This window comes from Enterobacter cloacae complex sp. HYC080_NIDB (assembly GCF_056673325.1).
Genome location: NZ_CP114212.1, coordinates 1,493,364 through 1,724,049, shown reverse-complemented (window position 1 = coordinate 1,724,049; position 230,686 = coordinate 1,493,364). Strand labels below are relative to the sequence as shown.

Below are 230,686 nucleotides of genomic sequence, written 5' to 3'. Positions count from 1 at the left end.
CGCCAGCAATTGCTTTTTTTTTCATCATCTTTCCTGCTTTCGAAGAAAAAAATATTGTGGCATTAAAGCGCTGCGGCTGCCAGCGAAGATAAAGGGCTTAAACCTGCATGCCCATCACTTCCTGATACGCCGACACCAGTTTATTTCGCACCTGAATCCCCATCTGGAGGGAAACCGTGGCTTTCTGCAAATCGGCCATCACATCATTCAGCGCCACGCCCGGCTCACCGAGGGTGAATTTCTCCGCCTGGGTACGCGCCGCGGTCTGGGTATCGCTGATACGGTCAAGAGCGGCATGCAGTTGCCCCGCAAAGCTGATGGTCGGCTGTTGTTCTGCCACATTCTGATTACGGGCCGTCATCGCCGTTGCCTGCAACTGACTGATTACCCCTTCAATGCCCTGTATAGCCATGACTCTCCCCTGGATGGTTTTTTACGCGGTCAAGACTAACAGCTTGTCAATAAGATAATGGCGGTAAATAGCGTGAAAAAACCAGGTTATTTGACGCATAGAAAATCCGGAATCATCAAATAATGGCAGGGCCATCAATATGGAACTTTTGTCGTGTTTGCCGACCCGGGAGTCAGTTTTGTTTCTCTACACGAATAACGTAAACCACCAGGATTTAAGAGGTGCGCAATGAGTGCAACTGCATCGACAGCGCCGCAAAATAAATCACTCGAGTGGATGAACCGCCTTCGCGCGAATCCTAAAATCCCGTTGATCGTGGCAGGCGCTGCCGCTATTGCCATCCTTGTAGCGATGGTTTTATGGGCAAAAAGCCCTGATTACCGCACGCTCTATAGCAACCTTTCCGATCAGGATGGCGGTGCCATCGTCACCCAGCTTACCCAGATGAACATCCCTTATCGCTTTGCCGATAACGGCGGTGCCCTTGAGGTGCCTGCTGATAAGGTCCACGAGCTGCGTCTGCGTCTGGCTCAGCAGGGCCTGCCGAAGGGCGGTGCGGTCGGTTTTGAACTGCTGGATCAGGAAAAGTTCGGTATCAGCCAGTTCAGCGAGCAGGTGAACTACCAGCGTGCGCTGGAAGGTGAGCTGGCCCGCACCATTGAAACGTTAGGCCCGGTGAAGAGTGCCCGTGTGCATCTGGCGATGCCTAAGCCTTCTTTATTTGTTCGTGAACAGAAATCCCCTTCAGCTTCCGTGACCGTGAACCTCGAACCTGGCCGCGCGCTGGACGAAGGGCAAATCAGCGCGGTGACGCATCTCGTCTCCAGCGCCGTCGCCGGTCTGCCACCGGGTAACGTGACGGTGGTCGATCAAAGCGGACACCTGCTGACCCAATCCAATACCGCCGGGCGTGACCTGAACGACGCGCAGCTGAAATATGCCGCAGACGTAGAAAACCGTCTCCAGCGTCGCATTGAAGCGATCCTCGGCCCGGTTGTCGGTAACAGCAACGTGCATGCGCAGGTGACCGCGCAGATTGACTTCTCTAATAAAGAACAAACCGAAGAGCAATACAGCCCGAACGGCGATCCGGCTCAGGCGGTGATGCGCTCGCGTCAGATCAACTCCAGCGAACAGGTGGGCGGCGCCTACCCTGGCGGCGTGCCGGGTGCGCTCTCTAACCAGCCGGCTCCGGCAAACGCGGCACCGATTTCCACGCCGCCGGCCAATCAGCAGAACGGTCAGCAAAATAATCAGCAGACCACCTCAACGACCAGTAACGCCGGTCCACGCACCAGTAGCCGTAACGAAACCACGAACTACGAAGTGGATCGGACGATCCGCCACACTAAACTCAACGTGGGCGATATTCAGCGTCTCTCTGTTGCAGTGGTGGTGAACTACAAAACGCTGGCGGATGGCAAACCGTTGCCGTTAACCGCCGAGCAGATGAAGCAGATTGAAAACCTGACCCGCGAAGCGATGGGCTACTCCGAGAAGCGTGGCGACACCCTTAACGTGGTGAACTCGCCGTTCAACGCGGTTGAAGAGACCGGCGGTGAACTGCCGTTCTGGCAACAGCAGGCGTTTATCGACCAGCTGATGTCCGCAGGACGCTGGCTGCTGGTGCTGATTGTCGCGTGGCTGCTGTGGCGTAAGGGCGTTCGTCCACAGCTCCAGCGTCGTGCTGAAGCAGAAAAAGCCGCTCGCGAACAGATGTCTACGCGTCAGGAAACGGAAGAAGCGGTTGAAGTTCGCCTCAGCAAAGATGAGCAGATGCAGCAGCGTCGGGCTAACCAGCGCATGGGCGCCGAAGTGATGAGCCAGCGCATTCGCGAAATGTCAGATAACGATCCGCGCGTCGTGGCGCTGGTCATCCGCCAGTGGATGGGTAACGAACATGAGTAATACGCTTACAGGCACCGATAAAAGCGTCATCCTGCTGATGACCATTGGCGAAGACCGCGCGGCAGAGGTGTTTAAGCACCTCTCCCAGCGGGAAGTGCAAATCCTCAGTGCGGCCATGGCCAACGTGCGTCAGATCTCCAATAAACAGCTGACCGAAGTGCTGTCGGAATTTGAGCAGGAAGCCGAACAGTTTGCCGCGCTCAACGTCAACGCCAACGACTACCTGCGCTCCGTCCTGGTCAAGGCGCTGGGCGAAGAGCGTGCCGCCAGCCTGCTGGAAGACATTCTGGAAACGCGCGATACCGCCAGCGGGATCGAAACGCTTAACTTTATGGAGCCGCAGAGTGCCGCCGACCTTATTCGCGACGAGCACCCGCAGATTATCGCCACCATCCTTGTCCACCTCAAACGGGGTCAGGCAGCCGATATTCTGGCCCTGTTCGAAGAGCGTCTGCGTCACGATGTGATGCTGCGTATCGCAACCTTCGGTGGCGTCCAGCCGGCCGCGCTGGCGGAGCTGACCGAAGTACTGAACAACCTGCTCGACGGTCAGAACCTCAAGCGCAGCAAAATGGGCGGCGTGAGAACGGCGGCGGAAATCATCAACCTGATGAAAACGCAGCAGGAAGAAGCGGTTATTACCGCGGTTCGCGAATTCGACGGCGAGCTGGCACAGAAAATTATCGACGAGATGTTCCTGTTCGAAAACCTGGTCGAAGTGGACGATCGCAGCATCCAGCGCCTGCTCCAGGAAGTGGACTCCGAATCGCTGCTTATCGCCCTCAAAGGTGCCGAACAGCCGCTGCGCGAGAAGTTCCTGCGCAACATGTCTCAGCGTGCGGCGGATATCCTGCGCGACGACCTTGCCAACCGCGGTCCGGTTCGTCTGTCTCAGGTGGAGAACGAACAGAAAGCCATCCTGCTTATCGTTCGTCGTCTGGCGGAAACCGGCGAGATGGTGATTGGCAGCGGAGACGACACCTATGTCTAATGAGCTGTCGTGGAAGCGCTGGACGCCAGACGATCTGGCCCCTCCCCTTTCTGAATTCACGCCCGCGAAGGTCTCACCCGCTGAGCCTGACGTCGACGTCGGGCAGCCCGAGCTGAGCGAGGAGGAGAAGCAAGCGCAGATGCTGGCGCAGCTGCAAATGCAGGCGCATGAGCAGGGCTACACTGCCGGTCTGAATGAAGGCCGCCAGAAAGGTCACGATCTGGGCTATCAGGAAGGTCTGGCGAAAGGATTAGAGCACGGTATCGACCAGGCGCGTCAGCAGCAGGCGCCGATCCACGCCCGCATGCAGCAGCTGGTCAGCGAGTTCCAGCACACGCTGGACGCGCTGGACAGCGTGATTGCGTCCCGTCTGATGCAGATGGCGCTGGAAGCTGCGCGTCAGGTCATTGGCCAGACGCCTGTGGTGGATAACACGGCGCTGATCAAACAGATTCAGGGGCTTTTGCAGCAAGAGCCGCTGTTCAGCGGCAAACCGCAGCTGCGCGTTCACCCGGACGATCTGCAGCGCGTTGAAGAGAGCCTGGGGGCAACCCTCAGCCTGCACGGCTGGCGTCTGCGCGGCGATCCGTCTTTACACCACGGCGGCTGCAAAGTCTCTGCCGACGAAGGTGACCTGGATGCCAGCGTCGCCACTCGCTGGCAGGAACTGTGCCGTCTGGCGGCTCCGGGAGTCGTCTGATGACCGCACGCCTCACCCGCTGGCTCAACACGCTCGACAACTTTGAGACGAAGATGGCGCAACTGCCCTCCGTTCGTCGTTATGGACGACTGACGCGCGCGACCGGTCTGGTACTGGAAGCCACCGGCCTGCAGCTTCCGCTGGGCGCAACCTGTGTGATTGAGCGTCAGGATGGTCAGGAAACGCGTGAAGTCGAAAGCGAAGTGGTTGGGTTTAACGGTCAGCGACTGTTCCTGATGCCGCTTGAAGAGGTGGAAGGTATTCTCCCCGGCGCCCGCGTCTACGCGAAAAACATCAGCGGCGACGGCCTGCAAAGCGGGAAACAGCTGCCGCTTGGCCCGGCCCTGCTCGGCCGCGTGCTCGACGGCAGCGGGAAACCGCTGGATGGCCTGCCCGCGCCGGACACCACCGAAACCGGGGCGTTGATCACCCAGCCATTTAACCCCCTGCAGCGTACCCCTATCGAGCATGTGCTGGATACCGGCGTACGGCCGATTAACGCCCTGCTCACGGTAGGACGCGGACAACGTATGGGTCTGTTCGCCGGCTCCGGCGTGGGTAAATCGGTCCTGCTCGGCATGATGGCGCGTTATACCCAGGCCGACGTGATCGTCGTTGGGCTGATTGGTGAGCGTGGCCGTGAAGTCAAAGATTTCATCGAAAACATTCTGGGTGCGGAAGGCCGGGCCCGTTCAGTGGTAATCGCCGCCCCGGCGGATGTGTCCCCCCTGCTGCGTATGCAGGGTGCCGCCTACGCCACCCGTATTGCCGAAGATTTCCGCGACCGCGGCAAGCACGTGCTGCTGATCATGGACTCCCTCACCCGCTACGCGATGGCGCAGCGTGAAATTGCGCTGGCTATCGGTGAGCCACCGGCCACCAAAGGCTACCCGCCTTCGGTCTTTGCCAAACTTCCTGCGCTGGTTGAACGCGCAGGGAACGGCATCAGCGGCGGTGGCTCCATCACTGCATTTTATACGGTACTGACCGAAGGCGATGACCAGCAGGACCCGATTGCCGACTCCGCGCGCGCCATTCTCGACGGTCATATTGTGTTATCGCGTCGTCTGGCTGAAGCCGGACACTACCCGGCGATTGATATTGAAGCATCCATCAGCCGCGCAATGACGGCGCTGATCACCGAGAAGCATTACGCCCGCGTGCGTAACTTTAAACAACTCCTCTCCAGCTTCCAGCGCAACCGCGATCTGGTCAGCGTGGGGGCGTATGCCAAAGGCAGCGATCCTATGCTCGACAAAGCGATTAGCCTGTGGCCGCAGCTGGAGGCGTTTTTACAACAGGGCATTTTTGAACGTGCCGACTGGGAAGATTCAATCCAGGCTCTGGAACTGATTTTCCCGCAGGTGTAACACAGGTGGAGGGCGAAGGTCATGGCGCAAAACAGCGCGTTATCAACGCTGAAAGATCTGGCTGAAAAAGAAGTTGATGATGCCGCATTGCAGCTTGGCGCAATGCGACGCGGGTGCCAGCAGGCTGAAGAACAGTTGAAGATGTTAATCGACTATCAGCATGAGTATCGCACCAACCTCAATACCGATATGACCCAGGGCATTGGAAGCCAGCGGTGGATTAACTATCAGCAGTTTATCCAGACGCTGGAGAAGGCGATAGAGCAGCACCGCCAGCAGCTTAACCAGTGGACCCAAAAAGTCGATACCGCGCTGAATTTCTGGCGTGAGAAAAAACAGCGGCTGCAGGCCTGGCAAACCTTACAGGACCGGCAGATCGCAGCCGCGACCCTGGCGGAAAACCGTCTGGATCAGAAAAAAATGGATGAGTTTGCCCAGCGCGCATCAATGAGGAAACCGGAATGATCACACTGCAACAACTGCTGATGAGCGACAGCGACCTGTCGGGCGGGATGCAAACAGGGAAAGGCACCGACGGTGCGCAAGACTTTCTCTCCCTGCTGACGGGTGCCCTGACGGACGCGACGGGCAAGGGCAAAGATGCGCCGCTGACCCTGGCTGACCTGAAAGCCGCTGGCAGTAAGCTGTCAAAAGTCGCTCAGGACGCCAAAGGCGATACCGCGCTGCAGGCCAAAATTGCCGACCTGCTCGCGCGTCAGCCAGCCCTGAGTGGCGATGAAACGGCGCAGCTTGCCACGCCTGAAACCCTGATTTCCGGGCTGGTGCCGCTGTCAAAGGGCGATGCCCTGAAAACGCTCAATGCGGCCAACAGCAAGGATGACAGCAAAAGCGAACTGAGCGAAGAAGAGCTGGCCGGATTAAGCGCGCTGATGGCAATGCTGCCGCACCAGCAGACCAGCACGCCTCACGCGGCGGGCAGTAACGGCGTTTCCGCAACCTCAACATTGAGTTCAGCGACGCTTTCGCCAAACGCAGCGGGCCACTCCCCCCTGAACGCGGCAGCGGGAGACCACGATAAAGCGCAGCTTTCCGCACCTTATCAGAGTCAGGCGAAAAACAACGGCCCGGATCTCTCCGCCAATGCGCCAGTCACTCCGGTCGTGGCCGCTGCGGCAGAGAAGCAGGAATTCGCCAGTTCCTCTTCATCATCCTCACCCACGGCTACCCTGGCGCCGATCATGTCCAGTCATGCCACCAGCCAGCCTGCCGCCACCGTTGCCACCGCGCCGGTGTTAAGCCAGCCGCTGGGTACTCACGAATGGCAGCAGTCCCTGAGCCAGCACATCACGCTGTTCACTAAGCAGGGGCAACAGACTGCGGAGCTGCGCCTGCACCCGGAAGATCTGGGCCAGGTGCAAATCTCGCTTAAACTGGATGATAACCAGGCGCAGCTGCAGATGGTCTCGGCACACAGCCACGTGCGCGCGGCGCTGGAAGCGGCACTGCCTGTCCTGCGGACGTCACTGGCAGAGAACGGTATTCAGCTCTCTCAGAGCAGCGTCAGCAGCGAAAGCTTTGCCGGGCAACAGCAATCCTCATCGCAGCAGCATCAGGCTTCACGTTCCGGTCACAACGGCGGATTTAATGAAGAGAGCGAGGAGCTACTGCCCACCCCTGCCGCCCTGCAATCCGCGGCGCGCGGTAACAGCGCCGTAGACATCTTCGCCTAAACGCCAGAGGTAGCGTGATTATCCCCGTCTTTTCCACGCTTTGACGACGGCAGGACACGGGATAATCACCTTATTAAGCTGTACCGAAACAGGAAGCTCGTATCAGATGACAGACTCCGCTATCACCAAAAAAAGTAAGCGTTCCATCTGGATCCCGCTGCTGGTGTTGATCACGCTCGCCGCCTGCGCTACCGCGGGCTATAGTTACTGGCGTATGCAGCAGGAACCTTCAACCGCTGCCGCCAAAGCCGAACCCGCACCGCCGCCGGCGCCGGTCTTTTTCCCTCTGGACACCTTCACCGTTAACCTCGGTGATGCGGATCGTGTGCTGTATGTCGGTATTACGCTGCGCCTGAAGGATGAAGCCACCCGCGCGCGCCTGAATGATTATCTTCCGGAAGTGCGTAGCCGTCTTCTTCTGCTGTTCTCTCGTCAGGACGCCTCCGCGCTGGCCACCGACGTGGGTAAGCAAAAGCTGGTCGACGCCATCAAAGAGACGCTGGCCACTCCGCTGGTAAACGGCCAACCTAAGCAGGAAGTCACTGACGTTCTGTATACAGCCTTCATTCTGCGGTAACGACATGGGCGACAGTATTCTTTCTCAGGCAGAAATCGATGCGCTGCTCAACGGCGACAGCGATAAAAACGATGATCCGCAACCGGGCCTAACGGGTGACGACAATATTCGTCCCTATGATCCGAATACCCAGCGCCGCGTAGTTCGTGAACGTCTGCAGGCGCTGGAGATCATTAACGAACGTTTTGCACGTCAGTTCCGTATGGGGCTGTTCAACCTGTTGCGTCGTAGCCCGGATATCACGGTCGGTGCGATCCGCATTCAGCCGTATCACGAGTTTGCCCGCAACCTGCCGGTGCCAACCAACCTTAACCTGATTCATCTCAAGCCGCTGCGCGGCACCGGTCTGGTCGTGTTTTCGCCAAGCCTGGTGTTCATTGCGGTGGATAACCTGTTCGGCGGCGACGGGCGTTTCCCGACCAAAGTAGAAGGTCGTGAATTCACCCACACCGAACAGCGCGTCATCAACCGCATGCTGAAGCTGGCGCTGGAGTCCTACAGCGACGCGTGGAAAGCGATTAACCCGCTGGAAGTGGAATACGTTCGTTCCGAGATGCAGGTGAAGTTTACCAATATCACCACCTCCCCGAACGATATCGTCGTCAACACGCCGTTCCACGTTGAGATCGGTAACCTGACCGGCGAGTTCAATATCTGTCTGCCGTTCAGCATGATTGAACCGCTGCGCGAGCTGCTGGTTAACCCGCCGCTGGAAAACTCACGCAACGAAGATCAGAACTGGCGTGAAAACCTGGTTCGCCAGGTCCAGCACTCACAGCTTGAGCTGGTGGCTAACTTTGCCGACATCTCAATGCGGTTATCCCAGATCCTGAAATTACAACCCGGCGACGTTTTGCCGATAGACAAACCCGACCGCATTATTGCCCATGTGGATGGTGTCCCCGTGCTGACAAGCCAGTACGGCACGATTAACGGTCAGTATGCGTTACGCGTTGAGCACTTGATCAACCCGATTTTGAATTCGCTGAATGAGGAACAGCCCAAATGAGTGACATGAACAATCCGTCCGATGAAAACAGCGGAGCACTGGACGATCTGTGGGCTGACGCGTTAAACGAACAAAAAGCGACCCCAACGAAAAGCGCAGCGGATGCGGTATTCCAGCAACTCGGCGGCGGTGACGTCAGCGGCACGCTGCAGGATATCGACCTGATTATGGACATCCCGGTCAAGCTGACCGTTGAACTGGGACGCACCCGGATGACCATTAAAGAGCTGCTGCGCCTGACGCAGGGTTCCGTCGTGGCCCTTGACGGTCTGGCGGGTGAGCCGCTGGATATTCTGATCAACGGTTATCTGATTGCCCAGGGTGAAGTAGTGGTGGTTGCCGATAAATACGGCGTGCGTATCACGGACATCATCACCCCGTCTGAACGTATGCGTCGTCTGAGCCGATAAGTATGAAAACCCAGGCAACACTATCGCAACCGTCTGCCGTTCCCGGTTCCCCGCTGCTCCAGGTGAGCGGGGCGTTGTTCGGTATTATTGCCTTTATTCTTATCGCCGCCTGGCTGGCGAAGCGTTTTGGTCTGGCGGGTAAAACCGCCGGCACCCGCGGCCTGAAGGTGAGCGCCAGCACCACGCTGGGGCCGCGTGAACGCGTGGTTATCGTCGAGGTGGACGATGCGCGTCTGGTTTTGGGTGTCACCGCCTCGAACATCAACGTATTACATAAACTGCCGCCCGCCCCTGTCACGGTGGAGGAGCGCGCACAAGCCCCTGCGGATTTTCAGTCCGTCATGAAGAGTTTGCTTAAGCGTTCCGGGAGATCCTGATGCGCCGTTTGTTATCCCTTACGCTTGCGGGCATTGGCCTGTTTGCTCCCGCGGTTTATGCGCAACTGCCCGGTCTGGTCTCAACGCCCATTGCCGGTGGCGGTCAGAGCTGGTCGCTCCCGGTGCAGACGCTGGTATTCATCACCTCGCTGACCTTTATCCCGGCCATCCTGCTGATGATGACCAGCTTCACCCGCATCATTATCGTCTTTGGTCTGCTGCGAAACGCGCTCGGTACCCCTTCCGCGCCGCCAAACCAGGTGCTGCTGGGGCTGGCGCTGTTTTTGACCTTTTTCATTATGTCGCCGGTCATCGATAAGATTTATACCGACGCGTACCAGCCGTTCAGCGAAGATAAAATCTCCATGCAGGAGGCGCTGGATAAAGGCGCACAGCCGCTGCGGGAATTTATGCTGCGCCAGACGCGCGAAGCGGATCTGGCACTCTTTGTCCGCTTGTCCAATACCGGCGAATTGCAGGGGCCGGAAGCGGTACCCATGCGCGTTCTGCTGCCTGCCTACGTCACCAGCGAGCTGAAAACGGCGTTTCAGATTGGCTTTACCATCTTTATTCCGTTCCTGATTATCGACCTGGTGATCGCCAGCGTCCTGATGGCGCTCGGGATGATGATGGTGCCGCCCGCAACCATTGCCCTGCCCTTTAAGATCATGCTCTTTGTACTGGTCGATGGCTGGCAGCTGCTGGTCAGTTCGCTGGCGCAGAGTTTCTACAGTTAAGGAACGGCAATGACACCCGAATCGGTCATGATGATGGGCACGGAAGCGATGAAAATCGCCATTGCCGTTGCCGCTCCCCTGCTGCTTGTCGCGCTGGTTACCGGTCTGATTATCAGTATTCTGCAGGCCGCCACGCAGATTAACGAAATGACGCTGTCCTTCATTCCGAAAATCATCGCCGTATTTGTGGCGATTATCGTGGCCGGACCGTGGATGCTGAACCTGTTGCTGGACTATATGCGCAACCTGTTTACCAATCTGCCGTACATCATCGGCTGACCTGACGATGCTGCACTTCACCAGCGACCAGTGGGTTCAGTGGCTCGGCGTCTATTTCTGGCCGATGCTGCGCATTCTGGCGCTGATCACCACCGCCCCGATTTTCAGCGAGAAATCGATCCCAAAGCGTGTCAAAGTGGGGCTGGGCATTATCATCACCATCATCGTCGCCCCTTCCCTTCCCCCGGTGGATATTCCGATCTTCTCGGCGAATGCGGTGTGGGTGGCATTACAGCAGGTGATGATTGGCGTTGCCGTAGGCTTTACCATGCAGCTCGCCTTTGCCGCCGTTCGCACGGCCGGGGAGCTGATTGGCCTGCAGATGGGCTTATCGTTCGCCACGTTTGTTGACCCCGGCAGCCACCTCAACATGCCGGTGCTGGCACGCATTATCGATCTGCTCGCCATGCTGCTGTTCCTGTCGTTTAACGGTCATCTGTGGCTTATCTCCATGCTGGTGGATACTTTTCATACGCTGCCGATTGGTGAAAACCCGGTCAACAGCAATGCCTTTCTCGCGCTCACCCGCGCGGCGGGGCTGATCTTCCTCAATGGCCTGATGCTGGCGTTGCCGATTATCACCCTGCTCCTGACCGTCAACCTGGCATTAGGTCTGTTGAACCGCATGGCACCGCAGCTCTCCATCTTTGTGATCGGTTTTCCGCTGACGTTGACGGTCGGAATTTTATTAATGTCATTACTGATGCCACTTATCGCCCCCTTCTGTGAACACTTATTCGGCGAGATATTCAATCTGTTAGCAGATATTGTCAGCGAGCTGCCACGTAAATAATAGTCCTCACGATTGATATTGTCTTTCTGAGGATATTCCTAAAATAAAACATGAAAAACATCTTCCAGGATATATCTGACGGGGTTTAATTGTTTCTAACCACCTCACAATACTTAATATTTACTTTACTTTAAGAAGATTCCTGGCAAATTATACGTAACTTTACGGGATAGTGAGTCCGCCTGAAAGTCTTTGTCATGCTCACAGGTTTATTATTTTTTTCCATCCCGTATGGCTGTTTTGAGCTCTCAGGCAGATGGTGAATTATCGTTACGCATTGAGTGAGGGTATGCCATGTCAACGATCATTATGGATTTATGCAGCTACACCCGGCTAGGGTTAACCGGGTACCTGGCAAGCAGAGGGGTAAGAAAGAGAGACATCAACGATGCACACACCGTTGACGAACTCGCAGCCGCTTGTGACGAACTAAAACCAGGCGTGGTGTTTATTAATGAGGACTGTTTCATTCACGATCCAGCCAACAGTCAGCACATTAAGCAAATCATTAATCAGCATCCAAAAACTCTGTTTATTGTTTTTATGGCGATCGCGAATATCCATTTCGATGAGTATTTGTTGGTCCGTAAAAATTTATTGATCAGTTCTAAGTCGATTAAGCCCGAGTCGCTGGATGACATTCTGGGTGATTATTTGAATAAAGAAGTTAAAAATGTAGGAGCGGTTAACTTACCCACCCTATCATTAAGCAGGACTGAATCAAGTATGCTGCGAATGTGGATGGCAGGACAAGGAACTATTCAGATCTCTGACCAGATGAATATTAAAGCAAAAACCGTTTCATCACATAAAGGAAATATTAAAAGGAAAATTAAAACGCATAATAAGCAAGTGATCTATCACGTGGTACGTTTGACCGATAATGTGACGAACGGGATTTTCGTCAACATGCGTTAGTGGCTTAAACCCCTTTGCACCCTACCTTTGATCTCTGGCCAGGCCAGAGATTTTTGCTTATGTGGGCGTTGTCGGGCAACCGCAATGCCACCCGACGCTGTGTTACTCCGCTTTTTCGACAAAAATGCCGTCCGGATGCCCCAGTTCATTAAAAAACCAGATGCCGAGCGGGTAGTCTTCCAGTGATACCAGGTACATTGTCCCCTCACTGAACTCTTCAATTGCCAGTACCACCCCCGGGCGGCGCGGCCCACCGTCCGTTTTAACGGTAACCCGATCGTTGACCTTCATACATTCCTCCTCTGGTTTTGAGCCAGTGTAGAACAAAACGCATGCGCTGACATCGCTGACGGATGCGAATGCCGTTTTTGTGTGCGGTCTATACTTAACCGTGGACACGTTTATATGAGGTACCCCGTAATGAAGACCAACAAAGCGTATAGCGACACCATCAAGCGCGAAGTCGAAGTGGATGTCGATGCCCTGCTGGCCGCCATCAATGAGATCAGTGAATCCGAAGTACGTCGCGCAGAGGATGATTCCGAGAGGGTGATGGTGAACGGGAGGGATTACCATACCTACCGCGAACTGGCGGAGGCCTTCGAGCTTGATATACACGACTTTAGCGTGTCTGAAGCCAATCGATAGCGCGAAAAAAATCCCGGTCATGGGGATGGCCGGGATCAAAACTTGCTTATGCAAGAAGCACTTGAAAATTCGTTACACCAGGAAATCTGATGTACAAACCACACTATCCCCAACGATTTTGTCTGACAAGCATATATTCTTACGGCGAATATAATATTTTTAACATAATCATTTTTGTTATGAGCAATAACGCACGGTGAATGCGGCTTTGGCTGAATCGCGTCTTATAAAGACGGTTTTCCCTTCAGTATTTTTTTAAGAATATTCTTAGGTAGAGGCGCGTGCGCTTTCAGGAGTCATCATGCTTTCACTTCAGGGTCCCCTGCTGGTTTTTTCCGATCTGGATGGATCGCTTCTGGACATTCATACCTACGAGTGGCAACCCGCGATGCCATGGCTGGACAAACTGCAGGATTATCAGGTGCCGGTGATTCTGTGCAGCAGCAAGAGTGCCGCAGAGATGCTGGATATCCAACAGGATCTGGGCCTGGAGGGGTTACCTTTTATTGCTGAGAACGGCGCGGTCATTCAGCCTGATGTGCGCTGGGAGAGGGGGCAGCGCCAGATCACAGGGATGACGCATCGGGAAATTCATCCGCTTATTGAGCAAATCCGCCAGCAGGCAGGCTTTAAATTCGTCACGTTTGATGACGTGAACGAACGCGTCATCAGCGAATGGACCGGGCTGACGCGCTACCGTGCGGCGCTTGCACGCAAACACGACGCCTCTGTCACGCTCATCTGGCGTGACACCGACGAGGCAATGGCCCGCTTTGAAGAGGCGCTGGCGCAAAAGGGTCTGAAATGTCTGCAGGGGGCTCGTTTCTGGCACATTCTGGATGCACGCTGCGGTAAAGACGTGGCGGTTAACTGGCTGATTGCGCAGTACCGCGAGCAGGAAGATATTATCCCCACCACCCTGGGGCTGGGGGATGGCCCAAACGATGCGCCGCTGCTGGACAGCGTCGACTTCGCCGTGGTGATTAAAAGCATAAACCGCCAGGGCATTACGCTACAGAATGATAGCCCTGAACGGGCTTATCACACGCAGCAGAGCGGTCCCTTAGGCTGGCGGGAAGGGATGGATCACTTTTTCTCCTGATCGCTCCAGCACACCCGGTTACGCCCGCTCTGCTTGGCCTGATACAGCCTGTCGTCCGCGGCAGACTGCAGCTGTTCAAAAACATAGTTCTCTTTTTCCTGCGCGCTGGCGACGCCCAGGGAGGCGCTGATGCGTACAGTCGTGCTCTTTTTCACCAGGATCTCCCTGCTATTGATGCGTGACCGGATGCGCTCCGCGACCCTTCTCCCCTCTTCCAGGCTGCTCCCCGGCAGGACGACGCAAAACTCTTCCCCGCCCACGCGCCCGGCAACGTCATTTTTGCGCAGCACGCTGGCAATCAACCCTGCGGCATGGGACAGCACTTTGTCACCCGCCTGATGCCCATACTGGTCATTAATGCATTTGAAATGGTCAAGATCGATCTGTATCACCGTAAACGGCTGCCCCTGTTGTCGACAGTTCTCCGCAATCACTTTTGCGCGCTCAAACAGCGCGCCGCGGTTATTCAGACGCGTGAGGGGATCGTGCCAGGCCTGCCACTGCAGGGAGTGCTGGAGGGTGTACATATTGCTGACCATCCTGCGGATGACCAGCCATGAAACAAGCAGCATGGCGGTAAAGAGCGCCCACAGCAGGGCCAGCACAATACTGATACTGCCAAAGTCACCCTGTACGCCTTCGTGCAACGTATGAACGCGTAAGATCACCCCGTCAAAATGATCGAGTCGCTCCCAGCTAATAAAACGGCTTCCAAGGCGAATACCGCCTCGGGTGTCGTGCTCAATCGCGTGAGCAATTTGCGCCGTTTCAACCTCGTCAAAGCGGTTCACCTGACTGCCGTCCACTTCTGACGTGGCAATCATGTTCAGACGCGTGTCATACAGTTGATACTCGCCCTCCGTCCGGTCCTGCGTCGCCTCAGTCAGCAGGCGTTTCATGGTGTGTATGGAGAAATCCATCGCTACCACGCCATACCAGTAATGCTCAAAATAGATGGGCACGCTCGCCGTTATCGTGCGCTCCCCATTGCTCCAGGGCGACGGCGCCGAAATAAACCAGCGCACCGCGCGCGCGCGATTGTGGCGTTCTGAGTGTAAGGTAAACCAGGGTTGAGTCACCAGAAAGTAATAGCGGGCGCTGATATCGTCAGCCATGTCAGGCGTGTCTGTCGAAAGATAAAACCCCGCGCGGGAAACGTAGATTATCCGCTCTTCACTTTGCACACCCGACGAGGCCAGGCGCAGTAAATACCCCACTTCCAGCGCGGCAGAAATCTCATTACTGATACGCTCACTATCACGGTTAAGGAGCGTGGACTTTGCAACGAAGGCATCTGACACGCCGTTCAGGGGAAGGGTGCGTTTTTTATCAACGGCCAGCTGCCAGGTTTCATCCGTCCGCACAGCGCTAAAACGAGACACCGCATCGTGCAGGACATCAAACCCCAGGGGGGTCAGTAAGGCATCATGCATGCTGGTGCGAAAAAACAGCATTTTGTCCACGCTGTACTGCAGCTGACGGTCCAGCGACGTGGCGACCGTTTCGAGATGGTTACGCTGGCTGGAGATATACGCCTCTTCCAGGACCACTACCTCACGCCAGGTCAGGAGGGTGGAAAAGACAAGGACGACAAGAAAACAGAGATTAACGATTAACCCCGGATTGCTACGCTTATGCAGCCATTGCAGAAAAGATTGTTTTACAACAAAGGTATCGCGCTGCACACACACTCCCTGATTACTGCCTTACACCCGGTACATGAGATAAAAACGCCCGGCAAAGCCGGGCGTTATGTGATTAAGCCTTGTCCCGCTTGTGCTGCCCGTCGCCCGGCTGAAGCTCATCTTCACGAAATGCTTCCCGCTTGATGCTATAGCCATCGTGCCACCGACACTCCACCATTCCGCTGGAATACCCGGTGACAATCATACGTGGGCCACCTTTCTTAGGCTTAACTTCATCACTGACCAAAAAGACCATACCTGCCTCCTGTATCAGGGTGAAACTGTTTCAATTTAGACGAGGAATAGTCTTTTTGCATACCACAACAGGTAACAATTAGTGCGCCGAACCGCGCATTTTCTCGACCAGTTTCACCGCCGCCACCACGATAGCGCCAACGATAAAGCCCAGCACAAGATTAAGCAGCGTCGGCAGAATAGCGGCCACCACGCTCCCCTGCGCCGAGGAGAACTGTTCGATCGCATGGTGCAGCGGAGCAATGCCGTGGACCACAATACCGCCCCCCACCAGGAACATCGCCAGGGTGCCAACCACCGACAAGCTCTTCATCAACCACGGTGCCAGCGTAAGTAAGCTTTTACCGATGCCTTTTGCCACCGCGCTTGATTTCTCCTCCAGCCAGTAGCCGATATCATCCAGCTTAACGATCAATCCGACCAGACCGTACACGCCGACGGTGACCAGAATGGCGATGCCGGAGAGGATCAACACCTGATTGAGCAGCGGCGCATCGGAGACAATGCCCAACGTAATGGCGACGATCTCTGCCGAGAGAATAAAGTCGGTCCGAATGGCGCCTTTGACTTTATCGCGCTCGAAGGTTTTCGGATCCTGCGCGGCCAGCGCGTCCAGACGCTGCTGGCGCATCTCCGGCGTGTCGTTCTGCTTGCGTGCGCTGAAGGAGTGCAGGACTTTCTCCACGCCTTCAAAGCATAAAAATGCCCCGCCAATCATCAGCAACGGCGTGATGGCCCAGGGAATAAATGCACTGATCAGCAGCGCCAGCGGCACCAGGATCACTTTATTCAGAAACGAGCCTTTTGCCACGCCCCACACCACCGGCAGTTCGCGGTTAGCCCGTACACCGCTCACCTGTTGAGCGTTAAGCGATAAATCATCCCCCAGCACACCCGCGGTTTTCTTCGCCGCCAGTTTCCCCATCACGGAAATATCATCCAGTAAGGTGGCAATATCATCCAGCAATGTTAATAAGCTACTTCCTGCCAAAATCGTGATCCTTCTTTTTTTGGTAATTAAGTGAATAGTATGGAGCAAAAGCGCAAACGCGGAAACAGGCACCTCACGTCAACAAAAAATTCACATCAACTACACAATTAAAGGGCTCGCCAGCACGATAGTTTTCGCGTTTACTATCAGCGACCTTTTTATTTCGTCGTGAGGGATTATGCGTTTCCGGCAACTGCTACCGCTCATCGGGGCACTTTTTTCGCTTTATATCATCTGGGGTTCGACCTACTTTGTCATTCGCATCGGCGTGGAAAGCTGGCCGCCGCTGATGATGGCGGGCATTCGTTTCCTCTCGGCGGGCGTGTTGCTGCTGGCCTTTCTGCTGCTGCGCGGTCATAAGCTACCGCCGCTGCGCCCGATGCTCAACGCCGCCCTGATTGGCCTGCTGCTATTGGCGGTAGGGAATGGGTTTGTGACCATTGCCGAGCACCAGAACGTACCGTCGGGGATCGCCGCCGTGGTCGTTGCCACCGTACCGCTGTTTACCCTCTGCTTCAGCCGTCTTTTTGGCATCCGTACCCGCAAGCTGGAATGGCTGGGGATTGGCATCGGCCTGGCGGGCATTATTCTGCTCAACAGCGGCGGTAACCTGAGCGGCAATCCGTGGGGCGCGATCATTATTCTTATCGGCTCAATGAGCTGGGCGTTTGGTTCGGTATACGGTTCGCGTATCGAACTGCCAACCGGCATGATGGCGGGGGCGATTGAGATGCTTGCCGCGGGGATCGTGCTTCTGATTGCCTCTATGCTGACGGGGGAAAGGCTGACGACCATGCCGGATCTGTCGGGCTTCCTGGCGGTCGGGTATCTGGCGCTGTTTGGTTCGCTCATTGCAATCAATGCCTACATGTTCCTGATCCGCAATGTGTCTCCGGCGGTTGCCACCAGCTATGCCTACGTCAACCCGGTCGTGGCCGTGCTGCTCGGTACCGGGCTCGGCGGGGAAACGCTCTCTCCGGTTGAGTGGTTAGCATTAGGGGTGATTGTTTTTGCCGTCGTGCTGGTCACGCTGGGCAAATATTTACTGCCAGCGAAGCCCGTGATTACGCCTTGCGGGGTGGAGAAACCGTAAGCGCGTGGATCCCCTGTGTGTCGATCTGCGCGGTGTGTCCGCCGCCGCAGATCCACTCTTCCAGCCGTTCGCGCAGATCGGCATCGTTCAGTTTTCGCCGCCCTCTCAGCGCACACTCCCAGACGATCAGCACGCGCCAGCCCTGCGCGATAAGCGTGGTGAGATCCCGCGCGTCGCGCGCAACGTTCTTGCCAATCTTCTTCAGCCAGAAATCGGTGCGCGTTGCCGGAACTTTAAACAGGTAACAGTCGTGATGATGCCAGAAACAGCCGTGGGTAAAGATAATGCACTGATACGCGTCGATGACGAAATCCGGTCGCCCCGCCAGCGCGGCATCCTGCACGCGGAAATCAAACCCCGCCTGCGTCAATAATCCGGCCAGACGCTTTTCAATGGCGGTATCACGCGTGCCGATGGCACGCATGTTTTTGCTGCGCGTTGCCTTATCGTGAACGTCCGTCATTGACGGCCTCACTCTGGCGGAGTGCCACCGCCTGCCGGATACGTGAGGCCAGCAGTTTTGCCACCGCCGCAAACGCGGGCACCACCACCGAGTTACCAAACTGACGGTATGCCTGAGTGTCCGACACCGGAATACGGAAACTGTAGCCTTGGGGCGTTTCAAAGCCCATCAGCCGGGCACATTCCCGTGGCGTGAGGCGTCGTGGACGGTGGAGCTGGTTTTGCGGATCGTCGAAATCCCTCTCGCCCAGCGCTTTATCCCAGCCTCTGTCGATCAGGATTTCCGCGCCGTCTTTATAATAACGGGCGGACAAGGTGCGGGTCACGCTGTGCGGATCGTGAGGATTAACCATGCCAAATCCAAAGCCGTTGCCTTTTGCCTGATGCTTTTTGGCATAGCGGTAGAGGTATTTCCACAGAACGGGCGTAAGGATAAATTTCGCGTCGACCACAGGCTCCAGCAGGTCGGCGACGGTTGGACGACGCTCGGGATACAGAGACGGGATATCCCGCAGGGTAAAATCTCCCTTCAGATTGAGATCGCGGCGGAAGCCGACCAGCACAATGCGCTCGCGATGCTGGGGCAGGAAATGTTTCCCGTCAATGATTTTTGGGTCATCCGCGCCCATATCCTCAGAATCGGCCACGTCGTAACCCAGCTCATCCAGGGTCTGCATAATAATGCGGAAGGTTTTTCCGCCGTCATGGCTCTTTAAGTTTTTGACGTTTTCCAGCACAAAAATGGCCGGACGGCGGGCGTCAATGATGCGGGCCACATCAAAAAACAGCGTTCCCTGCGTATCGCAGGCGAAACCGTGGGCGCGACCGAGGGCATTCTTTTTCGATACGCCGGCCAGCGAGAAAGGCTGGCAGGGGAAGCCAGCCAGCAGCACGTCGTGCGCCGGGATCGTCTGACGAATATGCCCGGCGGCCTGTTCATCCGTGACGCCGCTTTTATGGCTCAGGGTGACATCACGGATATCGGCGTTGAAGTGATGTTCGTGCGGATCGCAGTACCAGTTCGCTTTATAGGTGCGTACCGCATGTTTGTTCCACTCGCTGGTAAACACGCACTGACCGCCGATGGCTTCAAAACCGTGCCGGATCCCACCGATACCGGCGAACAGATCGATAAAGCGGAATGCATAGTCCGGGTGCGCGGCAGACGGACGCGGAAGCAGGTTTTGCAGATAAGGAAACTCACCGTCGCTCAGGCGGCGCCCTGCCCGCTCGCTGGTCAGCAGTCGCTTAAGGATGGCCGGGCTCCAGTGGCTCTCACCGTGCGCTATCAGCTGGTTCGCCAGCGTTTTGACATCATAAATATCCAGCAGCTGGCGCAGTAATGCCTGCACCGTTGCCGTTGATTTCTCAGCCTGCTCTGGCGCGGGCCCTGTCACTGATCGATTTTCCTGCATTCTTTTAACCGGAGAATAAAGACTGGGAACAGATTACCACAGTTCAGTTGGGCAAACTGCGACAGAAGCGGTGCTGAATCTGGCTATCCAGCCCGATGCAGTCGCCCTGTAATTCGGCACTGAGTTTCGCCATAAAGTGAACGAGAAAATCGGCGTTATGTTGCGCGAGCTCGCGCCCGACGTCGGTTTGCATTGTATCAGGCAAGCGCAGCAGCTTAGTCTGAAAATGATCGAGGGCAAATGCCCGGTCATCCAGCGGGCGCGCATCGGCAAAGGGATCTTCCGCGTCAAACAGTGCCACGCCCAGCCCACCCGAGACGGCAAACACGCGCGCCAGGCCAATCGCGCCCAGCGCTTCGAGACGATCGGCATCCTGGACAATTTTGGCCTCGATACTTTGCGGCGCAATACCCGCGCTGAAACTGTGCGCCTCGATGGCGTGCTCCACGCCGGCAAAGCGATCCGGCGGAAAGTCCGGGAAATCGCGGTGCAGAATGTCCCGCGTTTTGCGCGCCGCCAGACGCGATGACTGACTGCGTTCAGGATGATTTTTCGGCAGGCTAACGATGTCGTGAAAATAGCAGGCGGTCAGAACCACCAGCGGATCGGCCTGATGATGAATCATTATTTTGCGGGCCGTCATCCAGACGCGTCGGAAGTGCGAAATATCATGCGCACTGTCTTCGCTGGCGTGATGTTCATCAAGCCAGGATTCAAAACGCTGCTGCCACTGTACGAGTTCCATCATTCTATCCTGTGACGAAAACAGGCTGTGGATTATAACACAGCCGAATTAAATGATTTAAAAAATAGAAATGAGAAATACTTAATAATAATTATGCGCAATGTATTCAGTTCATTAATTCACATGAAAAATAATGAGAGCTTTAGAAAAATTTTGCAATATTTTTACCGATTTAATTACATTTATTTTTGAACCAAAATAACAATCCATAGAATAGTATCAAAATCGTAATTACGGAGGGTGATTACATATATTCATATAAATTATCTTTAAAGGGAATATATAATGAAAAGAAAAGTTCTGGCAATCCTGGTACCCGCATTATTAATGGCTGGCGCAGCAAATGCGGCTGAAATCTATAATAAAAACGGCAACAAAGTTGACCTGTATGGCAAAGTTGATGCGCGTCATACCTTCTCTGACAACCCTGGTGACGACGGCGATGAAACCTATGTACAGGTGGGTTTCAAAGGCGAAACTCAGATTACTAATGAGCTGACGGGTTACGGCCAATGGGAATATAAAACCTACGCCAACGATACTGAAAACGCAGGTGGTAACTCTTTCAACCGTCTGGCGTACGCTGGCCTGAAATATGGCGAATACGGTTCATTTGACTATGGCCGTAATTATGGCGTGGTGTATGACGTTGAAGCCTGGACCGATATGCTGCCAGTATTCGGCGGTGATTCTTACACCTGGACCGACAACTTCATGAACGGCCGTGCTAACGGTCTGGCAACCTACCGTAATAGTGATTTCTTCGGTCTCGTTGAAGGTCTGAATTTCGCGCTGCAGTATCAGGGTGCGAATGAAGGTGCTAACGCGAATGAAGATCAGGAAGGCACCAAAAACGGTCATAGCAAAGTACGTTTCCAGAACGGTGACGGCTTCGGTATGTCTACCTCCTATGATTTCTCTGGCGACCTGTCCGGCCTGAGCCTGGGTGCGGCGTACTCGTCTTCTGACCGTACCAATGAGCAGGTTGCAAACGGCAAACGCTTTGAAGGTGTCGGGTTTGCGGATGGCGAAAAAGCCGAAGCCTGGACTGTTGGCGCGAAATACGATGCAAACAGCATCTACCTGGCGATGATGTATGCGGAAACCCGCAACATGACGCCATTCGGTGACGTTGGTGTCGCAAACCAGACTCAAAACTTTGAAGCGGTTGCACAGTACCAGTTCGACTTTGGTCTGCGTCCTTCCCTGGCATGGGTTTACTCAAAAGGTAAAGACCTGGATGGTCAGGGCTTCAACCAGGATCTGGTTAACTACATTGACCTGGGCATGACTTACAGCTTCAACAAAAACTTCTCCACCTATGTTGATTACAAAATCAACATGCTGGATCAGGATGAAGCGCTGTATGATGAGTACGGTATCTCTACCGACGACATCGTTGGCGTAGGCATGACCTACCAGTTCTAATTCCCCAAAAATACTAAAGCCCGCACTCGCGGGCTTTTTTTCATTTATAAGAGCCGAATTTACGGCGCTTCCTGCAACGCCACGCGAATAAACCCGTTATTCTGCGCCAGCAGTTCGTGGGCTTTCCATGCATCCAGCCCGGTCAGTACCATCAGGACTGCCGTTTTACAGTTATGGTTACAGCTCTCCAGCGCGGCTTTTGCCTGCGCCCGGGTGCAGCCCCCCGCCTCCATCACAATGGCAATTTGTCGTTCGGCCCATTTGGTATTGCGTGCCTCCAGATCCACCCGCAGGTTGCTGTAAACGCGCCCGGTCCGCACGGCCAGCCCCGTGGTGACCATCGAGAGGATCATTTTTTGCGCAATACCCGCTTTGGTATTGCTAAAGCCTGCCACCACATCAGCCCCCAGCGCCGGGGCAATCACCATGCTTGCCAGCTGCGCCGCTTCACTTTGTGCATCACCGGTAATGATGGCGACCATAGAGCCCAGCGACCATGCATGGCGCATTGCACCCCAGACCCACGGCGTTTTTCCGCTAACGGTGACCGCCAGCATCATATCGTGTTCACCAAACTTAATGGCCTGCAGATCGGCAACGCCACGCTCGTAGCTCCCTTCCCCTTCCTGTGCCGTCACGGCAATCACAGGGGTTTTGCCCGGCGCATATTCATCGGCAGCCTGTTGTGCGACACGGCCAGACGGCCCCGCCCCGACAATGACCAGACGGCCCCCGTGACTAAGCGTCGCCGCGGCGTTATCCACCACGCGGGCGATCGTCGTTAAACAGGGGGATATTGCAGCGGAAATGAGTGCATCTTCCTGGTGAATGACCTTCAGCATGTCCAGCGTGGACAATCTATCAATATTCATCGTGCTGGCGTGCCGTCTTTCCTTGACCGAACCGGTAAGCATAATGCTCATAAACAGCCTCCTTATTATGAGTACCCACACACTATAAAGTGTTTTATATGGATGACCTGCGAGGAGGGTCACGAAAAGAGGACCAAATCCACGCCTTTACATGGCTTTAAGAAACGCGCGTCATCAGCGATAATTACCCCTTTGTTAATCATCGCGGAGTATTGATGAGCGATTTGCAGCCTTTCCTTCTGACGCGCAAGCGCCCCATGAAACTGAACACGCTGGTCACGTTGATGGTATGCGCGATTATTGCCTCTGTGCTGCTTCTGGTCTTTGCGCTCTACTCCGTTCAGATCACCCGGGCCACCCGCGATGATGTCAAAGACACCGCACTGGGTATCGCCCGCACGCTGGCCGACAGCCCGGAGATCCAGCGAGGCCTGATGCAGTCCCCGCAGGCCGACATCATTCAGCCCATCGCCAAAGCGGTCACCCAACGTAACGATCTGCTGCTCACCGTGGTGACCGACATGCGCGGTATTCGCTACTCGCACCCAAACGAAGCACTGATTGGCCTGCATTTTATTGGCAACGATCTGGAACCCGCCCTGGAAGGTAAAGAGAACGTCTCGGTTAACCGGGGCGCCCTCGCCGAAGCGCTTCGCGTCTTTACCCCGGTTTATGACAGCCAGCACGATCAGATCGGGGTGGTGGTGGTCGGTATCTCCCTCAAAAAGGTGGAAGACCAGATTGCCCGCGGGCGGCTGAATGCGCTCTGGACGATATTATTCAGTATCTTTATGAGTTCGATGGCGATTTGGGGCCTGGTGCGGGTGCTGAAGCGCATTCTGTTCGGCCTCGAACCCTACGAGATATCCGCCCTTTTCGAACAACGTCAGGCAATGCTGCAGTCGCTTCGCGAAGGCGTACTGGCCGTCGATATTCACGGGCGCGTGACGATGATCAACCACACCGCCAGAGAAATTTTACTCCTGCCCTCCGGCAAGCAAACGGAAAACGCCAGCGCACCACTTTTAGCCAGCCTGCGTGAGATTTCAAAAACCGGCGTCGCGCGCCAGGATCAGGAGATCAGCTGTAACGGTCGGTTGTTGCTGTGCAACATGGTGCCGGTCAAAAGCCAGGAGCAGGTCATCGGGGCGATCGCCACCTTCCGCGATAAAACGGAAATCAGCCAGCTGATGCAGCGCATTGATGGCATGGTCAACTACGTCGATGCCCTGCGCAGCCACACGCACGAGTTTATGAATAAACTGCATGTGATCCTTGGCCTGCTGCATATGAAGCGCTACGACAAGCTGGAGGAGTACATCATCCAGACGGCGCATAATTACCAGACGGATATCGGTACGATCCAGAGCAAGGTAAAATCGCCGGTCATTGCCGGGTTCCTGCTGGGTAAAATCAACCGGGCAAAAGAGGCGGGCGTCACCCTGACGCTGGCGGACGAAAGCCAGATACCGGATACCGCCAGCGAAGAGCAGGTCGCGGTGTTGATCACCGCGCTGGGTAACCTGATTGAAAACGCGCTCGACGCGATGGAAGGACAGCAGGAAGGCGAGATCGGCCTGCTGCTGCATTATCAGAATGGCTGGCTCAGTTGCGAAGTCAGCGACGATGGCCCCGGCATTGATCCCACTCAGCTGGAGGCTATTTTTACTAAGGGCTTCTCAACGAAAGGTGAAAACCGCGGCGTTGGGCTGTTCCTTGCTCGCCAGCAGATTCAGAACCTGGGCGGAGAGATCTCCGTGGAGTCTGAGCCTGGCGTCTTTACCCAATTTTTTGTTCACATCCCCTGGGATAGCGAGAGGAATATCGCGTGATAAATGTATTAATTGTCGATGATGACGCCATGGTGGCCGACCTCAACCGTCTGTATGTCAACCGTGTTGAAGGCTTTAGCTGCTGCGGTGTCGCCTCCACGCTCAACCAGGCGAAGGCCATGATTAACGACCCCGGTCAGCCGGTCGATCTGGTGCTACTGGATGTCTATATGCAGCAGGATAACGGGCTGGATCTGCTGCCCGTGATTCGCGCGTCCGGCCGCCCGATCGATGTCATTATGATCTCCTCGGCCGCCGATGCCGCCACGATCCAGACCTCTATCCATTACGGCGTGGTGGATTACCTGATCAAACCCTTCCAGTTCCCGCGCTTTGAAGAGGCGCTCAACGGCTGGAAAGCGAAGCATAACCTGATGGAATCGCATCCGTATTATGAACAGGCCGACGTTGACCGCCTGATCCACGGCGGAGCGCCGGAGCTGGCGGACAGCAAAAAGCTGCCGAAAGGGTTAACGCCGCAGACGCTGCGCACGATCTGCCAGTGGATTGACGCCCACCCGGAGATGGAGTTCTCCACCGATGACCTGGCGAGCGCGGTGAATATCTCCCGCGTGTCGTGCCGCAAGTACCTGATCTGGCTGGCGCAAATCAACATTCTGTTCACCAGCATTCACTACGGTGCCACCGGGCGGCCAGTGTATCGTTACCGTCTCCAGCCGGAACAGACGGGGCTGCTTAAGCAGTACTGTCAGTAACGCGGTAGGTATTATCCAGCAACGTAAAGCGGAAGTGGTGCATCGATGAGATCACCACTTCTTTTGTTTTGGTCACAAAAATGGCTTCAATATCCGGGCGAGAGCGCAGCACCGCGCAGCCCTTCTCTATGCCCATGCCGTACATCAGTGTGGTCCAGATATCGCCGTCGATAGACTCTTTTGACACGATGGTGACGCTGTCCAGCGCGTTGTCCAGCGGGTATCCGGTGCGCGGATCGAGAATATGGTGATAGCGCTTGCCGTTTTGCTCAAAGAAGCGCTCGTAGGTTCCTGACGTCACCACGGAGCGGTTTTCCACCGTCATCGCGCCAATCAGCGCGTCGTTGACGAACGGTTTTTTCAGCCCGACGCTCCAGCCCCCTTCCGGTGAGCCCAACGTCTGGATATTTCCCCCCAGGTTGATGAGTCCCCGCTCGGTCCCCTCTTTGTGCAGGTAATCCCGCACCCGGTCAGCGATATAGCCTTTGGCGATGGCGCCCAGGTCGATCTCCATGCCTGCTCTCGCCAGAAACACGCTGCTCTGCGCCTCATCAAGGATGACATCCTCAGGACGGGTAATCGCCAGCAGCGCCGCAATGTCATCAGCAGGCGGAACGCTGTCACCCCGGAAACCAATTTTCCAGCGCTTCACCAGCGGGCCTATCGCCAGGTTAAAGGCGCTGTCCTTGAGCAGGCTTGCCGCTTTTGCACAGCGGATCAGCTCGAACACCGGTCGGCTGACGATGACCGGATGCTGCCCAGCCGCGTGGTTGATGTCCATCACCTGCGAGTGGGCACGGTTGACGGTAAGCAGATCTTCATACTGTTTGATGAGTCGAAACACGCGGGAGGCGAGGGCTTCGTCATGGGAGAAGAGTTTCAGGAGGATGGGGGAACCCATCAGGACGGCGGAGTAACTGTAAACACGGTTATCTGACATGCATGTTTCCTCAGATGTAGCCCCGGCAAGCACCGCGCTGCCGGGGAAATCGCCGGATAACGTTGCGTTTATCCGGCCTACAACACAGGTGCTTTATGCCATTTTTGCGCGCATCGCCGCCTGATGTCCGGCAAGGGTACCAAAAATAATGATGTCTGCCACCGCGTTACCGCCGATACGGTTACCGCCGTGGATCCCGCCGACCACTTCACCCGCAGCAAATGCCCCTGGCAGCACGTTGTGGTTGCTGTCCAGCACGCAGGTTTCAGTGTTGATGGTCACACCGCCCATGGTGTGGTGCACGCCCGGCGCAATCTGAATGGCGTAGAACGGCCCTTCATTGATTGGCGCACGCAGCGCGGTGGTACGGCCAAAATCATCGTCGTGCTGTTTCTCGACAAAGCCGTTGTAGCGTTCCAGCGTTGCCAGGAAGGCGTGATGATCCATGCCCAGCGCTTCGGCCAGGGCTTTTGGTGAGCTGGCGCTGGTCACGAACCCTTTGGCGATGTACTCATCCGCAGCTTTGTTTTTGGCGCGTACGTGTTCATCAAAGACGATGTAAGCGTATTTCTCTGGCAGCGCGATGATCTGCGCGGAGACTTTGTCGCGGGTCGACATTTCGTTGTAGAAGCGCTCTCCTTTCTGATTGACCAGAATCGCCCCGCCGCCGCGGATGGATTCGGAAATCAGGTACGAGGTTTTCTGCTCCACGGTGGGGTGAATCTGAATTTCGCCCATATCCACGGTGCCCGCCCCAATGCGCTCCAGCAGTGCGATACCGCCGCCGGTGGCCCCTTTATGGTTGGTGGTGACGAATCCTTCCAGGTCCGGACGGTATTTCACCACCATCTGGCTGTTGGCGCTGAAGCCGCCGGTCGCCACAATCACGCTTTTGGTTGCCACGATGACGGTTTCATTCTCTTCGGTCGTCAGGCGCACGCCGGTCACTTCGCCGTTTTCGAAAATAATGTCACTGACGGAGGTATCCAGCATCACCTCGATGTTGCGTTTGTTGACGTTACGCACCAGACCGCTGATCAGATAGCCGCCTACTGCAGAACCGTCTTTTGGACGGTGAGTACGGTCGATGCTCATCCCGCCGGTGGTGGTGATGTCGTTGAGCATAATGCCGCGGGTTGCCAGCCACTCAATTGCTTCCGGTGCGTTCTCGACAAAGCGACGCAGCAGTTCCGGGTTGTTCTTGTTACCGCCGCCTTTCAGGCTTTCCTGGTAGAACAGTTCTTTGCTGTCCTGAATACCCTTCACGCGCTGGAAGCGAGTTTCAGCGGCGTTCATCCCGGCAGACGCTTTGATGGTGTTACCGCCGATGGTTGGCATTTTCTCGACAATCAGCACGCTTGCGCCTTCGTCGTGCGCCTGAATCGCCGCCGCCAGACCGGCACCGCCGCTGCCCACGACAACCACGTCAACGCTGCGGGTTTCGTTCGGGTCAACGCCCTCCTCTGCCGCCAGCGCTTTACTGGATTTCAGCATCGCTTTAGAAACCGCTTTTTTCACCGCTTCACTCTGGCTGGTTGCGCCGGTGATGGCATCTACGTGCGGGGTGTTGGCATCCAGAATGCGGGTACGGATCTCTTCGAAGCTGGTCACAAACTCAACGTCTTCGCTTGGGCCGGAGGCCAGCGCGATGTCCGCAATGCAGTCGGTTTCCAGGCTGACGTTAATCACCAGCTCGTTAGCGTCGTCCTGCACTTTCTCGACGAAGGTGCCCGGTTTGAATTTAGACTCGGCCATGCTCATGTCGCGGATCATCGCTTCCACCAGCGAGAAGCGCCACAGCGGTTCTGGGATGTTCAGTTCCTCGCGTTTGGTGCTGTCCATAAACAGCTCAAGGCTTTCGCCAGCCGCGATGCGGTCTGTCCAGTCCGGATAAGCTATGGTGGCGCGGCCAACGGCAATCAGGTCGTAACCGTGGTCCAGCGCGTCATTCACGTCTGAAGCATTCACCACGCCGCCCACGCCCATGACCGGAACCTGCGCCAGCGTTTCTGAACGCATCGCGCAGTATTTTTCGATGAGCGGGGTCGGGTCCTGGGTGTCGACAATCGAAGGACGCAGGGTTGCACCGACGGAGAAGTGCAGGTAATCCACGCCGCGCGCGGCCAGTTTCTCCAGCAGGTACATGGTGTCTTCAAAACGGATGCCCGGGACTTCCAGCTCTTCAGGGGAGAAGCGGTAACCAATGATGAAGGCATCATCCGCGTACTGGCGCACCATTTTGTGCGTAATGTCCAGCACTGCCAGCGGGAACTTCGCGCGGTTGTCGCGGCTGCCGCCCCACTCGTCATCGCGCTGGTTAGAGTTCGGTGAGTAGAACTGCTGAATCAGGTAGGTGTTGGCCCCGTGGATTTCCACGCCGTCGAAACCGGCCTGAATGGCGCGACGCACAGCTTCCCCAAACTTGCCGATCATTCCTTCTACTTCTTCGGCGGTCAGTGCAACCGGCGTTGCGGCACCGTCACGCGGTGCGGCCACCGCGCTTGGGCCAACCGGGGTACGGCCACCAATCAGTTTTGGGTCAACCATACGGCCGCCGTGGTAGATCTGCAGCAGCGCTTTCGAACCTTTGGATTTAATCGCCTCTGCGATTTTCGCCAGCCCGGCAATTTTCTCGTCGTTATCAATACCGATGGCGCCCGGGAAGGCGAGACCGAGATCGTCAACGAAGCAGCACTCCACGATGATGGTACCGATGCTGCCGGAGCGAGCCCGGTAGTACTCCACCAGCTCACTGGTGACAGTACCGTCATAGTAGCCGGTACAGGTGGTCATCGGGGCCATTAACAAACGGTTTTTCAGTTCAGTGCCATTCGGTAATGTGAAGGGGCTAAGAATGCGTTCGTTAGTGCTCATAATAGAAACTCCAAACTTTTAAAATTAAGAATTCGTTATCGGGTTTAATTTTTAAATTGGTTGTTTTTTGCCGATGTCATGATACTAATATAATGATTTTTTTAGTTTCAAAAGCCATTACGTTAGTTAAAAAACTATTTAATCCCTGAGATAACAGAAATAACACAATGGTGTTAGCGATAATAATTCACCCGTTTACAATAATTTAAAATACGTTAAATAAATATTGGTCATACCAATTTCACTTAACCATAAAAAAATCAATAAAATCAAGCAATAAAAATAATACCATATTTTGGATTGTTACAAGAATGATAAAGAAAACGATAAAAATAAATAATAACCCCATACGCCAGAGTGGTTATTAATAAAAGCACGAAAATAACGCTGCACTTCTGTTTTTTTGATCCTGATCAATAGTTGCAGCATCCAAAAGCGCAATATAAAAACATCATCAATTTTTAATTTAACGCACACAGAAAAGCGTTAAATCGTTATTAATGAAAAAACCAAACCGCAACTTTAATAACTAAAAAAAGCAAAGAAACTTAAAAAAACACATTTGGTTTTTTCTGCACCACCGAATTTTTGACAACTTAAGACGTGAAACTATGAATACAAAAACTGCTGTAACGCCCCCAGTGGCGAACCAGGCATCAAATGGAAAAGCGAAACGACTGCTGATGATGGCGTTGCCCGTCATCGTCGCCGTACTGCTGCTGTTTGTTCCGGTACCGGAAGGTTTACCGCCTTACGCGTGGCACTACTTCGCTATCTTCGTTGGCGTGATCGTCGGGTTGATCTTCGAACCACTGCCTGGCGCGGTGATTGGCCTGACCGGCGTGGTCGCCATTGCGCTGTGTAGCCAGTGGGTGCTCTTCAGCCCGGACCAGCTGGCAGATCCAAAATTCAAGCTGGCAGGCGCCTCCTTCAAATGGGCGGTGAGCGGGTTCGGTAACTCAACGGTCTGGTTGATTTTCGGTGCCTTTATGTTTGCCGCAGGCTATGACAAAACCCGCTTCGGCCGCCGTCTGGCGCTGATTCTGGTAAAATATCTCGGCCGTCGCAGCCTGACGCTCGGGTATGCTATTACCTTTGCGGACCTGCTGCTGGCACCATTTACCCCGTCCAACACGGCGCGCAGCGGCGGGACCATCTACCCGATTATCGCTAACCTGCCGCCGCTGTACGGCTCAAAACCCAACGACCCAAGCGCGCGCAAAATTGGTTCTTATCTGATGTGGGTGGCTATCACCGCGGCCTGTATCACCAGTTCTATGTTCCTCTCCGCTCTGGCGCCGAACCTGCTGGCGCTGGCGCTGGTGAAAAGCACCGTTGGGATTGATATCTCCTGGGGCACCTGGTTCCTCGCGTTCCTGCCGCTGGGCATCCTGTTGATTCTGACCATGCCGCTGCTGGCCTACTGGTTCTACCCGCCTGAAGTGAAAGTGAATAACGAAGTACCGCTGTGGGCGACCCGCGAGCTGGAAAAACTTGGCAAACTGTCGCGCAATGAGATCCTGCTGCTGGTCTTCGTGTGCTGTGCGTTGCTGATGTGGATCTTCGCCGCCGCGTGGATTGAACCTGCCATGGCTGCCCTGTTAATTGTCGGTCTGATGCTGTGGACCGGTGTGCTGGAGTGGAACGATATCACTGGTAACAAAGCCGCGTGGAACACCTTCGTCTGGTTCGCCACCCTGGTGGCGCTGGCGGATGGCCTCTCCTCTACCGGCTTTATCAGCTGGTTAGGTAAAGAAGGCGGTCTGCTGATGAGCGGTATCTCTCCGGGCGTGGCGACTATCGTCCTGCTGCTGGCGTTCTACCTGCTGCACTACCTGTTTGCCAGCACCACCGCACACACCACCGCGCTGCTGCCCGCGATGCTGACCATCGCCTCCACCATTCCGGGCATGAATATGGAAGTGTTCGTCCTGCTGATGGTGACCTCGCTGGGTGTAATGGGGATCATCACCCCATACGGTACCGGCCCAAGCCCGATTTACTACGGTAGCGGCTACCTGCCAACCAAAGACTACTGGCGCCTGGGCACTATCTTCGGTGCCATCTTCCTGGCGGCCCTGCTGCTGATTGGTTATCCGTGGATGTCGATGATGTTCTGATTTCTGACCGCCGGGGTCTTCCTCCGGCGGTTTTATTTTTGTGGAGCAAGCTATGTCAAACAAACCGTTTATCTACCAGAACCCCTTCCCTCTTTCCCATGACGACACCGAATATTATCTGCTCACCAAAGAGCACGTCTCCGTTGCCGAGTTCGAGGGGCAGGAAATCCTGAAAGTCGAGCCGGAAGCCCTGACGCTGCTGGCGCAGCAGGCCTTCCACGATGCCGCCTTTATGCTGCGTCCTTCTCATCAGAAACAGGTTGCCGCCATTCTTAACGACCCGGAAGCCAGCCAGAACGATAAGTACGTCGCCCTGCAGTTCCTGCGCAACTCTGAAATTGCCGCAAAAGGCGTCCTGCCGACCTGTCAGGATACCGGCACCGCGATCATCATGGGCAAGAAAGGCCAGCGCGTCTGGACAGGCGGCGGTGACGAAGCCGCCCTGAGCCAGGGCGTGTATAACACCTACATTGAAGACAACCTGCGTTATTCCCAGAACGCCGCGCTGGATATGTATAAAGAGGTGAATACCGGCACCAACCTGCCCGCGCAGATTGACCTCTACAGCGTGGACGGTGATGAGTACAAATTCCTGTGCATGGCAAAAGGCGGCGGTTCCGCGAATAAAACCTATCTCTATCAGGAAACCAAAGCGCTGATTACCCCTGCGAAGCTGAAAAACTACCTGGTGGAGAAAATGCGTACCCTGGGCACCGCCGCCTGCCCGCCTTACCATATCGCGTTTGTGATCGGCGGTACCTCCGCAGAAGCCACGCTGAAAACCGTGAAGCTGGCCTCTACCCGCTACTATGACGCGCTGCCAACCGAAGGTAACGAACATGGCCAGGCGTTCCGCGACGTTAAGCTGGAAAAGGAACTGCTCGAGGAAGCGCAGAACCTCGGCCTGGGCGCACAGTTTGGCGGTAAATATTTTGCCCACGACATCCGCGTTATTCGCCTGCCGCGCCACGGCGCGTCCTGCCCGATCGGCATGGGGGTTTCCTGCTCCGCAGACCGCAACATCAAAGCGAAAATCAACCGCGACGGGATCTGGATTGAAAAACTGGAACACAACCCGGGCCAGTATATTCCTGAATCACTGCGTCAGCAGGGTGAAGGCGACGTGGTCAGCATCAACCTGAACAAGCCAATGAACGAGATCCTGTCCCAGCTCTCCGCGCACCCGGTCTCTACCCGTCTGTCGCTGAACGGGACCATCATCGTGGCGCGCGATATTGCCCATGCGAAGCTGAAAGAGCTGCTGGATAACGGCGAGGAACTGCCGCAGTACGTTAAAGATCATCCGATTTACTACGCAGGTCCGGCAAAAACGCCGGAAGGTTACGCCTCTGGCTCACTCGGCCCGACCACCGCGGGACGTATGGACTCGTACGTAGACTTACTGCAATCCCACGGTGCGAGCATGATCATGCTGGCGAAAGGCAACCGCAGCCAGCAGGTGACCGACGCCTGCCATAAGCACGGCGGCTTCTACCTCGGCAGCATTGGCGGTCCGGCGGCGGTGCTGGCGCAAAACAGCATTAAGAGCCTGGAGTGCGTGGCGTATCCTGAACTGGGTATGGAAGCCATCTGGAAAATTGAAGTGGAAAATTTCCCGGCGTTTATCCTGGTGGATGACAAAGGCAACGATTTCTTCCAGCAGATCCAGAATCAACAGTGCAAAGGCTGCTCACAGCGCTGAGGCCTTCCACAACGCCGGTAACAGCGACAGCGTTTCGTTGATAAGCCCGCGCTTGTCGCTACCCGGTTTCCAGATGGTCACCATCGTCTGAGCTATCCCCTGGCTGCCCACCTCGGTGGGCAGCCTTTTTACATCCTTCCACTGCGCCGCATGAAGATGCGTCGGCAAAAATCCCCAGCCGCACCCCTTTTCCAGCAGACCGCGCAGCATCTCAAGTTCATTGGTAAAAAGGGTATGTCCGGAGATTTGCAAACGGCGAGCGACCGGCTCGTCAGACGCCGCATGCATAATGACCTGCGGCACCAGAGAGAGATCGAGTAGCGAAACCGGGGAGGCGTTATCCCTGAACAGCGCTTTCGAGGCGTAAAAATCCATCTCAATGGACCCTAACGCCCGCCATTCCATCTCATTGCCTACGCTGCGATTACGTGCCTGACAGATCCCCACATCGGCCTCACCGCTGGCGAGCATCGCTTCCGCTTCATCACGCGAGGTGCTGGTCAGGCTCAGCCGAATATTCTGGCTCGCCATTTTTGCTATCAGCGCCTGCAAAAAAGCGCGCGGGGTGAACGGATCGTAGACGAGCGCAATATCCTGCGTCGCGCTTTGCGGAACGGCTCTGGCGAACGCCTCAAAGGCTTTTACCTGACGCATCAACAGATGCGCCTGCCGCTGTAACTGCTCCCCCTCCAGCGTTAACCGCAGGGTTCGCCCCTCGCGCAGGAACAACGCGTAACCCAGACCATCTTCCAGAAAATCAATCAGATCGCGCAGGGTCGTGCGGTCTTTACCCAGTTTAGTGGCCGCCTTCACCAGACTGCCATGTTCAGCCACGGCGGTGAACGCCTCAAGCTGGGCAAACGAATAGATCAATGACGCCACGCGATCCTCCACAGTTCCTTTTCGGGGGATTTTCCCCCATAACGCGTTTTTTATTATAGGCCGCGGGTTCGTAAACTGAAGTCCTCCCTGAGCCATACGAGAAAAACATGAAAAACAAAACAAACCGCACTCTGCTCGCGGCGCTGATTGTCAGCAGCCTGCTCTCTCCTGCCGCCATGGCTGCCTGCAACGGTACCGTTCTCGACACCTGTCCTGCCCCTTTTGATACAAAACTGCCGGACGCACATACGATGCTCACCTGGAGCCAGGCCGACCGCGTCGTGGGTTTCCGCAATGACTACCGCAACTATGCGGGCGACGTGTTCCATCACGGCAACGCCTCGCCGTTGCTGGCCGCAGAAAAACCGCTGACCGATGCCCGCTATCAGGTGAATGGCAAGACCTACGATCTTCATGATTACCTGAAACGCCAGAACGTCAGCGGCATGCTGGTATTAAAAAACGGCCACGTTGCCTATAAGTATCTGGGTGAAGGGAATACCGACAGCACGCTCTGGACCTCACGCTCTGTCGGTAAATCGGTGGTCTCTGCGCTGGTTGGGGTAGCGATTAAAGAGGGAAAAATCCACTCCCTCGACGATCTTATTACCCAATATGAACCTGATTTGAAAGGCACCGCCTGGGACGGTGTGACGCTGAGACAGCTTATTACCCACACCTCCGGCGTGGCGTGGAATGAGGACTACACGAATCCGGGATCCGATTTCGCAAAGCTGACAGAGTGCGAAGCCAAACCGGGCACCTATGACTGCGTGCGGACATTAGTAAAAGGGTTACACCGCGCACACCCTGCGGGCGAAAACTGGTCCTATTCCTCGGGCGGCGCGTGGCTGCTGGGTGACGTGCTTGAACGCGCAACCGGCATGACGCTCGCGGCGTATCTGGAGAAAAGTATCTGGCAACCCTACGGCATGGCCAGCGACGGCGTGTGGCATGCCTACAGCAAAGGCCAGCATGATGTCGGCGCCCACGGCTTTAACGCCACGCTGGAAGACTGGGGCCGCTTCGGTCAGTTCATCCTTCATAACGGCACATTGCCCGGCGGGAAGCAGATCCTGCCCGAAGGCTGGGTAAAACAGTCCTCAGACTGGACGCAGGCAAAAGGTTCGGTGTCCGCCGCGCATCCGAACGGGTTGTATGGCTATCAGTGGTGGAACAACGAAGTGCCGGTTAATGCCACCGACGTCGCGCCAAAGGTCGACAACTCACTTAAAGGGTCGCTCTGGGCGCTGGGGATCTTTGGACAGATGATTATGGTGAATCAGAAAGAAAACCTGGTTATCGTCCAGTGGTCCACCTGGCCGCAGGCGGAACCGTCCTTCAGCGCTCAGCCGCTGGAAGCATCGTTAATGTTTAGCGCAATCGCGAACGCGCTACGCTGATTTTAAGAGCCAGGCGCTGCCTGGCGTCTCCTCTGCGCGATGTCACAAAACAGCGATATCAGCAACTTAGCGAATTAGAGTGAATGAAATATCACAAGATTGTTAAGTTATTGTTAGGTATGTAAATCCTGGTCAACATCCTGTCATTGATGCACAACGCGCATCAGTCCATTCACTCTTTGCGCTTATTAATTTCCGTTTCCTGATCCAGTTTTCAAAAACAGACGAGCATAACGTCACGATAAAAACTGGAGATAATCATGGTTTCCTCAACCTCACCTGCAACGGTCCGTGCGAAAGCGGGCGCGATTTTTCGCGTCACCTCGGGCAACTTTCTTGAGCAATTCGACTTCTTTCTGTTCGGCTTTTATGCCACCTACATCGCGCATACGTTCTTCCCGGCGAGCAGTGAATTTGCCTCGCTGATGATGACCTTTGCCGTCTTTCGTGCGGGCTTTTTGATGCGCCCGATCGGCGCTATTGTGCTCGGCGCTTACATCGATAAAGTGGGTCGTCGTAAAGGGCTGATTGTCACCTTGTCGATCATGGCTGCCGGAACATTCCTGATTGTGCTTATTCCGTCGTATCAGAGCATTGGGCTGTGGGCACCGCTGCTGGTACTGACGGGCCGTTTGCTGCAGGGCTTTTCCGCCGGTGCGGAGCTTGGCGGCGTCTCGGTCTATCTGGCAGAAATCGCCACGCCGGGCCGCAAAGGTTTTTACACCAGCTGGCAGTCCGGCAGCCAGCAGGTTGCCATTATGGTCGCCGCGGCGATGGGCTTTGCCCTGAATGCCCTGATGGAGGAGAGCGCCATTCGCGAGTGGGGCTGGCGCATCCCGTTCCTGTTTGGCTGTTTAATCGTGCCGTTCATCTTTTTCCTGCGTCGTAAGCTGGAGGAGACCGAAGCGTTCAGCGCACGGCGCAATCATCTCGCGATGCGCCAGGTTTTCAAAACGCTGCTGACAAACTGGCAGGTGGTGGTCGCAGGTATGTTGATGGTAGCGATGACCACCACCGCGTTCTACCTGATCACCGTTTACGCGCCAACCTTCGGCAAAAAAGTGCTGATGCTGAGCGCGTCGGACAGCCTGCTGGTCACGCTGCTGGTGGCCGTCTCTAACTTCATCTGGCTGCCGATAGGTGGAGCCCTCTCGGACCGCTTCGGGCGTAAACCGGTGCTGGTTGTCATGACGCTGCTGGCGCTCGCCACCAGCTACCCGGCACTGACGATGCTGGCGGCGGCCCCCAGCTTCTCCATGATGCTGAGCGTCCTGCTGTGGCTCTCTTTCCTCTACGGCCTGTATAACGGCGCGATGATCCCGGCGCTGACGGAAATCATGCCTGCTGAAGTCCGCGTGGCGGGGTTCTCGCTGGCTTATAGCCTGGCTACCGCCGTCTTTGGCGGTTTCACCCCCGTGATGTCCACCGCGCTGATTGAATACACGGGTGACAAAGCCTCGCCGGGATACTGGATGAGCTTTGCGGCGGTCTGCGCGTTGCTCGCAACGCTCTACCTCTACCGTCGCCGCGCGGCATCACTGCAAAACACCGTTAAGTCACAGGGGGCCGCATGAAACGTACGTCTCGCTCTACCGCCATCGCGCTAATGGCAATGTTCCTGAGCGTCAATGCCTGCGCAGAGGACGTGAAGGTCATGATTTCGGGCGGATTCAAGGCCGCCCTGGAAAAGCTGGCTCCGGAGTATGAACGCCGGACCGGGGATAACATTGTGATCATCCCCGGTCCCTCAATGGGCACTACGCCGCAGGCAATCCCAAACCGGCTCGCGCGCGGAGAGAAAGCCGACGTGGTGATTATGGTGGGCAATGCACTGGCGAAGCTTGAACAGGCCCGTCTGACCCGGCCGGGTACGCGGACTGAACTCGCGGACTCTCCCATCGGCATGGTCGTGAAAAAAGGTGCGGATATCCCTGATATCAGCAGCGAGACGACGCTGCGTAATACCCTGCTGCAGGCTCGCTCCATCGCCTACTCAGACAGCGCCAGCGGCAGGTATGTCAGTGAAGAATTGTTCACAAAGCTGGGGATTGAAAAGGAGGTGACGGGCAAAGCGACAAAAGTCGAGCGCATTCCGGTCGCATCAGAAGTGGCGAAAGGAAAATACGCCGTCGGGTTTCAGCAGGTCAGCGAGCTGCTGCCGATTCAGGGCGTCACCTTTATCGGTAAAATCCCGGATAATTTGCAATACATCACGCGCTTCGCTGGCGCGGTCACCCGTGACGCGGAACATCCCGCGGAGGGAAAAGCGCTGCTCAACTATCTCGCCTCACCGCCCTCAAGGGAAGTCATCCGCGAGACGGGGATGATCCCCGTTACGTCCGGCGATACTGCTCGGTGATCTGTTTTTCAAGCTCAGCCGCAATATAGGACTGGATGCGCCCCCGGCGCCGGATAAGCCCCACGGTACGCTTCACCTCCGGCGCCACCAGCGGCAAAGGGGTCAGCAGCGTGTGCTCTGACGTCGGCATCGACATGGCGGGAACGGCAGCAATGCCGATCCCCGCCTCTACCATACCGAGCATCGTGGTGACATGACGCGTTTCGCAGACGCTGGGACGCTCGGGAATGATATCCCCCAGCAGACGATCGAGCAGGTTGCGATTGCCGGACGTTTTATCGAGAGAGATGTAATCCTGCTGAAAAAATGCCTGCCACGTCAGCTGGCTCTTCTGCGCCAGCGGGTGATCCCTTCTGCATGCTGCAACATACACATCCTCCACCAGCGGGAAGAATTCGATTTCAGACGACAAGTTTCCTGCGAAGCAAATACCAAAATCCGCCTGGCTTCGGGCCACGGCGTCCATCACGTTGCCCGCGCTACTGTCGATGAGCTTAATGCGAACGCGCGGATAGCGAGACTGAAAGCGACGGATCACATCGGGCATAAAGTAACAGGCTGCGGAAGGTACCGTGGCCACCGTGATCAGCCCCGTCCGCTCTTCGCTGGCTTTATCGACATCAGCCAGCATTGACTCTACGTTATCGAGCAGCTGCGTGGAGCGTTCAGCAAAGTTTTGCCCGTATAACGTCAGGGAGACGCGGCGGGTGGTTCGGTCAAAGAGTCGGTTCCCCAGCGCGGCTTCCAGCTTTTCAATCCTGCGGCTCAGCGCCGACTGGGACAGACAGATAGATTCAGCGGCGACACGGAAGTTACCGTATTCCACTAACGCTCTGAAGGCATAGAGATCGTTGAGGTCGAAATTCACGGGCATAGTGTCTGGATGTCCTGTCAGGGGTCAGAGTTCGTTGAGATTAAGGCGGATGTACTCAGCGCGTTCGGCAATGGCCTGCCGCTCCTCGTCCTTCATGTCCGCAAGCTGTTTAAAAACAATGCCCAGCCGGGGATTGTGACCCAGACGCGCCTGGTTACGCAAAAAGAAATCCCAGTAAAGCGCATTGAAGGGACACGCCACCTCGCCGGTGCGTTGATTGTGTTGATACCGACATCCCTGACAGTAGTTACTCATCTTATGGATGTAAGACGCGCTTGAAACATAAGGCTTACTGGCCAGTAAACCGCCATCGCCAAACTGGCTCATGCCGAGAGTATTGGGCAATTCTACCCACTCAAACGCATCAATATAAACGCCCAGATACCATTCATGTACCGCCTGCGGCGAGAGACCGCCGAGCAGGCTAAAATTCCCGATAATCATCAGGCGCTGGATATGGTGGGCGTAAGCCTCAGTGAGCGACTGTCCAATGGCGTGCGCCAGGCAGCGCATTTGCGTCTTGCCCGTCCAGAACCACTCCGGCAGCGGGGTGTGCTGCTCTAACGCATTCAGCTCCCGATAGCCCGGCATTTGCGACCAGTAGATCCCGCGCACATACTCCCGCCAGCCAAGAATTTGCCGGATGAACCCTTCGACAGCAGGCAACGGCGCATCACCCGAGCGCCATGCCTGCTCGGCGGCGGCAACCACTTCCCGGGGATTGAGCATTTTAGTGTTCAGCGCAAATGAAATTAAAGAGTGGAAAAGAAAAGGTTCTTCCGTGTGCATTGCATCCTGCCAGTTACCAAACTGGGGCAGGACGTGCGAAATAAACGCATCCAGCCGGGCTTTAGCTTCAGCGCGGTCGACTGGCCAGCGAAAAGTGTTGGCCCGCGGTTCGCCAAAGGTGCGTACGCCGCAGCGTTGGATCTCTTCCCATAATGCTGAGCGATCGTGGCAGATGCGAGAGTCATCCGGAGCAGGCGGTTCACCGGACCAGCGCTTGCGGTTTTCAGCATCGAAATTCCATTTCCCCCCTTCTGGCTCGCCTTCCGGAGTCAACAGCACGCCATGCTGACGACGCATTTCCCGGTAAAAATATTCCATTCGCCAGCTTTTACGCGATGCAAAGAACGCGCTCACCTGCTCCCGGGAGGTGAAAAAATGCTCGCTGCTGACGCAGGTCGTTTCGACGGTCGCCGTTTTCGCCCACGCCTGCAACTGCGCATCAAGACGCCATTCATCAGGCTCCTGCCACATCACCCTGCCAGCATGGTAATGTGCGATAAGCGCGTTGAGATTATCTTCCAGCGTGCCGCGGTTTGAACCCTCAGAGAGCCGGACATACCTTACCCGATGCCCCTTCTCTTTTAACTCAGCGGCAAACGCGCGCATGGCCGCGAAGATAGCGATGATTTTCTGAGCGTGATGAAGGACATACGCGGTTTCCGCCCGCAGTTCCAGCATCACGTAAATGACATTCGGGCTACAGGTATCAAACCAGCTGTGATGTGGATTGAGCTGATCGCCCAGAATCAGGCGTAGTTCGGTCAACGGTGGCTCCTGCGACAGCGCTCAGAACAGTATTTGACCTCATCCCAGCATTTCGCCCACTTCTTGCGCCACGTCATGGGCCGCTGGCAGTGCACACACGCCCGACTGGGCAGGTTCTGCTTGTTACCTTTGAAATCACTCATCTTTTCAATACCGGACTGATTTATTCACTCGGGCTGCGGATAAAGGCTACGACAGACATCACAAAATGAAGGTGATGCCTGCAAAGCGCTACCCACTGCTCTGTACGAAATGATAGTTTATTCAGGCTGGAAGTGTAGAAATAAGCCATTTTCTGGCATCTTAACTGAACCTGACTTTCCCATTTTTGTTCAAGTGACGAGTTTGCGAGCAAAGCGATGATTAAGTGGCCCTGGAAAACGAATGAGGCTGGCCGGGATATGGCGCTGCCGTGGGATGACGCGCTGGCGATCCCTGTTCTGGCGAATCTCCAGCCGGACGAACAGTCAAAACTGGTTCAGCTGGCGGATCGTTTTTTGCAGCAAAAACGCCTGGTTCCTCTGCAGGGCTTCGAGCTGGATCCCCTGAAAAACGCGCGTATCGCCCTGCTTTTCTGCCTGCCGGTGCTTGAACTGGGTATCGAGTGGCTGGACGGCTTCCACGAAGTGCTGATCTACCCGGCGCCCTTCATCGTCGACGATGAGTGGGAGGATGACATCGGCCTGGTACACAACCAGCGGGTGGTACAGTCCGGGCAAAGCTGGCAGCAAGGGCCGATTATCCTGAACTGGCTCGACATTCAGGACTCGTTCGACGCGTCAGGCTTTAATCTGATCATTCATGAAGTGGCGCATAAGCTGGATACCCGCAACGGCGACCGCGCCAGCGGTGTTCCGCTGATCCCGCTGCGTGAAGTCGCAGGATGGGAGCACGATCTGCATGCGGCGATGGATAACATCCAGGACGAGATCGATCTCGTGGGCGAAAGTGCCGCCAGCATTGATGCCTACGCGGCGACCGACCCCGCAGAGTGCTTCGCGGTGCTTTCAGAGTACTTCTTCAGCGCCCCCGAACTCTTCGCCCCGCGTTTCCCGGCGCTATGGCAGCGTTTTACCCAGTTTTATCAGCAGGATCCGCTTAAGCGTCTGCGTCAAAATGAGGCGGTCGGCCCTTCCCCTCACCAGGTACATTAATTTTTTTCGACAGGGGTGCGCCCGGTTAACCGTACCCCGATGCTCAGTACGAAAAACAGCAACGCCATTCCCCCTGCCGCCATCGTTAAATACTGCTCACCGAAAAAGCGCGTGACTACGGGCACCAGCAGCGCGCTGATGCCGTAGCCTAACGTATGGCTGGTGGCGATCGCGCCCGCGCCTTTCCCCGTGGTCAGCCGATCGTTCAACAGTAGCTGATAGCCCGGTGTAGCCATCGCCGCGCCGAGCGAGGTGACAGCAATTCCCACGTAGAACAGCGCCAGCCCGGCAATACACATCAACCCAAGTCCTGCCACCATCGATACCGCCGCCATACAGAGCAACGTCAGCGGGCTGAAGTGCTGCGGGCGAACAATCAAAAATTGCGCCGCGAGCGTGGCCAGCGCGGCCAGGCTCAGCAGGAGCGCAACATGGTGGCTGATCTCACGGGCGTTGCCCTCCAGCAAGGGGCTGAGATGCGGCGTGAGGCCAAGCTGCATCAGGCTCACCAGCGCCGCCAGCAGCATCGCCAGCAGCAGGAACGGCAGCATAGAGACCTGCAGACGGGTCGCCTGATGCGCCACCGGCGGCAGCGGAGGGTCTGCCACTTCTCTCAGCACCAGCAGCAGAGCGATAAACGGCGCAATCGCCATGAGCCAGAGCGGTGCCACCGGGTTAATGCTGAGCATCAATGCTGCCAGCGGTGGCCCCAGCAGACGGCCGCAGCTCAGGCCGGAGCTGATGGTGGCCAGCGCCGCCATGCGTTTGTCCAGCCCCGCACGCTGAATAGCCCAGGTCTGGGCGGCAGGCACCATCCCCGACACGGTTAAACCGTAGAGCAGGCGCGAAAAGATCAGCCCCGCCAGCCCCCAGCTGCTCTGGAGCAACCCGGCCGCCATTGCCCAGACCACCACGGCCATCACGGCGAAGCTGGCAAGATAGCCGCTGAGCGAGGCCACCATCACGACCTTACAGCCGCGTCGCTCGCTCTGACGCCCCCACCAGGGCGATGCCGGTAAAAAAAGCATGGAGCCGAACATTAACAGCCCGGCCCAGACCGAGAGCGACAGCCCGGTCAGGTTCACCAGCTGCGGGAGCATGACCAGCAAACCGTTCTGCCCGATGCCCAATAAACCTGCACAGAGTGCCAGCGGCCAGTTGGCTTTAGAGGTGACGTTTTCAGTCAGCGTTTCTGAATTAGCGCGCATGAGAATGTGAACATAGTGTCAATAAATGTGTGGAAATTATGAAGTTTATGAAAACAAATATTGCAAAAATGGTTGCGAGTGTAAATAGAATGAATATCATAACGAGAATTATTATCAATCATGGAATGAGGTACATCTATGCGTACTCTGCCCCGCTCCGCCGGTACAGACGTTGCGGCCCAGTGTTTTTTAAACGCCCTGCTGCGCGAAACGACGGACTGGCGCTATCTCCCCGCAGCCGCTGCGGATGAGCTGGCGCATATTCATATCCCGCTTTCTCCCGCTCAGGCCCTGCGGGTTCCGGTACGCTATTTCTCCCCCACCCAGCACCATCAGTACTGTTTCCCGGCAATGCTTATCCAGAGCGATAGCGACTGCGGTGACGCCGTCACATATACCCAACTGGTTGATTTACTTCTTGAAAAACCATCAGTAAAAGGCGTTCTTGATGCCGATACGCTGGCGCGTTTTAAGCAACGCGTGCTGGAAAGTCATGCGCATACCTGGCAGGCGATCGACCTGCGCCACAGCTGGTCCACGCTGCGTGATAAACCGCTGACGTTTGCTGAAGCAGAACAGGCGCTGCTGGTCGGCCACGCATTTCACCCGGCACCGAAGTCGCACGAGCCATTCAACGAAACCGAAGCGCGACGCTATCTGCCTGATTTTGCCTCCCGTTTCCCGCTGCGCTGGTTTGCCGTTGAGAGCACGCGCATTGCTGGTGACAGCCTGAACGTCTCCCTGCGCGAACGTCTGCTGCGCTTCGCCGCCCAGAGCGCGCCTGAGCTGCTCGGCCACTTCACCGACACGCGCTGGCTGTTGCCTATGCACCCATGGCAGGCAGAGCATCTGCTGGGTCAGGCCTGGTGCCAGCGTCTGGTGGAAAACGGTTCATTGCAGGATCTGGGCGAAGCGGGCGCACAGTGGCTGCCCACCAGCTCGTCCCGCTCGCTGTACTGCGAATCCAACAGCGACATGATTAAATTCTCCCTCAGCGTGCGCCTGACCAATTCCGTCCGCACGCTGTCGGTGAAAGAAGTTAAGCGCGGGATGCGCCTGGCGCGCCTGGCGAAAACGGAACGCTGGCAAACGCTTCAGGCACGCTACCCGACGATGCGCGTGATGCAGGAAGATGGCTGGGCGGGGTTGCGTGACGAAAACGGCGTGGTGCAGGAAGAGAGCCTGATGGCCCTGCGCGTCAATCTGCTGTTTGACACGCCGGACACGCAGACCAACGTGCTGGTCAGCCTGACCCAGGCTGCCCCGGATGGCGGTGACAGCCTGCTGGCTGCGGCAGTGCGTCGTCTGAGCCAGCGTCTGGATTTACCCCTCGCTCAGGCCGCACGCTGCTGGCTGGACGCCTATTGCGACCGCGTGTTACTTCCCCTGTTCAGCGCCGAGGCGGACTACGGCCTGGTGCTGCTCGCCCACCAGCAAAATATCCTGGTTGAGATGCAGCAGGATTTCCCCGTCGGGCTTATCTACCGTGACTGCCAGGGCAGCGCCTGGACCGAAGGAGCCGACGGGTGGCTGAAAGAGGCGGGTGAAACTGACGTGGAAAACCGCTTCGGTGAGAGCCAGCTGCTGCGCTACTTCCCTTACTACCTGCTGCTGAACTCCACCCTTGCGGTGACTGCCGCCCTTGCCGCCGCCGGTTTCGACAGTGAAGAGCGCCTGATGGCGCGCGTACGTGACGCGCTGGTCGCGCTGCGCCGTACGGCGATGCAGACCCGCTGCCTTGACTACGTGCTGGACAGCCCGACCTGGAACTGCAAAGGCAACTTCTTCTGTTATCTGCACGATCGCAACGAAAACACCATCGCCGATCCGGCGGTGATCTATTTCGACTTTAGCAACCCGTTCTACAAGGAGAAGGCGTAATGGCCATCGCGAATATCGTCCATTCTGGCTTCGGCTTTCGCTGCACCGCAACGGATACCGCGCTGCCGCTGACGTTAGGTCTCGACGGCAGCGCGGTGCTGGAGCGTCTCGGGGCTATCCCGGCGGGCTGGCTGGTGGAAGCGCTGGATCAGCTGTTTGTCGCCGCCCCCGCGCTGACCGGCATTACGCTGCCGTGGGCAACCTGGCAGGATGAACCTCAGGCAAAGGCGCTGTTTAGCCTGGCCCACGGGGATTACCTGGCGCGTGAAACCTTCTGGCAATTTCCGCTCTGGCTGAAAGGCGAACGACCGCAGGCGAGCAACGGTATGCAGTTTGATGAGAGCCGTCAGCTGTACTTCCCGCAGCGCCCTCGCCGCCCGCAGGGTGAGGTGTATCGCCGTTACGATCCGCAAATTAAACGCACGCTGAGCTTCCGCGTGGCCGACGTGGCGCTGGACGGCGAACGATTCACGCAATGGATGAACAACCCGCGCGTGAACGCCTTCTGGGAGATGGCCGGCCCGCAGGCCGAACAGGAAAACTATCTGCGCCGTCAGCTTGACTCGACGTACTGCTACCCGGTTATCGGCTGCTTCGACGACCAGCCGTTCGGCTACTTTGAACTCTACTGGGCGCCAGAAGACCGCATTGGCCGCCACTACCGCTGGCAGCCGTTCGACCGCGGGCTGCATATGCTGGTGGGCGAAGAGCGCTGGCGCGGCGCGCAGTACATCCGCAGCTGGCTGCGCGGTCTGAGCCACTACCTGTATCTGGATGAACCGCGCACGACGCGCATTGTGGCCGAGCCGCGCTTCGACAACCAACGCCTGTTCCGCCACCTGGCGTCCGCCGGTTTCGACACCGCAAAAGAGTTCGACTTCCCGCACAAGCGCTCGCGCCTGATCGTGAGCGAGCGTCACCGCTTCTTCCATGAGGTGGAACTGTGAACGCGCTCTGGCAGAAAGTAAACCGCGAGATGGTGGCGAAGATCCTCGCCGAACTGGAATACGAACGTACCCTGCGCGCTGAGTGGGTTTCGTCGGACGGCTGGCGCATTACCATGGGCTCGGAGTCCTGGCAGTTTCGCGCCACACGCGGGATCTGGGGCTGGCTGCATATCGATCCTGATACCCTGACCACCGCCAGCGGCGCCGCCGTGGAAGCGGAAAGCGCGCTGCTGCAGCTGGCGACCGTGCTGGAGATGAGCGACGCGCAAACGGCGGAGCATATGGAAGATCTTTACGCCACGCTGCGCGGTGATATTCAGCTGCTCCAGGCGCGTGAAGCGCTGGATGCCGACGCGCTGATCCACCTCGACCCGGATGAATTACAGTGTCTGATGAGCGGTCATCCTAAGTTTATTTTCAACAAAGGCCGCCGCGGATGGGGGCTGGATGCCCTGCATCAGTACGCGCCTGAGTATCGCGGACGTTTTCGTCTGCACTGGGTTGCCGTTCAGCGTGAACACCTGGTCTGGAGCAGCGACGCCGATTGCGACATTCAGAATCTGCTTGCCAGTACCATGGACAACGCCGAGCGCGTCCGGTTTGAGCATCGCTGGCAGGCGCTGGGGCTCGACGAAAGCTGGCTGCCCGTGCCGCTACACCCGTGGCAGTGGCAGCAGAAAATTGCCATTCACTTCCTGGCGCAGCTTTCGCGTGGTGAGATGGTGGAGCTGGGCGAGTTTGGCGATGAATATCTGGCGCAGCAGTCCCTGCGCACGCTCACCAACGCCAGCCGTCGCGCGCCGTTTGACATCAAGCTGCCGCTGACCATCTATAACACCTCCTGCTATCGCGGCATTCCGGGCAAATACATTGCCGCCGGGCCGCTGGCCTCACGCTGGCTGCAGCAGCAGTTCGCCTCTGACGCCACGCTGATTCGCTGCGGCGCGCAGGTACTGGGTGAACCCGCCGCCGGATATCTGTCGCATCCGGGCTATGCCGCATTACCGAAAGCGCCCTACCGCTATCAGGAGATGCTGGGGGTGATCTGGCGCGAGAATCCGTCCTGTTATTTAGAAGACGGTGAACAGGCGGTGCTGATGGCGGCGCTGATGGAAACCGATAACGTCGGGCGTCCGCTGATCGACGCGTGGATTAAACGCTCGGGGCTAAGCGCCGACGCGTGGCTGGAAAAGCTGTTTGAGGCAACGGTGATCCCGTTCTATCACCTGCTCTGCCGCTATGGCGTGGCGCTGATCGCCCACGGCCAGAACGTGACGCTGGTGATGAAAAACTACGTGCCGCAGCGCATCCTGCTGAAGGATTTCCAGGGTGATATGCGTCTGGTGGACGAAGATTTCCCGCAGGCGCAGAGCCTGCCGGCGCAGGTGAAGGACGTTACGGCACGTCTGAGCGCGGATTACATCATCCACGACCTGCAAACCGGCAACTTTGTAACGGTGCTGCGCTTTATCTCGCGTCTCACCCTGCAATGCGGCGTGAGCGAAATCCGTTTCTATCAAGTCCTGGCGGGGGTATTGCGCCGGTATATGGCTGCGCACCCCGAGCTTGCGGAACGTTTCGCGATGTTCGACCTGTTTAAGCCGCAAATTATTCGCGTGATCCTCAACCCGGTCAAACTGACCTTCTCCGAGCATGACGGCGGCAGCCGCATGCTGCCGAACTACGTTACCGACCTTGATAACCCTCTTTTTCTGGCCTCCCGGGAGTCAGCGCAATGAAAACCTATGATTTCATCGGCATTGGTATTGGCCCGTTTAACCTCAGCATCGCCGCCCTGGCAGAAGGGCTGGACGGTTTTAGCTCGCTGTTCCTTGAGCGCAAGCCGCACTTCTCCTGGCACCCGGGGATGATGGTGCCGGACTGCCACATGCAGACCAGCTTCCTGAAGGATCTGGTCAGCGCCGTGGAGCCGACCAACCGCCACAGCTTCCTGAACTACCTGGTGCAGCGTAAAAAGTTCTACCGCTTCCTGACCACCGAACAGCGCACGGTGTCTCGCGAAGAGTTTGCCGATTACCTGTGCTGGGCGGCAGAAAACCTCACCAACCTCACCTTCAGCCAGCAGGTGCAGCAGGTGAGCTTTGATGAGACACGCGGTCTGTTTGAGGTGATGACCCAGCGGGATCGGTTCCTTGCCCGCCACGTCTGCGTGGGGATTGGCAAACAGATTAACCTCCCGGATTGCGTGACGGTGCAGGACGACACCTGTTTCCACGCCAGCGAGATGATGCTGCGCACGCCAAATTTAGCGGGCAAGCGCGTGACCGTCGTCGGTGGCGGCCAGAGCGGTGCCGACCTGTTCTTAAATATCTTCCGCGGGGAATGGGGCCAGCCGCTAAGCCTGAACTGGGTGTCGCGCCGTAACAATTATAACGCGCTGGATGAAGCCGCCTTCGCCAACGAGTACTTCACGCCCGAGTATGTGGACAGCTTCTCCACGCTCGGCGAAGAGACCCGTCGTCAGATGCTGCACGAGCAGAAGATGACCTCTGACGGTATTACCACCGAGTCCCTGCTGGCAATTTACCGCGCCATGTATCACCGCTTTGAGGTGCTGCGTGAAAAACCGTGGGCGCACCTTCTGCCGTCCCGCTCGGTGACGTCACTGGCGCGTCAGGAAAACGGTCAACGTCTGAGCATACAGCATCATCTCGACGGCGGTCGCGAACAGCTGGATACCGACGTGGTGATCTTTGCCACCGGCTATCGCGCCGTGCAGCCTGCGTTCCTTGCCCCGCTGTCTCACCGCCTGCATCTGGATGCGGATGAAGCCTTCTGCATCAACAACGATTTCACCCTCGAATGGGACGGCCCGCAGAGCAACCGCCTGTTTGCCGTCAATGCCGGGATGCACCGTCTCGGCATTGCTGAACCCCAGCTCAGCCTGATGGCCTGGCGTGCCGCACGCATTCTTAACCGCGCGCATCCTGACGAGCCATTTGAGCTGGCTACCACACCCGGCGTTATCCACTGGCGCACCACCGCCAGCCAGGACAGCAGCCCGGTTTTTAACGCGTTAGAGAAAACGACCGAGTACTGACACACACAATCAGGATCAACATAACAATGAAACGTTCTCATCTTTGGGTTTTAAATCCTTGCTTGCTTGCAATGCTTTCTACCTCTGCGTGGGCGGAAGAACAAAAGGAAGAAAATATCGTGGTCTCCGCCAGCCGTGCACACCGCAGCGTGGCCGAGATGGCGCAGACCACGTGGGTTATTGAACGGTCTGAAATTGAGCAGCAGGTTCAGGGCGGAAAGGAGATTAAAGAAGTCCTGGCGCAGCTGATCCCGGGCATGGACGTCAGCAGCCAGGGGCGTACCAACTACGGTATGAACCTGCGCGGCCGCTCGATGATGGTGATGGTGGACGGCGTGCGCCTGAACTCCTCCCGCAGCGACAGCCGCCAGCTCGACTCCATCGATCCGTTCAACATTGACCGTATCGAAGTGATCTCCGGCGCCACGTCCCTCTACGGCGGCGGCAGCACCGGCGGCCTGGTGAACATCGTCACCAAAAAAGGCCAGCCGGAGACCGAAGTTGAGTTCCAGACCGGAGCAAAAAGCGGCTTTAACAGCCACAACGACCACGATGAGAACGTGTCGGCGGCGGTCAGCGGCGGCAACGACAACGCCTCGGGTCGTCTGTCGGTGTCGTATCAGCGTTACGGCGGCTGGTATGACGGCAACGGCGACGAGGTGATCATTGATAACACCCAGACCGGCTTACAGTATTCCGACCGTATTGATGTGATGGGGACCGGCACCCTCAACATTGATGAACACCAGCAGCTTCAGCTCACGACGCAGTACTATAAGAGCGAGTCCGACGGCAAGCATGGCCTGTACCTCGGGAAAAACTTCTCGGCGGTCACGGGCGATGCGACTGCCTATAACAAAGGTAATCTCGATTCTGACCGTATACCGGGTACCGAGCGTCATCTGATTAACCTGCAATACTCCAATACCGACTTCTGGGGCCAGGATCTGGTTGCACAGATTTACTATCGTGACGAAAGCCTGACCTACTACCCCTTCCCGACCCTGACCAAAGGCGTCGTGAGCAGCATCGGTGCGTCGCAGCAGAAAACCGATTTTTACGGCGGCAAGCTGACGCTGAACAGCAAACCGATGGATGATTTAACCCTGACCTGGGGTGTGGATGCCGACCATGAAACCTTCGATGCCAATCAGCAGTTCTTTGATCTGAGCAAAGCAGCGGCGAGCGGCGGCATGGAGCTCGATAACGCCTATAACGTGGGCCGCTACCCGGGTTACAGCATTACCAACCTCGCCCCGTTCCTGCAGGCCAGCTACGACATTGACGCCATCACCCTGAGCGGCGGCGTGCGCTACCAGTACACCGAAAACAAGGTGGACGATTTTGTGGGTTACGCCCAGCAGCAGGCCATTGCAACCGGGAAAGCCACCTCCGCAGACGCGGTGCCGGGCGGGAAAACCGATTACAACAACTTCCTGTTTAACGCCGGGATCCTCGGTCGTCTGACCGAACAGCAGCAGCTGTGGTTTAACTTCTCCCAGGGCTTTGAAATCCCGGATCTGGCGAAGTACTACGGTTCCGGGACTTATCAGCTCAGCAACGGTCACTATCGCCTGCTGAACAGCGTGAACGTGAACGACTCGACGCTTGACGGCATCAAGGTCAACGCTTACGAGCTGGGCTGGCGCTACACCGGCGATAACCTGCGTACCCAGGTCGCGGCGTATTACTCGCTCTCGGACAAAACGATCACCATCAACAAGACGGACATGACCATCAACCTCGAAGACGACAAGCGTCGTATCTACGGGATTGAAGGCCAGGTGGACTATTTCTTCACCGACAGCGACTGGAGCACGGGCGCGAACTTTAACGCCATTAAGTCTGAAACCCGCGAAAACGGCAAATGGGAGAAGCTGACGGTCGACAGCGCCAGCCCGTCTAAAGCCAGCGCATGGGTCAACTGGGCGCCGGGCGACTGGACCCTGCGCGTGCAGAGCACGCAGACCTTTGACGTGTCAGATGCGGACGGCAAGAAGATCGATGGCTATAACACGGTCGACTTCCTGGGCAGCTACGCCCTGCCGGTGGGTAAAGTGAGCTTCAGCGTGGAAAACGTGCTGGACAAAGACTACACCACCGCCTGGGGTCAGCGCGCGCCGGGGCTGTATAGCCCAACCTACGGTGCACCAGGTCTGTATACCTATAAAGGCCGTGGCCGTACGTTTGGTCTGAACTACTCCGTACTGTTCTAATCCTGCGCGCCGCCTGCGGGCGGCGCAATTTGCTGCGTAATTTCAGCGCGAATTTGCTATAAAATCAGCGATTTGCTGAAATTGTCGGCAAACGAACGAAAAGTACGTTTTCCCCCTTTGACAAGACGAACTGAGGTCGCTACCATGCGCCTCGTTCACACGATTCCTCTGTAGTTCAGTCGGTAGAACGGCGGACTGTTAATCCGTATGTCACTGGTTCGAGTCCAGTCAGAGGAGCCAAATTTGAAAAGCCTGCTTTTAGAGCAGGCTTTTTGCTTTTCTGTTAGCCGTTACTTTCCACAGTCCCTGTCAACTGACGCCAGGCCGCCACTTCCTCATCCAGCCACTCACTAAAGAGAGCCACCTCCGGTTTCGCTTCCGTTAACTGCGATGTCACCAGCCAGTAAGGCCAGGGATAAGGTGCAGTGAAAGGGGTAAGCTGGACCAGTTCGCCCCGGGTGATGGCATCCTGTACCAGAGAGCGACGTTCCAGCGCGATACCTTTACCGAGTCTGACAGCCTCAAGGACTAAATTTGAGTCGTTAATGCATAACCCGCCGGGCACAATATCTTTTTCCAGTCCCGCATTGAAACACCAGGTTTTCCACGACTCCATGGAGAATATGATTTTACTCTTTGCCACCTCTGCTGGCGTTGCCGGGAGGATGCCGCCGTTATAACCGGGTGCTGCAACCACAATCAGTTCATCTGAAAACAGATAATGGCAGTCGCTTCCTTCCCAGTTACCTTTCCCCATGCGTATCGCCACATCTATCCCTTCCTGCTGCATGCTGGTGATCGTCAGACTGGCCTGGATCCGCAGCGTGATGTGTGGATATTTTTCCCGAAACCGCTCCAGACGCGGCAACAACCAGTGACAACCAAAAGACGGCACCATCGCCAGCGTCAGTTCCAGTATTCTCGGTTTCACCTGCACTAACCGGGTAGCATCTGCGATATGATTCAGCGCTTCGCGCACCTGTAACGCGTAGAGACGCCCCTCTTCGTTGATCTGCACCCCTCGCCCATGACGGATAAACAGCTTCACCCCCACCATTTCCTCCAGCACTTTAATCTGCTGGCTGATGGCGGAATGGGTAACGTGAAGCTCTTTCGCCGCAAGCGTTACGCTGCCAAGGCGAGCCACAGCTTCAAAACTACGCAAACTTGCGATAGGTGGAAAATCCGACATGAAACCACTCCCTCATAGACTGAATCTGATAAACGCTAACCGGCCAATCTGTCAGTAATACTAACTCAGGCCGTAAGATACTGATGATATTCGCCATAACGAATTTATTGTAATGTCTGTTTATCATCTTCAATGAAGCGTTTTTTCACACAGACAGGAAAACTGGAATCATGATAAAGCTGATTGGCATGATGGATTCTCCTTATGTACGCCGCGTGGCGGTCTCCCTGGAACTTTATGGCGTTGCGTTTGAAAGCCAGCCGTTGTCCGTATTCAGCACATTTGAGGAATTTTCCCGGATTAACCCTGCGGTAAAAGCGCCAACGCTGGTTCTGGAGAATGGAACACGTCTGATGGACTCGTCTCTCATACTGAATTATTTTGAGGCTCAGGCCGCGCCTGAACGGAGACTCCTGCCCGTGACGCCGGATGCACTGGCGAACGATCTCCAGACGCTGGGCTTTATCCTCGCCGCCGCGGAGAAAGCTGTGCAAAATGTGTACGAACACAACCTGCGCCCGGCGGAGAAACAACATAATCCGTGGATAGAACGTATTACCGTCCAGCTGCTGGCTGCCTGTCGGGAATGGAACGCGCTGCTGGAAGCCCGTCCGGAAAATGCGGTGGCCGATCAGGTTGCTGTCACCAGTACGGTTATCTGGACATTTATTCAGTCAATGATCCCTCACGTCGTTAACGCCGGGGATTTTAAAAAGATTCAGGCGGTTGCCGACGTTTTCGAAAACCAGGCGGCATTTAAAAAATACCCTTTTAGTTAACGCTTCGCTCGGCGTGTTATGGGGCTTTTCAGCCCCTTTTTTTTAGGCAGGAATCGACAGACCCGCGGTGGTGGCATAGCGACCGTTGAAAAAGATGAGCGGTTCACCTTCAGTATGTAACGAATCCACCACCTCACCGATGAATATCCAGTGATCGCCACCGTCTACCTGACGCCACATTTTACATTCAAGATGCGCGAGTGCCCCGTCAATCAAAGGCAGTTTAAAGCCGCTGACCCGGTGGTCTACGCGATGAAATTTGTCGCTCCCCGCGCTGGCAAAAATATCGCTAACCTGATGCTGATGGCCCGACAGGACATTTATCGCAAAGGCGTCCGCCTCCAGAAAATGCTGAGCGTACCAGGATTGCTTGCGCAGGCTCCAGAGCACCAGCGGGGGTTCCAGGGAGACGGTGTTAAAGCTGCTGATGGTTAGCCCATGGAAATTGTTATCTTTATCCATCATGGTCACGACACACACGCCAGTTGCGAATTGACCAAATACATTCCGTAATGTTCGGCTATCAAACTGCGCCATATTATTTCACCTCTGCTAAGCCTGAAGACGCGACCTGCTGCAGCGCGCCGGCAAAAATTGTCAGCCCTTCATCCAGAACGCTGTCTTCAATCGTTAGCGGCATTAAAAAGCGGATAGCATTTGCCTGTTTGCCGCATTTAAGAAGAATAAGCCCCTCACGGGCACAGCTTTTGACTAACCGATCGATAAGCCCGGTCGCCGGCGTTCGCTCTCCATGCTCCAGAGAAAAAAGCTCCAGCGCAATCATGGCGCCAGTCCCGCGTATCTCATAGCCAATCGACAGAGGGCTGACAATGGACACTAAGGCGGAGCGCAGACGTTGACCCAGACGCCGGGCTGCGCCCAGCAGGTCCGTCTCTTCAAAGAGCTTAAGTACCGCCAGCGCCGCCGCGCAGGAAAGCGGGTTGCCTGCCCAGGTTCCACCAAGACCGCCCGGTGCCACCTGGTTGATAAGCGACTCACGGCCCACCACGCCAGACAGCGGAAGCCCGCCGGCAACGGATTTACCGAACACAATTAAATCGGCGTCAACACCGGTTTGTTCCATAGCAAAGAACGTCCCCGTGCGTCCCGCGCCAGACTGAACTTCATCCGCGATTAACACGATGCCTTCCCGGTCACAGAGTTCACGCAGAGCACGCATAAACGCAGGCGGCACGACGTAAAACCCGCCCTCTCCCTGAACGGGCTCGATGACGATGGCGGCCACATCCTGGGGGGCAATGTCGCTCGTTAATATCGTCTTGAGGCCCGCCAGCGCCTGAGCAATATCACGCTCCGTCTCTCCCTGCGGGAAGGGTGCCCGGAAGACCGGGCCGGGCATAATCCCCATCCCCTGGCTGTAGGGCGCAATTTTGCCGTTCATCGCGAGGGTCATAAACGTACGCCCGTGATAGGCACCGCTGAAAACAATCACACCGCTTCGCCGCGTGGCCACGCGGGCAACCTTAAGCGCGCTTTCCACCGCTTCGGACCCCGTCGTCAGGAGAAAACTCCGTCGGTCAAAATCTCCAGGCATTAAGGCGTTAATACGTTCACACACCGCGATATACGATTCATAAGGGGTGGCGGCAAAACAGCTGTGGGTAAACTGGTGCAGTTGGCGCTCAACGGCCGCGATAACGTTGGGATGAAGATGGCCGGTATTGAGCGCGGCAATGCCGCCGGAAAAATCAATGTAGCGACGGTTGTTGACGTCATACATCACCGCATTTTCCGCTCGTTGAATATAAACCGGATGCATCTGGTTAATACCACGGGCGACGGCACCCTCCCGTCGCTGCAAAAGCTGCTCGACTACAGTATCCATAACGCTCTCCTCAGGGGGCGGTCGGAACAACCGCCCGTCAGGTTATTGATGACGCGCCTGTTGCAACATGGCATCTGCATGCTGGTTTAACTGCTGACGATCGCCATAGCGGTAAGGATCGAGGAAATCGAAACGGACCGGTTTATCTCCGCGGTCGAACAAGTGCCCGATTCCGCCAGGCGCGTTATGAGCCCAGTAGAACAGAGAATCGGCAAATTCCTCCGTTGCCCGGGACAGGTAACGATTGGTGAAATCAGAGAAATCGATGGGGAAATGCTCGCGGTTGTCAGCAAAAAGCGAATGAAGCGTAGCAATCACCTCTTTTTCTGGAAGGTTACCGGCGCGATAGGCTTCCATTGTTTCGCAGGCCTTATCGAAAATAGCCTCATAGTAAGGGCTCTCAATGGAAAGATGTCCCGGATAGGTTGCGCTTTCAAATTCCTTCTCAAGCCGCTCGTCATCACCGTGCTGCTGATAGTCGCTGAGGATTTTACGCAGACGCAACACGCCGATGTAACTGCCGCTAATCCAGATACGGAACCACGCATTCCACAGTGGGAAGCTATCAAATGCGGTGAATGAATTTGCCACCAGCCTGTCGTTTACCTTCACCACTTCCAGGCTGTAATCCTGATAGCTGGCGAAATTCGCTGCTGACCAGTCATCCTGTCTGACGGCACGAACAATTTTAGGCGCGACGCGCAGAATCGATTCGAACGTATTCACCAACCCGCGCGAGAACAGCGGATCGACAAAGCCCACTGCATGGCCTAAAAGGCAATAACGCTCCCCTACGCTTTCGCGGCTGGTGTAATTCAGACGAGGTGCAACGGTCCATTCGCGTACCCGTGCCGCGCTCTCAAAGTGACGGGCAACGGAGGGGTGCTCATCGAGAAAACGGGTAAACTCTTCTTCCGGATCGCCTGCGGGACCATGTTTATCAATATCGAACTGCAGGCCGACGCTGCATAAGGTATTGGTCGAATAGGGGTGGTTGTTGAACGGAATAATCCACAGCCATCCGCCTTCAAACATGTGGTGCAGCGTGCTCTGTGAGAGCGGGGTCGGCGAACCGGTCACGTCCGTTGAGGCGATGACGTCTTCATACAGTTTGACCCCTGTCATATGGGTGAACAACGAACGCGTACGGCTCTGCATCTCACGTGCACCCTCGCGCAGGCCAAACTTATCGGCAACCGGTGAACGATAGCCTGCTGCATCCACGACGTACCTGGCTTTTATCTGCTCTTTTCCCAGATCCAGCAGCATCCCGTCGCCGGTTTCTTCAATCGACTGGATGCGGGTTTGCTGGCGAATATCGGCCCCCAGACGTGCGGCCAGCGCCAGATAATAGGCATCAATATCCTGACGGAACAGATGCGCTTCCGGCGACAATACCGGTGTCGAGACAACGTCCTGGGGATTATGCGCTTTATTCTTACCGTTCCATGCAAAGCTGAACGCCAGTTTAATACCGGCGCTCGACGTACCAATATTTTCCATCAGCGCGTGAATTTCCCCCGGCCACGCCAGCTCAGGAATATTGTACTGACGCGCCAGAATTTTCAACAGTACAGCACTTTCCGGCACCATCGATTCCCCGACGGCAAAGCGAGGATGGGTACCGGCATCAATAATTACCACGTTTAATTTCTGTTTTGCCAGAATAGCGCCGAGCATGGTTCCTGCAATACCGCTCCCGATGATGGCCACATCATAATGACTTTGTTTCATTGCTTTACCCTTAATAATATTACTGAGTGACTAACTGAGTTGTTATTTCGATTTCATGTTCACGCGTTTGATCTGCCTGAATCAGAAAAAGATATGTTGCCTGTTGTGTTAACCATTCTCTCGCCAGAGACAGGGCAATTTCTTTGCCAGTGCGCTGCGGCATTGTCAGTACCATGGTGGGTCCCTGAAAGCGATAGCGCGTACAGCAAATGGAAATAGGTGCCCCAACATTGGCATTAATAAAATCGACCGGAGAGACGCGCGATTTTATTGCCATGTCATGAATAATTTTCTCGCTGGTATTCACCGGGAATGCCGTGCCAAACTGAATAACCCCGACGCTTTCAAGATGATTATCCAGCAATCCCTTGTGCTGTTGATAAAGTTCATCGACAGTAAACAGCACATTTAAAGACAATGGGTCGGCTGTTTTTAGCCCCCGGCGCAAGGTCTCATCTAAATCTGACCAGATTAATGAGCGTGCGGTACTCGTAGAAACGATCTTCATTAGCTGCCCCACCTTTTACATTACGGTAAATATCAGGCAGGTGTTAAAACCACCAAACCCGATCGTCATGCTTAACCCGGTCTTTCCCGTTAAGGGCTGAGGCTGCGCGGCAGGTAAATTAAAACGCAGGCCATCAATCGGCTTTTTCAGTTCATACACCGGAGGGATCGTGCCCGCATTGAGGCTATGAATGAGCGCGATGGCTTCCAGCGCCCCTGTCGCCCCCAGCGTATGGCCAAAATTGCCCTTCGTCGCGAAGACCCAGGGACGATGTGTGAAAAACTGGTTATAGGCATTGCTTTCAACCCGATCGTTGGTCAGGGTACCCGAACCGTGCGCATTGATAAGCGCAATATCGCCAGGTTCAAGTCCCGCCTGCGTCAGGGCACGCTGCAATGCCAGGCGGATGCCATTGCCTTGCTCATCCGGCGCGGTCAAGCCTGCCGCATCGTTAGACGCCCCAGCACCGACAAGCCTTGCCAGCACGCGTGGTGCAGAGCCGCCTTCTCGTTGCAGCACCAGAAAACCGGCCCCTTCTCCGAGAATGGTTCCTTCGTGTGTAGCATCGAACGATTTCAGGGTAGAAAGTGAGAGCGTGCCTAATGCGCTATGGGCCAGACGTTTTGAATCAGTAAGAATATCGGCGCCGCCGCACACGCACAGATCGGCTTGCCCCGTTGCAATTAAATGCGCCCCCAGAAGAAGAGCATCCGAGCCCGAGGAGCAGGCGGTAGAAAGGGCTATCCCTTCCATTCCCAGCGACTCCGCCACCTCGTTGACCCAGCCGTCGAGCGGCTCCCGGCAAAACGCCTCGCTGTCGAGGCGGAATCCCAGACTGGTTCCGACAATCAAAAAGCGTCGCTCCTCCGGCACAGGTTCTGCTGCACCCGAATCCTCTAGCGCCTGGCGGGCCGTGCGTTTCGTCAGAGCGATCAATTTTTCGCGCATTTCGGCAGGCCATTCACCCGGCAGCATGGCGGCCAGATCGGTACGCAAGCTTCGATCCGATGGCGCAGGCGCAATACCGGTTTGTTTTTCCAGTAAAGTCTGGAAAACATCCTCGATACGATCGCCAGACGCAGTTGTCCATCCCATGCCGACAACATTGGCGACATACGTTGTAGTAGTCATCATTTTTTCCCTTTACCGCAAAATAGTACGGTAAGCTGGTTAAAGTGAATTAACGATATATCAGTGGAACGCGCGCAAAAATTCGTTTGAAGGTTTATCTTCAAGCGGAGAAGGAGAAAAATTATCTTTAATCTCGCCTGCCGTTAATTCTATCTTTCGTTGATAAGGTTCTTTTTGTAGCCAGCGTGGACTTTCAATAAAATCAAATGCGATGTCCGTCGCATCAAATCCTTCGAGCTCGGCAGGCTTAACCACTTTCCTTCTTTTACGGTCCAGAACCTGTGCATAAGCAGAAATATCAAAATATCGAATGCGATCATCTTCCACCACTGCATTAATACAATGCCAGGGGCGGGGCAAATAAAGATAATTCACAAAAATATTCCGAAGAGAATACACTGGCTTGTTGATTATCTGGCTATACAGTATTGCCGAGACATCGGCCATTTCCGAACAGAAGCAGGGCAAGCGCTGTGTTTGACCCAGCATTTCACGAAGATAATCCTGAGGTGTCAGGTTACGTATGACCTCGTCGCGAAAATGCTCGTAACGTGAAATATAATAATCCCAATGCTCCTCAGGAAATTTGAGGCGAACGATGTCTGCCGGCCATGTTTCAAACACATCTGATTCCTGAAGGACATGGCACATTGTTTTTGGAACTTCACGTAGAATATCATCAAGGCTCGCCAGGTGATATTTTTCAATGACTGCCCGTGCCAGTTCCCGAAGTTCATCATTCATAACATCACCTTACTTATATTGTGTTAAAGAGGCCGCGCCACAATAAACAAAGTTTATATTACGTGGCCGTTCGTGGCGTTTGAGTTTTTTCAGCAGGCTGGCACTGTGCTGCTGGCAATTGGTTTCATTGATCACTGATTCATCGCAGGTCAAAACAATATCGAATCCCGCAATTTGATCCCCTTCATTGACAATTTGGGTCTTGCAGGTCATCACCCCTTTAATTTCCCGGCACAGCTGCTTAACGGCGCCGATATTGACTTTCTCATCCCTGATAACAATAAAATCACTGATTCTGCCTTTGAAAAACAGGAACCCATCAGCGTCCTGGAAGAAGATGTCTCCGGTGCGAAGCCAGCGTTTGCCATCAAGCTCAATGAACGTTTGTCGGTTACCGCGCCCAATGCGCTTGACGAGCAACGTATCAGAACTAATTAGCAACTCCCCCTGCCCGTCCTGGCCGTCTGCACCGGGCAGGATACGAACGTCCGTCTGGTCAATAGGACGTCCGGCTGACGCATAATATCCTCTCCCCAGCAGATGAGCCGGGCATGTCGACACCCGCGGTCCGGCCTCACTGATGCCATAAGTCAGATATAACTCAAGCCATGGCTGTCGGAGTAAAAAGGCTTCCACCTCATTCGGCGCAGCCAAATCGCCCCCAATCGTCAGTTTGTTTAACACCGGCGGAAGCGTTGTTTCCCAGGCGTTCAACTGTCGCAGCAATACGGGCGTGAGCGAACTGAGGGTCACGCCGTATCGCTGTAAATCATCCAGATAATGGGGTACAGAAAACGGAGGTCCACTGATAACAATTTCGCAGCCCGTCTCCAGGGCAGCAATCATCTGGGCAACCAGCGCGGTGGAATAGCACATCGGCAAACTGATCAATACCCTGTCGCTGGCGCTCATGCCGATACTTTTGGCATGACGCAGCGCGTTACGCCGCAGCGAATCAAAATGATGGACACAGCCGCTGCTGAACGACGACGACGTGCCGGACGTGGCTATCACGACCTGCCCCGGCTGTGTCTGTACGGGTCCGCCATCACGGCATTTTCCCACCTGCCAGCGCCCGAGGGGTTCAGCTGCGCTTACGCCCAGCTCCTGCCATCGTCCTGGCTGAACCGGCGTACGCACCAGCGCCCCCGCCGCAAAGTCCTCAAGCATCTGCAGGATGCGTTCTGCTGGCGTGAGCGGCGGGATCAGCGCAGGCACAAAGCCACTGTTGAGGACAGCAAAGAACATATACATCAAGTCCGGGCAGTTCGGCATCGCTATCAGCACCACCCGACCGGGTTCCAGACTCTGCCGCTGCCAGTAATCGACATAGTATTGATAACTCTCTCCTTCAGTGCCGCTGGTCCCCACCGCAGACGTTGCCTGCACCGGAGAAAATAAACCGGCAGGCTCATAGGGAACAAATGCGGCACATTCTTCTGCTCGCGTTAACATTCTCAGGCTCCAAGCTTATTCATAATGAAACGCGAAAGGGTTTGGCACGAATAAAAATTCGCGGGCGAAAACTCTTTATCTTCAACTTTAATATTAAACTCTTCCTCACACTGGAAGCGTAATTCTACAAATCCAATAGAATCCATTCCTACCATTGAGGCGAGACCGGTCTCGTCAGCAATATTTTCGCGCTCGACATCCAGACCAATACGTTCAGCGATGATTTCTTTAATACGATCGACAATTACAGGCATATCCAGTTTCATAATTTTACCCTTTAATGTTTTCAAGTGTTTTATTTACTACAGCGGAAGATGATTCTTTATTTAACCAACGTAATATTGGCGGTGTGGTTGCCGTTACCACGAGCGCCACGATGACCATAATGGAGTAGACGCGTTGTGAAATAAGATGCAATTCGAGCCCGATAGACAGCACAACCAGCTCCATCAGACCACGCGTATTCATGAGCGCGCCAATCATGGAGGCTTCACGAAGGGAATATCCTGAAATACGCGCCCCGAGCAGAGCACCACTGAATTTGGTTATAAATGCCAGTAAGGTGAACCCGATTATCCAGGCAATGTCCTGCGTTGCCATACTGAAGTCGAAATGCGTTTTCAGACCGGCGCTGACAAACAACACGGGAAGTAAAAGATAGTGCATGAAACCGTTCATACTCGCATGCCATTGCTTCGCTAACCCGGGGATCCGCGCGAACATGCTGCCCGCCAGCAAGGCACCGAAACCACTGTGCAGGTGAAGATACTCCGCTCCCCACGCGCTGACCAAAATCCAAAAAATGATCGCCGGAAATCTCATCTCCGGCCTGTGCGCATACCGTATAAGCAGGGGGACCACGACTTTGCCGGTCACCAACCCATAAAGTACCAGGGCTGCCGTCACGACCGCCAAATACGACCACAGCGAATCAGATTTTCCTTCAACCGCGGCAAATACGCTGTCCAAAGCCAAAATCCCCCAGCCTGCCACATCGGTAAGAATGGCAGCGGTAATGACGGGAGGAATGATGGCCAGGTGTAGCATTTTTAAATCTTCAATGATTCGCACAATAACCGGCAGAGCGGATACCGCCAGCGCCGTTCCCATAAAGATATTAAATAAAAGACGATCGGTTTGTGGCGCCAGTTCGGCATGTACCGAATTTCCCGCTAACATGCCACCGATAAACGGCAGCAGCATGCCCAGGAACGCTATTTTCAATGCAGCGATAGTCTGCTTTCGACGGCCATGATTATGACCATGAAAATGCGACAACCCAATATCGAACATGAGCAGAATCATGCCCAGATTCGCCAGCTTATCTATGGTGGTCAGCGACTCCTGGCTAAATAAAGACGTTTGAAATGAGAACAGAGACATTATTCCGGGAAAGAAAGTCGGTCCCAATAAAACGCCTGCAGCAATATGGCCAATAACCTGTGTTTGACCTATTTGCTCCATAAGTTTGCCGACGACATAGCAGGCAAAAACAATGACCGAAAGCTGAATAATAAACATGGGTATCCCCGCCAATGCTAGCGTTGAGTTTATTGATATTAAAAGTGTTTAGTTCGAAACGTGGGCGACGCTGTTCTCGTTAAAATACCCCATCGCGGTGGTTATCATCGCTATCATGACCATAACGAGGCTCAGCAAACAGATGCCCTGCCAGTCCCACCTTTCATAAACCCACGGACCGGTAACGGATCCGGCTGCGCCCAATGCATAATAAAAGAACATATAAAGCGCATAGAGGCTGCTTCTTTTATCCGGATGTAATCCGAGAACACGCGTCTGGTTAGCCACCTGCGCGGCAAAACACCCTAAATCGAATAATATAATGCCCAGCGTAATTCCCGGTAAGGACGCAGGAAAGAGAAACAGTATGGCTATTCCCGCAACCACAAATACCATTCCGCCAAAAATCACGCTGCGACACCCGAAGCGGTCAGCCAGTTTCCCCGCATAGTTCGCCAGTACAAGACCGACGATACCCGCCAGGCCAAATAATCCGGCTGTTCCCGCTGGCAGATGGAGTGGCGGTCTTTGCAGATGAAGCATGATGGTCACCCATAACAGGCTAAAGACGAAAAACCATGCCCCTCCGGTGACGGCAGATTCAATAAGCCGCACGTTACGCAGCAAGCCCGGCAATTGCACCATGACGCTCAGATACCCCGTCTCCCTTGCGGGTTTGACATCAGGCAGGCATCTGATGGCCAGTAGCGCCATGGAGGCCATAACGGCTGCGAAGATGGCCAGCATCCCTCGCCAGCCAAGCGCATCGGCCAGACTGCCGCCCACGAGCCTCGCGAGCAGTATTCCTGCCGAAATGCCCATGGTGATCAGTCCTACCGTAGCGCCTTTTGGCGTAATGTGAAATCCAAGCGCATTCAGTTGCACTGCGCTTGTCGCCATGGCGCCTGTCACTATTCCCGCGCTAAAAAGGAGCAACGGCTGACGGGTCAGGGAAGCGGCGAAGAGCGCAAGTGAGAGGAGAATAAACTGAGAAATAATCAGTTTCTTACGGTTAACGCTGTCTCCAAGCGGAACAAGAAACAGTATTCCCAGCATATAACCTATTTGCATGCTCGCCGCAATGAAGCCGGTATAAAACAGAGGCAACTGCAAAGATGCCGCGATAGCGGGCAATACGGGCTGAAGAATATAGTTATTTGCCATAGCCGTACCCGCCGCGATACTGGCGAACCAGATAAATAACGGCGAAACCGGATTTTCTTGCGCGATATCACTCATTAATCGCCCCCTGTCTTTTTTTTGCCACAATATCAATTGCTACTTTCATTTTTTTCTCGGGAAACGGTAAGACATGCAATAACGTAAATGCAGGTCGGGAATCACGGAAATAGTGCCCATGGATACGCGCTACTTGCTGCCATTCTTCAATTTCAGTCAGATACAGCCTGCTTTGTATTACATCGTCTATTGCATAACCACTGGATTCAAGTATCCCCTTGATCTTATTCAGAACGCATTCCGTTTGCAGTGAGATGTCATCAGATTCAATCTCACCACAAGAATTAAGAGGTCCCGTTTTCGAAATATATAGCCAACCGTCTGCTTCTACCGCTCGCGAGAAACCGAAAGCCTCCTCCCAGCTGCTGCCAGAAGTAATAAGTCTTTTTGATTCCACAATGTCATGCCTTTCATCACAGGGTGAAACAAACATATTACAACCCAATCAAATTTGTCCAGAAAAAATAACAAAAAATTGACCTGAAATTTAGCAGGTAATTAAGTAAGCATTTCCTGGATAAGCTGTAAGCACAGCTAACCAATCAATATCTAAATTAATAAAATTAAATGATAAATAAGGCAGAAAATTTCCCGCAGATAACGTCAATTAAATGAGCTGAGTATTAAAATAATGACTCTTTTATTTAACCGCGAGTTTTTACCGCACGCAAATATTAACCTCACCTAAAAGAATCATATTTCGTTATTTATTTTTATATGTAACTCAATGGAAAATATGAGAAATATTTAAATATAAGACAACCTTATGACGTCACAGAGTATCGTTGTTAATCAGGGTATTCTTAAGAATAAGCGGTCAGGAAATTAAACGGTTTCAATAAAAAAGCCTGCTTTAATTGCAGGCCTTTGCTTCTTGTCGACGGAGACGGGTGCTATAAAGGGCTTAAATCTGATAATCAATCGCCACTTCTTCTGGCTCCATCACCTGACGTTTAATCTCATCAACGGACAGCCCGGCGTTGCAAAGTTCGATAAAGCGCCACACATAGTTGCGCTGCAGCTGTCCACGCTTCAGGCCGAGCCATACGGTATTGGCATCAAACAGATGACGTGTATCAAGACGCACCAGATCTCCCCCCTCGCGTTCGCCACTGGACTGTTCTGCCACCAGACCTATGCCCAGCCCGAGCTCGACGTAGGTTTTGATTACATCAGAGTCCTGTGCGCTCAGCACCACGTCCGGCGTGAGCCCTTTGCGGTTGAAGGCTTCATCAATGCGCGAGCGTCCGGTAATGCCCTGGCGATAGGTAATCAGCGGCCATTTGGCAATGTCTTCCAGCGTCAGGGGCGAAACCTGATTCAACAGATGATCGGCGGGGAGCAACAAACTGTGATACCAGCGGAACCAGGGAAAAGCCACCAGCAGCGGGTCGTTGCTCAGGCGTTCGCTGGCAATGCCGATATCTGCCCCACCATTTTGCAGCAGCACTTCAATTTCCTGCGGCGTCCCCTGGATAAGCTCCAGGCGGACGTCAGGAAAAAGTTCACGGAAGGCTTTAATCACTGGCGGCAGGCTGTAACGCGCCTGGGTGTGGGTGGTGGCGATGGTGAGGACGCCCGAGGCGTCATTCGTGAAGAGATCCGCCAGGCGGCGCACATTGCTGGCTTCGTTGAGGATCCGCTCCGCAATGGTCAGCAAGGCTTTGCCCGGCTCCGTCATGCCAAGCAGACGCTTGCCGCGACGGATAAAAATCTCTATCCCCAGTTCTTCTTCCAGCTCGCGGATATGGCGACTGACGCCGGACTGAGAGGTATAAAGCATATTGGCGACCTCGGTCAGGTTGTAATCCCGCCTGGCCGCCTCACGGATAATTTTAAGTTGCTGGAAATTCACGATTCACTCCGGCGCATCTGACATAACGCTATTGTTAGAGTCAGCCGCACTGCAGAACAAATAATAAAAACCCGCAACTTATGCTTTTATGGAATATCAGCTCACGAGCTGGAGTTCACGGTTCTCAAGCGATGGCTTGCTGACCAGCGACATCAAAATCTCTTTTACCGCCTGCGCCTGTGGCGTCAGCGAGCCGCGTGCGGACATGTTGAGCGACAGCGGCAGGCTCATCGAAGGCGTGGTGATCCGTGCCATCCAGCCATTTGCCGCACTGCAGAGCGAGCGCGCTGCAGATTCTGGCAACACGGTTACGCCCATTCCGCTGGCAATGGCCGCGGTCAGCGTGGAGAGTGAGTCGATCTCGCCGATGATTTTGGCCGTCAGGCGACGCAGGGAGAATGCTTCATCCACGCGCACACGCACGGCGCTGTAATCACGCGGCAGATAGAGGTTCATTTCTGCCACGGCGGTAAGATCGACGCTCTGCCCAGGACAGTCGCGGGTGCCCACGAGGTAGAGATCTTCTTTCAGCAGCGGCTGGCTGGTGATCCCGGCGACCGGAGAACGATCGTAAAGGACCGCCATATCCAGCTGGCCATTGAGCAGTTTGTCATTGAGTACCGAACCGCTGTTCTCGTGCAGATAGACCAGTACTTCCGGTAGCTCAGCACGAACGGCCTGCAGCAGCGGCATGGTGATAGAAGACGCCGCAGTGCCCGGCGCAAGACCAATGGAAACGTGCCCGCTGAGGGTCTGGCCGACGTTGTTGACCGCCAGTTGCGCCTGTTCGCACTGGCGCAGAATAGTGCGGGCATGGGTATAAAGAATTTTTCCGGCTTCCGTTGGCGTGACGCCGCGTTTGGTACGAATCAATAATTGCTGATCCATCTCGCCTTCCAGAGTAGCCACCTGCTGGCTCAGCGCAGGCTGCGCGATATGCAGCACTTCTGCCGCTTGAGTCAGGCTGCCGATATCGACGATTTTTACGAAGTATTTCAGTCGTCTTAAGTTCATTTTGCCCCCTGTTCGAAATGCTTTGCCGGTACTGGCTATCGTTGTTGAACAGGTTTTGCAATATGAATGCCACTTTTACAGGGCGGTCTGAATTCCTCGCTAAGCGCCTGAAAATAAGGAAACCTAATCATGGAGGGGGGTTTTATTACTGAAACAGCAGTTTATGATCTGCCCCATTAGAGGTATATACGCACCAAAGCGGTGCATTACGCTGTCAAAAACATCACATTGCCGATTTTGTCAGCAAACGATCAAAAGGCGTTGATCCACCCTTTGACAAGCGCGGCTGACGTCGATAATATGCGCCCCGTTCACACGATTCCTCTGTAGTTCAGTCGGTAGAACGGCGGACTGTTAATCCGTATGTCACTGGTTCGAGTCCAGTCAGAGGAGCCAAATTTGAAAAGCCTGCTTACGAGCGGGCTTTTTGCTTTTCTGCATCTGGTAAAATTGTCGGGTGGCGGCTTCGCCTTACCCGACCTACAAAAACCTCGAATCGTAGGCCGGGTAAGGCGAAGCCGCCACCCGGCGAAAATCACCTCACATACCGATCTTAACCGGCATCCCCGACCGACGTTCCAGCTCCGCTCCCGCGCCCTCGTTAATCAACTGTGTCCGCTGCGCGGCCGAAATGGGCAGAGGCACTTTCCGGGTTGACTCGAATTCCGCCCGATTGCGTGATAGCGGTTCGTGAACCTCCACCCACCGGCTACCGTCCGGCTCTGTCGTCACTTTAACGGGGCGATCGATAATCTGCACACGGGTGCCCACGGGAACATTATCGAAAAGATATTTGATATCGGCGTTACGCAGACGAATACATCCCTGGCTAACCCGTAGCCCGATACCGAAATTCGAGTTGGTGCCGTGAATCGCATACAGCCTGCCGATATATATCGCATACAGGCCCATCGGGTTATCCGGCCCGGCGGGCACGAAGGCCGGAAGCGTTTTCCCCTCTGCCGCATAGGCGCGACGCGTATTCGGCGTCGGAGACCAGGTGGGCCCCTCCTGCTTACGCTCAACGGCCGTTACCCAGTTTCGCGGAGTTTCACGCCCGGCCTGACCGATGCCGATGGGCAATACGTCAACGGTATTACTGCCCGGTGGATAATAGTAGAGACGCATTTCCGCCACGTTAACGACAATCCCCTCGCGGACGGTGTCGGGCAAAATCAGTTGCTGGGGGATCACCAGCCGGGTGCCGGACTTAGGCAGAAAAGGATCCACGCCCGGGTTTGCTTCCAGCATATTGCTTAGGCCCTGTCCGTAGCGCGCGGCAAACGCCTCAAGCGGTAGCGTATTGCGATCCGGCACGGTGATGACCTGCGAGCTGCCCACCAGACGACTGCCCGTCGGTGGTAAGGGATAGCTCACCGCCTGCACGCTGTGGCCGATCAGTAATGCAGCAAGACAACCCAACACCTCTGTACGACGCATCTTCCCTTCCTCAGTCGCTTCGCTATTTGTTAAGCATAGCGTAGCCGTTTTGCATTACCCATCAGGAGATAAAATCAGTTTGCACAGGCTGCCTGTCGCGGTAGTCTCATAGGTTCCGTTTATATGACGGCTGCTATGTGAGTGACCTTTTCTTATACCAATAATTAAAATCAGTATGGACAGGACAACTATGGACTCCACCCTCATCTCCGAACGTCCCGGCGAGGAGACCCCTTCGCTCAATCGTGCCCGTCGCGCCGCCCTCGGCAGCTTCGCGGGCGCCGTCGTCGACTGGTATGATTTTCTGCTCTACGGTATCACCGCCGCGCTGGTGTTTAACCGTGAATTCTTCCCCCAGGTCAGCCCCGCGATGGGCACCCTCGCCGCATTTGCCACCTTCGGCGTCGGGTTCCTGTTTCGTCCGCTTGGTGGGGTGATCTTCGGCCACTTCGGCGACCGGCTGGGCCGCAAACGCATGCTAATGCTTACCGTCTGGATGATGGGGATTGCCACTGCGCTGATTGGCATTCTCCCTTCGTTTTCCGCCATTGGCTGGTGGGCACCGGTATTGCTGGTGACACTGCGCGCCATCCAGGGCTTCGCCGTAGGCGGCGAATGGGGCGGCGCGGCGCTGTTATCCGTTGAGAGCGCACCGAAAAACCGGAAAGCGTTCTACAGCAGCGGCGTACAGGTGGGATATGGCGTGGGGCTGCTGCTGTCGACCGGGCTGGTGTCACTCATCAGCCATTACACCACCGACGAGCAGTTCCTGAGCTGGGGCTGGCGCATTCCGTTTATCTTCAGCATCGTGCTGGTCATTGCCGCGCTGTGGATCCGTAATGGGATGGAGGAGTCGGCAGAATTCGAAAAGCAGCAGGAAAAGCCTTCCGTCAAAAAACGCCTTCCGGTTATGGAAGCCCTCGTCCGGCACCCTGGCGCTTTTCTGAAAATTATCGCCCTGCGCCTGTGTGAGCTGCTGACGATGTACATCGTCACCGCGTTTGCCCTGAACTACTCGACGCAAAATCTCGGTCTGCCGCGTGAGCTATTCCTGAATATTGGTCTGGTGGTCGGCGGGATCAGCTGCCTGACGATCCCCTGTTTCGCCTGGCTGGCGGACAAATTTGGCCGCCGTCGCGTCTATATCACCGGCGCGCTGATTGGTACCCTCAGCGCCTGGCCGTTCTTTATGGCGCTGGAGGCGCAGTCTGTCTTCTGGATTGTCTTCTTCGCCATTATGCTCGCGAACATCGCTCACGATATGGTGGTCTGCGTACAGCAGCCGATGTTTACCGAACTGTTTGGCGCGAGCTATCGCTACAGCGGCGCGGGCGTGGGCTACCAGGTTGCCAGCGTGGTCGGCGGCGGTTTCACGCCATTTATTGCCGCCGCGCTGGTGACCTTCTCCGGGGGAAACTGGCACAGCGTGGCGATTTATCTGCTGGCTGGATGCCTGCTGTCAGCGGCGACGGCGCTACTGATGAAAGAGACGCGCCACAGCTGATCTCCCTTTTGTTTCACAGGCGTGTGACATACTATCGGGTAGAGTCGCACACCTGTGGAACAAGGAGACAGAGATGAATAATAAGGGCTCCAGCCTGACCCCGGCTCAGGCGCTGGAAAAACTCGACGCACTGTATGAACAGTCCGTCAACGCGCTGCGCAGCGCCATCAGCGAATATATCGAAACAGGGAAACTTCCCGACGAAAAGGCCAGAAGTGAAGGCCTTTTTGTTTATCCATCGCTCTCTGTGACCTGGGATGGCAGCGCCAGCACGACGCCAAAAACCCGCGCCTATGCCCGTTTTACCCACTCCGGCTGCTACAGCACCACCGTCACCCGCCCTGCACTGTTCCGCCCTTATCTTGAAGAGCAACTCACGCTGTTATACCAGGATTACGGCGCACACATTGCCGTAGAACCTTCACAGCATGAGATCCCGTATCCTTACGTGATTGACGGTTCGGCGCTAACCCTTGATCGTTCCATGAGCGCGGGACTGACCCGCCATTTCCCAACCACCGAGCTTTCACAGATTGGCGATGAAACGGCAGACGGGATTTATCACCCGGCAGAATTTTCTCCCCTCTCGCACTTTGATGCCCGCCGGGTGGATTTCTCGCTGGCACGCCTGCGCCACTACACCGGCACGCCCGCCGAGCATTTCCAGCCGTTCGTGCTGTTTACCAACTACACCCGTTACGTCGATGAGTTTGTCCGTTGGGGCTGCAGCCAGATCCTTGACCCGGAAAGCCCGTACATCGCGCTCTCCTGTGCGGGCGGGATCTGGATCACCGCAGAGACTGAAGCGCCCGAGCAGGCCATTTCCGACCTGGCATGGAAAAAGCACCAGATGCCTGCCTGGCACCTGATCACCGCCGACGGCCAGGGCATCACGCTGATCAACATCGGCGTGGGGCCGTCGAACGCCAAAACCATCTGCGACCATCTGGCGGTACTGCGCCCGGACGTCTGGCTGATGATCGGCCATTGCGGCGGCCTGCGCGAAAGCCAGCTGATTGGTGATTACGTGCTGGCCCACGCCTACTTACGCGACGACCACGTTCTCGACGCCGTGCTGCCGCCAGACATTCCGATTCCGAGCATCGCTGAAGTGCAGCGCGCGCTGTATGACGCCACCAAAGAGGTGAGCGGCATGCCCGGTGAAGAGGTTAAGCAGCGCCTGCGCACCGGTACGGTGGTCACTACCGATGACCGTAACTGGGAGCTGCGTTACTCCGCCTCCGCGCTGCGGTTCAACCTGAGCCGTGCGGTGGCGATTGATATGGAAAGCGCCACCATTGCCGCGCAGGGGTATCGCTTCCGCGTGCCTTACGGCACCTTGCTCTGCGTGTCCGATAAGCCGCTGCATGGCGAAATCAAGCTGCCGGGTCAGGCCAACCGCTTCTATGAAGGGGCGATATCCGAACACCTGCAAATTGGCATTCGTGCCATTGATTTGCTGCGGGCGGAAGGTGACAAACTGCATTCCCGCAAGTTGCGTACCTTCAACGAGCCACCGTTCCGCTGATAACAATTAAGGAAAATGCATGTCCACCTCATCACCCTTAGCGGCCCTGCGCCGGTGGCTTCAGGAAAACCATCTCGACGGGATGATCGTCCCGCGCGCGGATGCCTGGCAGAGTGAATACTGCGCGCCGTATGATGAAAAACTGGCCTGGCTGACGGGCTTTGACGGCTCGGCTGGCCTGGCGCTGGTTCTGAAAGACAAGGCGTTGCTGTTCGTCGACGGGCGCTATCAGGTGCAGGCCCGTGTTCAGGTCAACCTGGATGAGATTGAAATTCATCATCTGCACAATGAACCGCTGGCAGCATGGCTGGCGGCAAACGTTGAGCCCGCCACGCGCATCGGTTTTGATCCACTGCTGATGACAAATACCGAGTTTACGCAACTTTCTGCCACGCCGTGTGAGCTCGTCCCGCTGAATGCCTCACCGTTTGACACGCTCTGGATCGATCGTCCTGCCGCACCGGCGGGGCAGATCCGTGAAATGCCGTTTGCGGTAAGCGGTGAAAGCAGCGAAGACAAACGTCAGCGCGTTGCCGCTGTGCTGGCCGCGAACAATGCTGATTATCTGGCGGTTACGCTGCCGGATAACATTGCCTGGCTGCTCAACGTACGCGGGTCAGATATCCCCACCAGCCCGGTACCGCTCTCTTTTGCCCTGTTGCGTCGCGACGGTCACGTGGAGTGGTTTGTTAACGACACTAAGCTCAGCGCCCTGCCCAAAGCCGTGCGTAACACGCTCGCTACTGCGCCACAGGACGCCTTTATCGAACGCTGCCGAGAAATTGCGGAAGGTAAACGGGTGATGGTCGATGCCGATTCCGCACCGGTAGCCCTGCGCTTCGCCATTGAACCACAGGGGGAGATCGTCTGGCAGACCGATCCGATCACCCTGCTGAAAGCCACCAAAAACCCGGTCGAGCTGGCAGGGTATCGTGAATGTCATCACCAGGACGGCGCCGCGTGGGTCAACTTCCTGGCCTGGCTGAGCCGTGAAGTGCCGCGACGTGAAGCGGCTGGAAATCCGTTAACCGAGCTCGAAGTACAGGCGCAACAGCTCGCGTTCCGTAAACAGCAGCCCGGCTTTATCGAGCAGAGCTTTGCGACCATTTCCGCCTCTTCGAGCAACGCGGCGATGTGCCACTATCACTCCAGCGAGGCCAGCAACAAACCCATCGGCCACGATCATTTTTACCTGAATGATTCTGGTGGTCAGTACACTAACGGCACCACTGACGCCACGCGCACGCTTGCCTGGGGTCATGTTCCCCCGCAGCAGCGTATGCATTATACCGCCGTACTGAGAGGCTTCCTGTCGCTGATAACCCTGCAGTTCCCATCCGGCACACACGGGCATCAGCTGGACGCTTTCGCGCGACGTCCGCTGTGGGAAATGGGACTGGATTACGATCACGGCACGGGACATGGCGTGGGGCATCAGCTTCTTATCCATGAAAACCCACACCGCATCGCCAAAAAGGTTAACCCCTGGCCACTGGTGGCGGGCAATATCATGACCATTGAACCGGGGTATTATCTGGGCGGCAGCCACGGTATCCGCATTGAAAACCAGGTGGAAATTGTTGAAAGCCGCCCGGGGTTCTGCACGTTTTCTTCGCTAACGCTGATCCCGATTGATTTAAGCCAGGTGGAATTGCAGCTGTTGACCGGGCAGGAAAAGCAGTGGCTGGATGAATATCATCAGCAGGTTCGCGAGGCGCTGTCACCGCTGGTGAATAGTGAAGCGCGTCCGTGGCTGGTTGAGGCGACGGCGCCGATTAGCATGTAACATCGTGCGGGCTGGTGCCCTCACCCCATCCCTCTCCCACGGGAGAGGGTGCAAACACTAAAAACGGCAACAAGGTTGCCGTTTTGCATTTACCTTACGCAGAAAAGCAAAAAGCCTGCTTTAAAAGCAGACTTTTTAAATTTGGCTCCTCTGACTGGACTCGAACCAGTGACATACGGATTAACAGTCCGCCGTTCTACCGACTGAACTACAGAGGAATCGTGTGAACGGGGCGCATATTATCGATGCTCCCCCGGGATGTCAAAGGCAGAATGCAGATTTCCGATCGTTTGCCGATTTATTCTCCATTTCGCGCATTTGTCAGGCATTTTGTCGCGGATATTTCCATAGCCAGCGCCCGCTGACCATACGCCAGTAGAACAGCGCCCCGCGCACGGCCCAGTCAAGGAACATTCCCAGCCAGACACCCACCACGCCCCAGCCAAGCACCACACCTAACGTATAACCCGCCACAACCCGACATCCCCACATGCCGAGCATCGACACCCACATCGCAAAACGAGCATCACGCGCCCCTTTCAGACCCGCGGGTAGCACCCATGAGGCCGCCCAGATGGGCATAAACGCGGCATTGAGCCAGATAAGGATCTTAACAACCTCTTTCACATCCTGTTCATGGGTATAAAACGCGGCCATCAGCCCGGCAAAGGGGGCGGTTCCCCAGGCGATCGCCGTCAGGCCAATCGTTGACAGCCAGAACACGTGGCGCAGCTGACGTTCCGCCTGGCCTATCTGCCCTTTCCCGAGCCGTTTGCCCGTGATGATGGTCGAGGCTGAACCCAGCGCGTTACCCGGCAGGTTAATCAGCGAGGCGATGGAGAAGGCGATAAAGTTACCGGCGATAACGTCGGTCCCCATACCGGCGACAAACATCTGCGTCAGCAGCTTACCGCCGTTAAACAGCACTGATTCAATACTGGCGGGAATACCAATCCCCATCACTTCCCAGATAATGGCGAAGTTAAAGGGTCGGAAGTAGCTTTTCAGCGTAAGCCGCAGCGAAGGCGTGATGCCCGTCATCAGCACCCCGATAATCGCCGCAGCACCAATGTAGCGAGAAATGGTTAGCCCCAGACCAGCACCGACGAACCCCAACCCTTCCCATGAAAACACGCCGTAGATCAGCACGCTGCTGATGATGATATTCAGGATATTCATCCCGCCGTTGATCAGCAGCGGGATTTTGGTGTTACCCGCCCCGCGCAGCGCGCCACTGCCAATCAGCGCGATGGCTGCGGCCGGATAGCTTATGACGGTCATTTCGAGGTAGGTTAGCGCCAGGTCCTTCACCTCGTTCGTGGCTTCCCCGGCGACAACGTCGATAATCTCTTTACCGAAATAGTGGATCACCGCCGCCAGAACGATCGAAAAAATGGTCATGATCATCAGCGACTGGCGAGCCGCCTCGCGGGCCCGTTTGGGGTCAAGCTTGCCGAGGCTGAAGGCCACCACGACGGTTGTCCCAAGGTCGATAGCCGCGAAGAAGGACATCACCACCATGTTGAAGCTGTCCGCCAGCCCAACCCCCGCCATCGCCTCTTTCCCCAGCCAGCTGACAAGGAAGGTGCTCAACACCCCCATCAGCAGTACGCAGGTATTCTCCAGAAAGATAGGCACCGCAAGGGGGGTGATTTCACGCCAGAAGAGGACACGATAGCTTTTACGTTTTGCGTACCAGGGCGTGCGCATGATCGCCTGGCGCAGAGGAGCAGTGACGTTCAAAATGGACCTTAGCGAGAAAAGTTGAAACTCCATTTCAAATGATGGGGGAGAAATGCTCATCCTGCAAAGTATTTTCCTGAAAAAGATGTGTGGATTTACAACAAACTGACGACAGATTCAGCAGTCAGTCGATTTTCTCTAAGATCAGGTTTGACAAAAGTTTTTTCGCCGCTAAGATAAGCCTCCACAACGATTCCTCTGTAGTTCAGTCGGTAGAACGGCGGACTGTTAATCCGTATGTCACTGGTTCGAGTCCAGTCAGAGGAGCCAAATTTAAAAAGCCTGCTTTTAAAGCAGGCTTTTTGCTTTTCTGTGCCTGATAAAATTGTCAGGTGGCGGCTGCGCCTTACCCGACCTACTAAAATAAAAAAGGCTCTCTGTCACCAGAGAGCCTTTTTCACCATTCACTGCGATTACTCGCTTTTTGCTTCGCCGTTTTTGATTTCGCCCATCACTTTCAGCTTTTTAGAGATATCGCGACGCTCTTTGGACAGCTCAGCATTTTTGATGATGTAGTCATCCACGCGGTCTTCATAGTCGCTCTTCATGCTGGCGATGATGCCCTGAATAGCTTCAACGCTCATGCCTGGCTTGATGTAGTCGCTCAGGTTGTCGAGCAGCAGGACACGTTTCTGGTTGTCACGGATCTTCTTCTCAACGTCCTGGATTTCACGCTGCAGTTTGTTTTTGCGGCGGAACAGGCGGACGAATTCCAGAACATCCTGGAACGAAGGCTTGGTAGTTTCCATTTTTACACCCCTGATAATGTGAGATTCGGATTCGTTAAAGCAACCGTTGTATCAATAACCTTACTGACAGCGGCTGCGAATGACAATGACTATATCGTTTAACGCTATCATAACCCCAATTGCTGCTGAATCGAAGCAGCAGGCGTCACATCCGCGTTTTATTTGCGCAGCGCCCGGCAAATGAGGTGCGATAACAGTTCAAGCTGCCGAGCCAGTTCCAGGCTCAACCAGACATAGCCATGAATGGGCGTTTCCGCCACGTTATCACCCTGCCGCTCGCTAATAAGCGTTTTCAGCTCCGCCACAATGTCATTCAGACGCTCGCTGTTCGCCAGTATCGGCTGCGGGTTGCCTTCATAGAGCGCATGAGCGATGGTCAACAGGGTTTGCTGCGTCATCTGCTGTGTCTCTTTCAGCGTATGTGCGTTGAGCATCAGCAGATGGCTTGGGCGAGAAGCCCAGTGCGCGTTAATCTGCAGCTCAAGCATGCAGACCAGATTGCGGCTTACGGTCTGAATAGCCTCAAAAATCGCTTTCTGAATATGGGTCTCTTTGCTCGCGGGGGTAATCAGGCCGCGCATTTTGACCACGTCATTAAGGATGGTTTGCAGATGCTTTTCCAGCCGTGGGCGCTCAACCAGATTGGGGGAGAAACCGGCCTGGTAAACGCGGTTAAACGCGGTGACATAGCTGGCCATCTGGATACGCCAGTGCAAAAAAGCACGCTGCGGCCAGATGCCGGTAAACAGCATGGCAAGCAGCGAGCCCAGGATGACATCCCCGCTTCGCCAGAGCGCCGTGGTCATATCCCCGGCCGGTGCGCCGACCACCACTGCAAGGGTGATACCAATCAGCAGCGCCTGATAGGGGCGTTTGCCCAACGCCAGCCAACCGCAGAGGAACATGGCCGCACCGCACCATGCCAGCATGACCGGAAATGAGATAAGCTCCAGCTTCAGGGCAATAAGCCCCAGCGCAGAGCCAAGAACGGTACCGCCGATCCGCTCGAAGGCGCGAGGAACAACGTTCCCCCAAAATGAGATAGGCCCCATCACCACCACCAGCGTGATCAGCGGCCACGTCCCCTCCGGAACATCCAGCAGTCGGACCAGTATAAAAGTCAATACGAACGCCAGCGCAATGCGGCACCCATGCACCACGCGGTAATGTTTGTATAGACGAATTTCAAACGGCGTTAATGATTTGTCGGGACGCACACCCGCTCTCCAGCTACACGGCAAATCACAATTGTACTGTGTTTTCAGCCGGGCGGATCACACCCGGCTGAAAAACCCTTCATTTAGCAGGCTTAAGCCGTTTTGTGCTCTACCGCGATAAACATTTCGATATCCCAGTAACCGTCCGCGTTGCCATCATTGAGATAACGTTCGAAGCAGGGTTTGAGCGCCATCTGATATTTATTGTCCTGCAACAGGGAATTGAAGAACTGATACCACGGTGTCGCAAAGTCGTAGTTTTCCACACGCGCCGTGGCCACGGCATAATCACCCGCCGCGATTTCCGTCATCATGACGCCTTCGCTGTTATCCGGGATAACAAAATCCTCCGGTACCGTAACGGCCGTATCACAGCGCAGTTTTTCCGCCGGGACCTCATCAGGATTATCGTAGTAGACCGCCACCCACTCCAGCGGCTCAATGTGACGTCCGTCCACCCACATGACCAGCTGTTCAAATCCCTGCTTAACCGTTTTTTCCCACGGCCCAACAAGATGAAAACCCGCAATCTTACGCTTCTGTTGCTGCTTGATGCTGTAGTCCATACTGCCTCCGCTTATTACTGTATATTTATACACTATAAAACAGGAACAATATTATCGGCAAACGAGGAGTGTTTATTATGTGAGCAGACTCGCAACCCTGCCAGTCTGCTCAGAAAGGTTAAATTTTTTGATGCAGGTAATCACTGAGGCGAGAGAAAATCCCACCCTTATCAACACGTTCCAGGGTGACCAGCGGCCAGTGTGCCACCACTTTGTCGCGGTCATAGAGCTGGATCTCCCCAACCCGCTGATGTGCGGCAATCGGCGCTTCCAGCTCTTTTTTATCCAGAACGTATTTCGCCTTAATGTTCGCCACTTCCGCTTTCGGTAAAGCCAGCCAGAAGTCCTGATCCGTACCCAGATTTACCTGTTCTTTATCACCGTACCAGATACGTTCTGTCCCTACTTTTTTACCGCTGTGCAGAATCTGCACCGTATCGAAATTCTGCTGACCCCAGTGCAGCAGTTTCCGGGCCTGGTCTTCGCGCCCTTTCGGGCTGTCCGCCCCCATCACCACCGCGATTAAACGGCGCTGACCGTCAACGGCGGAAGCAATCAGGTTAAAGCCCGCGCCAGAAGTGTGCCCCGTTTTGAGGCCATCCACGTTCATGGTTTTATCCCACAGCAGGCCGTTACGGTTTTGCTGGGTGATCCCGTTCCAGGTGAGACTCTTTTCGCTGTACATATGGTAAAACTCAGGCTCACCGTGAATGATAGCCCGGGAGAGAACGGCCAGGTCATAGGCCGAGCTGTGTTGACCCGGCGCATCAAGCCCATGGACGGTTTCAAAGTGCGTATCGCGCAGGTTCAGCTTCTGCACATAGTCGTTCATCATCTTCACAAACTGCGGCTGCCCACCCGCAACGTGATCGGCCAGCGCCACGCAGGCGTCGTTGCCGGAATCCACAATCAGCCCGCGGCTTAAGTCCCGCACGGAGACGCGATCGCCCTCTTTCAGGAACATCAGGGATGATCCGTCAAAAACCGGGTTCCCTTTGGCCCATGCGTCACGGCCTACGGTGACAATGTCATCCGGCGTAATGCGATGGCTATCAATGGCCCGATCAACCACATAACCCGTCATCAGCTTAGTAAGGCTCGCCGGATTACGTTGTTGATGTTCGTTGCCCGCCGTTAAGATCTGACCAGTCGTGTAATCCATCAGCACCCAGGAGCCCGCCTGAATGGCCGGAGGCTGCGGGGAAAAATCCAGCGGTTCGGCCGCAAAAGCAGATGAGATACTCGAAGCGAGTAAAGAAACAGCAATAAACAGACGGCGTTTCAACGGTATATCCTCAGGTCATTAAAAATCGATGACCTTTTTACGGGAGTTCTGATGTCGTTACCTGGCTTAATTGCAAAAATATGTGACAGAACGCAGGTTTCACGCTGAATCTGTCTCGCAAATTTGCACCACGGCGGCGCTTTTTATTCGGTCTGACCCGCACGATCGTTTACCATAGTGGCGTCATTTTTTAACAGGATGGTATTACTGGTGTCTGACTCTGCCGCAAGCCCCACTTTTTTATTCCACGACTATGAAACCTTTGGCACGCACCCGGCGCTGGACCGACCGGCGCAGTTTGCCGCCATCCGTACCGACGACGAATTCAACATCATTGGCGAGCCTGAGGTCTTTTACTGCAAACCTGCTGATGATTACCTGCCGCAGCCAGGCGCGGTCATGGTCACCGGGATCACCCCTCAGGAAGCACGGGAGAAAGGGGTGAACGAGGCGGAATTCGCACGCCGCATCCACGATCTGTTTACCGTCCCCAATACCTGCGTGGTAGGTTACAACAACATCCGTTTCGATGACGAAGTGACCCGCAACGTTTTCTATCGCAACTTCTACGATCCGTACGCCTGGAGCTGGCAGAACCGCAACTCGCGCTGGGATCTGCTGGATATCATGCGCGCCTGTTATGCCCTGCGTCCTGAAGGCATCAACTGGCCGGAAAATGAGGAAGGTCTGACGAGCTTCCGCCTGGAACACCTGACGCGCGCTAATGGCATTGAGCACAGCAATGCCCACGACGCAATGGCGGACGTCTATGCCACTATTGCCATGGCGAAGCTGGTGAAAGCCGCGCAGCCCCGGCTGTTTGAGTATTTGCTGAGCCATCGCAGCAAGCAGAAGCTCATGACCCTTATCGATGTGCCGCAGATGAAACCCCTGGTGCATATCTCCGGTATGTTCGGTGCCTGGCGCGGCAATACAAGCTGGGTGGCACCGCTGGCGTGGCATCCGGACAACCGTAACGCCGTTATCATGGTGGATTTAGCGGGCGATATTTCGCCGCTACTGGAACTTGACAGCGATACCCTGCGCGAACGGCTCTACACCCCGAAAAATGAGCTTGGTGACCTGCCCGCGGTGCCGGTCAAACTGGTGCATATCAATAAATGTCCGGTACTGGCGCAGGCGAATACGCTGCGCCCGGAGGATGCTGACAGGCTGGGCATTAACCGTCAGCACTGCCTGGATAACCTGAAAGTGCTGCGCGAAAATCCGCAGGTACGCGAGAAAGTGGTCGCGATCTTCGCCGAAGCGGAGCCGTTTGTGCCGTCGGAAAACGTCGATGCACAGCTCTACAACGGCTTCTTCAGCGATGCCGACCGTGCAGCGATGAATATTGTCCTGCAAACCGAGCCGCGGAACCTGCCGGCGCTGGACATCACTTTCGCCGATAAACGCATCGAAAAGCTGATGTTTAATTACCGCGCACGTAACTACCCCGGTACGCTGGATGAAACAGAGCAGGAGCGCTGGCTGCAGCATCGTCGTAACGTGTTTACGCCAGAGTATCTGCACAACTACGCCCAGGAGCTGGAGATGCTTTACGGTCAGTACGAAGGGAATGCAGAGAAACAGGCGCTGCTGAAAGCGCTGTTTCAGTACGCGCAAGAGATAGTCTGAAAATCAGACATAAAAAAGCGGAGACGATGCTCTCCGCTTTTTTTTGCCCGGTGGCGCTTCGCTTACGCGGGCCTACAGGAGTGTTGTTTTGTAGGCCGGGTAAGCGCTAGCGCCACCCGGCGAGTCATCACGCAACGTCTTCGTACTGAGGAACCGGGTTACGGAAGCTCTTCGTTACGCAGGCCAGGTAAACCAGGCCGATACCGCCCCAGATCAGCCCCAGAATCATAGAGCTCTCTTCCAGGTTAATCCACAGCGCACCCACCGTCAGCGCACCACACACTGGCAGCACCAGATAGTTGAAGTGGTCTTTCAGCGTTTTGTTGCGCTTCTCACGGATCCAGAACTGCGAAATCACCGAGAGGTTAACGAAGGTGAACGCCACCAGCGCACCGAAGTTAATCAGCGCAGTTGCAGTCACCAGGTCGAATTTAATCGCCATCAGCGCAATCGCGCCAACCAACAGCACGTTCCACGCCGGAGTACGCCATTTTGGATGCACATAACCGAAGAAGCGAGTCGGGAACACGCCGTCACGGCCCATAACATACATCAGACGAGAAACGCCTGCGTGTGCCGCCATACCGGATGCCAGTACGGTCACGCTGGAGAAAATCAGCACGCCCCACTGGAACGTTTTACCCGCAACATAAAGCATGATTTCAGGCTGCGACGCATCCGGATCTTTAAAGCGAGAGATATCCGGGAAGTACAGCTGCAGGAAGTAGGAGGCACCGATGAAGATCAGGCCGCCAATCAGCGCCGTCAGGAAAATCGCTTTCGGGATCACGCGCTCAGCATCTTTGGTCTCTTCTGACAGAGAAGAGATACCGTCAAAGCCCAGGAACGAGAAGCACAGAATCGTCGCACCGGTAATCATCGGCACAACATGTGCGCCTTCAGACCAGAATGGACGCGTGCTGGTCAGCGTGCCCGCACCTTCACCGTGAGAAACACCGTAGATGATCAGGCCGACGATAACTGCCACGATGCCCATCTGCAGAATAACAATCAGGGTGTTGAAGTTTGCCACGGTCTTGATGCTGCGCAGGTTAGAAATGGTCATAAAGGCCACCAGCGCGACAACAAAGATCCACGACGGCACGGAAGGCACCAGCGCTTCAAAGTAAATTTTTGCCAGCAGAATGTTGATCATCGGCATGAACAGGTAGTCCAGCAGAGATGACCAGCCCACCATAAAGCCAACTGCCGGGCTAATGGATTTCTGAGCATAGGTGTACGCAGAGCCTGCTGACGGGAAACGGCGGACCAGTTTTCCGTAGCTCAGCGCGGTAAAGAGGATCGCGACCAGTGCAAAGGCGTACGCCGTCGCAACGTGACCGTTGGTGAGGCCCGATACGATACCGAATGTATCGAACAGCGTCATCGGTTGCATATAGGCAAGGCCCATCATAACAACCGGAATCAACGTAAGCGTTTTACGTAATTCCACGCGAGAGGTGTTTGGAGTTGCGTTATGCGACATAGTTATTCTCCTTTACGGTGATAACCGCCACGTAAGCGAAAAATTGCCCCATTTCTTTCTTCCTCAGCGACAACAACTGTCGGATTTTAGTAAATATCTATCCGGTACGAAGCCCGGCCTCTTGGTTTTTAGTTTCGTTTCGTACATGCAAAAAAAAATAACCGACGCCTTTTATATCGTCGATTATTCATTTGGTTGCAGCGGCGGCATTTTGCCCCACATCGGATACAAAAGGCAATACTTTGCAACGCACCGGGCCGTTTTCTTTCTGCTAACTGGCTGATTTCTGGACGCCGGGCTGAGAGTAAATTGCCGCGATAGCACTATTTGCTAAAATTTCATCCCGCCACCAGGCGCTCGCAAGCCCGGCGGTTTGTTCATTCCAGCCCATCCATACCGATTCGTTACTGCTTTGAGCAAGTACCTGTTTTTCAACAAGCGCACCGCTATCAATAAACCGCTGCGCCAGATAGCGCGGTAAGTAGCCGCAGCCTAGTCCACTAATTTGCAGTTCCAGCTTAGTTTTAAAATCAAAAACCGTGATGGCTTCCTGCTCATCAAGCAGTTGCGAGGAAACCGAACATTCCGGGCGAACGCTATCCCCCACCACGATGGCGCGATAGCCTTTAATCACGCGACGGTTAAGGGGCTCAGGCTCCTGAGCCAGCGGATGATGGGGCGCCACGGCGAACACCTGCTCCAGCACGCCAAGTCGGGCAAAGCCAAATTCACTCAGCTGGGGAGGCTCATGCAATGCCCCGACAAAAATATCTGCCCTGCCCTGCGTTAAGGCATCCCAGGAGCCGCCAAGCACACCGTTGATGAAGATAAGCCGGGTGACGCTGTGATGTTGATAAAACGCTTCGATCAGCGGGGTCAAAAGAGAGAACGGAAAGGTATCATCCACGCCAATGACCAGCTCGTTCTCCCATCCCTGGTGGAGCTTGACGGCCTGTTTTTCCAGTTCACGAACGGTGTGCAGGACTTCGCGGCCTTTTTCCAGCAGCATCTGTCCGGTACGGGTAAAACGCGCGCGATGTCCGGTGCGATCGAGGATTTGGATATTAAGATCGCTTTCCAGTTTTTGAACGGTGTAACTCAATGCCGAAGGGGTTTTATAGAGCTTTGCTGAAGCAGCCGCAAAGCTCCCCTCTTTTTCCAGTGCATCCAGAATAATAAGAACATCCAGCAGCGGTTTCATGCTCGCCCCCTTCCGGTGTGCGATCGTTTCCGCTGCGGGACTTATTCCATGGGCATCACCAGCGGATCGGGATATTGATACTCAAACCCCAGCTCATGACAAATGCGATTGCCATCAACAATTTTGCCTTTGCTTTCGTCCTTTGCCTCAGCAAAAACCGGCGGAGCCAGGCCAAGCTGACGCGCCATCAGCGGGTAAAACGTGCTGCGCGCAGGATGAGAAGGTGCACATATATTATAGATGTGTCCACCTTTTGGAGCTTTTAAGAGTAGCTCAATCGCGCCAATAACATCCTCAAGATGAACAAGATTGACGACATGCTGCCCGTCCGGCGCGGATTTCCCGGCAAAAAAGCGTCCCGGATGCCGCCCGGGGCCGACCAGCCCCGCCAGACGGACGATATCCACCTGCGTGCCGGGCAAATTATGCAGCCAGTCTTCCAGCTCTTTAAGGACCTTGCCACTCGCGGTCACCGGACGGCGCTCAGTTCCTTCTTTCATTACGCCCGGAGCATCGCCATAGACCGACGTCGAACTGGTAAAAATGATACGCGGAACATGGTGCGCAAGGGCACTGTCGACAATCTCCTGCATCGCCTGCAGATAGAATGATTCACCCGGGCCGCTGCGCCGCGCGGGTAGCGTAATCACCAGCGCATCGACGTTCATCAGCGTGTCCAGATCGTCCGCATCACACACCAGCTCCGGTTCCAGACGCAGTTCAACGCCATCAATACCGCACATGCGTGCCGCTTCGACCCCATCCCTCGTCGTTTTGCTCCCGGTCACCTGCCAGCCTTTCGCGGCTAATGACATCGCCAGCGGCATTCCCAGCCAGCCCAAACCGACAATCGCGACCTTTTTCATGCGAATTCTCCTGACTCTCACTCGTCTTTCATAAGGCTACGCCAGCCTGGCAGAACACACAATTCATAGCATCAATATGAAATGAATTAATGATCAAAAAAAGCCCTTGCAATCTGTCACACAACTGGTTTAGGTTAAAAGACATCAAATGAATAAGCATTCATCGAGAATTTATATGACACGCGTTCAATTTAAACACCACCATCATCACCATCATCCTGACTAGTCTTTCAGGCGATGTGTGCTGGAAGACGTTTGGATCTTCCAGTGGTGCATGAACGCATGATAAAGCCCCCGGAAGATCTTCTTCCGGGGGCTTTTTTTTGGACCAAATTCAGACAGGTTAAAACAGGTTAACGAGGAATAAAGAATGTTAGATAACTCACGCTTACGCATAGCTATTCAAAAATCAGGTCGTTTGAGTGATGATTCACGCGAACTGCTGGCCCGCTGCGGGATTAAAATCAACCTGCACACCCAGCGCCTGATTGCTCTGGCTGAAAACATGCCGATCGACATTCTGCGCGTGCGTGATGACGATATTCCAGGCCTGGTCATGGATGGCGTCGTTGATCTCGGGATTATCGGTGAAAACGTGCTGGAAGAAGAATTGCTGACCCGCCGTGCACAGGGCGAAGACCCGCGTTACTTCACCTTGCGTCGTCTGGACTTTGGCGGCTGCCGCCTGTCGCTGGCAACGCCGGTTGATGAACCCTGGGACGGTCCGGCCGCGCTGAATGGCAAACGTATCGCCACCTCCTACCCTCACCTGTTAAAGCGTTATCTGGATCAGAAAGGCGTGCAGTTTAAATCCTGCCTGCTGAACGGCTCGGTTGAAGTGGCACCGCGTGCGGGTCTGGCGGACGCTATCTGTGACCTCGTCTCTACCGGCGCGACGCTGGAAGCGAACGGCCTGCGCGAGGTCGAAGTGATTTACCGCTCCAAAGCGTGTCTGATCCAGCGTGATGGCGATATGGCCGATGCCAAGCAGCAGCTCATCGACAAACTGCTGACCCGTATTCAGGGCGTGATTCAGGCACGTGAATCAAAATACATCATGATGCATGCGCCGACCGAGCGTCTGGATGAAGTGATTGCCCTGCTGCCGGGCGCAGAACGTCCAACCATTCTGCCGCTGGCGGGCGATCAGCAGCGCGTGGCAATGCACATGGTCAGTAGCGAAACCCTCTTCTGGGAAACCATGGAAAAACTGAAGGCGCTGGGCGCAAGCTCCATTCTGGTGCTGCCAATTGAGAAGATGATGGAGTAACGGCCATGCGTTTTAACACAATCATCGACTGGAATACCTGTAGCGACGCACAGCAGCGCGAGCTGCTGATGCGCCCGGCGATTTCCGCCTCCGAAAGCATCTCCCGCACCGTGGCGGAGATCCTTGATAGCGTCAAAACGCGTGGCGATGACGCGCTGCGTGAATACAGTGCAAAGTTTGATAAAACCGAAGTTGACGCGCTACAGGTCACCGGGCAGGAAATCGCGGAGGCGGAAAGCCGCCTCGGTGACGACATCAAACAGGCGATGGCCGTCGCGGTGAAAAACATTGAGACCTTTCACGTCGCGCAGAAACTGCCGACCGTGGACGTGGAAACCCTGCCCGGCGTGCGTTGTCAGCAGGTGACGCGCCCGGTGGCGTCAGTCGGGCTTTATATCCCTGGCGGTTCAGCGCCGCTGTTTTCAACCGTATTAATGCTTGCAACCCCGGCGCGTATCGCCGGATGCCAGAAAGTGGTGCTGTGCTCTCCGCCACCGATTGCCGATGAGATCCTTTATGCGGCAAAGCTGTGCGGCGTACAGGCAGTCTATAAAGTGGGCGGTGCCCAAGCCATTTCGGCCCTGGCGTTCGGGACTGAATCCATTCCGAAGGTCGACAAAATCTTTGGACCGGGCAACGCGTATGTAACCGAAGCCAAGCGCCAGGTCAGCCAGCGTCTGGACGGTGCGGCAATTGATATGCCAGCCGGCCCTTCTGAGGTACTGGTGATTGCCGACAGCGGCGCAACGCCGGATTTCGTAGCGTCTGACCTGCTTTCACAGGCAGAACACGGCCCGGACTCCCAGGTCATTTTGCTGACACCGGACGCCGATATGGCTAAACGTGTGGGTGAGGCCGTTGAGCGTCAGCTTGCCGACCTGCCCCGTGCCGACACGGCACGCCAGGCATTATCCGCCAGCCGCCTGATTGTGGCGCGTGACCTGGAGCAGTGCATTGCTATTTCCAACCAGTACGGCCCGGAGCATCTGATTATTCAGACCCGCAACGCCCGCGATCTGGTCGACAGCATTACCAGCGCTGGCTCGGTGTTCCTCGGCGACTGGTCACCGGAATCCGCGGGCGACTACGCTTCTGGTACCAACCACGTTCTGCCGACGTATGGCTATACCTCAACCTGTTCCAGCCTGGGCCTGGCAGATTTCCAGAAACGGATGACCGTGCAGGAACTTTCCCGAGAAGGGTTTGCATCGCTGGCTTCAACTATTGAGACGCTGGCCGCCGCCGAACGTCTGACTGCCCACAAAAATGCCGTTACGCTGCGCGTTGCAGCGCTGAAGGAGCAAGCATGAACATTGAAGAATTAGCCCGCGAAAATGTCCGTCGCCTGACGCCTTATCAGTCCGCGCGCCGCCTGGGTGGCAAAGGCGATGTCTGGCTGAACGCCAACGAATTCCCGACGGCGGTACAGTTTGAGCTGTCGCAGCAAACGTTGAACCGTTATCCGGAGTGTCAGCCGAAAGCGGTAATCGAAAACTACGCCCAGTACGCAGGCGTGAAGCCGGAGCAGGTGCTGGTCAGCCGTGGGGCAGACGAAGGCATTGAACTGCTGATCCGCGCGTTCTGCGAGCCGGGAAAAGACGCAGTAATGTACTGCCAGCCGACCTACGGCATGTACAGCGTCAGCGCCGAAACCTTCGGCGTGGCGTGCCGCAACGTGCAGGCGCTGGAGAACTGGCAGCTGGATCTGCAGGGGATTGCCGACAATCTTGACGGCGTAAAAGTCGTGTTTGTCTGCAGCCCGAACAATCCAACCGGGCAGATTATCACGCCACAGGATATCCGTACCCTGCTGGAAATGACGCGCGGTAAAGCGCTGGTGGTGGCGGACGAAGCCTATATTGAGTTCTGCCCACAGGCGACGCTGACAGGCTGGCTTGAGGAGTATCCGCATCTTGTTGTGCTGCGCACACTGTCAAAGGCTTTCGCCCTCGCGGGCTTGCGCTGCGGATTCACCCTGGCGAATAAAGCGGTCATCGACCTGCTTTTGAAAGTCATCGCCCCGTATCCACTCTCCACACCGGTTGCGAATATTGCGGCCCAGGCGTTGACGCCTCAGGGCATTAATGCGATGCGCGAACGCGTGGCGCAGATCCTGGAAGAACGCCAGTACCTGGTCACCGCCCTGAAGGATATTGCGTGCGTGGAGCAGGTGTTTGACTCGGAAACCAATTACATCCTGGTGCGTTTTACCGCCTCGAGTGCCGTATTTAAATCTTTGTGGGATCAGGGCATTATCTTACGAGACCAGAATAAACAACCTTCCCTGAGTGGCTGCCTGCGCATTACCGTAGGCACCCGCGCAGAGAGCCAGCGCGTGATTGACGCCCTGAAAGCGGAGAAAGTATGACCCAGAAGATCCTTTTCATCGATCGTGACGGCACCCTTATTTCGGAGCCACCAGCCGATTTTCAGGTCGATCGTTTCGACAAACTGGCTTTTGAACCGGACGTGATACCGGTGCTGCTTACGCTGCAAAAAGCCGGTTATAAGCTGGTGATGATCACCAACCAGGACGGTCTGGGTACCGACAGCTTCCCGCAGGCAGACTTTGACGGCCCCCATAATTTAATGATGCAGGTGTTGACCTCTCAGGGCGTAGTGTTCGATGAGGTACTGATTTGCCCACACATGCCAGCCGATGAGTGCGACTGCCGTAAGCCAAAAGTGAAGCTGGTTGAGCGCTATCTGGCTGAGGATATGCTGGATAAAACCAACAGCTATGTCATCGGGGATCGCATCACTGATATTACGCTGGCGGAAAATATGGGCATTGCGGGGCTTCGCTACGACCGCAACAATCTTAGCTGGGCAAAGATTGGCGAACAGCTGACAAAACGTGACCGTTACTCGCACGTTGAACGCAACACCAAAGAGACACAGATTGATGTGAAGGTCTGGCTGGACCGTGAAGGCGGCAGCAAGATCCACACCGGTGTCGGTTTCTTTGACCATATGCTGGACCAGATTGCCACGCACGGCGGTTTCCGCATGGAAATCTCGGTGAAGGGTGACCTTTACATTGACGATCACCACACCGTAGAAGATACCGGTCTGGCGCTAGGTGAAGCCCTGAAGCTGGCGCTCGGCGACAAACGCGGCATCAACCGTTTTGGTTTTGTTCTGCCGATGGACGAATGTCTGGCGCGCTGCGCGATGGACATCTCCGGTCGTCCGCACCTGGAATACAAAGCCGACTTCACCTACCAGCGCGTGGGCGATCTCAGCACCGAAATGGTGGAGCATTTCTTCCGTTCCTTGTCCTACACCATGGGCCTGACGTTGCATCTGAAAACGAAAGGCAAAAACGATCACCACCGCGTGGAAAGTCTGTTTAAAGCCTTTGGCCGTACGCTGCGTCAGGCGATCCGCGTGGAAGGTGACGCCCTTCCCTCGTCGAAAGGAGTGCTGTGATGAACGTGGTGATTCTGGACACCGGATGCGCCAACCTGAACTCCGTCAAATCGGCCATTGCACGCCACGGCTACGAGCCGGTGGTGAGCCGTGATCCGGACGTGGTATTGCGCGCCGACAAGCTTTTCCTGCCCGGCGTAGGCACCGCCCAGGCGGCGATGGATCAGATCCACGAGCGCGAGCTGGTCGATTTGATCAAAGCCTGTACCCAACCGGTACTGGGGATTTGCTTAGGCATGCAGCTTCTGGGTCGCCGCAGCGAAGAGAGCAACGGCGTTGACCTGCTGGGCATTATTGACGAAGACGTACCGAAAATGACCGACCACGGCCTGCCGCTACCGCATATGGGGTGGAACCGCGTTTACGCGAAAGCAGGTGACCGTCTGTTTCGCGGCATCGAAGACGGTGCGTATTTTTACTTCGTGCACAGCTACGCCATGCCGGTGAACGCCCATACCATCGCCCAGTGCAACTACGGCGAGGCATTTACTGCCGCGGTGCAGAAAGACAATTTCTTCGGCGTGCAGTTTCACCCGGAACGTTCGGGCGCCGCGGGCGCGCAGTTGCTGAAAAACTTCCTGGAGATGTGATGATCATTCCCGCTTTAGATTTAATTGACGGCACGGTTGTCCGTCTGCATCAGGGCGATTACGGCCAGCAGCGTGACTACGGGAACGACCCGCTGCCGCGTCTGCAGGATTATGCGGCTCAGGGCGCGCAGGTATTGCATCTGGTGGATTTGACGGGCGCGAAAGATCCGGCGAAACGCCAGATCCCGCTGCTGAAAAACCTGGTTGCTGGCGTTAATGTGCCCGTACAGGTCGGCGGCGGCGTGCGTACGGAAGAGGACGTTGCGGCACTGCTGGATGCAGGCGTGGCGCGCGTGGTGGTAGGCTCAACCGCGGTCAACGATCCTGAGACCGTGAAAGGCTGGTTCCGCCGCTTCGGCGCCGATGCGCTGGTGCTGGCGCTGGACGTTCGCATTGACGAACAAGGTAATAAGCAGGTGGCGATCAGCGGCTGGCAGGAAAACTCCGGGGTAACGCTGGAAGAACTGGTCGAGATGTATCTGCCCGTTGGCCTGAAGCACGTGCTGTGCACCGATATCTCTCGCGACGGTACGCTGGCAGGCTCTAATGTCTCGCTGTATGAAGAGGTTTGTGCACGTTATCCGCAGGTGGCGTTCCAGTCTTCAGGCGGCATCGGCGATATAGACGACGTGGCTGCGCTGCGCGGTACCGGTGTAAAGGGTGTGATTGTAGGCCGTGCCCTGCTGGAAGGTAAATTTACTGTAACGGAGGCGATTCAATGCTGGCAAAACGGATAATCCCTTGTCTTGACGTACGCGACGGTCAGGTTGTGAAAGGCGTGCAGTTCCGCAACCACGAGATTATTGGCGACATCGTTCCGCTGGCAAAACGTTATGCCGATGAAGGCGCAGACGAACTGGTCTTTTACGATATCACCGCCTCAAGCGATGGTCGCGTGGTCGACAAAAGCTGGGTCGCGCGCGTGGCGGAAGTGATTGATATTCCGTTCTGTGTCGCGGGCGGGATTAAGTCCGCTGACGACGCGGCCAAAATTCTCTCTTTTGGTGCCGACAAGATTTCCATCAACTCCCCTGCCCTGGCCGACCCGGAGCTGATTACCCGTCTGGCCGATCGCTTTGGCGTGCAGTGCATTGTGGTTGGGATCGACACCTGGTATGACGCTGCAACCGGTAAATATCACGTCAACCAGTATACCGGTGATGAGAGCCGGACGCGTGTCACCCAATGGGAAACGCTGGACTGGGTGCAGGAAGTGCAGAAGCGCGGCGCGGGTGAGATTGTGCTGAACATGATGAACCAGGACGGCGTGCGTAACGGGTATGACCTCGAGCAGCTGAAAAAAGTCCGCTCGGTCTGCCACGTGCCGCTGATTGCCTCCGGCGGTGCGGGCACCATGGAGCACTTCCTGGAAGCTTTCCGTGATGCGAACGTAGACGGTGCGCTGGCGGCGTCCGTGTTCCACAAACAGATTATTAATATTGGTGAGTTAAAGACGTACCTGGCCGACCAGGGCGTGGAGATCAGGGTATGTTAACAGAGCAACAACAGGCGCAGCTGGACTGGGAAAAAACTGACGGATTACTGCCGGTGGTTGTACAGCATGCCGTCTCAGGCGAAGTGCTGATGCTGGGGTATATGAACCAGGACGCGCTGGCGAAAACGATCGACAGCGGCAAGGTGACGTTTTTCTCACGCACGAAACAGCGTCTGTGGACCAAAGGTGAAACCTCAGGTCATTTCCTGAATGTGGTCAGCATGGCGCCAGACTGCGATAACGACACCCTGCTGGTGCTGGCCAATCCGATCGGGCCGACCTGCCACAAGGGCACCAGCAGCTGCTTCGGTGAGGCGAGCCACCAGTGGCTGTTCCTGTATCAACTGGAACAGCTGCTGGCAGAGCGTAAAACGGCGGATCCTGAAAGCTCTTACACTGCGAAGTTGTACGCCAGCGGAACCAAGCGTATTGCGCAAAAGGTAGGGGAAGAAGGCGTTGAGACTGCGCTGGCTGCGACGGTGCATGACCGCGAGGAGCTGACCAATGAGGCGTCGGATTTGATGTATCACCTTCTGGTACTGCTGCAGGATCAGGAGCTGGATTTGACGGCGGTGATCGAGAATCTTCGTAAGCGCCACAAATAAAAAAACCGGGGAATTTCCCCGGTTTTTTTATATCCAATGTGGTTCAGGATTTGGGTTTGTAGTTACGCAGTGCATTGCGGCCCAGTACCACACCAGAACCAATAATCCCGCCCAGCAGAACCGCCAGAATTAAGGTGATCGCCTTTTTCGGGCTATCACGACGGACAGGGAGATCCGGCTTCATGACGTAACGATAGACGTGAATCGTGTCTGGATTCACATTCAACTTCTCGATATCCAGTAAGTTTTGTTTCGTCTGATAGTAAGCAGGAGAGAACACTAACGGGCGAGACGCTTCGTTATCAATCATCGATTTCAGCGCTTCACTACCCAGCAGGAACATAGTTTCCTGGGTCACATCCTGAGTTTGCTGGATCTGTGGGGTCGCGATTTTTGCAGCTTCCGCATTTTTAAGCGCCTCAGTGATCTGTTTGATTCGCAGATCTTTCTGCTCCTGAGCAACCTTTTCCTGGTTTTCCAGAGAGTCATTTAGCGTGGTAATTTGCTGCTTGATATTATCTTTGAGGTCGAGAGAAAGTTCTTTCGCTGTTTGCTGATCAACCTGCTGTATGTATTGCGCCAGCTGTTTTTGAGCCGCTTCTGCAGACTCCCCCTGATAGGAGACGCTTAACGGCAGCGGTTGCCCCTTAACGGTGGTGTCGATAGTCAGCTTTTCTGGAATGTCCTGGTTTTCGAGAGCCTGAGCTAAAGCAGAAAACGAGGAATTGAAACGATTAATAGCACGGTTCTGGATATCCAGCATTGAAGGTGCAGCGCTACCGTAAAGGATATTCAGTGCATTGGCGTAAGTGGCGATCTGCGCCGCATCTGGCTGAGCAATAATGGCGGAGGAGGTCCATTTCTCTTTCGCGACTGTAATGTATACGCCCGCTAATACGATAAAAACCGCAATAAATGCCCCAATTACCCACTTTCCGCGCCAAAGTTGCAGCACTAAATCAAGTAAATCAATTTGCTCCGGGTCAGTACTGCGCGTGACCAGGCTATTGTTGTTTTGCGTCATACAATCCCTAACAGATGAAAAAGGGCAAAAAAAATTATGTTTACGTAGTTTATCTGTTGCTGAGGATTTTTCTATAGGAATTCGATGAGTTATATCGGAAAGATGGGTTATGTATCGGGTGTGCTACGCGCTATCATAGACAAATTCGGATGCCCTATGCATCACAAGAACGAAGCGTTAACGAGGAAAGATATGAAATTTTTGGTAACGGGCGCAGCAGGTTTTATCGGTTCACATGTCAGCAAGCGACTGCTGGACGCAGGCCATCAGGTTGTCGGTATTGATAATCTGAATGACTACTATGACGTCAATCTTAAGCTGGCACGTCTGGACTTGCTCAAATCTGACAATTTCTCTTTCCATAAACTTGATTTAGCCGACCGTGAAGGGATGTCTGCGCTCTTCGCCGATGAGAAGTTTGACCGTGTGATCCATCTGGCCGCGCAGGCTGGGGTTCGCTACTCGCTGGATAATCCACATGCTTATGCAGAAGCCAACCTGGTGGGTCATCTCAACGTGCTGGAAGGCTGTCGCCATAATAAGGTTCAACACCTGCTTTACGCCTCATCCAGCTCCGTTTATGGGCTCAACCGTAAGATGCCTTTCTCTACGGACGATTCAGTGGATCACCCTGTTTCGCTGTATGCGGCAACTAAAAAGGCCAATGAGCTGATGTCGCATACCTATTCTCATTTGTACAACCTGCCAACGACCGGCCTGCGCTTCTTTACCGTGTACGGCCCGTGGGGGCGACCGGACATGGCCTTGTTCAAATTTACCAAAGCAATGATCGAAGATAAGCCGATTGATGTTTACAACTACGGCAAGATGAAGCGCGACTTCACTTACATCGACGACATCGCCGAAGCCATTATTCGTCTGCAGGGTGTCATTCCTCAGGCCGATGCAGACTGGACCGTCGAGACCGGTTCCCCGGCGACCAGCTCCGCGCCTTATCGCGTTTACAACATTGGTAATAGCTCTCCGGTCGAGCTTATGGATTACATCACGGCGCTGGAAGAAGCTCTCGGCAAAGAAGCAGAGAAAAACATGATGCCGATTCAACCGGGTGACGTGCTGGAGACCAGCGCGGATACGAAAGCGTTGTATGACGTTATTGGCTTTAAACCGCAGACGTCGGTCAAAGACGGAGTGAAGAACTTTGTCGACTGGTATCGCGCTTTCTACAAGGTCTGAAAATAAAAAACCCGGCTACATGGCCGGGTTTTTTACGTGCGTTAAGAGTAATCAATCGCTTCCGAACAGATCGCGGGTATAGACTTTATCCGCCACGTCCGCCAGCTCTTCCGCCATGCGGTTAGAGATGATCACGTCCGCTTCCTGCTTGAATGCATCCAGATCGCGAATCACGCGGGAGTGGAAGAACTCATCTTCCTGCATCGCGGGTTCATAAATAATAACCTGCACTCCTTTAGCCTTAATGCGCTTCATGATGCCCTGAATGGAAGAGGCACGGAAGTTATCTGAACCGCTCTTCATGATCAGACGATACACGCCCACAACTTTAGGCTGACGCGCAAGGATAGAGTCAGAGATGAAATCTTTACGCGTGCGGTTGGCATCTACAATGGCTGAAATCAGGTTATTCGGTACAGCCTGATAGTTGGCCAGCAACTGTTTGGTATCTTTTGGCAGGCAGTAGCCCCCGTAACCGAATGACGGGTTGTTATAGTGGTTGCCGATGCGAGGGTCGAGGCACACGCCTTCTATGATCTGACGGGTATTCAGGCCCAAACTCTCTGCGTAGCTGTCCAGCTCGTTGAAGTACGCTACACGCATCGCTAGATAAGTATTGGCGAACAGCTTGATGGCTTCGGCTTCCGTGGAGTCGGTAAACAGAACCGGAATGTCTTTCTTGATTGCGCCTTCCTGGAGCAGCGCGGCAAAACGCTCCGCCCGCTCAGAGCGCTCACCGATCACGATACGCGAGGGGTGCAGGTTATCGTATAGCGCCCTGCCCTCGCGCAGAAACTCTGGCGAGAAGAAGACATTATCAATACCCAACTCTTCTTTAATCGATTTGGTGAAGCCTACCGGAATGGTCGACTTAATGATCATCACTGCTTGAGGGTTGATTGCGATAACGTCTTTGATCACGGCTTCAACAGTAGAGGTGTTGAAGTAGTTGGTTTTGGGATCGTAATCTGTTGGTGTCGCGATGATGACGAAATCTGCACCACGATAGGCATCTTCTTTGTCCGTCGTCGCACGAAAATTCAGAGGTTTGTTGGCAAGATAGTCCTGGATCTCTTTATCGACAATCGGAGACTGCTTCTGATTGAGCATATCTACTTTGGACTGAACGATATCCAGCGCCACCACTTCATGGTTTTGTGCAATCAGGATGCCGTTTGAAAGCCCAACATAGCCCGTTCCGGAGATAGTTATTTTCATTCGTTCAACTTCTTCAAGTTTTGAGTTTCAGGAGGCATAAACACCCCACCGCAATAAACAACTGTTGAGGTTTTTACCTCTTATGTTGAGCGGCTGTCAAGGCGAATGCCTGGCTACAGAAATGAGAAAATGCAGTGGTTTATATGGTGTTAAACGATGCTCGTTGAGCAAAGCAAGTCCACATGGGCGTAAGCGCGATAAAAAAAGCCCGATGAGGTTCATCAGGCTTTGTTATCAGACGGAGTTAAATCAGATTAATCCAGCCATTCGGTATGGAACACACCTTCTTTATCAGTGCGTTTGTAGGTATGCGCACCGAAGTAGTCACGCTGTGCCTGAATCAGGTTCGCCGGCAGTACGGCAGCACGGTAGCTGTCATAGTACGCCACGGCAGCGGAGAAGGTCGGAACCGGAATACCGTTCTGTACAGCGTAAGCAACCACATCACGCAGCGCCTGCTGATATTCATCCGCAATTTTCTTGAAATACGGAGCCAGCAGCAGGTTCGCGATACCCGCGTTTTCTGCATAGGCATCGGTGATTTTCTGCAGGAATTGCGCACGAATGATGCAGCCCGCACGGAAGATCTTCGCGATTTCGCCGTAGTTCAGATCCCAGTTGTTCTCGTCAGACGCTGCACGCAGCTGTGAGAAGCCCTGCGCGTAGGAAACGATTTTACCCAGGTACAGAGCGCGACGAACTTTCTCAACGAATTCCGCTTTGTCACCCGCTGGCTTAGCCTGCGGACCAGAGAGCACTTTAGATGCCGCAACGCGCTGCTCTTTCAGAGAGGAAATGTAACGTGCAAACACAGATTCGGTGATCAGGGACAGAGGTTCGCCCAGATCCAGAGAGCTCTGGCTGGTCCATTTACCGGTACCCTTGTTCGCTGCTTCATCCAGAATCACATCAACCAGGTATTTACCCTCTTCATCTTTTTTAGTGAAGATATCTTTGGTGATGTCGATCAGGTAGCTGTTCAGCTCACCTTTGTTCCACTCGGTGAAGGTTTCAGCCAGCTCTTCGTTAGAAAGGTTCAGACCGCCTTTGAGCAGGGAGTAGGCTTCTGCAATCAGCTGCATATCACCGTATTCGATGCCGTTGTGAACCATCTTAACGTAGTGGCCCGCACCGTCCGGACCGATATAGGTCACGCACGGTTCGCCATCTTCGGCAACCGCTGCGATTTTGGTCAGGATAGGTGCAACCAGTTCGTAGGCTTCTTTCTGACCGCCAGGCATGATTGATGGGCCTTTCAAGGCGCCCTCTTCACCACCGGATACACCGGTACCGATGAAGTTAAAGCCTTCAGCAGAGAGTTCACGGTTACGACGGATGGTGTCGTGGAAGAAGGTGTTGCCGCCATCAATGATGATGTCGCCTTTATCCAGATACGGTTTCAGGGAATCGATAGCAGCATCGGTACCTGCGCCCGCTTTCACCATTAACAGGATACGACGAGGCGTTTCCAGAGACTCAACGAACTCTTTAACCGTATAGAAAGGAACCAGTTTCTTGCCTGGGTTTTCGGCAATCACTTCTTCAGTTTTTTCACGGGAGCGGTTGAAAACGGAGACGGTATAACCACGGCTTTCGATGTTGAGCGCCAGGTTGCGCCCCATCACTGCCATACCGACAACGCCGATCTGTTGCTTGGACATTACATACTCCTGTCTTAGGGATAATCACTGCGATGCGATGCAGTTTGAATGTATCTATGATGTTAACTCATGCATGTGAGTTTTAGATAGCCTTTGGTGCGCTTACCACTGCGAGATAAGCAAACTGGCTATCAATTAGTCAAAATACACGGCGTCGGCGAAGGGCTTACCCTCTCGATCCTTGGATGAGAGCACAGGTAACTCACCCTCGGTAAGAGGCCATGTGATCCCGATAGAATCATCGTTCCACAATAAAGAATGCTCGGACTGCGGGTTGTAATAATCAGTGCATTTATAGACAAACTCTGCACTTTCAGACAAAACGTAGAAGCCGTGAGCAAAGCCTTCAGGGATCCAGAGTTGTCGTTTGTTTTCGGCGGAAAGAATAACGCCGATCCACTGTCCGAAAGTGGCTGATGATTTTCTCATGTCGACCGCAACATCAAATACTTCTCCACTGACGACGCGGACTAATTTACCCTGCGGATTTTGAGTCTGGTAATGTAAGCCTCTCAAAATGTTCTTTGCAGATTTCGAGTGATTGTCCTGCACGAAGCTGCGATTACAAACCAGCTCACAAAACTTTTTCTGTTGCCATGTTTCCATGAAGAAACCGCGTTCATCGCCAAAAACAACTGGCTCAATGATTTTGACATCAGAAATTTCAGTATCAATAACTTTCATTATTCACTCTTTATTTACCTAATACTTCAACAACCACGCGCTCAACCCCTTTTTTCCAGTCAGGAAGCTTCACGCCAAAAACACGCTCAAATTTTTCGTTAGAAAGGCGTGAATTCAATGGTCGGGTAGCCGGTGTTGGATATTCGCTGGTCGGTATGCCAATAACATCATTCACAGCAAGCGATTCACCGTGAACCTTAGCGACATTGAATACAAAACTGGCATAATCAAACCATGTCGTTTCCCCGCTCGCAACCAGATGGTAGCTACCGGCGACATTTTTATTACGTTGCTCTTCACGAATGGCCAGAGCAGTACAATCGGCAAGCAGTTCAGCACTTGTCGGAGCACCGTGCTGGTCGTTGATAATAGAAAGGGTTTCTTTTTCACGCGCTAGGCGCAGCATCGTTTTCGCAAAATTATTCCCGCGCGTGGCGTAGACCCAACTGGTGCGGAAGATAAGATGACGAGGATTAAGACGGGCAATCGCTAATTCTCCCGCTAATTTGGTCTCACCATAAACATTCAGCGGTGAGGGGTTCTCATCCTCTAAGCGATAATGTTCACCCTCTCCGTCGAACACGTAGTCAGTAGAATAATGGATAAGAAGCGCACCGATCTTCGCTGATTCCTCAGCCAGCACTGCGACGCCTTTATGATTCAGTAATTCTGACAACTCGCGTTCTTGCTCCGCTCTGTCAACGGCAGTATGTGCTGACGCATTAACAATAACGTCAGGTTTTACGGTTCGAACCGTCTGTGCGATGCCCGGTAAATTCGTCAGGTCACCACACAAATCCTTATCAAAATAATCGACTGCGATGACGTCGCCAAGGATAGAAAGAGAACGTTGTAATTCCCATCCGACCTGACCATTTTTTCCAACAAGTAATATTTTGAGTGCCATAACCGATTATTGTCCAATCAACATTTTCAAATACTGACCATAGGCGGTTTTCTGAAGCAGTTCGGCCTGGATAGCTAATTGGTCAGCACTTAACCATTTATTCCGGTAGGCAATTTCTTCAAGACACGCCACTTTCATACCCTGCCGTTTTTCGATGGTGTGGATAAACTGAGAAGCTTCAATTAAGCTGTCATGCGTGCCTGTATCAAGCCAGGCAAAGCCACGGCCAAGAAGTTCAACATCAAGCTTACCGAGATCAAGATACATTTGATTCAATGTGGTAATTTCAAGTTCGCCGCGCGCAGAAGGTTTGATTTCTTTAACCATATCCACAACATTGTTATCGTAGAAATAAAGCCCCGTCACTGCCCAGTTAGATTTTGGCTTCAGCGGTTTTTCTTCAATAGATAACGCTTTGAAATGTTCATCAAACTCGACGACACCAAAACGCTCGGGATCCTGAACCTGATAACCAAACACAGTCGCGCCTGTAGTTTTCTTAGCCGCTGCATTTAACTTCATTCCAAAACTTTGGCCAAAGAAAATATTATCACCAAGAACCAAAGCACAAGGATCGTTACCAATAAACTTCTCACCGATAGTGAAAGCCTGAGCCAGACCATCAGGTGAAGGTTGGACTGCATAAGTGAAATTTACGCCAAACTGAGAGCCATCTTTCATTAAGCGTTGAAAAGCAGGCATATCCTCAGGCGTCGTAATAATCAGGATATCCCGAATACCGGCAAGCATAAGCACCGATACTGGATAGAAAATCATAGGTTTGTCATATATTGGAAGCAACTGCTTTGACACACCTTGGGTAATGGGGTACAAACGCGTGCCTGAACCTCCAGCTAAAACAATGCCTTTCATAACTCTGTACCTCGATTATTTATTCAGTCCAAGACGTTCGCCAGCATAAGAGCCATCAAGAACGCGCTGCCACCAACCCTGGTTGTTTAAATACCAGTGAATCGTTTTTTCAATCCCGCTTTCAAACGTTTCGAGAGGTTCCCAGTGAAGAGCATTCTTCATTTTGGTAGCATCAATGGCATAGCGAAGATCGTGTCCAGGGCGGTCAGCCACAAAAGTAATAAGGTCGGCGAAACTGGAAATTTCTTTGGGTTTTTTATCGATAATTTTATCAAGTATTGCACAAATGGTTTTTACAACATCAATATTTTTTCGTTCGTTATGGCCACCTATACAATAGGTTTCACCATTCTCGCCCTCTGTCGCTACTTTATACAGTGCCCGGGCATGATCCTCGACATATAGCCAGTCACGAATTTGCTCACCATTCCCATAAACGGGAAGCGGTTTTCCTGCCAGTGCGTTAAGGATGATGAGAGGAATTAATTTCTCCGGGAAGTGGTACGGACCATAGTTATTCGAACAGTTAGTGATCACCGTTGGTAAACCATAGGTACGGTTCCAGGCGCGAACTAAATGATCGCTTCCCGCTTTGGATGCAGAGTAAGGGCTACTTGGCGCATAAGGTGTCTCTTCAGTAAAGAGGTCATCTGCATCGTGCAGGTCACCAAATACCTCATCGGTAGAAATATGATGGAAACGAAAAGCCTTTTTACGCTCATCATCAAGTGATGCATAATATTGGCGTGACGCCTCAAGCAGAATAAATGTGCCGATTACATTGGTCTGTATGAAAGCTGCGGGTCCATCTATCGAGCGGTCAACATGACTTTCGGCCGCTAAATGCATTACGATATCGGGCTGAAAGGTATTGAAGACATCTGCCACACCTTTTGCATCGGTAATATCAGTTAGAGAAAATGAATAGCGTGGATTGTCCTGAACCGGAGCCAGGGACTCTATGTTTCCGGCATACGTTAAACAATCAACAACACAAACCACATCCTGAGTATTGTTTATTATATGACGGACCACGGCTGAACCAATAAAACCCGCACCACCAGTGACAAGAATTTTCATAATTTTCACTTTCAATTAGTTAATTTTAAGATTATGCAATCATCATATTGCTATAAAATAAATAAGGAAAATACAAGAATTACATTTTTCTTAGTAATTTATCTACATGTAACGCGAGTATGTCTTCCGTACGGGCAAAATCACATTTCGCTTTAAATACCTTCAAGGCATTTTTAGACATTTGCTCTACCAACGCCGGATTATTATTCAACTGTTCAAGAGCTCGCAACCACTCACTCTCTGAATTGTTTCTAATATAAATACCGCAATTTTCTTTCTCGATATCGACGTACCAGTATGGATTATAGGTTGCTATAACTGGAACTCCCAGAGATATTGCTTCAATCAACGAAGATAATCCGACACAATAATTTACCTTAGAAAGTTTAAGCGGAATTATCATACATTTTGAAGCACTTACTTTTTCAAGTAATTCTTTATATTCCCATCTTCCTTTATTTACATCAACCTTTCCTGTTGCATTAACATAACTATCCTGTAATGACAAATCGCTGGTATAAATATCTATCGTAACGTCGCTATTTTTTAACGCATTCATTACTGCCGGGAGATCCCTATTCTCTCGCCCTGTAGAAATGATTTTATCATCATGGCGCATTTTAACAAAGGGGGCGTAAAAATTCGCCTCCCCCCCCCAGGGAACAAAATGACATCGGTCCTGAGGAAGCTGTCTTGATAGAATGATTTCTTCGCGAGTTTTATCAGAAAGAAAGAAAATGGCATCAATGCGTTTAACATATAGCTGCAAAAAAGGCAGCAGCAGTGAATGAATCATTCTTTTGAGTCTGGAACCTGGTGGCGAAAAGACGTCGAGATGCATCCAGCCCGCGAATTTTGTTGGGAACATGAAAATTTTTGCCAGAATGAAATAGAGCATCGTCTTTCTTTTGAGAAATGGCATAAAAAACAAGTCAGGCTTAAATTTCCAGAAGGAGACTAAATCTTTGAATAAGCGTCCTTCGCCAACCTTTACCTCAAATCCCATTTTTTCCAGTTTTGATACACCATACACAAACTGTGCAGGTATCTCATTTTTAGCATAGCGACAATAGGCCGCACCATTATCATTAACAAAAACAAAAGCTTTCATTAAAACTCCGTATTACCGATCACATCCAGGTATGAAAATTAATAAGCACCTTTTCTAAAAAGAACCACGCTAACCGTTTTAAACAAAATCACTATGTCATTCCATAGAGACCAGTTTTTGACATACCAGGAGTCAAAATAGACACGGGTTGTGTAATCTACGTCGTTACGGCCACTGACCTGCCATAGCCCGGTCATTCCTGGCTTAACCATCAGATAATAATCAACATCATCAGCATATCGTTCCAGCTCTTCATGAATGACTGGACGAGGGCCAACGAGACTCATTTCCCCTTTGAGCACATTGAACAATTGAGGTAATTCATCGAGGCTGGTTTTACGAATAAAGTGGCCAATAGGTGTAATCCGGGGGTCGTTTTTGAGCTTAAAATCTTTTTCCCATTCCGCCCTGGCTTCTGGGTCATTTTCTAGCAAACGCGCAAGAATTTCTTTCGAATTGATATTCATCGAGCGGAATTTGTAACAGTCAAATTTTTCACCCCGACGACCTATCCTTGTATGTGCATAGATTGCAGGGCCGCCGTCGCGGGAGACTTTATACCAGAGATAAACAAACAAAGGTGACGAAACAACGAGAATACCCAGACTACAGACAATATCGAACGTCCGTTTGATGAAGCGTGACGTTGCTTTGGAAAGATTATTGTGAACCTGCAACAGTAATACTTCATGACTGAATATAAAGGACATACTAGTGCCATATAAAGGGAATCCTCGCAGGGAAGGAATAATAATCACATTTCGGCACTTATGTTTCGCCAGGAACCTTAACCAGTTTTCAAACTTATCTTTTTCATCAAAATCACACGCCACAACAAACTGCGTTGAAAATGAATTATAAGATGTGAGTAATGTCTCCTCGTCTTTGACTATGGGACATTCTTCCATCATATCGTCAGTTGCATCAAAATCACAAAACGCATCAATTTTAAAACCTGAGACTTCGTGGCTCTGTAAAGCAAAATAGGCTTCACGCGCATTCCTGCCTGAACCTAGAATAACCGTACGTTTTTTCCAGTAGCCCAACTTGTTAAGAATAGATTTGGTGATTTCACGCGATAATGGAACCATGATAATGGCGTATAACCAGCAATAGGCCCAAATATAGCGAGAAAAATGCCATTTGGAGAATGCAACCAATGCAAGATCGAAGATCGAAAAAATGACGATAGTTCGTAATGTTTCTTTTAGCTCTGACCAGAACGGCTTTTTTTGTGCATAGTGGCGAAGGCGGACGCCAAACCAGAAAACACACAACGCAGTGAGAATAACGTGTGATAAAACACGCACATCTATCTGACGGATCGGCATGAAGGTATTCAGGTCGCCAATAAAGAACATGACGGTTAGAAACGAGAGGGCTTTGTTGAATAAATCAGATTTCGGGTAAGTCTCCCCCGTAGCGGGTTGTGTTTTCAGGCAATACGCACGCTTTCAGGCATACCTGCTTTCGTCATTTTGTTCAGCGCTCGTACCAGGGCCATAGCCTCTGCAACCTGACCATCGTAGTCACGCAGTGTCAGTGAACCCCCGAACAGCTGTTTTACCCGGTACATCGCCGTTTCCGCTATCGAGCGACGGTTGTAATCTGTTGTCCATTTCCACCGCGCATTACTCCCGGTCATTCGCTGATTAGCCACTGCACGGTTACGGTCTGCATATTCACCGGGCCAGTAACCCGCACCTTTTCGGGGAGGGATAAGCGCGCTGATTTTCTTACGCCGCAGTTCATCGTGACATAGCCGGGTATCGTAAGCGCCATCGGCGGCGGCTGACCTGATTTTCCGGTGGGTTTGCCGGATTAACCCGGGGAAGGCCTCTGAGTCCGTAACGTTGTTCAGCGACAGGTCAGCGCAGATGATTTCATGTGTTTTACTGTCAACGGCGAGATGCAGCTTACGCCAGATACGGCGGCGTTCCTGGCCATGCTTTTTGACTTTCCACTCGCCTTCACCGAAGACCTTCAGCCCGGTGGAATCAATTACCAGGTGTGCGATTTCACCCCGGGTGGGCGTTTTGAAACTGACATTAACCGACTTTGCCCGCCTGCTGACACAGCTGTAATCCGGGCAGCGTAGCGGAACGTTCATCAGAGAAAAAATGGAATCAATAAAGCCCTGCGCAGCGCGCAGGGTCAGCCTGAATACGCGTTTAATGACCAGCACAGTCGTGATGGCAAGGTCAGAATAGCGCTGAGGTCTGCCTCGTGAAGAAGGTGTTGCTGACTCATACCAGGCCTGAATAGCTTCATCATCCAGCCAGAAAGTTATGGAGCCACGGTTGATGAGGGCTTTATTGTAGGTGGGCCAGTTGGTGATTTTGAACTTTTGCTTTGCCACGGAACGGTCTGCGTTGTCGGGAAGATGCGTGATCTGATCCTTCAACTCAGCAAAAGTTCGATTTATTCAACAAAGCCAAACGAGAGTCCTAAAGAAGCATTTAGCCAAAAAAAGTCTGACGCCATTAGGGCGCTACGGCAAATAAATTCTTTCTTTTGATCTTTAAATACGCTGATTTTCATTATTTAATCCCTGGCATAAATCATTTGATCTATGCCGTGGTCATTATTTTTCCGAATGAGTATAGCTGTTCTGTAGTCTTGCAGCCTGAGTATTAATTAAGGACTCAGAGTATTGCGCCCAGGCGCTTTCAACATATTGACTAAGTTGGTCACGGAAGCGCTGCTCCGAGAACGTTAAAGCATGTTCGCGACAATCTTCCGGCTTAATCTCGCTCGCATATTTTTCAAAGGTATTCACTGCTTCACAAATGGCATCTGCGGTTTGTTCAAAGAAGAACACGCCGGTCGCTTTCTTACTACCCAGTGGTTTAACCGTTTCGAGGCAACCACCTTTACCGTAGGTGATGACCGGAGTGCCGCTTGCCTGCGCTTCAACAGGTGATATGCCGAAATCTTCTTCTGCGGCAAAAACATATGCCTTAGCACGCTTCATAAAATCAACTAGTGCAGCATCGTCCTGATATCCCAGAAGCGTAACGTTATCCGTAGCCAGCTGTTTAATCTTCTCCATTTCAGAGCCGTCACCGATAACAATTAATTTCTTTTCTGGCATATTAGCAAATGCGCTAACAATGAGATCAACCCGCTTATAAGGCACCATACGACACGCGGCCAGGTAGAAATCTTCTTTACTATCGCTAAATTCGAATTTTTCAGTATTTACAGGAGGATAAATAACATCAGCTTGTCTTCCATAAACTTTGTTAATACGCCGTGCGATAAAATTCGAGTTGCCAATAAAATGATTAACACCCGCAGCAGTACGGTAATCCCAAATACGGATTTTATGTAGCAAATATTTTGCAAGTAAACCCTTCAGACCCTTATCCAGTCCAGATTCGCGCAGGTATTGGTGTTGGAAATCCCATGCGTAGCGGATAGGAGAATGAACATATGAAATATGAATTTGATCCGGCCCAGTGATAACCCCTTTAGATACAGCGTGGCTGCTTGAGATAATAACATCGTATTCAGACATATCAAGCTGCTCAATTGCCAGCGGCATTAATGGAAGATATGACTGGAATTTTTTAGATGCAAATGGCAAACGCTGGATAAATGTTGTGGTGACCTTTTTATTATTTAAAAAGTGGCGGTCATTTGGTTTTAAGAAATCACAGACAGCGAACACATCCGCATCAGGATAGCAATGAAGGATTTGCTCAACGACTTTTTCAGAACCTGCATAGGAACTGAACCACTCATGTACGATTGCTACTTTCATTACGCTTCTCATCAATTAACTTGAACATTTTTTCAGTGCGTGACTGGTATGTATATTCCCGAGCGAGTTCCTGACACTTTTCTACCGAAATCCGGTTTCCAGAAGTGATATCTTCTAGCGCAGAAATAAATTCAGAGGGAGTGTGGGCGATACGAACATAGTCCGTAAAGTCACAAAGCGAGGCTAAATCCACACTCACTACAGCTTTTCCCGCAGCCAGATACTCAAAGAATTTCATTGGGAACATCGAAGCTGTATATTCATTTAGGTTATTCGGAAGCAATGTCGCCGTAAATCCTTTCAGATAACCAGGCAGTTCCTGATAGGCTCTCGGTCCAAGAAGATGAATATTTTTATGCCGAGTAAGCTGTGTTGCGTCGGTGTCTGGATCCCCCTCTCCTATATCCCCAATCATCACTATTGACCATTCAGGATGAGCTTCCGCAATTCTTTCAAGTAACGAGAAATTTACCTTATAGCCACTGATTGCACCGATAAATCCCATTCGTGGTTCTGGAATGTTGCTCAAGTCGACAGGTATCGGCAAATGTTCATCCAGCGCCTTTGAGAAATGGTTATAATCCGCGACGTTGGAGAAGTAATAGACTTCATCACTCCATTTCTTCCTTGTTTTAAGCAACGTCAATGACGTAACAAACGTAATATCAGCGCGTCGCACTAATTCTTCTTCAGCATTTTGAAGAATGTCAACTGGCATCCCAGGTTGGGCCTTAATTTCATCAACGCAATGGTATACTACGTAACTGAAATTATCGGGTTCAAGAAAACGCGTTGTCAAAGGATTATAAGTCCATAGCGTTTCATTCTTGAATTTTAAGCGCCAACACCAGTACTTAAGAGCACTACTTAGAATGAGTTTGTTTAGCTTGCGAACAAATGCATAGCTGTTGAACGGGATAGAAATTGGCGACCATACCCAAATATTATCGCGAACTTTTCGCGGCGCCTTAATTGCTTTAATTATGCGGCGAAGAATTCGCGATAGATCTTTCTTGTTTACGCTGGGTCGACGTAATCCCAAAGATTCAATATAAAGAACACGATGACCACGTTTCGCCAGTTCTAAAGCAACATGCTGTTTGTTGGTCCAGAAAGGATTATCCCAGTCAGCAGTAGATAAAACGACAATATCTTTAATGTCTGTATTTTTCTTCATAAATTATTACGCTATCGTAGTCCTTTCTTAGTGAGAATCCCTTTAATACCATTTCTGTACATAGGGAATGACATAGCCCATATTAAGCTAAACATCACGAAAATTGAACCATTCATCATTATCCGGAGAATCACATTATCTGGTTCAACTAAATAATGCCCAAATGCAAGAATGAGTGATGTATAAACAACAAGACCAATAGATATTATAATGAGTACCGGGAGGAGATCTTTTGCAATTTTCAAATAACAGGCGCTAAGAATGAACATCATTAAACTGTAAATTGAGTTCCCCAAACCTAAACCGAAAGCGCCCCAGACTTTGTAAGTCACCAGATTTACAATAGCATTACTGAGCAGAGCAACCATCATAACAATTAGTACCTGCTTATTTTTAAGGTGCGCACTGAGTGCTTTTATAAATATATAGCCAATTACCTGTGCCCAGAGTCCTATACACATACCCTGGATAATATCTGTAGTCACCGCTACAGAATGGTGGTCGAAAGCACCGCGCATAAACAGGAGGATAACAAGGTCTTTCGCATAGAAAAAGATGAAAAAAGATATGTTAATTACTAATAAAGCCAACCATTTATAAATAACTTTGATCTTGTCCCTGACAACCTCTGGTTTCTGTGAGGACCATTCGGACAAGCCCGCAAAAGCTATTGGTACAGATAAAATAAAAACGACAGTATCGGTGATAAAACGCGCATAATCTAGACCAGATACCACATCAATACTAATAAATGATGCAAGGGCTCTTTCAAGAGTAATATTTCCCTGCAAGATTAACGGCAATATAAGCAAAGGTCGCAGAGTTATCCAAAAGCTCTTCGTTACCAACTTAACTTCTACAATATCAAAATGGTGTGGGAGAGTTAATATGGTACTTTTTCTGGCACGTAAAAGTGCCCATATACTGAAAATGATATAACTGCCGGTAAATCCCCAGGCTAAATATAAATAATTGCGAAAATAGTATGCAGCGACCACCCCTAACAGCATTCCAACATTCTGGATAGAAGCTCGCATCGATATGGGTTTGTAGTCCCCATGTGCCATTGAGAGGTAGTTTATTAATGCTGAAAAAAGATAAAATGGGCAGCAAATTGCCATTATCTTTAGTAGTTCGGTCGACATCTCACGTGCGTTCCCGCTAATTCCAGGTGCCATGATGCCAACCCAATAGTCTGACAAAAAGTAGAGAACTATAAATATCGCTATCGATACCAACGCAAAGAAAATAAACATACATAACTTGAATGTTGATGCACGAAATTCATTTTCTGTTAAATATTTTTTGTATAAGGGAATAAACGCTGAATTAAGGCTATCACTTGTCATAAAATTAATTGGCACTAAAGTTCCTGTCTGGGCAATACGGTAGGCCCCATTAACATCACCTGTGCCAAAAAACTTAGCCATTAAAACTTCCCTGACTAATCCAAGTACCTTTGAGAGCATATTTCCACTAAGCAATTGGCTTATGGCTTTTTTCATTTGGATGCTCTAAGAAATAATGAAATGTATTCGTTAACCGCATGACTTAATGTATTCTGCTTGGATATATATGATTTTCTTTCTTTACAACTAATCATATCTATATAACCTAATAAATCATTAATTGATATCTCACTCGGATTGCACTTAAATACTTTCTCTCCAGCAGTGAAAGTGAGATGTTCAGAGATGACAATTGGTACCCCAGCACTCATGGCTTCCAGCACGTTTAAAGGTAACCCTTCAACCCTTTTCGTCAGGAATAAAAATATATCAGCACACTGCATAAGCTTCGCTAAATCATAGCGACTTTTAGCGCCAAGGAACAATACGTCATTGTTCAGGGAAAGGTCATCAACTCTCTTTCGCAATTGTGGTTCGTAGGGACCGTTGCCACATATGAGAAGTTTTGCATTAGGTTTTGATTTTTTAATTTTCGCAAAAACATCAATATTGTTATCGATACCTTTCTGCTCATGTAAGCGTGAAGCCGAAAGAAACACCAACGCATCAGAATCGATTTTCAATTCTGCCCGCAATGCCGCTCGATTTGATGTTTCATCAGAGAATAATATTTCATCAATGCCATTCTCGATCTTTACAACTTTTTCTTTTTGGCAGATCAGCGTAGTAGGAAAATGTGTTAAATCAGTCTTTACCGCTTCACCGACAGCAACAATCCAGTCAAACTGAGAATAATGTTTTGCATCAGCATAAAAACCTAAAATATTTTTTACACTGGACAGAATTTTTTTAAGCTGTCGGGTTTTGAGCTTTGAAATCATCTCACCTACAGATGTTCCGTGCGCCTGCATGATAAACTTAGCATTCTGGAAGCATTTTTTATGCTGCAAGACACTGAACGCACCTGCGCTGATACTTATTACAGCAACTACGTTATCTTTATTACGCCAGGAATTGGCCAGTTTTTCAGTCTCAGACCACCACTCCTTAGAATAGACTGCCTGCGGGATATTTTTAATCTTGATTATTTCAGGACTGTTTACTGGTAATATTGTTTCCGCATCAAAATTAGTTGTAACAACTTTTACATCAAATCCTTTTGCTTGCAACTCAACAGCTAAATCCCATGCCACCACTTCCATCCCACCAAGATGATGAAATGGAAGAGAGCGGGAAAAAATAATTACTTCTTTAGCCATGAATCAGTTCCTGGTAAATTTTTTCTAATTTCAAGGTTTGTTCTGAGAGATTAAATTTTTCGCGAATAAAGTTGCGCGCATTATCGCCCATTTCAAAAGATGTTTGTTCGTTGTTCAATAAGTAGTCTATTCTCTCAGCAAGCTGATTAGCATCTCGTTCCCTGACCAAAAATCCAGTGTGCTCGTCGATTATCGCTTCAGGAATGCCTCCATGCCGGGTACCAATAACGGGTACACTTGTCACTGCCGCTTCGAGAAGTACCATCCCTAATCCTTCTGCATCCCCTGTCTTCGCTGTAATGCTTGGTAGAACCAACATACTTGCTTTACGCATCCACGTCATCACGTCACCGTGCGAAAGCGCACCAGTGAATGTCACATTCCGTTCGAGCCCTAGCGATGAGACCTGAGCTTTAAGCTCCCCCATCAAAGGACCATCACCGATGATAACGAGTTTTACGTCAGCATTTCGTTCTTTCACATGCTTAATGGCGTTGATTAATACGGCAGTGCCTTTCTTCTCAACCAAACGAGCTACATGCAGGATGATACCTTGATAGTCTTGTCTTTCACGCGGCTTATATTTGTCAATGTCGATACCAATGTAGTGCTGAACGATCTTATTTTCAGGGAAGCCATGGCGCAAAGCCTGTTGGGCAATAAAATCAGAAACACAGATAAATTTATCACCCTGATTTTTAAGTTTCTTCTGATGAAGAAAATAGCTAATCCAGGCTGGAGACCGTGATGTTAGTAAATCTTTGTTACTCACGGTCACATCAAATCCATGCAGCGTCGTACACAGTGGGATTCCTTTCAGCTGCGCCAGTTTTAACGCATATAGTCCATCTATCGCAAAATGTGCATGAATAAGATCAAGGGGTTGAGCTTTTAGCACTGTTTGATAGGGCAGCGCGGAGGTTGTGAATGCGTTCGCAATCTCAGAAATTTTACCCGCAAGGTCTCCGCGTTCATTTAAAACGTGTGCGACAGCCCCCTCTGGTTTTTTGCCAATGACTCGTCTGCCGATATAGCACTTTTTGAAATTCTCGAGGGCTTCTGCCTGCTGTTGGATAAAAACTTCAGAACCCTTGAATAGTTGATTTCTGAAAATACCGACCGTGTTCATTCCTGTACCCTAAAATTCCTGTTTATCGGTAAATTTCCTGCCAGACAAAGCCCAAGCATTACTGCAAAAACAACCATCTGGTGTTGCTCACCAATCAAACCAAAGTTCTCACCAAAGCCATGTGCGAATAGCCATGAGATCACCATTAAAAATGAAAATCCGATGTTTTTCTGCTTTTCATCGATGCTTCGTATCGCCCGAAGGGCAATTCGAATGCAGCACAGAATAAAGCCGAGCCCCAAAAGAGAGGCGATCAAGCCTGACTTTGACCAAAGATAGATAAGTGTATTATGCGGTGGAAGGAAATAATCAGTATGTTTACTGTAATCGGCTTCCCATCCACCAAATCCTTGTCCCATCATTGGATTATCAGTAAACGCATTAAAAGCATAACTCCATATCTGGTAACGCGTTTCAGCGGTATCAGTTGATTCCTGTAAAAATCCGTTTTGTCCGATTACGCTAAAGATAACGCTGATAGCAATTAAGACGATGGCAAAAGAAGCGCCTGCTGTCACCACAATGACCTTAGTCGAGCGCTGCAATGTCAGGTAGAAAACGAATGCCGGGATAAGAATGGCAAAAAGGATGCCAGCTTTGGAGCCAGTAAAGAAAACAGTGGCCCACAACAGGATAGCCATTAATAGCGTTATTTTCGCCTTTGAAACTTTATAGATACCCCATGCCATAAACGAAGAGATACCGACGTAACAGGCTGCCGCATTGGCATTGACGAACAACAGTCCCCCAGATTTTACCGGGTCGTAAAAGTTGTTTCTGGCACCATCTAACAAGCCCTGCAGCGTGTTCATCCCCATCGTAAACTTACTCACAGGTGAAAGAATAACTGCTAATTCAAGGGACTCATTAAACCGGAAAATGATTACTGTTATAGCCTGCAAGCAAACAAAGAACAGCATCAAATTAATAATCTTATATAATGCAATGCGATCTTTTAATGCCAGAACATAGATGGCGTTGGAAATAACGATAAACTCACACAAATAGGCAATATCACGGATGCCCATTGATTTCTCAACTGACCATGCCAGGCTTAAGAGGCTAATACCAATCAACCCAAGCAGCATCACATTTGCCGGTTTGCCTAAGAACCGATTGGCGTTAATGATAAATTCAGGAAGGAGTATAGCGGGCAAAAGAAAAGCCAGCGGGACATCCGCCCCACTTAATTGCACCAGGTAGAGCTGCGGGATGCTGCATACAAGCACCAGCAACAATCGGGTTCGTAAGGACAGCGCGAGGAAAACAAAATATACGAGTAAACCTACGACTGCTGCTAATAAGACTTCAATCATTAATTTTATCCCACGAGATTTAGCAACCCAAAACTATCTATTTATCAGCCCTAATAGTTCTTCTCGCTTTGTTTCCATTAATCTCTGATCTCCATTCGATTCAACATTCAGACGAAGCAGAGGCTCGGTATTCGATGTACGGATATTAAATCGCCACTCAGGAAAAGACATACTCAAGCCATCCGTATAGTCAATATCGGTAGCTTGTGAGGCATAGCGCTCCTCGATATCAGCGATTAATCTCGAAGCATTTATAACTTTTCTGTTTATCTCACCCGAGACAGGGAAACGCTCAATTCGCGTCTCAACCAATGAGCCAAGAGAGTGGCCTGTTGTTAATACCAGTTCTGCCACAAGCAGCCAGGGGATCATGCCACTGTCGCAGTATGCAAATTCACGGAAATAATGATGGGCACTCATTTCTCCACCATAAACCGCGTTCTCAGCACGCATGCGTTCTTTAATGAAAGCGTGGCCTGTTTTAGACATTACAGGGATACCCCCAGCACTCTGGACGATATCAACCGTATTCCATGTGAGTCGTGGGTCGTGGATGATTTTTGACCCAGGCTCTTTGTTGAGAAACGCCTCAGCTAACAAGCCAACAATGTAATAACCTTCAATAAAATTGGCTTTTTCGTCAAAAAAGAAGCAGCGATCAAAATCACCGTCAAACGCAATCCCCATATCGGCCTGAGCAGCTAACACAGCATTAGCCGTATCCTGTCGTGCTTCTGGTAAAAGCGGATTGGGAATGCCATGTGGGAAGGTACCGTCCGGATCGTTATGAACTTTTATAAATTCTACCGGTACACCGGCCTGTTTGAAGCGTAGTTCGATTGCATCAATGACATGCCCTGCCGCACCGTTGCCGGAGTTAATGACTAATTTCATCGGTTTGATACGGAAATTATTGAGATTCACATAGCTTAATAAATGATCAACATACTCCCTGAGAATATTAATCTTCTTATAATTGCCTTTATGCTGTGTGGGCGCAAAATCATTCATTTCCGCTACGTGCTGAATCTCTTTTAAACCCGTATCACCACTGACAGGTCGCGCACCGCTACGAACAAGCTTCATCCCATTATAATCGATGGGATTGTGGCTCGCGGTGACTTCAATACCGCCGTCGACGTTCAAATGAAATGTGGCGAAATAGATCTCTTCTGTGCCCGACAGTCCAATATCAAGCACGTCGCATCCGCCAGCCATGAGCCCCTCAGCCAGAGCCAGCTTTAATGACTCACTGGTCAAACGAACATCCCCTCCAACGACAACCTGTTTCGGAGCAAGACATTGTGCGTAAGCACGGCCAATACGCCAGGCAATATCTTCATTAAGTTCTTCGCCCAATTTCCCACGAATATCATAGGCTTTAAAACAACTTAACTTATTATTATTTTTATTTACCATCATGAAATCCTTAGTACGTCATCTTCGCCTAAATAACTACCAAACTGAATTTCCAGAACCTCAAGATTTATTTTTCCTGGATTCGAGAGCTTGTGTTTTTTTCCAACTGGAATCGTCGTTGATTCATTCTCGGTAAGATAGATTTCGTTTTCTTCAACACCAATAAGCGCGGTTCCAGTGAGCACAACCCAGTGTTCAATGCGATGGTGATGCAACTGAAGGGAAAGCTCACCACCGGGTATAATAGTCACACGGTTAACTCTATATCGTGCGTCCCGAACCAGCGTTTCAACGTGGCCCCAGGGCATATAACGGGTAGTATGTTCACGGCATTCACTACGTGAATTGGCTTTTAGGTGTTCAACAACGACTTTCACATCCTGGACACTATCTTTATGGGATACCAGCAATGCATCTTTCGTATTGACAATAATAAGGTCTTCTAAGCCAAGTGCTGCCGTTAATTTATCCTCGCTACGGATATAACAATCCCGAGTTTGATGAGTAAAGATATCACCGATCAACGCATTACCTTCAGCATCGTGGGCAGACGTTTCCCATAGCGCTGACCATGACCCTACGTCATTCCAACCTGCATCCATTGCGGTCACAATCCCCAGTTCAGTATGTTCCATAACCGCATAGTCGATGGAGTCTGAAGGGCAACGGCTGAAAATCTCTTTGTCGAGCTTAATAAAGTCGAGATCGTTAACCGGCTGCTGCATAGCATTTTTACATGCTTCCAGAATCGACGGACAAAACTTAGCCACTTCGTTCAGATAGGACGAGGCCCGGAACATAAACATACCGCTGTTCCAAAGGTACTCTTTGCTTTCAAGGTAGGACATGGCGGTCGTCAGATCCGGCTTTTCCACGAATCGTTTGATTTTCCATGCTATAGACTGACCCGCATGCTGCACTTCACCGCGCTGAATGTATCCGTACCCCGTCTCTGGTTGCACAGGCACGATGCCAAAGGTAACCAGTTTACCCTCTTCAGCGAATGGAATAGCGTTGCTGATAACCGAATGGAAAGCCGCAGTATTCGCAATGAGATGATCGGCAGCAAGAATGAGCATGACAGGATCGTTGCCGGTTTCCAGCGCATGAAGAGAGGCAAGCGTGATTGCTGGCGCTGTATTTCGCCCAACGGGTTCGAGGATAATATTACCGGCCAGTTTATGCATTTGCCTTAACTGTTCGGCCACCAGAAAACGATGATCTTCATTACAGATGACAATGGGGTCGGCTACTTCCAGGCCATCAAGACGCGAGATCGTATTTTGAAGCATCGACCCTCCCTGATGGAATGAAAGAAATTGCTTGGGCTGCAATTCTCGAGACATCGGCCATAGTCGACTCCCTGTTCCTCCTGCGATCACCACTGGAAGTAACATCCTGCTTCTCCTGCTTTGCTCAATACGGTTTGTGTGTAAAAAAGCATGCTACCGCCCCTGGCCTACGCTACCAGAAGCAATACTCGCCATTAAAACTCTCGGACTGCATGTCGTTTCAGCAGTTGACGAGATGAATAATAAGTTTTTGGGCTGCTGTTTCGCCAGAAACTGAAATCAAATTTATTGGGTTTATATAAGACAAAAGACCACACTGATATTTCAGGGTAGTCTCCTGTTTTACTGGACTATCAAAGCTGACAATCAGTCATGCGTATCTAGCAGCTTTTTAATGGTCTCGCGGAACTTATGGCCCTCTTTGAGGTTACGCAGCCCATAGTTCACAAACGCCTGCATATACCCCATTTTCTTACCGCAGTCATAGCTGTCACCCGTCATCAGCATGGCATCCACAGACTGCTTCTTCGCCAGCTCAGCAATCGCGTCAGTCAGCTGAATACGGTCCCAGGCACCTGGCTCGGTTTTTTCCAGTTCCGCCCAGATATCGGCATTCAGAACATAACGACCCACCGCCATCAGGTCGGAGTCCAGCGTCTGCGGCTGATCCGGCTTTTCGATGAACTCAACGATGCGGCTCACCTGCCCTTCCGTCTCCAGCGCTTCTTTCGTCTGAATCACAGAGTACTCAGAAAGATCGCCCTTCATGCGTTTCGCCAGCACCTGGCTGCGACCGGTTTCGTTGAAACGCGCCACCATGGCCGCCAGGTTGTAGCGCAGCGGATCGGCAGACGCGGTATCAATGATGATGTCCGGAAGAACAACGATGAACGGGTTATCACCGACGACCGGACGGGCACACAGGATGGAGTGGCCCAGCCCCAGCGGCTGCGCCTGGCGCACGTTCATGATGGTCACGCCAGGTGGACAAATAGATTGCACTTCCGCCAGCAGCTGGCGTTTGACGCGCTGCTCAAGCAACGCTTCGAGTTCGTAAGAGGTGTCGAAGTGGTTTTCAACCGCATTCTTGGACGAGTGCGTAACCAGGACGATTTCTTTGATCCCTGCAGCAACAATCTCGTCGACGATGTATTGAATCATCGGTTTGTCGACGATCGGCAGCATTTCTTTAGGAATGGCTTTTGTGGCTGGCAACATATGCATGCCCAGGCCTGCTACCGGAATGACTGCTTTCAAATTAATCATTATTTCTTCCACCTTAAAATGGTTGACGAATTATAGCTCTTAAACCTGTTTTCGCCAGCATGATTTGCCGTAATCCTGAGGTAATGTTACGCCTCAGCATCACAAATTTCTGTAGTTGTAATCTGATTCGATCGCGCTTTTGTGCCAGGAATAGTCTCAAAACAGACGATCGTCGATTATTTGCGCGGAAGTGGAAAGTTCAGCCTTTCCACATTCACCACCTGCTGGTCCACCCGGTCAATATCCACCGAGCTCTGCCCCTTCTCATTCACCGCTTTTATGTTCGCCAGTGACAGCAGGGTCTCATCTTTGGCCATAAATTTGCCCCGCACATCCTTACGTAAGTCAAAGTTTATCTTCAGCGCAGGACCGATAGCAGCCTCCTGCATCACGTTGATATTACGTAAGAACAGATGCTGCGGCTTATTGTGCAGCTCAAGCGTAGCGCGCTTCATCTCGACGTTGGTGATCGCCACAAAGGAGGTGGCATTGCCGGATGATATTTGGATTCCGCGCAGCTTATACGCAAGCTGGCGATTATCCAGATGAATATTGTTTAGCTTGAAGTTCTGGGGAATGGACAAATAATCGCCTTTAATGACCCCATAGCCAATTAGCATTCCGGCACTATTGACCATATCGACATTATCAATAATGAAATTATCACAGCCATAAATAGCTACCGTGGCGTTATCTATTCCCGCCTTTTTACTGAAGTCGGGGGTAATATTTTCGGCCTTTATATTGCGGATAACAAAGTGTTTACCGTTTTCAACATGCACCAGCTGGCGACAGTTGCTGCCGGTGATGTTGGCCACCACGAAGTTCTTAACGGTCTGTTTTTCAGGATAGTCGTTGTCGTAGGTGCTCCCGGCGAGGCCAATACCGATACCCCAGTTGATCTTGCCGTTGGTGCAGTTGATGTTGTCGATGACGTGATCGGAGATCAGGATATTGCGGTCATTGATCGCCACATTCCACTCAATCGCATCGCCCTGCAGGTGGCTGAATTTGCTGTTGGTAATACGGGCCCCATCGATTTGGTTATGAAAACCCTGACGCAGGATAGCGTAGTTAGCCTGGCTCACGCTGATATTATCAATCAGCAAATTGCGCATCACTTTGGGTTTCTTACCGCCAATGTAGATCTGCGTTACCGGGCCAAATCCACTCATTGCCAGCCCTTTAATCACACAATCTGAGCCACGAACGTCGAGCGTAATGTTCTCCGTGCGCCCTGCCCCTTCGCCAATGACCTTGCAGCCTTCCTGCAGAACAAAGCGGCCGCGCCCGTTGCCGGTTAACGCCCCGCGGATCAGCAGCGTTTTACCGTCAGGAATGAAAATGCCCGTATTGATGTTCTCGCAGGTGAGTCCCGCCGGGACAACGACGATGTCACCTTCTTTAAACGCCTGCTTAAAGGCAGCGATCCAGTCGTTGTTATTGTACTGATTAACTGAGACCGTCTTTCCACCTGCCGCCCGCGCGAGGCGGGACGACAGCAGCGGCGTGGCCGCCAGAACGGACAGAGAAGAGACAAAAGTGCGTCGGGTAATCTTTTTCAGCATACAACCTCGGCGTTACAGCGTTTGCAGCAGGCTCGCTAACTGGCGATTAATCACCTGCTGGTTAAAATCGGTTTCTACTTTTTGTCTGGCATTGTGAAGCACGGGCTCCAGCGCCTGCTGGTCGATGTCGCTGAAGGCCGCTAACCGATCAGCAAGGGCCATCGCGTTATTCTCCGGCACCAGCCAGCCGGAATGGTCAGATTTAATCAGCTCCGGGATCCCGCTGTGCAGGGTCGATACTACCGGAATACCCACGGCCATCGCCTCCATCAGCGCCACCGGAATGCCTTCCATGTCACCATCGGCGCCCGTCACGGAGGGCAGCAGGAACACGTCCGCCTCATCGAGCATGGCCTTAACTTCATGGCTCGGCTTAAAGCCCGGCATCTCCACGACATCGTCCAGCTGATACTGTTCGATCAACGTGCGCAGACGACGTTCCCACGGCCCAATGCCGAGAATGCGATAGTGGAACGCCACCCCGCGCGCTTTTAGCTGACGGCAGGCCTCAATGGCCACATGCAGACCTTTCTTTTCGGTCAGACGTGCCACAGAGATGATCTGTAGCGGTTTTCCCGGCACCTTCACCGGACGACGCGTAAAGCGCGTTAAATCGACGCCCATGCGCGAAACGGCAATCTTCTCACCCGGGCAGCCCATACTTTTCAGGCGTCCGGCCCACAGGTCGCTGATGGGCAGCATCATGTCACCGCGGCGGAAAAGCTGCTGATACTCTGGCGTATAGTGGTTCAACACTTCACGGCTTGAGATGTCGATTCCGTGGAAAATAGTCGCAATCTTGCCGTCTATTACCCCCAGTTCGCGCAGCTTCGCGGCAGTGACACCCGCCGGGCCGAAGTGGGCGATAAACACATCGGCACGATACGGCTGCGCCGTTTGCCCGCAGATGGCCGACAGGATCAGATTGCGAGATTCGGACCCATAACGGGAAACATTCAGCGCCCGCCAGGTCGCCGGCCGATGGATCCCGCGTAAGGTCTGGCTGGCACGGTGGCGCAGCTTGCTCAACTTCCCGGAAGGCTCATCCTGCAGCCAGCGGGTTTTCGCCTCCAGCCCATACTGGGTATAGGCCGCATGGGTGTTTTGGGTATCGCCCTTTTGCAGGGCGATAATCTCCACGTCATATCCCATATCGATAAACGCGGTAATTTGGTTCAGCACAAAGGTCTCGGACGACAGCGGAAATTTCAGTAAGAAGAAACCAACCTTCATTTCCCCTCCCGTAAGCGGTCGAGTACCGATTTCACCATGCCAATGCCCTTCTCGCGCTCGGCTTTCACCGCCACGGCCAGCCGTTCGTTGATGGCGGGCAGTTGACCCAGCGTGTCCCCCACCATCGCACCAAGCGAACCATCCAGCAGATGACGAATATCCACGGCCATTTCCGGCATGCCAAGCTGCTGCATAATCCCGGCGGATTTGTGTTCGTAGTTAATGGCGATGGCCGGCGTACCGAAGTTCATGGAGATAATGGCCGAATGCAGGCGGGTGCCGACGGTCAGGTCACAGGCGCCGAGCAGCTTGCCCATTTCAAGGTCGTTCAGCTCATCCATCACAACGTGATAACGCGACGGATCGTTAACCAGGTTGCGCAGGTTCAGCGCCACCATGCGGTCATCTTTGTTGTAGCTGTCGATGCCGGTACAGGTGGAAAGCGCCAGTACCTGATAACCGCTGTCCAGCACGCGGTTCACCACGTCGGCAAAGGCTTTCTCATACGCCGCCTGGGTGGTGCCTAGCCGTTTATCAAAGGGAGCCAGTTCACGCAGCGTGATGGCGACCGTTTTTTGTTTTGCCGCCACGTCCAGCCAGTGCTGTACCGCGTAGCTTGCCTGGAAGCTGTCATCCTGATGATCCACCAGCCAGGCGGTGTCCACGCCGTGTTCTACTTTAGACGTGTCAATTTCGCTGCGCTTCATCATATCCAGACTCACCGACTCACGCAGGATCAGCGCGTCGCAGTGCCCAAAGACATAGTTCGCCAGCTGGTTAAACTGCGGATCCTGGAAAGGTCCGACGCTGTGGCCAATCATAAACAACGGCTTTTTGGCCATAAACGTGCAGAGCGCATGTTCAAACTGCGGTACGCCGTAGAGATCGACGAAGAACGAACCGCCAACCTGAATAATCGCGTCGTAGCCGGACAGCAGCCGCACGAAATCGGTAAAGCCCTGCGCAATCGCAATGTTGCGCAGCTTGCCGGTATCCGTCACGCGGGAAAGTAGCACCTGGTGCTGGTAACGACGACGCAGGACTTTCTTGACCCGCCCCATCACGCCTGCGGCGTTGTTATGCTGTTTCATCTGGCTGTAGAGCGGGTCGCCCATTACCGGGCGGTTCAGTAGCCAGGATGAGCTGACCGGATAACGGCTCATCACGTCCACTTCGGTCTCAGGCTTAAGGGTGTTAATTGCATCCAGTAAACCGCGCAGGATGGCGCTGTCGCCACGGTTGCCGCAGGTATGGTTGCCAAGAATTAATAATTTCATAATGGCCTCTTAAATAACTAGCCTGCGCGAAGCAGCGTTTTCATTTTTTCGTTACGGCAAAACTGGCGCTTCATTTCGACCACCAGCGCATTGCGTGACAGCACAATCATCACGCCAAATGCCAGCGCGCCGGCGGCCACCTGCACCGCCAGCAGTGCGGCCAGCGGCAGATGGCCGCGAAGGATAATGCCCAGACCGTAGCTCACAGCCAGGGTTGGCAGTGAGAGGTAAAACGGCAGCCACAGACTCAAAATGTACTGACGGTAGCTGGAGCCCAGCACCGGCTTAATCATGATGAAGTAGCTCAGAACGGTATTGACTACCTGCACCAGCAGGAAGCCCAGCGTGACGCCGATGGCGCCCGCCATATGGCCACCGACGATAATTGCCGGAATAAACAGGAAGGTTTTGAACACGTTGAACTTGAAGCTGATATCCACCCGTGCCTTCGCCATCAGCAGCGAACCAATCGGATTCCCCACGGAGCGCAGCAGCCCCACCACGCAGAGCAATTGCAGGATCGGGATAATGCCGTTCCACTTCTCGCCAAACACCAGCGGTACGAAGTTGCTCGAGACCACCATCAACCCCAGCAGCACCGGGAAGTTGATGATCCCTACCACGGACAGCAGCTTGTAAAAATTAACGCGGAGCTTTTCGGTATCGTCCTGAATCTTGGCAAACGCCGGGAACAGGACGCGGGTGATAATCGGGTTCAGCTTCATCGGCGGTACAACCGCAACGTTATAGGCCAGGTTGTAGCCCCCCGCGACGCTCGCCCCAAGAATACGTGCCAGCACCAGTGTTGAGAGGTTGGTATTCACGTAGTTAATGATGCTGTCCGCCGTCAGCCACGCGCCAAAGCGCAGGTTAGACGAGACGGACGCGAGAGAGAAATGCAGCCCCGGGCGATAAATTTTGCGGCCAAAATAGCCAAACAGCAGCGTACGCACGGCGGAGTTGACCAGGTAACCGAGGATGGCCGTCATCGCCAGCGGCCAGAAATGGGCGCTGACCACGGTGAAGGTAAAGCCCGCCAGCACGGCGCTGGTTTCGATCATGCCGATTTTGTTGAACTCCAGCTCTTTCTGCATCAGCGCGCGGAACTGCTGCCCGTGTGGGATCACCACGAAGGCAAAGGACAATGTGCGCATCAGCGGGGCGAGATCCGGGTTGTGCAGCACGCTGGCGATAGTACCGCTCAGCAGAAAGACCAGCACAAACACGAAAATTCCCAGCCCCACATTCAGCCAGTAGAGCGTGGTCAGCTCCAGATGGCTGATCTCTTTACGCTGGATAATCGAGTTGGCGATACCAAAGTCCGACAGCGTGTCGGCCAGCGCAATAATCACCAGCGAGACGGTCAGCAGGCCGAACTGGTGATTATCAATAATGCGCGCCAGCACCGTCATCTGCACCAGGCCGAGGCCAATGATGACGATGGTCGCCATCGCTGACCACTTGGCGCCGCTGATGGTTTTTTCACGTAAGCTCATCTTAGTACGCCGCTTTGTTCACGAAGCCTTTGAAAATGGTCAGAAAAACAATCTTGATATCGAACCAGAGGCTCCACTCGCGGATGTACTCCAGATCGAACTCGATGCGTTTTTCCATTTTTTCCAGCGTGTCGGTTTCACCGCGCCAGCCGTTGATCTGTGCCCAGCCGGTGATGCCCGGCTTCACCTTATGGCGCAGCATGTAGCCTTCAATCAGCGAGCGGTACTGCTCGTTGTGCGCCACGGCGTGCGGACGGGGGCCAACAATCGACATGCCGCCGGTAAAGACATTGATAAACTGCGGCAGCTCGTCCAGCGAGGTGCGACGCAGGAAGTTACCTACGCGGGTGACGCGCGGATCGTTCTGCGTCGCCTGGGTGACCACCTTGTCGTTCTCCATCACCTTCATAGAGCGGAATTTCCAGACCATGATCGGCTTACCGTCCATGCCGTAGCGGGTCTGACGGAAAATGACCGGGCCGGGGGAGCTCAGCTTCACCGCCAGAGCGATGCAGCACAGTACCGGGGAGATGAGGAGTAAAATCAGCGAAGAGAGCACGATATCTTCCACGCGCTTGAGCACGCGGTTAATGCCCGACAACGGCGTATCGTACAGCGGTACCACCGGCACGCCGTTCACCTCTTCAATACGGGAATGCAGAATGTTGAAGGTAAACACATCCGGGATGAGGATCACCGAGCAGGTGGTATCCGCCAGCTCGCGCATCAGCTGCTTAATGCGGGATTCGTCTTTCATCTGCATGGCGATATAAACGTTGTGAATTTTTCCGGCTTTCGCGTCTTCAATCAGCTGGACGTAATTCCCCGCCCAGTCCGACGGCACGCCGCCCGGTTTCGCGTCGTGATAAATGCCCACCACTTCAAACCCTAACCACGGCTCTTTGCGGAAGCTCTCGAGCAGAACCCTTCCAACCGGCAAATCCCCTGCCACCGCCACAAAGCGACGGTTATAACCGCGGTTACGCAGCCAGCCCGCGCCAAAGCGGATCAGGGAGCGGCACACCACCATGCCGACGCTGGTCAGCAGATACCAGCTGAGATAGGTCACGAGGCGATTATCGAAATCATGGCTGAACGCTACCAGGCCCGCGCTGAAGATCAGACTCAGGGTCCAGTTCTGCAGCAACAGCATCAGTTCGGTAGTCATTTTCACACCGCGCCACGAGCGGTAGAAATCGGTCATTCCGCCGATCATCTGAAACACGACCAACGCAATCAGCGCCATCAGCAGATGCATATATAAAAACGGCAGCCCGCCGATCCGACACACCGCCCACAGTCCGCCGACCATGATGGTGATATCAGAAAAACGCTGCACCATAGAGATTAACGATGCATTCGTTCTCGCTCGTTCGCGTTTTTTTAGATTCGTCATCGTTGTTCCTGTATTCGGTTTCCCCTCCTCCCGGAGGGGCAATTGTTACTGATTCAACAGCGCCAGAATGTCCTTCGTTCGGGCTTCCATCAGCGCCGTATCCGCGCGGGATTCCACGTTCAGGCGCACCACCGGCTCGGTATTAGAAGAGCGCAGGTTAAAGCGCCACTGTGGAAACGCCATGCTGATGCCGTCGGTGCGGTCAACTTCCAGCGCGTGAATGGCAAAGTGTTGCTCCACGCGGGCAATCGCCTCGGCGGGATGCGCCAGCTTGCTGTTGATCTCCCCGCTCGCCGGGAACGCCGCCATGCGGTCGCGCACCAGCTCACCCAGCGTTTTCCCTTTCAGACACAGGAGTTCAGTCACCAGCAGCCACGGGATCATCCCGCTGTCGCAGTAGGCAAAATCACGGAAGTAGTGGTGGGCGCTCATCTCGCCGCCGTAGATAGCGTCTTCTTCACGCATGCGCTCTTTGATAAAGGCGTGACCGGTTTTGGACATCACCGGCGTGCCGCCTGCCGCTGACACCACATCGACGGTGTTCCAGGAAAGACGCGGGTCATGAATGATTTTCGCACCCGGTTTTTTCTCAAGGAACGCTTCCGCCAGCAGGCCGACAATGTAGTAGCCCTCGATGAACTGCCCTTTCTCGTCGAACAGGAAGCAGCGGTCGAAATCGCCGTCAAAGGCAATGCCCATATCCGCGCCGTGCTCAATCACCGCGTTACGGGTGTCGTCGCGGCACTCCGGCAGCAGCGGGTTAGGAATACCGTTCGGGAAGTTGCCGTCCGGGGTGTTGTGCACTTTGACGAAGGTCACCGGCACGTTCAGCGCTTTAAAGCGGGCTTCCAGGGCATCCACCACCGGGCCGGCCGCGCCGTTACCGGAGTTGATGACCAGCTTCAGCGGCTTGAGGTTCGCCAAGTTGATGTAGCCCAGCAGGTGATCGATATACTCTTTTTGCAGGTTGATTTGCTTATAGCTGCCGCGTTTCGCGTCGTTCACCGGCGGGAAATCGTTGGCTTCCGCCAGACGCTGCACGTCGCGCAGGCCGGTGTCGCCGCTGATAGGACGCGCACCTTTGCGCACCAGCTTCATGCCGTTGTAGTCCATCGGGTTGTGGCTGGCGGTCACTTCAATACCGCCGTCCACGCCCAGGTGGAAGGTGGCAAAGTAAATCTCTTCGGTCCCGGAAAGTCCGATATCCAGCACGTCCACGCCCGCGTCCTGCAACCCTTTCGCCAGCGCCAGCTTCAGGGATTCACTGGTCAGACGCACGTCGCCGCCCAGCACGATGGTCTGCGGCTTCAGGTATTCGCCATAGGCGCGGCCAATGCGCCACGCGATATCTTCATTCAGCTCTTCGCCCAGCTTGCCGCGAATATCGTAGGCTTTAAAACAGGTTAATTTTTCCATGATGACCCCTTTTTCAGGCAACAGTCGGCCCTGACCACTAAATGGCCAAATTGATTTTTTTGTCATTCGTAGGCCCGGTAAGCTCAGCGCCACCGGGCATATTGCAGAGTGCTACACCCGGCCGTAGCGATCCTGGAAGCGCACGATATCGTCCTCTTCCAGATACGAGCCGGAACGCACCTCAATTAAATCGAGAGGAATTTTCCCCGGGTTCTCCAGACAGTGCGTGGCCCCCAGCGGAATATAGATGGACTCGTTTTCACCCAGCAGTTTGACTTCACCGTCGATGGTAACTTTAGCCGTGCCTGCCACCACGACCCAGTGCTCGGCGCGGTGATGGTGCATCTGCACAGACAGCCCTTCGCCCGGCTTCACGGTAATGCGTTTCACCTGATAACGCTCACCTGCATCGATGGAGTCATATTTGCCCCACGGACGGTACACTTCGCGGTGAATGTGGTGTTCGTGTCGGCCATCGGCCTTGATTTGCTCGACCACTTTTTTAACGTCCTGCACGGCGTTACGGTCGGCAATCAGCACGGCGTCTTTGGTCTGAACAACCACCAGATCTTTCACCCCAACCGTGGTCACCAGGCCGGACTCGGCGTAGACGTAGCTGTTTTCCGTTTTGTGGCTAATGACATCGCCGTGATGGACGTTACCCTCCGGGGTATGGGCGCTGATCTCCCACAGTGAGGACCAGGAGCCCACATCACTCCAGCCCGCATCCATCGGAACCACAACGGCGTCGGCCGTGCGTTCCATCACCGCATAGTCAATGGACTCTTCCGGGCAGGCGAGGAACGCCTCCTCATCCACGCGGATGAAGTCGAGATCCGGGTCCACCACTGCCATCGCCTTCTCACAGGCATTCAGAATATCCGGACGGTATTTGCGCAGCTCTTCCAGATAGCGCCCGGCACGGAACAGGAACATCCCACTGTTCCAGTAGTACTCACCGCTGGCGACGTAGGCCTGAGCGGTTTCCAGATTCGGTTTTTCGACAAACTGCGCCACATCAAACGCCACGCTGTCGCCTTCGCCAGGCGTCACATTACCGCGGCGAATATAGCCATAGCCGGTTTCTGGCAGATCCGGCACGATGCCGAAGGTCACCAGTTTGCCGCTTTCGGCGTAAGGGATCGCTGCACGCACCGCCTCGCGGAACGCCTCTTCCTGCTGGATAACGTGGTCTGCCGCCAGCACCAGCATCAGCGGGTCACAGTCAGGACTGCTGCGTTTTGCCGCCAGCGCCGCGAGGGCGATAGCAGGCGCGGTATTACGTCCGGCAGGCTCCAGAATGATGTTTTCTGTGAGTTTATTCAGCTGGCGCAGCTGCTCGGCAACAATAAAGCGGTGCTGTTCGTTACAAATCACCACCGGGCTTTCACACTCCACACCGTGCAGACGGTTTACCGTCGTCTGCAGCATGGTGAGGTCACCCTTCAGGCACAGAAATTGTTTTGGATAAAGCACGCGGGACAGTGGCCACAACCGGCTCCCGGATCCACCCGCCATTACGACCGGATACAAAGTGGTTTGACTCATGATTTATCCCCGTATATCTGCAATAAATTGACTCAGCACGTTCTCTTTCTCGAGCGTGCGTTCGGCATATTCACGTGCCACCGTGTTCACTTTTGGCATGGCAAGTGCCTGTTCAATGCCGGTGACCAGTGCCGGGACCGATTCCGGTTCGACGCACACGGCAATCCCCGGATAGCTGTCACACAGCTGGCCTAATTCAGTTTCGGCTTCTGCCGTGATCACCGCGTTGCCGCCCACCGCCAGAATGTTTGTCAGCTTGGAAGGCAACACCGCATCCGCCGCGCCACGTTTTTGTACCACCAGATGGCAGTCGCCCATCTTCAGCAGCGCAGGTAACGCCTCGTAAGACTGAAGCGGGAAGAATTTCACGTTGCTCAGGCCGCGTTCGCTGACCATCTTTTCCAGCCGCGCTTTCCCGCCGCCCTGCCCGACAATCACAAACATCCACGGATGCTCGTTAAGCTGCTGAGCCGCTTCAATCACGCTTTCCAGCCCTTGCTTTTCGCCGATGTTGCCTGAGTAAAGAATGATTTTTTGGTCTTCAGGCAAACCGAGTTGGGCGCGTAGCGTCTGAGCGTCCTGCTCCGTCACGTCGCGAAAACGCGCCACTTCGGACCAGTTCGGGAAGAAGATCACCTTCCGGGCAGGTACGCCCTTCTCCTGCGCCTTGTTCATCATCGAGCGTGAGATGGTCGAAACGTAATCCACGTTATGCAGACCGCTACGCTCAAAGGCGCTGGCGAGCTTCGCCACTTTTCCACCCTTGCCTTTGCCTGCCATCCCCAGGCCCAGCATGGCGTCCACTTCATAATCCTGTATGTGCAGCAGGGTGCGTGCGCCGGAGAGTTTGCCCAGCAGGCGCATGCCCGGCGTGCAAAACAGCGTCGGCACCACACCAATGATGCGATCCGGCTTCCAGCGACGCTGCGCCATCAGCGGGAAAAAACTGCTCAGGGCAAAGCTGCCGAGATGCAGTAGCCGTTTCAGCGTCGAGGGCTGCTTAGGTACATAAAGCGGGCAGCGCCAGACGGTTGCCGCCCCCTCTTCACGACGGTAGCGCCAGCTTGAGTAGCGCTCACCGACTTTCCATTCCGGGTAGTACGGCGGCGCGGTAATGACCCGCACGTCATGTCCCTGGCTCGCCATCCACTCGACCATCTCGCCGGTATATTTTCCGATACCGGTTAATTCCGGCGAGTAGTTAATTCCGTATACGAGGATTTTCATATGCCTGGCACCTCGGCCTGACGATCCGCCAGGAAATACGCCCGACTGTTGTCATGGACGTTCTCGCTTGCCAGAAGCGGCTCCGGTGCCAGCCAGCGGTAGTCGTCATGCTGAGCATCAGGCAGACGCAGGTCTGCCTGAGTCACCTTCAGGCGGAACCCCAGCACGATGTAGTGCGTGGTGAACCCGGTGCCTGAAAAGTTATCGTCATAGAAGTGCTGCCAGACCCCGTAAAACTGGCCCGCCGCCATCGGCAGCTGGAGGCCCAGTTCCGCCAGAGTGAGACGCTCAAACGCATCATGAAGCGTCTCATCCTTCTGCACGCGCCCGCCGGGCACGAACCAGAAGCCCTGTGCAGGACGGTTGGTTCGTTTCCCCAGCAAGAACTCGCCGCGTTCGTTCTCCACGATCAAATCAATCGAGATGAGCGGAGTGGAACGCACCACCGTGGCAAAATCTTCCTGACTTAAAAACATCGTTACCCCCGGAAGCGGTGCTGGTTTTCGAGGAACCACTGGTAGGTGCTGGCCAGCCCCTGCTCCAGTGATACCTCGTGATACCAGCCCAGCTGATGCAGACGGGTCACGTCCAGCAGTTTGCGCGGCGTGCCGTCCGGTTTCGTCGCGTCAAACACCACGCGGCCTTTGTAGCCCACCACCTGCGCGATGGTTTGCGCCAGCTCGCGAATGGTGCAGTCCACGCCGGTTCCCACGTTGATGTGCGACAGCATCGGCTCGGTGTTCTCCTGCCACACTTCGCGATCCAGCTCCATCACGTGAATGCTGGCGGCAGCCATGTCGTCCACGTGCAGGAATTCGCGCATCGGCGTGCCGCTGCCCCACACCACCACATCCGGTGCGTTCTCGGCGGTCGCCTCGTGGAAGCGACGCAGCAGCGCCGGGATCACGTGCGAGTTGCTCGGGTGGAAGTTGTCGTGCGGTCCGTACAGGTTGGTCGGCATCACCGAGCGATAGTCGCGGTTGTACTGACGGTTGTAAGATTCGCAGAGCTTAATCCCGGCAATCTTGGCAATCGCGTAAGGCTCGTTGGTTGCCTCCAGCGTGCCCTGCAGCAGTTCGCTTTCCGCGATCGGCTGTTTTGCCATTTTCGGGTAGATGCAGGATGAACCGAGGAACAGCAGCTTATTCACGTTGTGCAGGTGCGCCGCGTGAATGATGTTGCTCTCAATCATCATGTTCTCGTAGATGAAATCCGCCGGGTAAGTGTTGTTGGCGACAATGCCGCCCACTTTCGCCGCCGCCAGATACACCTGGTCAATGTGTTCGTTAGCAAAGAAGTCCTGCACCGCACGGCTATCGAGCAGGTTCAGCTCGTCGCGCGTGCGGACAACCACTTCTACGTCACCGCGCTGTTCCAGCTGTCGAACAATCGCGGAACCCACCATTCCGCGATGACCAGCGACAAAAATACGTTGTTTTGTCATTCTCAGGACTCCAGCGCGATGGCAACCTCGTAGCCATGAGACTTGAGCAGGGAGTGTTTTTTCGCTGCTTCAAGATCTTTGGCGACCATCTCGGAAACCATCTCCTGCAGAGTGATTTCTGGTTTCCAGCCCAGTTTCTCGTGCGCTTTGGTTGGATCGCCCAGCAGGGTTTCCACTTCAGCAGGACGGAAGTAACGTGGGTCAACCTGGACAATGACGTCGCCTGGTTTCACGCCTGGCGCGTCATGGCCGGTTACGGAAACAACGATACCTTTCTCTTCTACGCCGGTACCTTCGAAACGCAGCTTGATGCCCAGCTGTGCAGCGGCCATCTCAACGAACTGACGCACGGAGTATTGAACGCCGGTCGCGATCACGAAGTCTTCTGGCTGTTCCTGCTGCAGCATCATCCACTGCATTTTCACGTAGTCTTTCGCATGGCCCCAGTCACGCAGGGAGTCCATGTTGCCGAGGTGCAGGCACGATTCCAGACCCTGGGCGATGTTCGCGATAGCGCGGGTGATTTTACGGGTAACGAACGTTTCACCGCGACGTGGGGATTCGTGGTTGAACAGAATGCCGTTACAGGCATACATGCCGTAGGATTCACGGTAGTTCACGGTGATCCAGTAGGCGTACAGTTTTGCGACCGCATACGGAGAACGTGGGTAGAACGGCGTGGTCTCTTTCTGTGGGATTTCCTGCACCAGACCGTACAGCTCAGAGGTAGAGGCCTGATAGAAACGGGTTTTCTTCTCCAGACCCAGGAAGCGAATCGCTTCCAGCAGACGCAGAGTACCCATGGCGTCAACGTCAGCGGTGTATTCCGGGGATTCGAAGGAGACCGCCACGTGGCTCATCGCGCCCAGGTTGTACACTTCATCCGGCTGCACTTCCTGAAGGATACGGGTCAGGTTGGAGGTATCGGTCAGGTCGCCGTAGTGCAGGTGGAATTTCGGGTTTGCCGCGTGAGGATCCTGATAAATATGATCGACACGTTCGGTGTTGAACGAAGAGGCACGACGTTTAATACCGTGTACTTCATACCCTTTTTCCAGCAGGAACTCTGCCAGATAAGAACCATCCTGCCCGGTAACGCCGGTGATGAGAGCGACTTTAGACATGTTTATATTCCTCTACTTATGAATTTAATCAGTTTCAACGCGTTCGCGTATCACCACTGCGGGGTTGCCACGGCAAACTTTATTTGCCGGTAGCGATTTAAAAACGCTGCTGCGGGCACCCACTACCGTGCCATCGCCAACAGAAACACCTGGTGCAACAAAAACATCCGTTGCCAGCCAGCATTTTTCACCAATCACAATAGGCGAAGCGGTAATATCAAAATGCTGACTCATAAAATCGTGGCTGCCGGTGCACAAATAACACTTCTGTGACACCACCGAATTTGCGCCAATCGTAATTTCGCCAAGGGTATATAACACCACGTCATCCCCTACCCAGGCGTAATCCCCAAGCGTTAATTTCCAGGGGTAGGTAATTTTTACCGAAGGTCGAATGACTACGTTTTTTCCGATTTTTGCGCCAAACAGACGCAATAAGAATGCTCGCCAGCGGTACAATATTTGTGGTGACCAGGCAAATAACGTTGCCTGAACGGCCCACCACAGCTGCACTTTAATACCGTTGCCGCCCCGAAAGCCTTTCGGCACGGAGAAACCCTTCAAATCCTGCATTGCGTTTCCTTATATTCAGGCTTTGTTAGGCTTTGTTGAATAAATCGAACTTTTGCTGAGTTGAAGGATCAGATCACGCATCTTCCCGACAACGCAGACCGTTCCGTGGCAAAGCAAAAGTTCAAAATCACCAACTGGCCCACCTACAATAAAGCCCTCATCAACCGTGGCTCCATAACTTTCTGGCTGGATGATGAAGCTATTCAGGCCTGGTATGAGTCAGCAACACCTTCTTCACGAGGCAGACCTCAGCGCTATTCTGACCTTGCCATCACGACTGTGCTGGTCATTAAACGCGTATTCAGGCTGACCCTGCGCGCTGCGCAGGGCTTTATTGATTCCATTTTTTCTCTGATGAACGTTCCGCTACGCTGCCCGGATTACAGCTGTGTCAGCAGGCGGGCAAAGTCGGTTAATGTCAGTTTCAAAACGCCCACCCGGGGTGAAATCGCACACCTGGTAATTGATTCCACCGGGCTGAAGGTCTTCGGTGAAGGCGAGTGGAAAGTCAAAAAGCATGGCCAGGAACGCCGCCGTATCTGGCGTAAGCTGCATCTCGCCGTTGACAGTAAAACACATGAAATCATCTGCGCTGACCTGTCGCTGAACAACGTTACGGACTCAGAGGCCTTCCCCGGGTTAATCCGGCAAACCCACCGGAAAATCAGGTCAGCCGCCGCCGATGGCGCTTACGATACCCGGCTATGTCACGATGAACTGCGGCGTAAGAAAATCAGCGCGCTTATCCCTCCCCGAAAAGGTGCGGGTTACTGGCCCGGTGAATATGCAGACCGTAACCGTGCAGTGGCTAATCAGCGAATGACCGGGAGTAATGCGCGGTGGAAATGGACAACAGATTACAACCGTCGCTCGATAGCGGAAACGGCGATGTACCGGGTAAAACAGCTGTTCGGGGGTTCACTGACACTGCGTGACTACGATGGTCAGGTTGCAGAGGCTATGGCCCTGGTACGAGCGCTGAACAAAATGACGAAAGCAGGTATGCCTGAAAGCGTGCGTATTGCCTGAAAACACAACCCGCTACGGGGGAGACTTACCCGAAATCTGATTTATTCAACAAAGCCGCTTTGTTATATAAGGTTTTCGTTTTACCTGTCGTCCGCAGGCGCAATAAATAAGACAATTCCGCCCAGAACCCCGGCACGCGTAATATTTTGCGCTGCACGTTTTTGGCATCCTGGCACAATTCCAGATTATTCGATGTTGACACGCCACCCATTGAGAATTCAGAGACCAGCCCTTTAATTCGGCGGAACGGATAGCCTGATTTATACAGGCTGGCGGCCAGGGCATAATCCGATGACACTTTATACTGCAAATCGTATGGCTGTTTTTTCAGACCGTTTACCGGGAAGAAAATGGCCTGATGGCTGGCGGGCAAACTGTGGTAGATATACCAGCCTGGCTTTGCGCTACGGCACACTTTATGCCCATCACCAAAATCAAGCAGTGCATCGCCGATATACATGGCCTCCTCTTTCTGACGCGCCAGCTGACGGGCAAACAGCGCCACGTCATCATGGAAAACATCGCCAGAATTGAGGAAGATGGCATAACGACCCTGGGCCATGTTAATGCCCTTGTTCATCGCATCGTAAATGCCTTTATCTTTCTCGCTGATGTAACGTAAGTTGAACTCACCGTTGAGTTTTTCCAGAAACTCCGCCGTGCCATCGTTCGAGCCGCCGTCGACCACAATCCACTCAAAAGTGAGGCTTGGATCGCGCGCCAGGTTGCGCAGCGAGCGCCAGGTTTTTACCACCCCTTCGTAATTACGAAAAGCGACAGTAATGACGCTAAGAAACATAAATCACCTCATTTCGTCATACGTTCGTAATATTAAGCGCTTTGCGCAAAATAAACGGACAGACAATCAAGAAAGCATATTCCGGGCTAAATATTGACCCGGTAAAAAACAGCGACACCGGTGTAAACAGATAAAGTTGCACGCGAAAGTTCTGGTTATCACCAAACGCGTTAATCATCATTTTGAAAACTTTAAACAGATACCACAGCGTCAACAGTACGGCGAACCACGAAAAATAAATAATTAACAGATACAGACCATTGTCTATGGTTTTACCGACATCCGCACCGTTAAAGATTCCGAATGATGCAACATATTCGTAAAGTGAGCCGAATCTTACTACACCATCAATATGGGTTAAGGAATAACCCACCATCACCAGCGGACCAATGATGCGATAATAGGACGATGAGCCTTCTGTTCCCAAATCTCCCAGACGTTCTGAGATGTACGGGAACGCAAATATCACGCCGACCAAAAATACCGTCAGGGAGATAATCGCCAGCGGCAGTTTTTTCTTAATCGCATCTTTGTTCAGGTACTGGAACGCCCACTCCAGCAGGTAAAACAGGATAAATGTCATTACCCCTGAGAACGATCCAGACAGAACAATTCCTGCAAGAATCATAGCATCGGTCTTAGGTGTTTTGATACCAAACTGTTTGATGCTGAGCCAAATTGAGATTAACGCCAGAGCGAAGAACGCCGGTTCAAAATAGAGGGCCGTGGTACGTTTTCCGCCAAACTTAATGAAGTTCAATACATAGCTGTTGCTGTAAATGAGATATTTCGAAATTATCTCCATCAGGCTGCTGCCACCGGTGAGAATAATTTGCGCCATTTCCAGTGCAGCAAGCATAACAATTAACGCAACGGCAATATAAAAGAACCTGAGGATTTTCCGATAATTGTGCGGAGAAATCGTTTTAAACCGAATACTCCAGACCATGCCGATAATAATGACAATATAGACAAACAGCATGGTGGAGGTGACGTATTTACTGGCATCCAGTGACTGGCCAAAGATGTAGTTAAACAGCGTCAGGCCCGTGCCCAACCCCAGGGCAATCATCAGCTTCTTCAGGTTGATTTTATCGACATACAGCAGAAGCAGAACGGGCAAGAAAGTGACGATGGTTATCGGGAAGCTTTCGCCAAGCTGGGCAATTTTGACGTTGACCAGCAGGTAGATCAGCGGCAGCAGCAGATAACTACAGATTCTGATAGAACGAGACATACTCCTCCAGCATCTGTTGTCCACTGTAGGCCTTGCGGCTGCGGTTGCGGAACGATTCCAGGTCAGTGCCAAAAACAGTCTCAGCGATCTGCGCTTTCGGCATCTGCACCAGCGGCAGCACTTCCCCTTCCGAGAACGTTTTACCGCCCGACTTTTCCAGCACTTCACGCGCGGCATCGCTGTGGGTGGCAATCACCGGCACGCCGATGGAAAGCGCTTCGCAGAGGATCAGCGGGTAGTTATCCACGCGGGAGCTGAACACCAGCGCATCCATGCCGTTCAGCGCGCTCATCAGTTTGCGCTTGTCGGTTTCAAACCCGTGGTTCACGACGTTCGCCCCTTCGAACGGGGAAAACTTGCCGAAGGTATGCAGTTCAATCTTGTCACCGAGCGCCATCATGTCGCGCACCAGCTGCTGGTTGGTTTTGCCGTCGTAACGCAGGTCATGCGCAACGATGGCGATTTTCGGTTTACCCGCGGTGTCCGCCACCGGCGTCAGCTCCGCCAGAATGGCTTCCGTCGCCACGTCGATACCGTTGTTGATAATCTGGCAGCGCCCTGCCCCGTAAAGGCTGTTGAAGGCATCGGCCACGTGCTGGCTCGGGGAGATAAACGTGCAGCCGAGCGAGAGCATGTCGCGGAACAGTTTGCGCTTGCCGGTTACCAGCTGGTGAGCACGATCCACTTTCACCGGCGGGTAGTTGCTTAACGTCGGGCATTTCTGGCAGTTATCCTTCCAGCCTTCGCAGCCATCGGTAAAGGCGCAGCGTCCGGTCACGCTCCAGTGATCGTGCAGCGTCCAGACGAAGCGTGTATCAGGCTTGTGCGCCTGCACCTTCTGACAAAACGCCACCACCTCTTCCAGATTCAGCCAGTAGCTGTGCAGGACGTGGAAATGCAGTACAACCGGGCCCGTGGTGCGGGTCACAGTGCGATAAAGATTATTCAGGTTGCCAAACAGATCGCGGTTAAACAGGCGGAACAAGGCAATGTTGGCCATCGAGGTCAGACGCGGCGTGTGCTTTTGCACCTGCGGGAAGTTATCGTGACTGACGCTTTTCTTGCCGCCTTTGCCGTAGCCATAAATAAAACGAGACTGAAGTCCTTTTTGCAGTGCGCGCTGGTGCAGATCCAGGGCCACGCCTGCCGCTCCGCCTTCAGCGAGGCGGACGTTAAATTGCAGAATGTTCATTTAATCACCTTCACGCGGGCCTTTTCTCCCACCACCAGCGCGTTGTCCGGAATGCTGTCCAGCACCACGCTGCCCGCACCAATCGTCACGTTGTTACCGATGGTAATGTCACCAATGATCACCACGTTCGCGCCCAGCTCGACGTTATTGCCGATAACCGGGCAGGCCAGGCTGTCTGGCCCTCGGTTGCCAATGGTGACCGCATGACGAATGGTGAAATCATCCCCGGCGACCACGAACTTATTGATCACCACCGCATAGCCGTGGTGAATGGTAAAGCGGCGGCCAATGGTGGCAGCGGCCTGAATTTCATAACCAAAAAAGCATTCAGTAATAATGCGGTACAGCACCAGAACCGGCGCTGCCCAGAGGTTGTTCAGCACGTTTTTCTTGCGCCACACCGAACAAAAATGCGCGATACGGTACGCCAGGACCATGCAGCATGGGCGCAGGCTCCAGCTGTTTGCGCGGCAATCTTCAAGAAACATTATTTCCCCCGAAGTCCATCAGCCAGACGTTTGCCGTTACGGACGGACAGCAGCGTCAGCAGCGTGCGCCAGTTCATGCGCTTATTGCGGATCTGATAGAGGGTAAAGAGCTGATACTTCCGGCTGGCACGGTCGAACTTGTCCTTGTGCTTGCGGTAAAAATGGAAGTAGCCCGAGAACTTCTTCGGCGAGGAGGTAATTTGCATCTCCCCGTGATTGATGTGCAGGATCTGCGTGGCCTCTTCCACTTTCCACGGTTCGCCATACTCAACCACCATCCGCAAGAAGATGTCGTAATCCTGCGCGGCTTTCAGTTCGGTATCGAACAGGCACTCCTTAAAGCGCCATGCCCAGGTGAAAACCTGATTGCCGATAATGTTGCGCTTGTAGAACAGGCGGCGAGAATAGGGTGATTTCGGGTACAGCGGCAGACTGGCAGGCTGCGAATAGACTTCACCCTGACAGACATAGTCGTTGGCATACAGGAACGCATGCGTCACCAGCTGTGCTTTATGTGAAAGGAAGACAGACAGTCGGTTCGGGGTCCATTCGTCATCGTCGTCGATGCCGGTCAGATACTGCCCTTTGGCCTGCATAATCGCCTGGTTACGCACCGCGCATGCCCCGGAGTTAATCGGGTTATGGGTGTACATCACGCGCGGGTCATTGAGATCGGTGACAAATTTTTGCAGCTGTTCATACGAAGAAGAACAGTCATCCACGATGATCAGTTCCCAGTTGTCATAATCCTGACGTAACACCGACTTGATTGCGCGGATCGCCAGCTGCTGACGATTCCATGTCGGCATATAGATAGAAATCAAAGGGCGTTGTGTGGTCATTTCTTTCTCCTACCCCTCACCCCGGCCCTCTCCCCTGAGGGGATAGGGTGAAAGCGGCACCGAACAATCCCCTCTCCCCTCAGGGGAGAGGGTTAGGGTGAGGGGTGTAAGGGTATGTTTTGGCTGTTATTTATTGTCAGACTTATATTCGTACTCGTAATAACCGTAATCCTGATACCCGGTCGCGCGGCGGAAGATGGAGTTCAGGATCACCCCTTTCACCTCAATCCCGTTCTGCTCGAAGCGGCTCAGGCTGGTTTCCACTTCTTTCAGGGTGTTCACCGCGTAACGTGCCACCATCAGGGTGGTACCCGCATGGCGGCCTACCACGGCGGCATCGGTCACGGCCAGAATCGGCGGCGTATCGATCAGCACCAGGTCATAGTGTTTGCTCGCCCACTCAATCAGCTGGGTGAAGCGTTCGCTCATCAGCAGTTCCGACGGGTTAGGCGGTATCTGACCACGTGGGATCAGATCGAATCTCGGAATCGAGGTCGGCTTGGCGCTCTGGCTAATCTCCCCCTGCCCCAGCAGGATTTCCGACAGACCGTTAACGTTGTTGGTGCCCAGCAGCTCGTGGGTATAACCCTTGCGCATATCGCAGTCGATCAGCAGCACGCGTTTGTTGGTCTGGCTGACGACGGCCGCCAGGTTGGCGCAGACAAAGGTCTTACCGATTGACGGACTGACACCGGTTAACATCAGGACGTTGTTTTTGGCCTGCATCATGGCGAAGTGCAGGCTGGTACGCAGGCTACGTATCGCTTCAATCGCCAGGTCCGTCGGGTTACCCACGGCCAGCAACTGGCTCTGTTTGTACCGCTTAACGCCTTTAATGGTTTTGACGCTGTCACGGGATTTTTGCCACTCGGAAAGCGGGATACTGGCATAGACGTTGATACCACTCTCTTCCAGCGCCTGCGGGCTTTCAATTCCGCGGTTGAACAGCGAGCGCAGCAGCACACCGACAATGGAGAGCATCAGGCCGAGAATAATGCTGCCGAGAACGATCAGCGCTTTCTTCGGCTTCAGCACGCCCGGCTGGGTAATCGCCGGGTCGACGATGCGCACATCACCCACGGTACTGGCTTCGGTGATTTTCAGCTCCTGCTGTTTGTTCAGCAGCTGCATGTACACCTGCTGACCAGATTCCACGTCGCGGGTCAGACGCACAATTTCCTGCTGCGTTTTCGGCATCGCGGTTACGCGGTCGTTCAGCTTCGCCTTCTCTTCTTCAAGCGTGCGACGTTTTTCCAGCAGCGTCCGGTAGGCCGGGTGGCGTTTGGTGTACAGCTTGGAAATCTCCGCCTCTTTGAAGGTCAGCTCGTTGAGCTGGGCGTCGATGTTAACCATTGAATCAAGAACAGACTTCGCCTCCAGCGGCAGGTCGACAGAGTCTTTATCCTGACGGTAAGCGTTCAGTTTATTCTCGGCATCATCCAGACGGGCCCGCACTTCCGGGAGCTGTTTAGCAAGGAAAGCCAGGCTTTTCGCCGCTTCCGCCGACTTACGCTCAACGTTCTGCTCAAGATAGTTGCGGGTGATGCTGTTCAGGATGTCGCGGATTTGATCTTTATCTTCACCGGTAAAGGTCATGCTCAGCACGCCGGTGTCCTTACCGTTTTCAGTCACGGTGAGGTTGTTTTGCAGATTGTTGATCATTCCCAGCGTGGAGAATTTGGTCACGGTGAACTCGCCGCCCTCCTGGGCATGAATGGCGCTCACCATCATGCTGACGCCATCTTTCGTCAGCATCTGGCCCACTTCGCCGCGGGCGCTGAATCCCGCATCGCTGGTCAACTGGTACTGTTTCGGACCCAGCACCGTCAGGGTAAAGGTTTGATCGCCCGCCCCTTTCGGCAGCACAAAGTCAGTCACCTTTACCGTATCGTTGCTTCGTCCCATCAGGCGATCCCAGCCGGCACCAAAGATCGGGAAGGTATTTTTGGTGACGGAGATATCGAGACCGAGGTCGTGAACCGTTTTCCCCAGTACCAGACGTGACTGAATCAGCTGAATTTCAGCGTCGGATGCCGGTGGTTTGTTCGCCAGCGCAGAGCCAATATCCTGCACCAGCGAGTTGCCGGTATTTTGCTCAATCTGCACCAGCGCGTCGGCGCTGTAGATAGGCGTGGCGAACAGCGTGTAGACGACGGCTGCCGCGGCAAACACAGCGGTAATGCCAAGCACCCACCACTTTGCCTCGATAACCGTGCCGACCAGGCGACCAATATCAATTTCATCACTGCCCGAAGTCGGGGCGGCAGAAGGTCTTGTTTTTTCTGTCATTGTTATCCCTGCTGAGCTTTCAGTGCCTGCGCCCACTGTTGGGCAGACTGGTCAAGTAAGGTGTAAACCGCCTCGAACGCCTCATGGCTTTTGCGATACGGATCGGGGATTTCGCGTTCATTGTCCCAGTGACCAAACAGCATCACCTTGCCGCGCATCTCCGGTGCGATATCGCATAGCGCATGAATATGGCGTTTTTCCATTGCCAGGATCAGGTCATATTCCCGGCACATGCGGCCGGTGACCTGGCGGGCAATATGCCCGTCAAGGGAGAGGTTATGATCGCGGGCCACGCTCGTTGCGCGCTCATCGGCCGCTTTACCGACCAGCGCGCCAAGGCCTGCGGACTCGACGGTCAGTTCAGGCTGGTAGTGTTTCAACAACCGCTCTGCCGTCGGGGAACGGCAAATGTTCCCCACGCATACCACCAGAATTTTGTTAAACATCGCGGATTACCAGGTATGAATGTCGCGCGCCGTATCCGTCATGTAGCGAACGCCACTGATGGTTGGCAGCAACTGGTTGATCAGACGGTTCCAGCGGGCAACCGGCGCGGTAGTGACATACACCACATCGTATGGCTGGAGGCGGAACGACGTTGCCATCACCAGCGAGGTGGCGTCGGACATATCGAGCTGGTAAATGTTGGCAATCTTGCCTTTGTTGCTGGCGTCGTCCTTAAGTGGGCGAATCACGAAGATGCCGCTGGCGTTGGAGGAGGTCAGATCGATGCCTTCCGCATTGCCCAGCGCTTCGGTCAGCGTCATGCCGCTGAAGTCCATTTTGAGGGTGCTCTGTTTCTTCACTTCACCCATCACGAAGACTTTCAGATCGTCATTACGCGGTACGTAGAGAATATCGCCCGGATAGAGCAGGCGGTTCTGGGTCAGATCGCCGTTTTGCATCAGCGCCTGCAGTGAGATGCGCTGCTCTTTGCCGTTGTGGGTCAGGACCACGTTGCGCCAGTCGGCACCGTCGGTTAACCCGCCTGCGGCGTTAATGGCATCCAGAACGGTTAACGGTACGTTGGTGATGGCCTGCTGGCCGGATTTATTGACCTGGCCGGAAATGTAGGCTTTTTGCGAGCGGAATGCGGCAATATTAACGTCCACCTGCGGATCGGCGATGTACTGCGCTAAGCGGCCGGTAATATCACTCCGGATCTCGGCAAGGGTTTTCCCGGCAACATGGACTTTACCAATGTAGGGGTAGAACATCGTGCCATCTGACTGTACCCAGTTCCCGGTGTCGCTTGAGCTACGATACTGGCCCGCTGGCGTGGTCAGTTCAGGGTGGTCCCAGACGGTCACGTTGATCACGTCACCCGGCCCCACGCGATACTGATAAGCGGCGATTTCCTGGTCCAGAGACATATTCGGCTGAGCAACATTCGGACGTGGGCGTAATTGTTCGACCAGACGTGGCGTAAGTGGATAAACATTCACCATTTTGTCGAGATCAAAATCGGCATCCTGTTGCTTGATCACATCCTTACCCATTGTTGACATATTGCTGCCGGGAAAGACCGTGCAACCACTCATCAAGGTCACAGACACCAATAATGGCATCAATTTCATTTTGGATTTCATCATTGATTATTTATCACTTTGGCAGAGTAATTATCCTGTGCAATTTAAATAAGCTTGGGTCGTATTGGGTTTCAGCATGCAGTTAATCAAATAGAAATATAACTGGCATCAGTCCTAAAAAAAGCTTATTCATCCATTGGCTATTGACAGAATAACCGAGGCTGATTCACACGCTTTCAGGCACGCTACCGCCCTTGGCTTTCAGTTACCAATCCACTGACTAAACAATGTGTTATGGATAGACACCCTCTTGAGCAAGGCCTACTGGAAATATATCAGCCGGGTGAGACACCCAACGGATAATGAATAACCATCCCGGAAGACCAAAACAAAAATAGCAACAACAAGATTTAACATTTGATGCTGGGAGAATTGTTGCAGCTAACCTAATAGCAGGCAAGGAGACAACTGTCCTAATATCTGTTTTTAAGATTAATATTAAGAGCAAAGTTTTAACCTTTTAGGATTTTCTTTATATTGACAAAACGGGAGTGAAAACCATTATCTGCGATATATCCTAAAATGTTCTCTTTATAATTAAATATACGTAATTTGCTTATTTACACCCCGATGAGTTTGCTCTCTTTTAAGCGTTTCGTATTAAGAGAAATCTCAGCCCGGCATTGCAATTTTCCCCGGCTTTATCCATGATCGAAGTGTGACAATCGTCATATAACAGAAGGTATTGCTATTACTATGGAATGGATTGCCGATCCATCAATCTGGGCCGGGCTGGTGACGCTGGTCGTCATCGAATTAGTGCTCGGGATTGATAATCTGGTCTTTATTGCCATCCTCGCTGAAAAACTGCCCCCTTCCCAGCGCGATCGCGCGCGCGTAACGGGCCTGCTGCTGGCGATGGTGATGCGTTTACTGTTGCTGGCCTCTATCTCCTGGATGGTCACACTCACGCAACCGCTGTTCTCCGTTCACGGCCTCAGCTTTAGCGCCCGCGATCTGATCATGCTCTTCGGCGGGTTATTCCTGCTGTTCAAAGCCACGGTAGAGCTCAATGAACGGCTCGAAGGTAAAGACAGCGAGAACCCGACCCAGCGACGTGGCGCGAGATTCTGGCCGGTGGTAGCGCAAATCGTGGTGCTGGATGCCGTCTTCTCCCTGGATTCGGTGATCACCGCCGTCGGGATGGTGGACCATCTGGCCGTTATGATGGCAGCGGTGATTATCGCCATCACGCTGATGGTGATGGCGAGCAAGGCACTCACCCGCTTTGTGAACAGCCACCCGACCATCGTGATCCTCTGCCTGAGCTTCCTGCTGATGATTGGCTTTAGCCTGGTGGCCGACGGTTTTGGCTTCCACATTCCGAAAGGCTATTTGTACGCCGCCATTGGTTTCTCCGTCATGATTGAAGCGCTTAACCAGCTGGCGATATTTAACCGCCGTCGCTTCCTTTCCGCTAATCAGACCCTGCGTCAGCGCACGGCCGACACCGTTATGCGCCTGCTGAGCGGTAAAAAAGAGGATGCAGAGCTGGACGCCGAATCTGCTGCCATGCTGGCCGATCACAGCGACGGGCAGATCTTTAACCCGCAGGAGCGCCTGATGATTGAGCGAGTGCTTAACCTTAATGAGCGCACGGTCAGCAGCATCATGACTTCCCGGCATGACATTGAGCATATCGATCTGACGGCACCCGAAGAGCACATCCGCGCCCTGCTGGATAAAAACCAGCACACGCGCGTGGTGGTAACCGGCGGTGAAGAGGAAGAAGAATTACTGGGCGTCGTGCACGTTATCGACCTGCTCCAGCAGCAGCTGCACGGGGATGCGCTCAATCTGCGCGCCCTGGTACGCCAGCCCCTGGTCTTCCCGGAAGGATTGCAATTGCTCTCTGCCCTTGAGCAATTCCGAAATGCGCGAACGCACTTTGCCTTTGTGGTGGATGAGTTTGGTTCGGTTGAAGGGCTGGTCACGCTCAGCGACGTGATGGAAACCATTGCCGGTAATTTGCCAAACGAAGTGGATGAGATTGATGCCCGCCATGATATTCAGAAAAACGCCGACGGCTCGTGGACGGCCAACGGCCATATGCCGCTGGAAGACCTGGTGCAGTATGTGCCGCTGCCGCTGGATGAAAAGCGGGAGTACCACACCATTGCGGGCCTGCTGATGGAATACTTACAGCGTATCCCGCAGCCAGGTGAAGAGGTTCAGGTGGGTGACTATCGGCTTAAAACGCTGCAGATTGAAAACCATCGCGTGCAGAAAGTGCAGCTCATTCCACTGCGGGATGAGGAAGAACTGGATTTTGAGGTGTAAAAAAGCCGGGTGGCGTTGCGCTTACCCGGCCTACGACGTCAGGCTTTTGTAGGCCGGGTAAGGCGAAGCCGCCACCCGGCACAACTGGCATCAAAGCTTATCCAGCAGTTTCTTCACATCCTTACCGTTCTGGGAATCTTTATTACGATCTGCCCAGCTATTAAGCCGACGTTTCGCTTCATCCTGCAGATGCTTACGCAGGATCTGATCCACCTGAAGGCTGTAATTCAGCGCCTGCCATTTACCATAGACGCTAAGCGGCACTGGCGTCTCTTTCAGGAAATCAATCAGCTTACTTTCGCCCTGCCAGCCGGAAAGTACCCGGACGTTAAAGCGCGTGTCCGCCGTCTCTTTGACCAGATCCAGCGAGCCTTCTCCGGTCAACGACAGCATAGAAGAGGTTCCCTGCATAGCTGCCAGCGTCAGTTGCCCGTTATCCAGCGTCAGATCCGTGGAGAAACTGTCGAGGCGCGTGACGCTATCGTAGTTTTCCTGCGCTTTGACGTCACTGCTGCGCTCCACTGCCTGCTGTACCAGCTGCTGGAAGTTAAGACCGTCCATACGGGAGTCTTTCAGGTCCACGTGCGCCTCGCCCTGCCATTCACGGCGGAAAGCTTCGGCATCAATTTTTGTGCCTGAGAAATCCCCCGCCAGCGTCAGCTGCCCTGTCAGGGATATCGGATAGTTAAAGGCTTTGAGGATGGTACCAATCTCAACGTTGTCGAGACGCGGCTGGAATTGCGCGCGGGTTTCGTCCTTACGCACGTCCAGCGTGCCAGGCAGTGAAAGATGCCCTGCCCCCATTTTGCCGCTCAGCTCGGAGATCACCAGCAACCCGTTGTGGTTAAACATCTGGCCGCTCACGTCGGTGAAGTCCATACCGCGCCAGCGCAGGCTGTTGGCTTTCAACAGGATATCGGCCGTGAATCCGCGCAGAGCGTTATAGTCAGGTTGATCAAGATTCGACGAGATAACCGGACGCGACACCGGCGGCTGGCTTTGTCCTGTCTGCACAGCATCGCTGTCCGTTGTGCCAGCCGGTAGCGGCGGCAGGATGTTCTCCAGGTTGAGCTTGTCAAACTGCAGGTTCAGCACCCATTTCGGCTTCTCTTCGAGCGTGACGCTCGCCTGCCCCTTCAGGCTGCTGTCATTGGCCTGCAGGTTGAGGTTATCCAGCTCCAGCTGTTTTTGTTCTTCGCGCCAGACGGCCTGCATCGTCCCCTGCCCGGTGATCCCCTGGGTCGGAAGATCTGCGCCCGTGAGCTGCCAGTTGAGCTGCTGAATATCGGCCGTCAGCTGATGGGGATAATCTGACGCATTGACCCTGGCATTTAGCGAGAGGGTCAGATCGCGCTGGTCGCGATTCATTCGCCCGCTGAATTCCAGCGACGCAAGATGATGCGCATCCTGTTCCATCTGCAGATTAATATTGCGAACCGTAACCTGCTCTTGATCCTCATGCTGGAATACCAGCACGCTATCGGCAACTTTCAGTTTGGCAATATCAAAGGACCAGCCCGTATCGGACGGCTCATCCGGTAAGGTATTCTCACGCGGTGCAACCGGCGCATTCGCGTTGCGCACGGCTTCAGTCTGCTGGGTAAGCTGAATGACCGCCCCTTTGAGCATCACCTGGTTTACCTGCAACTGGTGAGAAATGAGGGGGATGAGCGCCACATCGAGACGCATGTTGTCCGCAGACACGATCGGCTGGGCAGCGCCCGGTGCCGTTAACGACATGCGGCCAGAGAGAATGCTGAGCTGTGGCCAGACGTGCCAGCGTAGCGGCCCGTCGAGCTTCAGTTGGTAACCACTGCGCGCCTCGACCTGCCGCACCATGTAAGCGCGGAAATCGTTAGGGTTAACCAGCAGAACCAACGCCGAAAGGCCAGCAACCAGCACGACCAGCAAAATCATCAGCGTTGTCAGAACTCTTCTCATGGCATCCTCAATGGACTAACGATCAGTCTTTATCAATACGGCTGGCAACCGCACCCTGCTGGTCGCGGTATTTTGCGTCCTGCCGGCGGTTATAAGGCCTGTCTGCCGGGCCGGTTAGCGGCTCAAAGCTTAACGCACCAATCATCATGCCGGGGCGCAGCGCCAGCGGCAGTTTGCCGGCGTTGAAGAACTCCAGCACGATACGGCCCGACCAGCCGGGATCGATACGGTGCGCGGTCACGTGCACCATCAGCCCCAGACGGGCCAGAGAAGAACGGCCGTCCAGCCAGCCGACGAGGTCAGCAGGCAGGGTCACAGATTCGAACGTCACCGCCAGCGCCAGTTCACCTGGATGCAAATAAAAAGCGTCACCTTCGTCAATGACGATTTCGTCACTCATCACGCGATCGAGCGCGGCGCTGACTTCATCCTTCGGCCCGCTGAGGTCGATGAACGGTGCAGTATGGCCACTAAAGGTGCGGAATTTATTCCCCAACCGTACATCAACGGTCACCCCATTGATACGCTCTACAGGAGGACGTGGGGTAATAGACAAACGGCCTTCATCCAGCCAGGCTTCAATATCGCGATCACAAAGACGCATGGCACTTTCTCCTTTCATGCATCGACCCCTGAGACCTTAACATCTCAGGGTAAAACCAGGTTATCTCTGAACGGTACACAATTCGCGCGGCTTATTCAAAAAACTGGCTGATTTTCGCTTTTAAGATATCAATGGCAATGCGGTTTTTGCCTCCGCGCGGCACGATGATATCGGCGTATTGTTTGGAGGGCTCAATAAACTGCAGGAACATCGGACGGACCGTTTTCTGGTATTGCGCCATGACGGAATCCATCGAACGGCCGCGCTCGTTAACGTCTCGCTTGATGCGGCGCATCAGGCAAATATCCAGCGGGGTATCGACGAAAATCGAGAAGTTCATCGATTCACGCAGGCGAGCATCGGTCAGGAGCAGGATACCTTCAAGGATAATCACCTTTTTCGGCTCGATGCGGATCGTCTCCTGGGTGCGGGTGTGTTCTACGTAACTGTAAACGGGCAGCTCAATCGCCTGGCCGCTTTTTAGGGCTTCTAAATGCTGGAACAGTAAACTGTGATCCATTGCATTCGGGTGGTCATAGTTGGTTTTTACGCGCTCTTCCATCGACAGATGGGATTGATCTTTGTAATAGCTGTCTTCGGGAATGACGCCGATGTGCTCATCACCTACTTGTTCACGCAGTTCGCGATAAAGCGTACTGGCAATTAGACTTTTACCTGAAGCCGATGCGCCGGCGATGCCTATAATGACGCACTGATGAGACTTATCAGTCATAAATTTAGCGACCTGATTAACCTGAGTGTTAAGGAAGGACGACGCCGGAGCGTCAAACGCGGCAATTATAGGGATTTCGCGGGCGTGATACCAGTCGAAAGCGCAGGTAATGCGAGACAGCCTGTAAAGTTGCGAATTGTTCCCTGAGTGAAATTTTAATGCGCGTTTTTTCAGCGTTTCACAGCGATTTTTTAACCTGTAACTATTTAATAAGTCTATGATGTCAAATTATGAGCAGTCGCCATATGAATTGTAAATTGTTTGTACTAGCATAAACCAAATTATCAAATTCACTCGTACGGACTTCTCTCCTGACGGCACGGCGTCTCTGGATAAAGCGGTAATGAATAAACAATACCAGCGGGTTTTGGTTACCACCCCACATCCTTTATTACGACTTGTCTGTCTGGGCCTGGTCACCTTTATCTTTACCTTATTTTCGCTGGAGCTTACCCGCTTCGGCACACTGCTGGCGCCGCTCTGGTTCCCCACCGCCATCATGATGGTGGCGTTTTACCGCCACGCGGGAAAAATGTGGCCGGGCATTGCCCTGGCGTGTTCGTTCGGCAATATTCTGGCCTCGTGGATGTTGTTCTCGTGGGGGGCGATTAACCTCACCTACACCGCCATAAATGTGATTGAGGCCGTCGTCGGTGCATTACTACTGCGCAAACTGCTCCCGTGGTATAACCCGCTGCAAAATTTAAGTGACTGGATCCGTCTGGCGATGGGCAGCGCGCTGGTGCCGCCGCTGGTAGGCGGTATTCTGGTGATTTTTCTGGTTCCCGGTCCTGAGCCACTGCGCGATTTCATTGTGTGGGTGTTATCTGAATCCATTGGCGCGCTGGCACTGGTGCCGCTGGGATTACTGTTTAAACCCCACTACCTGCTGCGCCACCGTGATCCGCGACTGCTGCTGGAAACGCTGCTCACAATGGCCGTGACGTTGGCCCTGAGTTGGGCAGCCATCACCTGGCTTCCATGGCCATTTACCTGCGTGATCGTCCTGCTTATGTGGAGCGCCGTGCGCTTACCGCGAATGGAAGCGTTCCTGGTGTTTCTGGTCACCGTGATGGTCGTGTCCCTGATGATTGCCCATAACCCTGAGGCGCTGACCACGCAACACGAAGGGCCGATGATCAACGCGCCCTGGCTGCCGTTCCTGATGCTGCTTCTCCCGGCGAACGTGATGACCATGGTGATGTATGCCTTCCGTGCCGAACGCAAACACATCACTGAAAGCGAAGCGCGTTTTCGTAATGCGATGGAGTATTCCGCCATCGGGATGGCGTTAGTCAACATTGAGGGGCAGTGGCTACAGGCCAACAAAGCGCTGTGCAATTTCCTCGGTTACAGCCAGTCCGAACTACAGTCACTCACTTTCCAGCAGCTCACCTGGCCGGAAGATTTGCACACCGACCTCGAACAGCTGGAGCAGCTGGTCAACGGCGACATCAACACCTATACCCTTGAAAAGCGCTATTACACGCGCAACGGTGAAGTGGTCTGGGCGCTGCTTGCCGTCTCCGTTGTGCGCCATACCGACGGCTCGCCGCTCTATTTTATCGCCCAGATTGAAGACATTAACGACCTGAAGCAGACCGAGTGGGTCAACAAACGCCTGATGGAGCGCATTACGCTGGCCAACGAAGCGGGCGGCATCGGCATCTGGGAGTGGGATCTGGAGCCTGACATCATCAGCTGGGATAAGCGGATGTTCGAACTGTATGAAATCCCACCGCACATCAAGCCCACCTGGCAGCTCTGGCACGACACGATGCTGCCGGAAGACCGCGCCCATGCAGAACAGGTGCTGCGGGATTCACTGATCTCACGTCTGCCGTTTAAGCTGGAATTCCGTATCCGCGTGAAGGAAGGCGTGCGCCATATTCGCTCCCTGGCAAACCGGGTGTTGAATAAAGAGGGTGAAGTCGAGCGTTTGCTTGGCATCAACATGGACATGACCGAGGTTAAGCAGCTTAACGAGGCGCTGTTCCAGGAAAAAGAGCGTCTGCACATCACGCTCGACTCCATCGGCGAAGCCGTGCTCTGTACCGATATCGACATGAACGTCACCTTTATGAATCCGGTCGCCGAGAAGATGAGCGGCTGGCTACAAACCGAGGCTATCGGCCAGCCGGTTCTCAAGGTATTACACATCACGTTTGGGGAGCGAGGGCCGCTGATGGAGAACATCCACAGCGGGGATATGTCACGCTCAGATATCGACCAGGACGTGGTGCTGAACTGCCGCACGGGTGGAGCGTTTGACATCCATTACAGCATTACGCCACTCAGCACGCTGGATGGACAAAGTATCGGCTCGGTTATTGTTATTCAGGATGTCACCGAGTCGCGCAAAATGCTGCGTCAGCTGAGTTACAGCGCGTCGCACGATGCCCTGACCCACCTGGCAAACCGGGTCAGCTTTGAAAACCACCTCAAACGACTCCTGCAAACGGTTCGTGAGACGCGGCAGCGTCATGCGCTGGTCTTTATCGATCTGGACCGCTTCAAAGCCGTCAATGATACCGCAGGCCATGCGGCGGGCGATGCCCTGCTGCGGGAACTCTCTTCCATGATGTTAACCATGCTGCGCTCCAGCGATGTGCTGGCGCGTCTGGGGGGTGATGAGTTTGGGCTGTTGCTGCCGGACTGCAATATTGAGAGCGCACGCTATATCACCGGTCGTCTGGTCCATAGCATCAACGACTATCACTTTATGTGGGAAGGCCGCCTGCATCGAATTGGCGCCAGCGCCGGGATCACGCTGATCGATGAACATAACCACCTGGCGTCAGAAGTGATGTCACAGGCGGATATTGCCTGTTATGCCTCGAAAAATAGCGGGCGCGGCATCGTGACGGTTTACGAACCGCAGCAGGAGCGGGATCACAGCACGCGCAGCATGATGTCGCTGGACGAACAATGGCACATGATCAAAGACAATCACCTGATGATGATAGCCCGTAGCGTCGCCTCCCCTCGCATACCGGAGAGCTGTAATTTCTGGCTGATTTCGCTGCGCCTGTGGACCAGCCAGGGCGAAGTCCTGGAGGAACACGCCTTCCGTTCTGGCCTGGCAGAGCCGGAACTGCTGCACGCCCTCGACAGACGCATCTTTAGCGACTTCTTCCGGACATCTGCCGCCAGGATCGCCAGTAAAGGCATGGGGATCGCATTGCCGCTTTCGGCAGCCGGTTTAGCCAGCGTGACGCTGGTCGACGAACTTCTCGATCTTCTTGATAAAAGCCCAATGCCGGGCCGTCTGCTGCATCTGGTGATCCCTGCCGGCGTGGTGTGTGATTCGGATGAGAATCTGCAGCGGGGTTTACAAAAGCTTCGCCTGGCGGGCTGCCGCGTGATCCTCAGCCAGATAGGCCGCGACATGGACATTTTCACCCACCTGAGTCCGAACATGGCCGATTACCTGATGCTGGATGCCGAAGTCGTGAGCAACGTCTATGGCAACCTGATGGATGAGATGATGGTGACCATCGTTCAGGGCCATGCCCAGCGTCTGGGGATGAGAACCATCGCAGGCCCCTGCAACCAGCCCATCATGATGGATACGCTTTCCGGCATTGGCATTGATTTTATCTATGGTGACACCATCGCCGAGCCGCAGCCGCTGGATCTACTGCTCAACACCAGTTATTTCGCCATCAACTGACGGCGCCCAGCCGTCGGTATACCAGATGTGCAGCAGCGCGTAGGAACGCCACGGCTGCCAGCGCTCGGCATAGCGACGAATTTGCGCAGGCGTCATCCCGGCGAAACGTTGCTTAATCAGATAATCATCCGGAAGAAACACATCTTTTGCCTGCCAGCCGCGAAGGGCGAGGTAATTTGCCGTCCAGCGGCCAATACCCGGCCGTTGTTGTAACGCCTTCATGCCTGCCTCAACGTCCTCAGGCGGCGTGAGCGGAAACGTCCCGTCGACGACCGACTGTGCCAGATGAATCAGCGATTCCGCGCGTTTGACCGGCATCCCGAGCGCTTTGAGCGCCAGCGGGTCGGCAGCCGCCAGGGCTTGTGGGGAGGGAAAGCAGACATAGCCCGGCGCATCCTTGACCGGCTCGCCGCACAGGGCGACAACGCGTGAAGCCAGTTTCGCCGCCATCGCCACGCTGACCAGTTGACCCAGAATGGCGCGCACGCCCTGTTCGTAGGCATCCATCGCCCCGGGCAAACGCAGGCCTGGCCGCGCGGCGCCGAGATCGCCCAAAGTCCGGTGGACGTCCTGCGGATCGCAGGCAAGATCGAACAGACGCCCGATACGCTCAAGGCAAAGTCCGGCCACCGGCGTTAACCCCGTGCTAAGCGTGACCTGTAGCGTATGGGTTTGCGTGTCCGGCGTAACGCGGAAGATCCCCTGATGCCCTTCACAGGCAAAACTGCGCTCGTAATAGCTTTCCGTGACCGTCTCAACCCCCGCCACCGCACGGGCGCCAAGAAAGCCAAACATCCATTGCCAGTCGTAAGGGGGGTGCCAGGTCAGGGTATGCATTGTCGCTCCTTTTTTGTTCCCCTCAGGATAAACTGAAAAAGCGTGTTACGCCTTGCTTTCATATTCCTGTTGTCGCCGGACAGGCATTCCGCTAAAGTCTCGCCCCTTCTCACTGGCATGGGGATTTATTGTGTTTATCGGATTCGACTACGGTACGGCAAACTGCTCGGTTGCAATTATGCAAAACGGGCAACCACAGCTCCTGAAAATGGAAAAAGAGAGCACGCTGCTGCCGTCAATGCTCTGCGCGCCGACGCGTGAAGCGGTGAGCGAGTGGCTGTTCCGCCATCATCAGGTTCCGGCGACTGCGGCAGAAACCCAGGCGCTGCTGCGCCGGGCGGTCAGCTTTAACCGCGAGGAAGATATCGACGTTACGCCTTCCAGCGTGCAGTTCGGCCTCTCTTCACTCGGGCATTACATTGAAGACCCGGAAGAGGTCTACTTTGTTAAATCGCCAAAATCTTTCCTCGGGGCCAGCGGCCTCAAGCCGCAGCAGGTGGCGGTGTTTGAAGACCTGGTATGCGCCATGATGCTGCATATCCGTCATCAGGCGCAGACGCAGGTCCCCGAGACGATTACCCAGGCCGTGATTGGCCGCCCGATCAACTTCCAGGGGCTGGGCGGCGATGAGGCCAACCAGCAGGCGCAGGGGATCCTTGAGCGCGCGGCGCACCGGGCAGGCTTTCGCGACGTGGTGTTCCAGTATGAGCCGGTTGCGGCGGGGCTGGACTTTGAGGCCACGTTGACGGAAGAAAAACGGGTGCTGGTCGTGGATATCGGCGGGGGTACAACGGACTGCTCGCTGCTGCTGATGGGGCCGCAGTGGCATCACCGCCGCGACCGTGAAAATAGCCTGCTGGGGCACAGCGGCTGCCGCGTGGGCGGTAACGATCTGGATATCGCCCTGGCATTCAAGAGCCTGATGCCGCTGCTCGGCATGGGCGGGCAAACGGAAAAAGGCATCGCCCTGCCGATCCTGCCGTGGTGGAACGCGATTGCCATCAACGACGTCCCGGCGCAGAGTGATTTTTACAGTACCGCCAACGGCCGCTTCCTGAATGACCTGATGCGTGATGCGCAGGACGCCGATAAAGTCGCCCTGCTGTATAAAGTGTGGCGTCAGCGCCTGAGCTACCGCGTGGTACGCACCGCCGAAGAGAGCAAAATTGCCCTTTCAAACCGCGCTGAACATGCGGTGTCCTTGCCATTTATCAGCGACGATCTGGCCACGGCGATTTCACAGGAGGGGCTGGAGACCGCGCTCGCGCAGCCGCTACAGCGCATACTGGAACAGGTGCAACTCGCGCTGGAGAACGGCAAAGAGAAGCCGGACGTCATCTACCTCACCGGCGGAAGCGCCCGTTCACCGCTGATCAAAAAAGCGCTGGCGGAACAGTTGCCGGGTATTCCTATTGCCGGTGGAGATGACTTTGGTTCCGTTACCGCGGGGCTGGCGCGCTGGGCGCAGGTGATGTTTAGCTAGTGCCGCTGTGCCGGGTGGCGGCTTCGCCTTACCCGGCCCACAAAACCCTCGCACCGTAGGCCGGGTAAGCGAAGCGCCACCCGGCGAAAAAAAGCACCACACTCAGACAATTCCAGACAGTCTTCCATATTTCCTCCATTTTTCCGCTGTGTTGCCTGACTAAACTAGTATCATTCCCCGAAGTAATCAGGATGAGAACGTATAACGATGAAAGGCCGTAATAAATCCCGCTGGGCAATCGCCGCTGGCATCATTGTGGTGGCACTTGCCGCCGCCTGGTACTGGCACAGCCAATCCGCAAACTCTGGCGCCCCCGCCGGTGCCAACAGCGCATCACAGCGCCCGGCAGGTGGCGGCCGTCACGGTATGCGAGGCGGTGCGCTGGCGCCGGTTCAGGCAGCTACGGCGGTGAGTAAAGCCGTTCCGCGTTATCTGACGGGGCTCGGAACCATTACCGCCGCTAACACCGCCACGGTGCGTAGCCGCGTCGATGGTCAGCTCATTGCGATCCACTTCCAGGAAGGTCAGCAGGTTAAGGCCGGTGACTTACTGGCGGAGATCGACCCAAGCCAGTTTAAAGTGGCCCTCGCCCAGGCGCAGGGACAGCTCGCGAAAGACAAAGCCACCCTTGCCAACGCCCGGCGTGATTTAGCGCGCTATCAGCAGCTGGTAAAAACCAATCTGGTCTCCCGCCAGGAGCTGGACACACAGCAGTCGCTGGTCAGCGAAACGCAGGGCACCATCAAAGCCGACGAAGCCGCCGTGGCCAGCGCCCAGTTACAGCTCGACTGGAGCCGCATCACCGCACCGATTGACGGGCGGGTTGGTCTGAAGCAGGTCGATATCGGCAACCAAATCTCCAGCGGAGATACCACGGGCATCGTGGTGATCACCCAGACTCACCCGATTGATTTAGTCTTTACCCTGCCGGAAAGCGACATTGCGACGGTCATTCAGGCGCAAAAAGCCGGGAAAGGCCTGGTGGTGGAAGCCTGGGACCGCACCAATAAACAGAAGCTCAGCGAAGGTAGCCTGCTCAGCCTGGATAACCAGATCGACACCACGACCGGTACCATTAAGCTGAAGGCCCGCTTTAACAACCAGGACGATGCCCTCTTCCCGAACCAGTTCGTCAACGCGCGAATGCTGGTCGCGACCGAAGAGAACGCGGTTGTGATCCCCACCGCCGCGCTGCAGATGGGTAACGAAGGCAACTTTGTCTGGGTACTGAACAGTGAAAACAAAGTCAGTAAGCATCTGGTGAAAACCGGGATTCAGGACAGTCAGACGGTGGTAATCAGCGCCGGGCTTTCCGCTGGCGACCGCGTGGTCACCGACGGTATCGACCGTCTGACCGAAGGGGCGAAAGTGGAAGTGGTTGAACCTGCGAAACAGGGAGCGGCCTCCTGATGCAGGTTATGCCTCCCGTCGCTACAGGTGGGCCGTCACGCCTGTTTATCCTCCGTCCTGTCGCCACCACGCTGCTGATGGTGGCGATCCTGCTGGCCGGGATTATCGGCTACCGCTTCCTGCCCGTCTCGGCGCTGCCGGAAGTGGATTACCCCACCATTCAGGTGGTGACGCTTTATCCCGGCGCCAGCCCTGACGTGGTGACGTCCGCCATTACCGCCCCGCTGGAGCGCCAGTTTGGGCAGATGTCGGGCCTGAAGCAGATGTCCTCCCAAAGCTCCGGCGGGGCCTCTGTCGTGACGCTACAGTTCCAGCTGACGCTGTCGCTGGATGTCGCCGAGCAGGAAGTTCAGGCCGCCATCAATGCGGCCACCAACCTGCTGCCGTCGGACCTGCCTAACCCGCCGGTCTACAGCAAAGTAAACCCGGCGGATCCGCCGATCATGACGCTTGCCGTCACCTCCTCCGCCATGCCAATGACACAGGTGGAAGACATGGTCGAGACCCGCGTGGCGCAAAAGATTTCTCAGGTCTCAGGCGTCGGTCTCGTCACGCTGGCAGGCGGGCAGCGCCCGGCGGTGCGCGTTAAGCTTAATGCGCAGGCGATTGCCGCACTGGGGCTGACCAGTGAAACCATCCGCACCGCCATCAGCAGCGCCAACGTTAATTCGGCAAAAGGCTCGCTGGACGGCCCAACCCGCGCCGTCACGCTCTCTGCCAACGATCAGATGCAGTCCGCGGATGAATACCGTCAGCTGATTATTGCTTACCAGAACGGCGCCCCGGTGCGTCTGGGCGATGTGGCGACGGTGGAGCAAGGGGCGGAGAATAGCTGGCTTGGCGCATGGGCGAACAAGCAGCAGGCGATCGTAATGAACGTCCAGCGCCAGCCGGGCGCCAACATCATCGAAACCGCCGACAGCATTCGCACCATGCTGCCGCAGCTGATCGAAAGCCTGCCGAAGTCGGTCAGCGTGAAGGTGCTTTCCGACCGCACCACGAACATTCGCGCGTCGGTCACCGACACTCAGTTCGAACTGATGCTGGCGATTGCCCTGGTCGTGATGATTATCTACCTGTTCCTGCGCAACGTCCCGGCTACCATTATTCCCGCCGTCGCCGTGCCGCTCTCGCTGGTTGGCACGTTTGCGGTGATGGTGTTCCTCGATTTTTCAATCAACAACCTGACGCTAATGGCGCTCACCATCGCCACCGGCTTCGTGGTGGACGACGCCATCGTGGTTATCGAGAACATCTCGCGCTATATCGAGAAAGGCGAAAAACCGCTGGCGGCGGCGCTGAAAGGGGCGGGTGAGATCGGCTTTACCATTATCTCGCTGACCTTCTCGCTGATTGCCGTGCTGATCCCGCTGCTGTTTATGGGCGATATCGTCGGGCGACTGTTCCGCGAATTTGCCGTCACGCTGGCGGTGGCCATTTTGATCTCCGCCGTGGTGTCATTGACCCTGACGCCGATGATGTGCGCCCGGATGCTGAGCCACGCGTCCCTGCGCAAGCAAAACCGCTTCTCGCGCGCCTCCGAGCGGATGTTCGAACGGATCATTGCGGCGTATGGTCGCGTGCTGGCCAACGTGCTGAACCATCCATGGGCCACGCTCGGCGTGGCGCTTGGCACGCTGGCGCTCAGCGTGATGCTGTGGATTTTTATCCCGAAAGGCTTCTTCCCGATTCAGGACAACGGCATTATTCAGGGAACCCTGCAGGCGCCGCAGTCGGTCTCCTTCGCCAATATGGCGCAGCGTCAGCAGCAGGTGTCTGAGATCGTCATGAAAGACCCGGCGGTAGAGAGCCTGACGTCCTACGTTGGCGTAGACGGCACCAACCCGTCGCTGAACAGCGCCCGTCTGCAGATCAACCTCAAACCGCTGGATGAGCGTGACGATCGCGTCAATGCCGTTATTGAACGGCTGCAAAGCGCCGTCGCTCGCGTCCCGGGCGTGGAGCTTTATCTGCAACCGATACAGGATTTGACCATTGATACCCAGGTCAGCCGCACGCAGTACCAGTTTACGCTGCAGGCCACCACGCTGGATGCTCTCAGCACCTGGGTGCCGCAGCTGGTCGATAAGCTAAAAACCCTGCCGCAACTTAACGATGTAAGCAGCGACTGGCAGGACAAAGGGCTGGCCGCGTATGTGAACGTCAACCGCGACACGGCAAGCCGTCTCGGCATTACCATGGCGGACGTGGATAACGCCCTGTATAACGCGTTTGGGCAGCGACTGATCTCCACCATCTACACCCAGGCGAATCAATACCGCGTGGTACTGGAGCACAACACGGAAAATACTCCCGGTCTGGCCGGGCTGGATTCGGTGCGCCTGACCAGCAAAGACGGGGGGATTGTGCCGTTAAGCGCTATCGCCACGGTGGAAGAGCGCTATACCCCGCTGTCGATTAACCACCTGGATCAGTTCCCGTCCACCACGATTTCCTTCAACGTGTCGGACAATTATTCGCTCGGCGAAGCGGTGGAGGCGATCCAGGCGGCTGAAAAAGCGCTCAGCTTCCCGTCCGATATTCAGACCCAGTTCCAGGGCAGCACGCTGGCGTTCCAGGCCGCACTGGGCAACACCATCTGGCTGATTGTCGCCGCCGTCGTGGCAATGTACATCGTGCTCGGCGTGCTGTACGAAAGCTTTATCCACCCGATCACCATCCTCTCTACCCTGCCGACGGCAGGCGTGGGGGCGCTGCTGGCATTAATGCTGGCGGGAAGCGAGCTGGACGTGATTGCCATTATCGGCATCATCCTGTTAATTGGGATCGTGAAGAAAAACGCCATCATGATGATCGACTTTGCGCTGGCCGCCGAACGCGAGCAGGGCATGTCGCCGCGTGAGGCTATCTTCCAGGCTTGTCTGCTGCGTTTTCGTCCGATCCTGATGACCACGCTGGCGGCCCTGCTTGGCGCACTGCCGCTGATGCTCAGTACCGGCGTCGGGGCGGAGCTGCGCCGTCCGCTGGGGATAGGCATGGTCGGCGGTCTGCTGGTGAGCCAGGTATTGACCCTGTTCACCACTCCGGTGATTTATCTGCTGTTTGACCGTCTGGCGCTGTGGACGAAAAGCCGCTTCCCGAAACGTGAAGAGGAGGCGTAAGTGAAGTTTTTCGCCCTCTTCATTTATCGCCCGGTGGCGACGATATTAATCTCGCTCGCCATCACCCTCTGCGGCGTGCTCGGTTTCCGGCTACTGCCGGTGGCCCCCCTGCCGCAGGTGGATTTCCCGGTGATCATGGTCAGCGCCTCGCTGCCGGGCGCCTCACCGGAAACCATGGCGTCATCCGTCGCCACGCCGCTGGAGCGCTCGCTCGGGCGGATTGCCGGGGTCAACGAGATGACCTCCAGCAGTTCGCTCGGCAGTACGCGCATCATTCTGGAGTTCAGCTTCGACCGGGATATTAACGGCGCGGCGCGCGACGTGCAGGCCGCCATCAACGCCGCGCAAAGCCTGCTGCCGAGCGGGATGCCGAGCCGTCCGACCTACCGCAAGGCCAACCCGTCCGATGCGCCGATCATGATCCTGACGCTGACCTCCGATACCTATTCTCAGGGGCAGCTTTACGACTTTGCGTCCACCCAACTGGCGCAGACGATCTCACAGATTAACGGCGTGGGTGACGTGAGCGTCGGCGGCAGCTCCCTGCCCGCGGTGCGAGTGGGATTAAACCCGCAGGCGCTGTTCAATCAGGGCGTGTCGCTGGACGATGTGCGATCCGCCATCAGCAACGCCAACGTGCGCAAACCGCAAGGGGCGGTTGAGGACAGCAGCCACCGCTGGCAGATCCACACCAACGACGAGCTGAAAACTGCAGCTGAATATCAGCCGTTGATTATTCACTACAACAACGGCGCGGCGGTACGCTTAAGCGATGTCGCCAGCGTGACGGACTCCGTGCAGGACGTGCGCAACGCCGGGATGACCAACGCCAAACCGGCTATCCTGCTGATGATCCGCAAGCTGCCGGAAGCGAACATTATTGAGACGGTGAACAGCATTCGCGCCCGCCTCCCTGAATTGCAGGAGACTATCCCGGCCGCGATCGATCTGCAAATTGCCCAGGATCGTTCCCCGACCATTCGCGCCTCGCTTGAGGAGGTGGAGCAGACGCTGGTGATCTCCGTCGCGCTGGTGATCCTGGTGGTATTCCTGTTCCTGCGCTCCGGTCGGGCGACGCTGATCCCGGCGGTGGCCGTGCCGGTGTCGCTTATTGGCACCTTTGCCGCCATGTACCTGTGCGGGTTTAGTCTCAATAACCTGTCGCTGATGGCCCTGACCATTGCGACGGGTTTTGTGGTGGATGACGCTATCGTGGTGCTGGAGAACATTTCCCGCCATCTGGAAGCGGGCGTGAAGCCACTTCAGGCCGCGCTGCAGGGGACGCGCGAGGTGGGCTTTACGGTGCTCTCCATGAGCCTGTCCCTGGTGGCGGTGTTCCTGCCGCTGCTGCTGATGGGCGGCCTGCCGGGTCGGCTGTTGCGGGAGTTTGCCGTCACGCTTTCGGTCGCCATCGGCATCTCGCTGCTGATTTCGCTGACGCTCACGCCGATGATGTGCGGGTGGATGCTCAAGCGCAGCAAGCCGCACTCCCAGCCGCGTCGCAAAGGCTTTGGCCGTTTCCTGATGGCGATGCAGGAAGGCTATGGCAAATCGCTGAAGTGGGTGCTCAACCATACCCGGCTTGTCGGCCTGGTGCTCATCGGCACCATTGTGCTCAACGTCTGGATGTATATCACCATCCCGAAAACCTTCTTCCCGGAGCAAGATACCGGCGTGCTGATGGGCGGCATTCAGGCGGACCAGAGCATTTCGTTCCAGGCGATGCGCGGCAAGCTGCAGGACTTTATGAAGATCATTCGTGAAGACAACGCGGTGGATAACGTCACCGGCTTTACCGGCGGATCGCGCGTCAACAGCGGGATGATGTTTATCACCCTCAAACCGCGCAGCGAGCGCAATGAAACCGCCCAGCAGGTGATCGACCGCCTGCGGGTCAAGCTCGCCAAAGAGCCGGGGGCCAACCTGTTTTTGATGGCCGTTCAGGATATCCGCGTCGGCGGGCGTCAGGCTAACGCCAGCTATCAGTACACGCTGCTCTCGGATGATTTGGCCGCCCTGCGCGAGTGGGAGCCGAAGATCCGCAAGGCGCTGGCCGCCCTGCCCCAGCTGGCGGACGTGAACTCCGACCAGCAGGACAACGGCGCCGAGATGGCCCTGACCTACGACCGCGAAACCATGTCGCGGCTGGGCATCAACGTTGAGGCCGCCAACAGCCTGCTGAACAACGCCTTCGGCCAGCGCGAGATCTCGACCATCTACCAGCCGATGAACCAGTACAAGGTGGTGATGGAGGTGGATCCGCGTTATACACAGGACATCAGCGCCCTGGACAAAATGTTTGTGATTAACAACGACGGCAAGGCGATTCCGCTCTCCTACTTTGCCAACTGGCAGCCAGCCAACGCGCCGCTGTCGGTAAACCACCAGGGGCTGTCAGCGGCGTCGACCATCTCCTTCAACCTGCCCGCCGGTTCGTCGCTTTCTGAAGCCAGCGATGCGATCAACCGTGCGATGACGCAGCTCGGCGTGCCGTCCACCGTGCGCGGCAGTTTTGCCGGCACCGCGCAGGTGTTCCAGGAGACGATGAACTCGCAGGTGATTTTGATTCTGGCCGCCATCGCCACGGTCTACATTGTGCTGGGTATCCTGTATGAGAGCTACGTTCACCCGCTGACTATTCTCTCGACGCTACCCTCCGCGGGCGTGGGGGCACTGCTGGCGCTTGAGCTGTTTGGTGCGCCATTCAGCCTTATCGCGCTCATCGGGATCATGCTATTGATCGGTATCGTGAAGAAAAACGCGATTATGATGGTCGACTTCGCGCTGGACGCCCAGCGTAATGGCAATCTCTCCCCGGAAGAGGCGATCTTCCAGGCGTGCCTGCTGCGTTTTCGTCCGATCATGATGACCACCCTGGCGGCACTGTTTGGTGCGTTGCCGCTGGTTGTCTCGGGCGGCGACGGGTCTGAACTGCGCCAGCCGCTGGGGATCACCATTGTCGGCGGCCTGGTGATGAGCCAGCTGCTGACGCTGTACACCACGCCGGTGGTCTATCTTTTCTTCGACCGCCTGCGGCTGCGTTTTTCGCGTAAAAACAGATCCACGGTGACCGAGTAAATGACCGACCTCCCCGCTAACGTTCGCTGGCAGTTATGGATAGTCGCCTTCGGCTTCTTTATGCAGTCGCTGGACACGACCATCGTCAACACCGCCCTCCCCTCCATGGCGAAAAGCCTGGGGGAGAGCCCGCTGCATATGCATATGGTGATTGTCGCCTACGTGCTGACGGTTGCCGTCATGCTGCCTGCCAGCGGCTGGTTGGCGGACAAAGTGGGCGTGAGAAATATCTTCTTTACCGCCATCGTGCTGTTCACCACCGGCTCGCTGTTTTGCGCTCAGGCCAGCACCCTCGACCAGCTGGTCATGGCGCGCGTGCTGCAGGGCGTTGGCGGGGCGATGATGGTGCCCGTCGGGCGGTTAACGGTGATGAAGATTGTCCCGCGCGAGCAGTACATGGCGGCGATGACCTTTGTCACCCTGCCCGGCCAGGTGGGGCCGCTGCTGGGCCCGGCGCTGGGCGGGATGCTGGTGGAGTACGCCTCGTGGCACTGGATTTTCTTAATCAACCTGCCGGTGGGCATCATCGGCGCGATTGCCACCCTGGCGCTGATGCCGAACTACACAATGCAGACGCGTCGCTTCGATTTCTTCGGTTTCATTCTGCTGGCAGCGGGCATGGCCACGCTCACCCTGGCGCTCGACGGACAAAAGGGGCTGGGGATCTCTTCCCTCATGCTCGGTGTTCTGGTCACCCTCGGCATCACCGCGATTCTGTGGTACCTGTGGCATGCCAGAGGAAACGATCGGGCCTTGTTCAGCCTGAATTTGTTTAAAAACCCGACCTACCGTCTGGGACTGCTGGGAAGTTTTGCCGGACGTATTGGCAGCGGCATGTTGCCGTTCATGACCCCCGTTTTTCTGCAAATCGGGATGGGATTTTCACCGTTTCACGCGGGCCTGATGATGATCCCGATGGTGCTCGGCAGCATGGGCATGAAGCGCATCGTAGTGCAGGTGGTGAACCGTTTTGGCTATCGTCACGTGCTGGTGGCCGCCACGCTGGGGCTGGCGCTGGTGAGCCTGCTGTTCATGGCCGTGGCGTTAATGGGCTGGTTCTACGTTCTGCCGCTGGTCCTGTTCTGCCAGGGGATCATCAACTCCATGCGTTTCTCGTCGATGAATACCCTGACGCTGAAAGATCTGCCGGACGAACTGGCGAGCAGCGGCAACAGCCTGCTGTCGATGATCATGCAGCTCTCCATGAGCGTGGGGGTGACGATCGCCGGACTGCTGCTCGGCATGTACGGCCAGCACCATCTCAGCGTCGATACGCCGGTGGCGCATCAGATCTTTTTATATACGTATCTCAGCATGGCGGTCATCATCGCCCTGCCCGCATTCATCTTCGCCAGAGTGCCGGATGATACCAGCAAGAACGTCGTGATTAGGCGCGGCAAAAGGAGTGGCTCATGAAATTCTGGCGACCGGGAATTACCGGCAAGCTCTTTGTGGCGATCTTCGCCACCTGTATCGTCCTGCTGATCACCATGCACTGGGCCGTGCGGGTCAGCTTTGAGCGGGGTTTTATTGATTACATTAAGCACGGCAACGAGCAGCGTCTGCAGGGCTTAAGCGATGCGCTGGGCGAGCAGTACGCCCAGCACGGCAACTGGCGTTTTCTGCGCAACAATGACCGATTTATTTTCCAGATCCTGCGCTCGCTGGAGCACGATACCGGGGACGATCGTCCCGGCCCGGGCATGCCGCCGCACGGCTGGCGCACCCAGTTTTGGGTCATTGACCAGGAGATGCGCACGCTGGTTGGCCCGCGCGCGCCGATTCCGCCGGACGGTACCCGGCGGGCGATTAAGGTCAATAACGCCACCGTCGGCTGGGTTATCGCCTCCCCGGTGGAGCGCCTGACGCGCAATACCGACATCAACTTTGACCGCCAGCAGCGCCGGACCAGTTGGCTGATTGTCGCCCTCTCCACCCTGCTCGCCGCGCTCGCCACCTTCCCGCTGGCGCGCGGTCTGCTCGCCCCGGTAAAGCGGCTGGTGGAAGGGACGCACAAGCTGGCCGCCGGGGATTTCACCACCCGCGTCGATACCCGTAGCCAGGACGAACTCGGCCGGCTGGCGCAGGACTTTAACCAGCTCGCCAGCACGCTGGAGAAAAACCAGCAGATGCGACGCGACTTTATGGCCGATATTTCTCACGAACTGCGCACGCCGCTGGCGGTCCTGCGCGGCGAGCTGGAAGCCATTCAGGACGGCGTGCGTCAGTTTACGCCTGAATCGGTGGCCTCTCTGCAGGCGGAGGTGGGCACACTCACCAAACTGGTGGATGACCTCCACCAGCTCTCTATGTCCGACGAAGGGGCTCTGGCTTACCAGAAGGCGCCGGTTGATGTGATTAACGTGCTTGAAGTTGCCAGCGGCGCCTTCCGGGAACGGTTTGCCAGCCGCAACCTGAAGATCGATCTCTCCCTGCCGGACAGCGCGGTGGTGTTTGGCGACAAAGACCGTCTGATGCAGCTCTTCAATAATCTGCTGGAAAACAGCCTGCGCTATACCGACAGCGGCGGCGGGCTGCATATCTCCGGCAGACAAGAAAACGGGCGCTTTGCCCTCACCTTCGCCGATTCCGCTCCAGGGGTGCAGGATGCACAGCTGGACAAGCTGTTCGAACGTTTTTACCGGACCGAAGGCTCCCGCAACCGCGCCAGCGGCGGATCCGGCCTGGGGCTGGCGATTTGCGTTAACATCGTCGAGGCGCATAATGGGACGATCCGCGCCGCCCATTCGCCTTTTGGCGGGGTTAGCATTACAGTAGAGTTACCTCTGGAACGGGATTTATCGAGAGAAGCATGACCGAGTTACCGATTGACGAAAACACGCCACGTATTTTGATTGTCGAAGACGAACCCAAGCTGGGGCAACTGCTGATCGACTATTTACGCGCGGCCAGCTATGCCCCGTCACTGATAAGCCACGGCGACCAGGTATTGGCGTACGTGCGCCAGACGCCGCCGGACCTGATCCTGCTGGACCTGATGCTACCGGGTACCGATGGCCTGACCCTGTGCCGGGAAATTCGTCGCTTCTCCGACGTGCCGATCGTCATGGTCACCGCCAAAATTGAAGAGATTGACCGCCTGCTGGGGCTCGAAATCGGCGCGGACGATTACATCTGCAAGCCCTACAGCCCGCGTGAAGTGGTCGCCCGGGTGAAAACCATTCTGCGCCGCTGCAAACCGCAGCGCGAACTGCAGGTGCTGGATGCACAAAGCCCGCTTATTGTCGACGAAAGCCGTTTCCAGGCAAGCTGGCGCAGTAAGCTGCTGGACCTGACGCCTGCGGAGTTCCGCCTGCTGAAAACGCTCTCTCATGAGCCCGGGAAGGTATTTTCCCGAGAACAGCTGCTGAACCACCTGTACGATGATTACCGCGTGGTGACTGACCGCACCATCGACAGCCACATCAAAAACCTGCGCCGTAAGCTGGAAGCGCTGGACGCCGAACAGTCGTTTATCCGCGCGGTGTATGGCGTGGGGTACCGCTGGGAAGCGGATGCGTGCAGGATAGCCTAGTCAGCCGCGGGTCAACGTAAGCCGGGTAAGGCGAAGCCGCCACCCGGCACAATCACTTTACCTCCCTGCCCCTCAGCGCTACAATGCCCGCCCTTAAAGTGGGGGATCTCCCCTTACCGCTGCACCTGGTGCATGCGGATCTGACCTGTCATCAGAACGAGAACAAACATGTTTAAACCGGAACTCCTTTCCCCGGCGGGAACGCTGCAAAATATGCGTTACGCTTTCGCCTATGGTGCCGACGCCGTTTACGCGGGCCAGCCTCGCTACTCGCTGCGCGTGCGTAACAACGAATTCAACCACGAGAACCTGCAGCTCGGCATCAACGAAGCGCATGCCCTTGGCAAAAAATTCTACGTGGTGGTCAACATCGCGCCGCACAACGCCAAGCTGAAGACGTTCATCCGTGACCTGAAGCCGGTGGTGGATATGGGGCCGGACGCGCTGATCATGTCGGACCCGGGTTTAATCATGCTGGTTCGGGAGAACTTCCCGGAGATGGATATTCACCTCTCGGTACAGGCTAACGCCGTCAACTGGGCGACGGTGAAGTTCTGGAAGCAGATGGGGCTGACCCGCGTTATCCTGTCTCGTGAATTGTCCCTTGAAGAGATCGAAGAGATCCGCACTCAGGTGCCGGATATGGAAATCGAAATCTTCGTTCACGGCGCGCTGTGCATGGCCTACTCCGGCCGCTGCCTGCTTTCCGGCTATATCAACAAGCGCGACCCGAACCAGGGTACCTGCACCAACGCCTGCCGCTGGGAATACAACGTCCAGGAAGGCAAAGAGGACGACATCGGCAACATTGTCCACAAACATGAGCCGATCCCGGTGACCAACGTTGAGCCGACGCTGGGCATCGGCGCACCGACCGACAGCGTGTTTATGATTGAAGAAGCCAAACGTCCGGGCGAGTACATGACCGCCTTTGAAGACGAACACGGCACCTACATCATGAACTCGAAAGATCTGCGCGCTATCGCCCACGTTGAACTCTTGACCCAGATGGGTGTGCACTCCCTCAAGATCGAAGGCCGCACCAAATCCTACTACTACTGCGCGCGTACCGCGCAGGTCTACCGCAAGGCCATCGACGATGCGGCAGCCGGTAAACCGTTCGATACCAGCCTGCTGGAAACCCTGGAGGGTCTGGCGCACCGCGGCTATACCGAAGGCTTCCTGCGTCGTCACACTCACGATGACTACCAGAACTATGAGCACGGCTACTCCGTTTCCGAGCGTCAGCAGTTTGTCGGTGACTTCACCGGCGAGCGTAAGGGCGCACTGGCGGCCGTGGCGGTGAAAAATAAGTTCACCAAAGGCGACAGCCTGGAGCTGATGACCCCGCAGGGCAATATGAACTTCACGCTGGAGCATCTGGAAAACGGTAAAGGCGAAGCGATTGAGGTTGCCCCGGGTGACGGTCATACCGTCTGGCTGCCGGTTCCGGAAGAGGTGGAGCTGAAATTCGCGCTGCTGATGCGTAATTTCAACGGTGAAAGCACCCGAAACCCACACGGTAAATAGTTAATCAGGGGAATTTTTTCACGGTGGGATAATTCTTAGAATCGGATCACATACCGCTTCGTTCAATACGGGTATTATCCCCCCGCTGAAAAACATAACCCATAAATGCTAGCTGTACCAGGAACCACCTCCTTAGCCTGCGTAATCTCCCTTACGCGGGCTTATTTTTTGCCTTTCATCCTGTTCTTACCCGCTTTTTTCCGCTCTGCTATACACTCTTACTAACGCTAAAAAAGGGAGCAGCGCGGATGGCAACCTATCCAGACAGTTTATTGATTCTCAATGGCAAAAGTGCAGGCAACGATCTGTTGCGTCAGGCAATTCAGGAGTTGCGTGACGATGGCGCACGTATCCACGTGCGGGTAACCTGGGAAAAGGGTGACGCGGCACGCTATATTCATGAAGGCTTAACGTTAGGCGTCAGCACCATTATTTCCGGCGGCGGCGATGGCACCATCAATGAGATCGCCTCTGCGCTTATCGACCTTCCCCCGGCTGACCGCCCGGTGATGGGCATCTTACCGCTCGGCACCGCCAATGATTTCGCCACCAGCGCCGGGATCCCGGAAGATTTAGAGAAAGCACTCCAGCTGGCCATCCTTGGCAAAGCCACCGCGGTAGATATTGCCCAGGTGAATGACAAAACCTGCTTTATTAATATGGCGACGGGCGGATTTGGCACGCGCATCACCAGCGAAACGCCGGAAAAGCTGAAGGCGGCGCTGGGCGGCGTGTCTTATCTGATCCACGGTCTGATGCGCATGGATACCCTTAAGCCAGACCGCTGCGAAATTCATGGCGAGGATTTTCACTGGCAGGGAGATGCGCTGGTGATTGGGATTGGCAATGGCCGTCAGGCAGGCGGCGGACAGCAGCTCTGCCCGGAGGCGCTGATCAATGACGGTCAGCTCCAGCTACGTATTTTCACAGGTGACGGCCTGCTGCCCGCGCTGTTTACCACGCTGACGCAGCCCGAAGAGAGCCCGAATATTATTGCCGGGAAATCGGCATGGTTTGAGGTGAATGCCCCGCACGGGATGACCTTTAATCTCGACGGCGAACCGCTGAGCGGGACGCAGTTCCGCATTGAGGTATTGCCCGGCGCGCTGCAGTGCAGATTGCCGCCGGACTGTGTGCTTTTGCGCTGATTGTATTGCCGGGTGGCGGCTACGCCTTACCCGGCCTACGTTTCGTCCTCAGATCAGGCAATCGTTACTTTGCTGTCCAGATAGACGTCCTGAACCGCATTGATCAGCTTCACGCCGTCGGCCATCGATTTCTTAAACGCCTTACGGCCCAGGATCAGCCCCATGCCGCCCGCGCGTTTGTTAATAACCGCTGTACGCACCGCATCTGACAGGTCAGTGTCGCCCCCTGCAGCCCCGCCGGAGTTGATCAGCCCCGCGCGGCCCATATAGCAGTTCGCCAGCTGGTAGCGCACCAGGTCGATTGGGTTTTCGCTGGTCAGCTTGCTGTAGACGCGATCGTCGGTATAGCCGAAGTTGACCGCTTTATAGCCACCGTTATTCTCGGCCATTTTCTGCTTCACAATATCCGCGCCGATGGTCGCGGCCAGATGGTTCGCCTGCCCGGTCAGGTCAGCGGAGACGTGGTAATCTACCCCGTCTTTTTTGAACGCTGAGTTACGCAGGTACGCCCACAGCACGGTGACCATACCCAGCTCGTGCGCACGCTCAAACGCCGCAGAGATCTCTTCAATCTGACGGCGGGACTGTTCAGAGCCAAAGTAAATCGTCGCGCCAACGGCCACCGCCCCCATATTGAACGCCTGCTCGACGCTGGCGTAGAGGGTCTGGTCATATTCGGTTGGGTAGCTGAGGGTTTCGTTGTGGTTCAACTTCACGAGGAACGGAATGCGGTGGGCATAGCGACGCGAGACGGAGGCCAGCACGCCGTAGGTGGACGCCACGCAGTTACAGCCCGCTTCTATCGCCAGTTCAACGATGTTCTTCGGATCGAAATAGAGCGGATTCGCGGCAAAGGAGGCACCCGCCGAGTGTTCAACGCCCTGGTCTACCGGCAGAATAGAGAGATAGCCGGTGCCACCCAGTCGTCCGGTGTTATAGAGCGTTTGCATATTTCGCAGAACCGCTGGCGGACGGTTGTTATCCACCATCACCCGGTCAACATAGTCATGACCAGGCAGGTAAAGCTGGTCGGCTGGAATGGTCATACAACGATGCTGTAAAAGGCTGTCGGCGTCTTTGCCAAGCAACTGCGCAATATCAGTCATGTGATACTCCCGTAAATCCGACATCGTGTCGGTGTGTGTTTATCCCGTCCCATTTTTTATGGGCAGACTAAGCCTGGTACCGACTTAACCGATTTTCCACCCTTTGCATTTTTTTTCAGCACAATCTGCTGGCTCGATTCGTGTACAACAAAACTGTTACATTGATCAAACAATCGCCACAAAGGTATTTAAAAGGTATTATTGAGTGGTATGTTAAAGGCGTACCCTCACTGACATGCAGGATTAAAAAATGAAAACGAAAGTCCAACTGTCATTCATGATGTTCGTTGAATGGTTTATCTGGGGCGCCTGGTTTGTGCCATTGTGGCTGTGGCTGAGTAAAAGCGGGTTTACCGCCGGGGAAATCGGCTGGTCTTATGCCTGTACCGCCATTGCCGCTATTCTCTCGCCTATTCTGGTCGGCTCGCTGACGGACCGCTTCTTCGCCGCCCAGAAAGTGCTGGCGGTACTGATGTTTGCCGGTGCCATTCTGATGTACTTCGCCGCGCAGCAAACCCAGTTCAGCACCTTCTTCCCGCTGCTGCTGGCTTACTCCCTGACCTATATGCCCACCATCGCACTGACCAACAGTATCGCCTTCGCCAACGTGGGCGATGTCGAGGCCGATTTCCCGCGCATCCGCGTGATGGGAACGATCGGCTGGATCGCCTCCGGGCTGGCGTGCGGATTCCTGCCGCAAATGCTGGGCTATAGCGACATCTCGGATACCAATATTCCGCTGCTGATGACGGCAGCCAGCTCCGCCCTGCTCGGTGTCTTTGCCCTGTTCCTGCCAGACACGCCGCCGAAGAGTACCGGCAAGCTGGATTTCAAAGTGATGCTGGGTCTGGATGCCCTTATCCTGCTGCGTGATAAAAACTTTCTGGTGTTCTTCTTCTGCTCATTTTTATTCGCCATGCCGCTGGCCTTCTATTACATCTTCGCCAACGGCTATCTCACCGAAGTGGGAATGAAAAACGCCACCGGCTGGATGACGCTCGGTCAGTTCTCCGAAATCTTCTTTATGCTGGCCCTGCCGTTCTTCACCAAACGCTTTGGTATTAAGAAGGTCTTACTGCTGGGTCTGATTACGGCCGCCATTCGCTATGGATTCTTCGTTTACGGCGGCGCGGAACAGTACTTCACCTATGCCCTGCTGTTCCTCGGTATTCTGCTGCATGGCGTGAGCTACGACTTCTACTACGTCACCGCCTATATCTACGTGGATAAAAAAGCGCCGGCGCATATGCGCACCGCCGCGCAAGGCCTGATTACGCTGTGCTGTCAGGGTTTTGGTAGCCTGCTGGGTTACCGCCTGGGCGGCGTGATGATGGAAAAAATGTTCGCCTACAAAGAGCCGGTGAATGGGCTGACCTTCAACTGGGCCGGAATGTGGACATTTGGTGGGATCATGATTGCCGTGATCGCCGTGCTGTTTATGCTGTTTTTCCGCGAATCGGACAAAGAGATCACTGCAATTGAGGTGGTTGATGGCGATGCCGCGCTGACACAAGGGGAAGTTAAATGAAGCAAAACCGTATTCTCGGTGCCCTTTACGGGCAGGCATTAGGCGATGCGATGGGCATGCCGTCAGAGCTGTGGCCGAGAAAGCGCGTTAAGGCGCACTTCGGCTGGATCGACCGCTTTTTACCCGGCCCGGCAGAGAATAATGCAGCCTGTTATTTCAGGCAGGCCGAGTTCACCGATGATACCTCGATGGCGCTGTGCCTGGCGAATGCGATTATCGAATGCGACGGACAGATTGATGCGGATGTTATCGGCAAACATATCCTGAACTGGGCGCTCGATTTCGACGCGTTTAATAAGAACGTACTCGGCCCGACATCGAAAATCGCGCTAAACGCGATCCGTGACGGTAAACCGGTCAGTGAACTGGAAAACAACGGCGTGACCAACGGGGCGGCGATGCGAGCCTCCCCTCTGGGCTGCCTGCTCCCGGCCACGCGTCTGGAACATTTTGTGGAGCAGGTGGCACTGGCCTCCAGCCCGACCCATAAATCGGATCTTGCCATCGCCGGTGCGGTGGTGATTGCCTGGGCGGTTTCCCGCGCCATCGACGGGGAACGCTGGCAGAACATCGTCGATGCCCTGCCGGGTATCGCCCGCTATGCGCAGGAGGCGAAAACGACCACCTTCAGTGCATCGCTGGCAGCGCGTATTGAGCTGGCGCTTAAGACAGTGCGGGAAGCTAACGGCATCGACTCCGCCAGCGAGCAGATTTATCAGCTCACGGGCGCGGGAACCAGCACCATTGAGTCCGTTCCGGCGGCCATTGCGATGGTCGAACTGGCGGGAACCGACCCGAACCGCTGCGCGGTCCTGTGCGCCAACCTGGGCGGCGACACCGACACCATTGGCGCGATGGCAACAGCCATCTGCGGGGCGTTGCATGGTGTGCAGGCGATTGATCCGGCGCTCAAGGCCGAGCTCGACGCCGTCAACCAGCTCGATTTCGGCCACTATTGCGAAAAACTGCTGCACTACCGGGAGCAAAGGGAGGGCGTATGAACTCGTTTGCCCGACGTCTCGAAACCTTGTATGCCACACGCCCGGTGACGGTGCTGGGCGCGGCGGTGATTGACGTCATCGCCGACGCCTACGCCCTGCCCTGGCGCGGGTGCGATATCGAGCTTAAACAGCAGGGTGTTAATATCGGCGGCTGCGCGCTGAACATTGCCATCGCCCTGAAACGACTCGGCATTGTGGCACAAAACGCCCTTCCCGTCGGCCACGGCGTGTGGGCGGATATTATCCGCAACGCGATGGCAAAACAGGATCTGCACAGCGCCGTGGAGGCCGAAACCGGCGACAACGGCTGGTGCCTGGCGCTGGTTGAGCCTGACGGCGAGCGCACCTTTTTGTCGTTTAGCGGGGTGGAGAACCAGTGGCAGCCGGGCTGGCTTGATACGCTGTCTGTACCATCACACAGCCTGGTTTATTTGTCCGGATATCAGCTGGCCTCACCGTGCGGTGAGCTGCTGACGAGCTGGCTGGAAGGGTTACAGGAGGTGACGGCATTGATCGATTTCGGCCCGCGCATCGGGGATATTCCCGCCCCCCTTATGGCGCGGATTATGGCCTGCAGGCCGATCGTGTCGCTTAATCGTCAGGAAGCAGAAATTGCGGCGGAAAGACTGGGGGTGAAGCCTGAAAACCTCGGCGCGGAATGGCAGCGGCGTTTCGGCGCCGCGCTGATTGTCCGTCATGATAAAGACGGGGCGGCCTGGTATGACGGTGACGCTTCAGGCGTTGTTCCGGCGTTTCCGGCCACGGTCGTGGATACCATTGGCGCAGGCGACAGCCATGCGGGCGGCACGCTCGCCGGGCTGGCGGCAGGGTGGTCACTGGCAGATGCCATTCTGTTGGGGAATGCCGTGGCGTCCTGGGTGGTCAGCCACCGCGGCGGTGATTGCGCTCCCACTCGCGAGGAACTACTCCTCGCACACAAAGACGTATAGATCGCTACGACAGTAGCTGATGCTGTACTCAATCGGCCGGTGTTGCTGGTCAAGCGCAACCTGCTTGATCACCAGCACCGGTATTTTTTCGTCCATCTTGATGTGCGCCTGAAACTCGCTGTCCGGCATACGGGCGCTCACCCGTGAACGGGTACGCTGCGGGAAAATATTCTGACTGCGGAAGTAATCGTACAGCGAAATACCAATCGCATCCGGATCGGGAATTAACCCGACCGGCACCCAGGACTCTTCAATCGACACCGCGTCGTCGTCAACATAGCGAATGCGTTTCAGCATGAACACCTCGCTTTCAGGCTCGAGCGACAGCTGGCTGGCCACCTCTTCCGGGCATTTTACCACCCGTTTATTGACCCACAGCGTGTTGGGCGTTTTACCGCGCAGCACCACCTGCTGAGAAAAACCGCGCGCCTCTTTCAGCGAATATTCGAAGATGTTGTGGATTTGCGTTCCGTAACCCCGGGCACGCGTTACAACGCCCTCAGCTTCCAGCGCCTGCATCGCTTTGCGCACGGTGATGCGCGACACGCCGGTTAACTGGCTGAGATCGCGTTCGCCGGGCAGAATATTCCCGTGCTCCAGCACCCCGCTGCGCACCGCGTTTTTTACCGTTTCGGCAAATTTCAGGTACAGCGGTGTGTTATCAGCCGCGGCGATCCGTTCATTCAGTTGAGCGATTAATCGGGTATGCGCTTGTTCCATCTCTGTTTTCTCAGACGTGGTGTTTCCTGCCAGTATACTGGCTTACCACCATGCATGAAAATGATGAACCGGCCCAATACCGTGACCGACTTCCAGAGTATCGGCTTTTGCCAGCGCCGCCGAGAGCCAGGTCTTCGCTTCGCGTACCGTATCGGCCCAGTTGTCATGCCGTGGACGCAGCGCCGCCAGCGCGGCAGAGAGCGTACAGCCCGTGCCGTGGGTATTTTTTGTCTGTACGCGCGGGGCGGTAAAACGCACTTCTCCGTCGCGGGTAAAGAGCCAGTCAGGGCTTTCAGCATCATCGAGGTGCCCACCTTTCATCAGCACCGCGCCACACCCCATCGCCAGCAGCGCGTTTCCCTGCGCTTTCATTTCACGTTCAGTTTGCGCATGCGATGTGCCTAACAGCGCGGCGGCCTCCGGCAGATTAGGGGTAATGAGCGCCACCTGCGGCAGCAATTTCTGGCGCAACGTCTCAACCGCGGAAGCGGAAAGCAGAGGATCGCCACTTTTTGCCAGCATCACGGTGTCCAGCACCACGTTTTGCACCTGATAACGCTTCAGTCGTTCTGCCACCGCTTCAACAATGTCCGTTTCGGCCAGCATGCCGATTTTGGTGGTATCAATGCGCACGTCGCTGAACACCGAATCAAGCTGCGCGGCAACAAAATCCGGTTCGATTCGGTAAACCGACTGCACGCCGCGCGTATTTTGCGCCACCAGCGCGGTAATCACTGAACAGCCGTACGCGCCGAGGGCCGAGAAGGTTTTCAGGTCAGCCTGGATACCCGCGCCGCCGCTGGGGTCGGTACCGGCAATGGTCAGGGCGTTAATCCGTTTCATGCCTGCTCCTCCAGCGTATAAAGCGCATCAAGGAACGCGCTGGCAAAACTGCCTGGCCCGCGAGCGTGCGTAACGGCAATCGTTCCGGCACGCTTCATCCATCCGCAGGCGGCGGCAACGTTATCCAGCCTGTCGCCCGGCAGCGAACAGCAGGCCGCGACGACGGCGGAGAGCGCACAGCCCGTACCCACTACGCGGGTCATCAGCGGGTCGCCGCCCGCAACCGTTCGGGTGCGCTGTCCGTCAGTGATGTAATCTATTTCCCCCGTCACCGCCACAATGGTATTAGTCTGACGGGCCAGCGCCTGTGCAGCTGGCACCGCGCTGACCGCGGTATCGGTGGTATCAACGCCGCGCCCACCGGCGCTCATTCCGGCAAGGGCAAGGATTTCGGAGGCATTGCCGCGAATGGCGGCCGGTTTAAGGGCAAGAATTTGGTGGCAAAAGCGGGTGCGGAACATCAGCGCGCCCACGGCCACCGGGTCCAGCGTCCAGGGCTTTCCTGCCGCCACCGCGCTTTCAATCGCCCGACGCATCGACTGGGCGCGTGGCGAGGTCAACGTGCCGACGTTTATCAGCAGGGCATCGGCAATCCCGGCAAACTGTTCAGCTTCTTCGGCCTCAATCACCATCGCAGGGGATGCGCCAAGCGCCAGCAACACGTTAGCCGTGAAGGTCTGTACGACATCGTTGGTCATGCAATGGGTAAGCGGAGAACGGGTACGGAAATGATGTAAAACGTGTAAATCGAGCAGGTCAGGCTGCATGGGTTCGCTCCTGCCTTGCGTGAAGAAGCGATGACCGGTGAGGCATCTGACTTCCCTACGCTGGCATTATCCAGATCAGGTAATACGGGTATTTCTCAGCCTTCACAAAGAAGGGCACCCCGAGTCAAAATACTTTTAAAACAATGAGTTAATTAACGCTTATTGCTGTTGTTTAGTGTAACCGCGGCGGCGTGCCAGGCGCAAGGGGTTTCGATTTATCGCGGTACTCATCACAGCAGAGACCGGGAAAGGAATCACCTGTTCATCTTCGTTTATTACTCTGTCAGAGCAGATCGGCGGTGAGTAAAGAAGCAACGTAAAACAAAGGCGTCGCCTGTCGCCTTTTTATTTGCAGACCATACGGATTATGACGTCAGGAAATTCAGGACGTTATTCCTGACGTCATTCGTTTACCCTAATTGCCATGCTCCGGCATCGATAAGCGAAGCGGCCCCGGTCCACGCGAACAACGCCAGTTCGCGACACTCTGCATCAGGGTAAATGCGGCTGCTCAGGCACGCCTCCCCTTCATTGACAAACACTTCCACTGACGAGCTGTCAACGAACAGGCGCAGGCTTAGCGTGTCGTTCAGGTTCAGCGCGACGCTTCGGGTACCGCACAGGCCATACTGCGGATAATAACGCTCCAGCACCAGGCGCTGCATCTGCGCATCAACATAGACGCGTAAGCCATCTCCAAAACGAATGCCGTATTGCTCTGCACCGCTGTTGGCGCAATCCCACTTCAGCATGACCTCCATCGCGTCGCAGTGTTCCACCAGAGTAATCTGCTGGTTTTTAAGAGTACTTACTGGCCAGGGGAACCACTCTCCCCGGAGGCCTTCGACCTCTCTGGCCGGTCGCATTTGCAGGCGGTTATCCGCACTCAGCGTCAGTTCACGCGGTAAAGAGAGCATGCCAGCCCATCCATCTTCCTGCTCCGGCAGTGGGGATTCCCACATGTCCAGCCAGCCGATAACGATACGGCGGCCATCAGGGGTCAGGAAACTTTGTGGCGCATAGAAATCATGTCCGCGATCCATCTCCACAAACTCACCTTCTCGCACAAAAGGCTGACCAGGCTGCCACTCGCCCAACAGATAGCCACTCTGAAATAGATTACGATTTTTGTATCCTTCAGCCACCACTCCCTGAGGTGAAAACATCAGTACGCGCTTGCCATTGAGAGTGAAAAAGTCAGGGCATTCCCACATATACCCCATCTCTTTTTCTGCCACCGCAAGCACGCCCATATCCTGCCACGCGTGCAGATCTTCAGAGCGATATACGCGCACCTGACCCGTTTCGCCGTCCCGCGCACCGACGACCATGTACCAGCTCTCCCCCTCACGCCACACTTTCGGGTCACGGAAGTGATGCAGGCCAGGCGGCGTGTCAACAACCATGCCTTCCCGGCTAAAATGAATACCATCACGGCTGGTCGCCAGACACTGCACCTGGTAGAGATTTGCCTCATCATCAGGATCGCCGTGGAATTTATGTCCGGTGTAAATCAGCGCAAGCGTATCGCCATCCACCACTGCCGATCCGGAAAAACAGCCATCCTTGTCTTCTGCTCCTTCTGGCGCCAGTGCAACCGGGAGATGTTCCCAGTGAACTAAATCATTGCTGCGCGCATGGCCCCAGTGCATCGGGCCCCACTGGGTCGAATACGGATGATGTTGATAAAAGGCGTGGTACCAGCCATCAAACCAGACCAGGCCATTAGGGTCGTTCATCCAGCCAGCGCGTGCAGCGAGGTGGTAACGCGGATACCAGCGCAGATTAAGCCCCTCGCGTCTGGACTGAAGTTCCTGCTCTGCTTTCGTAATGGAATACGTCATTGCTCTACTCTTTCGATCAGATAGTGGAAGGTTGCGGCATGAGCGGGTCAGAAGAGGACTTACCCGAGCGCAAAAGGAAGATGGAGATAAACGTGGTGCTGAACACTAACAGCCCCATAATCAGATAAGACTGGGCAAAACCGTATTTCTCATAGCTGTAACCTGCCAGCGGCGACAGGACTGAGGCAATTACCGAGCTTGTACAGGCGAAGCCCACCAGATAAAGGGTGGAAGAGAGCCGCTTATCAAAATGTAAACTGTTGTATTTAAAGATTGAGACCAGCAAAACAGGCAGTTCTACTGCGTGCAATAGTTTGGTTATGGAGATCAATACCGGCCCCTCAACCAGACCCGATGCCACCATACGCATCGCCATCACCATTCCCGCGAAAATCAGGCCATTCTTCGCGCCGAGGCGATTCACCAGCCAGGGGGCGCAGAACATCCCCGCCGCTTCAAGGAAAACCTGGAAGGAGTTGAGGTAGCCGTACATGGCGTTCCCTTCCTGCAACGTCGGGAACTGGGAGGAGAAATAGACCGGAAACTGCTGGTCGTAAACGCCGTAAATACAGGTCCCGATTACGAAAAACACCAGCGCCCAGAAGCGTGGCAGCGTCAGCAGGCGCAGCGCGTCTTCCAGCGTGACCTTGCCGCCGGAGACCGCTTCCTGCATGGCGTGCGGTGCGGAAGAGACCCTGAGACGCGCCAGCAAAATAAAAAACACCAGTCCTGCGCAGCTCGCGACAGCGAAATTCAGCTTCGGATCGATGTTAAACAAGAGTCCCGCAAAAAAGGTCGCCACTGCCCAGCCAAGCGATCCCCACATCCTCGCTTTGCCGAATTCAAACTGGCTTTGGCGTGCCACGCGCTCGGTATAGGATTCCAGTACCCCTATCCCGCCGTTAAACGTCAAACCGATAAAAACCCCGCCGAAAATACTGCCGAGTAAAACGTTAATCTGCAGCAGATAACCAAACAGCAAAAACGCCGGACCCGAAAGAATGAGCAGACTGGTCAAAAACCAGAGCAGGTTTTTTCGCAGACCGAGCTTGTCCTGAATGAATCCATAGCAGATTTGAGCAAACAGCGCAGAGACTGAAAGCACGGCATAGATAATGCCGGTATCCCCTGCCTTTAAGCCCACTTCCTGGTGGAGCCAGATAGAAAGCAACGAGCCGGAAGACGACCAGGTCACAAAAAAGAAAAACAGTAATGCGCTCAATAAAGGGTAGCTGTGAGAGTGATGCGTTTTCATCATGACATTCTCATGTTGGAGTAATGACGCAATGGTAACGTTAACATAATTTTATTCTCATGCTGTTTGACTAAGGTTTATGATGTTAATCACGAAAGTTAACGTTAACATTGAAGGAGTGCGATCGCGATCAAATATTCATCTGTGATCGCTGCACGACACTACCCCAGAACAGGATTTCCTTTTACATCATTTACTTAGTTGTATATTCTCTCTTACAGATCATTGACGGAGTAAGAAAATGGCTTCCCTGAAGGACGTCGCAAAGCTGGCGAACGTGTCTCTGATGACTGTATCACGTGCGCTTAACAGCCCGGAGCGCCTAAAACCGGAAACGCTGGCGCGCGTACATCGGGCCATCGAGCAGACCAACTATGTGCCCGATCTGTCCGCCAAGAAGATACGTGGTGCACATGCCTCACCTAAAACCATCGGCGTGCTGGCCCTTGATACGGTGACGACACCTTTCTCGGTGGAGATTACGCTGTCCATTGAAGAGACCGCCAGGATGCACGGCTGGAACAGCTTCGTGATGAATATGTTTAGCGATGATAACCCGGACGCCATTGTCGACCTTCTCCTGTCTCATCGGCCTGACGGGATTATTTACACCACCATGGGGCTACGTCAGGTTCCTCTCCCGGCTAAGTTGCTTACCCTACCCTGTGTGTTGGCCAACTGCGAAAGTGACGGTGAACGGGTAGCCAGCTATATTCCAGATGACGAACTGGGGCAGTACACCGCCGTGCGCGCGTTGCTTGCGGAGGGCTATCAACAACCACTCTGCCTGCATTTGCCTGCGGGCCACCTGGCCACAACCCGACGCCGTCAGGGGCTGGAACGCGCATGCCTTGAAGCGGGAATCGACCCGGATAGCCTGGAGCACAACTATATGGCGCCCGGCGATGAGCACTATCGTGACATTCCCTCAGTGTTGCTGGCGCGCATCCAGAATGGTGTCCCACGGTTCGACGCCGTGATCTGCGGCAACGACCGCATCGCGTTGATGGTCTATCAGACGCTACTGGCGCAAGGGCTTCGCATTCCCGAGGATGTCGCGGTTATCGGCTACGACAATATGGTCGGCATTGGGGAACTCTTCCTCCCTCCGCTCTGTACAGTTCAGTTGCCGCATTATGAAATTGGTCGCCTGAGCGCCCTGCATATTATTAACGGTGAGCAACACCTGGAAACCACACGTGTTGAAAGTCCATATTTAAAGCGTGATTCCGTTGCGCATGCATCCTGACCGCAGCTTTTTGCACAGGTCGCAGAAATAAGCGTGCAAAGGAGGCGGCTTACCTCCTTTTCATCAAGCGAATCGCACAATTTGCCACACTCTTTTTTATGATTTTACAATCAGGGCGTAAAGTACGTAACAGGCTGTTTTTATTTACCATAAAGTGTAATTTCCTCTCCTTAAACGGGGATAAACCCGCCCCTGTAACCCATGTCACAAAACAGTAAACAAATTAACCATTGAGCCCCGTGGCAAAAGGCTCTATATTGGCGGCGTTTTTTTCAGGCCCCATCTGTTTTTTAACTTTTTATTCAATCGTGGCTCATAACGAAGCGGCGGTTGTAGGAGTGATATGATGACGGATAAAGTCCGTATTGACACTGTAGATGCCCACAAAAGCAACGAAACCTATCTGGCCCGTCAGGCCGAGTTTGAATCTAACGTCAGGAGTTATCCGCGCAAACTGCCTTTAGCGATCACTAAAGCAGAAGGCGTGTGGATCACCGATGCAGATAATAAAGAATACCTTGACTGTTTAGCAGGTGCAGGGACCCTTGCGCTTGGACATAACCATCCTGATGTGCTGAAAAGCATCCAAAATGTCATTACCAGCGGCTTGCCGTTACATACACTGGATCTGACGACGCCTCTGAAAGACGCGTTTTCTGAATACCTGCTCTCTCTGCTGCCGGGTCAGGGCAAAGAGTACTGCCTGCAGTTCACCGGTCCATCCGGTGCTGACGCCGTTGAAGCGGCGCTGAAGCTGGCGAAAAAAGTGACCGGCCGTAGCGGTATCATCAGCTTCTCAGGTGGTTACCACGGGATGACCCACGGCGCACTGTCCGTGACGGGTAACCTGTCTCCGAAAGAAGCGGTTGACGGTATGATGCCAGAAGTGCAGTTCATGCCTTATCCGCACGAATACCGCTGCCCACTGGGTATCGGTGGTGAAGCGGGTGTTAAAGCGCTGACCTACTACTTCGACAACCTGATTAACGACGTTGAAAGCGGCGTGCGTAAACCTGCTGCGGTGATCCTCGAAGCCGTTCAGGGTGAAGGCGGCGTGAACCCGGCTCCGGCTGAGTGGCTGCAGCGCATCCGTAAAGTGACGCAGGAACATGGCATTCTGCTGATCCTCGACGAAGTTCAGGCAGGCTTTGCCCGTACCGGTAAATTCTTCGCCTTCGAACACGCGGGCATTGAGCCAGACATTATCGTGATGTCTAAAGCCGTTGGCGGCGGTCTGCCGCTGGCCGTGCTCGGTATCAAAAAGCAGTTCGACGCATGGGCACCGGGTCACCACACCGGCACCTTCCGCGGCAACCAGCTGGCGATGGCAACCGGTCTGACGACGCTGAAAATCCTGAAAGACCAGAACATCGCAGGCAAAGTGGCTGCACAGGGCGAATGGCTGAAAGGCCAGCTGAAAGAGATGGCGAAACGTTATCCGGTCATCGGCCACGTTCGCGGTCTGGGCATGATGATCGGTATTGAGATCGTTAAGCCACACGAAGCGGCTGACCACATGGGTTGCTTCCCGGGCGACGGCGAGCTGTCTGCACTGATTCAGAAGAAATGCTTCGAAGCCGGTCTGATTCTGGAACGTGGTGGTCGCAACGGTATCGTTCTGCGTCTGCTGCCTTCTCTGCTGATCAGCGATGAAGAGCTGAAAATCTTCCTGGATAAATTCGAGCAGGCACTGCTTGCTGCGGGCGTTCGCCCGGCGTAACCGGAGTAGTTGATTACGATGTCAGATTCAAACCCAATTTTGTTCTCCTCTGCGCAGAGCATTGACGCTTATCAGCAGGCGATTGAACAAAGCACTCAGGCTGTGATGCAGTGGCTGAAACAGCCTGAGATGTACCAGGGCAAAACGGTCGCGGAACTGCGCGACCGTATTAAGCTGGATTTCAACCCAAAAGGGCTGGGCAACGAAGCGGCGATTGAACGCGCCGTGGAGTTCTTCCTGAAAGACAGCTTGTCCGTTCATCACCCACAGTGCGTGGCGCACCTGCACTGCCCAAGTCTGGTCGTAAGCCAGGCGGCAGAAGTGCTGATTAACGCCACTAACCAGAGTATGGACTCCTGGGATCAAAGCCCGTCCGCAACCATCATTGAGATCAAACTGATCGAATGGCTGCGTACCCGCGTGGGTTATCAGGCTGGCGACGCAGGTGTTTTCACCAGCGGCGGCACTCAGAGCAACCTGATGGGTCTGATGCTGGCCCGTGATGCGTTCTTCGCGCGTCAGGGTCACTCCGTTCAGCAGGACGGTCTGGTGGGCGATCTGCGTAAGATCCGCGTACTGTGCTCCGAAAACGCGCACTTCTCCGTGCAGAAAAACATGGCGCTGATGAGTCTGGGCTACCAGTCCGTGGTGCAGGTGAAAACGGATGAATTCTCCCGTATGGATCTGTCCGATCTGGCGGCGAAAATTGCGCAGTGCAACGCGAACGGCGAGCAGATTCTGGCGATCGTCGCGACAGCCGGTACCACCGATGCCGGTGCTATCGACCCGCTGCGTGCGATTGCTGAACTGGCGGCGAAGCAGAACATCTGGGTACACGTTGATGCGGCCTGGGGCGGCGCGCTGCTGATGTCTGAGCAGTATCGTCATTACCTGGACGGTATTGAGCTGGTGGATTCCGTCACGCTGGACTTCCACAAGCAGTTCTTCCAGACCATCAGCTGCGGCGCGTTCCTGCTGAAAGAAGCACGTCACTATGAACTGATGCGCTATCAGGCTGCCTACCTGAACTCTGAGTTCGACGAAGAGGCGGGCGTGCCAAACCTGGTGTCCAAATCTCTGCAGACGACCCGTCGTTTCGACGCGCTGAAGCTGTGGATGAGCCTGGAAGCACTGGGTCAGGAGCAATACGCCGCGATCATCGATCACGGCGTGACGCTGGCGCAGCAGGTTGCCGCCTACGTGAAAGAGCAGCCTGCTCTGGAACTGGTTATGCAGCCACAGCTGGCAAGCGTGCTGTTCCGCTTCCGTGGCCAGGTGCAGATGGACGATGCGGGTATCGCCCTGCTGAACCAGAAAATTGGTGATGCGCTGCTGGAGTCTGGTCGCGCGAACGTCGGTGTGACCGAGCATAACGGCGTTACCTGCCTGAAGCTGACGCTGCTGAACCCAACCGTGACGCTGGAGGATATCAAAACCCTGCTGTCTTTGGTTGAGCGCACCGCGCAGGAAGTTCTGGCTAAGTAATCCAAAACCCCTCTCCCGCCGGGAGAGGGGTTATTTTTACAGACCTGCCCACCACATCCTGACTTTTAATCCCCAGTAGCTCGTCCAGCCCGTTGTAGTACTGACCACATTCCCCTTCGATACAATCACCAGCGTCGGCGTTACGCTCACCTGCCACTGTTGTGACACCGCACCGTTTGGATCGTTAATCACCGGCATACTCAGGCTTTTCTTCTCGACCCAGCGAGCCAGCTTCGCATCATCACCAGAACGCATGGCAATACTGATGACGTTACCGCCCTCTTCTGCCAGCTTATCCACCGCCGGTGTCGTATAACGGCAGATGCTACACCAGGTGGCCCAGACGTAGATCAGCAGTGGCCGCTCCTGGCTGAGCGCTTCGATATCGTGGCGCTTTCCGTCAATGCTTTGCATTGGTGTGGCGCTAAAACTGGCGGGGAGTGTGGGCTTGCGGTATTGATCCACGCCCCACATCACGGCCAGCGCGAGAAGGAAGAAAATGATCCCTTCCCGCGCCCAACGGCGCAGTCGACTCAATTTACGGTTATCCATTATGACCTCTCGTTGTAACGGAGGTCATCTTAACGGGCTGTTCGGCGCGGTGCTGTAAAGAAGTGTCGCGCCACGCTTATTCCTGAGTGTAACCGTAGTCGTAGTGGCTATAGCCCGAGTTGTAATAGAGCGCAGCGGATTTCACGATATCGTTGAGGATAGCGCCATTCACCTGCACGCCCGTTTGCCGCAGACGCTTCAGTGAGTGCTCGACCTCTTTACCGCTGGTTTTTCCAAAACGGGCAACCAGTAGCGTGGTGGCCGCGGCTCTGGTGATCAGCAATGCATCCGTCACGGCAAGTACGGGTGGGGTGTCGATAATGACGATGTCATAAAGAGTGTCGATCCGTGACATTACCGCCTGGAAGCGTTCACTCATGAGCAAATCAACGGGATGTGAAGGCCGGGGTCCGCAGGTCAGGACATCAAAACCGCCTTTCTCAAAGCGTTGAACCGCGTCCTGCCATTCTACGTTTCCTCCGAGCACGCTGGACAATCCAAGATGATTGTTCAGTTTGAAAATATTGTGGACATACCCCTTGCGCATATCCGCATCAATAAACAAGACTCGCTGTCCCGCCTGAGCCGCAATCGACGCCAGTGAGGTACTGACCAGGGTCTTTCCGCAGTCCTGCGTAGGGCCTGACACCACTACGATTCGGTTTGTTGCATCCATCATTGTAAAATGCAGACTGGTACGGAGCCCGCGCACCGCTTCGATAAACATATCGGTCGGCCGGTCAACTGGCAGGAAAGGTACGTTTGATGTTCTGTGTTTCCAGTGGGAAGCAAACAGGTTCCGCCTGCGCAGATGCGTCTTTTTCCAGAGCCAGACTGAACGCGGGAGCGTCGCCAGAAGCGGTATTCCCTGCATTTCAAGTTGCTCAGATGACGTAATGCCCCGCTTAAAGGCCGAACGCACGAAAACCGTTCCGGTCGAGAGCATTAACCCCATCAGCATGCCCAGCACAATAATAAGCGCTTTACGCGGTTTAATCGGAATGGGCTGCGTCACGGCCGGGTCAATGATCCGCACGTTTCCAATCGCGCTGGAGCGGGAGATATTCAGCTCCTGCTGCCGCGTCAGAAGCTGCAGGTAGATGGTACGCCCGGATTCCACGTCACGACTCAGGCGTAATATTTCCTGCTGCGTGGAGGGCATGGCTGAAACGCGTTTGTTGAGGCGCGTACGTTCCTGCTCGAGCGTTTGTTTCTTTTCCCGTAACGCGCGGTAAGTGGGGTGATCCTTCTTGAAAAGCTGAGAAACCTCTGCTTCACGGAATGTCAGCTCGTTAAGCTGGTTTTCCACATTAACAACCTGATCAAGAACCGACTTTGCCTCCAGAGACAAGTCGACAGAATCACGCTTCTCTCTGTAGGCATTCAGTCGTGCTTCGGCTTCATCCAGCTCCCGACTGATCTTCGGTAATTGAGTCTGTAAAAACGTCAGGCTCCGGGTATCTTGAGCTTCCTGACGCGCAATATTCTGGCTGAGATAATTTTCAGCAATCGTATTAAGCACTCTGGCGATCTTACCGGGGTCTTCACCCGCTATGGTTAACGCGATCATACCGCTCTGTTTCGCCGATTCAGCAACCGTAAGCCTCTTTTGAATGGCGTTGATCGCTTCAAGTTTCGTGACGGTTTTGAGGATAAATTGGGTACCCGGAACCGAATCGAGGGATGTCACCAGCAGAGATACCCCATCTTTAACCAGCGCTTTTCCCACAACGCCGTCTACAGCCAGCGTCTTTCCCTCAAGATGAAATCGCCCCTGGTCCTGTACGGTGAGTAAAAGCGTTTGTGGCTCACCTTCCAGAAGCGGAATAGTCAGTGCGCCAATCGTTATTTCATCAGATTTTCGTCCCCGAATCTGTTCCCACACAGGACCGATAACAGGGAGTACGCGCCGCTTAACGTGGTATGTTAGCCCGAGTTGATCAACGGTCTCTCCCAGAATCATCCTTGATTTAAGGAGTAGAAGTTCTGGGGCGACATCAGGGGAGAGATCGGACCCGAACTGGCTTAAGCTTTTAAGTAGCGAGTTATCCTGCTTCGCCTCGACCTGCACCAGGGCATCAGCCTGATAAACTGGCGTGGCGCTAAATGCATAAATCCCCGCACATACCGTGAACAGGAGTGTGATACACGCAATCATGATCCGGTGATCAAACATCTCAGCAAGCAACTGAATGAGATCGATTTCATTATTCTGCGGTGTCGCAGCACCAAATTTGTCTGATTTAGAAGACGACATTACTGCTTCATTCCTTGTTGACTCAAACGACGAGCCCATTCCTGACTGGCTTTTCCCAATTGGTTGAAAACATATTCGAAGGCTTCACGACTTTTATGATACGGGTCGGGAATGTCCTTGGTTTCCAGCCATTGTCCAAATAGCAGCGATTTTCCCCGGTTCTCCGGGGCCATAGTGGCGATAAAACGAAGGTGTTTCGGCTCCATCACCAGAATCAAATCGGATTTTTGTAACAGGCTACGCGTCACCTTGCGGGCAACATGCCCCTCCAGCGAAATACCATGACGCCAGGCCACGGCCTGCGCAGCGGCATCCGCCGGGCATCCTTCGAGACCGAAAATACCTGCCGAGGTCACCTGCCTGCCGGGTAACTGCTGGCGCAACAGCCGTTCACCCATTGGCGAACGGCAAATATTGCCTGTGCAAACCACTAAGATTGAATTGAACATTATTGCGGCCACGATCTGATATAGCGGACGGTTTCGGTCAGATCGTGAACACCTGTGATAGTCGGCACCAGTTGGGTAATGACGCGATTCCAGCGTGAAAGCGGTGCGGTGGTCACATAGACAATGTCATACGGCTCCAGCTGAAACTCCGTGCTTAGTACCGTGGCTGACGCATCTTCTGCATTCAGTTGATAGATGTTGGCAATTTTGTCCGCGTCGCCTTTTTTCGCTACCTGTCGAATAACAAAAATGCCGGTGGCATCGGCCATGTTCTGGTTTAAGCCGCCAGCATTTCCCAGCGCTTCGGCCAGCGTCATGCCGCTACGATCCATTTTAAGGGTGCTCTGTTTAACCACCTCCCCCATCACGAACACTTTCAGCGCGTCGTTTCGGGGAACAAACAAGATATCGCCAGGATAAAGCAGCTTGTTTTGCGTTAAATCGCCGTGCTGCATCAGGGCATAGAGGGAAAGACGTGAGTCCTGACCATTATGCGTGAGTACCACATTCCGCCAGTCGGCATCCGCAGATAGCCCACCAGCAGCGTTGACTGCATCCATTACCGTCAGTGGAATATTGGTAATGGGCTGCTGGCCCGATTTCTCTACCTCACCAGTGATATAGGCTTTTTGCGAACGGAAGGAGGCAATGCTGACATCCACCTGAGGGCTCTCAATGACCTTATCCAGTCGCGCGGTAATCTCTTCACGTATCTGTGAAACTGTTTTGCCCGCTACGTGCAGCTTACCGACATAGGGGTAAAAAAGCGTACCGTCGGCGTTGACCCAGTTGCCCGCATCGCTCGCGCTACGATACTGCCCGGCAGGCGTCGTTAATTCAGGGTGATCCCAGACGGTGACCGTCAGGATGTCGCCTGTGCCAATACGGTATTCCCAGTTTTTGAGCTGCTCATCCAGATTAGGATTCGCCTGAGATTTCGACACGGGCGGACGCAGTTTTTCAATCAACCCAGGGGTCACTGGAAAAATTTCTACACGTTTATCCAGTTGATGATTAATTCCTTCACTCGGCGTAACTTTTTTTCCAGACAGACTTAAGTGCTGACCCGGTGAAAATACACACCCTGTTAACTGGCTAAGAAAAAGAAAGAGTAGTGGGAATGCAGTTGTGTTTTTCATTTATATAAAATGTTGGTTTATCGTTGCGCCAGGCGTTACATCTGCAAAAAGAATGCAACTAACACCATGAAATATAATTAGTTATTATTTTAATGGCATTACCATGAAATCCTAAAAAACGAATACATTCACTTTGAAAAAACTGAGCCGATGCACAATCGCCTAATAAAATCAAAAGTAATATCACTTCATCCGAAGGCGATACTAAAGGGTATTCCTCAGTAAAGCATTCGCTTAACCGCGCAATTTTGATGCTAAAAGTTATTTTCAGAATAGATTAATAAAAATAACAAATACTAGTAATGGTAAATATCGACCACGCAAATAAGACCCACACGGTTCGACTACACAAAACTGTCCATTTTTGTTACATTTTTTTCATACACGGCTTGCGTTGATCCTTAAAATGGACTGTCTGCCTTGCTTCATACGCGCGCCCGCAGACAAAACATCTGTAACGATATCACTGGAGAAAAAATGGCTAAGCGTAAATTGCTGCTTCTGGGTGTATTACTGTCTCTGGCGGGATCCGCATTTTCTGCCCCGCAAACCGCCGCTGCGCCATCAGGCATCAAAGCCTATGAGGAACAAGAGTTCATCGCTGATTTCACTAAGTTCAAAATCGGCGATACCGCACCGGCGCAGTATCAAACGCCCGAATACACCATCAAACAGTATCAGTTGCGTAACCTGCCGGCACCGGATGCAGGGACCCACTGGACCTACATGGGCGAAAACTACGTCCTGATTGGCGATGCAGATGGCAAAATCTACAAAGCCTATAATGGGGATATCTTCTATCATCGCTGATACGATCGTCATCCGTCCGTGGCAGGAGAGCGATCGGCCTTTCCTGCGCACGCTCTATCTCCACGCCCGACGCGATGCCTGGCCCTGGCTTGATGACTCTGGCTGGCATCTTGAAGATTTCGACGCCGCTACCCGGGACGAAGCCATCTGGGTTGCGGAGCAGGACGGCCATCGCCTGGGGTTTGCTTCCGTCTGGACCAACGATAATTTTCTGCACAACCTGTTTGTTGATCCGCAGTATCAGAGCCTGGGTGTCGGACATCTGTTACTTGAGCACGTACAGAAAACGTTTACCAGCACGGGTGCACTGAAGTGTCTGGTGAAGAACAGGCGGGCTATTGCGTTTTACCAGCGACATGGCTGGCACATTGAGGCAACGGGTGATTCTCCGGACGGAGAGTACTATCTGATGCATTATCGGCTGAGTTAACGTCGGGTGGCTGCTTCGCCTTACCCGACCTACGTGATGGTGCCATTTGTAGGCCGGGTAAGCGAAGCGCCACCCGGCATTAAAGTGCAGAGGAGTTACACCGCGCGGAAGGCGATTTCACCCGGGATCACTTCGCCCTGCCAGTAAAGCTGCGCCGCAACGCGCCCCGCCAGCTGACGATACATATCCGCAAATTCGCTGTCCGGACGGCTAACAACCGTCGGTTTTCCGCTGTCCAGATCTTCGCGCAGGGTGATATGCAGCGGCATCTGACCCAGCAGTTGGGTATGATACTGTTCGGCCAGCTTTTCTGCGCCACCGGTACCAAAGATTGGCTCGTGGTGCCCACAGTTGCTGCAGATGTGCATGCTCATGTTCTCAACGATACCGAGTACCGGCACCTCCACTTTTTCGAACATGACGATGCCTTTTTTGGCGTCGATCAGCGCGATGTCCTGCGGTGTGGTCACCACCACAGCGCCCGTTACCGGAATGTTCTGCGCCAGCGTCAGCTGGATATCACCGGTACCCGGCGGCATATCCAGCACCAGATAATCGAGATCCGGCCACATGGTTTCCTGCAGCATCTGCATCAGCGCTTTGCTGGCCATCGGGCCGCGCCAGACCATGGCGTTATCGTCAGTCACCAGGTAACCGATTGAGTTGGTCGCCAGCCCATGCGCCACGATCGGCGCCATATGCGTACCGTCCGGCGAGGTTGGACGCTGGTTTTCCGCACCCAGCATGTTTGGAATGGACGGACCATAGATATCGGCATCGAGAATACCCACCTTCGCCCCTTCCGCCGCCAGCGCAAGCGCCAGGTTTACTGCGGTAGACGATTTGCCCACCCCGCCTTTACCTGAGCTCACGGCGATGATGTTTTTCACACCGTTCACGCCAGGCTGATTCTTCACACGCTTCAGCGTGGCGATGCTGTGGCTCAGCTTCCAGTCGATCGCTTTCGCTCCGGTAATGCGCAGCAGCTCAGAGCTGGTCTGCTCTTTCAGCGCATCAAAGGCGGTGCTCCAGACGAAGGGCATCTGCAGCTCAATGTGCAGCGTATCGTCCAGCCACGCAACGTGGTGTAACGCTTTCAGCGTCGTGAGATTATGTTTCAGGGTTGGATGCTGAAAGTTAGCCAGCGTCCCGGCGACCATTGCTCGTAAGGCTACCGGTGATTTGGCCTGGGATTGAGAACTCATCCCGACTCCTTTGTTCTTGTGAATAAGACCTTAGACAACAAGTTTACCTGAAAGGCCGCGGTTTGTGCTTACTTAATAATGCCCCTTTTGGTAATATCGAAAACCCTTTTCACAGTTAAAAGAAGTAATGCCTACTATGACTCAAGTCGCGAAAAAAATTCTGGTAACGTGCGCCCTGCCGTACGCCAACGGCTCAATCCACCTCGGCCACATGCTGGAGCATATCCAGGCTGATGTCTGGGTCCGTTACCAGCGAATGCGCGGCCACGAGGTAAACTTCATCTGTGCAGACGATGCTCACGGCACGCCGATCATGCTGAAAGCGCAGCAGCTGGGTATCTCCCCGGAGCAGATGATTGCCGAAATGAGTCAGGAGCATCAGACCGATTTTGCTGGCTTTGACATCAGCTATGACAACTATCACTCCACCCACAGCGACGAGAACCGTGAGCTGTCGGAGCTAATCTACACGCGTCTGAAAGAGAACGGTTTTATCAAAAACCGCACCATCTCTCAGCTGTACGATCCGGAAAAAGGCATGTTCCTGCCGGACCGTTTCGTCAAAGGCACCTGCCCGAAATGCAAATCACCGGATCAGTACGGCGATAACTGCGAAGTGTGTGGCGCAACTTACAGCCCGACTGAGCTTATCGAGCCGAAATCCGTGGTGTCAGGCGCTACGCCTGTGATGCGTGATTCCGAGCACTTCTTCTTTGACCTGCCATCCTTCAGCGAAATGCTGCAGGCGTGGACCCGCAGCGGCGCGCTGCAGGAGCAGGTGGCGAACAAGATGCAGGAGTGGTTCGAATCCGGTCTGCAACAGTGGGATATCTCCCGCGATGCGCCGTACTTCGGCTTCGAAATCCCGAACGCACCGGGCAAATACTTCTACGTCTGGCTGGACGCACCCATCGGCTACATGGGCTCCTTCAAGAACCTGTGCGACAAGCGTGGCGACACCGTCAGCTTCGACGAATACTGGAAGAAAGATTCCACTGCCGAGCTGTATCACTTCATCGGTAAAGACATCGTTTACTTCCACAGTCTGTTCTGGCCGGCAATGCTGGAAGGCAGCAACTTCCGCAAGCCGACCAACCTGTTCGTGCACGGCTACGTGACGGTTAACGGCGCGAAGATGTCTAAATCTCGCGGGACGTTCATTAAAGCCAGCACCTGGCTGAACCACTTCGACGCGGATAGCCTGCGCTACTACTACACGGCGAAGCTCTCCTCTCGCATCGACGACATTGACCTGAACCTGGAAGATTTCGTCCAGCGCGTGAACGCGGACATCGTCAACAAGGTGGTGAACCTGGCGTCCCGTAACGCAGGCTTTATCGCCAAACGCTTTGACGGCGTGCTCTCCGCAGAGCTGGCCGATCCTGAGCTGTATAAAACCTTCACTGACGCCGCCGCTGCGGTTGGCGAAGCGTGGGAAAGCCGTGAATTCGGTAAAGCCATTCGTGAAATCATGGCGCTGGCAGATGTTGCCAACCGCTATGTAGACGAGCAGGCGCCATGGGTGGTTGCCAAACAGGAAGGCCGCGACGCCGATCTGCAGGCGATCTGCACCATGGGTCTGAACATGTTCCGCGTGCTGATGACCTGGCTGAAACCGGTTCTGCCGCAGCTGGCCGCGCGTGCTGAAGCCTTCCTGAACACCGAACTGACCTGGGATGCTATCCAGCAGCCGCTGCTCAGCCACAAGGTGAACACCTTCAAAGCGCTGTATAACCGCATTGAGATGAAGCAGGTTGAAGCCCTGGTCGAAGCCTCTAAAGAAGAGGTGAAGGCCGCTACAGCACCGGTGACCGGCCCGCTGGCGGACGATCCGATTCAGGAAACCATCACCTTTGACGATTTCGCCAAAGTTGACCTGCGCGTAGCGCTGATTGAAAACGCGGAATTCGTGGAAGGCTCTGACAAGCTGCTGCGCCTGACGCTGGATCTGGGCGGCGAGAAGCGCAACGTCTTCTCCGGCATCCGTTCAGCCTACCCGGATCCACAGGTGCTGATTGGCCGTCAGACCGTGATGGTGGCGAACCTGGCACCGCGTAAAATGCGCTTCGGCATCTCTGAGGGGATGGTGATGGCCGCAGGCCCCGGAGGGAAAGACATTTTCCTGTTAAGCCCTGACGAAGGCGCGAAGCCGGGTCAACAGGTGAAATAACAAAAAAGCCGGAGATTATCTCCGGCTTTTTTGTTCTCCCTCTCCCTGTGGGAGAGGGTCGGGGTGAGGGCATCAGGCCGCACCCATGCCGTCTTTACGCTTTAGGGTGATGCACCCGGTGGGTCAGCCCGCGCAGAAAATTACGCAGAAACTGATCGCCGCACTCGCGGTAGTTTTTGTGGTCCGGCGCGCGCATCATGGCAGTCACTTCCGGCACGGATACGCGGTATTTTTGCTCCGTCATGATCGCCACAATATCGTCCGTTTTCAGCGAGAACGCGATGCGCAGCTTTTTCAGTACCGTGTTGTTGTTCACGCGACGCTCCAGCGCCAGCTCCGGGGCGGACTCATCTTTGCCACGCTTGTCATAAATCAGACCGTTCAGGAAACCCGACAAAATGATGTCGGGGCAGCGCACGAAGCCCTCTTCATCCTCTTTGGTCATCCAGGTGTCAAAGCCTGCAGACGTGGATTCCATGTCGGACAGTGCAAGAATGCGCACCATGTCGTTGTTGTTTGCTTTCAGGGTGTAGCGCAGGCTACGGAGAATATCGTTACTGAGCATAGAGCCTTCGAATGTCGATGATGCAATGGCGCGCAGTGTACCAGCTTTACAGGCCAATCGCCTCTTTCAAACTTTTCAGATAGCGGCGGCTGACGGGAACAGTCTGCCCGGCGCGCAGGACCAGCTCGGCCTGGCCGTTGTCTTCCAGGCGGATCTCTTTCAGATGCGCCATGTTCACCAGATACTGGCGATGACAGCGGATCAGCGGCGTGCGGCTCTCCAGCGTGCGCAGAGTCAGTTCGGTAAATCCTTCGTTTCCCTCTGCACTGGTGACAAACACGCCGCTCAGTCGGCTACTCACGAAGGCCACATCATCCATCTGCAAAAGATAGATTCTGCTATGCCCGGTGCACGGGATAAATTTCAGCGGCTGCTGGTTCTCTGGCAGCAGCGTGACATCCTGGACGGTTCGCTCCTGGCGTAACCGGTTCAGGGTCTTTTCCAGTCGCTTCTCTTCAATCGGCTTGAGTAAATAATCAAACGCGTGCTCCTCAAAAGCCTTAACGGCATACTCGTCGAAGGCCGTCAGAAACACGATGTAGGGACGATGCGCCGGGTCGAGCATACCAACCATCTCCAGCCCGCTGATACGCGGCATTTGAATGTCGAGGAACAGCACGTCAGGGCGCAACTTATGCACGGCACCAATGGCCTCAATGGCGTTCGCACACTCTCCCACAACCTCAATATCTGGCTGCTCCTGCAGCAGAACGCGCAGGTTTTCCCGTGCCAGCGGCTCATCATCCACAATCAGCACTCTTAACATGCGTTTTCCTCCAACGGCAGTCGAACGGTAATACGGGTAAATCGGTCCGGCTCACAGGCCACGGTAATACCGCAGTCGTCGCCAAAGTGGGCACGCAGACGTTTATCCACCAGGCTCATCCCTAGCCCGCCCGACGTGGAAGGCTGATAAAGCCCGGCATTATCTTCAATATCCAGCACCAGATGATGGTTAAAACGGCTGGCAGCAATCGTGATCTCTCCGATCCCGAGCAGCTGCGAAGTTCCATGTTTGATGGCATTTTCCACGATAGGCTGCAGGGTAAAGGCCGGAAGATGCTGATACGCCAGGTCATCCGGGACGGAAAGCGACACCTGCAGGCGAGACTGGAAACGCGCCTGCTCAATCTGCAGATAGGCGTTCACGTGCTCAATCTCATCGGACAGGGTCACTATCTCTGACGGACGTTTCAGGTTCTTGCGGAAAAAGGTCGACAGAAACTGCACCAGCTGCGCGGCCTGATCGCTGTCGCGGCGGATCACCGCTTTAAGCGTGTTCAGGGCATTAAACAGGAAATGCGGATTAACCTGCGCATGCAGGAGCTTAATCTCAGACTGCGTTAACAGGGCTTTCTGCCGTTCATACTGCTCGGCGAGGATTTGCGCTGACAGCAGCTGAGCGATCCCCTCCCCCAGCGTGCGGTTGATGGAGCTGAACAGGCGGTTTTTCGCCTCATACAGCTTGATGGTGCCCATCACCCGCTGATTTTCACCGCGCAGCGGAATGACGAGCGTGGAGCCCAGCTTACACTGCGGATGCAGCGAGCAGCGATAAGGCACTTCGTTACCATCGGCATACACTACTTCGCCGGTTTCAATGGCCCGCAGCGTATAGGTTGAGGAGATAGGTTTGCCCGGCAGATGGTGATCGTCTCCGGTGCCGGTAAACGCCAGCAGCTTTTCGCGATCGGTGATGGCGACCGCGCCGATATCGAGCTCTTTGTAGAGCACCTGCGCCACCTTCATGCTGTTCTCCTCGTTGAACCCCTGGCGCAGGATCCCTTCGGTCGAGGCGGCAACCTTCAACGCCGTGGCAGAAAAGGCCGAGGTGTACTTCTCAAACATGGCGCGTTTATCAAGCAGAATGCGCATAAACAGCGCCGCGCCGACAGTGTTAGTCACCATCATCGGGGCCGCAATACTGCTGACCAGGTGCAGCGCATCGTCAAAGGGACGGGCAATCAGCAGGATGATCGCCATCTGCGCCATTTCGGCCACAAAGGTGATCGCCCCGGCAGTGAGCGGGCTAAAAACTTTATCCGGGCGACCACGCTTGATCATGTAGCTGTGTACCAGGCCGCCAAGCAGCCCTTCCACGATCGTAGAGATCATACAGCTGAGCGCCGTCATCCCGCCCATGGAATAACGATGCAGCCCGCCGGTTAACCCCACAAGGCCACCGACGACGGGGCCGCCAAGCAGCCCGCCCATCACCGCGCCGATCGCGCGCGTATTGGCGATAGAATCTTCGATATGAAGACCAAAATAAGTCCCCATTATGCAAAAAATAGAGAAGGTGACGTAGCAGAGCAGCTTATGCGGCAGACGTACGGTGACCTGCATCAGCGGGATAAAAAGACGCGTTTTGCTCATCAGCCAGGCGATGACCAGAAACACGCACATCTGCTGAAGCAACAGCAGCACCAGATTAAACTCGTACATACTCAAAACCGCACACGCTAAAAACGCGTAACATACACTGTTGCAGGTTTGCTTTCTTTGAAGCATCCCAAAAAAGCGCAAAATCGTGTCCGTTATCACACCTTTTTCCGATCATCGCGCATCCTTCGCATTATTTGTTCAAAAATCAACCAATCCTTCCTGGTTCGGCAAAGTGGGTCTACAGTTAAGCTGGGAACGCGTAAGCCAGGGGGCAAATATGGCGCTTTACACGATAGGTGAAGTGGCACTCCTTTGTGATATCAATCCCGTTACCCTACGGGCGTGGCAGCGACGGTATGGATTGCTTAAACCGCAGAGAACGGACGGCGGACATCGCCTGTTCAACGATGCCGATATCGACCGGATCCGCGAAATTAAAAGCTGGATAGACAACGGCGTGCAGGTCGGTAAAGTGAAGTCCTTGCTGAGCCACGACGACCCGGACACGCAGCACCTCTGGCGCGAACAGCAGGAAACCCTGCTGCGGCTCCTGCAGGCGGGTAATGTGCAGCGCCTGCGCGCATGGATCAAAGAGCAGGGCCGCGATTATCCGGCACAGACGCTCATCGCCCATCTTTTCATTCCACTCCGTCGACGCCTGCAATGCCAGCAGTCCACCCTGCAGGCGCTGCTCAGCATGCTCGACGGTGTGCTGATTAACTACATTGCCGTCTGCCTCGCCTCGGCGAAGAACAAGGCCGGAAAAGATGCGCTGGTGGTCGGCTGGAACGTGCACGACACCACCCGCCTGTGGCTGGAAGCGTGGATTGCCACCCAACAGGGCTGGCGCGTGGATGTCCTTGCGCACTCGCTGGCGCAGCTTAAGCCTGAGTTTTTCGACGGCCAGACTCTGCTGGTCTGGTGTGGCGAAGTGCCGTCCGCCACGCAGCAACAGCTGCTGACGGAATGGCGTGAGAATGGGTATCCGGTTTATTCCCTTGGCCCGGATGAGCCATAACGCATTTAATGGTTCATTAACAGCTGCGCTTCACCGTATAATTGTTCCGTTAACAACAGGAGCACATGATGAAGGCAACCAAACTGGCCGTGATTACCCTTTTTGTCCTGATGGCCGTAAGCGGTATCGGCGGCGTAATGCTGGCAGGGTACTCGTTTATTGTTCGTGGCGGTGTCGGCTGAGGTACATCGCCAGCCGCTCAAAAAGGCGGTCGACGACGATAGCCGCCAGCGCGACCAGCACCGCCCCCTGCACAATATAAGCCGTGTTAAACCCGCTTAAGCCGATAATGATCGGCGTTCCCAGCGTATTGGCCCCCACCGTAGACGCAATGGTCGCCGTCCCGATGTTAATAATCACCGACGTGCGGATCCCGGCAATGATAACCGGTGCTGCAAGCGGCAGTTCCACCTTGCGCAGCCGCTGCCAGCGACTCATCCCCATCCCTTCTGCCACGCTTAACACCGATGCCGGGACAGCCGCAATACCCGCCAGCGTGCCCTGCAGAATGGGCAACACCCCGTATAAAATCAGCGCGATAAGCGCAGGCTGCTGACCAAATCCCATGACCGGCACCGCAATGGCCAGCACCGCCACCGGCGGAAACGTCTGTCCAATAGCCGCGATGGTTTCCACCAGGGGACGAAACTCCCGCCCGGCAGGCCGGGTCACCGCGATACCCGCACCTGTGCCCAGCACAATCGCGACAGAACTGGAGATCGCCACCAGCCAGAGATGCGCCACGGCGAGATTAATAAAGCTCTCCTGCTGGTACACCGGGCGCGGCAGCCCAGGGAAAAGTGCGCTGAACAGTACCGCGCTGTGAGGCATCAAAAACAGTAAGGCGACAAACAGCGCTACCAGCCAGAGGAGCGGATCACGCAGAGCCTTCACGCGTCACCTCCCCGGCCAGCAGATCGCGAAAATGTAAGCTTCCGCACGGTGCCCCCCGGGCATCCGAAACGGGTAGCACTTCACACTGGCGCGCCACAAACGCGGAGAGAGCATCCCGCAGGGTCATTTGCGCCTGTAGCGGTTCACCGGCGAGCGACGTATCCTGTCGACGCATATAATCACCGACCGTGCGCAGGGAGAGCAACCTGACGCCCAGCTCGCTGCGGCCAAAAAACTCACGCACAAAGTCGTTCTTCGGGCTGGTTAGCAGCGCGAGCGGCGCGCCCTGCTGCACCACTTCGCCGTGATCCATCAGGACCAGATGGTCGGCCAGGCGCAGAGCTTCATCAATATCGTGCGTCACGAGGACAATCGTCCTTCCGAGAATGCGGTGAATACGGGTCATTTCCGTCTGCAGCGCCCCGCGCGTCACTGGATCCAGCGCACCAAAGGGTTCGTCCATCAGCAACACCTGCGGATTGGCCGCCAGCGCGCGCGCCACGCCCACGCGCTGCTGCTGCCCACCGGAAAGCTGGTGCGGATAGCGGTCGCGCAGGGCAGGCTCTAACCCCAGCAGAGACATCAGTTCCTCCACCCGGTCAGCCGTTTTAGCCCGCGACCATTTCTCCAGCTGCAGCACGGTGGCAATGTTTTGCGCCACCGTCCAGTGGGGAAACAGTCCGATGGACTGAATGGCATAGCCCATCCGACGGCGCAACTCCAGCACCGGCAGACTGCGGATCTCTTCCCCGGCAAAGCGGATCAGCCCACTGTCATGCTCGACCAGACGGTTGATCATCTTCAGCGTGGTGGATTTTCCCGACCCTGACGTACCAATCAGCACGGAAAACGCGCCTTCGGCAAAGTTCAGGTTGAGATGGCTCGCCGCCGGGCGACCCGCAAAGGTTTTACTGACATCATGAAATTCAATCATTGGCGCTTCTCCTGAGCAGCGCGAGCCATAAGGCAAACAGCGCGTCGACAACCACCGCCAGCGCAATCGTGGGCACCACGCCCAGCAACACCAAATCGAGAGCACTGCTCAGCAGTCCCTGGAACACCAGCGCACCAAAGCCACCCGCGCCAATCAGCGCGGCGATCACCGCCATGCCCACGGTCTGAACGGCGACTACCCGCAGGCTGCGCAGCAGCAGGGGTAGCGCCAGCGGGAGCTGTATCTTCCAGAAACACTGCCGCGCGCTCATCCCCATGGCATGGGCGCTTTCCAGCACATCCGGCGCGACCTGGCTTAACCCCGCGACCACGCCGCGCACCAGCGGCAACAGTGCATAGAGCACCAGCGCGATAAGCGCCGGGGTTAATCCCGTTCCGGCGATGCCTGCCGCGCCCAGCACCGGAAACGACTTCACCAGCCCGGCCAGCGGGGCAATCAGCAGGCCAAACAGCGCAACGGAAGGAATCGTCTGGATGACGTTGAGCACGGCAAAAATGCTGCCCTGGCGGGAAGGATGGCGGTAACACCACATGCCCAGTGAAATCCCGAGCAGAAGCGCCGGAAGGAGCGTGCCGAAGAGGATCGTCAGGTGTTGCGCCAGGGCATCATCAAATACCTCCTGGCGGTTGGCGTACTCTTTTAACAGCGAGAGGTTGTTCAGCTCCCCGCTGAACAGCAGGAACAAGGGTATACACCATATCTGCGCATTCAGAACCCAGCGCCAGACGGCACTCGAGATGAGTCGACGAATCGCATCGCTGCAGGCCAGCAAACAGAGCGCCAGCCACAGCCAGAGGCCGCTGCCTATAGAGGTCCTCGCCAGTGGACTTTCCGCCGACGCCATATGCGTCGCCGCCAGTCCGGCGCTCCAGAACAGGAGAATAAACAGCCCTTCGGAGAGGAGCAGCGTCAGCCACTGCGCCGGGCGTCCCTGACAGAGCGACAGGATCACCCACGCGCCCAGCGACGCCGCCAGCCACCCCGGCGTAAACGACCAGACCTGCCAGAGCGCTTTTCCCTCCCCCGACATCAGGCGGTTAGGGGCGACATTCACAAACGGTAACGCGACCGCCGCGATGGCCGTGCAGGCCAACAGCAGCAGTACGCGGTTATGACATTTTATTGGCACAGCCCTTTCCCGTTACTTCACAAGCCCTTGTTGTTTCAGGAAGTCGGCGGCCACTTTTTTGGCATCCAGTCCCTCGACGGCAATGCTGGCATTCAGCTGCTGCAGCGTTTTTTCATCCAGCTTTTCGAAGACCGGCTTGAGCCAGTCGGCAATCTCCGGATGGGCTTTCAGCACCGCCTCACGCACGACCGGGGTCGGGGCGTAAATCGGCTGAACGCCTTTAGGATCGGTCAGGGTCTGCAGGCCGAGCGCCGCCACCGGGCCATCGGTACCGTAGGCCATGGCCGCATTAACACCCGAGGTTTGCTGCGCTGCGGCTTTGATGGTCACCGCAGTATCCCCGCCCGCCAGAGAGAGCAGCTGCGCCTGGTCGAGTTTGAAACCGTAAGCTTTTTCGAACGCGGGCAGCGCGTCCGGACGCTCGATAAACTCTGCGGACGCCGCAAGCTTAAAATCACCCTTCTCTTTCAGGTAGCGGCTAAGATCCGTCAGTGAGGTCAGCTTACCTTTCTCCGCCACATCTTTGCGCACAGCGATTGTCCAGGTATTGTTGGCCGGAGCCGGGGTCAGCCAGACCAGTTTGTTCTGTTCCGCGTCGAGTTTTTTGACTTTCTCATACCCGGCTTTGGCGTTTTTCCATGCCGGATCGTTTTCATCTTTAAAGAAGAATGCCCCGTTGCCGGTGTATTCCGGGTAGATATCCAGTTCGCCGGAGGTAATCGCCCCGCGCACCACGGGCGTGGTGCCGAGCTGGACTTTATTGACGGTTTTCAGACCGTGGCTTTCCAGCACCTGCAAAATAATATTCCCGAGCAGCGCGCCTTCGGTATCGATCTTGGAACCCACTTTTACCGGCTCCGCCGCCTGTAACGGCACACTCAGCGCCGCCAGTAATGCCGCCGATCCCAACATCCCCTTAATAATCGTCATTCCGCTATCCTCATTTTTTTGCTGCCTTTTTCAGAGGCTTGAGAGAAAAGCGTAGCTTAAAACGGCAGAATTAACCGTCAAAATGCCTTTTTAGCATAAGGTAAGATGCATCCCCCGCAGGACGGGGGGATGCAAAGACAGGAAAGGTTACAGCAGTTCGAACTCGCCTTTATTCACGCGAGCGGAGTCCACCCCGATAAACACGTTAAATTTGCCGGGTTCCGCATCGTATTTCATCTGCTGGTTCCAGAACTTCAGCGCATCCACGTCAATCGGGAAGCTGATGGTTTTGGTTTCACCCGGCTTAAGGTCAACCTTTTCGAAACCACGCAGCTGCTTCACGGGACGACTCATCGACGCAGTGACATCCTGCACGTACATCTGAATCACCGTTGCCCCTTCGCGCTTGCCGGTGTTGGTCACCTCGACGCTGGCGGTCACTTTGCCATCACGCTTCAGGGTCGGGGCCGACATTTTCACCTCGGAGACCTTGAAGGTGGTGTAGCTCAGACCATAACCAAACGGATACAGCGGGCCGTTGGCTTCATCGAAGTAACGTGACGTGTACTTGTTCGGCTTGTCGGCGTTGTACGGGCGACCGGTGTTCTGATGGCTGTAATAAACCGGGATCTGCCCGACGGAGCGCGGGAAGGACATCGGCAGCTTGCCGGACGGGTTGTAATCGCCAAACAGCACGTCGGCGATAGCGTTACCGCCTTCGGTACCGGCGAACCAGGTTTCCAGAATGGCATCTGCCTGCTGGTCTTCTTTCACCAGCGCCAGCGGACGACCGTTCATCAGCACCAGCACCAGCGGCTTGCCGGTGGCTTTCAGGGCGGCAATCAGATCGCGCTGACTCTGCGGAATAGTGATATCGGTACGGCTGGAAGCTTCATGCGCCATCCCCTGCGCTTCGCCCACGACCGCGACAACGACGTCCGACTGCTTAGCCGCGTTTACCGCTTCGTCGATCATCTCTTTCGGCGTGCGCGGATCGACCTTCACCGCTTCCTCGTACTGGTTGAGGAAGGTGACGATGTCTTTATCATTAGTGACGTTTGCCCCTTTGGCGTACACCACTTTGGCGTTTTCACCGACGGCGCTCTTGATACCGGTCAGCACGGTCACGGACTGATCGGCGACGCCTGCCGCAGACCAGCTGCCCATCACGTCGCGTTTGCTGTCAGCCAGTGGGCCCACCACGGCAATGGTGCCGGATTTTTTCAGCGGCAGCGTGTCGAGGCGGTTCTTCAGCAGCACCAGGCTTTCGCGCGCCACATCACGCGCTTCTTTGCGGTGCAGGCGGCTTTCAGCATTGGTGTCCGCCGGGTCGGAATCTTTTGGTCCCAGGTGGCTGTAAGGATCGTTAAACAACCCCATGTCATATTTCACGTTCAGCACGTGGCGCGTGGCATCGTCCAGCTCCGCCATCGTCACCTTGCCGCTCTTCACCAGCCCCGGCAGGTATTTGCTGTAGTATTCATCGCTCATGCTCATGTTGATGCCAGACTTCAGCGCCACGCGCACGGCGTCTTCCGGGTCGGATGCAGTGCCGTGTTTGATCAGCTCTTTAATCGCGCCGTGGTCAGACACGGTGATGCCCTTAAAGCCCCACTGGTCACGCAGCACGTCTTTCAGCAGCCACGAATCGGAGGTCGCCGGCGTGCCGTTCAGCGAGTTAAGCGCCACCATCACCGCGCCGCTGCCTGCATCCAGCCCTGCCTTGTACGGCGGCATATAGTCGTTGAACAGGCGCTGCGGGCTCATGTCGACAGTGTTGTACTCTTTACCGCCCTCCACTGCGCCATAGGCCGCGAAGTGTTTGACGCTGGTCATCACCGAATAGCGGTCTGCCGGGCTTTTGCCCTGCATCGCTTCCACCATGGTTTTGCCCATCGTGGCGGTTAAATACGTATCTTCACCGAAGCCTTCCGATGCGCGGCCCCAGCGCGGATCGCGCGAGACATCGACCATCGGAGCCCAGGTCATGTTCAGGCCGTCATCCGCCGCTTCATAAGCCGACACGCGACCGACGGTTTTCACCGCATCGAGGTTAAAGGAGGAGGCCAGGCCGAGACTGATAGGGAAGACGGTGCGCTGGCCGTGTACCACGTCATAGGCGAAGAAGAGAGGGATCTTCAGGCGGCTAAGCGCCATCACCTGATCCTGCATTTTGCGGATATCCTGGCGGGTGACGGTGTTAAAGATGGCGCCCACCTGGCTTTCTTTGATCATCTCCCGGATGGCCTCTTTCGGGTTATCCGGGCCGACGCTTATCAGACGCAGCTGGCCGATCTTCTCATCAACCGTCATCTTTTTAAGCAGTTCCGTGACAAATGCGTCCCGGGCTTCAGGCGTAAGCGGGTGATTGCCAAACAATTCATCTGCCAGCGCAGGCTGCAGCGCCAGGCTGACGGCGACACCTAAAGAACATATCCATCTCATGTCGTTACTCTCTCATCATTAACCGCCGGAAGAAGGCCACCGGTCCGGGCGAAAAGCGCAGTGTGCCATAAACCCTCTTTTGCTTGCAGGGTTATTCTCTGATTTTTCTCATGAATAGTAGACCGCGAAACTGTTAATCGCGCTATGCTTTACAGCGAGAAATTTGCCCCACCACAAGGAGTGGAAGATGTCTTCTGTTCGAACTGACGATAACAAAACATTCATTAACGAACTGTCGCGCCTGGTTGGCTCCTCTCACCTGCTTACCGACCCGGCTAAAACCGCCCGCTACCGTAAGGGGTTCCGCTCCGGTCAGGGCGAGGCGCTGGCGGTGGTCTTTCCGGGCACGCTGCTGGAACTGTGGCGCGTGCTGAGCGCCTGCGTTGCCGCCGACAAGATTATATTAATGCAGGCGGCCAACACCGGCCTGACCGAAGGTTCTACGCCGAACGGCAACGATTACGATCGTGACATCGTGATTATCAGCACTCTGCGCCTCGACAAGCTGCATCTGCTGGATAAAGGCGAGCAGGTACTCGCCTTCCCAGGTACCACTCTTTACTCGCTGGAAAAAGCGCTTAAGCCGCTGGGACGCGAACCGCATTCGGTGATCGGCTCCTCCTGCATTGGCGCCTCGGTCGTCGGTGGGATCTGCAATAACTCCGGCGGCTCGCTGGTGCAGCGCGGCCCGGCTTACACCGAGATGTCGCTGTTTGCCCGTATCAATGAAGACGGCAAGCTGACGCTGGTGAACCACCTGGGTATCGACCTGGGCGTAACGCCGGAACAGATCCTCAGCAAGCTCGACGACGATCGCGTGAAGGATGAAGACGTTCAGCACGATGGCCGCCACGCGCATGACCATGACTACATTACCCGCGTGCGCGATATTGAAGCCGATACGCCGGCGCGCTATAACGCCGACCCGGACCGTCTGTTTGAGTCCTCCGGCTGTGCGGGCAAGCTTGCCGTTTTCGCGGTGCGTCTCGACACCTTCCCGGCAGAGAAAAAGCAGCAGGTGTTTTATATCGGCACCAACCAGCCTGAAGTGTTAACCGAAATCCGTCGTCATATTCTGGGCGAATTCACCCACCTGCCGGTGGCGGGCGAATATATGCATCGGGACATTTACGACATTGCCGAGCGTTACGGCAAAGATACGTTCCTGATGATCGACAAGCTCGGCACCGACAAAATGCCGTTCTTCTTCACCATGAAGGGCCGCACCGATGCGATGCTGGAGAAAGTGTCGCTGTTCAAACCTCACTTCACCGACCGCTTTATGCAGAAGCTGGGCAACGTTTTCCCGGCGCATTTGCCGGAGCGAATGAAAACCTGGCGTGATAAGTACGAACATCATCTGCTGCTGAAAATGGCCGGGGACGGTATTGCCGAAGCGCAGGCCTGGCTTACCGACTTCTTCAAAACCGCCGAAGGGGATTTCTTCGCCTGCACCCCTGAAGAGGGCAGCAAAGCCTTCCTGCACCGTTTTGCCGCGGCGGGAGCCGCTATCCGTTACCAGGCAGTACACTCCGACGAGGTGGAAGATATCCTGGCGCTGGATATTGCCCTGCGCCGTAACGACACCGAGTGGTTTGAGCATTTGCCGCCGGAAATCGACAGCAAGCTGGTGCATAAGCTCTATTACGGCCATTTTATGTGCTATGTCTTCCATCAGGATTACATTGTCAAAAAAGGGGTTGATGCCCACGAACTGAAAGAGCAGATGCTCGCCCTTCTTCACGAGCGTGGCGCACAATATCCTGCGGAACACAACGTCGGGCATCTTTATAAAGCTCCTGACGCACTTAAGCAGTTTTATCGCGAGAATGACCCTACAAACAGCATGAACCCCGGCATTGGTAAAACAACGCGGAAGAAATACTGGAAAGAGAGCCCAGACGCGGAGCAGCACTCAACGCAAGCGTCTGATTAATTACTACAGCCAAATTTGAGAGATTGTTTAGCGCTTGTTAATCGTAATAGAGTAGCGGTCTGTCGCCGGAGAAACGTTTCTCCGGCATGCGATCACGAGGAGCAGGCACATCATGTCGGCTGTTGACGTTTTATCCGAAACCGAACTGGAAGTGCGCGACGCCCTTCCCGATGATGTGCATGCCATCACCGCAATTTATGCCTGGCATGTGCTTCACGGACGCGCGTCCTTTGAAGAAGTCCCCCCGACTATCGACGAAATGCGCCAGCGTATGAAAAGCGTGGCTGAGAACGGTTTACCGTGGCTCATCGCGCTGTATCGCGGCATCGTGGTGGGTTACTGCTATGCCAGTCCTTACCGACCGCGACACGCCTACCGCTATACCCTGGAAGAGTCGATTTACGTGGACGCCAGCACCACCGGCCGCGGTTTTGGCACGGCATTAATGGATGCGCTTATCGCACGCTGCGAACAAGGCCCGTGGCGGCAGATGATTGCCGTAGTGGGAGATGGCAATAACAATGCCGGTTCGTTGCGGCTGCATAAAAAGCATGGCTTCGAGATTGTCGGTCAGCTGCGCAGCGTGGGATACAAGAAAGGCGACTGGCGGGATACGGTGATTATGCAGCGCCCCCTCAACGACGGGGACTGGACGCTGCCGGAATAAAAGCAAAACGGTAACCTGGGTTACCGTTTTTAGTGTGTTCTCCCTCTCCCTGTGGGAGAGGGTTGGGGTGAGGGCATCAGCGCGCGCAGGTACTTAATCGTTCTGCGCCGTCGCCATCTGCTCCGCTTTCTGCTTTTTATACGTCAAAGCCGCGGCCGGTACAGGCTGCACTTTCCCGGTCTCAATCCAGGTCCGCAGGCGGCTCGCATCCGCAAAGTGAGTATATTTCCCGAAGGCATCCATCACCACCAGCGCCACCGGCTTACCGTTAAACACGGTACGCATCACCAGACAGTGTCCTGCCGCGTTGGTGAATCCGGTTTTCGTTAGCTGAATGTTCCAGTTATCCCGGTAAACCAGATGGTTAGTGTTGCGGAACGGCAGCGTATAGGCCGGGTTGGCAAAGGTCGCCATCTCTTCACGGGTCGTGCTGAGCTGGCCAATCAGCGGATACTGCTTGCTGGCAATCAGCAGTTTCGTCAGATCGCGGGCCGTCGAGACGTTGTTAATCGACAGACCCGTCGGTTCAACATAGTGCGTATTGTTCATCCCCAGCGCTTTGGCTTTGGCGTTCATCGCGCGAATAAACGCGTCGTAACCGCCAGGATAGTGGTGTGCTAGGCTCGCGGCCGCACGGTTTTCGGATGACATCAGCGCCAGCAGCAGCATGTTTTTACGGCTGATTTCGCTGTTCAGGCGCACGCGAGAGTAGATCCCTTTCATCTCTGGCGTGTGGCTGATATCCACTTTCAGTTTTTCGTCCAGCGGCAGATGGGCATCAAGCACCACCATCGCGGTCATTAATTTGGTTATTGAAGCGATCGGGCGCACCAGGTCCGGATGGCTGGCGTAAATCACCTTATTGGTGTTGAGGTCGACAATCATCGCGCTGCCGGATGCAATTTGCGGCTGGGCAGCAGCAGTGGTCACCGCGGGCGTTTTAGCGACGGCTGGCACAGCAGCGGACGCCCCCAGCAACAGCGCCAGGCTAAGTAAAGAGACTCGGAATTTCAGCATGGTGAGACTTCTGATAATTATTCACGCACGTAATGACGTACACCGCCTGCGTCGACGGATAAACGCAGGCTGGCTTCGGCATCATAGCCGTCACAGTGCTTTGTCGCCAGCGGATAATCGTGAACAGATGCTGCATTGCTGGCATTTACGCCAGCAATGCAGTGAGCTTAGAAGAGACGGTATCCATAACCCCAAAGAATAACCGTCAGTGCCAGTAACGCCTCCAGCACCAGCACACCGATAGCCAGTGTGGAGCTGGAGAAGCTCAGCCCCTCTTCTTTGTTGATATTCAGGAAGGTTGGAACTCCCAGATACAGCAGATAACCTGTGTAACAGAGAGCAATCGTACCGATCAGTGCGCACAACCAGACCAGTGGATACAGTGCAACAATACCGCTTAAGAACAGCGGGGTCGCGACGTATCCAGCGAAGACCATACAGCGCGCCAGCGATGGACGTTGCGGATAGTTACGTGCCATCCAGTGAATGACACGCCCCATGACCGCCACGCCCGCCAGCATCAGGCCATAAAAGAGAATGGCAAGATAAAGCCCGGTAAACCAGGAAAGCTGAACCACGGTGCCGTCACCGAAATTCCAGCCGATTTGTGTTGTGCCAATAAACGCGCATATTACCGGCACCGCGGCCATCAGCAACACATGGTGGGAGTAATGATGCGAGACCGTTTCGTTCTCACTTTTGATGACATGCATTTCACGATCGGGATGGGAGAAAAGTCCCCAGACATGGTTCATAGCGCCCCCTTGTTGTCGGCCCGTCAGCGATACCTTAAGTATAATGCAGGCTTTAGATTATTTTATGTACAGTGGGAAATTTCCGTTGATTTCCCCGCTGTTGATTCATGGGGTATATGATTAAACGAGGTACGCTGAGGGAGATAACATTTACGTAATGGATATTAACGCACTCATTGAACAATATGGCTATGCCGCGCTGGTCATTGGTAGCGTGGCAGAAGGTGAAACCATCACGCTGTTAGGCGGCGTCGCCGCGCATCAGGGCTTACTGAAATTTCCGCTGGTCGTCGCTGCGGTCGCGCTGGGCGGCATGATTGGCGATCAGCTACTCTACTTTCTGGGTCTGCGCTTTGGTCCGACGCTTCTCAAGCGTTTCGCTAAACACAAAAAGAAAATTAACCGCGCGCAGCGCCTGATCCAGCGCCACCCTTACCTGTTCGTTATAGGCACCCGTTTTATGTACGGCTTCAGGATAATCGGGCCGATACTGATTGGCGCCAGCCGTCTGCCCCCGAAAATTTTCCTGCCGCTGAATATTCTTGGCGCCGTTGCCTGGGCGCTGATCTTTACGACGCTCGGTTACGTGGGAGGCGAGGTGATAGGTCCGTGGCTGCATAATCTCGACCAGCATCTGAAGCACTGGGCATGGTTGCTTGTCGTGGTTGTGGCGGTGATTGGCGTCAGGCTGTGGCTGAAACATCGGGAAAAGGCGCGGGATGAGGCGTAGCCGGATGCGGCCTGATGCCCTGCCCCTCACCCTCTCCCACAGGGAGAGGGCAAAAAGTAGCTATCCCTCCGGCTTAAACTGCGGATTCGCCAGCATAAAACCCCCGTCAACGATAAACGATTGCCCGGTGGTATAAATGGCGTCGCTGTCGCACAGCCACGCCACCAGGCTGGCGATTTCTCTCGTATGCCCGGGGCGCGCCAGCGGGATTTCCGGCATTGAGCCTTCTTTCACTTCGCTGTCGTTCATATCGTTCATGGGTGTGGCAATGGCACCCGGCGCAACGGCGTTCACCAGAATGTTGTGCTTAACCAGTTCTATCGCCATGGATTTGGTCAGGCCGCCGAGCGCATGTTTCGCAGCGGTGTAGGCGCTGGCCTCCGGCAGCGGCGTGTGCTCATGCACCGAGGTAATGTTGACAATTCGCCCTCCTTCCCCCTGCTTCACCATCTGCCGCGCCGCAATCTGCGAACAGAGAAACGCACCGTCCACGTCGACGGTGAAGATGTTCCGCCAGTCGTCAAACGGCATCTCCAGGAAGGGCGCTTTGGTCATCGCCCCGGCATTGTTAACCAGCACGTCCAGCCGACCGAAACGCGCAATCAGCACGTCAATGGCTTCAGCACCTTCCGGGAGCGTGCTTAAATCGAGATGGACAGCCTCTGCTCGCTGCCCCTTCGCTTCCACTTCACGGCAGGTTTCCAGCGCACCTTTTTCATCAGAATGCCAGGTAATGCCAATATCAAACCCGCGCTCTGCCAGCATCAGGGCCGTGGTTTTACCAATCCCGGAATCCGATGCGGTAACAATCGCTACTCTGGTCATACTCACCTCCTGAAAAACAGCAAAGAGATAAGTATAGATAACGCATCTTTTTAGCCGTGATGATAGCCGCCCCCCAGCGCCGACGTCAGTTGCAGCGTGGCGTCGATATACTGTCCTTTCAGCATGACCGTCTCAAGGTGTTCTTTAAGCGCCGGGATTCTGGCTTCGCTGACCCGCGACCCCGCAAGGATACCTGCCCTAAAACGAGCCTGCGCCAGCGCCACTACACGTGCCGCGTCTTTTTCGACCTGCTGCTGGTGACGGTTTTTTGCCGTCAGGGTTTCGACTTCGCTGGCCGTACGCGCCACCTGATTCACCGCCTCCACCACCGCTTTGTTGTAGTTCGCGACAGAGAGGTTATTCTGCGCCTGGGCACTATCCAGATTGGCGTTCAGCCTGCCGCTGTCGAAAATCGGCAGGGTCAAACCGGCGGTCACGCCCATCTGCTGAGCGGAGGAGCGGAACAGATCGCTGAGGTGCAGGGCATCCTGCTGTAAGAAGGCCATCAGATTCACGTCAGGATAGAACGCGGCTTTGGCGGCCTCCACCTCGCTCAGGGAGGCTTCGATATACCAGTGCGCCTCCTGAAGATCCGGACGGCGCGCCAGCAGTTCATATCCCAGCGTTGAAGGGAGCGAGGCTTCTGTCGCAGGCAACGCATGGCGCGTAAGCGCTATGGCCGATGTACCGGTCAACGCAGTCAGTCGCGCCTCAATGGCCTTCATTTTGCCCTTCACGTCCGCTAACTGTTCATCCGTTTTGCTGGCATAAATATCGGTTTCGACGCCCTCTACCGAGGAGGTAATACCGTGCTGATACAGTTCACGATCGGCATCGATAATATTTTTCTGCTCCTGCTTAATTTGGGAAAGGACATCTCCGGCAGCGGCCTGGGTCTGCCACGCCCAGTAAAGGCGCGCAACGCTGCTGGCAAGCAGCTGGCGAGTCTGCTCCAGCTCCGCTTTTTGCGCATTCACTTTACCGATACGCGCGGCAATCCGGGCGCGATTTTTCCCCCACAGATCCAGATCCCACCCCGCCGTGAGGCCAAAAGTGCCATTGGTGTACCATGGGCCGGTCGTTCCCGCCGCCGGATCGGTCAGCGCGAACGGGCCCATCAGGCCTTCTGCCGACATTTTCTGCCGTTCAACATCCGCAGAAAAATCCAGTTGTGGGCCATCGGCAGCAATAGCGGCCTTCGCCTGTGCTTCCGCGAGCGTAATACGTTGCCGGGCAATTTGCATATCCGGGGCATCCGCTATCGCTTTCGCAATAAGCGCATTCAGCTGCGGGTCGTTATACTCTTTCCACCATTCGTTTTTCGGCCAGTCCGCATGTTTAAGTCGGGTATTTACAGATGCAGCTGTCGCCTGCGTTTTTATTGGCGCTACCGTGGAATGTTCCGGTGCGCACGCAGCCAGCATAAAAACAAGGGGAGCACTCAGAGATAAAATAAGAAAACGTTTCATTACGCCATGCACTCAAAAAATAAAGGCGCAACTTACGCTTGATGACTTTCCGTTTTTTAGTAACGCGTGGCAATCCGCAAATTGTTATACATTTACATAATCAGCAAAATATTCACCCAGTGAATTATTTAAATTTAAATATTACCGCTAGTTATTTTGAGTGAATGACCCGCGCAATTTCAGCCGACGTCTGGAGCGTGCGGATCGCCTGAAATAACCCCAGCGCTTCGCTGTATTCTTTACGTAAATAGCTCAGCCACTGCTTGATGCGCGCGACGTGATACAAACCGGTATCACCCTGCTTTTCCAGACGGCTGTATTTTTGCAGCAGCGTCACCACGTCAGCCCATGGCATACGCGGTTCGTTATATTTCACGACGCGACTGAGGTTGGGCACGTTAAGCGCACCGCGGCCAATCATCACCGCATTGCAGCCCGTCTCTTTCAGGCATGCCTGTGCGCTTTCGTAATCCCAGATTTCGCCGTTAGCGATCACCGGAATAGTGAGCCGCTTGCGGATCTCGCCAATCGCCTGCCAGTTAATCCGCTCAGCTTTATAACCATCTTCCTTGGTGCGGCCATGCACCACCAGCTCGGTGGCACCAGCCTGCTGCACCGCATCGGCAATTTCAAACTGCTTATCTCCGCTGTCCCAGCCCAGACGAACTTTCACGGTGACCGGCAGATGCGAGGGTACCGCCTCGCGCATGGCTTTTGCGCCGCGATAAATCAGCTCAGGATCCTTGAGTAGCGTTGCCCCGCCGCCGCTGCCGTTGACCAGCTTTGACGGACAACCGCAGTTGAGATCGACGCCATACGAACCCAGCGCCACGGCCCTGGCGGCGTTTTCCGCCAGCCATTCAGGATACTGGCCTAACAGCTGGATCCGCACCAGCGTACCGGAAGGGGTCCGGCTCTGGCGGTGCAGTTCAGGACAGAGACGGTAGAATGACTTTTCTGGCAGCAACATATCGACCACGCGCAAAAACTCCGTCACGCAGAGATCGTAATCGTTCACCTCGGTAAGCAGCTCGCGCACAAGAGAGTCGAGCACGCCTTCCATCGGGGCCAGTAAAACACGCATTCTGAGTACCTGTGAAAAAAGACGCGCTATAGTAGCTGCTCTGTATGTATGTGGAAAGCCCGGCGTTCCATTCCGGAATGTCTGGTATGCTCAAAATTCATGATGTGATCCGTGGCACATTTTCAGGTTTAATTGTATGATGAATGCGTTTCATCAAGGACTATCACCATGAGCAAATCATTGAACATTATCTGGCAATATCTGCGCGCATTCGTCCTGATTTACGCCTGCCTGTATGCCGGGATTTTTATCGCGTCGCTGCTGCCTATCACCATTCCTGGCAGCATTATCGGCATGCTGATCCTCTTTGTTTTACTGGCGCTGCAAATTCTGCCCGCAAAGTGGGTTAACCCCGGCTGTTTCGTCCTCATCCGCTATATGGCGCTGCTTTTCGTGCCCATCGGCGTCGGGGTCATGCAGTATTTTGATTTGCTCAAAGCCCAGTTCGGCCCGATTGTGGTCTCCTGCGCGGTTAGCACGCTGGTGGTTTTCCTTGTCGTGAGCTGGAGTTCACATCTGGTACATGGCGAACGTAACGTCATCGGGGAGAAAACAAAAAAATGATGGCTAATATCTGGTGGTCTCTGCCGTTAACCCTGCTGGTCTTCTTCGCCGCGCGTAAACTTGCCGCACGCTTCAAAATGCCGCTGCTCAACCCCCTGCTGGTGGCGATGGTGGTAATTATTCCTTTCCTGCTGCTCACCGGCATCCCTTACGAACGTTACTTTGCCGGCAGCAAAATTTTAAACGACCTGTTGCAGCCCGCCGTTGTGGCCCTCGCCTTTCCTTTATATGAGCAGTTGCACCAGATCCGCGCCCGCTGGAAATCCATCATTACTATCTGTTTTGTGGGCAGCCTGGTGGCGATGATAACCGGCACGTCGGTGGCGCTATTGATGGGCGCTTCGCCACAAATTGCGGCCTCTATTCTGCCTAAATCGGTGACCACACCTATCGCAATGGCGGTAGGCGGCAGCCTCGGCGGGATCCCGGCCATCAGCGCGATGTGCGTCATTTTCGTCGGTATTCTCGGCGCGGTGTTTGGTCACACCCTCCTGAACGCGATGCGGATCCATACTAAAGCGGCGCGGGGATTGTCGATGGGCACCGCCTCGCACGCCCTGGGTACCGCCCGCTGCGCGGAGCTGGACTATCAGGAAGGGGCTTTTAGCTCCCTGGCGCTGGTGATCTGCGGGATTATCACCTCCCTGCTCGCCCCGTTTATTTTCCCATTGATTCTGGCGGTGATGGGCTAAAATTTGCGATGCGTCGCGCAAATTTCATTTTGATTTCATAAGTTGCATACATAATGAGAAGTGGATCACATATAAAGCCCCAGCGGCTCCGTAAACTACCGATCCATTAACCTTTATGAGGCAAACGCCATGCACCCACGTTTTCAAGCTGCCTTCGCTCAGCTTGCAGAGAATTTGCAATCAGCCCTTGCTCCCGTCCTGGCAGATGCACATTTCCCCGCCCTGCTGACGGCAGAGCAGGTCACCATGCTGAAACAAGCAGCGGGACTGGATGAAGACGCGCTGGCTTTCGCACTGCTGCCCCTGGCTGCCGCCTGCGCGCGTGCCGATCTCTCCCACTTCAACGTCGGCGCTATTGCGCGCGGCGTCAGCGGAACCTGGTACTTCGGTGGAAACATGGAGTTCCTGGGCGCAACCATGCAGCAAACCGTTCATGCGGAGCAAAGCGCTATCAGTCACGCCTGGTTGCGCGGTGAAAAGGCCCTGAGCGCCATCACCGTGAACTACACGCCGTGCGGACACTGCCGTCAGTTTATGAACGAGCTGAACAGCGGGCTGCAACTGCGCATCAACCTGCCGGGACGTGCGCCACACACGCTGGGCGATTACCTGCCGGATGCCTTCGGCCCGAAAGATCTGGACATTAAAACGCTGCTGATGGACGAGCAGGATCATGGTTTCGCCCTGTCCGGCGATGACCTTAGCGAAGCGGCCATTCGTGCGGCTAACAAGAGCCACACTCCGTACAGTAACGCCCCAAGCGGCGTGGCGCTGCAGTGCCGCGATGGCCGTATCTTCACCGGCAGCTATGCGGAAAACGCCGCGTTTAACCCAACGCTGCCGCCGCTGCAGGGTGCGCTCAACCTGCTGAGCCTGAACGGCTACGACTACCCCGACATTCAGCGCGCAATTCTGGCCGAAAAGGCCGATGCGCCACTGATTCAGTGGGATGCCACCGCTGCGACGCTCAAGGCGTTAGGCTGCACGACGATCGACCGCGTACTGCTGGCATAAATCCTTCCGGCGGACTGAAATGTCCGCCACATTGCTGAAAAACCCCTCAGTTGAGTCGCTGTTTCTTGCGCTAACCAGACGGGTAAAGTAGCCTGAGTGAACTTTCATCCACGAACGAGCCATCTCCATGTTAAAGCGCGTTTTTTACAGCCTGTCTGTCCTGGTCGGCATACTGCTGTTGATCGTGCTGGGTCTCGACCGCTGGATGAGCTGGAAAACCGCCCCTTACATCTTTGATGACCTGCAGGACCTGCCCTATCGCCAGGTGGGCGTGGTACTCGGCACCGCCAAGTATTACCGAACCGGGGTGATCAACCAGTATTATCGTTACCGAATTCAGGGCGCGCTGAACGCTTACAACAGCGGCAAGGTGAACTATCTGCTGTTAAGCGGTGATAACGCGCTGCAAAGCTATAACGAACCGGTGACGATGCGTAAGGACCTGATTGCCGCAGGCGTGGATCCTGCCGACATCGTGCTCGACTACGCAGGCTTCCGCACCCTCGACTCCATCGTGCGCACCCGCAAAGTGTTCGACACCAACGACTTCATCATCATCACCCAGCGTTTCCACTGCGAGCGCGCGCTGTTTATTGCGCTGCATATGGGTATTCAGGCGCAGTGCTACGCGGTGCCGTCGCCTAAAGATATGCTGAGCGTGCGCGTGCGCGAATTTGGCGCGCGTTTTGGCGCGCTGGCGGACCTCTACATTTTCAAACGTGAACCGCGCTTTTTAGGCCCGCTGGTGCCGATTCCGGCGATGCATGAAGTACCGGAAGACGCGCAGGGTTACCCGGCTGTGACGCCGGAGCAACTGCTTGATATGCAGAAGAAAGAGAAAAAATAGCCCGCCTTTATACTTTCTTTACGCCGGGCCTGCTGCTTTTTATCCCCCGTTTACGCCGCCCCATTTAAGCTGAGTTCACTACCGCTACGGCTTCATTGAAGAATGACTATGAACTCGATAATGAATGCGTTTTTCCTCAAAAGTATCCGTCCGTATTTTAGCTTTCCCGGTTTATCACTCCCCGGCGCACTCAACTCAGGTCTGTGGCTTGATGAAAAAATTGATGCCCTGCAGCACAACATTTCCGTGGAAGTGGCGGATTATCTGGAGCGTTACCCGCAGACAAAACATGTTGACGTTTACCTCAACGATATCAACGGCATTATGCGCGGCAAGCGTCTCTCGGTAGAGAGCATGTTGAATCTGGAAAAAGGCTGCTACTTTCCCCTCTCTGTCTACTCGATGGATCAGAAAGGGAAAATAGCCGCCCTGCTGAATGATGAACCGGATCGACTCTGCATTCCTGTCGCCGGTTCCCTGCGCCCCTCAGCACAAGATCCGCAGCACAACGCGCAGATCCTGCTGACGATGAAAGACAGCGACGACGCCCCCTGCCCGCTTGAGCCGCGCGTGATACTGCAGATCGTGCTGGCCCGCTTCCACCAGCACGGGCTGTTCCCGGTGATTGCCCCGGAAATTGAGTTCTACCTGACGGGGCAGGATACTCATGAGCCGCAGAATCAGGGCTGCTTTCATATGGATACTTCGGCAGAACATACGGCGCTGTTTGACGAACTGGAACAGCTGGCACACCTTCAGCGCATCCCGCTGACAGGGATCGTCGCGGAAGCCGAGTCCGGGCAGTTCGAGTTAAACCTGAAGCATAGCCACTGCGTCGTTGAGGTCTGCGATAACGTACTGGCCCTGCGCCGCCTGACCCGCTACGTTGCTGAAAAGCACGGTCTGCAGGCCAATTTTATGGCCAAGCCTTTCAGCCAGCAGTCCGGCAGCGGTTTGCATTTTCATTTCAGCCTGAACAATAGTCGGGGCGAAAACGTCTTCGCTTCACCAGTGAATGCGCTTAACAGCATGATGCGTTTATGTATCGCAGGTCAGCTGGCGCTAATGCCCGCCTCCATTGCCATTCTGGCGCCTGGTGTCAATGCGTTTCGCCGCCTGCGTAAAAACCTGACGGAACCCGTCTTTAACTCCTGGGGCTATAACACCCGCTCCGCCGCATTGCGTATTCCCTGCTCGGATGACAGCAACCGTCGTATTGAGTACCGACTGGCCGGAGCTGATGCCAATCCGTATCTGGTCGCCGCAACTATCCTCACCGGCATGCTGTACGGGCTGGAAAATATCGAGGAGGACGATTTACCTGAACCTCAGCATGATGAACCCGCACTGCCGTTGTTTCAGCAGGAGGCGATTGAGACATTTTCCCGCTGTCAGTATCTCACCGACAGCCTTGGAGACGCCTTTTCTGAACAGTGGGTGGCCTGCAAGCTTTCAGAGCTCGACTGGTTCGAAAGCATTGTAACCCGTGAAGAGTCACGTCTTGCGTAGGACAAAAAAAAGCCCGCTCGATGAGCGGGCCAGGTAAAGCACGTGACGATTATTTCTTACGTGCGTACTTCAGTGAATCCAGCGCAACGGCGAAGATAATAATCGCGCCTTTAATGATGTACTGCCAGTACGGGTTCACGCCGATGTAGGTCAGGCCGTAGTTGATCACGGTGAAGATGATCACACCGGTGACCACACCGAGAACGGTACCCACGCCGCCGCTGAAGGAGACGCCGCCGACCACACAGGCTGCAATCGCATCCAGTTCGTACATAAAGCCGAGGTTGTTGGTTGCAGAACCGATACGACCCGCTTCCAGCATCCCACCGAAGGCGTAGAATACCCCGGACAGGGCATAGATCATCAGCAGGTTCAGAGCCACGTTGACGCCGGAGACTTTCGCCGCTTCCGGGTTACCGCCGATAGCAAAGATGTTTTTACCAAAGCGCGTTTTGTTCCACAGGATCCAGACGAACGCCACCGCAATCAGCGCATAGAAGGTGATATACGACAGGCGGAAACTGCCCAGCGCGATAAACCCTTGCGTGAAGGTTGAGAAGCCGCTGTCAAAGCCCGAGATAGGAGACGCGCCCACGAAGTCGTAGTAGAGGGAGTTGATACCGTAAACGATGATCATCGTACCCAGCGTGGTGATAAATGGCGTCACGTTCAGGTAGGCGATGATAATACCGTTGATCAGACCAATCACCGCACCGATGGCGCAGACAATCAGGATCACCACGAAAATCGGCATGGTCGCCATTTCCGGGAAGACCTTGTTGGCGTTTTCCATCGACTGCAGCAGGGTTGCCGCAATAACCGCCGCCAGGCCGACCTGACGACCGGCAGAAAGGTCAGTACCCTGGGTGACGATAAGGCCTGCCACGCCCAGCGCAATGATAATACGCACGGAAGACTGGGTCAGAATGTTACTCAGGTTCAGCAGACTTAAGAACGTAGGGTCCTGAAAAATGATAATGGCCAGCAGGACTAAAAGAACAACGTAAATTCCGCCTTCTTTCAGGTAAGTGAGAAAATTTTTTTTATTTAACGCACTCATGAGGAGCCCCTGATCTTAAAGGTGCAAAGACGCAAGACGCAAAATTTCGTTTTGCGTTGTCGTTTTGGTGTCAACAATACCGGCAACGAGACCATTGCTCATAACCAGAATACGGTCTGTGATCCCTAACAGTTCCGGCATTTCGGAAGAAATAATAATGATCCCTTTATTCTTTTTCGCCAGCTCGGCAATCAGCTGATAAATTTCAAACTTCGCGCCGACGTCAATGCCACGGGTAGGTTCATCCAGCATCAGAATTTCTGGCTGGGTTAATAACCAACGTCCGATAATGACTTTTTGCTGGTTACCCCCCGAAAGCGAACCAATTTGCGTGCGGTGACCAGGCGTCTTCACGCGCATGGAGTCAATCACCCACTGGGTATCGCTCTTCATGCGGGAGTTATCCAGCAGTCCGACTTTATTTTTGTAATTACGAATATTAGAAATTAACGAGTTAAAGTTAATATCCAGATAAGCATAAATACCCGTCGAACGACGCTCTTCCGTTACCAGCGCAAAACCGTTATTAATGGCTTCGTTGGCATTGTGGTTGTTAATTTTCTTTCCGTGCAGCGTAATGGTGCCCTGGGCCTTCTCACGGATACCAAACAAGGTTTCCACAATGTCGGTACGCTTTGCCCCCACCAGACCGGCAATCCCCAGGATTTCGCCTTTGTGCAGGTCGAAGGAGACATCGCGGATGGACGGCTGACGCAGCGAGGTGAGATTGCGCACTTCAAGAATCACTTCACCCGGCTTGTTCTCTTTGTCCGGGAAGCGCTGGTTGAGGGAGCGGCCAACCATCATGGCGATGATCTTGTCCATATCCAGACCTTCCAGCGGCTGCGTGGCAATCCACTGGCCGTCGCGCAGGATGGTAATCTCATCGCACAGCTGGAAGATCTCTTCCATTTTGTGAGAGATGTAGACAATGCCGCAGCCACGTTCTTTCAGCTTACGAATAATGGTAAAAAGGTGATTAACCTCTTTTTCCGTTAATGACGACGTCGGTTCGTCCATGATGACGATTTTCGCATCATAGGAGAACGCTTTGGCAATTTCGATCATCTGCATTTGTGAGACGGATAAGGTTCCCACGCGAGCGCGCGGATCGATATCAATATCCAGCTCATCAAAAATCGCTTTGGTGTCACGATACATTTTGTCCTGATCGACAAAGACACCTTTGGTTGGATAACGCCCCAACCACATGTTATCCATAACGGAACGTTGCAGTACCAGGTTTAATTCCTGGTGAACCATCGAGATACCGTTTTCCAGTGCTTCTTTCGCTGAATGGAAATCGATCTCTTTCCCCTGAAAAAGAATGCTGCCAGAATCTTTTTGATAGATCCCAAAAAGACATTTTAATAATGTTGATTTACCCGCACCGTTCTCCCCCATTAATGCATGAATAGAGTGAGGACGGACTTTTAAATTAACATTATCGAGTGCCTTAACACCGGGAAATGACTTGTTAATACCGTTCATTTCCAACAAGTATTCACCGGTTGACTGAGTAGTTGTGCTGACCATAATTATACCTTGTTGGCCTCGCATATCGCGTTATAAAAGGGCGCAACGAATTGCGCCCAGTGGAGACAGGTTAACTCACTTATTTACCGATAAACTCAGCCAGGTTGGACTGGTCTACGCCCACGTAAGGTACGCGAACGATTTTGTTGTCAATTTTCCAGCTGGTGCCATCTGCCGCGCCTTTACCGTCAGCGAGGTTTTTCGCCAGATCGAAGGTGGCTTTCGCCTGGTTATTGGCATCGTTCAGAACGGTACCGGCCATCGCGCCAGATTTAACCAGCGCCAGCGCTTCTGGCAGGGCATCCACACCGAATACCGGAATGGACGATTTATTGTGGGCTTTCAGCGCTTCTACCGCACCCATTGCCATCGCATCGTTGTTGGCGATAACCACTTCGATTTTGTTCGCGTTAGGGCCGGACAGCCAGGCATCCATCTTATCTTTCGCCTGGGCGGTATCCCACATCGCGGTATCTAATGCCAGCTGCTGGGTTTTCAGGCCCTTATCATTCAGCTCTTTGATAACGTAAGTCGTACGCGCTTCAGCATCCGGGTGACCAGGTTCGCCTTTCAGCAGAACGAACTGGATCTGACCGTCTTTGTTCAGGTCCCAGTTCGGGTTCGCTGCCCAGTGTTTCGCGATCAGATCGCCCTGAATAATGCCGGACTCTTTGGAGTCAGTACCGACGTAATACGCTTTGTCATAGCTATCCAGCGCTTTACGGGAAGGTTCTTTGTTGAAGAAGACGATTGGCACATTCTGGCCGCGCGCTTTTTCAATTACCGTGCCTGCTGCAGCCGGGTCAACCAGGTTGATCGCCAGGGCTTTCACGCCTTTCGCCAGCAGAACGTCGATCTGGTCGTTCTGTTTGGACTGGTCATTCTGGGAGTCATTCATCAGCAGCTGTACGTCTGGCGCTGCTTTCGCATCTTTCTCGATAGCTTTACGTACAACAGACATGAAGTTGTCGTCGTATTTATAAATCGTCACACCAATACGGGTATCTGCAGCGTGCGCTGCTGCACCAAAAAGCATGCTTGCCATTACAGCAGACAGGGTCAACACCTTCTTATTCATGGTATCTCCGGTTTTTTTTATGCAGGGTAGTTCTGGTGAATAACGAGCGGCAGGCAGATGTTAATAAAACGTTACTGACAGCCGACGTTCACTTATAAAATTTCTCTCTTCCGTGGTCGGTAACGCTCCAGAAATGCGTTTTATTCGTTGTTTGCGGCACATTGGCTACTGTTAAAGTGAATAATCACCGTTACATAGCGTTTCAGCTGCTAAAACGCTGACATCATAGTCAGCGCCTTGTTAAGATACTGTGAATTTACTCACAGATTGAAAACGGTTACATCACCTCATGTAATCAGTTAGTGATCGGAGCCACAATTTGCCGCGACGCGACGGAATGTCGACGCACCAGGGTTGGCATGAAGCAATGCGTCGCCCCAGGATCCAGCAGCCCTGCGGCTCCCTGTAACGCCAGTTCAGTAGCCAGTTTTGCCATAGAAGCAATGGGATAGCGCACCGTGGTCAGCTGCGGGTCGGTGTAACGGGCGATCGGAATGTCGTCAAAGCCAATCAACGACAAATGCTGCGGCACCGCAATGCCGTTATCTTTCAGTGCCGTCAGCGCGCCCGCTGCCATGCTGTCGTTATACGCAAACACCGCAGAAAGCTGCAGATTGCGGCCCAGCAACTCCACCATTGCCGCCTCACCGCCCTGCATGTCAGGCGTACCGGTGCCGATCCAGCTCTCTGATGCGGTAATGCCGTGTTCTTTCAGGGCGTTTTGCCAGCCCTCACGCCGGTACGCGTCATCTTCAATTTGATGGCTGGAGGCAAGATAACCGATCCGCTGATGGCCGTTATTGATAAGCATTTTGGTGGCCATCATGGCGCCGCTGACGTTATCCAGCCCAACACAGCGGTGGGCATAGCCCGGCACAATCCGGTTAATCAGCACCATGCCCGGAATCTGTTCCATAAACCCGGCAAGCTCTTCATCACTTAAGGCTTTGGAGTGAACAATCAGGGCGTTACAGCGCTGGCGAATCAGTACTTCGATGGCATGACGCTCTTTCTCCGCCTCATGATAGCTGTTGCCAATCAGCACATATTTTTGATGCTGCTGGGCAACCACATCGACCGCTTTCACCAGCGCACCGAAAAAGGCGTCTGAGACATCCATCACCACCACGCCGATGGTATCGCTGACCTGCGTGGCAAGCGCCTGCGCGTTGGCATTTGGCCGGTACCCGAGCTGGGTCACGGCTTTCATTACGGTTTCACGGGTTTCAGGGCTCACCAGCGCACTGTTGTTCAGCACGCGGGAGACGGTAGCCACAGAAACGCCCGCCAGACGGGCGACATCACGAATGGTGATCATATTCACCATCCTTCAAAGGATTGCAGCAACTCACAGACACCCCCTGTGTTTAGCAAGGTGGCTATTTTGGCAGCGAGAGAAAAGGGACTACGTGAAGAAGCTCACAGTCATGAAAACGCTTACATCCGTTTTGTTAATGATTGTGATCCAGATCGTTATCTGGATGTATTACTCAATGATACCCCTGAAGCATGTGCGGTTAACTGACGCCACACCCACTCCAGCGGCCCCTGACGGAAATAACGCAGCCAGATAACGGAAAACGCCAGATTAACCGCCCAGATCGGAATAACAAACGCCAGCAGCCCGAGGCGGTCGAATTTCATAAACAGGCCAAAGCGATAGAAAATCGTGGTGCATATCAACGTTTGCAGGAGGTAATTGCTTAACGCCATGCGCCCGACGCAGGCGACTGCGCTGACAAGCCACAGGCGAGAAAGCTGCGGCCAGAAGCCATATATTAGCGCCGCGTAGCCGATGGTCTGGAATGGCGCGCTCAGTTCACGCGGTACCTGGAGCAGGAAAGCGCACCAGCGATAATCCCAGTGAATGTGCCACTGTATCATCACCGACGGGAGGTTTATCAGCACGCCGAGCAGAACCAGCCCCGCCCCGGTGCGACGATAATGACGCAGGCTGAACTCCCCTTTCAGCCACCCGGTGCGCATCAATGACGCCCCCATCAGCATCATCCCTGCCAGCTGCCAGCCGTATTGCGCCCCCAGCGCAAGAAGGTTATCCCCCAGCATATCCGCCCGGTTGCTAATGGCTTCCGTACCGCCTTTTAGCTTCCAGAACTGCTCGTACTGGAGGTTTGCAGCATCCGGGATCCAGGAACGGTTGGTCGCTTCGCCAGAGATCATCCCCAGCAGCAGCAGCACCCCAAGCCCCATGAGGTAGAGCATCACGCCGGTGTTAAACAGGCTTTTCACGCTGTGCGCATCACGAATGAGACGCCAGCAGATAAGCCCGACTAACCCATATGCGAGAAGAATATCGCCGTCCCAGAAGAACAGACCGTGGATAAAACCGAGGATCACCAGCAGGGTTAAGCGCGACTGGATCCAGCGGGTGCCGCGTTTAAGCAGAAGCTGTAGTCCTGCGCCAAACAGCAGGGCAAAGAGCGTGAGGAATTTAACCTGGGCAAACAGATCAAGGATTGCCCAGGTCCAGGCATCGCTTCGGGTGATATCGCCGTACCAAGCGGGATTGAGATAAGCGGCCTTCGGCAGACCGAAGGCGCTAATATTCAGCAGCAGGATACCCAGTATGGCGACGCCGCGAACAAAATCGAGCGTGACGTTTCGCTCCATGGTCCCTGCCCTGTGAGATTAGTTGTGGTGACGCACGGCGCGCAGGAACTCCTGGCGGGTGTTCTGGCTCGATTTAAACAGACCGCCCAGCGAAGTGGTGGTGGTTGCACTGGTCGCATCACGTACGCCGCGAGCTTTCACGCAGTAGTGAACGGCATCGATAGAGACCGCCACGTTATTGGTGCCCAGCAGCGTTTGCAGGGCAATCAGGATCTGCTGCGTAAGACGCTCCTGAACCTGAGGACGCTGCGCGAAGAACTGCACAATACGGTTGATCTTCGACAGACCAATCACCGTATCTTTCGGGATGTAAGCCACGGTCGCTTTACCGTCGATAGTGACGAAGTGATGTTCGCAGGTGCTGGTCAGCGTGATATCACGTACCGTGACCATCTCGTCCACCTTCATCTTATTCTCGATAACGGTAATTTTCGGGAAGTTGGCGTAATCCAGGCCAGAGAAAATTTCGTCGACGTACATTTTCGCGATGCGCTTAGGCGTCTCCATCAGACTGTCATCGCTCAGATCGAGATTCAGCAGTTGCATGATCTCGGTCATATGCCCGGAAATCAGACTTTTACGGGTTTCATTGTCCATATCCTCAACGGGCGGACGCAATGGCGTTTCGAGACCGCGCGCAAGCAGGGCTTCATGGACCAGGGCAGCTTCTTTACTGAGTGATGACATTTTCTTCTCCTGCAGGTGTGGCGTCTTTCGCCCTCGTTGTGGCAAAAGTATGCGCTCATTGTGCGTGAGGCGACGCACATAATCCAGTATTCACGACGATAATTATTGCAATTGCTGTTGCCTTTCAGCGTGACGATTCCAGACCAGCGCGCCGCCGATGAACAACGCGACGCCCGCCAGCCCCAGCGCAGGCTCCAGCCGGTGGGTTAGCCAGGTCGATAACGCCGACGTCACCGGGCCAATCAACTGCCCGATGGCATACCCGGTGGTGAGCAGTCCCGCCATATAACGCGTGTGGTTCGGTGCCAGCTCTCGGCCGTATAAAAGAGAGAGCTGCACGGCGCAAAGGAACCCACCACCTACCAGCAGCCCGCCCGTCAGCAAACCGCCGATGCCCGGCAGCAGCCAGGCCGCCAGGACACCCGCGCCCTGAAGCCACAGCACGATAGCCAGCCTGCGGTTAGCCGTGGAGATATGTCGCAAGGCAATGCTGAGCGCAATCCCCACCACAGCGGCGAGACCAAAAATCGGCCAGACAAACTGAGCAAACAGGCTGCCGGGAAAGCGCACGGCGGCCATTTGCGATAAAAAGGTCGCCGGAAGGATATAGCCAAATCCCGCCAGGCTGTAGCTCCAGACCAGGCGCTTTAAATCCGCGGTCAGCCGCAGCGGCTCAGGCGCAGTCCCCGGGCGATGAAGCTGACCCGCACGCGGCAGATAGCGTGCCACCAGCGCAATCAACACGAGCGCCAGCACGCCGTAGATCTGCCACGCCGCACCGGCCGAAAGGGATTTCGCCTGAATATAGACCGCGAGCAGGCCGCTCAGGGCGATACCCGCGCCGGGGCCGGCAAACACCGCAGCACTGAGCCCCGGTTTACCCAGTTGCCCCAGCCGCTCGTTGGTCCAGGCGGCAATCAGCACCATTGACCAGCCACTCATGCAGCCGATCGCAAAGCGCAGCAGGCCGTGTATGACGGCGTTATCCGCCGCCGCGGAGAGCAGCGTCAATGCAACCGCACCCGTAATGCCGAGCCAGAGCCGCGTTTCAACAAAGCGGCGCGCGCGCATGGCATCCCATGCTCCCACCAGATAGCCAAGATAATTCATCGCCGCCACCAGGCCTGCGCTGGTGAGCGTGAGTTGCCCGGCGGCAATCATCAGCGGTACCTGAGGCGTAAAGGCAAAGCGCCCTATCCCCATCGCCACCACCAGCACGACAAACCCACTAAGCGCAATACGCAGCGCCATGACCGCTCCAATTGTTAAAGAAAAGTAAATTTATGATGCAACATCTTGCCGTTCCGCGAAAGTGAAAGTTGCTCACAGGTAAATGAAAACGCTGTATTATGATGCCAATGAATAGCTATTCTCATTAAGGAGCCTTGCATGGAACTGCTCGAAGAGCACCGTTGTTTTGAAGGTCGACAGCAGCGCTGGCGGCACGACTCCACCACGCTGAACTGCGCCATGACGTTCAGTATTTTCCTGCCTCCGGCAGAGAATCCGCCTGTTCTGTTCTGGCTTTCTGGCCTGACCTGCAACGACGAAAACTTCACAACCAAAGCCGGTGCGCAGCGTATTGCGGCCGAGCTGGGTATCGCGCTGGTGATGCCCGATACCAGCCCCCGTGGGGACGATGTGGCGGATGATGCAGGATACGACCTGGGTAAAGGCGCCGGGTTTTACCTGAATGCGACCGAGCAGCCGTGGGCGAGTCATTATCGTATGTATGACTACATCCGTGACGAGCTGCCTGCGCTGATTCAGGCCGAATTCGCGGTAAACGATCGCTGCGCCATCAGCGGACATTCCATGGGCGGACACGGGGCGCTAATCATGGCGCTGAAAAACCCCGGGAAATATACCAGCGTCTCTGCGTTCGCGCCGATTGTTAACCCAACGCAGGTACCGTGGGGACAAAAAGCCTTCACCCACTATCTGGGCAAAGATGAAACGAAATGGCAGGAATGGGACAGCTGTGCGCTGATGCTGGCGAGCGACTCAGCGAATGCGATCCCGATGCTTATCGATCAGGGCGATGCGGATCAGTTCCTCGCCGGGCAAATCCAGCCCGCCGTTTTAGCTGAAGCGGCACGCCAGAAGGACTGGCCGCTCACGCTGCGCATTCAGCCAGGATATGACCACAGCTATTACTTTATGGCCTCCTTTATTGAGGATCATCTCCGCTTCCACGCGGCGCATTTGTTCGCGTAATTTTCGCTATTTGCCCGATAGCCTCTCGCCTGTCGGGCTTTTACCCTTATTGACATAATCCTATCCGCTTGAATCCAGGCTATTTTCTTGCCAACACATCAAACACAAATGATTTCAATTATCATTTGTGTTTACAATTATACATTCTTTTGTACAATTCCAGACTCTTCTCCATCACAAAGAGTTCTTACAAGACAAATACATACAGTTCTCAGGGTTATCCCGATGGAGTTTTTTTCTTTTTATATGGAATGTACAAATGACAAAACCACGCGTTAAATTGCTGGCCGCTGCCATTGGCGCCGCCACACTTTCCTCCTTCGTTCACGCAGCCGATCAGGACACCGTTGTCGTCACTGCGACGGGTTTTGAACAAAAAATCCAGAATGCCCCCGCCTCCATCTCGGTGATTTCAAAACAGCAGATTGAAGATAAAGCCTACCGTGATGTCACCGATGCCCTGAAAGACGTCCCGGGCGTCGTCGTTACTGGCGGCGGGAGCAGCAGTGATATCAGTATTCGCGGCATGGCGCCGCAGTACACGCTGTTCCTGGTGAACGGCAAACGCGTGAGTACGCGCAGTACCCGCCCAAACAGCGACAACTCGGGCATTGAACAAGGCTGGCTGCCGCCGCTGGAGTCCATTGAGCGTATCGAGGTTATCCGTGGCCCGATGTCCTCACTTTACGGCTCTGATGCAATGGGTGGAGTCATCAACGTCATTACCAAAAAAGTGTCGAACACCAAAGCCTGGACAGGTTCGTTGCATGGCGATGCAACCTTCCAGGAAAACAATGATTCCGGTGATATCTTTCAGACCAACGCCTACGCTTCAGGTCCCCTGATTGACGGGCTGCTTGGCGCAAAAGTGACGGGGCTTTTGTCACGCCGCGCAGAAGATAAGATTGTGAACGGGTATAACGAGCAGAAAATGCGTAACGGCGGTATTACGTTGAATTTCACGCCGGACGAGCAAAATGATTTCGACCTCGACTTTGCCCGTGAACTTCAGGACAGAAACAGCACGCCGGGGATGTCGAAAGCGACGGAAACCTGCCGTGGAACAACCTGTACGCCAAATACCAAAAGCGAAACCCGCTATGAACATACCACCTACTCATTAACCCACAGCGGTTATTACGACGACTTCAATACCACCAGCTATATCCAACAGGAAGAGACGAATAACCCGGATCGTGAAATGCGCTCGTACAACACCACCTTCAACAACCAGAACCAGATCTTCCTCGCCGATCATACCCTGACTCTCGGCGGGCAATATCGCTATGAGAAACTGCGCGACAACGGCAATCAGCTGGAGGCTGCCGATGGCCTGAACAAACTGACACGCTGGAGTTGGGCACTGTTTGCCGAAGATGAATGGGCAATGACGGAAAGCTTTACGTTAACCGGCGGCCTGCGCATGGACAAAGACCAAAACTATGGTACTAACTGGACGCCACGTGGTTACGGTGTATGGCACCTCGCCGAGCAGTGGACATTGAAAGGCGGGGTTTCTGCGGGCTACCGTGCACCGGACCTGCGTCAGTCGTCTGCCAACTGGGGGCAGGTAACGGGTGGTGGCCGTCTTGACGGTATCATCGTTGGCAACCCGGACCTGAAACCAGAGAAGAGTCTGAGTGAAGAGATCGCCCTGCTCTGGGATAATAACGACAATCTTAATGCCGGTGTGACGCTGTTCAATACCGACTTCAAAGACAAAATTACTGAAGTTCGCCGCTGTAACAGCAGTTCCGATCCCGCCTGTACGATTGGCGATCACAGCTATGATTTCGTGAGCGATCGCGTCAACGTGGACAAAGCCAACATGCGCGGCGTGGAGTCTACCTTCGGCTGGAAAATCACGCGCGATGTGAACTGGACTGCCAACTACACTTATACGGAATCCGAGCAGAAGAGCGGCCAGTTCTCCGGTAAGCCGTTGAACAAAATGCCAAAACATATGTTCAATACCACCCTGGACTGGCAGGCGACACCAGACGTCGGCTTCTGGAGTCGTCTGAACCTACGCGGTAAAACGTCTGAGTATCTGAGCCGTACATCAATGTCCCAGGGTACACCGTCCTATACCCAGGTGGATGTGGGTCTGCGCTACAACGCGAACAAAAACCTGCTTGTGACTGCCGGTGTGTATAACGTGCTCGATAAGCAAATTGATTACGATACGTATGACACCGTGCTTGATGGGCGTCGTTATACCGTTGGCATGACTTACAGCTTCTAACCGCCCCATAAAAAAGCCCGCTCGAATGAGCGGGCTGAAAGAGAGGAATTGCGGTTATTGTTTAAATCGTTCCGGGAATTCCATTTCACTGTAGCGAACGAAGTGTGTTCCTTTCGTCAGTTTGTAACCAAACCAGATGATCAGGAACAGCGGAATACCAATGTAGGTTGCCGTGACGGCGCCCCAGTCGATAGTATCCGCGAGGAACGCTTCATAGTTCTGGCCCAGCGTAATAATCAGACACAGAATGAAGGCGAAAATTGGCCCCAGCGGGAAGAACCCTGAGCGATACGGCAGGTCGTTCAGATCATGACCTTGCATTACGTAACCGCGACGGAAGCGATAGTGGCTGATGGCAATGCCCAGCCAGGCGATAAAGCCCGTCATCCCGGAGGTGTTAAGCAGCCACAGGTAAACCGTCTGGTTGCCGAACATAGAGGTCAGGAAGCACAGACCGGCAATCACCGTGGTGGCATACAGAGCGTTACGTGGCACACCACCGCGAGACAGTTTAGCGAAGATGCGCGGCGCTTTACCGTCGCAGGCCAGGGTGTAAAGCATACGGGTGGACGCGTACATACCGGAGTTCCCCGCAGACAGCACTGCCGTCAGGATCACCGCATTCATTACCGCCGCCGCAGAGAGCAGTCCCGCGTGCTGGAAGACCAGAGTGAACGGGCTGACGCTGATGTCTTTCACATCGTTACGCAGCAGGCTTGGATCGGTATACGGAATGATCAGGCTGATAATCAGGATCGCGAACACGTAGAACAGCAGGATACGCCAGAAGACCTGACGCACCGCGCGCGGAATGTTCTTCTCCGGGTTTTCAGATTCACCGGCCGCAATACCAATCAGCTCAGTGCCCTGGAAAGAGAAGCCGACAATCATCGCAACGCCAATCATGGCCGAGACCCCACCGGCAAACGGCGCATCGCCTATTGTCCAGTTGCTCCAGCCCGCAGGCTCTGCCCCTTTGAAAATACCAACGATCATCGCCACACCGACGACGATAAAGATGATGACGGTTGCCACTTTGATCAAAGAGAACCAGTATTCTGCTTCACCAAACCCGCGTACGGAGATGTAGTTCAGCAGGAAAATGACGACCAGGAACAACGCGCTCCAGATCCAGCCCGGCGTGTCCGGGAACCACCAGGTCATCACCAGCTGTGCGGCGACGAGGTCAACGGCGATGGTAACAGCCCAGTTGTACCAGTAGTTCCAGCCCAGCGCGAAGCCGAAGCCTTCTTCCACGTATTTTTGTCCGTAGGTCGAAAACGAACCGGATACCGGCATGTATGCCGCCAGTTCACCCAGGCTGGTCATCAGGAAATAGACCATCAGGCCAATCAGGATATAAGAGAATAATGCCCCACCCGGGCCGGCTGCCGAAATCGTTGCGCCAGAGGCAACGAAAAGACCTGTACCGATGGAGCCGCCAATGGCGATCATCGTCAGGTGACGCGCCTTGAGTTCACGACGTAGCGTGGGCGCTTCTGTGGTTTTAGTTTCTGAAACCATGTGAAAATGCTGTCCATTCAATAAATGAGGCGCGATTGTAGCAGACGATCGGCGTTCCTTCCGGCAGAAATACTCAGTTATAAGAGAGCTTCATGACGCGGCCAGGATTATAAGTAAAGCATCATTTTTCCCTCCCCCTTTTGGGGAGAGGGCCAGGATGAGGGGCAATTTCACATCTCGCAATAGCGCAGAAAACGCTGCAGCGAACTGGAAAGGTGTTTCTGACGATGATGGATGCACCACAGCGTGCGCACCAGTTTCGGCAATGGAACAGGAATTTCCACCAGCGATCCCGTCTCAAGCTGTTCGGCAATCACGCGTCGGGAAAGGCAGCTGATACCCAGTCCATGACGCACCGCATGCTTAATCGCCTCCGAGTTCCCCAGCTCCATTCCCAGCTGGAAATGCGGCAAATGAGACAGCAGCAGGTAATCGACAATTTCACGCGTGCCGGAACCCTGCTCGCGCAGGATCCACTGAGCCTGCGCCAGGCGCTCCAGCGTCACCTCGCCCTGTAATAAAGAAGAGGCCGGGGAGGCAAACACCACCAGCTCGTCTTCCAGCCAGGGCTCAGCGATGATATCGACGTTGTGGCACGGACCTTCAATGAGACCGATATCCACGCGAAAATCGATCACCGCGTTGATGACGTCCTGGCTGTTACCCACGCTCATCTCCAGCGGCAACGAGGGAAAATCCCGGCGATAGCGGGCAATCACTTCCGGCAGGATGTAGTTACCGATGGTACTGCTGGCAAAAACGCGGATCGCGCCGTTGTCTTCGCGGAACAGCTGTTCAATTTCGATAGCCTGCTCCAGCAGGGCCAGCGCGCGCGGGTAAAGCAGGCGGCCATGCTCATTGACCACCAGACGCTTCCCTACCCTGTCGAAAAGCTGAACGCCTAACTGTCCTTCAAGATCGGTCAACGCCGCGCTAACGGCAGACTGAGAGAGCGCCAGCATTTGTGACGCCTGAGTCGTAGAGCCGCTCTTCAGCACTTCGGCAAACACTTCCAGCTGACGCAATGTAATGTGCATGGTTACTTACCACTTATATAGATTAATTATAAGTATATAATCAATTTTATTTTTAAGCCAGAACGCCGTAACCTTTAGCCAGACAAAGGAGAAGGTTATGTCAGAACTCACCTTACAACATCATCGTACAGTTTGGCACTTCGTGCCGGGTCTCGCGCTCAGCGCCGTCGTCACCGGTGTGGCCTTATGGGGCGGCAGTATACCGGCAGTGGCCGGTGCCGGGTTTAGTGCCTTAACGCTGGCTATTTTGCTCGGCATGGTGGTCGGGAATACCGTCTACCCGCACATCTGGAAATCCTGCGACGGGGGCGTCATTTTCGCCAAACAACATTTATTACGTCTGGGCATTATTCTTTACGGCTTCCGCCTGACCTTTTCGCAGATTGCGGATGTCGGCGTGAGCGGGATTGCCATTGATGTCCTGACCCTTTCGAGCACCTTTATGCTGGCGTGCTTTATCGGCCAGAAGGTGTTTGGCCTGGACAAGCAGACCAGCTGGTTAATTGGCGCAGGCAGCAGCATTTGCGGTGCGGCAGCGGTACTGGCAACGGAACCGGTCGTTAAAGCTGAAGCCAGTAAAGTGACGGTGGCCGTCGCGACGGTGGTCATCTTCGGTACGCTGGCAATCTTCCTTTATCCGGCTATGTATCCGCTGGTGGCGCACTGGTTTAGCCCGGAAACCTACGGCATCTATATCGGTTCGACGATGCACGAGGTGGCGCAGGTGGTCGCGGCAGGTCACGCCATCAATCCGGAAGCGGAAAATGCCGCGGTCATCGCCAAAATGCTGCGCGTCATGATGCTGGCCCCGTTCCTGATTTTCCTGGCCGCGCGGGTTAAGCAACTGGCTCCGGCAGGTGGCAGCGAGAAAAGCAAAATCACCATTCCGTGGTTTGCGATCCTGTTCATCGTGGTCGCTATCTTTAACTCGTTCCACCTGCTGCCAAAAGCGGTCGTGGATATGCTGGTGACGCTGGATACGGTGCTGCTGGCCATGGCGATGGCGGCTCTGGGTGTGACCACGCACGTCAGCGCCCTGAAAAAAGCCGGCGCAAAACCGCTGCTGATGGCGCTGGTGCTCTTTATCTGGCTGATTGTGGGCGGCGGCGCGATTAACCTCGCCGTACACAGCCTGATGGCATAAACCCTCTCGTCGTTCTCCTGTTAACCCGTTATGATAAGCGTTTCGGGTTAACAGGAGTCTTTTTATGAAATATGTTGGAGCGCACGTCAGCGCTGCAGGTGGCCTTGCAAACGCCGCCATTCGCGCCGCCGAAATCGAGGCAACCGCTTTCGCCCTGTTCACCAAAAATCAGCGCCAGTGGCGCGCCGCACCGCTCACCACCGACGTGATTGATGATTTCAAAGCCGCCTGTGAAAAATACCACTACGGGCCGGGCCAGATCCTTCCCCACGACAGCTATCTGATTAACCTCGGTCATCCGGTTCAGGAAGCGCTGGATAAATCCCGCGAGGCGTTCCTTGATGAAGTGCAGCGCTGTGAACAGTTGGGGTTGACGCTGCTGAACTTCCATCCGGGTAGCCATCTGATGCAGATCGACGAAGACGCCTGTCTGGCGCGTATTGCTGAGTCCATCAACATCACCCTGGAGAAAACCAACGGCGTGACCGCGGTGATCGAAAACACCGCCGGTCAGGGCAGCAATCTCGGTTTTAAGTTCGAACATCTGGCGGCGATCATCGACGGCGTGGAAGATAAATCCCGCGTGGGCGTGTGCATTGATACCTGTCACGCGTTTGCGGCTGGTTACGATCTGCGTACAACCGAGGCAACGAAAAACACGTTCGATGAGTTTGAGCGCATCGTGGGCTTCAAGTACCTGCGCGGTATGCACCTCAACGATGCGAAAAGCGCCTTTGGTAGCCGGGTTGACCGCCACCACAGCCTGGGCGAAGGCAATATCGGTCACGATGCATTTCGCTTTATTATGCAGGATGCCCGTTTCGACGGTATCCCCATGGTGCTGGAAACCATCAATCCGGATATCTGGGCGGAAGAGATCGCGTGGCTCAAGGCACAGCAGACCGCTGAACAGGCGGCATAAAAAAAGCCGGGTTGCTTAGCACCCGGCTTTTTTGTTGCTTATCGCTTACGCTGCTTTTGCAACCCCTTCCGCTTCCGGACGTTTCAGCACCGCGTAAGAGAGACCCGCCACCAGCGTACCGGCAATGATTGCCAGCAGGTAACCCAATACCGGGGTGATTGCGCCAGGGATCAGCAGGACGAACAGACCACCATGTGGTGCCATCAGCTTCGCGCCAATCGCCATGGAGATGGCACCCGTCACCGCACCACCCACGATACAGCATGGCAGCACACGCATTGGATCACGCGCCGCGAACGGGATTGCACCTTCGGTGATGAAGCACAGACCCAGCACCAGCGCCGCTTTACCGCCTTCCTGCTGCGCTTTGTCGAACTTACGACGGGCGATAATGGTCGCCAGGCCGAGCGCCAGAGGTGGCACCATACCGGCCGCCATGATCGCCGCCATCGGCGCATAGGTCTGGGTACTCAGCAGGCCAACGCCAAACGCGTATGCCGCTTTGTTCACCGGACCGCCCATATCGGTACACATCATACCGCCGAGGATTGCGCCCAGCAGAACCGCGTTCGCCGTACCCATGGTTTGCAGCCAGTGGGTCAGACCCGTCAGGATGCCCGCTACCGGTTTACCGATGAGGTAAATCATCGCCAGACCCACCACCAGGCTGGAAATCAGCGGGATGATGAGAATCGGTTTCAGCGCTTCCATACTCTGCGGCAGCTTCAGCTTCGAGCTGATCAGCTTCGCGACGTAACCGGCCAGGAAACCGGCAATGATACCGCCGATAAAGCCGGAACCGGTGCTGACGGCCAGCATACCGCCGATAAGACCCGGCGTCAGGCCAGGACGGTCAGCGATGGAGAAAGCGATAAAGCCTGCCAGAACCGGCACCATCAGCGCGAATGCTGACCCCCCGCCGATCTGCATCAGCGCAGCCGCAAGCGTACCTTCTTCTTTAAATGCTGTAATACCAAACGCAAACGACAGCGCGATACACAGACCACCCGCCACCACCATCGGCAGCATGTAAGACACACCCGTCAGCAGGTGACGGTAGGCCCCCGCAGACTCTTTCTTCCCTTCGGTGGCGGTTTTAGCCGCACCGGTAGCCTGGTAAGGTTTGGCTTCCGCCAGCGCTTTATCAAATTCCTGAGCGGTCTTTTTCAGCGCCAGGCCGGTTGAGGTGCGGTACATCGGCTTACCGGCAAACTTCGCCAGATCGACTTCGATATCGGCCGCCACAATCACCAGATCGGCTTCCGCCACTTCTTCCGGGGTGATGGCGTTACCGGCACCCACGGATCCACGGGTTTCGACTTTTACCCACCAGCCGCGTTTTTTCGCTTCGGTTTCAATGGCTTCAGCCGCCATAAAGGTATGCGCTACCCCAGTTGGACACGCCGTTACCGCCACAATGCGTTTCGGCCCGGTGGCTGCAGCCGCGGTCGGTGCCGTCGCGACAGGTGCGCTGTAAACCGACGCGTGGCCTTTCGCTTCACTCAGGAACAGTTCTGGATGTGCCACCGCGCGATTAATATCGCCCAGCCACACTTTTTTGCCGTTCAGCGCACTGTCCGCAGGGATTTTATCACCCAGAACAATCGCCAGTTCAGCATCACCCGGGTTATCAATGATGTCCAGGTGTGCTTTTTGTGCCGCCGCGCCCAGCAGGGTCTTCGCCATATAGGCGCGAGCCTGTCCGAGACCGGAGTCAATGATCAGCAGCGTTTTCATTATTCCTCTCCTGCTGTTAGTTAAAAGGTTTTAAGTCAACGCGCGCCATCATCGCGGCTAACTGGGTACGATCGGTAATACCGACATTGCTCTGGCTCACAGCCAGGGCTGCAACGGCGGTGGCAAGACGTAACGTATGTTCACTGGATTCACGCATCAGCAGGCCGTAAATCAGGCCGCCAACCATCGAATCCCCAGCGCCAACGGTACTCACAACTTCCATTGACGGCGGTTTGGCAATCCATTCGCCAGAAGCGTTAACCCACAACGCGCCTTCTGCACCCAGCGAGATCACGACGTGAGCGATACCCTGCTCACGCAGCGCATGGGCTGCATCAATCACATCTTTTAATTCTGGCAGCTTACGGCCAGCCCAAATCTCCAGTTCGCGGCGATTCGGCTTCACCAGCCATGGAGACGCTTTCAGACCCGCAACCAGTGCGTCACGGCTGCTGTCGAAAATAATGCATGGGCACTGGCTACGCAGGCGCGTCATCCAGTCGGTAAACGCTTCCGGGCTCACGCCGGACGGCAGGCTGCCGCTGACGCACACCATGTCGAACTGACCGAGCCAGGTGAGTGAGTCGTTAACAAAGCGCTCCCAGTCTGACGGGGTGACTTCGAAGCCAGAGAAGTTCAGGTCGGTTACTTCACCGTCTTTCTCCGTCAGCTTGACGTTGATACGGGTACGGCCCTGAACGACCTGGAAGCGGTTGGCAATGCCCAGCTCGCTGAACAGCTGCTGGAAACCGTCCTGGTTATCTTTACCGAGGAATCCACCCACGGTGACATCGATACCGAGATCCTTGAGCACTTTCGCGACGTTAATCCCTTTGCCCGCAGCATGCAGGCCAGTGGTACGCACGAGGTTTACTTCGCCGCGCTCAATCTCCGGGCAAAACCCCACCAGGTCATATGCCGGGTTCAGCGTAATAGTCGCAACACGTCTGCTCATTATGCGCCCTCCCCCAGACCTGCCGCGATGGCGTCGCCAATCGCTTTCAGCGCCTGTTCAGCATCAGCACCCTGCGCGGTGAAACGCAGACGGTGACCTTTCTTCACGCCCAGCGCGACCACTTTCATCAGACTACGGCCGTTAGCCGGTTTGCCCGTGCCATCAAGGTTAGCCACGGTGATCTCACTTTCGAATTGTTTAATGGTATTCACCAGCATGGTGCCTGGACGGGCGTGCAGGCCGTGTTCGTTACGTACCACGAACTCAGCGGTCAGCAGGTCATCCGTCAGCGCATCATCACTGGTCAGCAGAGCCAGCACGGTGGCAGCATCCGCATTCAGCAATTTTTCAGCTTTATTATTCAGCAGCAGATCGCCCAGACGCTTCAGCACCGACACTGGCTGCTCATCGTTCATCGCCACGGTGACCAGCATGGCGGCAGGCTCACCCTCAACGTCAAACGCTGTGGCTGCGCGGCTCACCGCGATAGCACTGCGCAGGTTGCCTTCAGCACTGTCGTTCAGCCAGATACCCTGGCCAAGATTCAACGGTTTGTCGTTAATCACGCGTGTCACAAAGGTGGCATCAGCCGCCCCGGCTTCTTTAAGACGACCCGCGTTCAGCGCCTGCAGCGTGACCAGATCCGAAGCCACAACATCCAGCGTCAGCGTGTCATTATCCAGTTTCAGCGCTTCACTCTGTTTTTCACCCATCAGCAAGGCACGCAGCTCTTCAGCGGTTGTCGCTGACTTCAGCTGTTCTGCCACGGCGTCATCACTCAGGACATGCGTTAGCTGACGCAGCAGACCCAAATGTTCGTCGCTGCTGGCCGCAATGCCGATAGCCACATACGCTACCTGACCTTCGCCCCAGAGCACGCCCTGCGGGAACTGATAAACCTTCACGCCGGTTTTCAGCACCTGGTCGCGGGTGTCTGTTGTACCGTGCGGAATGGCAATCCCATTACCGAGGAAGGTGGAGGTCTGCTGCTCGCGCGCCAGCATACCGTTTACGTAGCCGTCCGCGACGTTGCCTGCCTGCACAAGGGCAGCGGCAACCTGACGAATAGCCTCTTCTTTATCCCCGGCCTGAGCGCCCGGGTGAATATCCTGAACAGATAACTGGAACATGGTTCTCCTCTCCTGCTGAAAGTGAATCGTTTCAGCTTACATGAGAAAAAATACGCTAGCCTGCTCCGTTTGCTAAAACAAGATAGCGCTGAAACGTTTCAAAAAGTCTTGCGCTTTCTGCAATGTCTTGCAAGAAAAGTCGTATTTCCGATCTCAGAATTTAGAGATGCAGCACATTTCTTCCGCATTCAGCTGAATTTTGCTGAAGTTCAGCAAATCAGTTTCAGCTAAGTTCAGCCAGCAGGATGAGAAGTTGAAATGCCATTTTGATTTTTCGTGGCATCATTGACCTCGTCCACTGTTTATTTTTTAGCTAACGGCGTAAACTCCGCCCCTCTCTGTTACTCGCTAATTATAAAACATGCATAACACCCCTGCGGCCACCTCGCCGAAGCCCTTCGATTTGACGTCAACGGCGTTCCTGATTGTTGCCTTCTTCACGGGCATTGCTGGCGCGTTGCAAACCCCAACGCTGAGCTTATTCCTGACCAACGAGGTTCACGCCCGTCCTGCGATGGTTGGCTTCTTTTTTACCGGGAGCGCCATTATCGGCATCCTGGTAAGCCAGTTCCTGGCGGGCCGTTCCGACCGAAAAGGCGATCGTAAAAGCCTGATCGTTTTCTGCTGCCTGATGGGCGTCCTGGCCTGCGTTTTGTTTGCCTGGAACCGTAGCTACTTCATTTTATTGTTCGTGGGGGTTTTTCTGAGCAGCTTTGGCTCAACCGCCAACCCGCAGCTGTTTGCCCTCGCCCGCGAGCATGCCGACCATACCGGGCGTGAAGCGGTGATGTTCAGCTCGGTCCTGCGTGCTCAGGTGTCGCTGGCGTGGGTGATTGGCCCGCCGCTGGCTTACGCGCTGGCGATGGGGTTTGGCTTTACGGTGATGTACCTGAGCGCGGCGGTCGCGTTTGTGGCGTGCGGTGCGATGGTGTGGTGC

201 protein-coding genes, 4 tRNA genes, 1 pseudogene, 1 riboswitch and 1 other annotated feature (2 of these 208 only partly in view) are annotated in these 230,686 nt (G+C 54.6%); of the genes and pseudogenes, 85 read left to right on the top strand and 121 right to left on the bottom strand.

Annotated features, from left to right (window positions below; translation table 11 throughout):
* Positions 1 to 25: the beginning of a lipoprotein YedD gene (yedD, locus tag O1723_RS08105; protein ID WP_023337480.1), read on the bottom strand. It extends 389 nt beyond the left edge of the window; only the first 25 of its 414 coding nucleotides appear in the window; its start codon is at positions 23 to 25; the stop codon falls past the left edge of the window.
* Positions 26 to 97: 72 nt separating this feature from the next.
* Positions 98 to 412 (bottom strand): flagellar hook-basal body complex protein FliE, encoded by a 315-nt coding sequence (gene fliE, locus O1723_RS08100; protein ID WP_014884391.1) that lies wholly within the window; start codon positions 410 to 412, stop codon positions 98 to 100.
* Between the two features lie 228 nt (positions 413 to 640).
* Between fliE and fliF the strand changes: the two genes are divergently transcribed.
* The 14 genes and pseudogenes from fliF to rcsA all read left to right on the top strand — a co-directional run bounded on the left by fliF (position 641) and on the right by rcsA (position 12,172).
* Positions 641 to 2,320, top strand: a complete 1,680-nt coding sequence (fliF, locus tag O1723_RS08095; protein WP_023330812.1) for a flagellar basal-body MS-ring/collar protein FliF — start codon at positions 641 to 643, stop codon at positions 2,318 to 2,320.
* Entirely contained in the window at positions 2,313 to 3,311 is a 999-nt protein-coding gene (fliG, locus tag O1723_RS08090; RefSeq protein WP_008500327.1) for a flagellar motor switch protein FliG, read from the top strand. The genes fliF and fliG overlap by 8 nt, the downstream gene beginning before the upstream one ends.
* Positions 3,304 to 4,011, top strand: a complete 708-nt coding sequence (gene fliH, locus O1723_RS08085; RefSeq protein WP_023330813.1) for a flagellar assembly protein FliH — start codon at positions 3,304 to 3,306, stop codon at positions 4,009 to 4,011. Before fliG ends, fliH begins: the two co-directional genes overlap by 8 nt.
* The gene (fliI, locus tag O1723_RS08080) at positions 4,011 to 5,381 is read left to right on the top strand and encodes a flagellar protein export ATPase FliI (RefSeq protein ID WP_014884394.1); all 1,371 of its coding nucleotides are present in this window, start codon (positions 4,011 to 4,013) and stop codon (positions 5,379 to 5,381) included. Before fliH ends, fliI begins: the two co-directional genes overlap by 1 nt.
* Before the next feature lie 21 nt (positions 5,382 to 5,402).
* The gene (fliJ, locus tag O1723_RS08075; RefSeq protein WP_014884395.1) at positions 5,403 to 5,846 is read left to right on the top strand and encodes a flagellar export protein FliJ; all 444 of its coding nucleotides are present in this window, start codon (positions 5,403 to 5,405) and stop codon (positions 5,844 to 5,846) included.
* A complete protein-coding gene (gene fliK, locus O1723_RS08070) occupies positions 5,843 to 7,072 on the top strand; it encodes a flagellar hook length control protein FliK (RefSeq protein WP_023337481.1) in 1,230 nt (409 codons plus the stop codon). Before fliJ ends, fliK begins: the two co-directional genes overlap by 4 nt.
* A gap of 106 nt (positions 7,073 to 7,178) precedes the next feature.
* Positions 7,179 to 7,649: a flagellar basal body-associated protein FliL gene (gene fliL / locus O1723_RS08065; RefSeq protein WP_014884397.1), complete on the top strand. Its 471-nt coding sequence runs from the start codon at positions 7,179 to 7,181 to the stop codon at positions 7,647 to 7,649.
* 4 nt (positions 7,650 to 7,653) lie between these two features.
* Entirely contained in the window at positions 7,654 to 8,658 is a 1,005-nt protein-coding gene (fliM, locus tag O1723_RS08060; RefSeq protein ID WP_014884398.1) for a flagellar motor switch protein FliM, read from the top strand.
* Positions 8,655 to 9,068: a flagellar motor switch protein FliN gene (gene fliN / locus O1723_RS08055; protein WP_014884399.1), complete on the top strand. Its 414-nt coding sequence runs from the start codon at positions 8,655 to 8,657 to the stop codon at positions 9,066 to 9,068. The genes fliM and fliN overlap by 4 nt, the downstream gene beginning before the upstream one ends.
* Positions 9,069 to 9,070: 2 nt before the next feature.
* Entirely contained in the window at positions 9,071 to 9,445 is a 375-nt protein-coding gene (fliO, locus tag O1723_RS08050) for a flagellar biosynthetic protein FliO (RefSeq protein ID WP_014884400.1), read from the top strand.
* Complete coding sequence (fliP, locus tag O1723_RS08045) at positions 9,445 to 10,182, top strand: flagellar type III secretion system pore protein FliP (RefSeq protein WP_014884401.1); 738 nt, start codon at positions 9,445 to 9,447, stop codon at positions 10,180 to 10,182. The genes fliO and fliP overlap by 1 nt, the downstream gene beginning before the upstream one ends.
* 9 nt (positions 10,183 to 10,191) lie before the next feature.
* The gene (fliQ, locus tag O1723_RS08040; protein WP_008500315.1) at positions 10,192 to 10,461 is read left to right on the top strand and encodes a flagellar biosynthesis protein FliQ; all 270 of its coding nucleotides are present in this window, start codon (positions 10,192 to 10,194) and stop codon (positions 10,459 to 10,461) included.
* Between the two features lie 7 nt (positions 10,462 to 10,468).
* A pseudogene (gene fliR, locus O1723_RS08035) lies at positions 10,469 to 11,270 on the top strand (flagellar biosynthetic protein FliR).
* 278 nt (positions 11,271 to 11,548) lie between these two features.
* On the top strand, positions 11,549 to 12,172 hold the full coding sequence (gene rcsA / locus O1723_RS08030; RefSeq protein ID WP_008500313.1) for a transcriptional regulator RcsA: 624 nt from the start codon (positions 11,549 to 11,551) through the stop codon (positions 12,170 to 12,172).
* Positions 12,173 to 12,274: 102 nt separating this feature from the next.
* Here rcsA and dsrB read toward each other — a convergent pair whose 3' ends face one another.
* On the bottom strand, positions 12,275 to 12,463 hold the full coding sequence (dsrB, locus tag O1723_RS08025) for a protein DsrB (RefSeq protein ID WP_013097741.1): 189 nt from the start codon (positions 12,461 to 12,463) through the stop codon (positions 12,275 to 12,277).
* 129 nt (positions 12,464 to 12,592) lie between these two features.
* Here dsrB and yodD point away from each other — a divergent pair, with 129 nt between their 5' ends.
* The gene (yodD, locus tag O1723_RS08020) at positions 12,593 to 12,820 is read left to right on the top strand and encodes a YodD family peroxide/acid resistance protein (RefSeq protein ID WP_014884403.1); all 228 of its coding nucleotides are present in this window, start codon (positions 12,593 to 12,595) and stop codon (positions 12,818 to 12,820) included.
* A gap of 301 nt (positions 12,821 to 13,121) precedes the next feature.
* Positions 13,122 to 13,922, top strand: coding sequence for a mannosyl-3-phosphoglycerate phosphatase-related protein (locus tag O1723_RS08015; RefSeq protein ID WP_014884404.1), 801 nt, complete (start codon positions 13,122 to 13,124; stop codon positions 13,920 to 13,922).
* Here O1723_RS08015 and dgcQ read toward each other — a convergent pair.
* The 3 genes from dgcQ to O1723_RS08000 all read right to left on the bottom strand — a co-directional run bounded on the left by dgcQ (position 13,907) and on the right by O1723_RS08000 (position 16,856).
* The gene (dgcQ, locus tag O1723_RS08010) at positions 13,907 to 15,607 is read right to left on the bottom strand and encodes a cellulose biosynthesis regulator diguanylate cyclase DgcQ (RefSeq protein WP_014884405.1); all 1,701 of its coding nucleotides are present in this window, start codon (positions 15,605 to 15,607) and stop codon (positions 13,907 to 13,909) included. The genes O1723_RS08015 and dgcQ overlap by 16 nt on opposite strands.
* Positions 15,608 to 15,680: 73 nt before the next feature.
* On the bottom strand, positions 15,681 to 15,863 hold the full coding sequence (locus O1723_RS08005) for a YodC family protein (protein ID WP_008500307.1): 183 nt from the start codon (positions 15,861 to 15,863) through the stop codon (positions 15,681 to 15,683).
* A 78-nt stretch (positions 15,864 to 15,941) separates the two neighbouring features.
* Complete coding sequence (locus O1723_RS08000; protein ID WP_349675070.1) at positions 15,942 to 16,856, bottom strand: DUF808 domain-containing protein; 915 nt, start codon at positions 16,854 to 16,856, stop codon at positions 15,942 to 15,944.
* A 175-nt stretch (positions 16,857 to 17,031) separates the two neighbouring features.
* On the opposite strand from O1723_RS08000, the gene yedA reads away from it, so the two are divergent.
* Entirely contained in the window at positions 17,032 to 17,946 is a 915-nt protein-coding gene (gene yedA / locus O1723_RS07995) for a drug/metabolite exporter YedA (RefSeq protein ID WP_014884407.1), read from the top strand.
* Here yedA and O1723_RS07990 read toward each other — a convergent pair.
* From O1723_RS07990 to O1723_RS07980, 3 genes are all read right to left on the bottom strand, one after another.
* On the bottom strand, positions 17,918 to 18,409 hold the full coding sequence (locus O1723_RS07990) for a very short patch repair endonuclease (RefSeq protein ID WP_248190817.1): 492 nt from the start codon (positions 18,407 to 18,409) through the stop codon (positions 17,918 to 17,920). The genes yedA and O1723_RS07990 overlap by 29 nt on opposite strands.
* A complete protein-coding gene (locus O1723_RS07985; protein ID WP_479983877.1) occupies positions 18,390 to 19,805 on the bottom strand; it encodes a DNA cytosine methyltransferase in 1,416 nt (471 codons plus the stop codon). The genes O1723_RS07990 and O1723_RS07985 overlap by 20 nt, the downstream gene beginning before the upstream one ends.
* 61 nt (positions 19,806 to 19,866) lie before the next feature.
* On the bottom strand, positions 19,867 to 20,568 hold the full coding sequence (locus O1723_RS07980) for a phosphohydrolase (RefSeq protein ID WP_014884410.1): 702 nt from the start codon (positions 20,566 to 20,568) through the stop codon (positions 19,867 to 19,869).
* Positions 20,569 to 20,853: 285 nt separating this feature from the next.
* Between O1723_RS07980 and ompC the strand changes: the two genes are divergently transcribed.
* Entirely contained in the window at positions 20,854 to 21,996 is a 1,143-nt protein-coding gene (gene ompC / locus O1723_RS07975; protein ID WP_014884411.1) for a porin OmpC, read from the top strand.
* 59 nt (positions 21,997 to 22,055) lie between these two features.
* Here the strand turns inward: ompC and O1723_RS07970 are convergent, their stop codons facing one another.
* Positions 22,056 to 22,919 carry an N-acetylmuramic acid 6-phosphate etherase gene (locus O1723_RS07970; RefSeq protein ID WP_014884412.1) on the bottom strand — a complete coding sequence of 288 codons (864 nt, stop codon included), beginning with the start codon at positions 22,917 to 22,919 and terminating at the stop codon, positions 22,056 to 22,058.
* A 164-nt stretch (positions 22,920 to 23,083) separates the two neighbouring features.
* Here O1723_RS07970 and O1723_RS07965 point away from each other — a divergent pair, with 164 nt between their 5' ends.
* Together O1723_RS07965 and dcuR are read left to right on the top strand one after the other, a co-directional pair.
* Positions 23,084 to 24,700, top strand: coding sequence for a sensor histidine kinase (locus O1723_RS07965; protein WP_014884413.1), 1,617 nt, complete (start codon positions 23,084 to 23,086; stop codon positions 24,698 to 24,700).
* Entirely contained in the window at positions 24,697 to 25,416 is a 720-nt protein-coding gene (dcuR, locus tag O1723_RS07960; RefSeq protein ID WP_014884414.1) for a two-component system response regulator DcuR, read from the top strand. Before O1723_RS07965 ends, dcuR begins: the two co-directional genes overlap by 4 nt.
* On the opposite strand, the gene O1723_RS07955 is transcribed toward dcuR, so the two are convergent.
* Positions 25,397 to 26,356 carry an FAD:protein FMN transferase gene (locus O1723_RS07955; RefSeq protein WP_014884415.1) on the bottom strand — a complete coding sequence of 320 codons (960 nt, stop codon included), beginning with the start codon at positions 26,354 to 26,356 and terminating at the stop codon, positions 25,397 to 25,399. The two genes, dcuR and O1723_RS07955, sit on opposite strands and share 20 nt — an antisense overlap.
* A 93-nt stretch (positions 26,357 to 26,449) precedes the next feature.
* Entirely contained in the window at positions 26,450 to 29,230 is a 2,781-nt protein-coding gene (locus tag O1723_RS07950; RefSeq protein ID WP_014884416.1) for a flavocytochrome c, read from the bottom strand.
* 611 nt (positions 29,231 to 29,841) lie between these two features.
* On the opposite strand from O1723_RS07950, the gene O1723_RS07945 reads away from it, so the two are divergent.
* Positions 29,842 to 31,350, top strand: coding sequence for an anion permease (locus tag O1723_RS07945; RefSeq protein WP_014884418.1), 1,509 nt, complete (start codon positions 29,842 to 29,844; stop codon positions 31,348 to 31,350).
* A 52-nt stretch (positions 31,351 to 31,402) separates the two neighbouring features.
* Complete coding sequence (fumA, locus tag O1723_RS07940) at positions 31,403 to 33,052, top strand: class I fumarate hydratase FumA (protein ID WP_014884419.1); 1,650 nt, start codon at positions 31,403 to 31,405, stop codon at positions 33,050 to 33,052.
* On the opposite strand, the gene O1723_RS07935 is transcribed toward fumA, so the two are convergent.
* Positions 33,041 to 33,946: a LysR family transcriptional regulator gene (locus O1723_RS07935; protein ID WP_014884420.1), complete on the bottom strand. Its 906-nt coding sequence runs from the start codon at positions 33,944 to 33,946 to the stop codon at positions 33,041 to 33,043. The two genes, fumA and O1723_RS07935, sit on opposite strands and share 12 nt — an antisense overlap.
* Before the next feature lie 95 nt (positions 33,947 to 34,041).
* Here O1723_RS07935 and O1723_RS07930 point away from each other — a divergent pair, with 95 nt between their 5' ends.
* From O1723_RS07930 to O1723_RS07920, 3 genes are all read left to right on the top strand, one after another.
* Positions 34,042 to 35,337 (top strand): serine hydrolase domain-containing protein, encoded by a 1,296-nt coding sequence (locus tag O1723_RS07930; RefSeq protein WP_014884421.1) that lies wholly within the window; start codon positions 34,042 to 34,044, stop codon positions 35,335 to 35,337.
* Between the two features lie 260 nt (positions 35,338 to 35,597).
* Positions 35,598 to 36,911, top strand: a complete 1,314-nt coding sequence (tcuC, locus tag O1723_RS07925; RefSeq protein ID WP_023337484.1) for an MFS transporter — start codon at positions 35,598 to 35,600, stop codon at positions 36,909 to 36,911.
* Positions 36,908 to 37,696 (top strand): substrate-binding domain-containing protein, encoded by a 789-nt coding sequence (locus O1723_RS07920; protein ID WP_014884422.1) that lies wholly within the window; start codon positions 36,908 to 36,910, stop codon positions 37,694 to 37,696. Before tcuC ends, O1723_RS07920 begins: the two co-directional genes overlap by 4 nt.
* Here O1723_RS07920 and psrA read toward each other — a convergent pair.
* Genes psrA through O1723_RS07905 form a run of 3 tightly spaced genes read right to left on the bottom strand, consistent with a single transcriptional unit; the run spans position 37,671 to position 40,267 of the window.
* Positions 37,671 to 38,570 (bottom strand): L-proline-binding transcription factor PsrA, encoded by a 900-nt coding sequence (gene psrA, locus O1723_RS07915; protein ID WP_014884423.1) that lies wholly within the window; start codon positions 38,568 to 38,570, stop codon positions 37,671 to 37,673. The two genes, O1723_RS07920 and psrA, sit on opposite strands and share 26 nt — an antisense overlap.
* Positions 38,571 to 38,594: 24 nt before the next feature.
* Positions 38,595 to 40,124, bottom strand: a complete 1,530-nt coding sequence (locus O1723_RS07910; RefSeq protein WP_014884424.1) for a cryptochrome/photolyase family protein — start codon at positions 40,122 to 40,124, stop codon at positions 38,595 to 38,597.
* Positions 40,121 to 40,267, bottom strand: a complete 147-nt coding sequence (locus O1723_RS07905) for a DUF2256 domain-containing protein (protein ID WP_014884425.1) — start codon at positions 40,265 to 40,267, stop codon at positions 40,121 to 40,123. The genes O1723_RS07910 and O1723_RS07905 overlap by 4 nt, the downstream gene beginning before the upstream one ends.
* 216 nt (positions 40,268 to 40,483) lie before the next feature.
* On the opposite strand from O1723_RS07905, the gene mtfA reads away from it, so the two are divergent.
* Positions 40,484 to 41,278: a DgsA anti-repressor MtfA gene (gene mtfA / locus O1723_RS07900; protein WP_014884426.1), complete on the top strand. Its 795-nt coding sequence runs from the start codon at positions 40,484 to 40,486 to the stop codon at positions 41,276 to 41,278.
* Here the strand turns inward: mtfA and O1723_RS07895 are convergent.
* On the bottom strand, positions 41,275 to 42,486 hold the full coding sequence (locus tag O1723_RS07895) for an MFS transporter (protein ID WP_014884427.1): 1,212 nt from the start codon (positions 42,484 to 42,486) through the stop codon (positions 41,275 to 41,277). The two genes, mtfA and O1723_RS07895, sit on opposite strands and share 4 nt — an antisense overlap.
* Before the next feature lie 138 nt (positions 42,487 to 42,624).
* Here O1723_RS07895 and O1723_RS07890 point away from each other — a divergent pair, with 138 nt between their 5' ends.
* The 6 genes from O1723_RS07890 (at position 42,625) to O1723_RS07865 (ending at position 50,831) form a co-directional block, all read left to right on the top strand.
* Complete coding sequence (locus O1723_RS07890; protein WP_248190819.1) at positions 42,625 to 44,367, top strand: IucA/IucC family protein; 1,743 nt, start codon at positions 42,625 to 42,627, stop codon at positions 44,365 to 44,367.
* Positions 44,367 to 45,314 (top strand): GNAT family N-acetyltransferase, encoded by a 948-nt coding sequence (locus O1723_RS07885; RefSeq protein WP_014884429.1) that lies wholly within the window; start codon positions 44,367 to 44,369, stop codon positions 45,312 to 45,314. Before O1723_RS07890 ends, O1723_RS07885 begins: the two co-directional genes overlap by 1 nt.
* Positions 45,311 to 47,053, top strand: coding sequence for an IucA/IucC family protein (iucC, locus tag O1723_RS07880; protein ID WP_023337486.1), 1,743 nt, complete (start codon positions 45,311 to 45,313; stop codon positions 47,051 to 47,053). Before O1723_RS07885 ends, iucC begins: the two co-directional genes overlap by 4 nt.
* Positions 47,050 to 48,375, top strand: coding sequence for a lysine N(6)-hydroxylase/L-ornithine N(5)-oxygenase family protein (locus O1723_RS07875; RefSeq protein WP_023337487.1), 1,326 nt, complete (start codon positions 47,050 to 47,052; stop codon positions 48,373 to 48,375). Before iucC ends, O1723_RS07875 begins: the two co-directional genes overlap by 4 nt.
* 26 nt (positions 48,376 to 48,401) lie before the next feature.
* Positions 48,402 to 50,591, top strand: coding sequence for a TonB-dependent siderophore receptor (locus tag O1723_RS07870; RefSeq protein ID WP_023330840.1), 2,190 nt, complete (start codon positions 48,402 to 48,404; stop codon positions 50,589 to 50,591).
* A 164-nt stretch (positions 50,592 to 50,755) separates the two neighbouring features.
* Positions 50,756 to 50,831 (top strand) — tRNA-Asn (locus tag O1723_RS07865).
* Between the two features lie 43 nt (positions 50,832 to 50,874).
* Here O1723_RS07865 and O1723_RS07860 read toward each other — a convergent pair.
* Entirely contained in the window at positions 50,875 to 51,783 is a 909-nt protein-coding gene (locus O1723_RS07860) for a LysR substrate-binding domain-containing protein (protein ID WP_023337496.1), read from the bottom strand.
* Positions 51,784 to 51,953: 170 nt separating this feature from the next.
* Between O1723_RS07860 and O1723_RS07855 the strand changes: the two genes are divergently transcribed.
* The gene (locus O1723_RS07855) at positions 51,954 to 52,562 is read left to right on the top strand and encodes a glutathione S-transferase family protein (RefSeq protein ID WP_014884434.1); all 609 of its coding nucleotides are present in this window, start codon (positions 51,954 to 51,956) and stop codon (positions 52,560 to 52,562) included.
* Between the two features lie 42 nt (positions 52,563 to 52,604).
* Here the strand turns inward: O1723_RS07855 and O1723_RS07850 are convergent, their stop codons facing one another.
* The 13 genes from O1723_RS07850 to nac all read right to left on the bottom strand — a co-directional run bounded on the left by O1723_RS07850 (position 52,605) and on the right by nac (position 65,609).
* Positions 52,605 to 53,099 (bottom strand): flavin reductase family protein, encoded by a 495-nt coding sequence (locus O1723_RS07850; protein ID WP_023337497.1) that lies wholly within the window; start codon positions 53,097 to 53,099, stop codon positions 52,605 to 52,607.
* A gap of 1 nt (position 53,100) precedes the next feature.
* The gene (locus O1723_RS07845; protein WP_038421091.1) at positions 53,101 to 54,408 is read right to left on the bottom strand and encodes an aminotransferase class III-fold pyridoxal phosphate-dependent enzyme; all 1,308 of its coding nucleotides are present in this window, start codon (positions 54,406 to 54,408) and stop codon (positions 53,101 to 53,103) included.
* Between the two features lie 42 nt (positions 54,409 to 54,450).
* Positions 54,451 to 56,142, bottom strand: a complete 1,692-nt coding sequence (locus O1723_RS07840; RefSeq protein WP_014884437.1) for an NAD(P)/FAD-dependent oxidoreductase — start codon at positions 56,140 to 56,142, stop codon at positions 54,451 to 54,453.
* 19 nt (positions 56,143 to 56,161) lie between these two features.
* Positions 56,162 to 56,650: a hypothetical protein gene (locus tag O1723_RS07835; RefSeq protein ID WP_023337500.1), complete on the bottom strand. Its 489-nt coding sequence runs from the start codon at positions 56,648 to 56,650 to the stop codon at positions 56,162 to 56,164.
* Between the two features lie 15 nt (positions 56,651 to 56,665).
* Complete coding sequence (locus O1723_RS07830; protein ID WP_023337501.1) at positions 56,666 to 57,784, bottom strand: beta-ketoacyl synthase N-terminal-like domain-containing protein; 1,119 nt, start codon at positions 57,782 to 57,784, stop codon at positions 56,666 to 56,668.
* A gap of 57 nt (positions 57,785 to 57,841) precedes the next feature.
* Positions 57,842 to 58,525: a hypothetical protein gene (locus O1723_RS07825; protein ID WP_014884440.1), complete on the bottom strand. Its 684-nt coding sequence runs from the start codon at positions 58,523 to 58,525 to the stop codon at positions 57,842 to 57,844.
* A gap of 9 nt (positions 58,526 to 58,534) precedes the next feature.
* Positions 58,535 to 59,980, bottom strand: coding sequence for a class I adenylate-forming enzyme family protein (locus tag O1723_RS07820; protein ID WP_023337502.1), 1,446 nt, complete (start codon positions 59,978 to 59,980; stop codon positions 58,535 to 58,537).
* A gap of 2 nt (positions 59,981 to 59,982) precedes the next feature.
* On the bottom strand, positions 59,983 to 60,246 hold the full coding sequence (locus O1723_RS07815; protein ID WP_023337503.1) for an acyl carrier protein: 264 nt from the start codon (positions 60,244 to 60,246) through the stop codon (positions 59,983 to 59,985).
* Between the two features lie 4 nt (positions 60,247 to 60,250).
* Positions 60,251 to 61,501: a cation:proton antiporter gene (locus O1723_RS07810; protein ID WP_023337504.1), complete on the bottom strand. Its 1,251-nt coding sequence runs from the start codon at positions 61,499 to 61,501 to the stop codon at positions 60,251 to 60,253.
* Between the two features lie 48 nt (positions 61,502 to 61,549).
* Complete coding sequence (locus O1723_RS07805) at positions 61,550 to 62,740, bottom strand: MFS transporter (RefSeq protein WP_023338515.1); 1,191 nt, start codon at positions 62,738 to 62,740, stop codon at positions 61,550 to 61,552.
* Complete coding sequence (locus O1723_RS07800) at positions 62,733 to 63,137, bottom strand: Rid family hydrolase (RefSeq protein WP_032629102.1); 405 nt, start codon at positions 63,135 to 63,137, stop codon at positions 62,733 to 62,735. Before O1723_RS07800 ends, O1723_RS07805 begins: the two co-directional genes overlap by 8 nt.
* A 507-nt stretch (positions 63,138 to 63,644) precedes the next feature.
* Positions 63,645 to 64,595 carry an HTH-type transcriptional regulator Cbl gene (gene cbl, locus O1723_RS07795; protein WP_248190821.1) on the bottom strand — a complete coding sequence of 317 codons (951 nt, stop codon included), beginning with the start codon at positions 64,593 to 64,595 and terminating at the stop codon, positions 63,645 to 63,647.
* A 96-nt stretch (positions 64,596 to 64,691) separates the two neighbouring features.
* Complete coding sequence (gene nac, locus O1723_RS07790) at positions 64,692 to 65,609, bottom strand: nitrogen assimilation transcriptional regulator NAC (RefSeq protein WP_014884446.1); 918 nt, start codon at positions 65,607 to 65,609, stop codon at positions 64,692 to 64,694.
* Between the two features lie 320 nt (positions 65,610 to 65,929).
* Here nac and O1723_RS07785 point away from each other — a divergent pair.
* Positions 65,930 to 66,005 (top strand) — tRNA-Asn (locus O1723_RS07785).
* Between the two features lie 144 nt (positions 66,006 to 66,149).
* Here O1723_RS07785 and ldtA read toward each other — a convergent pair.
* Positions 66,150 to 67,049 carry a L,D-transpeptidase gene (ldtA, locus tag O1723_RS07780; RefSeq protein ID WP_023338516.1) on the bottom strand — a complete coding sequence of 300 codons (900 nt, stop codon included), beginning with the start codon at positions 67,047 to 67,049 and terminating at the stop codon, positions 66,150 to 66,152.
* A gap of 190 nt (positions 67,050 to 67,239) precedes the next feature.
* Here ldtA and shiA point away from each other — a divergent pair, with 190 nt between their 5' ends.
* The 3 genes from shiA to O1723_RS07765 all read left to right on the top strand — a co-directional run bounded on the left by shiA (position 67,240) and on the right by O1723_RS07765 (position 71,867).
* Positions 67,240 to 68,553 carry a shikimate transporter gene (gene shiA / locus O1723_RS07775; protein WP_023337509.1) on the top strand — a complete coding sequence of 438 codons (1,314 nt, stop codon included), beginning with the start codon at positions 67,240 to 67,242 and terminating at the stop codon, positions 68,551 to 68,553.
* 73 nt (positions 68,554 to 68,626) lie between these two features.
* Positions 68,627 to 70,081, top strand: a complete 1,455-nt coding sequence (locus O1723_RS07770) for an AMP nucleosidase (RefSeq protein WP_014884456.1) — start codon at positions 68,627 to 68,629, stop codon at positions 70,079 to 70,081.
* Positions 70,082 to 70,100: 19 nt separating this feature from the next.
* Positions 70,101 to 71,867 (top strand): aminopeptidase P family protein, encoded by a 1,767-nt coding sequence (locus O1723_RS07765; RefSeq protein WP_023337510.1) that lies wholly within the window; start codon positions 70,101 to 70,103, stop codon positions 71,865 to 71,867.
* A 142-nt stretch (positions 71,868 to 72,009) separates the two neighbouring features.
* Here O1723_RS07765 and O1723_RS07760 read toward each other — a convergent pair.
* A tRNA-Asn gene (locus O1723_RS07760) sits at positions 72,010 to 72,085 on the bottom strand.
* A gap of 103 nt (positions 72,086 to 72,188) precedes the next feature.
* Complete coding sequence (emmdR, locus tag O1723_RS07755) at positions 72,189 to 73,643, bottom strand: multidrug efflux MATE transporter EmmdR (protein ID WP_121496143.1); 1,455 nt, start codon at positions 73,641 to 73,643, stop codon at positions 72,189 to 72,191.
* Between the two features lie 161 nt (positions 73,644 to 73,804).
* Between emmdR and O1723_RS07750 the strand changes: the two genes are divergently transcribed.
* Positions 73,805 to 73,880 (top strand) — tRNA-Asn (locus O1723_RS07750).
* A 143-nt stretch (positions 73,881 to 74,023) separates the two neighbouring features.
* Here the strand turns inward: O1723_RS07750 and O1723_RS07745 are convergent.
* The 4 genes from O1723_RS07745 to dacD all read right to left on the bottom strand — a co-directional run bounded on the left by O1723_RS07745 (position 74,024) and on the right by dacD (position 77,427).
* The gene (locus O1723_RS07745) at positions 74,024 to 74,359 is read right to left on the bottom strand and encodes a DUF496 family protein (RefSeq protein WP_008499467.1); all 336 of its coding nucleotides are present in this window, start codon (positions 74,357 to 74,359) and stop codon (positions 74,024 to 74,026) included.
* Between the two features lie 158 nt (positions 74,360 to 74,517).
* On the bottom strand, positions 74,518 to 75,576 hold the full coding sequence (locus O1723_RS07740; RefSeq protein WP_014884459.1) for an FUSC family protein: 1,059 nt from the start codon (positions 75,574 to 75,576) through the stop codon (positions 74,518 to 74,520).
* Between the two features lie 92 nt (positions 75,577 to 75,668).
* Positions 75,669 to 76,142: a DNA gyrase inhibitor SbmC gene (gene sbmC / locus O1723_RS07735; RefSeq protein WP_014884460.1), complete on the bottom strand. Its 474-nt coding sequence runs from the start codon at positions 76,140 to 76,142 to the stop codon at positions 75,669 to 75,671.
* A gap of 118 nt (positions 76,143 to 76,260) precedes the next feature.
* On the bottom strand, positions 76,261 to 77,427 hold the full coding sequence (gene dacD, locus O1723_RS07730; RefSeq protein ID WP_014884461.1) for a serine-type D-Ala-D-Ala carboxypeptidase DacD: 1,167 nt from the start codon (positions 77,425 to 77,427) through the stop codon (positions 76,261 to 76,263).
* Between the two features lie 198 nt (positions 77,428 to 77,625).
* Between dacD and sbcB the strand changes: the two genes are divergently transcribed.
* Positions 77,626 to 79,062 (top strand): exodeoxyribonuclease I, encoded by a 1,437-nt coding sequence (sbcB, locus tag O1723_RS07725; RefSeq protein ID WP_169806235.1) that lies wholly within the window; start codon positions 77,626 to 77,628, stop codon positions 79,060 to 79,062.
* Between the two features lie 127 nt (positions 79,063 to 79,189).
* Here sbcB and O1723_RS07720 read toward each other — a convergent pair whose 3' ends face one another.
* The 4 genes from O1723_RS07720 to O1723_RS07705 form a co-directional block, all read right to left on the bottom strand.
* Positions 79,190 to 80,548 carry an APC family permease gene (locus O1723_RS07720; protein ID WP_014884463.1) on the bottom strand — a complete coding sequence of 453 codons (1,359 nt, stop codon included), beginning with the start codon at positions 80,546 to 80,548 and terminating at the stop codon, positions 79,190 to 79,192.
* Complete coding sequence (gene yoeI / locus O1723_RS07715; protein ID WP_099458931.1) at positions 80,538 to 80,600, bottom strand: membrane protein YoeI; 63 nt, start codon at positions 80,598 to 80,600, stop codon at positions 80,538 to 80,540. The genes O1723_RS07720 and yoeI overlap by 11 nt, the downstream gene beginning before the upstream one ends.
* A 219-nt stretch (positions 80,601 to 80,819) precedes the next feature.
* The gene (locus O1723_RS07710) at positions 80,820 to 81,749 is read right to left on the bottom strand and encodes a LysR substrate-binding domain-containing protein (RefSeq protein WP_023337513.1); all 930 of its coding nucleotides are present in this window, start codon (positions 81,747 to 81,749) and stop codon (positions 80,820 to 80,822) included.
* 41 nt (positions 81,750 to 81,790) lie between these two features.
* Entirely contained in the window at positions 81,791 to 82,615 is an 825-nt protein-coding gene (locus O1723_RS07705) for an SDR family oxidoreductase (protein ID WP_014884465.1), read from the bottom strand.
* Positions 82,616 to 82,790: 175 nt separating this feature from the next.
* On the opposite strand from O1723_RS07705, the gene hisL reads away from it, so the two are divergent.
* From hisL to hisIE, 9 genes are all read left to right on the top strand, one after another.
* Complete coding sequence (gene hisL, locus O1723_RS07700) at positions 82,791 to 82,841, top strand: his operon leader peptide (protein ID WP_001364200.1); 51 nt, start codon at positions 82,791 to 82,793, stop codon at positions 82,839 to 82,841.
* Positions 82,817 to 82,940 (top strand) — a sequence feature (His leader region). It overlaps the preceding gene by 25 nt.
* Before the next feature lie 45 nt (positions 82,941 to 82,985).
* The gene (hisG, locus tag O1723_RS07695) at positions 82,986 to 83,885 is read left to right on the top strand and encodes an ATP phosphoribosyltransferase (protein ID WP_023330857.1); all 900 of its coding nucleotides are present in this window, start codon (positions 82,986 to 82,988) and stop codon (positions 83,883 to 83,885) included.
* A gap of 5 nt (positions 83,886 to 83,890) precedes the next feature.
* Positions 83,891 to 85,195: a histidinol dehydrogenase gene (gene hisD, locus O1723_RS07690; protein ID WP_023330858.1), complete on the top strand. Its 1,305-nt coding sequence runs from the start codon at positions 83,891 to 83,893 to the stop codon at positions 85,193 to 85,195.
* Positions 85,192 to 86,253 carry a histidinol-phosphate transaminase gene (gene hisC / locus O1723_RS07685; RefSeq protein WP_248190823.1) on the top strand — a complete coding sequence of 354 codons (1,062 nt, stop codon included), beginning with the start codon at positions 85,192 to 85,194 and terminating at the stop codon, positions 86,251 to 86,253. Before hisD ends, hisC begins: the two co-directional genes overlap by 4 nt.
* The gene (gene hisB, locus O1723_RS07680) at positions 86,250 to 87,317 is read left to right on the top strand and encodes a bifunctional histidinol-phosphatase/imidazoleglycerol-phosphate dehydratase HisB (protein WP_014884469.1); all 1,068 of its coding nucleotides are present in this window, start codon (positions 86,250 to 86,252) and stop codon (positions 87,315 to 87,317) included. Before hisC ends, hisB begins: the two co-directional genes overlap by 4 nt.
* On the top strand, positions 87,317 to 87,907 hold the full coding sequence (gene hisH, locus O1723_RS07675) for an imidazole glycerol phosphate synthase subunit HisH (RefSeq protein ID WP_014884470.1): 591 nt from the start codon (positions 87,317 to 87,319) through the stop codon (positions 87,905 to 87,907). Before hisB ends, hisH begins: the two co-directional genes overlap by 1 nt.
* Positions 87,907 to 88,644, top strand: coding sequence for a 1-(5-phosphoribosyl)-5-[(5-phosphoribosylamino)methylideneamino]imidazole-4-carboxamide isomerase (gene hisA, locus O1723_RS07670; RefSeq protein ID WP_023330861.1), 738 nt, complete (start codon positions 87,907 to 87,909; stop codon positions 88,642 to 88,644). Before hisH ends, hisA begins: the two co-directional genes overlap by 1 nt.
* The gene (gene hisF, locus O1723_RS07665; protein ID WP_023338519.1) at positions 88,626 to 89,402 is read left to right on the top strand and encodes an imidazole glycerol phosphate synthase subunit HisF; all 777 of its coding nucleotides are present in this window, start codon (positions 88,626 to 88,628) and stop codon (positions 89,400 to 89,402) included. Before hisA ends, hisF begins: the two co-directional genes overlap by 19 nt.
* Positions 89,396 to 90,007: a bifunctional phosphoribosyl-AMP cyclohydrolase/phosphoribosyl-ATP diphosphatase HisIE gene (gene hisIE / locus O1723_RS07660; RefSeq protein ID WP_014884472.1), complete on the top strand. Its 612-nt coding sequence runs from the start codon at positions 89,396 to 89,398 to the stop codon at positions 90,005 to 90,007. Before hisF ends, hisIE begins: the two co-directional genes overlap by 7 nt.
* A gap of 43 nt (positions 90,008 to 90,050) precedes the next feature.
* On the opposite strand, the gene wzzB is transcribed toward hisIE, so the two are convergent.
* Positions 90,051 to 91,031, bottom strand: a complete 981-nt coding sequence (gene wzzB, locus O1723_RS07655; RefSeq protein WP_023337515.1) for an LPS O-antigen chain length determinant protein WzzB — start codon at positions 91,029 to 91,031, stop codon at positions 90,051 to 90,053.
* A 192-nt stretch (positions 91,032 to 91,223) separates the two neighbouring features.
* On the opposite strand from wzzB, the gene O1723_RS07650 reads away from it, so the two are divergent.
* Complete coding sequence (locus O1723_RS07650; RefSeq protein ID WP_014884474.1) at positions 91,224 to 92,228, top strand: NAD-dependent epimerase; 1,005 nt, start codon at positions 91,224 to 91,226, stop codon at positions 92,226 to 92,228.
* Positions 92,229 to 92,279: 51 nt separating this feature from the next.
* Here the strand turns inward: O1723_RS07650 and ugd are convergent, their stop codons facing one another.
* From ugd to wcaF, 30 genes are all read right to left on the bottom strand, one after another.
* Positions 92,280 to 93,446 carry a UDP-glucose 6-dehydrogenase gene (gene ugd / locus O1723_RS07645; RefSeq protein WP_014884475.1) on the bottom strand — a complete coding sequence of 389 codons (1,167 nt, stop codon included), beginning with the start codon at positions 93,444 to 93,446 and terminating at the stop codon, positions 92,280 to 92,282.
* 254 nt (positions 93,447 to 93,700) lie between these two features.
* Entirely contained in the window at positions 93,701 to 95,107 is a 1,407-nt protein-coding gene (gene gndA, locus O1723_RS07640) for an NADP-dependent phosphogluconate dehydrogenase (protein WP_014884476.1), read from the bottom strand.
* Between the two features lie 135 nt (positions 95,108 to 95,242).
* Complete coding sequence (gene rfbC, locus O1723_RS07635) at positions 95,243 to 95,791, bottom strand: dTDP-4-dehydrorhamnose 3,5-epimerase (RefSeq protein WP_014884477.1); 549 nt, start codon at positions 95,789 to 95,791, stop codon at positions 95,243 to 95,245.
* Positions 95,792 to 95,801: 10 nt separating this feature from the next.
* The gene (gene rfbD / locus O1723_RS07630) at positions 95,802 to 96,698 is read right to left on the bottom strand and encodes a dTDP-4-dehydrorhamnose reductase (protein WP_014884478.1); all 897 of its coding nucleotides are present in this window, start codon (positions 96,696 to 96,698) and stop codon (positions 95,802 to 95,804) included.
* Between the two features lie 6 nt (positions 96,699 to 96,704).
* On the bottom strand, positions 96,705 to 97,571 hold the full coding sequence (rfbA, locus tag O1723_RS07625) for a glucose-1-phosphate thymidylyltransferase RfbA (protein ID WP_014884479.1): 867 nt from the start codon (positions 97,569 to 97,571) through the stop codon (positions 96,705 to 96,707).
* A gap of 15 nt (positions 97,572 to 97,586) precedes the next feature.
* Positions 97,587 to 98,651 carry a dTDP-glucose 4,6-dehydratase gene (rfbB, locus tag O1723_RS07620; protein ID WP_014884480.1) on the bottom strand — a complete coding sequence of 355 codons (1,065 nt, stop codon included), beginning with the start codon at positions 98,649 to 98,651 and terminating at the stop codon, positions 97,587 to 97,589.
* A 79-nt stretch (positions 98,652 to 98,730) separates the two neighbouring features.
* Entirely contained in the window at positions 98,731 to 99,762 is a 1,032-nt protein-coding gene (locus O1723_RS07615) for a glycosyltransferase family protein (protein ID WP_014884481.1), read from the bottom strand.
* Positions 99,763 to 99,800: 38 nt separating this feature from the next.
* The gene (gene wbaP, locus O1723_RS07610) at positions 99,801 to 101,201 is read right to left on the bottom strand and encodes an undecaprenyl-phosphate galactose phosphotransferase WbaP (protein ID WP_479983876.1); all 1,401 of its coding nucleotides are present in this window, start codon (positions 101,199 to 101,201) and stop codon (positions 99,801 to 99,803) included.
* A complete protein-coding gene (locus tag O1723_RS07605; protein ID WP_000654804.1) occupies positions 101,198 to 102,166 on the bottom strand; it encodes an IS5-like element IS903B family transposase in 969 nt (322 codons plus the stop codon). The genes wbaP and O1723_RS07605 overlap by 4 nt, the downstream gene beginning before the upstream one ends.
* A 180-nt stretch (positions 102,167 to 102,346) precedes the next feature.
* Positions 102,347 to 103,528 carry a glycosyltransferase family 4 protein gene (locus tag O1723_RS07600; RefSeq protein WP_014884483.1) on the bottom strand — a complete coding sequence of 394 codons (1,182 nt, stop codon included), beginning with the start codon at positions 103,526 to 103,528 and terminating at the stop codon, positions 102,347 to 102,349.
* Complete coding sequence (locus O1723_RS07595; RefSeq protein ID WP_248190825.1) at positions 103,506 to 104,705, bottom strand: glycosyltransferase; 1,200 nt, start codon at positions 104,703 to 104,705, stop codon at positions 103,506 to 103,508. Before O1723_RS07595 ends, O1723_RS07600 begins: the two co-directional genes overlap by 23 nt.
* Positions 104,706 to 104,716: 11 nt before the next feature.
* Positions 104,717 to 106,135, bottom strand: a complete 1,419-nt coding sequence (locus tag O1723_RS07590) for a lipid II flippase MurJ (RefSeq protein ID WP_014884485.1) — start codon at positions 106,133 to 106,135, stop codon at positions 104,717 to 104,719.
* A 71-nt stretch (positions 106,136 to 106,206) separates the two neighbouring features.
* Positions 106,207 to 107,373, bottom strand: coding sequence for a glycosyltransferase family 4 protein (locus tag O1723_RS07585; protein ID WP_014884486.1), 1,167 nt, complete (start codon positions 107,371 to 107,373; stop codon positions 106,207 to 106,209).
* On the bottom strand, positions 107,366 to 108,502 hold the full coding sequence (locus O1723_RS07580) for a glycosyltransferase (protein ID WP_014884487.1): 1,137 nt from the start codon (positions 108,500 to 108,502) through the stop codon (positions 107,366 to 107,368). The genes O1723_RS07585 and O1723_RS07580 overlap by 8 nt, the downstream gene beginning before the upstream one ends.
* The gene (locus O1723_RS07575; protein WP_014884488.1) at positions 108,499 to 109,818 is read right to left on the bottom strand and encodes an O-antigen ligase family protein; all 1,320 of its coding nucleotides are present in this window, start codon (positions 109,816 to 109,818) and stop codon (positions 108,499 to 108,501) included. Before O1723_RS07575 ends, O1723_RS07580 begins: the two co-directional genes overlap by 4 nt.
* 33 nt (positions 109,819 to 109,851) lie before the next feature.
* Positions 109,852 to 111,237 (bottom strand): phosphohexomutase domain-containing protein, encoded by a 1,386-nt coding sequence (locus O1723_RS07570; RefSeq protein WP_248190850.1) that lies wholly within the window; start codon positions 111,235 to 111,237, stop codon positions 109,852 to 109,854.
* On the bottom strand, positions 111,237 to 112,634 hold the full coding sequence (locus tag O1723_RS07565) for a mannose-1-phosphate guanylyltransferase/mannose-6-phosphate isomerase (RefSeq protein ID WP_014884490.1): 1,398 nt from the start codon (positions 112,632 to 112,634) through the stop codon (positions 111,237 to 111,239). The genes O1723_RS07570 and O1723_RS07565 overlap by 1 nt, the downstream gene beginning before the upstream one ends.
* A gap of 261 nt (positions 112,635 to 112,895) precedes the next feature.
* Entirely contained in the window at positions 112,896 to 113,795 is a 900-nt protein-coding gene (gene galF / locus O1723_RS07560; protein WP_014884491.1) for a GalU regulator GalF, read from the bottom strand.
* Between the two features lie 176 nt (positions 113,796 to 113,971).
* Positions 113,972 to 115,363 (bottom strand): colanic acid biosynthesis protein WcaM, encoded by a 1,392-nt coding sequence (gene wcaM / locus O1723_RS07555; RefSeq protein ID WP_014884492.1) that lies wholly within the window; start codon positions 115,361 to 115,363, stop codon positions 113,972 to 113,974.
* 12 nt (positions 115,364 to 115,375) lie between these two features.
* On the bottom strand, positions 115,376 to 116,596 hold the full coding sequence (wcaL, locus tag O1723_RS07550) for a colanic acid biosynthesis glycosyltransferase WcaL (protein WP_014884493.1): 1,221 nt from the start codon (positions 116,594 to 116,596) through the stop codon (positions 115,376 to 115,378).
* Complete coding sequence (gene wcaK / locus O1723_RS07545; protein ID WP_014884494.1) at positions 116,593 to 117,873, bottom strand: colanic acid biosynthesis pyruvyl transferase WcaK; 1,281 nt, start codon at positions 117,871 to 117,873, stop codon at positions 116,593 to 116,595. The genes wcaL and wcaK overlap by 4 nt, the downstream gene beginning before the upstream one ends.
* 17 nt (positions 117,874 to 117,890) lie before the next feature.
* On the bottom strand, positions 117,891 to 119,369 hold the full coding sequence (wzxC, locus tag O1723_RS07540) for a colanic acid undecaprenyl disphosphate flippase WzxC (protein ID WP_014884495.1): 1,479 nt from the start codon (positions 119,367 to 119,369) through the stop codon (positions 117,891 to 117,893).
* A 1-nt stretch (position 119,370) separates the two neighbouring features.
* Positions 119,371 to 120,765: an undecaprenyl-phosphate glucose phosphotransferase gene (wcaJ, locus tag O1723_RS07535; RefSeq protein WP_014884496.1), complete on the bottom strand. Its 1,395-nt coding sequence runs from the start codon at positions 120,763 to 120,765 to the stop codon at positions 119,371 to 119,373.
* Between the two features lie 45 nt (positions 120,766 to 120,810).
* On the bottom strand, positions 120,811 to 122,181 hold the full coding sequence (gene cpsG, locus O1723_RS07530) for a colanic acid biosynthesis phosphomannomutase CpsG (protein WP_014884497.1): 1,371 nt from the start codon (positions 122,179 to 122,181) through the stop codon (positions 120,811 to 120,813).
* Positions 122,182 to 122,292: 111 nt separating this feature from the next.
* Positions 122,293 to 123,729, bottom strand: a complete 1,437-nt coding sequence (gene cpsB / locus O1723_RS07525; protein WP_014884498.1) for a mannose-1-phosphate guanyltransferase — start codon at positions 123,727 to 123,729, stop codon at positions 122,293 to 122,295.
* 3 nt (positions 123,730 to 123,732) lie between these two features.
* On the bottom strand, positions 123,733 to 124,956 hold the full coding sequence (gene wcaI / locus O1723_RS07520) for a colanic acid biosynthesis fucosyltransferase WcaI (protein WP_014884499.1): 1,224 nt from the start codon (positions 124,954 to 124,956) through the stop codon (positions 123,733 to 123,735).
* On the bottom strand, positions 124,953 to 125,432 hold the full coding sequence (locus O1723_RS07515; RefSeq protein ID WP_014884500.1) for a GDP-mannose mannosyl hydrolase: 480 nt from the start codon (positions 125,430 to 125,432) through the stop codon (positions 124,953 to 124,955). Before O1723_RS07515 ends, wcaI begins: the two co-directional genes overlap by 4 nt.
* Positions 125,433 to 125,434: 2 nt before the next feature.
* Positions 125,435 to 126,400 carry a GDP-L-fucose synthase gene (gene fcl, locus O1723_RS07510; protein ID WP_014884501.1) on the bottom strand — a complete coding sequence of 322 codons (966 nt, stop codon included), beginning with the start codon at positions 126,398 to 126,400 and terminating at the stop codon, positions 125,435 to 125,437.
* Positions 126,401 to 126,402: 2 nt separating this feature from the next.
* Positions 126,403 to 127,524: a GDP-mannose 4,6-dehydratase gene (gene gmd, locus O1723_RS07505; protein WP_014884502.1), complete on the bottom strand. Its 1,122-nt coding sequence runs from the start codon at positions 127,522 to 127,524 to the stop codon at positions 126,403 to 126,405.
* Positions 127,525 to 127,548: 24 nt separating this feature from the next.
* The gene (gene wcaF, locus O1723_RS07500; RefSeq protein ID WP_014884503.1) at positions 127,549 to 128,097 is read right to left on the bottom strand and encodes a colanic acid biosynthesis acetyltransferase WcaF; all 549 of its coding nucleotides are present in this window, start codon (positions 128,095 to 128,097) and stop codon (positions 127,549 to 127,551) included.
* Between the two features lie 60 nt (positions 128,098 to 128,157).
* On the opposite strand from wcaF, the gene O1723_RS07495 reads away from it, so the two are divergent.
* Entirely contained in the window at positions 128,158 to 129,126 is a 969-nt protein-coding gene (locus tag O1723_RS07495; protein WP_000654804.1) for an IS5-like element IS903B family transposase, read from the top strand.
* A 25-nt stretch (positions 129,127 to 129,151) separates the two neighbouring features.
* Here O1723_RS07495 and wcaE read toward each other — a convergent pair whose 3' ends face one another.
* The 8 genes from wcaE to O1723_RS07455 form a co-directional block, all read right to left on the bottom strand.
* On the bottom strand, positions 129,152 to 129,925 hold the full coding sequence (gene wcaE / locus O1723_RS07490; protein WP_479983870.1) for a colanic acid biosynthesis glycosyltransferase WcaE: 774 nt from the start codon (positions 129,923 to 129,925) through the stop codon (positions 129,152 to 129,154).
* A gap of 16 nt (positions 129,926 to 129,941) precedes the next feature.
* Complete coding sequence (wcaD, locus tag O1723_RS07485) at positions 129,942 to 131,162, bottom strand: colanic acid polymerase WcaD (protein ID WP_014884505.1); 1,221 nt, start codon at positions 131,160 to 131,162, stop codon at positions 129,942 to 129,944.
* Positions 131,137 to 132,354 (bottom strand): colanic acid biosynthesis glycosyltransferase WcaC, encoded by a 1,218-nt coding sequence (gene wcaC, locus O1723_RS07480; RefSeq protein ID WP_014884506.1) that lies wholly within the window; start codon positions 132,352 to 132,354, stop codon positions 131,137 to 131,139. The genes wcaD and wcaC overlap by 26 nt, the downstream gene beginning before the upstream one ends.
* Positions 132,351 to 132,842, bottom strand: coding sequence for a colanic acid biosynthesis acetyltransferase WcaB (gene wcaB / locus O1723_RS07475; protein WP_014170825.1), 492 nt, complete (start codon positions 132,840 to 132,842; stop codon positions 132,351 to 132,353). Before wcaB ends, wcaC begins: the two co-directional genes overlap by 4 nt.
* The gene (gene wcaA, locus O1723_RS07470; RefSeq protein WP_014884507.1) at positions 132,842 to 133,684 is read right to left on the bottom strand and encodes a colanic acid biosynthesis glycosyltransferase WcaA; all 843 of its coding nucleotides are present in this window, start codon (positions 133,682 to 133,684) and stop codon (positions 132,842 to 132,844) included. Before wcaA ends, wcaB begins: the two co-directional genes overlap by 1 nt.
* Positions 133,685 to 133,810: 126 nt before the next feature.
* Positions 133,811 to 135,973: a tyrosine-protein kinase Wzc gene (gene wzc / locus O1723_RS07465; RefSeq protein WP_248190828.1), complete on the bottom strand. Its 2,163-nt coding sequence runs from the start codon at positions 135,971 to 135,973 to the stop codon at positions 133,811 to 133,813.
* Between the two features lie 2 nt (positions 135,974 to 135,975).
* Positions 135,976 to 136,419: a low molecular weight protein-tyrosine-phosphatase Wzb gene (wzb, locus tag O1723_RS07460; RefSeq protein WP_014884509.1), complete on the bottom strand. Its 444-nt coding sequence runs from the start codon at positions 136,417 to 136,419 to the stop codon at positions 135,976 to 135,978.
* 6 nt (positions 136,420 to 136,425) lie between these two features.
* Positions 136,426 to 137,565 carry a polysaccharide export protein gene (locus O1723_RS07455; protein ID WP_014884510.1) on the bottom strand — a complete coding sequence of 380 codons (1,140 nt, stop codon included), beginning with the start codon at positions 137,563 to 137,565 and terminating at the stop codon, positions 136,426 to 136,428.
* A 693-nt stretch (positions 137,566 to 138,258) separates the two neighbouring features.
* Between O1723_RS07455 and O1723_RS07450 the strand changes: the two genes are divergently transcribed.
* Positions 138,259 to 139,842, top strand: a complete 1,584-nt coding sequence (locus O1723_RS07450) for a TerC family protein (RefSeq protein ID WP_014884511.1) — start codon at positions 138,259 to 138,261, stop codon at positions 139,840 to 139,842.
* A gap of 90 nt (positions 139,843 to 139,932) precedes the next feature.
* On the opposite strand, the gene asmA is transcribed toward O1723_RS07450, so the two are convergent.
* From asmA to udk, 3 genes are all read right to left on the bottom strand, one after another.
* The gene (gene asmA / locus O1723_RS07445) at positions 139,933 to 141,783 is read right to left on the bottom strand and encodes an outer membrane assembly protein AsmA (protein ID WP_014884512.1); all 1,851 of its coding nucleotides are present in this window, start codon (positions 141,781 to 141,783) and stop codon (positions 139,933 to 139,935) included.
* 22 nt (positions 141,784 to 141,805) lie between these two features.
* A complete protein-coding gene (gene dcd, locus O1723_RS07440) occupies positions 141,806 to 142,387 on the bottom strand; it encodes a dCTP deaminase (protein WP_014884513.1) in 582 nt (193 codons plus the stop codon).
* Between the two features lie 91 nt (positions 142,388 to 142,478).
* Complete coding sequence (gene udk / locus O1723_RS07435; protein WP_008500855.1) at positions 142,479 to 143,120, bottom strand: uridine kinase; 642 nt, start codon at positions 143,118 to 143,120, stop codon at positions 142,479 to 142,481.
* Positions 143,121 to 143,463: 343 nt separating this feature from the next.
* On the opposite strand from udk, the gene O1723_RS07430 reads away from it, so the two are divergent.
* A complete protein-coding gene (locus O1723_RS07430; RefSeq protein WP_248190830.1) occupies positions 143,464 to 146,793 on the top strand; it encodes a diguanylate cyclase in 3,330 nt (1,109 codons plus the stop codon).
* Here O1723_RS07430 and alkA read toward each other — a convergent pair.
* The gene (gene alkA / locus O1723_RS07425; protein ID WP_023337522.1) at positions 146,758 to 147,630 is read right to left on the bottom strand and encodes a DNA-3-methyladenine glycosylase 2; all 873 of its coding nucleotides are present in this window, start codon (positions 147,628 to 147,630) and stop codon (positions 146,758 to 146,760) included. The genes O1723_RS07430 and alkA overlap by 36 nt on opposite strands.
* Before the next feature lie 130 nt (positions 147,631 to 147,760).
* Between alkA and yegD the strand changes: the two genes are divergently transcribed.
* The 9 genes from yegD (at position 147,761) to yegS (ending at position 162,936) form a co-directional block, all read left to right on the top strand.
* Positions 147,761 to 149,113 (top strand): molecular chaperone, encoded by a 1,353-nt coding sequence (gene yegD, locus O1723_RS07420; RefSeq protein WP_014884516.1) that lies wholly within the window; start codon positions 147,761 to 147,763, stop codon positions 149,111 to 149,113.
* 207 nt (positions 149,114 to 149,320) lie between these two features.
* A complete protein-coding gene (locus O1723_RS07415) occupies positions 149,321 to 150,523 on the top strand; it encodes an MdtA/MuxA family multidrug efflux RND transporter periplasmic adaptor subunit (RefSeq protein WP_014884517.1) in 1,203 nt (400 codons plus the stop codon).
* Positions 150,523 to 153,645: an MdtB/MuxB family multidrug efflux RND transporter permease subunit gene (locus O1723_RS07410; RefSeq protein ID WP_023338523.1), complete on the top strand. Its 3,123-nt coding sequence runs from the start codon at positions 150,523 to 150,525 to the stop codon at positions 153,643 to 153,645. The genes O1723_RS07415 and O1723_RS07410 overlap by 1 nt, the downstream gene beginning before the upstream one ends.
* Positions 153,646 to 156,723, top strand: coding sequence for a multidrug efflux RND transporter permease subunit MdtC (mdtC, locus tag O1723_RS07405; protein WP_023338524.1), 3,078 nt, complete (start codon positions 153,646 to 153,648; stop codon positions 156,721 to 156,723). It abuts the gene before it with no gap.
* Positions 156,724 to 158,139, top strand: coding sequence for an MFS transporter (mdtD, locus tag O1723_RS07400; RefSeq protein ID WP_023337527.1), 1,416 nt, complete (start codon positions 156,724 to 156,726; stop codon positions 158,137 to 158,139). It begins immediately after the preceding gene.
* A complete protein-coding gene (gene baeS / locus O1723_RS07395) occupies positions 158,136 to 159,539 on the top strand; it encodes an envelope stress sensor histidine kinase BaeS (protein WP_023330891.1) in 1,404 nt (467 codons plus the stop codon). The genes mdtD and baeS overlap by 4 nt, the downstream gene beginning before the upstream one ends.
* Positions 159,536 to 160,258 (top strand): envelope stress response regulator BaeR, encoded by a 723-nt coding sequence (baeR, locus tag O1723_RS07390; protein ID WP_014884522.1) that lies wholly within the window; start codon positions 159,536 to 159,538, stop codon positions 160,256 to 160,258. The genes baeS and baeR overlap by 4 nt, the downstream gene beginning before the upstream one ends.
* A 168-nt stretch (positions 160,259 to 160,426) precedes the next feature.
* Positions 160,427 to 161,788, top strand: coding sequence for a prephenate-dependent tRNA uridine(34) hydroxylase TrhP (gene trhP, locus O1723_RS07385; RefSeq protein WP_023337528.1), 1,362 nt, complete (start codon positions 160,427 to 160,429; stop codon positions 161,786 to 161,788).
* A 248-nt stretch (positions 161,789 to 162,036) separates the two neighbouring features.
* A complete protein-coding gene (yegS, locus tag O1723_RS07380; protein WP_014884523.1) occupies positions 162,037 to 162,936 on the top strand; it encodes a lipid kinase YegS in 900 nt (299 codons plus the stop codon).
* Positions 162,937 to 162,989: 53 nt separating this feature from the next.
* On the opposite strand, the gene fbaB is transcribed toward yegS, so the two are convergent.
* A complete protein-coding gene (gene fbaB, locus O1723_RS07375) occupies positions 162,990 to 164,042 on the bottom strand; it encodes a class I fructose-bisphosphate aldolase (RefSeq protein ID WP_014170857.1) in 1,053 nt (350 codons plus the stop codon).
* A gap of 250 nt (positions 164,043 to 164,292) precedes the next feature.
* On the opposite strand from fbaB, the gene O1723_RS07370 reads away from it, so the two are divergent.
* From O1723_RS07370 to O1723_RS07360, 3 genes are read left to right on the top strand one after another with little or no spacing between them, the layout of a single operon-like run.
* Entirely contained in the window at positions 164,293 to 165,570 is a 1,278-nt protein-coding gene (locus O1723_RS07370; RefSeq protein WP_014884524.1) for a nucleoside permease, read from the top strand.
* Positions 165,567 to 166,571, top strand: coding sequence for an ADP-ribosylglycohydrolase family protein (locus O1723_RS07365; RefSeq protein WP_023337529.1), 1,005 nt, complete (start codon positions 165,567 to 165,569; stop codon positions 166,569 to 166,571). The genes O1723_RS07370 and O1723_RS07365 overlap by 4 nt, the downstream gene beginning before the upstream one ends.
* On the top strand, positions 166,568 to 167,521 hold the full coding sequence (locus O1723_RS07360; RefSeq protein WP_248190832.1) for a PfkB family carbohydrate kinase: 954 nt from the start codon (positions 166,568 to 166,570) through the stop codon (positions 167,519 to 167,521). The genes O1723_RS07365 and O1723_RS07360 overlap by 4 nt, the downstream gene beginning before the upstream one ends.
* Here O1723_RS07360 and O1723_RS07355 read toward each other — a convergent pair.
* The 5 genes from O1723_RS07355 to O1723_RS07335 all read right to left on the bottom strand — a co-directional run bounded on the left by O1723_RS07355 (position 167,495) and on the right by O1723_RS07335 (position 172,953).
* Positions 167,495 to 168,241, bottom strand: coding sequence for a GntR family transcriptional regulator (locus tag O1723_RS07355; RefSeq protein WP_023330895.1), 747 nt, complete (start codon positions 168,239 to 168,241; stop codon positions 167,495 to 167,497). The two genes, O1723_RS07360 and O1723_RS07355, sit on opposite strands and share 27 nt — an antisense overlap.
* 42 nt (positions 168,242 to 168,283) lie before the next feature.
* On the bottom strand, positions 168,284 to 169,084 hold the full coding sequence (thiD, locus tag O1723_RS07350; RefSeq protein WP_023337531.1) for a bifunctional hydroxymethylpyrimidine kinase/phosphomethylpyrimidine kinase: 801 nt from the start codon (positions 169,082 to 169,084) through the stop codon (positions 168,284 to 168,286).
* Positions 169,081 to 169,851, bottom strand: a complete 771-nt coding sequence (thiM, locus tag O1723_RS07345) for a hydroxyethylthiazole kinase (RefSeq protein ID WP_023337532.1) — start codon at positions 169,849 to 169,851, stop codon at positions 169,081 to 169,083. The genes thiD and thiM overlap by 4 nt, the downstream gene beginning before the upstream one ends.
* 35 nt (positions 169,852 to 169,886) lie before the next feature.
* A riboswitch (TPP riboswitch) is annotated at positions 169,887 to 169,983 on the bottom strand.
* A 278-nt stretch (positions 169,984 to 170,261) separates the two neighbouring features.
* Positions 170,262 to 171,695 carry a glycoside hydrolase family 32 protein gene (locus tag O1723_RS07340; RefSeq protein WP_248190834.1) on the bottom strand — a complete coding sequence of 478 codons (1,434 nt, stop codon included), beginning with the start codon at positions 171,693 to 171,695 and terminating at the stop codon, positions 170,262 to 170,264.
* A 16-nt stretch (positions 171,696 to 171,711) separates the two neighbouring features.
* A complete protein-coding gene (locus tag O1723_RS07335; protein WP_014884531.1) occupies positions 171,712 to 172,953 on the bottom strand; it encodes an MFS transporter in 1,242 nt (413 codons plus the stop codon).
* Between the two features lie 238 nt (positions 172,954 to 173,191).
* Between O1723_RS07335 and O1723_RS07330 the strand changes: the two genes are divergently transcribed.
* The 3 genes from O1723_RS07330 to O1723_RS07320 all read left to right on the top strand — a co-directional run bounded on the left by O1723_RS07330 (position 173,192) and on the right by O1723_RS07320 (position 177,404).
* Positions 173,192 to 174,199 carry a LacI family DNA-binding transcriptional regulator gene (locus tag O1723_RS07330; RefSeq protein WP_248190837.1) on the top strand — a complete coding sequence of 336 codons (1,008 nt, stop codon included), beginning with the start codon at positions 173,192 to 173,194 and terminating at the stop codon, positions 174,197 to 174,199.
* A 343-nt stretch (positions 174,200 to 174,542) separates the two neighbouring features.
* Positions 174,543 to 175,919 (top strand): diaminobutyrate--2-oxoglutarate transaminase, encoded by a 1,377-nt coding sequence (locus O1723_RS07325; protein ID WP_014884533.1) that lies wholly within the window; start codon positions 174,543 to 174,545, stop codon positions 175,917 to 175,919.
* Positions 175,920 to 175,937: 18 nt separating this feature from the next.
* Positions 175,938 to 177,404, top strand: coding sequence for a pyridoxal phosphate-dependent decarboxylase family protein (locus O1723_RS07320; protein ID WP_038421085.1), 1,467 nt, complete (start codon positions 175,938 to 175,940; stop codon positions 177,402 to 177,404).
* 36 nt (positions 177,405 to 177,440) lie between these two features.
* Here O1723_RS07320 and O1723_RS07315 read toward each other — a convergent pair whose 3' ends face one another.
* From O1723_RS07315 to O1723_RS07300, 4 genes are all read right to left on the bottom strand, one after another.
* Positions 177,441 to 177,956, bottom strand: coding sequence for a protein disulfide oxidoreductase (locus tag O1723_RS07315; protein WP_014884535.1), 516 nt, complete (start codon positions 177,954 to 177,956; stop codon positions 177,441 to 177,443).
* Between the two features lie 76 nt (positions 177,957 to 178,032).
* Positions 178,033 to 180,213, bottom strand: coding sequence for a polysaccharide biosynthesis tyrosine autokinase (locus O1723_RS07310; protein ID WP_014884536.1), 2,181 nt, complete (start codon positions 180,211 to 180,213; stop codon positions 178,033 to 178,035).
* Positions 180,213 to 180,662: an arsenate reductase/protein-tyrosine-phosphatase family protein gene (locus O1723_RS07305; protein WP_023330908.1), complete on the bottom strand. Its 450-nt coding sequence runs from the start codon at positions 180,660 to 180,662 to the stop codon at positions 180,213 to 180,215. The genes O1723_RS07310 and O1723_RS07305 overlap by 1 nt, the downstream gene beginning before the upstream one ends.
* Positions 180,662 to 181,801, bottom strand: coding sequence for a polysaccharide export protein (locus O1723_RS07300; protein ID WP_479983869.1), 1,140 nt, complete (start codon positions 181,799 to 181,801; stop codon positions 180,662 to 180,664). The genes O1723_RS07305 and O1723_RS07300 overlap by 1 nt, the downstream gene beginning before the upstream one ends.
* A 477-nt stretch (positions 181,802 to 182,278) precedes the next feature.
* Here O1723_RS07300 and O1723_RS07295 point away from each other — a divergent pair, with 477 nt between their 5' ends.
* Together O1723_RS07295 and O1723_RS07290 are read left to right on the top strand one after the other, a co-directional pair.
* Entirely contained in the window at positions 182,279 to 182,611 is a 333-nt protein-coding gene (locus O1723_RS07295; protein ID WP_008500887.1) for an RcnB family protein, read from the top strand.
* Complete coding sequence (locus O1723_RS07290; protein ID WP_014884539.1) at positions 182,586 to 183,041, top strand: GNAT family N-acetyltransferase; 456 nt, start codon at positions 182,586 to 182,588, stop codon at positions 183,039 to 183,041. Before O1723_RS07295 ends, O1723_RS07290 begins: the two co-directional genes overlap by 26 nt.
* A 95-nt stretch (positions 183,042 to 183,136) precedes the next feature.
* Here O1723_RS07290 and apbC read toward each other — a convergent pair whose 3' ends face one another.
* A complete protein-coding gene (gene apbC / locus O1723_RS07285; RefSeq protein WP_014884540.1) occupies positions 183,137 to 184,246 on the bottom strand; it encodes an iron-sulfur cluster carrier protein ApbC in 1,110 nt (369 codons plus the stop codon).
* A gap of 136 nt (positions 184,247 to 184,382) precedes the next feature.
* On the opposite strand from apbC, the gene metG reads away from it, so the two are divergent.
* Positions 184,383 to 186,416, top strand: coding sequence for a methionine--tRNA ligase (metG, locus tag O1723_RS07280; protein ID WP_023337540.1), 2,034 nt, complete (start codon positions 184,383 to 184,385; stop codon positions 186,414 to 186,416).
* A gap of 94 nt (positions 186,417 to 186,510) precedes the next feature.
* On the opposite strand, the gene O1723_RS07275 is transcribed toward metG, so the two are convergent.
* Genes O1723_RS07275 through O1723_RS07265 form a run of 3 tightly spaced genes read right to left on the bottom strand, consistent with a single transcriptional unit; the run spans position 186,511 to position 189,426 of the window.
* Positions 186,511 to 186,981 (bottom strand): YehS family protein, encoded by a 471-nt coding sequence (locus O1723_RS07275; protein WP_014884542.1) that lies wholly within the window; start codon positions 186,979 to 186,981, stop codon positions 186,511 to 186,513.
* A 46-nt stretch (positions 186,982 to 187,027) separates the two neighbouring features.
* Positions 187,028 to 187,747, bottom strand: coding sequence for a two-component system response regulator BtsR (gene btsR / locus O1723_RS07270; protein ID WP_014884543.1), 720 nt, complete (start codon positions 187,745 to 187,747; stop codon positions 187,028 to 187,030).
* Positions 187,741 to 189,426, bottom strand: coding sequence for a LytS/YhcK type 5TM receptor domain-containing protein (locus tag O1723_RS07265; protein WP_479983868.1), 1,686 nt, complete (start codon positions 189,424 to 189,426; stop codon positions 187,741 to 187,743). The genes btsR and O1723_RS07265 overlap by 7 nt, the downstream gene beginning before the upstream one ends.
* Positions 189,427 to 189,643: 217 nt before the next feature.
* Between O1723_RS07265 and mlrA the strand changes: the two genes are divergently transcribed.
* Both mlrA and O1723_RS07255 read left to right on the top strand, forming a co-directional pair.
* Complete coding sequence (mlrA, locus tag O1723_RS07260; protein ID WP_014884545.1) at positions 189,644 to 190,384, top strand: HTH-type transcriptional regulator MlrA; 741 nt, start codon at positions 189,644 to 189,646, stop codon at positions 190,382 to 190,384.
* A gap of 68 nt (positions 190,385 to 190,452) precedes the next feature.
* Entirely contained in the window at positions 190,453 to 190,566 is a 114-nt protein-coding gene (locus O1723_RS07255; RefSeq protein ID WP_010433613.1) for a protein YohO, read from the top strand.
* Here the strand turns inward: O1723_RS07255 and O1723_RS07250 are convergent.
* The 5 genes from O1723_RS07250 to bglX form a co-directional block, all read right to left on the bottom strand.
* Entirely contained in the window at positions 190,541 to 191,278 is a 738-nt protein-coding gene (locus O1723_RS07250; RefSeq protein ID WP_014884546.1) for an ABC transporter permease, read from the bottom strand. The two genes, O1723_RS07255 and O1723_RS07250, sit on opposite strands and share 26 nt — an antisense overlap.
* Entirely contained in the window at positions 191,262 to 192,212 is a 951-nt protein-coding gene (locus O1723_RS07245; protein WP_014884547.1) for an ABC transporter ATP-binding protein, read from the bottom strand. Before O1723_RS07245 ends, O1723_RS07250 begins: the two co-directional genes overlap by 17 nt.
* On the bottom strand, positions 192,205 to 193,362 hold the full coding sequence (locus tag O1723_RS07240) for an ABC transporter permease (protein ID WP_014884548.1): 1,158 nt from the start codon (positions 193,360 to 193,362) through the stop codon (positions 192,205 to 192,207). The genes O1723_RS07245 and O1723_RS07240 overlap by 8 nt, the downstream gene beginning before the upstream one ends.
* Before the next feature lie 12 nt (positions 193,363 to 193,374).
* On the bottom strand, positions 193,375 to 194,292 hold the full coding sequence (gene osmF, locus O1723_RS07235; protein ID WP_014884549.1) for a glycine betaine ABC transporter substrate-binding protein OsmF: 918 nt from the start codon (positions 194,290 to 194,292) through the stop codon (positions 193,375 to 193,377).
* Positions 194,293 to 194,439: 147 nt separating this feature from the next.
* Positions 194,440 to 196,737 (bottom strand): beta-glucosidase BglX, encoded by a 2,298-nt coding sequence (gene bglX, locus O1723_RS07230; RefSeq protein ID WP_248190838.1) that lies wholly within the window; start codon positions 196,735 to 196,737, stop codon positions 194,440 to 194,442.
* A 187-nt stretch (positions 196,738 to 196,924) separates the two neighbouring features.
* Between bglX and dld the strand changes: the two genes are divergently transcribed.
* Together dld and O1723_RS07220 are read left to right on the top strand one after the other, a co-directional pair.
* Entirely contained in the window at positions 196,925 to 198,673 is a 1,749-nt protein-coding gene (dld, locus tag O1723_RS07225) for a D-lactate dehydrogenase (RefSeq protein WP_014884550.1), read from the top strand.
* A gap of 112 nt (positions 198,674 to 198,785) precedes the next feature.
* Positions 198,786 to 199,340 (top strand): GNAT family N-acetyltransferase, encoded by a 555-nt coding sequence (locus O1723_RS07220; protein WP_014884551.1) that lies wholly within the window; start codon positions 198,786 to 198,788, stop codon positions 199,338 to 199,340.
* A 93-nt stretch (positions 199,341 to 199,433) separates the two neighbouring features.
* Here O1723_RS07220 and pbpG read toward each other — a convergent pair whose 3' ends face one another.
* Together pbpG and O1723_RS07210 are read right to left on the bottom strand one after the other, a co-directional pair.
* Entirely contained in the window at positions 199,434 to 200,357 is a 924-nt protein-coding gene (gene pbpG, locus O1723_RS07215; protein ID WP_014884552.1) for a D-alanyl-D-alanine endopeptidase, read from the bottom strand.
* A gap of 167 nt (positions 200,358 to 200,524) precedes the next feature.
* On the bottom strand, positions 200,525 to 201,112 hold the full coding sequence (locus O1723_RS07210; protein WP_023337542.1) for a Yip1 family protein: 588 nt from the start codon (positions 201,110 to 201,112) through the stop codon (positions 200,525 to 200,527).
* 157 nt (positions 201,113 to 201,269) lie between these two features.
* On the opposite strand from O1723_RS07210, the gene O1723_RS07205 reads away from it, so the two are divergent.
* Complete coding sequence (locus O1723_RS07205; RefSeq protein WP_014884554.1) at positions 201,270 to 201,842, top strand: DedA family protein; 573 nt, start codon at positions 201,270 to 201,272, stop codon at positions 201,840 to 201,842.
* 60 nt (positions 201,843 to 201,902) lie between these two features.
* Here the strand turns inward: O1723_RS07205 and O1723_RS07200 are convergent, their stop codons facing one another.
* From O1723_RS07200 to dusC, 3 genes are all read right to left on the bottom strand, one after another.
* Positions 201,903 to 202,667, bottom strand: a complete 765-nt coding sequence (locus O1723_RS07200) for an SDR family oxidoreductase (RefSeq protein WP_023337543.1) — start codon at positions 202,665 to 202,667, stop codon at positions 201,903 to 201,905.
* A gap of 50 nt (positions 202,668 to 202,717) precedes the next feature.
* Positions 202,718 to 204,136 carry a multidrug resistance outer membrane protein MdtQ gene (gene mdtQ / locus O1723_RS07195; protein WP_248190840.1) on the bottom strand — a complete coding sequence of 473 codons (1,419 nt, stop codon included), beginning with the start codon at positions 204,134 to 204,136 and terminating at the stop codon, positions 202,718 to 202,720.
* A 151-nt stretch (positions 204,137 to 204,287) separates the two neighbouring features.
* Positions 204,288 to 205,220 carry a tRNA dihydrouridine(16) synthase DusC gene (gene dusC, locus O1723_RS07190; protein WP_014884557.1) on the bottom strand — a complete coding sequence of 311 codons (933 nt, stop codon included), beginning with the start codon at positions 205,218 to 205,220 and terminating at the stop codon, positions 204,288 to 204,290.
* Between the two features lie 168 nt (positions 205,221 to 205,388).
* Between dusC and O1723_RS07185 the strand changes: the two genes are divergently transcribed.
* The 5 genes from O1723_RS07185 (at position 205,389) to O1723_RS07165 (ending at position 209,846) form a co-directional block, all read left to right on the top strand.
* A complete protein-coding gene (locus tag O1723_RS07185) occupies positions 205,389 to 205,784 on the top strand; it encodes a CidA/LrgA family protein (protein ID WP_014884558.1) in 396 nt (131 codons plus the stop codon).
* Positions 205,781 to 206,476, top strand: a complete 696-nt coding sequence (locus tag O1723_RS07180; protein ID WP_014884559.1) for a CidB/LrgB family autolysis modulator — start codon at positions 205,781 to 205,783, stop codon at positions 206,474 to 206,476. Before O1723_RS07185 ends, O1723_RS07180 begins: the two co-directional genes overlap by 4 nt.
* 129 nt (positions 206,477 to 206,605) lie before the next feature.
* On the top strand, positions 206,606 to 207,490 hold the full coding sequence (gene cdd / locus O1723_RS07175; RefSeq protein WP_014884560.1) for a cytidine deaminase: 885 nt from the start codon (positions 206,606 to 206,608) through the stop codon (positions 207,488 to 207,490).
* A 127-nt stretch (positions 207,491 to 207,617) separates the two neighbouring features.
* Positions 207,618 to 208,337 (top strand): outer membrane permeability protein SanA, encoded by a 720-nt coding sequence (gene sanA, locus O1723_RS07170; protein ID WP_014884561.1) that lies wholly within the window; start codon positions 207,618 to 207,620, stop codon positions 208,335 to 208,337.
* Between the two features lie 120 nt (positions 208,338 to 208,457).
* The gene (locus tag O1723_RS07165) at positions 208,458 to 209,846 is read left to right on the top strand and encodes a glutamine synthetase family protein (protein ID WP_014884562.1); all 1,389 of its coding nucleotides are present in this window, start codon (positions 208,458 to 208,460) and stop codon (positions 209,844 to 209,846) included.
* 49 nt (positions 209,847 to 209,895) lie between these two features.
* Here O1723_RS07165 and mglC read toward each other — a convergent pair whose 3' ends face one another.
* The 7 genes from mglC to O1723_RS07130 form a co-directional block, all read right to left on the bottom strand.
* A complete protein-coding gene (mglC, locus tag O1723_RS07160) occupies positions 209,896 to 210,906 on the bottom strand; it encodes a galactose/methyl galactoside ABC transporter permease MglC (protein WP_248190842.1) in 1,011 nt (336 codons plus the stop codon).
* A 15-nt stretch (positions 210,907 to 210,921) separates the two neighbouring features.
* On the bottom strand, positions 210,922 to 212,442 hold the full coding sequence (mglA, locus tag O1723_RS07155) for a galactose/methyl galactoside ABC transporter ATP-binding protein MglA (RefSeq protein WP_014884563.1): 1,521 nt from the start codon (positions 212,440 to 212,442) through the stop codon (positions 210,922 to 210,924).
* 79 nt (positions 212,443 to 212,521) lie between these two features.
* The gene (mglB, locus tag O1723_RS07150; RefSeq protein ID WP_014884564.1) at positions 212,522 to 213,520 is read right to left on the bottom strand and encodes a galactose/glucose ABC transporter substrate-binding protein MglB; all 999 of its coding nucleotides are present in this window, start codon (positions 213,518 to 213,520) and stop codon (positions 212,522 to 212,524) included.
* A gap of 295 nt (positions 213,521 to 213,815) precedes the next feature.
* Positions 213,816 to 214,838 (bottom strand): HTH-type transcriptional regulator GalS, encoded by a 1,023-nt coding sequence (gene galS / locus O1723_RS07145; protein WP_014884565.1) that lies wholly within the window; start codon positions 214,836 to 214,838, stop codon positions 213,816 to 213,818.
* Between the two features lie 155 nt (positions 214,839 to 214,993).
* Positions 214,994 to 216,151 carry a DUF418 domain-containing protein YeiB gene (gene yeiB / locus O1723_RS07140; RefSeq protein WP_023337545.1) on the bottom strand — a complete coding sequence of 386 codons (1,158 nt, stop codon included), beginning with the start codon at positions 216,149 to 216,151 and terminating at the stop codon, positions 214,994 to 214,996.
* Positions 216,152 to 216,169: 18 nt separating this feature from the next.
* The gene (gene folE / locus O1723_RS07135) at positions 216,170 to 216,838 is read right to left on the bottom strand and encodes a GTP cyclohydrolase I FolE (protein WP_014884567.1); all 669 of its coding nucleotides are present in this window, start codon (positions 216,836 to 216,838) and stop codon (positions 216,170 to 216,172) included.
* A 102-nt stretch (positions 216,839 to 216,940) separates the two neighbouring features.
* Positions 216,941 to 218,089, bottom strand: a complete 1,149-nt coding sequence (locus O1723_RS07130; RefSeq protein WP_014884568.1) for a YbfB/YjiJ family MFS transporter — start codon at positions 218,087 to 218,089, stop codon at positions 216,941 to 216,943.
* Between the two features lie 138 nt (positions 218,090 to 218,227).
* Between O1723_RS07130 and fghA the strand changes: the two genes are divergently transcribed.
* Together fghA and O1723_RS07120 are read left to right on the top strand one after the other, a co-directional pair.
* Positions 218,228 to 219,055, top strand: coding sequence for an S-formylglutathione hydrolase (gene fghA / locus O1723_RS07125; RefSeq protein WP_248190844.1), 828 nt, complete (start codon positions 218,228 to 218,230; stop codon positions 219,053 to 219,055).
* Between the two features lie 259 nt (positions 219,056 to 219,314).
* On the top strand, positions 219,315 to 221,300 hold the full coding sequence (locus O1723_RS07120; protein WP_014884570.1) for a ligand-gated channel protein: 1,986 nt from the start codon (positions 219,315 to 219,317) through the stop codon (positions 221,298 to 221,300).
* A 54-nt stretch (positions 221,301 to 221,354) separates the two neighbouring features.
* Here O1723_RS07120 and O1723_RS07115 read toward each other — a convergent pair whose 3' ends face one another.
* Together O1723_RS07115 and yieE are read right to left on the bottom strand one after the other, a co-directional pair.
* Positions 221,355 to 222,824, bottom strand: coding sequence for an amino acid permease (locus O1723_RS07115; protein ID WP_248190846.1), 1,470 nt, complete (start codon positions 222,822 to 222,824; stop codon positions 221,355 to 221,357).
* A gap of 170 nt (positions 222,825 to 222,994) precedes the next feature.
* A complete protein-coding gene (yieE, locus tag O1723_RS07110) occupies positions 222,995 to 223,861 on the bottom strand; it encodes a DNA-binding transcriptional regulator YeiE (protein WP_014884572.1) in 867 nt (288 codons plus the stop codon).
* A gap of 97 nt (positions 223,862 to 223,958) precedes the next feature.
* Here yieE and O1723_RS07105 point away from each other — a divergent pair, with 97 nt between their 5' ends.
* On the top strand, positions 223,959 to 225,005 hold the full coding sequence (locus O1723_RS07105; protein ID WP_014884573.1) for a YeiH family protein: 1,047 nt from the start codon (positions 223,959 to 223,961) through the stop codon (positions 225,003 to 225,005).
* Between the two features lie 64 nt (positions 225,006 to 225,069).
* Positions 225,070 to 225,927: a deoxyribonuclease IV gene (gene nfo, locus O1723_RS07100; protein ID WP_014884574.1), complete on the top strand. Its 858-nt coding sequence runs from the start codon at positions 225,070 to 225,072 to the stop codon at positions 225,925 to 225,927.
* A gap of 45 nt (positions 225,928 to 225,972) precedes the next feature.
* Here nfo and fruA read toward each other — a convergent pair whose 3' ends face one another.
* The 3 genes from fruA to fruB are packed head-to-tail and all read right to left on the bottom strand — an operon-like array spanning position 225,973 to position 229,749.
* Positions 225,973 to 227,664 (bottom strand): PTS fructose transporter subunit IIBC, encoded by a 1,692-nt coding sequence (fruA, locus tag O1723_RS07095; RefSeq protein WP_014884575.1) that lies wholly within the window; start codon positions 227,662 to 227,664, stop codon positions 225,973 to 225,975.
* Between the two features lie 16 nt (positions 227,665 to 227,680).
* Positions 227,681 to 228,619, bottom strand: coding sequence for a 1-phosphofructokinase (fruK, locus tag O1723_RS07090; protein WP_008500936.1), 939 nt, complete (start codon positions 228,617 to 228,619; stop codon positions 227,681 to 227,683).
* The gene (gene fruB, locus O1723_RS07085; protein ID WP_023330930.1) at positions 228,619 to 229,749 is read right to left on the bottom strand and encodes a fused PTS fructose transporter subunit IIA/HPr protein; all 1,131 of its coding nucleotides are present in this window, start codon (positions 229,747 to 229,749) and stop codon (positions 228,619 to 228,621) included. The genes fruK and fruB overlap by 1 nt, the downstream gene beginning before the upstream one ends.
* 361 nt (positions 229,750 to 230,110) lie before the next feature.
* Between fruB and setB the strand changes: the two genes are divergently transcribed.
* Positions 230,111 to 230,686 carry the 5' portion of a sugar efflux transporter SetB gene (gene setB, locus O1723_RS07080; protein WP_023337548.1) on the top strand. The gene runs 606 nt beyond the window's last position, so the window shows 576 of its 1,182 coding nt (coding positions 1-576); it begins with the start codon at positions 230,111 to 230,113; its stop codon lies beyond the right edge, outside the window.

What these genes read in the sequence shown, in the direction of transcription:
- fliE (WP_014884391.1), bottom strand. Translation starts at nt 412, where the DNA reads ATGGCTATACAGGGCATTGAAGGGGTAATCAGTCAGTTGCAGGCAACG.
- fliF (WP_023330812.1), top strand. Translation starts at nt 641, where the DNA reads ATGAGTGCAACTGCATCGACAGCGCCGCAAAATAAATCACTCGAGTGG.
- fliG (WP_008500327.1), top strand. Translation starts at nt 2,313, where the DNA reads ATGAGTAATACGCTTACAGGCACCGATAAAAGCGTCATCCTGCTGATG.
- fliH (WP_023330813.1), top strand. Translation starts at nt 3,304, where the DNA reads ATGTCTAATGAGCTGTCGTGGAAGCGCTGGACGCCAGACGATCTGGCC.
- fliI (WP_014884394.1), top strand. Translation starts at nt 4,011, where the DNA reads ATGACCGCACGCCTCACCCGCTGGCTCAACACGCTCGACAACTTTGAG.
- fliJ (WP_014884395.1), top strand. Translation starts at nt 5,403, where the DNA reads ATGGCGCAAAACAGCGCGTTATCAACGCTGAAAGATCTGGCTGAAAAA.
- fliK (WP_023337481.1), top strand. Translation starts at nt 5,843, where the DNA reads ATGATCACACTGCAACAACTGCTGATGAGCGACAGCGACCTGTCGGGC.
- fliL (WP_014884397.1), top strand. Translation starts at nt 7,179, where the DNA reads ATGACAGACTCCGCTATCACCAAAAAAAGTAAGCGTTCCATCTGGATC.
- fliM (WP_014884398.1), top strand. Translation starts at nt 7,654, where the DNA reads ATGGGCGACAGTATTCTTTCTCAGGCAGAAATCGATGCGCTGCTCAAC.
- fliN (WP_014884399.1), top strand. Translation starts at nt 8,655, where the DNA reads ATGAGTGACATGAACAATCCGTCCGATGAAAACAGCGGAGCACTGGAC.
- fliO (WP_014884400.1), top strand. Translation starts at nt 9,071, where the DNA reads ATGAAAACCCAGGCAACACTATCGCAACCGTCTGCCGTTCCCGGTTCC.
- fliP (WP_014884401.1), top strand. Translation starts at nt 9,445, where the DNA reads ATGCGCCGTTTGTTATCCCTTACGCTTGCGGGCATTGGCCTGTTTGCT.
- fliQ (WP_008500315.1), top strand. Translation starts at nt 10,192, where the DNA reads ATGACACCCGAATCGGTCATGATGATGGGCACGGAAGCGATGAAAATC.
- rcsA (WP_008500313.1), top strand. Translation starts at nt 11,549, where the DNA reads ATGTCAACGATCATTATGGATTTATGCAGCTACACCCGGCTAGGGTTA.
- dsrB (WP_013097741.1), bottom strand. Translation starts at nt 12,463, where the DNA reads ATGAAGGTCAACGATCGGGTTACCGTTAAAACGGACGGTGGGCCGCGC.
- yodD (WP_014884403.1), top strand. Translation starts at nt 12,593, where the DNA reads ATGAAGACCAACAAAGCGTATAGCGACACCATCAAGCGCGAAGTCGAA.
- O1723_RS08015 (WP_014884404.1), top strand. Translation starts at nt 13,122, where the DNA reads ATGCTTTCACTTCAGGGTCCCCTGCTGGTTTTTTCCGATCTGGATGGA.
- O1723_RS08005 (WP_008500307.1), bottom strand. Translation starts at nt 15,863, where the DNA reads ATGGTCTTTTTGGTCAGTGATGAAGTTAAGCCTAAGAAAGGTGGCCCA.
- yedA (WP_014884407.1), top strand. Translation starts at nt 17,032, where the DNA reads ATGCGTTTCCGGCAACTGCTACCGCTCATCGGGGCACTTTTTTCGCTT.
- O1723_RS07990 (WP_248190817.1), bottom strand. Translation starts at nt 18,409, where the DNA reads ATGACGGACGTTCACGATAAGGCAACGCGCAGCAAAAACATGCGTGCC.
- O1723_RS07980 (WP_014884410.1), bottom strand. Translation starts at nt 20,568, where the DNA reads ATGGAACTCGTACAGTGGCAGCAGCGTTTTGAATCCTGGCTTGATGAA.
- ompC (WP_014884411.1), top strand. Translation starts at nt 20,854, where the DNA reads ATGAAAAGAAAAGTTCTGGCAATCCTGGTACCCGCATTATTAATGGCT.
- O1723_RS07970 (WP_014884412.1), bottom strand. Translation starts at nt 22,919, where the DNA reads ATGAGCATTATGCTTACCGGTTCGGTCAAGGAAAGACGGCACGCCAGC.
- O1723_RS07965 (WP_014884413.1), top strand. Translation starts at nt 23,084, where the DNA reads ATGAGCGATTTGCAGCCTTTCCTTCTGACGCGCAAGCGCCCCATGAAA.
- O1723_RS07955 (WP_014884415.1), bottom strand. Translation starts at nt 26,356, where the DNA reads ATGTCAGATAACCGTGTTTACAGTTACTCCGCCGTCCTGATGGGTTCC.
- O1723_RS07950 (WP_014884416.1), bottom strand. Translation starts at nt 29,230, where the DNA reads ATGAGCACTAACGAACGCATTCTTAGCCCCTTCACATTACCGAATGGC.
- O1723_RS07945 (WP_014884418.1), top strand. Translation starts at nt 29,842, where the DNA reads ATGAATACAAAAACTGCTGTAACGCCCCCAGTGGCGAACCAGGCATCA.
- fumA (WP_014884419.1), top strand. Translation starts at nt 31,403, where the DNA reads ATGTCAAACAAACCGTTTATCTACCAGAACCCCTTCCCTCTTTCCCAT.
- O1723_RS07930 (WP_014884421.1), top strand. Translation starts at nt 34,042, where the DNA reads ATGAAAAACAAAACAAACCGCACTCTGCTCGCGGCGCTGATTGTCAGC.
- tcuC (WP_023337484.1), top strand. Translation starts at nt 35,598, where the DNA reads ATGGTTTCCTCAACCTCACCTGCAACGGTCCGTGCGAAAGCGGGCGCG.
- O1723_RS07920 (WP_014884422.1), top strand. Translation starts at nt 36,908, where the DNA reads ATGAAACGTACGTCTCGCTCTACCGCCATCGCGCTAATGGCAATGTTC.
- psrA (WP_014884423.1), bottom strand. Translation starts at nt 38,570, where the DNA reads ATGCCCGTGAATTTCGACCTCAACGATCTCTATGCCTTCAGAGCGTTA.
- O1723_RS07905 (WP_014884425.1), bottom strand. Translation starts at nt 40,267, where the DNA reads ATGAGTGATTTCAAAGGTAACAAGCAGAACCTGCCCAGTCGGGCGTGT.
- mtfA (WP_014884426.1), top strand. Translation starts at nt 40,484, where the DNA reads ATGATTAAGTGGCCCTGGAAAACGAATGAGGCTGGCCGGGATATGGCG.
- O1723_RS07895 (WP_014884427.1), bottom strand. Translation starts at nt 42,486, where the DNA reads ATGCGCGCTAATTCAGAAACGCTGACTGAAAACGTCACCTCTAAAGCC.
- O1723_RS07890 (WP_248190819.1), top strand. Translation starts at nt 42,625, where the DNA reads ATGCGTACTCTGCCCCGCTCCGCCGGTACAGACGTTGCGGCCCAGTGT.
- O1723_RS07885 (WP_014884429.1), top strand. Translation starts at nt 44,367, where the DNA reads ATGGCCATCGCGAATATCGTCCATTCTGGCTTCGGCTTTCGCTGCACC.
- O1723_RS07875 (WP_023337487.1), top strand. Translation starts at nt 47,050, where the DNA reads ATGAAAACCTATGATTTCATCGGCATTGGTATTGGCCCGTTTAACCTC.
- O1723_RS07870 (WP_023330840.1), top strand. Translation starts at nt 48,402, where the DNA reads ATGAAACGTTCTCATCTTTGGGTTTTAAATCCTTGCTTGCTTGCAATG.
- O1723_RS07860 (WP_023337496.1), bottom strand. Translation starts at nt 51,783, where the DNA reads ATGTCGGATTTTCCACCTATCGCAAGTTTGCGTAGTTTTGAAGCTGTG.
- O1723_RS07855 (WP_014884434.1), top strand. Translation starts at nt 51,954, where the DNA reads ATGATAAAGCTGATTGGCATGATGGATTCTCCTTATGTACGCCGCGTG.
- O1723_RS07850 (WP_023337497.1), bottom strand. Translation starts at nt 53,099, where the DNA reads ATGGCGCAGTTTGATAGCCGAACATTACGGAATGTATTTGGTCAATTC.
- O1723_RS07845 (WP_038421091.1), bottom strand. Translation starts at nt 54,408, where the DNA reads ATGGATACTGTAGTCGAGCAGCTTTTGCAGCGACGGGAGGGTGCCGTC.
- O1723_RS07840 (WP_014884437.1), bottom strand. Translation starts at nt 56,142, where the DNA reads ATGAAACAAAGTCATTATGATGTGGCCATCATCGGGAGCGGTATTGCA.
- O1723_RS07835 (WP_023337500.1), bottom strand. Translation starts at nt 56,650, where the DNA reads ATGAAGATCGTTTCTACGAGTACCGCACGCTCATTAATCTGGTCAGAT.
- O1723_RS07830 (WP_023337501.1), bottom strand. Translation starts at nt 57,784, where the DNA reads ATGATGACTACTACAACGTATGTCGCCAATGTTGTCGGCATGGGATGG.
- O1723_RS07825 (WP_014884440.1), bottom strand. Translation starts at nt 58,525, where the DNA reads ATGAATGATGAACTTCGGGAACTGGCACGGGCAGTCATTGAAAAATAT.
- O1723_RS07820 (WP_023337502.1), bottom strand. Translation starts at nt 59,980, where the DNA reads ATGTTAACGCGAGCAGAAGAATGTGCCGCATTTGTTCCCTATGAGCCT.
- O1723_RS07815 (WP_023337503.1), bottom strand. Translation starts at nt 60,246, where the DNA reads ATGAAACTGGATATGCCTGTAATTGTCGATCGTATTAAAGAAATCATC.
- O1723_RS07810 (WP_023337504.1), bottom strand. Translation starts at nt 61,501, where the DNA reads ATGTTTATTATTCAGCTTTCGGTCATTGTTTTTGCCTGCTATGTCGTC.
- O1723_RS07805 (WP_023338515.1), bottom strand. Translation starts at nt 62,740, where the DNA reads ATGAGTGATATCGCGCAAGAAAATCCGGTTTCGCCGTTATTTATCTGG.
- nac (WP_014884446.1), bottom strand. Translation starts at nt 65,609, where the DNA reads ATGAACTTAAGACGACTGAAATACTTCGTAAAAATCGTCGATATCGGC.
- ldtA (WP_023338516.1), bottom strand. Translation starts at nt 67,049, where the DNA reads ATGCGTCGTACAGAGGTGTTGGGTTGTCTTGCTGCATTACTGATCGGC.
- shiA (WP_023337509.1), top strand. Translation starts at nt 67,240, where the DNA reads ATGGACTCCACCCTCATCTCCGAACGTCCCGGCGAGGAGACCCCTTCG.
- O1723_RS07770 (WP_014884456.1), top strand. Translation starts at nt 68,627, where the DNA reads ATGAATAATAAGGGCTCCAGCCTGACCCCGGCTCAGGCGCTGGAAAAA.
- O1723_RS07765 (WP_023337510.1), top strand. Translation starts at nt 70,101, where the DNA reads ATGTCCACCTCATCACCCTTAGCGGCCCTGCGCCGGTGGCTTCAGGAA.
- emmdR (WP_121496143.1), bottom strand. Translation starts at nt 73,643, where the DNA reads ATGGAGTTTCAACTTTTCTCGCTAAGGTCCATTTTGAACGTCACTGCT.
- O1723_RS07745 (WP_008499467.1), bottom strand. Translation starts at nt 74,359, where the DNA reads ATGGAAACTACCAAGCCTTCGTTCCAGGATGTTCTGGAATTCGTCCGC.
- sbmC (WP_014884460.1), bottom strand. Translation starts at nt 76,142, where the DNA reads ATGGACTACAGCATCAAGCAGCAACAGAAGCGTAAGATTGCGGGTTTT.
- sbcB (WP_169806235.1), top strand. Translation starts at nt 77,626, where the DNA reads ATGGTATTACTGGTGTCTGACTCTGCCGCAAGCCCCACTTTTTTATTC.
- O1723_RS07720 (WP_014884463.1), bottom strand. Translation starts at nt 80,548, where the DNA reads ATGTCGCATAACGCAACTCCAAACACCTCTCGCGTGGAATTACGTAAA.
- O1723_RS07710 (WP_023337513.1), bottom strand. Translation starts at nt 81,749, where the DNA reads ATGAAACCGCTGCTGGATGTTCTTATTATTCTGGATGCACTGGAAAAA.
- O1723_RS07705 (WP_014884465.1), bottom strand. Translation starts at nt 82,615, where the DNA reads ATGAAAAAGGTCGCGATTGTCGGTTTGGGCTGGCTGGGAATGCCGCTG.
- hisG (WP_023330857.1), top strand. Translation starts at nt 82,986, where the DNA reads ATGTTAGATAACTCACGCTTACGCATAGCTATTCAAAAATCAGGTCGT.
- hisD (WP_023330858.1), top strand. Translation starts at nt 83,891, where the DNA reads ATGCGTTTTAACACAATCATCGACTGGAATACCTGTAGCGACGCACAG.
- hisC (WP_248190823.1), top strand. Translation starts at nt 85,192, where the DNA reads ATGAACATTGAAGAATTAGCCCGCGAAAATGTCCGTCGCCTGACGCCT.
- hisB (WP_014884469.1), top strand. Translation starts at nt 86,250, where the DNA reads ATGACCCAGAAGATCCTTTTCATCGATCGTGACGGCACCCTTATTTCG.
- hisH (WP_014884470.1), top strand. Translation starts at nt 87,317, where the DNA reads ATGAACGTGGTGATTCTGGACACCGGATGCGCCAACCTGAACTCCGTC.
- hisA (WP_023330861.1), top strand. Translation starts at nt 87,907, where the DNA reads ATGATCATTCCCGCTTTAGATTTAATTGACGGCACGGTTGTCCGTCTG.
- hisF (WP_023338519.1), top strand. Translation starts at nt 88,626, where the DNA reads ATGCTGGCAAAACGGATAATCCCTTGTCTTGACGTACGCGACGGTCAG.
- hisIE (WP_014884472.1), top strand. Translation starts at nt 89,396, where the DNA reads ATGTTAACAGAGCAACAACAGGCGCAGCTGGACTGGGAAAAAACTGAC.
- wzzB (WP_023337515.1), bottom strand. Translation starts at nt 91,031, where the DNA reads ATGACGCAAAACAACAATAGCCTGGTCACGCGCAGTACTGACCCGGAG.
- O1723_RS07650 (WP_014884474.1), top strand. Translation starts at nt 91,224, where the DNA reads ATGAAATTTTTGGTAACGGGCGCAGCAGGTTTTATCGGTTCACATGTC.
- ugd (WP_014884475.1), bottom strand. Translation starts at nt 93,446, where the DNA reads ATGAAAATAACTATCTCCGGAACGGGCTATGTTGGGCTTTCAAACGGC.
- gndA (WP_014884476.1), bottom strand. Translation starts at nt 95,107, where the DNA reads ATGTCCAAGCAACAGATCGGCGTTGTCGGTATGGCAGTGATGGGGCGC.
- rfbC (WP_014884477.1), bottom strand. Translation starts at nt 95,791, where the DNA reads ATGAAAGTTATTGATACTGAAATTTCTGATGTCAAAATCATTGAGCCA.
- rfbD (WP_014884478.1), bottom strand. Translation starts at nt 96,698, where the DNA reads ATGGCACTCAAAATATTACTTGTTGGAAAAAATGGTCAGGTCGGATGG.
- rfbA (WP_014884479.1), bottom strand. Translation starts at nt 97,571, where the DNA reads ATGAAAGGCATTGTTTTAGCTGGAGGTTCAGGCACGCGTTTGTACCCC.
- rfbB (WP_014884480.1), bottom strand. Translation starts at nt 98,651, where the DNA reads ATGAAAATTCTTGTCACTGGTGGTGCGGGTTTTATTGGTTCAGCCGTG.
- O1723_RS07615 (WP_014884481.1), bottom strand. Translation starts at nt 99,762, where the DNA reads ATGAAAGCTTTTGTTTTTGTTAATGATAATGGTGCGGCCTATTGTCGC.
- O1723_RS07600 (WP_014884483.1), bottom strand. Translation starts at nt 103,528, where the DNA reads ATGAAAGTAGCAATCGTACATGAGTGGTTCAGTTCCTATGCAGGTTCT.
- O1723_RS07595 (WP_248190825.1), bottom strand. Translation starts at nt 104,705, where the DNA reads ATGAAGAAAAATACAGACATTAAAGATATTGTCGTTTTATCTACTGCT.
- O1723_RS07590 (WP_014884485.1), bottom strand. Translation starts at nt 106,135, where the DNA reads ATGGCTAAGTTTTTTGGCACAGGTGATGTTAATGGGGCCTACCGTATT.
- O1723_RS07585 (WP_014884486.1), bottom strand. Translation starts at nt 107,373, where the DNA reads ATGGCTAAAGAAGTAATTATTTTTTCCCGCTCTCTTCCATTTCATCAT.
- O1723_RS07580 (WP_014884487.1), bottom strand. Translation starts at nt 108,502, where the DNA reads ATGAACACGGTCGGTATTTTCAGAAATCAACTATTCAAGGGTTCTGAA.
- O1723_RS07575 (WP_014884488.1), bottom strand. Translation starts at nt 109,818, where the DNA reads ATGATTGAAGTCTTATTAGCAGCAGTCGTAGGTTTACTCGTATATTTT.
- O1723_RS07570 (WP_248190850.1), bottom strand. Translation starts at nt 111,237, where the DNA reads ATGGTAAATAAAAATAATAATAAGTTAAGTTGTTTTAAAGCCTATGAT.
- O1723_RS07565 (WP_014884490.1), bottom strand. Translation starts at nt 112,634, where the DNA reads ATGTTACTTCCAGTGGTGATCGCAGGAGGAACAGGGAGTCGACTATGG.
- galF (WP_014884491.1), bottom strand. Translation starts at nt 113,795, where the DNA reads ATGATTAATTTGAAAGCAGTCATTCCGGTAGCAGGCCTGGGCATGCAT.
- wcaM (WP_014884492.1), bottom strand. Translation starts at nt 115,363, where the DNA reads ATGCTGAAAAAGATTACCCGACGCACTTTTGTCTCTTCTCTGTCCGTT.
- wcaL (WP_014884493.1), bottom strand. Translation starts at nt 116,596, where the DNA reads ATGAAGGTTGGTTTCTTCTTACTGAAATTTCCGCTGTCGTCCGAGACC.
- wcaK (WP_014884494.1), bottom strand. Translation starts at nt 117,873, where the DNA reads ATGAAATTATTAATTCTTGGCAACCATACCTGCGGCAACCGTGGCGAC.
- wzxC (WP_014884495.1), bottom strand. Translation starts at nt 119,369, where the DNA reads ATGAGCTTACGTGAAAAAACCATCAGCGGCGCCAAGTGGTCAGCGATG.
- wcaJ (WP_014884496.1), bottom strand. Translation starts at nt 120,765, where the DNA reads ATGACGAATCTAAAAAAACGCGAACGAGCGAGAACGAATGCATCGTTA.
- cpsG (WP_014884497.1), bottom strand. Translation starts at nt 122,181, where the DNA reads ATGGAAAAATTAACCTGTTTTAAAGCCTACGATATTCGCGGCAAGCTG.
- cpsB (WP_014884498.1), bottom strand. Translation starts at nt 123,729, where the DNA reads ATGAGTCAAACCACTTTGTATCCGGTCGTAATGGCGGGTGGATCCGGG.
- wcaI (WP_014884499.1), bottom strand. Translation starts at nt 124,956, where the DNA reads ATGAAAATCCTCGTATACGGAATTAACTACTCGCCGGAATTAACCGGT.
- O1723_RS07515 (WP_014884500.1), bottom strand. Translation starts at nt 125,432, where the DNA reads ATGTTTTTAAGTCAGGAAGATTTTGCCACGGTGGTGCGTTCCACTCCG.
- fcl (WP_014884501.1), bottom strand. Translation starts at nt 126,400, where the DNA reads ATGACAAAACAACGTATTTTTGTCGCTGGTCATCGCGGAATGGTGGGT.
- gmd (WP_014884502.1), bottom strand. Translation starts at nt 127,524, where the DNA reads ATGTCTAAAGTCGCTCTCATCACCGGCGTTACCGGGCAGGATGGTTCT.
- wcaF (WP_014884503.1), bottom strand. Translation starts at nt 128,097, where the DNA reads ATGCAGGATTTGAAGGGTTTCTCCGTGCCGAAAGGCTTTCGGGGCGGC.
- wcaE (WP_479983870.1), bottom strand. Translation starts at nt 129,925, where the DNA reads ATGTTTCTTAGCGTCATTACTGTCGCTTTTCGTAATTACGAAGGGGTG.
- wcaD (WP_014884505.1), bottom strand. Translation starts at nt 131,162, where the DNA reads ATGTCTCGTTCTATCAGAATCTGTAGTTATCTGCTGCTGCCGCTGATC.
- wcaC (WP_014884506.1), bottom strand. Translation starts at nt 132,354, where the DNA reads ATGAACATTCTGCAATTTAACGTCCGCCTCGCTGAAGGCGGAGCGGCA.
- wcaB (WP_014170825.1), bottom strand. Translation starts at nt 132,842, where the DNA reads ATGTTTCTTGAAGATTGCCGCGCAAACAGCTGGAGCCTGCGCCCATGC.
- wcaA (WP_014884507.1), bottom strand. Translation starts at nt 133,684, where the DNA reads ATGACCACACAACGCCCTTTGATTTCTATCTATATGCCGACATGGAAT.
- wzc (WP_248190828.1), bottom strand. Translation starts at nt 135,973, where the DNA reads ATGACAGAAAAAACAAGACCTTCTGCCGCCCCGACTTCGGGCAGTGAT.
- wzb (WP_014884509.1), bottom strand. Translation starts at nt 136,419, where the DNA reads ATGTTTAACAAAATTCTGGTGGTATGCGTGGGGAACATTTGCCGTTCC.
- O1723_RS07455 (WP_014884510.1), bottom strand. Translation starts at nt 137,565, where the DNA reads ATGATGAAATCCAAAATGAAATTGATGCCATTATTGGTGTCTGTGACC.
- O1723_RS07450 (WP_014884511.1), top strand. Translation starts at nt 138,259, where the DNA reads ATGGAATGGATTGCCGATCCATCAATCTGGGCCGGGCTGGTGACGCTG.
- asmA (WP_014884512.1), bottom strand. Translation starts at nt 141,783, where the DNA reads ATGAGAAGAGTTCTGACAACGCTGATGATTTTGCTGGTCGTGCTGGTT.
- dcd (WP_014884513.1), bottom strand. Translation starts at nt 142,387, where the DNA reads ATGCGTCTTTGTGATCGCGATATTGAAGCCTGGCTGGATGAAGGCCGT.
- udk (WP_008500855.1), bottom strand. Translation starts at nt 143,120, where the DNA reads ATGACTGATAAGTCTCATCAGTGCGTCATTATAGGCATCGCCGGCGCA.
- O1723_RS07430 (WP_248190830.1), top strand. Translation starts at nt 143,464, where the DNA reads ATGAATAAACAATACCAGCGGGTTTTGGTTACCACCCCACATCCTTTA.
- alkA (WP_023337522.1), bottom strand. Translation starts at nt 147,630, where the DNA reads ATGCATACCCTGACCTGGCACCCCCCTTACGACTGGCAATGGATGTTT.
- O1723_RS07415 (WP_014884517.1), top strand. Translation starts at nt 149,321, where the DNA reads ATGAAAGGCCGTAATAAATCCCGCTGGGCAATCGCCGCTGGCATCATT.
- O1723_RS07410 (WP_023338523.1), top strand. Translation starts at nt 150,523, where the DNA reads ATGCAGGTTATGCCTCCCGTCGCTACAGGTGGGCCGTCACGCCTGTTT.
- mdtD (WP_023337527.1), top strand. Translation starts at nt 156,724, where the DNA reads ATGACCGACCTCCCCGCTAACGTTCGCTGGCAGTTATGGATAGTCGCC.
- baeS (WP_023330891.1), top strand. Translation starts at nt 158,136, where the DNA reads ATGAAATTCTGGCGACCGGGAATTACCGGCAAGCTCTTTGTGGCGATC.
- baeR (WP_014884522.1), top strand. Translation starts at nt 159,536, where the DNA reads ATGACCGAGTTACCGATTGACGAAAACACGCCACGTATTTTGATTGTC.
- trhP (WP_023337528.1), top strand. Translation starts at nt 160,427, where the DNA reads ATGTTTAAACCGGAACTCCTTTCCCCGGCGGGAACGCTGCAAAATATG.
- yegS (WP_014884523.1), top strand. Translation starts at nt 162,037, where the DNA reads ATGGCAACCTATCCAGACAGTTTATTGATTCTCAATGGCAAAAGTGCA.
- fbaB (WP_014170857.1), bottom strand. Translation starts at nt 164,042, where the DNA reads ATGACTGATATTGCGCAGTTGCTTGGCAAAGACGCCGACAGCCTTTTA.
- O1723_RS07370 (WP_014884524.1), top strand. Translation starts at nt 164,293, where the DNA reads ATGAAAACGAAAGTCCAACTGTCATTCATGATGTTCGTTGAATGGTTT.
- O1723_RS07365 (WP_023337529.1), top strand. Translation starts at nt 165,567, where the DNA reads ATGAAGCAAAACCGTATTCTCGGTGCCCTTTACGGGCAGGCATTAGGC.
- O1723_RS07360 (WP_248190832.1), top strand. Translation starts at nt 166,568, where the DNA reads ATGAACTCGTTTGCCCGACGTCTCGAAACCTTGTATGCCACACGCCCG.
- O1723_RS07355 (WP_023330895.1), bottom strand. Translation starts at nt 168,241, where the DNA reads ATGGAACAAGCGCATACCCGATTAATCGCTCAACTGAATGAACGGATC.
- thiD (WP_023337531.1), bottom strand. Translation starts at nt 169,084, where the DNA reads ATGAAACGGATTAACGCCCTGACCATTGCCGGTACCGACCCCAGCGGC.
- thiM (WP_023337532.1), bottom strand. Translation starts at nt 169,851, where the DNA reads ATGCAGCCTGACCTGCTCGATTTACACGTTTTACATCATTTCCGTACC.
- O1723_RS07340 (WP_248190834.1), bottom strand. Translation starts at nt 171,695, where the DNA reads ATGACGTATTCCATTACGAAAGCAGAGCAGGAACTTCAGTCCAGACGC.
- O1723_RS07335 (WP_014884531.1), bottom strand. Translation starts at nt 172,953, where the DNA reads ATGATGAAAACGCATCACTCTCACAGCTACCCTTTATTGAGCGCATTA.
- O1723_RS07330 (WP_248190837.1), top strand. Translation starts at nt 173,192, where the DNA reads ATGGCTTCCCTGAAGGACGTCGCAAAGCTGGCGAACGTGTCTCTGATG.
- O1723_RS07325 (WP_014884533.1), top strand. Translation starts at nt 174,543, where the DNA reads ATGATGACGGATAAAGTCCGTATTGACACTGTAGATGCCCACAAAAGC.
- O1723_RS07320 (WP_038421085.1), top strand. Translation starts at nt 175,938, where the DNA reads ATGTCAGATTCAAACCCAATTTTGTTCTCCTCTGCGCAGAGCATTGAC.
- O1723_RS07315 (WP_014884535.1), bottom strand. Translation starts at nt 177,956, where the DNA reads ATGGATAACCGTAAATTGAGTCGACTGCGCCGTTGGGCGCGGGAAGGG.
- O1723_RS07310 (WP_014884536.1), bottom strand. Translation starts at nt 180,213, where the DNA reads ATGTCGTCTTCTAAATCAGACAAATTTGGTGCTGCGACACCGCAGAAT.
- O1723_RS07305 (WP_023330908.1), bottom strand. Translation starts at nt 180,662, where the DNA reads ATGTTCAATTCAATCTTAGTGGTTTGCACAGGCAATATTTGCCGTTCG.
- O1723_RS07300 (WP_479983869.1), bottom strand. Translation starts at nt 181,801, where the DNA reads ATGAAAAACACAACTGCATTCCCACTACTCTTTCTTTTTCTTAGCCAG.
- O1723_RS07295 (WP_008500887.1), top strand. Translation starts at nt 182,279, where the DNA reads ATGGCTAAGCGTAAATTGCTGCTTCTGGGTGTATTACTGTCTCTGGCG.
- O1723_RS07290 (WP_014884539.1), top strand. Translation starts at nt 182,586, where the DNA reads ATGGGGATATCTTCTATCATCGCTGATACGATCGTCATCCGTCCGTGG.
- apbC (WP_014884540.1), bottom strand. Translation starts at nt 184,246, where the DNA reads ATGAGTTCTCAATCCCAGGCCAAATCACCGGTAGCCTTACGAGCAATG.
- metG (WP_023337540.1), top strand. Translation starts at nt 184,383, where the DNA reads ATGACTCAAGTCGCGAAAAAAATTCTGGTAACGTGCGCCCTGCCGTAC.
- O1723_RS07275 (WP_014884542.1), bottom strand. Translation starts at nt 186,981, where the DNA reads ATGCTCAGTAACGATATTCTCCGTAGCCTGCGCTACACCCTGAAAGCA.
- btsR (WP_014884543.1), bottom strand. Translation starts at nt 187,747, where the DNA reads ATGTTAAGAGTGCTGATTGTGGATGATGAGCCGCTGGCACGGGAAAAC.
- O1723_RS07265 (WP_479983868.1), bottom strand. Translation starts at nt 189,426, where the DNA reads ATGTACGAGTTTAATCTGGTGCTGCTGTTGCTTCAGCAGATGTGCGTG.
- mlrA (WP_014884545.1), top strand. Translation starts at nt 189,644, where the DNA reads ATGGCGCTTTACACGATAGGTGAAGTGGCACTCCTTTGTGATATCAAT.
- O1723_RS07255 (WP_010433613.1), top strand. Translation starts at nt 190,453, where the DNA reads ATGAAGGCAACCAAACTGGCCGTGATTACCCTTTTTGTCCTGATGGCC.
- O1723_RS07245 (WP_014884547.1), bottom strand. Translation starts at nt 192,212, where the DNA reads ATGATTGAATTTCATGATGTCAGTAAAACCTTTGCGGGTCGCCCGGCG.
- osmF (WP_014884549.1), bottom strand. Translation starts at nt 194,292, where the DNA reads ATGACGATTATTAAGGGGATGTTGGGATCGGCGGCATTACTGGCGGCG.
- bglX (WP_248190838.1), bottom strand. Translation starts at nt 196,737, where the DNA reads ATGAGATGGATATGTTCTTTAGGTGTCGCCGTCAGCCTGGCGCTGCAG.
- dld (WP_014884550.1), top strand. Translation starts at nt 196,925, where the DNA reads ATGTCTTCTGTTCGAACTGACGATAACAAAACATTCATTAACGAACTG.
- O1723_RS07220 (WP_014884551.1), top strand. Translation starts at nt 198,786, where the DNA reads ATGTCGGCTGTTGACGTTTTATCCGAAACCGAACTGGAAGTGCGCGAC.
- pbpG (WP_014884552.1), bottom strand. Translation starts at nt 200,357, where the DNA reads ATGCTGAAATTCCGAGTCTCTTTACTTAGCCTGGCGCTGTTGCTGGGG.
- O1723_RS07210 (WP_023337542.1), bottom strand. Translation starts at nt 201,112, where the DNA reads ATGAACCATGTCTGGGGACTTTTCTCCCATCCCGATCGTGAAATGCAT.
- O1723_RS07205 (WP_014884554.1), top strand. Translation starts at nt 201,270, where the DNA reads ATGGATATTAACGCACTCATTGAACAATATGGCTATGCCGCGCTGGTC.
- O1723_RS07200 (WP_023337543.1), bottom strand. Translation starts at nt 202,667, where the DNA reads ATGACCAGAGTAGCGATTGTTACCGCATCGGATTCCGGGATTGGTAAA.
- mdtQ (WP_248190840.1), bottom strand. Translation starts at nt 204,136, where the DNA reads ATGAAACGTTTTCTTATTTTATCTCTGAGTGCTCCCCTTGTTTTTATG.
- dusC (WP_014884557.1), bottom strand. Translation starts at nt 205,220, where the DNA reads ATGCGTGTTTTACTGGCCCCGATGGAAGGCGTGCTCGACTCTCTTGTG.
- O1723_RS07185 (WP_014884558.1), top strand. Translation starts at nt 205,389, where the DNA reads ATGAGCAAATCATTGAACATTATCTGGCAATATCTGCGCGCATTCGTC.
- O1723_RS07180 (WP_014884559.1), top strand. Translation starts at nt 205,781, where the DNA reads ATGATGGCTAATATCTGGTGGTCTCTGCCGTTAACCCTGCTGGTCTTC.
- cdd (WP_014884560.1), top strand. Translation starts at nt 206,606, where the DNA reads ATGCACCCACGTTTTCAAGCTGCCTTCGCTCAGCTTGCAGAGAATTTG.
- sanA (WP_014884561.1), top strand. Translation starts at nt 207,618, where the DNA reads ATGTTAAAGCGCGTTTTTTACAGCCTGTCTGTCCTGGTCGGCATACTG.
- O1723_RS07165 (WP_014884562.1), top strand. Translation starts at nt 208,458, where the DNA reads ATGAATGCGTTTTTCCTCAAAAGTATCCGTCCGTATTTTAGCTTTCCC.
- mglC (WP_248190842.1), bottom strand. Translation starts at nt 210,906, where the DNA reads ATGAGTGCGTTAAATAAAAAAAATTTTCTCACTTACCTGAAAGAAGGC.
- mglA (WP_014884563.1), bottom strand. Translation starts at nt 212,442, where the DNA reads ATGGTCAGCACAACTACTCAGTCAACCGGTGAATACTTGTTGGAAATG.
- mglB (WP_014884564.1), bottom strand. Translation starts at nt 213,520, where the DNA reads ATGAATAAGAAGGTGTTGACCCTGTCTGCTGTAATGGCAAGCATGCTT.
- galS (WP_014884565.1), bottom strand. Translation starts at nt 214,838, where the DNA reads ATGATCACCATTCGTGATGTCGCCCGTCTGGCGGGCGTTTCTGTGGCT.
- yeiB (WP_023337545.1), bottom strand. Translation starts at nt 216,151, where the DNA reads ATGGAGCGAAACGTCACGCTCGATTTTGTTCGCGGCGTCGCCATACTG.
- folE (WP_014884567.1), bottom strand. Translation starts at nt 216,838, where the DNA reads ATGTCATCACTCAGTAAAGAAGCTGCCCTGGTCCATGAAGCCCTGCTT.
- O1723_RS07130 (WP_014884568.1), bottom strand. Translation starts at nt 218,089, where the DNA reads ATGGCGCTGCGTATTGCGCTTAGTGGGTTTGTCGTGCTGGTGGTGGCG.
- fghA (WP_248190844.1), top strand. Translation starts at nt 218,228, where the DNA reads ATGGAACTGCTCGAAGAGCACCGTTGTTTTGAAGGTCGACAGCAGCGC.
- O1723_RS07120 (WP_014884570.1), top strand. Translation starts at nt 219,315, where the DNA reads ATGACAAAACCACGCGTTAAATTGCTGGCCGCTGCCATTGGCGCCGCC.
- O1723_RS07115 (WP_248190846.1), bottom strand. Translation starts at nt 222,824, where the DNA reads ATGGTTTCAGAAACTAAAACCACAGAAGCGCCCACGCTACGTCGTGAA.
- yieE (WP_014884572.1), bottom strand. Translation starts at nt 223,861, where the DNA reads ATGCACATTACATTGCGTCAGCTGGAAGTGTTTGCCGAAGTGCTGAAG.
- O1723_RS07105 (WP_014884573.1), top strand. Translation starts at nt 223,959, where the DNA reads ATGTCAGAACTCACCTTACAACATCATCGTACAGTTTGGCACTTCGTG.
- nfo (WP_014884574.1), top strand. Translation starts at nt 225,070, where the DNA reads ATGAAATATGTTGGAGCGCACGTCAGCGCTGCAGGTGGCCTTGCAAAC.
- fruA (WP_014884575.1), bottom strand. Translation starts at nt 227,664, where the DNA reads ATGAAAACGCTGCTGATCATTGACTCCGGTCTCGGACAGGCTCGCGCC.
- fruK (WP_008500936.1), bottom strand. Translation starts at nt 228,619, where the DNA reads ATGAGCAGACGTGTTGCGACTATTACGCTGAACCCGGCATATGACCTG.
- fruB (WP_023330930.1), bottom strand. Translation starts at nt 229,749, where the DNA reads ATGTTCCAGTTATCTGTTCAGGATATTCACCCGGGCGCTCAGGCCGGG.